At 63.7% G+C, this 215,814-nt stretch carries 166 protein-coding genes and 4 tRNA genes (1 of these 170 cut by a window edge); 90 read left to right on the forward strand and 80 right to left on the reverse strand.

Features of this window, described 5'->3' with window-relative positions; translation table 11 throughout:
• The 4 genes from EA187_RS09585 to EA187_RS20620 all read right to left on the reverse strand — a co-directional run.
• Positions 1 to 1,429: the 5' end (the start) of a tetratricopeptide repeat protein gene (locus tag EA187_RS09585; protein WP_115603949.1), read on the reverse strand. Its footprint begins 1,883 nt before the window's first position; only the first 1,429 of its 3,312 coding nucleotides appear in the window; the start codon lies at positions 1,427 to 1,429; its stop codon lies off the left edge, out of view.
• A gap of 85 nt (positions 1,430 to 1,514) precedes the next feature.
• Positions 1,515 to 3,122, reverse strand: coding sequence for a hypothetical protein (locus EA187_RS09590; RefSeq protein ID WP_127780129.1), 1,608 nt, complete (start codon positions 3,120 to 3,122; stop codon positions 1,515 to 1,517).
• A 59-nt stretch (positions 3,123 to 3,181) separates the two neighbouring features.
• Positions 3,182 to 3,517 carry a hypothetical protein gene (locus tag EA187_RS09595; protein WP_115603946.1) on the reverse strand — a complete coding sequence of 112 codons (336 nt, stop codon included), beginning with the start codon at positions 3,515 to 3,517 and terminating at the stop codon, positions 3,182 to 3,184.
• 194 nt (positions 3,518 to 3,711) lie between these two features.
• Positions 3,712 to 4,005, reverse strand: coding sequence for a hypothetical protein (locus tag EA187_RS20620; RefSeq protein ID WP_206524238.1), 294 nt, complete (start codon positions 4,003 to 4,005; stop codon positions 3,712 to 3,714).
• A 352-nt stretch (positions 4,006 to 4,357) separates the two neighbouring features.
• On the opposite strand from EA187_RS20620, the gene EA187_RS09605 reads away from it, so the two are divergent.
• Complete coding sequence (locus tag EA187_RS09605) at positions 4,358 to 5,923, forward strand: hypothetical protein (RefSeq protein ID WP_127780130.1); 1,566 nt, start codon at positions 4,358 to 4,360, stop codon at positions 5,921 to 5,923.
• Between the two features lie 60 nt (positions 5,924 to 5,983).
• On the opposite strand, the gene EA187_RS09610 is transcribed toward EA187_RS09605, so the two are convergent.
• The 4 genes from EA187_RS09610 to rplS form a co-directional block, all read right to left on the reverse strand.
• The gene (locus EA187_RS09610) at positions 5,984 to 6,403 is read right to left on the reverse strand and encodes a YraN family protein (protein WP_164856166.1); all 420 of its coding nucleotides are present in this window, start codon (positions 6,401 to 6,403) and stop codon (positions 5,984 to 5,986) included.
• A gap of 112 nt (positions 6,404 to 6,515) precedes the next feature.
• Positions 6,516 to 7,199: a ribonuclease HII gene (gene rnhB / locus EA187_RS09615; RefSeq protein ID WP_127780132.1), complete on the reverse strand. Its 684-nt coding sequence runs from the start codon at positions 7,197 to 7,199 to the stop codon at positions 6,516 to 6,518.
• On the reverse strand, positions 7,196 to 8,959 hold the full coding sequence (locus EA187_RS09620) for an AAA family ATPase (RefSeq protein WP_127780133.1): 1,764 nt from the start codon (positions 8,957 to 8,959) through the stop codon (positions 7,196 to 7,198). Before EA187_RS09620 ends, rnhB begins: the two co-directional genes overlap by 4 nt.
• A gap of 204 nt (positions 8,960 to 9,163) precedes the next feature.
• The gene (gene rplS / locus EA187_RS09625; protein ID WP_115603936.1) at positions 9,164 to 9,523 is read right to left on the reverse strand and encodes a 50S ribosomal protein L19; all 360 of its coding nucleotides are present in this window, start codon (positions 9,521 to 9,523) and stop codon (positions 9,164 to 9,166) included.
• A 309-nt stretch (positions 9,524 to 9,832) separates the two neighbouring features.
• Between rplS and EA187_RS09630 the strand changes: the two genes are divergently transcribed.
• Together EA187_RS09630 and EA187_RS09635 are read left to right on the forward strand one after the other, a co-directional pair.
• Positions 9,833 to 11,401, forward strand: a complete 1,569-nt coding sequence (locus EA187_RS09630) for an NAD-dependent epimerase/dehydratase family protein (protein WP_115603934.1) — start codon at positions 9,833 to 9,835, stop codon at positions 11,399 to 11,401.
• Entirely contained in the window at positions 11,398 to 12,597 is a 1,200-nt protein-coding gene (locus tag EA187_RS09635; protein WP_206524240.1) for a KamA family radical SAM protein, read from the forward strand. The genes EA187_RS09630 and EA187_RS09635 overlap by 4 nt, the downstream gene beginning before the upstream one ends.
• Here the strand turns inward: EA187_RS09635 and EA187_RS09640 are convergent.
• Positions 12,507 to 13,640, reverse strand: a complete 1,134-nt coding sequence (locus EA187_RS09640; protein WP_164856167.1) for an alpha/beta hydrolase — start codon at positions 13,638 to 13,640, stop codon at positions 12,507 to 12,509. The two genes, EA187_RS09635 and EA187_RS09640, sit on opposite strands and share 91 nt — an antisense overlap.
• Positions 13,641 to 13,795: 155 nt before the next feature.
• Between EA187_RS09640 and EA187_RS09645 the strand changes: the two genes are divergently transcribed.
• Complete coding sequence (locus EA187_RS09645; RefSeq protein ID WP_127780135.1) at positions 13,796 to 14,575, forward strand: lysophospholipid acyltransferase family protein; 780 nt, start codon at positions 13,796 to 13,798, stop codon at positions 14,573 to 14,575.
• Between the two features lie 8 nt (positions 14,576 to 14,583).
• Here EA187_RS09645 and EA187_RS09650 read toward each other — a convergent pair whose 3' ends face one another.
• The 5 genes from EA187_RS09650 to EA187_RS09670 form a co-directional block, all read right to left on the reverse strand.
• Positions 14,584 to 16,146 carry a GMC family oxidoreductase N-terminal domain-containing protein gene (locus EA187_RS09650; RefSeq protein ID WP_127780136.1) on the reverse strand — a complete coding sequence of 521 codons (1,563 nt, stop codon included), beginning with the start codon at positions 16,144 to 16,146 and terminating at the stop codon, positions 14,584 to 14,586.
• Positions 16,143 to 16,637: a hypothetical protein gene (locus tag EA187_RS09655; protein ID WP_146822761.1), complete on the reverse strand. Its 495-nt coding sequence runs from the start codon at positions 16,635 to 16,637 to the stop codon at positions 16,143 to 16,145. Before EA187_RS09655 ends, EA187_RS09650 begins: the two co-directional genes overlap by 4 nt.
• A gap of 97 nt (positions 16,638 to 16,734) precedes the next feature.
• Entirely contained in the window at positions 16,735 to 17,202 is a 468-nt protein-coding gene (locus EA187_RS21065; protein ID WP_430687896.1) for a septal ring lytic transglycosylase RlpA family protein, read from the reverse strand.
• A 296-nt stretch (positions 17,203 to 17,498) separates the two neighbouring features.
• The gene (locus EA187_RS09665; RefSeq protein ID WP_115603922.1) at positions 17,499 to 18,680 is read right to left on the reverse strand and encodes a thiolase family protein; all 1,182 of its coding nucleotides are present in this window, start codon (positions 18,678 to 18,680) and stop codon (positions 17,499 to 17,501) included.
• 115 nt (positions 18,681 to 18,795) lie between these two features.
• Entirely contained in the window at positions 18,796 to 21,177 is a 2,382-nt protein-coding gene (locus EA187_RS09670) for a 3-hydroxyacyl-CoA dehydrogenase/enoyl-CoA hydratase family protein (RefSeq protein ID WP_127780137.1), read from the reverse strand.
• A 350-nt stretch (positions 21,178 to 21,527) separates the two neighbouring features.
• Here EA187_RS09670 and EA187_RS09675 point away from each other — a divergent pair, with 350 nt between their 5' ends.
• From EA187_RS09675 to fghA, 9 genes are all read left to right on the forward strand, one after another.
• A complete protein-coding gene (locus EA187_RS09675) occupies positions 21,528 to 21,776 on the forward strand; it encodes a BolA family protein (protein ID WP_115603918.1) in 249 nt (82 codons plus the stop codon).
• 116 nt (positions 21,777 to 21,892) lie between these two features.
• Positions 21,893 to 22,297 (forward strand): Grx4 family monothiol glutaredoxin, encoded by a 405-nt coding sequence (gene grxD, locus EA187_RS09680; protein ID WP_115603916.1) that lies wholly within the window; start codon positions 21,893 to 21,895, stop codon positions 22,295 to 22,297.
• A 199-nt stretch (positions 22,298 to 22,496) separates the two neighbouring features.
• Positions 22,497 to 23,009, forward strand: a complete 513-nt coding sequence (gene rpsP, locus EA187_RS21070) for a 30S ribosomal protein S16 (RefSeq protein WP_115603914.1) — start codon at positions 22,497 to 22,499, stop codon at positions 23,007 to 23,009.
• Positions 23,010 to 23,090: 81 nt separating this feature from the next.
• Positions 23,091 to 23,357: a KH domain-containing protein gene (locus EA187_RS09690; RefSeq protein WP_115603912.1), complete on the forward strand. Its 267-nt coding sequence runs from the start codon at positions 23,091 to 23,093 to the stop codon at positions 23,355 to 23,357.
• Positions 23,358 to 23,376: 19 nt separating this feature from the next.
• On the forward strand, positions 23,377 to 23,931 hold the full coding sequence (gene rimM / locus EA187_RS09695; RefSeq protein ID WP_115603910.1) for a ribosome maturation factor RimM: 555 nt from the start codon (positions 23,377 to 23,379) through the stop codon (positions 23,929 to 23,931).
• 158 nt (positions 23,932 to 24,089) lie between these two features.
• Positions 24,090 to 24,812 (forward strand): tRNA (guanosine(37)-N1)-methyltransferase TrmD, encoded by a 723-nt coding sequence (gene trmD, locus EA187_RS09700; protein WP_115603908.1) that lies wholly within the window; start codon positions 24,090 to 24,092, stop codon positions 24,810 to 24,812.
• Positions 24,813 to 25,040: 228 nt separating this feature from the next.
• Positions 25,041 to 25,319, forward strand: coding sequence for a metal/formaldehyde-sensitive transcriptional repressor (locus EA187_RS09705; RefSeq protein ID WP_115603906.1), 279 nt, complete (start codon positions 25,041 to 25,043; stop codon positions 25,317 to 25,319).
• A gap of 49 nt (positions 25,320 to 25,368) precedes the next feature.
• The gene (locus tag EA187_RS09710; protein WP_115603904.1) at positions 25,369 to 26,478 is read left to right on the forward strand and encodes an S-(hydroxymethyl)glutathione dehydrogenase/class III alcohol dehydrogenase; all 1,110 of its coding nucleotides are present in this window, start codon (positions 25,369 to 25,371) and stop codon (positions 26,476 to 26,478) included.
• Positions 26,479 to 26,578: 100 nt separating this feature from the next.
• Positions 26,579 to 27,409 (forward strand): S-formylglutathione hydrolase, encoded by an 831-nt coding sequence (gene fghA, locus EA187_RS09715; protein WP_115603903.1) that lies wholly within the window; start codon positions 26,579 to 26,581, stop codon positions 27,407 to 27,409.
• Between the two features lie 46 nt (positions 27,410 to 27,455).
• On the opposite strand, the gene EA187_RS09720 is transcribed toward fghA, so the two are convergent.
• Positions 27,456 to 27,734 (reverse strand): hypothetical protein, encoded by a 279-nt coding sequence (locus tag EA187_RS09720; protein WP_115603901.1) that lies wholly within the window; start codon positions 27,732 to 27,734, stop codon positions 27,456 to 27,458.
• Between the two features lie 345 nt (positions 27,735 to 28,079).
• Between EA187_RS09720 and EA187_RS09725 the strand changes: the two genes are divergently transcribed.
• The 15 genes from EA187_RS09725 (at position 28,080) to argH (ending at position 47,310) form a co-directional block, all read left to right on the forward strand.
• Positions 28,080 to 29,708, forward strand: a complete 1,629-nt coding sequence (locus EA187_RS09725; protein ID WP_127780138.1) for a hypothetical protein — start codon at positions 28,080 to 28,082, stop codon at positions 29,706 to 29,708.
• Positions 29,709 to 29,713: 5 nt separating this feature from the next.
• A complete protein-coding gene (locus EA187_RS09730; protein ID WP_127780139.1) occupies positions 29,714 to 31,525 on the forward strand; it encodes an ArnT family glycosyltransferase in 1,812 nt (603 codons plus the stop codon).
• A 79-nt stretch (positions 31,526 to 31,604) separates the two neighbouring features.
• Positions 31,605 to 32,204 (forward strand): hypothetical protein, encoded by a 600-nt coding sequence (locus EA187_RS09735; RefSeq protein WP_127780140.1) that lies wholly within the window; start codon positions 31,605 to 31,607, stop codon positions 32,202 to 32,204.
• A gap of 36 nt (positions 32,205 to 32,240) precedes the next feature.
• Entirely contained in the window at positions 32,241 to 34,139 is a 1,899-nt protein-coding gene (gene uvrC, locus EA187_RS09740) for an excinuclease ABC subunit UvrC (RefSeq protein WP_127780141.1), read from the forward strand.
• Between the two features lie 261 nt (positions 34,140 to 34,400).
• Positions 34,401 to 35,489 (forward strand): foldase protein PrsA, encoded by a 1,089-nt coding sequence (locus tag EA187_RS09745; protein WP_164856168.1) that lies wholly within the window; start codon positions 34,401 to 34,403, stop codon positions 35,487 to 35,489.
• A gap of 444 nt (positions 35,490 to 35,933) precedes the next feature.
• Positions 35,934 to 36,920, forward strand: a complete 987-nt coding sequence (locus tag EA187_RS09750; protein ID WP_115603889.1) for a malate dehydrogenase — start codon at positions 35,934 to 35,936, stop codon at positions 36,918 to 36,920.
• A 256-nt stretch (positions 36,921 to 37,176) separates the two neighbouring features.
• Positions 37,177 to 38,010, forward strand: coding sequence for a PP2C family protein-serine/threonine phosphatase (locus tag EA187_RS09755; RefSeq protein ID WP_164856169.1), 834 nt, complete (start codon positions 37,177 to 37,179; stop codon positions 38,008 to 38,010).
• 82 nt (positions 38,011 to 38,092) lie between these two features.
• Positions 38,093 to 39,091, forward strand: a complete 999-nt coding sequence (locus tag EA187_RS09760) for an N-acetylornithine carbamoyltransferase (RefSeq protein ID WP_115603885.1) — start codon at positions 38,093 to 38,095, stop codon at positions 39,089 to 39,091.
• 69 nt (positions 39,092 to 39,160) lie between these two features.
• Positions 39,161 to 40,363 (forward strand): argininosuccinate synthase, encoded by a 1,203-nt coding sequence (locus EA187_RS09765; RefSeq protein ID WP_127780144.1) that lies wholly within the window; start codon positions 39,161 to 39,163, stop codon positions 40,361 to 40,363.
• A 3-nt stretch (positions 40,364 to 40,366) separates the two neighbouring features.
• Positions 40,367 to 41,530 (forward strand): acetylornithine deacetylase, encoded by a 1,164-nt coding sequence (locus EA187_RS09770; protein WP_115603881.1) that lies wholly within the window; start codon positions 40,367 to 40,369, stop codon positions 41,528 to 41,530.
• Positions 41,531 to 41,689: 159 nt separating this feature from the next.
• Positions 41,690 to 43,054, forward strand: a complete 1,365-nt coding sequence (locus EA187_RS09775; RefSeq protein ID WP_127780145.1) for a hypothetical protein — start codon at positions 41,690 to 41,692, stop codon at positions 43,052 to 43,054.
• Positions 43,055 to 43,187: 133 nt separating this feature from the next.
• On the forward strand, positions 43,188 to 43,484 hold the full coding sequence (locus tag EA187_RS09780; RefSeq protein WP_164856170.1) for an SMR family transporter: 297 nt from the start codon (positions 43,188 to 43,190) through the stop codon (positions 43,482 to 43,484).
• Positions 43,485 to 43,677: 193 nt separating this feature from the next.
• A complete protein-coding gene (locus EA187_RS09785) occupies positions 43,678 to 45,003 on the forward strand; it encodes an acetylglutamate kinase (protein ID WP_115603875.1) in 1,326 nt (441 codons plus the stop codon).
• 61 nt (positions 45,004 to 45,064) lie between these two features.
• Complete coding sequence (gene argC / locus EA187_RS09790) at positions 45,065 to 46,009, forward strand: N-acetyl-gamma-glutamyl-phosphate reductase (RefSeq protein ID WP_127780146.1); 945 nt, start codon at positions 45,065 to 45,067, stop codon at positions 46,007 to 46,009.
• Positions 46,006 to 47,310 (forward strand): argininosuccinate lyase, encoded by a 1,305-nt coding sequence (argH, locus tag EA187_RS09795; RefSeq protein ID WP_127780147.1) that lies wholly within the window; start codon positions 46,006 to 46,008, stop codon positions 47,308 to 47,310. Before argC ends, argH begins: the two co-directional genes overlap by 4 nt.
• 117 nt (positions 47,311 to 47,427) lie before the next feature.
• Here argH and EA187_RS09800 read toward each other — a convergent pair whose 3' ends face one another.
• The 8 genes from EA187_RS09800 to EA187_RS09835 form a co-directional block, all read right to left on the reverse strand.
• Positions 47,428 to 47,817 (reverse strand): SpoIIAA family protein, encoded by a 390-nt coding sequence (locus tag EA187_RS09800; protein ID WP_164856171.1) that lies wholly within the window; start codon positions 47,815 to 47,817, stop codon positions 47,428 to 47,430.
• A 330-nt stretch (positions 47,818 to 48,147) separates the two neighbouring features.
• The gene (locus EA187_RS09805) at positions 48,148 to 49,419 is read right to left on the reverse strand and encodes a hypothetical protein (RefSeq protein WP_127780148.1); all 1,272 of its coding nucleotides are present in this window, start codon (positions 49,417 to 49,419) and stop codon (positions 48,148 to 48,150) included.
• A 103-nt stretch (positions 49,420 to 49,522) separates the two neighbouring features.
• Positions 49,523 to 50,239 carry an ABC transporter ATP-binding protein gene (locus EA187_RS09810; RefSeq protein WP_115603866.1) on the reverse strand — a complete coding sequence of 239 codons (717 nt, stop codon included), beginning with the start codon at positions 50,237 to 50,239 and terminating at the stop codon, positions 49,523 to 49,525.
• Positions 50,236 to 51,468, reverse strand: a complete 1,233-nt coding sequence (locus EA187_RS09815) for an ABC transporter permease (protein ID WP_127780149.1) — start codon at positions 51,466 to 51,468, stop codon at positions 50,236 to 50,238. Before EA187_RS09815 ends, EA187_RS09810 begins: the two co-directional genes overlap by 4 nt.
• A gap of 2 nt (positions 51,469 to 51,470) precedes the next feature.
• Positions 51,471 to 52,730 (reverse strand): ABC transporter permease, encoded by a 1,260-nt coding sequence (locus EA187_RS09820; protein ID WP_127780150.1) that lies wholly within the window; start codon positions 52,728 to 52,730, stop codon positions 51,471 to 51,473.
• On the reverse strand, positions 52,727 to 53,560 hold the full coding sequence (locus tag EA187_RS09825; protein ID WP_127780151.1) for an outer membrane lipoprotein-sorting protein: 834 nt from the start codon (positions 53,558 to 53,560) through the stop codon (positions 52,727 to 52,729). Before EA187_RS09825 ends, EA187_RS09820 begins: the two co-directional genes overlap by 4 nt.
• Entirely contained in the window at positions 53,557 to 54,228 is a 672-nt protein-coding gene (locus EA187_RS09830) for a TetR/AcrR family transcriptional regulator (RefSeq protein WP_127780152.1), read from the reverse strand. The genes EA187_RS09825 and EA187_RS09830 overlap by 4 nt, the downstream gene beginning before the upstream one ends.
• A gap of 291 nt (positions 54,229 to 54,519) precedes the next feature.
• A complete protein-coding gene (locus tag EA187_RS09835; RefSeq protein ID WP_127780153.1) occupies positions 54,520 to 55,779 on the reverse strand; it encodes a saccharopine dehydrogenase family protein in 1,260 nt (419 codons plus the stop codon).
• A 175-nt stretch (positions 55,780 to 55,954) separates the two neighbouring features.
• Between EA187_RS09835 and EA187_RS09840 the strand changes: the two genes are divergently transcribed.
• Positions 55,955 to 57,718, forward strand: a complete 1,764-nt coding sequence (locus tag EA187_RS09840; RefSeq protein ID WP_164856172.1) for an SLC13 family permease — start codon at positions 55,955 to 55,957, stop codon at positions 57,716 to 57,718.
• Between the two features lie 28 nt (positions 57,719 to 57,746).
• Here EA187_RS09840 and EA187_RS09845 read toward each other — a convergent pair whose 3' ends face one another.
• Positions 57,747 to 58,763, reverse strand: a complete 1,017-nt coding sequence (locus EA187_RS09845) for a zinc-dependent alcohol dehydrogenase family protein (protein ID WP_127780155.1) — start codon at positions 58,761 to 58,763, stop codon at positions 57,747 to 57,749.
• Between the two features lie 115 nt (positions 58,764 to 58,878).
• Here EA187_RS09845 and EA187_RS09850 point away from each other — a divergent pair, with 115 nt between their 5' ends.
• Entirely contained in the window at positions 58,879 to 59,868 is a 990-nt protein-coding gene (locus EA187_RS09850) for a hypothetical protein (protein ID WP_127780156.1), read from the forward strand.
• Positions 59,869 to 59,962: 94 nt separating this feature from the next.
• Positions 59,963 to 60,631, forward strand: coding sequence for an O-methyltransferase (locus EA187_RS09855; RefSeq protein WP_115603850.1), 669 nt, complete (start codon positions 59,963 to 59,965; stop codon positions 60,629 to 60,631).
• A gap of 140 nt (positions 60,632 to 60,771) precedes the next feature.
• On the opposite strand, the gene EA187_RS09860 is transcribed toward EA187_RS09855, so the two are convergent.
• On the reverse strand, positions 60,772 to 61,686 hold the full coding sequence (locus EA187_RS09860) for a class I SAM-dependent methyltransferase (RefSeq protein ID WP_206524242.1): 915 nt from the start codon (positions 61,684 to 61,686) through the stop codon (positions 60,772 to 60,774).
• 128 nt (positions 61,687 to 61,814) lie between these two features.
• Here EA187_RS09860 and EA187_RS09865 point away from each other — a divergent pair, with 128 nt between their 5' ends.
• Positions 61,815 to 62,432 (forward strand): DUF924 family protein, encoded by a 618-nt coding sequence (locus EA187_RS09865; protein WP_127780157.1) that lies wholly within the window; start codon positions 61,815 to 61,817, stop codon positions 62,430 to 62,432.
• A gap of 48 nt (positions 62,433 to 62,480) precedes the next feature.
• On the opposite strand, the gene EA187_RS09870 is transcribed toward EA187_RS09865, so the two are convergent.
• The gene (locus tag EA187_RS09870; protein WP_127780158.1) at positions 62,481 to 63,245 is read right to left on the reverse strand and encodes a hypothetical protein; all 765 of its coding nucleotides are present in this window, start codon (positions 63,243 to 63,245) and stop codon (positions 62,481 to 62,483) included.
• A gap of 109 nt (positions 63,246 to 63,354) precedes the next feature.
• On the opposite strand from EA187_RS09870, the gene EA187_RS09875 reads away from it, so the two are divergent.
• Positions 63,355 to 64,098, forward strand: a complete 744-nt coding sequence (locus EA187_RS09875; RefSeq protein ID WP_127780159.1) for an RCC1 domain-containing protein — start codon at positions 63,355 to 63,357, stop codon at positions 64,096 to 64,098.
• 27 nt (positions 64,099 to 64,125) lie between these two features.
• Here the strand turns inward: EA187_RS09875 and EA187_RS09880 are convergent, their stop codons facing one another.
• The gene (locus EA187_RS09880; RefSeq protein WP_127780160.1) at positions 64,126 to 67,425 is read right to left on the reverse strand and encodes an ATP-binding protein; all 3,300 of its coding nucleotides are present in this window, start codon (positions 67,423 to 67,425) and stop codon (positions 64,126 to 64,128) included.
• 384 nt (positions 67,426 to 67,809) lie between these two features.
• Here EA187_RS09880 and EA187_RS09885 point away from each other — a divergent pair, with 384 nt between their 5' ends.
• Both EA187_RS09885 and EA187_RS09890 read left to right on the forward strand, forming a co-directional pair.
• On the forward strand, positions 67,810 to 68,274 hold the full coding sequence (locus tag EA187_RS09885) for a ferritin-like domain-containing protein (protein WP_115603845.1): 465 nt from the start codon (positions 67,810 to 67,812) through the stop codon (positions 68,272 to 68,274).
• Positions 68,275 to 68,497: 223 nt separating this feature from the next.
• Entirely contained in the window at positions 68,498 to 68,800 is a 303-nt protein-coding gene (locus EA187_RS09890) for a hypothetical protein (protein ID WP_115603844.1), read from the forward strand.
• 106 nt (positions 68,801 to 68,906) lie between these two features.
• Here EA187_RS09890 and EA187_RS09895 read toward each other — a convergent pair whose 3' ends face one another.
• From EA187_RS09895 to EA187_RS20390, 5 genes are all read right to left on the reverse strand, one after another.
• Positions 68,907 to 71,024, reverse strand: a complete 2,118-nt coding sequence (locus EA187_RS09895; RefSeq protein WP_127780161.1) for a hypothetical protein — start codon at positions 71,022 to 71,024, stop codon at positions 68,907 to 68,909.
• A gap of 232 nt (positions 71,025 to 71,256) precedes the next feature.
• Entirely contained in the window at positions 71,257 to 72,195 is a 939-nt protein-coding gene (locus tag EA187_RS09900; RefSeq protein ID WP_127780162.1) for a hypothetical protein, read from the reverse strand.
• Between the two features lie 116 nt (positions 72,196 to 72,311).
• The gene (locus EA187_RS09905) at positions 72,312 to 73,379 is read right to left on the reverse strand and encodes a hypothetical protein (protein WP_127780163.1); all 1,068 of its coding nucleotides are present in this window, start codon (positions 73,377 to 73,379) and stop codon (positions 72,312 to 72,314) included.
• Positions 73,380 to 73,812: 433 nt separating this feature from the next.
• Complete coding sequence (locus tag EA187_RS09910; RefSeq protein ID WP_127780164.1) at positions 73,813 to 75,786, reverse strand: putative sodium/potassium/calcium exchanger; 1,974 nt, start codon at positions 75,784 to 75,786, stop codon at positions 73,813 to 73,815.
• Between the two features lie 440 nt (positions 75,787 to 76,226).
• Positions 76,227 to 77,867 (reverse strand): hypothetical protein, encoded by a 1,641-nt coding sequence (locus EA187_RS20390; protein ID WP_164856173.1) that lies wholly within the window; start codon positions 77,865 to 77,867, stop codon positions 76,227 to 76,229.
• 287 nt (positions 77,868 to 78,154) lie between these two features.
• Between EA187_RS20390 and EA187_RS09920 the strand changes: the two genes are divergently transcribed.
• The 4 genes from EA187_RS09920 (at position 78,155) to EA187_RS09935 (ending at position 82,925) form a co-directional block, all read left to right on the forward strand.
• Positions 78,155 to 78,997, forward strand: coding sequence for a hypothetical protein (locus EA187_RS09920; RefSeq protein ID WP_127780165.1), 843 nt, complete (start codon positions 78,155 to 78,157; stop codon positions 78,995 to 78,997).
• A 46-nt stretch (positions 78,998 to 79,043) separates the two neighbouring features.
• Positions 79,044 to 80,678: a 1-acyl-sn-glycerol-3-phosphate acyltransferase gene (locus EA187_RS09925; RefSeq protein ID WP_115603838.1), complete on the forward strand. Its 1,635-nt coding sequence runs from the start codon at positions 79,044 to 79,046 to the stop codon at positions 80,676 to 80,678.
• Positions 80,675 to 81,862 (forward strand): lipid-transfer protein, encoded by a 1,188-nt coding sequence (locus EA187_RS09930; RefSeq protein WP_127780166.1) that lies wholly within the window; start codon positions 80,675 to 80,677, stop codon positions 81,860 to 81,862. The genes EA187_RS09925 and EA187_RS09930 overlap by 4 nt, the downstream gene beginning before the upstream one ends.
• A gap of 214 nt (positions 81,863 to 82,076) precedes the next feature.
• A complete protein-coding gene (locus EA187_RS09935) occupies positions 82,077 to 82,925 on the forward strand; it encodes an Hsp33 family molecular chaperone HslO (RefSeq protein WP_127780167.1) in 849 nt (282 codons plus the stop codon).
• A gap of 19 nt (positions 82,926 to 82,944) precedes the next feature.
• Here EA187_RS09935 and EA187_RS09940 read toward each other — a convergent pair whose 3' ends face one another.
• Positions 82,945 to 84,180, reverse strand: a complete 1,236-nt coding sequence (locus EA187_RS09940) for a metallophosphoesterase (protein WP_127780168.1) — start codon at positions 84,178 to 84,180, stop codon at positions 82,945 to 82,947.
• A 104-nt stretch (positions 84,181 to 84,284) separates the two neighbouring features.
• Entirely contained in the window at positions 84,285 to 85,394 is a 1,110-nt protein-coding gene (locus EA187_RS09945) for a 6-phosphofructokinase (RefSeq protein WP_127780169.1), read from the reverse strand.
• 208 nt (positions 85,395 to 85,602) lie between these two features.
• Between EA187_RS09945 and EA187_RS09950 the strand changes: the two genes are divergently transcribed.
• Together EA187_RS09950 and EA187_RS09955 are read left to right on the forward strand one after the other, a co-directional pair.
• Positions 85,603 to 86,259 carry a GNAT family N-acetyltransferase gene (locus EA187_RS09950; RefSeq protein ID WP_206524243.1) on the forward strand — a complete coding sequence of 219 codons (657 nt, stop codon included), beginning with the start codon at positions 85,603 to 85,605 and terminating at the stop codon, positions 86,257 to 86,259.
• A complete protein-coding gene (locus tag EA187_RS09955; protein ID WP_115603833.1) occupies positions 86,243 to 87,409 on the forward strand; it encodes a M20 family metallopeptidase in 1,167 nt (388 codons plus the stop codon). The genes EA187_RS09950 and EA187_RS09955 overlap by 17 nt, the downstream gene beginning before the upstream one ends.
• An 89-nt stretch (positions 87,410 to 87,498) precedes the next feature.
• On the opposite strand, the gene otsB is transcribed toward EA187_RS09955, so the two are convergent.
• Together otsB and EA187_RS09965 are read right to left on the reverse strand one after the other, a co-directional pair.
• A complete protein-coding gene (otsB, locus tag EA187_RS09960; RefSeq protein ID WP_127780170.1) occupies positions 87,499 to 88,314 on the reverse strand; it encodes a trehalose-phosphatase in 816 nt (271 codons plus the stop codon).
• A 46-nt stretch (positions 88,315 to 88,360) separates the two neighbouring features.
• Positions 88,361 to 89,725, reverse strand: a complete 1,365-nt coding sequence (locus EA187_RS09965) for an NAD(P)/FAD-dependent oxidoreductase (RefSeq protein WP_127780171.1) — start codon at positions 89,723 to 89,725, stop codon at positions 88,361 to 88,363.
• 128 nt (positions 89,726 to 89,853) lie between these two features.
• Here EA187_RS09965 and EA187_RS09970 point away from each other — a divergent pair, with 128 nt between their 5' ends.
• Positions 89,854 to 90,456 carry a DUF938 domain-containing protein gene (locus EA187_RS09970; RefSeq protein WP_115603830.1) on the forward strand — a complete coding sequence of 201 codons (603 nt, stop codon included), beginning with the start codon at positions 89,854 to 89,856 and terminating at the stop codon, positions 90,454 to 90,456.
• Here EA187_RS09970 and EA187_RS09975 read toward each other — a convergent pair.
• Entirely contained in the window at positions 90,453 to 92,255 is a 1,803-nt protein-coding gene (locus EA187_RS09975) for a tetratricopeptide repeat protein (protein ID WP_115603829.1), read from the reverse strand. The genes EA187_RS09970 and EA187_RS09975 overlap by 4 nt on opposite strands.
• A gap of 201 nt (positions 92,256 to 92,456) precedes the next feature.
• Here EA187_RS09975 and EA187_RS09980 point away from each other — a divergent pair, with 201 nt between their 5' ends.
• The 7 genes from EA187_RS09980 (at position 92,457) to EA187_RS10010 (ending at position 101,482) form a co-directional block, all read left to right on the forward strand.
• Positions 92,457 to 94,265, forward strand: coding sequence for a serine/threonine-protein kinase (locus EA187_RS09980; RefSeq protein WP_241250189.1), 1,809 nt, complete (start codon positions 92,457 to 92,459; stop codon positions 94,263 to 94,265).
• Between the two features lie 79 nt (positions 94,266 to 94,344).
• On the forward strand, positions 94,345 to 95,061 hold the full coding sequence (locus tag EA187_RS09985; protein WP_127780172.1) for a hypothetical protein: 717 nt from the start codon (positions 94,345 to 94,347) through the stop codon (positions 95,059 to 95,061).
• A gap of 109 nt (positions 95,062 to 95,170) precedes the next feature.
• Complete coding sequence (locus EA187_RS09990; protein ID WP_206524245.1) at positions 95,171 to 96,982, forward strand: DUF1549 domain-containing protein; 1,812 nt, start codon at positions 95,171 to 95,173, stop codon at positions 96,980 to 96,982.
• 29 nt (positions 96,983 to 97,011) lie between these two features.
• Positions 97,012 to 98,424 carry a DUF1501 domain-containing protein gene (locus EA187_RS09995; protein ID WP_115603827.1) on the forward strand — a complete coding sequence of 471 codons (1,413 nt, stop codon included), beginning with the start codon at positions 97,012 to 97,014 and terminating at the stop codon, positions 98,422 to 98,424.
• 9 nt (positions 98,425 to 98,433) lie between these two features.
• Positions 98,434 to 99,816, forward strand: coding sequence for a c-type cytochrome domain-containing protein (locus tag EA187_RS10000; protein WP_206524247.1), 1,383 nt, complete (start codon positions 98,434 to 98,436; stop codon positions 99,814 to 99,816).
• A 253-nt stretch (positions 99,817 to 100,069) separates the two neighbouring features.
• On the forward strand, positions 100,070 to 100,849 hold the full coding sequence (locus EA187_RS10005; RefSeq protein ID WP_127780173.1) for a type 1 glutamine amidotransferase: 780 nt from the start codon (positions 100,070 to 100,072) through the stop codon (positions 100,847 to 100,849).
• 36 nt (positions 100,850 to 100,885) lie between these two features.
• On the forward strand, positions 100,886 to 101,482 hold the full coding sequence (locus EA187_RS10010; RefSeq protein ID WP_127780174.1) for a hypothetical protein: 597 nt from the start codon (positions 100,886 to 100,888) through the stop codon (positions 101,480 to 101,482).
• 8 nt (positions 101,483 to 101,490) lie between these two features.
• Here the strand turns inward: EA187_RS10010 and EA187_RS10015 are convergent, their stop codons facing one another.
• Positions 101,491 to 102,084 (reverse strand): ClpXP protease specificity-enhancing factor SspB, encoded by a 594-nt coding sequence (locus tag EA187_RS10015; RefSeq protein WP_127780175.1) that lies wholly within the window; start codon positions 102,082 to 102,084, stop codon positions 101,491 to 101,493.
• Positions 102,085 to 102,159: 75 nt separating this feature from the next.
• Positions 102,160 to 104,259: a hybrid sensor histidine kinase/response regulator gene (locus EA187_RS10020; protein ID WP_115603823.1), complete on the reverse strand. Its 2,100-nt coding sequence runs from the start codon at positions 104,257 to 104,259 to the stop codon at positions 102,160 to 102,162.
• 242 nt (positions 104,260 to 104,501) lie between these two features.
• Here EA187_RS10020 and EA187_RS10025 point away from each other — a divergent pair, with 242 nt between their 5' ends.
• Positions 104,502 to 106,904 (forward strand): acyl-CoA dehydrogenase family protein, encoded by a 2,403-nt coding sequence (locus tag EA187_RS10025; protein WP_127780176.1) that lies wholly within the window; start codon positions 104,502 to 104,504, stop codon positions 106,902 to 106,904.
• Between the two features lie 21 nt (positions 106,905 to 106,925).
• Here the strand turns inward: EA187_RS10025 and EA187_RS10030 are convergent, their stop codons facing one another.
• A complete protein-coding gene (locus EA187_RS10030; protein ID WP_115603821.1) occupies positions 106,926 to 107,681 on the reverse strand; it encodes an NRDE family protein in 756 nt (251 codons plus the stop codon).
• A gap of 141 nt (positions 107,682 to 107,822) precedes the next feature.
• Between EA187_RS10030 and EA187_RS10035 the strand changes: the two genes are divergently transcribed.
• The 4 genes from EA187_RS10035 (at position 107,823) to EA187_RS10050 (ending at position 112,290) form a co-directional block, all read left to right on the forward strand.
• On the forward strand, positions 107,823 to 109,046 hold the full coding sequence (locus EA187_RS10035) for a PQQ-dependent sugar dehydrogenase (RefSeq protein ID WP_127780177.1): 1,224 nt from the start codon (positions 107,823 to 107,825) through the stop codon (positions 109,044 to 109,046).
• 250 nt (positions 109,047 to 109,296) lie between these two features.
• Positions 109,297 to 109,827, forward strand: coding sequence for a hypothetical protein (locus tag EA187_RS10040; RefSeq protein ID WP_115603819.1), 531 nt, complete (start codon positions 109,297 to 109,299; stop codon positions 109,825 to 109,827).
• Positions 109,828 to 109,933: 106 nt separating this feature from the next.
• Complete coding sequence (locus EA187_RS10045; protein WP_127780178.1) at positions 109,934 to 111,808, forward strand: 30S ribosomal protein S1; 1,875 nt, start codon at positions 109,934 to 109,936, stop codon at positions 111,806 to 111,808.
• A gap of 167 nt (positions 111,809 to 111,975) precedes the next feature.
• Positions 111,976 to 112,290 (forward strand): DMT family transporter, encoded by a 315-nt coding sequence (locus EA187_RS10050; RefSeq protein ID WP_115603817.1) that lies wholly within the window; start codon positions 111,976 to 111,978, stop codon positions 112,288 to 112,290.
• Between the two features lie 210 nt (positions 112,291 to 112,500).
• Here the strand turns inward: EA187_RS10050 and EA187_RS10055 are convergent, their stop codons facing one another.
• From EA187_RS10055 to EA187_RS10070, 4 genes are all read right to left on the reverse strand, one after another.
• Complete coding sequence (locus EA187_RS10055; RefSeq protein ID WP_115603816.1) at positions 112,501 to 113,007, reverse strand: cytochrome c-type biogenesis protein CcmH; 507 nt, start codon at positions 113,005 to 113,007, stop codon at positions 112,501 to 112,503.
• On the reverse strand, positions 113,004 to 114,773 hold the full coding sequence (locus EA187_RS10060) for a M61 family metallopeptidase (RefSeq protein WP_127780179.1): 1,770 nt from the start codon (positions 114,771 to 114,773) through the stop codon (positions 113,004 to 113,006). The genes EA187_RS10055 and EA187_RS10060 overlap by 4 nt, the downstream gene beginning before the upstream one ends.
• 137 nt (positions 114,774 to 114,910) lie before the next feature.
• Positions 114,911 to 115,513 carry a hypothetical protein gene (locus tag EA187_RS10065; RefSeq protein ID WP_127780180.1) on the reverse strand — a complete coding sequence of 201 codons (603 nt, stop codon included), beginning with the start codon at positions 115,511 to 115,513 and terminating at the stop codon, positions 114,911 to 114,913.
• 19 nt (positions 115,514 to 115,532) lie between these two features.
• On the reverse strand, positions 115,533 to 118,175 hold the full coding sequence (locus EA187_RS10070) for an N-acetylmuramoyl-L-alanine amidase (RefSeq protein ID WP_127780181.1): 2,643 nt from the start codon (positions 118,173 to 118,175) through the stop codon (positions 115,533 to 115,535).
• A gap of 464 nt (positions 118,176 to 118,639) precedes the next feature.
• On the opposite strand from EA187_RS10070, the gene EA187_RS10075 reads away from it, so the two are divergent.
• Positions 118,640 to 119,734 carry an SDR family oxidoreductase gene (locus tag EA187_RS10075; RefSeq protein ID WP_127780182.1) on the forward strand — a complete coding sequence of 365 codons (1,095 nt, stop codon included), beginning with the start codon at positions 118,640 to 118,642 and terminating at the stop codon, positions 119,732 to 119,734.
• Positions 119,735 to 119,816: 82 nt separating this feature from the next.
• On the opposite strand, the gene EA187_RS10080 is transcribed toward EA187_RS10075, so the two are convergent.
• From EA187_RS10080 to EA187_RS10095, 4 genes are all read right to left on the reverse strand, one after another.
• Positions 119,817 to 120,686: a hypothetical protein gene (locus EA187_RS10080; RefSeq protein ID WP_127780183.1), complete on the reverse strand. Its 870-nt coding sequence runs from the start codon at positions 120,684 to 120,686 to the stop codon at positions 119,817 to 119,819.
• Entirely contained in the window at positions 120,683 to 122,035 is a 1,353-nt protein-coding gene (locus tag EA187_RS10085) for a pilus assembly protein TadG-related protein (RefSeq protein WP_115603810.1), read from the reverse strand. Before EA187_RS10085 ends, EA187_RS10080 begins: the two co-directional genes overlap by 4 nt.
• Positions 122,013 to 123,020, reverse strand: coding sequence for a TadE family protein (locus tag EA187_RS10090; protein ID WP_127780184.1), 1,008 nt, complete (start codon positions 123,018 to 123,020; stop codon positions 122,013 to 122,015). The genes EA187_RS10085 and EA187_RS10090 overlap by 23 nt, the downstream gene beginning before the upstream one ends.
• Before the next feature lie 318 nt (positions 123,021 to 123,338).
• Complete coding sequence (locus EA187_RS10095) at positions 123,339 to 124,880, reverse strand: hypothetical protein (protein ID WP_127780185.1); 1,542 nt, start codon at positions 124,878 to 124,880, stop codon at positions 123,339 to 123,341.
• Between the two features lie 217 nt (positions 124,881 to 125,097).
• Here EA187_RS10095 and EA187_RS10100 point away from each other — a divergent pair, with 217 nt between their 5' ends.
• The 4 genes from EA187_RS10100 to EA187_RS10115 all read left to right on the forward strand — a co-directional run bounded on the left by EA187_RS10100 (position 125,098) and on the right by EA187_RS10115 (position 136,459).
• Positions 125,098 to 128,217, forward strand: a complete 3,120-nt coding sequence (locus EA187_RS10100) for an IPT/TIG domain-containing protein (protein ID WP_127780186.1) — start codon at positions 125,098 to 125,100, stop codon at positions 128,215 to 128,217.
• 107 nt (positions 128,218 to 128,324) lie between these two features.
• The gene (locus EA187_RS10105; protein ID WP_127780187.1) at positions 128,325 to 131,456 is read left to right on the forward strand and encodes an IPT/TIG domain-containing protein; all 3,132 of its coding nucleotides are present in this window, start codon (positions 128,325 to 128,327) and stop codon (positions 131,454 to 131,456) included.
• Positions 131,457 to 131,865: 409 nt separating this feature from the next.
• Complete coding sequence (gene mutS, locus EA187_RS10110; RefSeq protein ID WP_206524248.1) at positions 131,866 to 134,589, forward strand: DNA mismatch repair protein MutS; 2,724 nt, start codon at positions 131,866 to 131,868, stop codon at positions 134,587 to 134,589.
• Between the two features lie 73 nt (positions 134,590 to 134,662).
• Positions 134,663 to 136,459 carry a DOMON domain-containing protein gene (locus tag EA187_RS10115; protein WP_127780189.1) on the forward strand — a complete coding sequence of 599 codons (1,797 nt, stop codon included), beginning with the start codon at positions 134,663 to 134,665 and terminating at the stop codon, positions 136,457 to 136,459.
• A 27-nt stretch (positions 136,460 to 136,486) separates the two neighbouring features.
• Here EA187_RS10115 and EA187_RS10120 read toward each other — a convergent pair whose 3' ends face one another.
• From EA187_RS10120 to EA187_RS10210, 19 genes are all read right to left on the reverse strand, one after another.
• On the reverse strand, positions 136,487 to 137,047 hold the full coding sequence (locus EA187_RS10120; RefSeq protein ID WP_115603802.1) for a gamma carbonic anhydrase family protein: 561 nt from the start codon (positions 137,045 to 137,047) through the stop codon (positions 136,487 to 136,489).
• Positions 137,047 to 138,756 carry a serine/threonine-protein kinase gene (locus tag EA187_RS10125; RefSeq protein ID WP_127780190.1) on the reverse strand — a complete coding sequence of 570 codons (1,710 nt, stop codon included), beginning with the start codon at positions 138,754 to 138,756 and terminating at the stop codon, positions 137,047 to 137,049. The genes EA187_RS10120 and EA187_RS10125 overlap by 1 nt, the downstream gene beginning before the upstream one ends.
• 167 nt (positions 138,757 to 138,923) lie before the next feature.
• Positions 138,924 to 140,063, reverse strand: coding sequence for an NAD(P)/FAD-dependent oxidoreductase (locus EA187_RS10130; protein WP_164856175.1), 1,140 nt, complete (start codon positions 140,061 to 140,063; stop codon positions 138,924 to 138,926).
• Complete coding sequence (gene mnmC2, locus EA187_RS10135; RefSeq protein ID WP_164856176.1) at positions 140,060 to 140,809, reverse strand: tRNA (5-methylaminomethyl-2-thiouridine)(34)-methyltransferase MnmC2; 750 nt, start codon at positions 140,807 to 140,809, stop codon at positions 140,060 to 140,062. The genes EA187_RS10130 and mnmC2 overlap by 4 nt, the downstream gene beginning before the upstream one ends.
• A 22-nt stretch (positions 140,810 to 140,831) precedes the next feature.
• Entirely contained in the window at positions 140,832 to 143,717 is a 2,886-nt protein-coding gene (gene uvrA, locus EA187_RS10140) for an excinuclease ABC subunit UvrA (RefSeq protein WP_127780193.1), read from the reverse strand.
• 147 nt (positions 143,718 to 143,864) lie between these two features.
• Entirely contained in the window at positions 143,865 to 144,917 is a 1,053-nt protein-coding gene (gene gspN / locus EA187_RS10145; RefSeq protein ID WP_127780194.1) for a type II secretion system protein GspN, read from the reverse strand.
• Positions 144,917 to 145,531: a hypothetical protein gene (locus tag EA187_RS10150; protein ID WP_127780195.1), complete on the reverse strand. Its 615-nt coding sequence runs from the start codon at positions 145,529 to 145,531 to the stop codon at positions 144,917 to 144,919. Before EA187_RS10150 ends, gspN begins: the two co-directional genes overlap by 1 nt.
• Positions 145,532 to 145,547: 16 nt before the next feature.
• A complete protein-coding gene (pilM, locus tag EA187_RS10155) occupies positions 145,548 to 147,293 on the reverse strand; it encodes a pilus assembly protein PilM (protein WP_127780196.1) in 1,746 nt (581 codons plus the stop codon).
• Between the two features lie 202 nt (positions 147,294 to 147,495).
• Positions 147,496 to 149,070 carry a type II secretion system protein GspK gene (locus tag EA187_RS10160; protein WP_115603794.1) on the reverse strand — a complete coding sequence of 525 codons (1,575 nt, stop codon included), beginning with the start codon at positions 149,068 to 149,070 and terminating at the stop codon, positions 147,496 to 147,498.
• Between the two features lies 1 nt (position 149,071).
• The gene (locus EA187_RS10165) at positions 149,072 to 149,845 is read right to left on the reverse strand and encodes a type II secretion system protein GspJ (protein WP_127780197.1); all 774 of its coding nucleotides are present in this window, start codon (positions 149,843 to 149,845) and stop codon (positions 149,072 to 149,074) included.
• Positions 149,842 to 150,459 carry a type IV pilus modification PilV family protein gene (locus EA187_RS10170; RefSeq protein WP_115603793.1) on the reverse strand — a complete coding sequence of 206 codons (618 nt, stop codon included), beginning with the start codon at positions 150,457 to 150,459 and terminating at the stop codon, positions 149,842 to 149,844. The genes EA187_RS10165 and EA187_RS10170 overlap by 4 nt, the downstream gene beginning before the upstream one ends.
• Positions 150,452 to 151,186, reverse strand: a complete 735-nt coding sequence (locus tag EA187_RS10175) for a pilus assembly FimT family protein (RefSeq protein ID WP_164856177.1) — start codon at positions 151,184 to 151,186, stop codon at positions 150,452 to 150,454. Before EA187_RS10175 ends, EA187_RS10170 begins: the two co-directional genes overlap by 8 nt.
• Complete coding sequence (locus EA187_RS10180; protein ID WP_127780199.1) at positions 151,183 to 151,653, reverse strand: type II secretion system protein GspG; 471 nt, start codon at positions 151,651 to 151,653, stop codon at positions 151,183 to 151,185. Before EA187_RS10180 ends, EA187_RS10175 begins: the two co-directional genes overlap by 4 nt.
• 59 nt (positions 151,654 to 151,712) lie before the next feature.
• A complete protein-coding gene (locus tag EA187_RS10185; protein WP_127780200.1) occupies positions 151,713 to 152,129 on the reverse strand; it encodes a type II secretion system protein GspG in 417 nt (138 codons plus the stop codon).
• Positions 152,130 to 152,237: 108 nt separating this feature from the next.
• A complete protein-coding gene (gene gspF / locus EA187_RS10190; RefSeq protein ID WP_115603790.1) occupies positions 152,238 to 153,464 on the reverse strand; it encodes a type II secretion system inner membrane protein GspF in 1,227 nt (408 codons plus the stop codon).
• An 85-nt stretch (positions 153,465 to 153,549) separates the two neighbouring features.
• Positions 153,550 to 155,286 carry a type II secretion system ATPase GspE gene (gene gspE / locus EA187_RS10195; RefSeq protein ID WP_115603789.1) on the reverse strand — a complete coding sequence of 579 codons (1,737 nt, stop codon included), beginning with the start codon at positions 155,284 to 155,286 and terminating at the stop codon, positions 153,550 to 153,552.
• 3 nt (positions 155,287 to 155,289) lie between these two features.
• Positions 155,290 to 157,908, reverse strand: a complete 2,619-nt coding sequence (gene gspD / locus EA187_RS10200; RefSeq protein WP_127780201.1) for a type II secretion system secretin GspD — start codon at positions 157,906 to 157,908, stop codon at positions 155,290 to 155,292.
• 117 nt (positions 157,909 to 158,025) lie between these two features.
• Positions 158,026 to 159,075 (reverse strand): type II secretion system protein GspC, encoded by a 1,050-nt coding sequence (gene gspC, locus EA187_RS10205; protein WP_127780202.1) that lies wholly within the window; start codon positions 159,073 to 159,075, stop codon positions 158,026 to 158,028.
• Between the two features lie 302 nt (positions 159,076 to 159,377).
• The gene (locus tag EA187_RS10210; RefSeq protein WP_115604492.1) at positions 159,378 to 160,718 is read right to left on the reverse strand and encodes a sigma-54-dependent transcriptional regulator; all 1,341 of its coding nucleotides are present in this window, start codon (positions 160,716 to 160,718) and stop codon (positions 159,378 to 159,380) included.
• Between the two features lie 203 nt (positions 160,719 to 160,921).
• Between EA187_RS10210 and EA187_RS10215 the strand changes: the two genes are divergently transcribed.
• From EA187_RS10215 to EA187_RS10230, 4 genes are all read left to right on the forward strand, one after another.
• The gene (locus EA187_RS10215; protein ID WP_127780203.1) at positions 160,922 to 162,544 is read left to right on the forward strand and encodes an adenylate/guanylate cyclase domain-containing protein; all 1,623 of its coding nucleotides are present in this window, start codon (positions 160,922 to 160,924) and stop codon (positions 162,542 to 162,544) included.
• A 101-nt stretch (positions 162,545 to 162,645) separates the two neighbouring features.
• Positions 162,646 to 164,223: a serine/threonine-protein kinase gene (locus EA187_RS10220; RefSeq protein ID WP_115603785.1), complete on the forward strand. Its 1,578-nt coding sequence runs from the start codon at positions 162,646 to 162,648 to the stop codon at positions 164,221 to 164,223.
• Positions 164,224 to 164,313: 90 nt separating this feature from the next.
• Positions 164,314 to 165,552: a glucose-1-phosphate adenylyltransferase gene (gene glgC / locus EA187_RS10225; protein ID WP_115603784.1), complete on the forward strand. Its 1,239-nt coding sequence runs from the start codon at positions 164,314 to 164,316 to the stop codon at positions 165,550 to 165,552.
• Positions 165,549 to 167,690, forward strand: coding sequence for a glycoside hydrolase family 57 protein (locus tag EA187_RS10230; RefSeq protein WP_127780204.1), 2,142 nt, complete (start codon positions 165,549 to 165,551; stop codon positions 167,688 to 167,690). The genes glgC and EA187_RS10230 overlap by 4 nt, the downstream gene beginning before the upstream one ends.
• On the opposite strand, the gene EA187_RS10235 is transcribed toward EA187_RS10230, so the two are convergent.
• The 3 genes from EA187_RS10235 to EA187_RS10245 all read right to left on the reverse strand — a co-directional run bounded on the left by EA187_RS10235 (position 167,687) and on the right by EA187_RS10245 (position 171,136).
• Positions 167,687 to 169,120, reverse strand: coding sequence for a patatin-like phospholipase family protein (locus EA187_RS10235; protein ID WP_127780205.1), 1,434 nt, complete (start codon positions 169,118 to 169,120; stop codon positions 167,687 to 167,689). The two genes, EA187_RS10230 and EA187_RS10235, sit on opposite strands and share 4 nt — an antisense overlap.
• 159 nt (positions 169,121 to 169,279) lie before the next feature.
• Entirely contained in the window at positions 169,280 to 170,482 is a 1,203-nt protein-coding gene (locus tag EA187_RS10240) for an Mrp/NBP35 family ATP-binding protein (RefSeq protein WP_127780206.1), read from the reverse strand.
• A 162-nt stretch (positions 170,483 to 170,644) separates the two neighbouring features.
• Positions 170,645 to 171,136, reverse strand: a complete 492-nt coding sequence (locus tag EA187_RS10245) for a Fur family transcriptional regulator (RefSeq protein ID WP_164856178.1) — start codon at positions 171,134 to 171,136, stop codon at positions 170,645 to 170,647.
• A 314-nt stretch (positions 171,137 to 171,450) separates the two neighbouring features.
• Here EA187_RS10245 and EA187_RS10250 point away from each other — a divergent pair, with 314 nt between their 5' ends.
• Complete coding sequence (locus EA187_RS10250) at positions 171,451 to 172,038, forward strand: LOG family protein (RefSeq protein WP_115603779.1); 588 nt, start codon at positions 171,451 to 171,453, stop codon at positions 172,036 to 172,038.
• Between the two features lie 49 nt (positions 172,039 to 172,087).
• Here the strand turns inward: EA187_RS10250 and EA187_RS10255 are convergent, their stop codons facing one another.
• Positions 172,088 to 172,570, reverse strand: coding sequence for a hypothetical protein (locus EA187_RS10255; protein WP_115603778.1), 483 nt, complete (start codon positions 172,568 to 172,570; stop codon positions 172,088 to 172,090).
• Positions 172,571 to 172,786: 216 nt separating this feature from the next.
• On the opposite strand from EA187_RS10255, the gene EA187_RS10260 reads away from it, so the two are divergent.
• The 3 genes from EA187_RS10260 to EA187_RS10270 all read left to right on the forward strand — a co-directional run bounded on the left by EA187_RS10260 (position 172,787) and on the right by EA187_RS10270 (position 176,629).
• Positions 172,787 to 174,793, forward strand: a complete 2,007-nt coding sequence (locus EA187_RS10260) for a hypothetical protein (RefSeq protein WP_127780207.1) — start codon at positions 172,787 to 172,789, stop codon at positions 174,791 to 174,793.
• Positions 174,781 to 175,560, forward strand: a complete 780-nt coding sequence (locus EA187_RS10265) for a hypothetical protein (RefSeq protein WP_127780208.1) — start codon at positions 174,781 to 174,783, stop codon at positions 175,558 to 175,560. Before EA187_RS10260 ends, EA187_RS10265 begins: the two co-directional genes overlap by 13 nt.
• Before the next feature lie 130 nt (positions 175,561 to 175,690).
• Positions 175,691 to 176,629, forward strand: a complete 939-nt coding sequence (locus EA187_RS10270; RefSeq protein ID WP_127780209.1) for a hypothetical protein — start codon at positions 175,691 to 175,693, stop codon at positions 176,627 to 176,629.
• A gap of 52 nt (positions 176,630 to 176,681) precedes the next feature.
• Here EA187_RS10270 and EA187_RS10275 read toward each other — a convergent pair whose 3' ends face one another.
• Both EA187_RS10275 and EA187_RS10280 read right to left on the reverse strand, forming a co-directional pair.
• Entirely contained in the window at positions 176,682 to 177,980 is a 1,299-nt protein-coding gene (locus EA187_RS10275; RefSeq protein WP_115603774.1) for an inorganic phosphate transporter, read from the reverse strand.
• Positions 177,981 to 178,099: 119 nt separating this feature from the next.
• Entirely contained in the window at positions 178,100 to 178,777 is a 678-nt protein-coding gene (locus tag EA187_RS10280; RefSeq protein ID WP_115603773.1) for a TIGR00153 family protein, read from the reverse strand.
• Between the two features lie 150 nt (positions 178,778 to 178,927).
• On the opposite strand from EA187_RS10280, the gene ggt reads away from it, so the two are divergent.
• The 3 genes from ggt (at position 178,928) to EA187_RS10295 (ending at position 183,357) form a co-directional block, all read left to right on the forward strand.
• Positions 178,928 to 180,706 (forward strand): gamma-glutamyltransferase, encoded by a 1,779-nt coding sequence (gene ggt, locus EA187_RS10285; RefSeq protein ID WP_164856179.1) that lies wholly within the window; start codon positions 178,928 to 178,930, stop codon positions 180,704 to 180,706.
• A gap of 2 nt (positions 180,707 to 180,708) precedes the next feature.
• Positions 180,709 to 182,091, forward strand: coding sequence for a serine/threonine-protein kinase (locus EA187_RS10290; RefSeq protein WP_115603771.1), 1,383 nt, complete (start codon positions 180,709 to 180,711; stop codon positions 182,089 to 182,091).
• A 615-nt stretch (positions 182,092 to 182,706) separates the two neighbouring features.
• Complete coding sequence (locus EA187_RS10295) at positions 182,707 to 183,357, forward strand: hypothetical protein (RefSeq protein ID WP_115603770.1); 651 nt, start codon at positions 182,707 to 182,709, stop codon at positions 183,355 to 183,357.
• Positions 183,358 to 183,387: 30 nt separating this feature from the next.
• Here the strand turns inward: EA187_RS10295 and EA187_RS10300 are convergent, their stop codons facing one another.
• From EA187_RS10300 to truD, 4 genes are all read right to left on the reverse strand, one after another.
• Positions 183,388 to 184,581 carry an aspartate kinase gene (locus EA187_RS10300; protein WP_241250190.1) on the reverse strand — a complete coding sequence of 398 codons (1,194 nt, stop codon included), beginning with the start codon at positions 184,579 to 184,581 and terminating at the stop codon, positions 183,388 to 183,390.
• Positions 184,582 to 184,733: 152 nt separating this feature from the next.
• Positions 184,734 to 186,815, reverse strand: a complete 2,082-nt coding sequence (locus EA187_RS10305) for a hypothetical protein (protein WP_127780211.1) — start codon at positions 186,813 to 186,815, stop codon at positions 184,734 to 184,736.
• 230 nt (positions 186,816 to 187,045) lie between these two features.
• Positions 187,046 to 188,800, reverse strand: a complete 1,755-nt coding sequence (locus EA187_RS10310) for a hypothetical protein (protein WP_127780212.1) — start codon at positions 188,798 to 188,800, stop codon at positions 187,046 to 187,048.
• 62 nt (positions 188,801 to 188,862) lie between these two features.
• Positions 188,863 to 189,978: a tRNA pseudouridine(13) synthase TruD gene (truD, locus tag EA187_RS10315; RefSeq protein WP_127780213.1), complete on the reverse strand. Its 1,116-nt coding sequence runs from the start codon at positions 189,976 to 189,978 to the stop codon at positions 188,863 to 188,865.
• Positions 189,979 to 190,099: 121 nt separating this feature from the next.
• Between truD and EA187_RS10320 the strand changes: the two genes are divergently transcribed.
• The 9 genes from EA187_RS10320 to EA187_RS10360 all read left to right on the forward strand — a co-directional run bounded on the left by EA187_RS10320 (position 190,100) and on the right by EA187_RS10360 (position 196,866).
• Positions 190,100 to 192,865, forward strand: a complete 2,766-nt coding sequence (locus tag EA187_RS10320; RefSeq protein WP_127780214.1) for a [protein-PII] uridylyltransferase family protein — start codon at positions 190,100 to 190,102, stop codon at positions 192,863 to 192,865.
• A gap of 125 nt (positions 192,866 to 192,990) precedes the next feature.
• Complete coding sequence (gene xerD / locus EA187_RS10325) at positions 192,991 to 193,914, forward strand: site-specific tyrosine recombinase XerD (RefSeq protein WP_115603764.1); 924 nt, start codon at positions 192,991 to 192,993, stop codon at positions 193,912 to 193,914.
• A gap of 15 nt (positions 193,915 to 193,929) precedes the next feature.
• Positions 193,930 to 194,763, forward strand: coding sequence for a segregation and condensation protein A (locus EA187_RS10330; protein ID WP_115603763.1), 834 nt, complete (start codon positions 193,930 to 193,932; stop codon positions 194,761 to 194,763).
• Positions 194,760 to 195,398: an SMC-Scp complex subunit ScpB gene (gene scpB / locus EA187_RS10335; protein WP_115603762.1), complete on the forward strand. Its 639-nt coding sequence runs from the start codon at positions 194,760 to 194,762 to the stop codon at positions 195,396 to 195,398. Before EA187_RS10330 ends, scpB begins: the two co-directional genes overlap by 4 nt.
• Positions 195,399 to 195,481: 83 nt before the next feature.
• Positions 195,482 to 196,333 carry a pseudouridine synthase gene (locus EA187_RS10340; protein WP_115603761.1) on the forward strand — a complete coding sequence of 284 codons (852 nt, stop codon included), beginning with the start codon at positions 195,482 to 195,484 and terminating at the stop codon, positions 196,331 to 196,333.
• Positions 196,334 to 196,437: 104 nt separating this feature from the next.
• Positions 196,438 to 196,511 (forward strand) — tRNA-Met (locus EA187_RS10345).
• Between the two features lie 43 nt (positions 196,512 to 196,554).
• Positions 196,555 to 196,628 (forward strand) — tRNA-Met (locus tag EA187_RS10350).
• Positions 196,629 to 196,671: 43 nt separating this feature from the next.
• Positions 196,672 to 196,745: transfer RNA gene (locus tag EA187_RS10355), tRNA-Met, on the forward strand.
• A 47-nt stretch (positions 196,746 to 196,792) separates the two neighbouring features.
• A tRNA-Met gene (locus tag EA187_RS10360) sits at positions 196,793 to 196,866 on the forward strand.
• Positions 196,867 to 196,928: 62 nt separating this feature from the next.
• Here EA187_RS10360 and EA187_RS10365 read toward each other — a convergent pair.
• The gene (locus EA187_RS10365) at positions 196,929 to 197,798 is read right to left on the reverse strand and encodes an ABC transporter permease (protein WP_127780215.1); all 870 of its coding nucleotides are present in this window, start codon (positions 197,796 to 197,798) and stop codon (positions 196,929 to 196,931) included.
• Positions 197,795 to 198,826, reverse strand: coding sequence for an ABC transporter ATP-binding protein (locus EA187_RS10370; protein WP_206524250.1), 1,032 nt, complete (start codon positions 198,824 to 198,826; stop codon positions 197,795 to 197,797). Before EA187_RS10370 ends, EA187_RS10365 begins: the two co-directional genes overlap by 4 nt.
• Before the next feature lie 249 nt (positions 198,827 to 199,075).
• On the opposite strand from EA187_RS10370, the gene pilB reads away from it, so the two are divergent.
• From pilB to EA187_RS10425, 11 genes are all read left to right on the forward strand, one after another.
• The gene (gene pilB, locus EA187_RS10375; protein WP_115603759.1) at positions 199,076 to 200,785 is read left to right on the forward strand and encodes a type IV-A pilus assembly ATPase PilB; all 1,710 of its coding nucleotides are present in this window, start codon (positions 199,076 to 199,078) and stop codon (positions 200,783 to 200,785) included.
• A gap of 70 nt (positions 200,786 to 200,855) precedes the next feature.
• A complete protein-coding gene (locus tag EA187_RS10380; RefSeq protein WP_115603758.1) occupies positions 200,856 to 201,983 on the forward strand; it encodes a type IV pilus twitching motility protein PilT in 1,128 nt (375 codons plus the stop codon).
• A gap of 69 nt (positions 201,984 to 202,052) precedes the next feature.
• Entirely contained in the window at positions 202,053 to 203,264 is a 1,212-nt protein-coding gene (locus tag EA187_RS10385; RefSeq protein WP_127780216.1) for a type II secretion system F family protein, read from the forward strand.
• 23 nt (positions 203,265 to 203,287) lie between these two features.
• Entirely contained in the window at positions 203,288 to 205,009 is a 1,722-nt protein-coding gene (locus EA187_RS10390) for a two-component system sensor histidine kinase NtrB (protein ID WP_115603756.1), read from the forward strand.
• Between the two features lie 44 nt (positions 205,010 to 205,053).
• Complete coding sequence (locus tag EA187_RS10395) at positions 205,054 to 206,466, forward strand: sigma-54-dependent transcriptional regulator (RefSeq protein WP_127780217.1); 1,413 nt, start codon at positions 205,054 to 205,056, stop codon at positions 206,464 to 206,466.
• A gap of 41 nt (positions 206,467 to 206,507) precedes the next feature.
• Entirely contained in the window at positions 206,508 to 207,032 is a 525-nt protein-coding gene (locus tag EA187_RS10400) for a type IV pilin protein (RefSeq protein WP_127780218.1), read from the forward strand.
• A gap of 252 nt (positions 207,033 to 207,284) precedes the next feature.
• The gene (locus tag EA187_RS21150; RefSeq protein ID WP_283808546.1) at positions 207,285 to 207,962 is read left to right on the forward strand and encodes a type IV pilin protein; all 678 of its coding nucleotides are present in this window, start codon (positions 207,285 to 207,287) and stop codon (positions 207,960 to 207,962) included.
• Positions 207,963 to 208,064: 102 nt separating this feature from the next.
• The gene (locus EA187_RS10410; protein WP_127780219.1) at positions 208,065 to 208,973 is read left to right on the forward strand and encodes a hypothetical protein; all 909 of its coding nucleotides are present in this window, start codon (positions 208,065 to 208,067) and stop codon (positions 208,971 to 208,973) included.
• 20 nt (positions 208,974 to 208,993) lie between these two features.
• A complete protein-coding gene (locus tag EA187_RS10415) occupies positions 208,994 to 209,941 on the forward strand; it encodes an ABC transporter ATP-binding protein (protein ID WP_127780220.1) in 948 nt (315 codons plus the stop codon).
• The gene (locus EA187_RS10420) at positions 209,938 to 210,723 is read left to right on the forward strand and encodes an ABC transporter permease (protein WP_115603751.1); all 786 of its coding nucleotides are present in this window, start codon (positions 209,938 to 209,940) and stop codon (positions 210,721 to 210,723) included. The genes EA187_RS10415 and EA187_RS10420 overlap by 4 nt, the downstream gene beginning before the upstream one ends.
• A gap of 95 nt (positions 210,724 to 210,818) precedes the next feature.
• A complete protein-coding gene (locus tag EA187_RS10425) occupies positions 210,819 to 211,340 on the forward strand; it encodes a DUF2505 family protein (protein WP_127780221.1) in 522 nt (173 codons plus the stop codon).
• A gap of 138 nt (positions 211,341 to 211,478) precedes the next feature.
• On the opposite strand, the gene EA187_RS10430 is transcribed toward EA187_RS10425, so the two are convergent.
• Entirely contained in the window at positions 211,479 to 215,666 is a 4,188-nt protein-coding gene (locus tag EA187_RS10430; RefSeq protein WP_127780222.1) for a zinc-dependent metalloprotease, read from the reverse strand.
• Positions 215,667 to 215,814 lie beyond the last annotated feature (148 nt).

The raw sequence follows: 215,814 nt of genomic DNA on the forward strand, positions 1-215,814 counted from the left end.
AGGTCATCATGTATTCGTGTTCGGTGTCCTGGAAGGTCTCCAGGTAGAACTTATAGAGGTAGTACGCCATCGCGTAGAGGTCGGCGTTTTTGGTGCGCTGGGCCTCACGATGGTAGGTCGTCGACCAGTTGCGCGCGGCCTCTTCAACTTTGGTGCGAATCCTCGGGTAGTTCTGCTCTTCGGTGTCTTCGAACTGCCCGCCATCGGCCAGCTGCACCAGGCGCATCATGCGCACCAGCTCCTGAATGCTCTCCTCGGAGTAGGCGTTGTTGGTGGTCTGGTTGCGGACGATCTCATACTGATAGTCGACCGTCTTGACGCTCTCCTGGTTGAGGCTGATGAGCTCCCGGTACATCCGCGTGGAGTCGCTCAGCTGAACCTGGTCGCCGTAGAAGACGGCCAGGCGCTCAGTCATCTTCAGCCAGTCTTCGCGCTCGGGGGCGATGTCCTGGAAGAACTCCACGGCCTGGTCGGGCGAACCGATCTGGGCGTAGGCACGCACGATGTCCTGGCGAACCTGACGCATCAGCGCGACCATCGTGCCGTCATCGGGACGCTCGCGCGCCGCGTCGATCACCGTGAGGAAAACCTCAATGGTGCGCTCGTAGTTCTCAAGGTTGTAGTAGGTCCACGCCAGCTTGTAGAGGCCGTAAGGGTAGACGTTGGATTCGGGGTACTCGGCGACCTTCTGGTAGGCCTTGAGCGCCTCGAACATCTCCCCTTCGTCGAAGTAGAACTCCCCGAAGTAGAGGAGAACCTGGGGCACGAACTCAGTCTGGGGGTAGTTGGCAATGAGTTCGCGGAAGATATCCAGCGCCTCGGTCTTGCGACCGACATCCATCAGGTTGGAGCCCAGATAGAAGTAGACCTTGTCGAGCTCGCCGAAGTCGGGATAACCGCGAATGATATCAACGTAAAGCTGCACCGACTCTTCGCGCAGGCGCTTGGCTTCGGCCTGCATATCTTCCATCTGCGCGCGACAGCGGCGCGCGCCCTGCTCGTCGCCTGCGTCGTTGTAGCGGTAGCACTCATCCTGACGTTCCACCGCCGAGTCGTCGTAGTAGCGTGAACGCTCCCAGAAGATCTCCGAGAGGTTAAAGAGGTACTCGGCGCGCTGGGGATCGCTCTCAGGGGTGGAGCGGATCAGATCGCGCAGCTGGACGATGGCCTCGTCCTGACGCTGAAGACTGGCCAGGCTTCGCTGGGTGACGAACTGGGTGGCGCTAAAGCGTGGCCCCTGCTCCTCGTTCTCCAGGGTCGGTCGCTCAGTCTGCTGCGTCGTCTCCTGGACGGCGATCTCGTGCTCGACCTTCTCGTCTTCCTCAGGCTGAGCGGCAGCATCAAGCGGCCCCAGAGTCAGCGAGAGGGCGGCGGCTGCGAGAAGTACGCGCCAGCGCCGGGGTGAATGGTGATCGTAGAAACTCTTCATGACCCGCTCCTTAGCGAGACGCGCTCAGGCGACCCTATCGCCACCGCCACCGTGGGCACAGTGTCCCCCCCGACCTGCCTCCCACTCAGCGTCGGCATTCCGATTTGACGTTGAAGAAGTAGAACCCTAACTCATCTTTCCAGTACTCACCGTCGAACTCCCAGTAGAGATGTTCATCGGTGATATCCAGCGAGGGTCCATCGCCGGGGCCACGATCATCGAGCTGCATTCCGGCGCGTAGCTCCGCTTCAATTTCCCCGCGTTCGGAGCGCGCGACCTCAAACAGAATTCGTTTCTGCTGGCTGACCAGCCCTTCGAGCTCGCCGATGACGCGCTCAAGTCGCTGCTGGGCCAGCTGCCCGGCATCGGAGACGGCGAAGCTCCGGGCGATCGCCGCTTCCTGCAGGAGGCTATCGCCCAGTGTGCTTGTCTTCCAGCTCGCAGGGAGCTGCTCCATCGTCTCAAGCTCTTTATCGATGGCGCCGACCAGCGCAAAGCTCTTCTCGATCTGACGGTCGCTCAGCGCTGCACGAAGCGCGCTTCGCACCTCGGCATCGCCTTCAAAATCACCGCCTTCCCACTTCCTTGCCCACTCATACATCAGAGCCGGATCATTATTGGTGGCGATCACGCCTTCGAGTTCGGCTTTGACGCCCTCATAGACGTAGTCGAAGTCGTCGAGGACGTCGCGTACCCGGGCGAAGTTGCAGTTGTAGAAGTAAATCACCGCCGCCAGGATCGGCCCCTCCGGGAAGTACTCATTCCGGAAGAAGGGGGAGTTGATCGTGTGCAGGTTCCCCAGGGCCTGGTTGAACTGATCCACCTGGAAGAAGCCCCAACTCGACTCGAAGAGAGCATCGGGCCAGCGAGGGCTGTCGCGCTTGATGCGCTCGTAATAGCTCAGGCTGGTGTCGTAATCGCCGGTCGAGTAGTAGACGCGCGCCATGCCCAGGTGGGTCAGGTCAAGAAGACGACGCTCCTCACCCCGAAGCTCTTCGGGTTGAGCATCGCGGGTCAGGTAACGCAACACATCGCGGAAGGCGTCAACCGCCGGTCGCGCATCGTAGTTGGCCACATGGGTGATGCCAGCGATGTAGCGTGCCCGGGCGTAGCGATCGCTGCTGGTGCTCACGTAATTGAGCATGCGCAACGACTCGTCAATGTTGAGGGTCTCGTAGAAGTGGCGGCCCACCAGATAGGCATAGGTGTCGCGGTAGTCCTGCGGCACCACCTCCGGAAAAAGCGGCGCGTAGCCGGCCAAAAGCTCGGCAAGCATCGCATCACCGGGGATCACCTCGGTGAGCAGGAGCAGGCCGCGCAGCGCAGCATCGTAGAAGGGGTGGAATTCACCTGCCTCGACGATGCGGGAGAAATACGCCAGCGAGCCCTGGTAGAGCTCCATGCGGAAGAGCGTCTTGGCCAGTTCGTACTCCGCCTCCGGGTAGTAGTTCTCGGCACCGGGGGTGTCGTCCATCAAGACATCGTTAAAACGCAGGCTGGCCTCGGCGTACTTGCGATCTTCGTAGAGGCGCTTGCCTTCCTCGATGAGTTCCACAAGGTGGGGGAGCTCATCAATGGCTTCGACCTCATCGACATCGAAGTTGAACCCGTCCTGAGCCGACGCTTCGGACAAAAGCCCCAGAGACATGATGCCGGCACAAAAAGACGCACACGCGTTAAGCTTCCAGTTCATTGCAACTCCAGTCAGGGGCGCTCGCCGGCGAAGTCGTTGCTCCGGGGCGAACGGTGCGACTACTGAGCGACGGTGTTAGCGACGCAATGACGCACGCCACTGAGCATCACAAATTCGCGACAGACGCCATCGGGGCAGTCCGCATCGGTGCTGCATTCGACGGTGCAAAAGGGCTCACTGCCCTGGTACTTCGCGCAGGTGCGCGTTTCGCACTGGAGCTGCTCCTCAACCACGCATGAGGCTTCGGATCTGCCGCTCTCCACACAGGCACTGAGCGTGGGGTCGTCGGGGTCGATGGTGCATGCCGCATACAGGTCGTCGGTGCAGCCGCTGAACCACAGCGCCAGCACCAACACGCCGACTAGCCGGGCCAGATGAGCCGATCGCGTTTTCACGTCACTCCTCCAAATCGATGGGGTCGAACTGAATTCGGCGCTAGGATGCCTTTGGGCTCAAGGCCACGTCAAGGCGGGAGATGTTGCGCATTGTCGCGCGATCGCCCAAAGAAAAGGCCGCTGCGCCTGGAGCGCAGCGGCCTTCTCAACTCGCAATAACTTTGACGTTCTCGCGAGCGACGCACTCAGGCGACTTACATGCCTTCTTCGGCCGGAACTTCGTCGGTCGCCATCTCTTCGGTGGCTTCCTCTTCGGCAGCGCCGTCTTCGGCAACTTCTTCACCAGCCGCTTCTTCGGTGGCTTCTTCTTCGACCACTTCTTCAGCCGCCGCTTCTTCGACCACTTCCTCTTCGGCCGCTTCTTCGGTGGCTTCTTCGGTCACGGCGGTTTCGGCCGGGGCTTCGTCAGGGGTGGCTTCGCCGCCGGAGCAAGCCACGGTGAAGGTCAGGCCCAGGGCGAAGAAGGAAACAAGAATCTTGTTCAGCATGGTAACTCCTCAAGTGAATCAGGGTTCAACAAGAGCGGGCAACGAACATCGCGACCCACGGCAGTCGGCGGGTGCCGACACCCGCCTACGACCATGGCAGCGGGGGTGTTTGTACTGGCGTTTAGCCTTATTCCCGCGCAGCGTCAATTCTATCGCAAAATCTTTTTGTGAAGTTACGTTGCCCAACCGACCTGCCCGGCCGTTGGACCTTCGACGCGCAACAGGTAGACTACGGCCTGTCGAGCACCTGTGTTGTGGTGATACTCCCCCCCCTCGGGCAGCTTCGCGATAGGATGAATGAACGCGATGCAACTCTTCGCATCGAGCGCATGGATAGGTCATGAAACATTGTATGCAACTTCTGTTGTGCCTTGGATTCAGTGTATGCCTGATGAGTTCGGTGGCATGGGCTCAGGACCCGAAACCCGCCGAAGAGCTTGTTGGAGAACAGGCCCGCGAGGAAGCATTACTCGCTGCTGCCAGCGAGATTGCTGTACAGGTCGCCAACATCCGAGGCCTCGAGTTACTGGCCGAGATCCCCAAAGGGGTCAAAGACCGCGAAGCGCTTCGCACGATGCTCATTGAGCAGCTCCACAACGAGATTCCCGAAGAGGTCTTTCTCGCAGAAGAGCAGATGTTTAAGCGCCTGGGCATCTTCGAGCCCGAGGTCAACTACCGTCAGCTGATGCTGGACCTGCTCACCGAGCAAATTGCCGGCTTCTACGATCAAAGCGCCAAAGAGCTCTACATCATGGTGGGGCTACCCGAGCAGTTGCAGTACTCGGCGATGGCCCATGAGATCTTTCATGCCATTCAAGATCAGCATTTCGATATTGGCGCGTTGCTCGCCCCCTTTACCTCTCAGGAGAACGGGGATTTCGCACTGGCGCGCATGGCGCTGATCGAGGGGGATGCCACCGTTCTGATGATCGATTACGTGCTCTACGAGAGCGGGACGCTTCCTGCCGGCCGCGCGCTGAGCGTGGCCGATGTCCCCATGATCACCGCCACCCTGCTGGAGATGAACACCGAAGAACTCGCCGCCACTGAGGGCATGGGCACCCCGGGGATGATGGGAATGGGCGAGAGCGCTGTTCCCTCTCTGACCGACTCGGTGCTGGGAAGCGCCCCGCGGATTGTGCGCGATCTGCTGCTCTTCCCCTATATCGAAGGGATGCGTTTTGTGCTGCGCGCGCGGGCCAACCGCAACTGGAGTGATGTGGACGCGATCTACGCCGACGCGCCGGTTTCCACCACCCAGATCCTGCACCCGGAGCGCTATTTTGCCGGAGAGCTTCCCATCGACGTTCAGTTTGATGCGGCGGAAGCGCTTGGCGGCTACGAACCGATCTTCGACTCGGTGCTGGGCGAACTTCAGATTCGCTCCTGGCTGGCCACCCATACCGACCGTTACGAGGGGATCCCTGATCCGGGCGAAAGCGCTGCGGGCTGGCGCGGCGACCGATTGCTTGGCTACCGCAATGACTCCGGTGAGGTGGTGGCCGTGCATGTCAGCAGCTGGGAGAACGAAGACGAAGCCCGCGAGTTCGCCAGCGCTCAGGTCGCGATCGCTGAGGCGCGCTACGAGGCCGGCGCAACCCACCAGAGCGGTGAACATGGTGAGTCCTGGTGCCTGCGTCACGGGCCAAACACCGATGGAGAGCGCGTGTACATCGAACGCTGGGGCGATCTCGTGCTTTTGATTGATGGTGCCCCCTCCAGCCTGGGCGAAACCGGTGAGGAACGCGACCCGACGACGTACCTGGCGCGAGATGCGGTATGGAACACCCTCTCCCGCGTGCCCTTTGAAGCCGCGCTCGCGGCTCGCGAAGCTAACAAGGACGCCGAAGAAGAGCAGTCGGACGAAGTAAGCGCCGAAGGCGCGCCGGCCGACAATGATCTCCGAGAAACCAGATAAAGCCGCGACCATCCGTGTCTCCTCCCCCTTCACCATCAAAGTGTCGCCGAAGGGGGGGCGTCAGCAGGTGTTTCCCTGCGCATCAAATGCCCCTTCAATATGAACGATTGCGGCCGGGCGTTTGCCGAAGTCGACTGTGATGACGTCAAAACGATAGCGCACGCCGGTACGTCGACGCTGGCAGATGTAGCGATGAGCCAGACGCGCGATGGTACGCCGCTTGCGGTAACTCACCGCCAGAGTCGGTGAGAAGCGATCACAACGGCGGCGACTCTTGACCTCCACGAAGGCGACAATCGGGTCCTCCCCGGGGCGTGCTTTACATGCGACCAGATCGAGTTCGCCGTAACGTGAGCGCACATTTTGTGCCTCAATCGACCATCCCTTTTGCTCCAGATACGCGCGCGCCAACGCCTCGCCGGCAAGTCCCAGCTGCTCGACATCCTCGCGTTCGATCCAGTCCCCACTTCCAACACTCATGGTCTCCCCCTTCACGTTGGTAGAGTTGCGGGTCTTCTCATACCGCTTCATGTGGCAGCGCTCAGGGCGCCACGTGATGCATCTTCAAAGACTGAACACGCGTATCGTACCGTCAAGGCAAATCGGTTGAGATCCCGACAAATTCGCGCACGCCTTTAAAACTCTTTCGGTGCAGCGGGCAGGGACCGAGTGTGGCAATCGCTTTGCGGTGGGCGGCCGTTCCGTAACCCTTGTGCCCCTCAAAACCATATCCGGGCCATCGCACTTCGGCCTCTCGCATCAAGCGATCTCGGGAGACTTTGGCAACGACGCTGGCCGCTGCTATGGCAAAGCTACGCGCATCGCCTTTGACCACCGCAACCTGGGGAAGATCGACATCGGGTATGAGCATGTTGCCATCGACGACGATGAGGTCGGGGCGCTGCTCGCGAACTTCGACAAGTTGGTGCACCGCGTGGCGCATCGCCTCAAAGGTGGCCTGAAGAATGTTGATCGCGTCGATACGCTCGGCACTGGCGGCAGCCATCGCCACGCGTCGGGGTTGCGCACAGAGGGCGTCGTAGAGAACTTCGCGATCGGCCTCCTGCATCTTCTTAGAGTCGTTGAGGCCGGGCCAATCCGAAGCATCGTCCACACTGAGCGTCCACCAACAAGCCGCGGCGTGCACCGGGCCGGCAAGCGGTCCGCGACCCGCCTCATCGACCCCTATGATGTGCAGGTGTCCCCGCTCACGAAGCTCACGCTCCAGCTCACCGATCTCGGGAGGCGTCGCGGTAAAAAGGGCCTGCTGACTCATGATTTGGCTCCCAGGATGGCGATCTGCCCCTGACGTGCCGCGCTCTTAAAGACCGACTCAAGGCGCGAGGCGTGGGCAGGCGTCATCATCAAGGCCGGATCGGCGATCCAGATCGATTCGAGCCCGCTTCTCTCATCGCCGCGGGCTGTGCTGATAAAAAGAGAGAGCGCAAGCGCGCACACCACCACCTGAACCTCGGCCGAGCGAGTACGCTGCCACAGCTCAAGCTGCTCACCGGTGAGCGCTTCAACACGAAGCTCTCCGCGATCATCAAGGGAGACATCGCTAAAGCGTTCTGAGAGCACATGCCCGCAAACCTTCGACCACATCGCCCGAGTACTCTCACTTAGCGCGCCGTGAATCCACTGCCCGTTGCGCTCGGCAACCCACTTTAAGAGCTCCAGGGGGTTGGACGGCAGCGGAGCAGCGCTGCCGTCGGCCCCCTGATCGGCGTTGGCACGGATCTCAACCGGGTCGGCGCCCAGGCTCTGAAGGTCGTTCTCCAGCTGAAACGAGTTCATGACAAACGAAGGCAGTTCGCTGCGGCGGCGCTTCAACTCGACGAGCTCAGCCTGCAGCGAATCGAGCTCCTTGCGGGCACGACGGTACTCGGGGTTGGTGCGCACCGCCTCAAGCTGCGACTCCATCCGCTGGATGACTGTTCGCAGCTTGCGCGCCATCGGGATGCGCGCCTGAAGCTCTTCTTCGCGCTCCACGCCGGCATGAAGCAGCGTGTGTTCGACCTGTTCCAGCACTCGAATCTGTTCCTCTCGGAGCTGAGAGATGCGCCGGCGGATCGAGTCCAATCTCACCTGGTGAACGCTCGCTTTGCTCAGGCTGGTATAATAACGCAGCAAGACAAAGGCCCCCAGCGCAAGGCCGGGAATGCTGCCCAGCGCGAAGATGCGGTGGGTTTGATGGAAGACCAGGCTGGCGACAAAGGCGGCTAATGCAATGCCCACGCCCAGCCAGAAAAGCGGTGTGCGCGTGGGCTCGTCGGGCACCGAGAGCTCGATCTGGCGGCGCTCGGTATCGAGCTGGCTTTGCAGTCGTCCGAGCTGCGCATCGTAGTCGTCCATTCGGGCGTCGCGGCTCTGGAGAAGCTCGATCTCCTCATCGCTGAGCTCAGCGAGTTCGACCTCCGCGAGCTTTTCGCGGGCCCGGGTAAGTTTCTCTTCGAGCTCCGCGCCTTCTCCCAGGGCACGCTGACCGTCTTCAACCCGCAGGTCGAGCTCTTTGATCTGGTCCTCGATCGACTCCACCTCAAGCGAGGTCAGATAGAGGCGGGCGAGCTCAGGGATGCGCGGGTCGTTGCCCAGGGTGGCCGCGTTGATCACCGTCTCGATATCAAAGTCAAAACGCCACAGATGCAGTGCGTAGAACGTGGCCAGGTCAGGAAGGTTGAGCTTCTCCTGGAGTGCGCGCTGCACGTCGGCCGCCCCGCGGGCAAGCTCCTCGTAGCCGGAAGTGGTCTTTCGCTGCAGGCGCACCGATTCGGTGGCAGCCTGACGGACGACCCGCAAAGAGCTTCCCCGGGCCAGAAAGGCGCAGGCCAACTTCACGCCTCCCGAGGCTTTAAACACGCGATCTTCGAGCGCTGCAGCCTGGGCCGGATAGAGGCAGAGCACCAGCAGGTCCTGGACATCGGACGCCCCTACCCCCGCCGGCAGCTCCAAGACCTGGAGGGGCTCATCGATGCGCACTCGCGCCGGGCGGCTCTGAGCGAGAACCCCCTGAAAGATTAGCTCCTGAAGTTGCATACGCTCTGGCTCGACAGTCCCGAGAGGGAGGAAGACCGCTTTGCTGACAGGGGCAATGATACGTCGGGGCAGCCAGATGGGTAAAGGAGCAACGCGGCGCCCCGGCATCGGGGTCAAGAAATGACAACGCCCACGGCCAGTGCCGTGGGCGTTGTCCGACCCCGGAGGCGATGCGCGCATCAGGCGGCTGCATCGCCCTGAATCTTAAAGCCCGCCCTTGCGCGCGCGCTTGGTGCGAATCCGGGCGCTCTTGCCGGCGCGCTCGCGCAGGTAGTAGAGCTTGGCGCGACGCACGCGACCGATCGAGGCGACCTCGATCTTCTCGATGCGCGGGCTGTGGATCGGGAAGATACGCTCCACGCCAACACCGTTGGAGATCTTGCGCACGGTCACGGTCTCTTCGACGCCGGCGCCGCTGCGGCCAAGCACCACGCCTTCGTAAACCTGGACGCGCTCTTTTTCGCCTTCGCGAATGAGCAGGTGGACGCGGACGGTGTCGCCAGGACGGAAGTCCGGGTGATCTTCACGCAGGTGAGCTGCGGCGATTTTCTTGAGCAATTCCATGACGCTTCTCCATCGTTCGAAATCAAAAAGGCCGCCTCAAGACGCGAACTCCACGCCGTCCTCGGACCCGGCCGTACCGTTTAGCAAGTCGCTGACCGTCGCCATCAAGCGCCAGTCGAAAAGACCGGGTGAGAAATTCACCGGTCCTTTAGAGTCGGGGAGAACTAGCACCCCACGCCCAAGACTTCAAGTCCTTTTGATACGGGGGACACCAACCCGGGCACACGTCCTGGCGAGAACCTTGTCGCCGGAGGGCGATTCCGCCATAAAGACCGGGCGATGCCCTGTTTCTAAGGAGAACTCTCAGCGATGGCAACAAAGAAGACAACATCAGATCGTCGGGCGATGGTGGTGGGAGCCGCCGGCGGGTTGGGCGTACACCTGGTGCGCGCATTGAGTGAGGCCGGTTGGGAGGTTGTTGCGGTGGATCGCCGCGAGCTGACCGCGACCGGCAGGGAGTCGTTGCTCGAAGGCTCCCCAAACATCACCTGGCACCAGCTCGAAGGCCGCGATGAAGCGATCGGCGAGTTGATGGCGGGATGCCAGGCGGTGATCAACGCCGCGGCCACGGTGAACATCTCCGAGCCCTACCGTGCGCTGGCGTTAGACAACGTGGAGTTGCCTCGCCGGCTCTACATGAGCGCACGTGATGCCGGCGTGGAGCAGGTCGTGCAGATCAGCTGCGCCTCGGTGTACGACGGCGAGCGCGGGGTTCGCACCGAAGACTCTCCGGTCGACCCGTATAACGACTATGAACGCACCAAGATCGAGGCGGAGCACGAGCTGGAGGCGTTGCGCGCGGGCGGCGGTCCGGCGCTTACGATCCTGCGCCCCGGCCTGCTCTATGGGCCGGGCTGTACCGAGATGAGCGCGGGACTTGTGACGGTGGTGGCGATTCTTCGCGACCTTGCCAGCTACCTGCCCGGGCTTCGGGGCGGGCCGCGCACCAACTGGTGCCATGCGGCGGACGTGGCCAGTGCGGTGATGGTCGCGCTGACCCACCCCGAGGGACGCGACACGACCCTTAATGTGGGCGATGATACCGCGCTTAGCTTCGGCGAGGTGCTCACCTCGATCGCCGAGGGCTACGGCATCGACCTGGGCCCCTCGGTTCCCATGCCCACGGTGACCTTCTGGGCGATGGTCAGCCCGCTGATCGATAACGACTTTGCCTTCGGGCGGATGCGCGGTCTTCTGCGACTTTTGTGGAAGCGCATTCAGCGCGAACATAGGCTCAGCAGCCCGCTCAGGCCCCGACTCGACCGTAGCGCACTCTTCTACGTTCGCGAAGATGCGGTGATGGTCTCCGAGAAGTTGCGACAGCTGGGGTGGGCACCGGCCTGGAAGGACTTTCGTCAGGGCATTGTCCCGACGATCCGCTGGTATCAGCAGGCCGGTTGGGTGCCTCGTTTTGATACGGAGGCGCTCCAGGAGCGGCGCGACGGTCGTGTGGGCAGTCAGTACACCTTTGAAGAGCAGGTCAGCGGAGAACTTGAAGGAAGCCGCCGAGTCAGCGAGGTTCGCGCCGCGCTGGTGGTCACCCTGGAGCAATGGCCCGCCCCGCCGATGCGACACGAGGGTTGTGTGGAGGGCACACTTTCGATCTCGGGCCTTGCCCTGGAAGCCCCCCTTCTGGGCACGGTCGTGCTCGACTACGGCCCTCTTCCCACGATGCGCTACGAATTTGGATTCAAAGATGACGAGGGACGCGCCCATCGCCTGAGCTTCACCCGCGCGATGACGCTGCCGCACCCTCTCTGCTCCTGGAGTTCGGCGCGTGGCGATCTCATCGATCAGTGGGGCGACACGCTTGGGCGCGTTACGCTCAACGATGAAGGTGAAGCCAGGCCACGCGCATGGCTGGGAGTACGCGCGTGAGCACTCAACGCTTTGATCCCGGTCCCCTACCCTCGCTGCCCTCCTCGTATGAGCGGCGCCCCAGGCGCTTCGAACACATCGATGCGCAAACCTGGGAGAGCTGGCACTGGCAACACCAGAACCGTCTGCGGCGGCCCGAGCATTTTGAAGATGTTCTGGAGCTGAGCGCTGGCGAGCGCGAGGCTTTTCAGAAGAGCGCGCAGCGCTTTCGGGTAGCGGTCACGCCGCACTATGCGGCGTTGATGTCAGGTAGCAATCCCGGCTGCGGCGTGCGCCAGCAGGGCCTTCCACAACCCGGCGAGCTTCGAAACTACGACTTTGAGCTTGAAGATCCCCTGGCCGAAGAGGCGCATATGCCGGTGCCGGGGATCACGCACCGTTATCCGGATCGAGTGCTCTTCTATGTCTCGCACCATTGCCCGGTGTACTGCCGGCATTGCACGCGCAAGCGCAAGGTCTCCGATCCGACCACCGCAGCGGCCCGCGACCAGCTCGCACAGGGGCTGGAGTACATTCGCACGACCCCCACGGCCCGCGACGTGGTGGTGAGCGGCGGCGATCCCTTGACGCTCTCCGACGAGCGACTCGGCGAGGTTTTAAGGGCGCTGCGCGCCATCGATCATGTGGAGGTGATTCGTCTGGGGACACGCAACCCGGTGACATTGCCGCAGCGCATCACCCCGGAGCTCTGTGAGATCCTGCGCGAGGTGCGCCCGGTCTACGTTCACACCCACTTCAACCATCCCGATGAGCTCAGCCAGGAGAGCGCCCGGGCGTTACGAATGCTCCTGGACGCAGGCTGCGTACTGGGCAACCAGATGGTGCTTTTACGTGGCGTTAACGATCGCCCCGAGACGGTGATGGAGCTTAACCGCCAGCTCTTACGCCTGGGGTGTCGGCCCTACTACATGCTGCAATGCGATATGGCGCAGGGGATCTCCCACTTTCGCACCCCGCTTCAAACCGGGCTGACGATCATGAAGCATCTTCGCGGTCGCATCGGCGGGATGGGCGTACCCCACTTTGTGGTGGATTTGCCCGGAGGTGGCGGCAAGGTGGAGCTTGTGCCCGACCATATCGTGAGCACACGCGAATCGCCCTGGGGTCAGGTCGTCGCCTTCTCGAACTCCGAGGGCGAGCGCTTCGAGTTTGTCGACGTCGACCCCACTCGCCTCGAGCGAGATGACGAGCGCTGATCGGGATGACGGGAAGCATCGGCGCGTTTGAGGACCTGCTCAAGAAAGCCGAGCAGCTCCTGCCAGTATGCCCTGCTGGAGGCTCGCCAGGGAAAGGCGTGAAAGCTGTGAAACTCCCCTTTGAAATAATGCGCTGAGGTGCGGGCACCGAGCCTTTGAGCGGCACGCTCCAGGCGTCGCGTATCATCCAGAAGGGGATCGGCGGTGCCCACGGCCGTGAAGAACGCGGGCATCACCCGTTGCGCCGACGTCATCGTCTCCAGCACAACGAGGGGGTCGACCAGAGGATGCGTCTCTGGATCGACAGTGCGCAGATATGCCTCGGAAGCCTCGTAGAGCTTATCGGTCACAAAGGCCGGAAGATCGCGCCGGCGCTCAAAACGCTGCGGATCGGAGACCTGCAGATAGCCGCAGGTGGGAATGATCGCCGTCGGCGCCGGGTACTCTTCGCTGAGGCTCCGCGCCCATCGCTCATGAAAGGGCTGAAGGTGTGCCACGCCCAGCGCCAGGGCCACATTGGCGCCGGATGATTCCCCGGCGACCACCCAGGGAAGCCCCTCGATGCTCAGCTCGCGACGATGGTCATGCATCCAGACCCTCGCCGCACGCGCATCTTCCAACGCCGCCGGATAAGGATGCTCGGGAGCAAGGCGGTAGTCGATGGCGAAGACCACATATCCGTGGCGAGCCAGGATCCAGGGCATGGGCCAGTGGCTGTCTTTGGATCCAATGCGAAACCCGCCGCCATGAATATAGAGAATCGCCGCGCGAGGACGCGCCCCCTGAGGGCGATAGATGTCGACGGCACCTGAATGGATGTTGTCCGAGTAGCGCTGATCGCGACAGACCTTGACCGGGAAACGTTCTCGACCAAGATCAACGTCGATCAGCCCCATGGTGTGAAGGCCGGCGAAGGCGCTGCGAATCGCGGCCTCCGAGAGGGTGCGCTCCAGCCCCACCGGCACCACATGCTCTTGCAGTCGCCGCATCCAGCTGTACGTCGGCTGGTGCTGTGAGCGCTTTTTCGGGGTTTGCCTGCTCATCGCTACTCCATGATGCAACGCGTGAAGGACACCGAACACACTATCCAAAAGCCGTGCAAAACGAAGATAACGACGAAAACACCGAAGAAAAGTTAAAACCTGACAGATTGAACACTTTTTGAACACCCCTGCCACGCAGGGGTGGACGAGGAGCCATGAAACCATCGATTTCCATCGACAGCTGGAGCGTCAAAGCGATTCGCCGGGCGCTCTCCCCCTTGCATCGCTACTTCGATGTGCAGCTGGAGGGCCTGGAGCATGTACCCGAGCAGGGGCCGGTGTTTCTTGTGGGTAACCACGCCTTGCTGGGTATCGATAGCTTCGTGCTCTTTCCGGCACTGATGCGCCAGTTTGAACGGGTGCCGCGCGGCCTGGCGCTGCGCACGCTCTTTGACAACCCGGTGATGGGCAAGCTCCTGCACGAGGTGGGCATTGTGCCCGGCTCGCGCTCCAGCGGCGTGGCGCTGCTGCGCGGCGGTCAGATGGTCGTGACGTACCCCGGGGGAATGTCCGATTCGGTGAAGGGGCGCAACAAGCGCTACACCTTGCAGTGGCAGGAGCGTTGCGGATTTGCCCATGTGGCGCTTCGGGCCGGGGTCCCGGTGACGCCGGTGGCGGCGGTGGGGCCGGATGAGATCTTTCCGATCTTGAGCGATCGGGGGCTACTTCCGGTGAGTTTTCTCGGGGATCGCACGTCGCGGGCTCCGGCGTTCTTGCCGGTGGCTCGCCCGGTGCGCTGCGTATTTCGCTTCGGGAAACCGGTGCAACTTCCCGACCTTGGGAGCGCGCTGAACGCCGGCCAGGAGGTTCCCGAGTCGCTGATGCCTCAATGCTCGTTGTACGCGCGCGAGGTGGAGTCCGCGCTCGATCGTCTCATTCAGGACACGTTGCGGGACCACCCCAAACGCCTGCGTCTTCTGCCGCGCCGGGGATAACTCGGAGCTCAGCGTGCCGGAAGCGTCGAGCGAAGCGCCCGGGCCACGCGCCGCCCGAAGGTGTAGATGGGAATCTGCGGCGGGCCACCGATCGAGGTCGGGAAGAGCGAGCCATCAGCCACGTAGAGCCCGCGCATCTGGTGGTGAGCGCCCCGGCTATTGACCACGCTTTTTCGGGGGTCTTCGCCCATCCACATCGTGGACATCGGGTGGACCGCGACCATCGAGGGGTTAAAGGGGCCAAGCGCGGCCCCTGTGAGCGCGTCGAGGTCTGCCGGAGAGTCGAGGAGACGAGGCGGGGAGGTCGGGATGATGACCTGTCGCGCACCGGCGGCGAAGAAGATACGGGCGGCCTCGCGCATTCCTAAGGCCACCTGGTTGAGTTCGGCGCGGTCAGGTCGGTAATGGATCTGCACCCGCTCGCCATCGCGGGGGCGCACATGGCCGCTGTAATGGTCGTGCACCATGGCGATGATCGCGGCCACGTTAGGGTAGAGGCGCATCATTGAGGCGTGGGCGGCACCAAATCCGGGCATCAAGCCCGCGGCGGCGCCCGGGTGCGCAAAGCCCGAGACCAGCCAGACGCGCTGGTCGGCGTCGTGACCGAAGTTCAAAAACTCGGTGCATTCGGCCGATTGCGGCACCCCCTTCCACCCTTCAATCGTGTCGTCGAAGACGCCCATCACAAAGGCACCGGGATGAATGTGCAGACGACGGCCGGTGAGACGATGCGGATCGGGAAGACCACTCTTGATGGCGAGCGCAGCGGAGTTTGTGGCGCTAGCCCCGAGCACAACACGCTCGGCGCGAACCTCAAAAGGTTGAAGCTCCGCGCCGCTCTGCGGGTCGATGGCGCGGCCAGCCACGCCGCAGACCTGGCGGCCGCGCGTTAAAATGCGATCGACGCGGGCGTGAACCAGCGCGCGCCCTCCGGCCGCGAGCGCGGGAGGAATCAGCACTTTGGCGGCGTTCTGTTTGCCGTTATTGGGGCATCCGAGCTCGCACATACCCGAGCGCTGACAGCCCTGGCGGTTCTGAGAGAGCACGGCGTGCTGGTAGCCCAGCGCGCGCGCGCCGCGGAAGAGCGCATCGTTGTTGGCGTTGATGCGGTCCTGAGGCACCGGATGCACGTCGAGAAGCTCCTCGACGCTATTGAAGTCGGCCTGCAGTTCGGCGCCCAGATCTTCGACGCCCTGCTCTCTCCAGATGTCCAGAATGGGATCGGGCAACCTCTTGCAGAGGTTGGTGTTATGCAGCGTCGATCCTCCCACGCCCTTGCCCTGCATCACGGTGATGGCCTGGTCGACGGTGCCACGCGAGGCCCCCTCCATGAAGAGTTTTGGGAGCATCACCTCTTCGCGGCAGCGCATATCTTCGGGGGCAAAGTAGTCACCGAGCTCCACGCCAATGACGTCAACGCCGGCGATGGCCAGATCATGAAAGGCCATGCCGCCACCGGCGCCCAAACCCACGACAACCACATCGGCCTGCAACCGAAGTGCGGAGCTGCTGGCGGCCGCGGAGGTCATGCCGTCAGGAAGGCTGCGGCGCCTTGCATCGTCGCGTGTCATCGGCGCTCCGCGGGCACGCCCGGGTTACCCGAGAGGCTGTAGCCGATGGCCGGCCAGAGCTGCGGACGCGTGTAATAGCCCATCATGCACACCGATTTGAGCGCTTTGAACATCGCCCGCGCCGGCATCAGGGGGGATGCCTCCAGGCTGAGCAGAAAGCGGTCGATCTCGTCATCACTCAGGTGAGTAAGGCGGCGGCGACGCGGCCCGAAGGCATAGGGGGCGTACTCCAGGATGGCGATCATCGACTGCAGTTCTTCCTGGGTCGTGGCCGGCATCCCCCCGATGAAAAGCAGCGCAGCATCCAGCGCACCGCACGCCCGCACATCGGGGAAGTCCGCGTCGTCAGCGGCGCACACACGCGCCATCGCACGCTCCAGAGTCTCACTAAGCCAGGGAGGAATTGCGCCGGGCATCGGCGGCGAGTTGTTGCTCAGGCGCGCCAAAAGCCGCCCGGTGCGCACCAGTCCCATGGTCTGCATACGGGCCATAAGCAGCTCGGGTTTATCGCCTAAAACGCCGCGCAGAAATGAGACCACAGAAGCCTTCCATGCTGGAGGTGAGATGTTGGTCGCGCCGCTCCCCCGTTCAGGGATCGGAGACGTAGGAGCCATCGCCCCACTGCTCGATCTGCAGGATCACATCGACGGTGCCCGCCTGAATCATGTCGAGATCGCGCGCGGCGGCGCGGGAGAGGTCGATGATCCGACCGCGCACAAAAGGCCCGCGATCGGTGATTCGAACGACCACCGAGCGGCGGCTCTCCGGTTCAATGACCCGTACGATGGTATGGAAGGGTAAGGTCTTATGCGCCGCTGTGAAGCCTTCCATATCATACAACTCGCCACTGGCGGTCTGGCGGCCGTGGAACTTGTCGCCATACCAGCTGGCCACACCGCGAAGCTCGTGCTCCCGACCATCGGGGGCGGCCACGCGGTCGGTCACAAGATCGCGATGGGGATCGGCCGGCGTCGTGGCGCAGGCGGCCATCCACAGCGCGAAGCTTCCCAGCAAGAGATGTCGAAGCGTCGCTACGGCTTCAACACGCGTCCACATCACGTACTTCAGTGCGCGTCGTGAAGAGATCATAGGGGGCCACCGTTCATCCATCGAAACATCACAGGACACCTGCACGCTCACGTCGCGCCGATGGTGCCAGCGATGATGCTCAGAGAGCAAGGCCCCGAAAACTCATCGCGCGCCCTCAATATCTGCCGGCTCCGATGTTGCGTCTCACCAGACCTAAAAAAGCCGCGCTCCCGATAAGGAAGCGCGGCTTCGTCATGCGCTCGACGTCAGCCCGTCACAATGATGAACGAGGACTGCCGTGCAGGCTCAAAGACGGGTGCGACTTAGTCTTCAACGCGCTCGAAGAGCGCGGCGGCGCCCATGCCACCACCGATGCACATCGAGACGATGCCGTAGCGACCGCCGGTCTTCTCCAGCGAGCGAAGAAGCGTTCCGGCCATACGCGTACCGCTCACACCCAGGGGGTGACCCAGAGCGATGGCGCCACCATGGATGTTGAGCTTGGCCGGGTCCACGCCCAGCTCGCGGGCGCAGTAGACGGCCTGGCTGGCGAAGGCTTCGTTGATCTCAAAGAGATCGATGTCTTCGATGGTCAGGCCGGTAGCCTTGAGAAGTTTGCGGATGGCCGGGACCGGACCAATACCCATGATATCCGGGTCCACACCGGCGACCTGGAAGGCACGGTAGTAGCCCATGGGCTTCACACCGAGTTCGTCGGCTTTCTCTTTGCTCATCAGCACGACGGCGGCCGCGCCATCGGTGAGCGGCGAGGCGTTACCGGCGGTGACGCTACCCTTCGGGTTGAAGGCCGGGCGCAGTTTCGCCAGGGCTTCCACCGAGGAGCCCGGACGCGGGCCGTCGTCTTTATCAACGGTCACATCGTGGCGCTTGCCATCGGGGCCGACCACCTGGGTTTTCACCGGGAGCACTTCGCCGGCGAGGAAGCCATCTTCCCATGCGGCAAGAGCTTTTTCGTGGCTGGCCAGGGCGAAGGCGTCTTGATCTTCGCGGGCAACCTCAAAGCGACTCGCCACGTTCTCAGCGGTGGTGCCCATCGGGATGTAAATCTCGGGGTACTCTTCCATGGTCTGCGGGTTCGCCGAGACCTTGTTGCCGCCCATCGGGATCATGGTCATCGACTCGGTGCCACCGGCCACGGCCACGTCCATCGCGCCCACCATGATGCGCTCGGCCATCTGCGAGATGGTCTGCACACCCGAGGAGCAGAAACGGTTGACGGTCAACCCGGGGACGCTGTTGGGGAGACCGGCCATCACCGAGGCGATGCGGGCCACGTTCATGCCCTGCTCGGCCTCCGGCATCGCGCAGCCCATGGCCACATCACCGATGTCTTCGGGGTCAAGACCTTTCACCTTGGCGACCGCTTCTTTGATCACGAGCGCAGCCATGGTGTCGGGGCGGGTATCTTTGAGGCCGCCTTTGTAAGCACGGGTAAAGGGGGTACGCACATACGAGGCGACCACAACGTCACGAAGAGAAGTCATAAGGTATATCTCCTGATTCGGCGGGCATCACAGCTTGAGGCGCTCGCCGGGGTACTCGTTCGGGAAAACAAACCGAGGTCTGCGGCCGACCATTCCGGCCGCAGACCCATCGCGCTTAGTTACGCAGCGGCTTGTTGTTCAGCACCATGTACTGCATACGCGCCTGGCTCTTCTCTTCGCCACAGAGCGACATGAAGGCTTCGCGCTCCAGGTCGAGCAGCGTCTGCTCGTCGACCAGAGTCGCGGGGTTGGTCTCACCGCCGCAAAGCACGTTGGCGAGCTTACGCCCGATGAGGCGATCGTGAGCCGAGATCACGCCGTTTTCCTGCATGCTGTAGAGGAGCATGTCGATGGTGGCGGCACCGTCCGGACCGAGCAGACGGAACTTGGAGGGGCGCGGCGGCTTAAAGCCGGCACGGGCCATCCCCAAAACGCGCTGCTTGGCGTCGAAGAGGAGGTTCTCGGCGTTGATGGTCACGCCATCGCTGGCGTTGAGGAAACCATACTCCCGGGCCGCTTCGGCGCTCGTGGCCACCTCGCCCATCCCGATGGCCATGAAGACCTTGCGCAGGAAGGGGAAGGGATCGAACTCTTTGTTATCGGAGTGCGGCCCGAAGACGTTACGCATCAGCTGCAGGTTACCGCCGCCGCCGGGGATCAGACCCACGCCGACTTCGACAAGGCCCATATAAAGTTCGCCGGCCGCCTGAATGGCGTTGGCACCCAGGGTCACCTCGGCGCCACCACCGAGCGTCAGGCCCTTGGGCGCGGCGACAACCGGCTTCCAGCTGTAACGCATACGCTGGTTGGCATCCTGGAAGGACTTGACCATCGACTCGATGGGCTCCCACTGACCAGACTGCGCGTTCATGTACACCAGGACCAGGTTGGCACCGGCCGAGAAGTTGGTGGCATCGTTGCCGATGACCAGACCTTCCCAGTTGGCCTCAACTTCGTCGATCGCCTGGTGCATCATCTCGATGAGCTCAGGATCGATGGCGTTCATCTTGGTGTGGAACTCAAGCAGCGCCACGCCGTCGCCCATATCGTGGAGCGAGGCCGAGGAGTTGCCGAGGATCTTGGTAGCGCCCTTGCGCTTGAGAAGCTCGACACTGATGGCCTTCTCGCTGCGCTCGATCGCCTTGTAGCTCTTGGAGGCGACGTCGTAGTAGAGGTCGGTGGCTCCGTCCTGCTTGTAGAAGCTCTCGGCACCCGAGGCGATCATCTCGTCGATCCAGGCGGGCACTTCCATGTCGTGCGCCTTCATCTGGTCGTAGGCCCACTGAAGACCCAGCGCGTCCCAGGTCTCGAAGGGACCCAGGTCCCAGTTGAAGCCCCAGCGCATACCGCGGTCAATGTTGACCACGTCATCGGCGATTTCGCCCATGCGGCGCGCGGTGTAGGCAAGCGAGCGCAGGGTGACTTCGCGGGCGAATTCAGCGGCTTTATCGTCGCCGTCGACCACGACCTTCTTGATGCGCTGCGCCGGCGCGCCCTTGGCTTTGCCGATGGAGGCAAACTCGGGCTTGTCGCGGTCGCGGTACTCAAGGGTGTTGAGATCCAGGGTCTGGATGCCGCCCTTGCCCTTTTTGTAGAAACCACCACCGGCCTTCTGCCCGGTGAAGCCCTTCTCGACCAGGGTGCCCATGAAGTCGGGAACCTGGAAGATCTCGCGCTCTTCATCTTCGGTGAGCGTGTCGTAGCAGTTTTTAGCCACGTGCACGAAGGTATCCAGACCAACCATATCGGCGGTTCGGAAGACGGCCGACTTCGGGCGACCCATGGCTTTGCCGAAGACGGTATCGACGCCTTCGATGCTCATCTCGTACTTCTTCATCAGGTGCATGATGGTCATCATGCCATGCACGCCGATGCGGTTGGCGATGAAGTTGGTGGTGTCCTTGCCAAAGACGATACCCTTGCCGAGCACGTCGCTGCCGAATTCCACCATCGCGTCCACAACTTCCGGCGCGGTGTCGGGGCCCTCGACCAGTTCGAGGAGCTTCATGTAGCGCACCGGGTTGAAGAAGTGCGTCACGATAAAGCGCTTCTTGAAGCTCTCGGAGCGACCTTCCAGCATGCCCTCAATGGAGAGGCCGGAGGTGTTCGAGGAGATGATGGCGTGGTCGTTGACGTGGGCTTCGACCTTATCGAAGGTCGCCTTTTTGATCGCCATCGTCTCGGGCACGGCCTCAACGATCCAGTCGACCTCGGCGAACCAGTCGAGGTTGTCGTCCATGTTGCCGACGGTGATCCGATCAAGGTCGCGCGTGCTGTAGAGCGGCGAGGGCTTGGTCTTGGCCAGCAGCGCCTTGTTGCGGGTCGCGATGCTGTTGCGGAACGCCGGGTCGTTGACGTCGTCTTTCTCGCCCGGATTAAAGGGCACGATATCAAGCAGATAGACCTCGATGCCGGCGTTGGCAAGATGTGCGGCGATGCCGCTTCCCATAACGCCAGAACCGATGACGGCAGCCTTTCGAATGCGCTTCGTGGCCATGAAACTCCTTACGATGTGAGGGTTGCAGTAAAACGTATGCGTAGAGCGCGATGCCTTATAGTGAGAAGGGCAATTGGGGGTCAAGACCAACCCCGGCCCGAACCCTGGCCAGCGCAGCTGTAAGCACCGATGTCCTTCAGCAAAGAAAAAGACACAGAGGTCCGGAATCTTCTCTCCCTCAGCCCTCCGCGCATCGCCGGGTGATGTGGCCGGCTTGCGTCGAGGTTCGCGAGGGGATAAGACCCCGGTTGAGACGATCCCCCGCGGCGGACGGCCACATTCCCTACCTGCCGCCGCCGGCACCCCGCATATGCCAGGGCCCCCGAGGGGCACCGACAACGAGGATAGAGATGATTGAAGCAAGCATCATTGTGGAGCGCATTCAGGCCGCGCTGCCCGGCGCCAACGTTCAGGTCCAGGATCTGACCGGGACGATGGACCACTACAAAGCGGTGGTGATCGCGGAGCAGTTCGCGGGCAAAACGCTCGTGGCGCGCCACCGTGCGATCTACCAGGCGCTGGCCGAGGAGATGAAGGGCCCGATTCACGCACTCACCCTCGACGTCTTTACCCCCGAAGAGTGGGAAGCGCAGGGCTGAGCATGCCCCTGGAATGCGCTCGAATGACGGGATGTTGACCCGGCTCAAAGCGCTCCTCACCTCCTCCGCAGGGCTTACACATAGCACCCCATCCCCAGAACCGATGAGGCAATACCATGAGTGACCAGAAGAAGTCGATCTCGCTGCCCCTTGCCAACCCTGAAAAGAACGTGGAAGCCCCGCCGCGTACCCGAGACGAAGGGGGCGATGTCCTCTCGGAGATCGCGCGTGAAGTGGCGGAAAACCCCGTGCTTCTCTACATGAAGGGGCTTCCCCAGCAGCCGATGTGCGGGTTCTCGGCTCGCGCTGCGGCGATTCTTGCCAGCTACGGCCGCCCCTTCCACGCCGTCGACATCCTGGTCGACCCGGATAAGCGCCAGGGCATCAAGGAGTTCTCCAGCTGGCCGACCATCCCCCAGGTCTACATCGGCGGAGAGTTCGTGGGCGGCTCCGACATCCTGATGCAGCTCCATGAGAATGGCGAATTGGGTAAGCTCATCGCATCGGTCAGCGGCGAGTGAGCGGGCATGGAAGGTGCCGCGCTTGAGCGCGGCGCCCGGCCTGGCCACTGTCGCTTGACAGCGAAAGGGTTGCGCTTTAGGTTGCCCCACCTTTGTACGGTCCTCTAAAAGCGTGGGCTGTTGGCTGCCAGACTGCGCGCTTCGAACTCATAGTAAATCACAGCACGAACCAGCTTATTAAAGCGGAGATGAAACTCACATGACTGTCCGACTTCGACTTCAACGCCATGGCGCCAAAAAGCGTCCCTTCTACCGTGTGGTTGCCGCCGACCAGCGCTCTCCTCGTGATGGTCGCTTCATTGAGGTGCTGGGCACCTACGATCCGATGCAGGAGCCGGCTGCGGTTCGCCTCAACAGCGAGCGCGTCGACTACTGGCTCAGCGTGGGCGCTCAGCCCAGCGACACGGTTCGCTCGCTGATCCGCAAGCTTCGCCGTGGCGAGCTGGGCATCGACCTGGCTGCCGAAGGCGCCGAGAAGGCCGCCAAGGAAGCCGCCGCTCTGGCCAAGAAGGAAGCTCTCGAAGCTGCCCGCGCCAAGATCGCCGAAGAAGCCAAGGCCGCTGAAGCCAAGAAGGCTGAAGAGGAAGCCGCCAAGAAAGCGGAAGCCGAAGCTGCTAAGGCTGCCGAAGCCGCCAAGGCTGAAGAAGGCGCCGCTGAAGGTGACGCCGCTGAAGGCGACGCCGAAGCCAAGAGCGAAGGCGAAGAGGGCTGAACCAGCTTTCTTGCTTTGAGATGTTTGTGACGAGCCCGTTTTTTACGGGCTCGTCGCGTTTTAACCTTAAGGAATGACGCGATGAGCAATCACACCGCCGAAGATGCCCTGAAGAGCTACGAAGATCTGGTGCGATTTCTGGCCGGCTCGCTGCTGGATGAAGACGTGGAGTTCGAGGTGCGCGCGCACGCCCACCGCGATCAGCTCCTGGTGGAGCTGGCCGTCGAGGAGGCACATCGCGGGCGCGTGATCGGCCGCGGCGGCCGCATCGCCCGGGCGATGCGCACGCTGGTCGACGCCGCCGCTGTTCCCAACCACCTGCCGGTGGTCATCGACATCGTCGACTGAGCGCGTGGAGCGTTTGAGCATGAGTAAGACAACAAACGAGCAGGTGGAGCTGGCCAAAGTCGGCCGCCCTCACGGCGTCTACGGTGACGTGCGCCTGCATCTTTTTAACGCCGACTCCGAGGTCCTCGACGAGGGCGTCAAGGTCACCATCAAGACCGAGCGCGAAGAACTCGAGCTGACCATCGAGCGTTTTCGCCAGGGCCCAAAGTTTGCGATGGTGAAGTTCAAGGGCATCCAGGGTCGCGAGGGTGCCGAGCGCATCAAACACGGCATCGTCTCAGTGGACTTCGATCTTCTTCCTGACCTCGATGAGGATGAGTTCTATCTGATGGAGGTCATCGGCTTCCCGGCATACGTCGCCGCTGAAGAAGATGGCGATGCGCCTGACGATGCCGAGCCTATCGGCATCATCGACCGCTTCTTTGAGACCGGAGCTAACGACGTGCTGGTCGTCAAACGCACCGACGGCTCCGAGCTCTTCGTGCCTTATGTTGAGCATGCGGTCAGCTATGTCGATCTGGAGGGACCGGCGGTGGTGTTGCAACCCCTGGAGATCTGGACGCCTGCCGACTAGGCCTCTCCCGCCCTGCCCCACCGGGGTAACTCGCCACATCGCGCTCACGGCTGAAACGCCGAGAACGGCGCCTTCTCTGCACCCGCCGGTGGCGCGCCACGTCCACCGGCTCCTTTGCACCCGCAAAACCCGCCTCGCACTCCCCACCGGAGACCATCTTGAGCTCGTCCTTCCCCGTTGAGATTCTTACGCTCTTCCCCGACTTCTTCGACGGCCCGCTGCGCATCAGCCTGACCGGCAAAGCGATCGAGCGCGGTCATTTCTCGGTGAACTGCGTCGATATCCGCGACTTCACCCACGATAAGCACCGCACCTGCGACGACGTCCCCTACGGCGGTGGCGCCGGCATGGTGATGAAACCCGAGCCGCTTGTCGCCGCGCTGGAGCAGGCCCGGGAGCGCCACCCGGATGTGCCGCGTATCTTGATGTCGCCCCAGGGCGAGCCTTTCAGCCAGAAGATCGCACGGGAGCTGGCCGCGGGGCCGGGCATGATCCTGGTATGCGGGCGCTACGAGGGCGTGGATGAACGTGTGCGTCAGCACTGGATCGATCGCGAGATCTCCATTGGCGATTACGTGCTCACCGGCGGGGAGGTCGCCTCGATGGTCGTCATCGACGCCGTCACTCGCCTCCTCCCCGGCGTGTTGGGCAACCAGGAGTCGATCAGCGAGGAGAGCTTCTCAGCCCCGATGCTCGAATACCCGCAGTACACTCGCCCCCGCGAGTTTCGCGGCCACGAGGTGCCCGAGATCTTGCTCAGCGGCGACCACGGGCGCATCGCCACCTGGCGCCAGGAGCAGGCGCTGGCGCGCACACAAGAGCGCCGCCCCGATCTTCTCCGGCGCGACGATGCAGCGCCCGGTGGCGAATCTGACACCTGAGCGCAGGCCTCCTGCGAGGTCAGGGCGACCTTTCGCCCTGACGCAAAACACCCTGAAAACCCAATAAAAACAACACACTAAAGCCACACCTACCGCCACAACCGGCAGGTTCCTTCCGTCGTCGCGTCGGGAATTCTGACGGGACCCCGGGCGCATAACCGAACGTCACTTGAACTTCTCGTCGGCATATGAAGATACTATACCCCGGTATACCAATGGAGAAGAACGATGCCCTATACGGAAAAAGAGAAAAAGCGGGTACTGGCGAGAGTTCGCCGCGTCAAAGGTCAGCTCAACGCGCTGGAGACGGCACTGGAAGAAGGCACCGAATGCAGCTCGGTGCTCCAGCAAATCGCCGCGATCCGCGGGGCGGTCACCGGCGTAATGCGCCAGGTGCTCGAGGCGCATGTGCGCGAGACCTTCGGCAGCGCCGCCGAGCTTCCCGCCGGCCAACGCGATGAGGCCGTCGACGATCTCAACGATCTGATCCGCTCCTACCTCAAGTAGTCCACCGGGATGGTTGTCATCCCTCCCCCACCAACCTCAGGAGAAGCTCATGAAGAGCCGTGCCGCCGTAGCATTCGAAGTCAACAAACCCCTGGAGATCGTCGAGCTGGATGTCGAAGGCCCGAAGAAAGGTGAGGTGCTCGTGCAGATCACCCACACCGGGGTCTGCCACACCGACGCCTTTACGCTCAGCGGCGAAGATCCCGAGGGAATCTTCCCCTCGGTGCTCGGCCACGAAGGCGCTGGCATTGTGGTGGAGGTCGGCGAGGGGGTCAGTGGGCTCTCGGTAGGCGATCGTGTGATCCCGCTCTACACCGCGGAATGCCGCGAGTGTAAGTTCTGCAAGTCCGGCAAGACCAACCTCTGCCAGGCTGTGCGCGCCACCCAGGGCAAGGGCCTGATGCCCGATGGCACCACGCGTTTCTCCTACAAGGGCAAGCCCATCTATCACTACATGGGCACCAGCACGTTTAGCGAATTCACGGTCGTACCGGAGATCTCGCTGGCCAAGATCAACAAAGACGCTCCGCTGGAGAAGGTCTGTCTTCTGGGCTGTGGGATCACCACCGGCATCGGCGCCGTGCACAACACCGCCAAGGTGCAGGCAGGCGACACCGTGGCCATCTTCGGTCTGGGCGGCATCGGCCTGGCAGCGGTGATGGGAGCCAGAGAGGCCGGCGCCTCCCGCATCCTGGGCATCGACATCAACCCCGATAAATTCGAACTCGCCCGCCAGCTTGGAGCCACCGACCTTATCAACCCCAGAGACTACGACCGCCCCATTCAGGAGGTGATCGTGGAGCTGACCGATGGCGGCGTCGACTACAGCTTTGAGTGCATCGGCAACGTCGACGTGATGCGCTCGGCGCTGGAGTGCTGCCACAAAGGCTGGGGTGAGTCGGTGATCATCGGCGTGGCCGGTGCGGGTCAGGAGATCAGCACGCGCCCCTTCCAGCTTGTGACCGGACGCGTCTGGCGCGGCTCGGCGTTCGGCGGTGTGCGCGGCCGCACCGAGCTCCCGGGCATGGTCGATAAGGCGATGAGTGGCAAGCTCGATCTCGATCCCTTCATCACCCACACCCTGCCGCTGGAGCGCATCAACGAGGCCTTCGATCTGATGCACAGCGGTGAGTCGATTCGCACGGTGATTCATTTCTGAAGGCGATAAGGCAGCGGGGCGCAGGCTTTTGCCTGCGCCCCGCTGCGTTCGGAACCCGAACACCCTTCATATACCTGATACAAATCAAGGACATACAACCATGGAACGCATCGAGAGCTACGCGAGTTTTGGCGGCCATCAGGACGTCTGGAAGCATCGCTCAGAGGTTCTGGGCTGCGAGATGAAGGTTGCCGTCTACCTTCCGCCGGCGGTGGCCGATGGCCCCTGCCCGGTGCTCTACTGGCTGAGCGGATTGACCTGCACCGAGCAGAATTTCATCACCAAGGCCGGTGCCCAACGCTACGCGGCCGAAGAAGGCGTGATCATCGTCGCACCCGACACAAGCCCGCGCGGCGACGATGTGGCTGACGCCGAGGGTTATGATCTTGGCAAAGGCGCGGGCTTCTACGTCAACGCCACCGAGGAGCCCTGGGCGTCGCATTATCGGATGCACGATTACGTCGTGAATGAGCTGCCGGCGCTGATTGAGGCGAACTTTCCCGCGAGCTCAAAGCGCGCGATCTTCGGGCACTCCATGGGCGGGCATGGAGCGCTGGTGCTGGCTCTGCGCAACCCGGGGCGCTACGCCAGCGTCTCGGCCTTCTCACCGATCGTCGCGCCCACCCGGGTGCCCTGGGGCGAGAAGGCGCTGGGGGCGTATCTGGGAGACGAGCGGGATGCGTGGAAAGCCTGGGATGCCACCGAGCTTGTGGCCACGGCCACCGAGCGGCTTCCCCTGCTCATCGATCAGGGCGATGCGGACCAGTTCCTGGCTGAACAGCTGCAACCGGAGCGCCTGGTGCGTGCCTGCGAGGAGGTGGGTCACCCGATCGAGCTTCGCATGCAGGCGGGTTACGACCACTCGTACTACTTCATCGCCAGCTTCATCGGCGATCATATCCGTCATCACGCCCGTGCGCTCAAGGGTTGAGGCGAGCCTTTAGGCGGGATTCCTGTCGGGATGCGTGGGGGGGGTGTCAGGGGGGCTCGACATCCGAAGCCGGGACATCCGCCGGAGCGTTGCGCCGGCGGATGTCCGCACCGACCTTCAACGCCAGAATGAACAATCCGGCTCCGTGCATAAAAAAGTCAAAGATGTACACAGGCTCGGTGAGCTCTCCCCGAACGAGCATCCCGGTGGTCTCCACCAGGTGAGGCTCCGGATTAAAGGGAGCAAGCGCCAGCAAAAGTGCCAGGGGAATCAATAACTTATAAGAGAGCGCATCAAGCCATCGGTAGTACCAGGTTGTCTTCATTGGCGTCGTTCTCATGGGTCGTGCGTGAATGAAGGGGGGATAGGGTCACCTGCTCTACACCTAAGCACCCTAACATAGCGTGCGAGAGCGCTGTGAGGCCGCAGCCCCCTCACCATCGTCGTCACTTCATCCGGGCCTCATCCCTCCTCCCGACGCGCGGGCGTCTGGCCATGGGTGTCCACACGCCCCCCCCTGCCGCCCGGGGTCAAGAGCCTCCCCTCTGCCCCGCGTGCGCGCCACGGCACGCCGAGAGCGTTGCGAGCCCCCTTTTGCCGTGACAGGATGCCCCTCCACGGCCTCGCCGCCCGACGTTAAATGGATGATGCCACCGAGGAGCCCCCTGCGATGCGCGCGCCCCACATGTTACCCGGTCACCTGCGACTGAAGCCCGCCGTTGGGGCACTCAGCGCGCTCTTGACCCTCTCGCTTGCCGCATCCGCGCAAGCCCAGCTCCCGGAGATTCCCCCTCTGGAGGACGATGAAGCCTCCGAGGGGCGCGTGGTGGAGCTTGCCCCCCCCCGACTGAATCCGGTCTTCCCGGTGGATGAGCCGGAAGAACCCACGGTGAGCCTGGAAGGACATTATCGCCTGAGCGCCGACGCCTACGAGCGCCCGCTGACCGACGGGCTGCGCGGCGGCATGTACCAGCAACTTCGGCTGGGGAGCACCATCAACCTGGGCGCGGTAGAGGCGGTCGCATCCGCCGATCTTCTCAGCGGAAGACTTCTGGGCAACGCCTACCCCGCCCCTCCGCCGGTGGGGGATCACGGCGCGCGCCCCTTCCACAGGGTGCTCGACGGTGCCGATCAGACGCTCGCCATGCGCGAACTCTACCTGCGTTGGGATAGCCCGGTGGGTCGGGTGCAGGCCGGGCTTCAAACAAGCCAGTGGGGCCTGGGGTTGCTGGCCAACGACGGCGACATCGAAGACGAAACGCTCTTTGGGGAGCAGGTGGGCGGCGACCGCGTCGCGCGACTGCTCTTTGCGACCTCTCCATTTCGGGGGCGCGCCTCGCGCGGCGCGCTCGATAATCTCTTTGTGGCGGTGGGTGCCGACGCGGTAATTCGCGACGAAAATGCCGATATCAACAAGGGCGACCGGGCGCTGCAGGGCATCGCGTCGGTGGTCTGGCGTCCTGCTCCCAGTGAGATCGGCGTGTACGTGGCACTCCGTGACCAGACCGACCGCGACGGCTCCGAGCTCAATGTGGCGGCTTTCGATCTGGCCGGAAAACACCAGTTTTATACCCCGAAGGGCACCTGGCGCTTTCGCATCGCCGGCGAAGCGGCGTACCTGCGCGGTGAGACGACCCGCGCTGACGGCAGCGACCCCACTTCCCCGATTCAGATCGACGCGCTGGGGGCGGCCGCCCACCTCGACGTGCTGCACCGACCGAGCGCGCTGGGCTTTAACCTTCGCTCCGGCTTTGCCTCCGGCGACGCCGACCCACGCAGCGATAACCTCCACCGCTTCCGCTTTGATCCGAACTACCGCGCCGGGCTCTTGCTCTTCGACCATCACCTGCCAGCCTACACGGCAGAAGCGGTCGCCCAAGCCGACGATCCCCTGCGCGCAGCCCAACCTCCCCGGGGCATCGACAACCTCGTTGAGACTGGCTCGGTGAGTAACGCGATCTTCGTGCAGCCCACGCTGACCTTTGCGCGCATCGCCGGGCTGGAGCTCGGCGCCGGCGCCCTTCTGGCCTGGGCGCATCGGCCCTGGCGCGACCTGGCCGCAAGTGTGGAAGCCGGCGGTTCGGTGGTCGGCTTTCGTGGCACCGAAGCCTCGGCCCGCTACCTGGGCACCGAGGCCCTCCTGGGAGCGCGCTACACGCATCTGCTCACCCCGGAGCTCGCGCTGGAGTACCGTGCCGAGGCTGCGATGTTCTGGCCTGGCAGCGTCTTTGACGACGCGCAGGGACGCCCCGACGCGCGCACCGCGCTTGTTCGCGCACATATCACCGCACTCTGGTAGGCGCTGTGACCCCATCAGACTCCCCAACCTCTTCGCCGGGCTACAGCCCCACCGACCGCCTCGACTGGCTGATCGCACTTTTGATCTTCGCCGGGTCGGTCGCCCTGCTCCTTGCGACCCCGCAGATGGGCTTTACCCGTGATGAAGGCTTCTACTTCCACGCGGCCTCCCAGTACATCGGCTGGTTCGAGGATCTCTGGAAGAACTTCCACACCGGTGAGCTTGCCATCAGCTTTACCCAGGCCAACATCGACCGGCACTGGAGCTACAACCCGGAACATCCGGTGTTGATGAAGGCGGCCTTCGCGCTCTCCCATAAGATCTTTTACGAGCTTCTGGGGTGGATGGGCCCCTCCACCGCGCTGCGCTTTCCGACGATGCTCACCGCCGGCTGGCTCTTAAGCGGGGTCTACCTCTTTGGCCGTCAGCTCGGCGGCAGGCTTGCGGGGCTGGTGGGTGTGGGGGCGCTCTTTTTGCAGCCGCGCTTTTTCTTTCACGCCCACCTGGCCTGCTTCGATGTGGCCGTGGCCGCGATGAACTTCTGGGTGGTCTACGCCTACTGGCGAAGCCTGCAATCACGCGGCTGGGCGGTGACCACCGGGCTTTTGTTCGGCCTGGCACTCTCCACCAAGCTCAACGCCTTCTTCTTGCCCATCACGCTCGTGATGCACTGGCTGCTCTCCCGCGCCGGTGAGTTTCGCCTGGTGGGCAGCTGGCGCAACGGGGGGCTGCGCATCCCGAAGATTCCTGCGGCCTTCTGGGCGATGCTCACCCTGGGGCCGATCCTCTTTTACGCGCTCTGGCCGCGCCACTGGTTCGATACCTTTGCGCGCATCCGCTGGTACATGAACTTCCATCTCAAGCATGAGCATTATTTCGTCTACTACTTCGGCGAAAACCTGCAGAACCCGCCCTTTCCGGCGAGCTACCCCTGGGTGATGACGCTGGTGACGGTGCCGGCAACGATCCTTGTGGCCTTTGCGCTGGGGTGTTTTGTCTGGATGCGCCACTACGGCGGTCGAGCCACGCTTGATGCCTGGAAGGCAGCGCTCAAAGCGCGTCGGCTGCCCTCCTCGGTCGATCCACGTGGAACCGGGCTGCTCTTTATCATTCACATGATCTTTCCCATCGCCCTGATCGCCCGGGCCGAGACGCCGATCTTCGGAGGGACCAAACACTGGATGCCGGCGATGCCCTTTCTGGCGATCATCGCCGGTGTGGCGGTGGCGTTTCTGACGACGCAGCTGACCACCATGCTCAGCGCGCGCAACGTCTCCGGGCAGGGTTCCTCCAGCCTCAGTGCTCCGTCACGGGGAGCGACAAGCCCCTTTATTTACGCGGCGTTCGGCCTTCTACTCGGCGGAGCAACGCTCGCTCCCGCGGCGCTGGCCACCCACACCAACCACCCCTTTGGCACCTCCTACTACAATGAGCTCATCGGCGGGCACCGCGGGGCGGCCGACGCGAAGATGTTCCGCCAGTTCTGGGGCTACGCCTCGCGCCAGGGGCTACCCTGGCTCAATGACCATGCCGAGGAGGGCGGCCGGGTCTGGATTCATAACGTCGTGAACACAGCCTGGCGCATGTACCAGGCAGAAGATCTGGCCCGCGACGATCTCCGAGCGTTCCGCATGCAAGGCAGCGACTATGCGCTCTACCACCAGCAAAAAGCGTTCGTGTATCTGCTCCTCCCCCTCTGGGAGGAGTACGGCACACTGGCCCCGCGTCATGTGGTGGAGCTTGAGGGCGTGCCGCTGATCAGCGTGTATGAGCGTGTCCATCCCGACACCCTGAAGTTTCCCGAGGTGCGTCGCTAGTCAGCCTGTGCCGCTTCGACGTATCGTCATGATCTGCCTGCCGGATTCAGCCTTAAACCTACTGTTTTATGGAGTTTGAATGAGCGCCCTTGCCGACATCCTCGAGCTTGCCCGGGCCCCGACCCTCGACACCGACGCGCTGGCTGCCGCCCTCGACGCAGCCGACGCCACCACACGTCTAGCCTTTGTGCGCGCGCTCACCCCGAAGATGCAGCGCCGCCTCTTTGACGCGGCCACCCGTCCGGTCACGACCTTTGATATCGTCCCCGAAGACACCGCCCCACTTCAGGAAGTGATCTGCGAGGGGCGCAACACCCTGCCGGCCTTTCGCCTCTTTCAAAAACGCTTCTGCACGCCATCGCCCGAACACCGGCCGGACAAGCGCCGGATGCTCTGGGGCTACAACCACCAGACCCTCTCGGGGATTACCGGCCCGGGCTACTTCGTTGCCTACGATGATAGCGACTCCGGCGAACTGGTGATCGATTATCGCGAGCTTCCGCCGGAGCACCCGGCCCAGTGGCCGCAGATCCTGGACAACCGCGCTCGCCTGGGGCGATTTGTGTATGCCGGCATGGTCGACCGGCTGCGCGGCCTCTCCGACCATGTGACGATCGGGCGCGCCTACAAGGCCAAACCCATGAACGCCTGGTTTGCCCTGGTGCGCATCGACCCCTGAGACTTCTGAGCTTCCCCCACCCCGGCGCTCTTCCCTATGGCAGCATCCGACGAGCCCTACGATATCCAGGCGCGCCTCTCCACCATCCCGCATAAGCCGGGGTGTTACCTGATGCGCGACCGCCGCGGTCGCATCATCTACATCGGCAAGGCCAAAGACCTCAAAAACCGCGTCCGCAACTACTTTCAGTTGCACGGCGATCCGCGCCCCTTTGTGCGTCGGCTGCCGCAGATCCTGGGGGATATCGAGACGATCATCACCGCCTCCGAGAAAGAGGCGCTGATCCTCGAAAACACCCTGATCAAGGCACATAAGCCGCGCTACAACGTGCAGCTCAAAGACGACAAATCCTTTCTGTCGCTGCGCGTTGATAAGCATCAGAAGTGGCCTCGCGTCGAGGTGATCCGCAGCAAAGGAAGCTCCAAAACAAAGCCCGGACAGCGCACCTTCGGGCCCTATTCCTCGGCCTACGCGATCCGCCAGACGCTCCAGGTGCTCAACAAGCATTTTATGCTGCGCACCTGCCCCGATCACGTGCTCAACAACCGCTCGCGCCCCTGTTTGCAGTATCAGATCAAACGCTGCCCGGGCCCCTGCGTGCTGCCGGTGGATAAGGAGCGCTACCAGCAGGACGTCAACCAGGCGGTGATGTTTCTGGAGGGGCGCGGTGATGAGCTCGTCGAGCGACTGCGCGAGAAGATGGAGCACGCCAGCGAAGAGCTTGAGTTTGAGCTGGCCGCGCGCTACCGCGACCAGATTCAGGCCCTCGAAAAAGTACTGGAGCGCCAGGTGGCCGTGGGCCATCGCGAGGTCGACCAGGACGCCTTTGGCTTCTACCGCGAAGGCGACCGGCTGACCTTTCAGGTGCTCTTTATCCGCCGCGGGCGCCTGGAAGGGGCGCAGTCCTTCTCGTACACCGATCAGGAGTTCCCCGATGAGGAGCTCTTCTCGAGCTTCTTGAACCTCTATTATAACGCCGGCAACCACGTGCCCAACGAGGTGCTTTTGCCACTGACGCTGGAGGAAGAGGAGGTTGAGGCCTTTGAGGAGCTCTTCAGCGAGCTGGCCGGCCACCGTGTCTACGTGTTGAGCCCGCAGCGCGGTGCCAAGCGGGCGCTGATCGCCACCGCCCAGACCAACGCTCGCCATAGCTTTGAGGAAGAGCACGCCCGAGAGGAGCGCGCCCGCGACCTCCTCGAAAAATTGCAGGGACGGCTGAAGCTGAAAAACCTCCCGCGACGCATCGAATGCTACGACATCAGCAACCTGCAGGGTGCCCAGGTGGTCGGCTCGCTGGTGGCCTTTATCGACGGGGAGCCCGCCAAATCCGAATACCGCCACTACAAAATGCGCCTGGTGCACGGGCAGGACGACTTTGCATCGATGCACGAGATGCTCACGCGCCGCTTAGGTAAGGTCGCCAGGGGCGACGACGATCCGCCCGACCTGATTGTGGTCGACGGCGGCAAAGGCCAACTCGGCCAGGCCATGGCCGTCATTGAAGATCTGGGGCTGCACCACATCGATGTGGTCTCCCTGGCCAAGAGCCGCGTCGATGAGGTGGGCTTTGACGATCCGGAGGTCACCCGCAGCCCGGAGCGCGTCTTTTTGCCCGGGCGTAAAAACCCGGTGGTCCTGCGCCAGAACTCCGCCGAGCTCTACCTCTTGCAGCGGGTGCGCGACGAGGCCCACGACTTCGCCATTGGCTTTCATAAACAACTTCGGCGTAAGGCCAGCCTGCGCTCCAGTCTGGATGATATCCCGGGCATCGGGCCCAAGACCAAGCGCGCGCTGCTTCGCCATTTTGGAAGTCTGGTCAAGATCAAGGCCGCGACCCTGGAGGATCTTCAGGGCGTGGAAGGCGTGGGCCCCTCGACCGCCGAGGCCATCCGTGGCTTTTTTCATCCGCCCGGCGCAGATCCACCGGCCGGCTAAAGCGCGCAGAATCACCGCAAGCCCCCGGCCCCCTGCCCCCCGCTCTTGGAAGGGGTGACCCGGGCCCTACCTTTCAAGGGCATGGCGTTCGGGGGGAGACCCGACGACACTGGCCGCCTCCCCCCGAACGTGCGTCCGCTCCCACCTTATGCTACACAGCCCATTCAATGCTGCTCGCCACGGATGCGTCATTGCCCGGCGCGCCTTTTTTTCCAACGCTTCGCTCGCTCCGATGTTGCGGAGCTCGTCATGGAGATTGCTATGTTTTTGAAAAAGACTGCGCTGACGTCCATCCTGGCGCTGCTGCTGGCGGCCTGCTCCTCCAGCGCGTCTGTGCCGGATGAGGCCCCCACCAGCGACGCGCCGCAGTACCGCTCGGCCAGCCTCGACGGCGAGGAAGGCGCTTCCCCCGCCTCCGAGCCCCAGGCCGAGAGCGCGGGCACAATCGCGGCGGTCGGTCCGGTGGCCAGCGTCAACGGGGAAGAGATCAGCGCCGAGGAGTTCAACACCCAGATCGCCATGCTCCAGTCCCAGGCCCAACTCCCCCCGGAGTTGCTCCAGCAGATGTCATCGCAGATCATCGAGAACCTCATTGACCAACGTCTGGTCAATCAGGCCATCGAAGAATCCGGTGTGGAGCCCAGCGCCGAAGAGATCGACGCCCGCCTCCAGGAGTACCGCGAGGAGTTTGAGACCAGCGCCCTGGAGATGTACGGCGAAGAGATCAACTTCGATGATTACATCGCCCAGGCCGGTATCAGCCCCGAAGAGATCCGCGAGTCGGTCTACCAGGCTGTCGCCATCGAGAAGATCCTCAAAGCCGATGGCCTTCAGCTCCCGGGCGAAGACGAAGCACAGACCTTCTACAACGAGAACCCCGAGGCGTTCACGCGCGGCGAAGAGGTACGCGCGCGCCACATCCTGGTACGCGTCGACTCGGAAGCCCCCGAAGACTGGGAGGCCGCTCGCCAGGAGGCCCAGGAGCTGCACGCCCGCGTCACCGGTGGTGACGACTTCGCCGAAGTTGCCCGCGAAAGCTCCGACGATGGCTCGGCGCAGGCCGGCGGTGACCTGGGCTCCTTCGGCCGCGGCCGCATGGTCCCTGAGTTCGAAGAGGCCGCATTCTCGCTGCAGGTCGATGAGATCTCCGAGCCGGTTCGCTCCGACTTCGGCTGGCACATCATTCAGGTCACCGAGCGCAACGACGAAGAGGTCATGAGCTTTGACTCGGTCAAAGAGCAGCTGACCCGCGAGCTTCGCAACCAGGCTCTGCAGGAGTCGCTGGGCACCTACGTCGCCCAGCTTCGTGAAGAAGCCGAGATCGAAACCTACCCCGAAAATATTCAATAATATCAAACACTTAAGCAAATAAACACACACACTTCCTGTGTAAAAAACGCGGCGCCCTTCTCACGGAGGGGCGCCCTTTTTTATTCAGGCCCCTTCGGCGCGCGCCGCGTACATCACCACGACACAAACCTGAGCTACGACGCCATCGCCTGACCGAACGTTGCCCGCCGCTCCGCCTCCTTGTATCGAAAGATCGAGACGCAGGATGTTTACGGTCTGCATCCATCACGCGCGATAAACGCCATCCCCTTCGACGCGCCCATCGGCACGCCAAAGCCGCTCGCTAACCTGCCGGCGGGAGCCGCAGATGGCCGGGGAATTCCCCCACCGTACAGCTTAAAAGCATGAGCACGGCTTGACACCCGGGTGGCCAGGACTTACCCCTTCGGCGTCTATTTTTGGCCCGCCCCCTTCCCCACTTGCTGCTGTATCAGGAGCGAATTTATGACGAAGCCTGTCCGCGTTGCTGTCACCGGTGCTGCCGGTTCGATCGACTACTCCCTGCTCTTCCGCATCGCCTCGGGCGACCTGCTGGGTAAGGACACCCCGGTGATCCTTCAGCTCATCGAGATCACCCCGGCGATGCAGGCTCTGGAAGGGGTCGCCATGGAGATCAACGACTGCGCCTTCCCGCTTTTGCAGGACATGATTCTCACCGACGATCTCAACAAAGGCTTCGACGGTGCCAACCTGGCGCTGCTCGTGGGCGGGATGCCACGTAAGGCGGGCATGGAGCGCGCCGACCTGATCCGCGCCAACGGCCCGATCTTCACCGGCCAGGGCAAAGCCATCAACGACAACGCCGCCGATGATGTGCGCGTGGCCGTGGTTGCCAACCCCTGCAACACCAACGCGCTGATCGCCATGCACAGCGCTCCCGACGTGCCCAACGAGCGCTTCACCGCCATGACGCGTCTCGATGAGAACCGCGCCAAGAGCCAGCTTGCGGCCAAGGCCGGCGTGGCCGTGGCCGACGTCAAGAAGATGGGCATCTGGGGGAACCACTCCAATACGATGTACCCGGACTTCTTCAACGCCACCATCGGTGGCAAGCCGGCCACCGAGGTCATCAGCGACCACGCGTGGCTCAAGGGCGACTTCATCTCGACGGTGCAGCAGCGTGGCGCGGCGATCATCAAGGCGCGCGGCTCCTCCTCGGCGGCCAGCGCTGCCAACGCGCTCATCGATCACGTGCGCGACTGGTTCACCGTGACCCCCGAAGACGACTTCCACGCGATGGCCGTGCCCTCCGACGGTTCCTACGGCGTGCAGGAAGGCCTGATCTACTCCTTCCCGGTTCGCTGCGACGGCAAGGGCGGCTACGAGATCGTGCAGGGCATCGAGCTCAACGACTTCTCCAAAGAGAAGCTCAAGGTCACCGAAGCGCAGCTCCTTGAGGAGCGCGAAGTGGTCGCCGACCTGCTCACCTGAGTTCGCGACATGCCGATGCGAGTTCGCCACCACGCTTAAGGCGACTCCCATCTTAAAACGCCCCCGGCACCTTGAGGTGCCGGGGGCGTTTTTTTATCAGACCTGCCCGATGGCGGGGGCATTCAAGCTGGACGCGGCTGGGTTCGAGCTTAAATTTTCTGAAGTTTCTCTCGACCGACCACCACATCCCGGGGGGATGATCTCAAGCGCCGGAGTGCGCGTGCGTGCGCCCCCTTCCGCATCATCGGAGACTGCCATGCACACCTCCCAGGCCGCCGCCCACGCCGCATCCACCCAAGATCGCGCTCGCAGCGCGGGCTGGGAGCTGCGCTTTGCGGCGATCACAGACATTGGCATGCGCCGCACGGTCAACCAGGACGTCTATCTGCTTCACCCCTCCCGCCGGCTCTACGCGGTGGCCGATGGGATGGGCGGTCACGAGGGCGGTGAACTTGCCGCCACACTCGCCATTGAGACACTCGCCGCCTACTTCGATGAGGTGGGCGATATGATCGAGAGCACTCCCCAGGACCGTCGATCGCTGCAACATAACCTTGTGGCGGGCATCAAGCTCGCCAACGCCGCCGTCTACCAGGAGGCCGCCGAGCGCGGCACCCACCGCGGCATGGGCACCACGCTGGTCGCTCTCACCTTCGACGAGACCCGCGCCTACTGGGCGCATGTCGGCGACAGCCGCCTCTACCGCCTGCGCAACGGCCAGCTGGAACGCCTCACCCGCGATCACTCTCTGCTCGAAGAGACCCTGGAGCGCCATAACATCACCTCCTCGGATGCCTCCGAGTTCATCGCTAACTTCCCCTACAAACACGTGCTCACCCGCGCCGTCGGAAGTCAGTACTGCGTCGATGTCAGCGTTGCCTTCTCCCAACTTGTGCCGGGAGACATCTTTCTGGCCACGACCGACGGGGTGCACAACGCCTTGAGCGATGAGGAGTTGGCCTCGGTATTGCGTGACCATGCCGATGACTTAAGCGCTGCCTGCCAGGCCATCGCTCAGCTCACACTGAGCCGCGGTGCCCCCGATAACCTCACCGCCCTTCTCGTCGAGACCCACACCCCGGGGCGTTGACCCGCCTGCGCTTTGCTCCTACCATCCCCGACCTTGACCGGCGGCGCTTCGCGCCGCCCCCTCGGCCGATGATGGAGCGCGCATGCAACACTTTCTGACCACCGCCGACTGGAGCCGCCCCCGACTGCAGTCGATCCTCGACGACGCCCGTAATCTCAAGGCGGAGCCCTACCAGGCCCGACTCCGCAACAAGACGATCGCTCTGATCTTCTTTAACCCTTCGTTGCGCACCCGCTCCTCCTTCGACATCGGAGCCCACCAGATGGGCGCCCACGCCGTCGTGCTTGAGCCCGGCAAGGGTTCCTGGCCGATGGAGTTCGAGCTCGGCTCGGTCATGGACCAGACCGCCGAGGAGCACGTCCGCGAAGCTGCCCGCGTCCTCTCCCGCTACTGCGATCTGATCGCGGTGCGCGCATTCCCGCAATTTGAAGACTGGCAGGTCGACCGCCAGGATCGCGTTATTCACGCATTTGCAAAGCACGCCACCGTGCCCGTCATCAACATGGAGACCATCACCCACCCCTGCCAGGAACTCGCCCTGATGCTCACCCTGCAGGAGCGCCTGGGTATGGTCGACGGCATGAAGTTCGTGCTCACCTGGACCTACCACCCCAAACCGCTCAACACCGCGGTGGCTAACTCCGCGCTGCTCATCGCCTCGAAGTTCGGCATGGACGTCACCCTGCTCTGCCCCAACGAGGACTACATCCTCGATGAGCGCTACATGGGGCTTGCGCGCCAGTATACTTCCGAGCAGGGCCGCAGCCTCACGGTGACCCATAACATCGAAGAGGCCTACTCCGGCGCCAACGTCGTCTACGCCAAATCCTGGGGGGCGCTCCCCTACTTTGGCCGCTGGGACGAAGAAAAACCTGTGCGCGATGCTCACAAGCACTTCATCGTTGATGCCGAGAAGATGGCGCTGACTGATAACGGACTCTTCAGCCACTGCCTGCCCTGTCGCCGCAACGTCAAAGTTACCGACGAGGTCATCGACAGCCCCAACTCGCTGGTCATTGATGAGGCCGAAAACCGCCTGCACGTTCAAAAAGCTCTGATGAGTACCCTCATCAACGGCTGAGATCACACCACATCCCCGCAACACCGCGCCCTCGTCTGCGCGCGCGCCTCACCCCCAACGGAGCCCAAGATGTCCAGTAACACCGTCGTACTCGCCTTCTCCGGAGGCCTCGATACCAGCTTCTGCGTCCCCTACCTCAAAGAGAAAGGCCTGGACGTGGTCACCCTCTTCGTCGACACCGGCGGAGTCGATGACGAGGAGCGCGCCTACATTGAAGCCCGCGCCATCGAGCTCGGTGCGGTCGCCCACCACACCGTCGACGGCGGCGATGACATCTGGGAAGAGGTCGTCGTGCCCCTTGTTCAGGGCGGCGAGATCTACCAGCAGCAGTACCCCCTGCTCTGCTCGGACCGCTATATTATCGTGCGCAAATCCCTGCAGCTCTGCCGGGAGCTGGGCACCAAAAAATTCGCTCACGGCTGCACCGGCATGGGCAACGACCAGGTGCGTTTCGACCTGACCGTCAAGACCCTGGGCGACTTCGAGATCCTTGCCCCGATTCGCGACATCCAGCAGGATCACGGCAACGTGCGCGAGTACGAAAAAGCCTTCCTCGAGGAGCGCGGCTTCTCGACGCGCGCCAAGGCCTCGCGCTACACCATCAACGAGAACCTCCTCGGCGTGACCACCTCCGGCTCCGAGGTCGACGAGTGGGAAGCCCCCGGCGATGAGACCTACCAGCTCACCGCGCACCCCTCCCAGTGGCCACGCGAGGCGCTGCGCGCCTCGATCACCTTTGAAGAAGGCGTCGCCGTGGCTCTCGACGGCGAAGCCATCGCCGGCCCCGAGCTCATCTCGGTGCTCAACAAGCGCTTTGGCGCCTACGGCGTCGGCCGCGGCTACTACACCGGCGACACCACCGTCGGTCTCAAAGGCCGCATCGTCTTCGAAGCTCCCGGCCTGACCTGCCTTCTGGCCGCCCACCGCGCGCTCGAAGAGGCTGTCTCCACCGGCTACCAGAACCAGTTCAAGCCGGTCGTCGCCCAGAAATGGGTGGAGCTCGTCTACAAGGGCTTCTTCTACGAGCCGCTGAAGTTCGACCTTGAGGCCTACATCGAGAGTTCCCAGATCTTCGTCAACGGCACCGTCACCCTGGAGACCTGGGGCGGAAAAGTCAGCGCGGTAAAGATCGACTCCCCGCACATCCTGCGACGCGCCGGTGCCGTTTACGCCCAGTCCGCCGACTGGAACGTGACCGAGGCCGAAGGCTTCATCAAACTCCTCGGCCAGAGCTCGACCTTGCACGCGCTGGTCAACAGCGACGAGGACTGAGCCATGGCCGACGACCTCCTCAAAGCGACCCTGGAGCATCTTCGCGCGCTGGTTGGCTTTAAGACCCCCAACCCGCCGCGGGAGATGCGCGCCGGTGAGGGCATCTTCGCCTACATCCGCAGCGAGCTCTCAAAAGCTCCGGGAGACTTCATCATCGAGGAGGTCGACCTGGGCGAGGGCTGCGTCTGGCTTTATGCCAGACGCGGCCAGCCCGACCTGCTTTTTAATGTGCACCTGGACACCGTCCCGGCCGCCCCCGACTACAGCGCCGATCCCTGGACGCTTCGCATCGAAGAGGGACGCGCGATCGGCCTGGGAGCCTGTGACATCAAAGGCGCGGCTGCTGCATTGATCGCGGCAGCCCAGAGCAGCGAAGGCCCCTGCGCGCTGCTCTTCTCCAGCGACGAAGAGGCCGGTCAATCCCGCTGCGTACGTGAGTTCTGCGCGCGAGCGCAACACGCCTACGATGCGGTCCTTGTGGCCGAACCCACCGGCGTGCGCGCGGTGCTCGCGCACCGCGGCATCCGCACCTTCAGCGGCACCTTTCACGGCCGCGCCGGCCACTCGTCGGGCCCCCGCGCACTCGAAGAGAGCGCCCTTCATAACGCCGCGCGCTGGATCGCCGGGGCGGTCGAACACGCGCGTCAGGCACGCGACGGCGACACCCGAGAGACAGCCAACTCGGAGGTGGGCGGCTGGGAGATCACCCGGCACCTGCGCGGCCATTGCTTCAACGTTGGGGTAGTTGAAGGCGGCAAAAAACCCAACATCGTCGCCCCCTCAGCCTTTCTTCGCTGGGGCATTCGCCCTCGCCCCGGTGACGATCCCGGCGCGGTCGCACAGGACTTCATGGCGTTGGCCGAGGCCGACGCTGTCACCTGGCAGGACGGCTTTGTAGGGCCCTCGCTGCCGGCCGACTTCGGCCCTGAGGGGCACGATCTGCTTCAACGCGCCTCCGAGATCTGCGCGCGCTACGCATTGCCTGCGGGCCCCGCCGTCGACTTCTGGACCGAGGCCGCCCTCTTCTCCCAGGCCGGCCTGCCCGCCATTGTCTTCGGGCCCGGCGATATCGCTCAGGCCCATACGGCCGACGAATTCGTCGCTCTCGAAGACCTGGAGCGCATCGCCGAACACTACCGGCGACTCATGAGCCCGGCCATCGCCTGACCCACCGCTCAGGTCACATCGCCCGACGCTCTCATGGGCGTGGCGGCCCCGGTTCGCCACGACCTTCGCAGCAGAGAAGTTGCCTCCGCCCCCCTGGAGCGCTAACGTGGCCTCGTTCCAGTGGATTGTCCCCTCTCCGCGAGCCCGACTGTGACTCTGTTGCCATCTGCCGCTTCGATTCTACGCCCGTCGATCCTCGCCATCGCCGCAGCGCTCACCACCAGCTGCTCGCTGACGCTGGAGTTGAACCAATGTGTCAGTGACGAGGAGTGCGGCGTCACCGGTCAGTGCCTCGACGGGCTGTGTAAAGAAAATGAGCGCGTTGAGATCACCAGTCACATCGTCGAAGACACCGTCTGGACCGCCGACAACACCTACCTGCTCAAAGACCTGGTGATGGTCGTCGCCCCGGCCACCCTCACCATTGAGCCGGGAACACGCATTCTGGCCGAACGCAGGGCCGGGCTGGTCTCACTAAAAGGTGCCAGACTCGTCGCCGAGGGTCGACGCGACGCCCCCATCGTCTTCACCAGCGCCAGACCTGTGGGCCAGCGCCTGGCAGGCGACTGGGCAGGGCTCGCCATGGTGGGCCGCGCCCCCACCAACCGCGTTGACTTCAACCTGCGCATCGACAGCGAACAGGACACCAGCGTCGGCGGCAGCGACGAGGCCTGGGACTGCGGTACCCTGCGCTACGTGCGCGTGGAGTTCGGCGGCGCCGAGCTCTCCAACGGGCGAAAAGCCCTCAAAGGCATCACCCTGGCCGGCTGCGGCAGCGACACCACCATCGAATACGTGCAAACCCACCTGAGCGACGATGATGGCATCGCTGTCTTCGGTGGAAGCGTTGATCTGCGCTACGCCGTGAGCACCCGCGCACAGGACGATGGCCTCGACGTCGACACCGGATGGCGCGGCACCGCACAGTTTTTGGCCATTCAACAAGATATCAACAGTCGCGAAGGCATCGAGATCGAAAACCTCGCTGAAGATACCGATGCTCTGCCCCAGACCGACGCGCGCATCTACAACTTCACCATCATTGGCTTCAATCGTGACGGCGATCGTCAGCGCGGCATCTACTACAAACTCGGCGGCCTGGGCACGCTCTCCCATGGCATCGTCATCGGTCAGGACGGCGCCGGACTGCATATCGAAGGCCCAGAATCCATCGCACACGCCAATGAAGGCCGCGTCATCGTCGAGAACACCCTCTTCTTCAACCAGGGCGCAAGCGGCGAGGAGCACTTCGAACCCGATGTTCCCGGCGACGAGTCCCCTTCGCTGGGCGACTACAGCGCGTACCAGACCGCTGAGACAGGAAACCGCTTCGGCGTCGACCCGGGCTTTGCCGACCCGTACAACCTCGGCAACCCCACCTGGATCCCGGCCGCGGAGCACACCACCGACCGCGATCTTGTGCGTCCCCCGGAAGGTTTCGACCCGACCGCGGTTTACCTCGGAGCCTTCTCGCCAAGCGCCGCTCCCTGGACCGAAGGCTGGACCTCCTACCCTCTCAACTGATTCGGAATCCCTCGCCAGATGCTCCACGACCTGATGGGGGGGCCTGAAAGAGCGCCGTCTGCGGACGTGTGACACACATCACGCCCCACGCATGTCCCCTCCGGACGTCCTGTCCGCACGCAGGCTTCCCATCATGCCCAGACTCTACCTCTTTGCGGTCGGTCTTCTGAAGACCGCCCGGGCCGCTGGCCTTAAAGCCTCCAACGGCTTCCGTCGCCGGCTCCCCGCGCTACATACGATGATCGCCGTGGTCGGCAGTTTCGGACTGCTTTCACGGGCCCTTCACACGCTTCTCCCGGGCACCGCCAATGCTGCCCGGGCGGGTATCGGTGCGGCGGGAGCCGCGGTCTTCAGGCAGTTCATCTTCAACAAGACAACGAGCAATGGCCGCATAGGCTTCCGGTCAGCGGTGCGCCTGGCCTCTAGCTAACGCCCCCCGTTGACCGCCCCGCACGTGTGTTACCGCATGATGCGAAGGCCTTAAAAATGCCTCCCGCTCCTGCGCGTTCTTCACGCGCCTGTCACCTTCCTCGCTCCTGATGCTCGCCACGGTTGCATCCCCTGCCTTCGAGCACTACCCTCGCGCCGCCAGCGCCCCTCCCTCCGCACGACGAGGCCTTCCCATGCCGGACACCCGTAACACCATCGTTCGTCTTCTCCAGAATATCGGCAGCCGCAAAGAGGTCGAGCAGTACCTCAAGCAGTTCGCCAGCGTGGAGTCCAAGCAGTTCGCCGTCATTAAAGTCGGCGGCGGGGTACTGCGACACGACCTGGAGGCGCTGGCCAGCTCCCTGAGCTTTCTGCACCAGGTGGGGCTCTTTCCCATCGTCGTCCTCGGCGGCGGCCCGCAACTTAATGAGGCGCTCGACGAAGCCGGCATTGAAACCCCGCGCATCGATGGCATGCGCGTGACCTCTCCAGACGCGCTGGAAGTCGCCCGCAAAGTCTTCCGTGACGTGAATCTCCAGCTGGTCGACGCGCTGGAAGCGCTCGGAACCCACGCCCGCCCCATCACCAGCGGCGTCTTTGAAGCCGAACTCCTCGACCACGAGCGCTTCGGCCTCGTCGGCGAAGTCCGCGGCATTCACACCGAAGCCATCGTCTCGGCCATCCGCAGCGGATGCCTGCCCATCCTCTCCAGCCTCGGCGAGACCCCCTCGGGTCAAATCGTCAACATCAACGCCGATGTTGCTGCCCGCGAGCTCGCCCTGCGCGTAGAGCCTTTTAAGATCGTCTTTCTCACCCCCACAGGCGGCCTGCTCGATCAATACGAGCGCATCATTCCCTCGGTGAACCTCACCGAAGACTTCGACAGCCTGATGCAGCAAGACTGGATTCACTCCGGGATGCGCCTCAAACTTCAGCAGATCAAAGAGCTCCTCGACAAACTCCCGCTCTCCTCCTCGGTCTCCATCACCACCCCCGGGCAGCTCGCACGGGAGCTCTTCACCCACCGCGGCTCGGGCACCCTGGTGCGACGCGGCGAAGCCGTTCATTGCCATCCCAGCCTCGATGGACTTGATACCGGGCGCATCCGCGAGCTTCTCGAAGCCTGCTTCCAACGCCAGCTGGCCGAAGACTACTTCTCGCTCAAACCCTTTCATCGCATCTACCTGACCGACTCCTATCGGGCCACGGCCATCCTCACCATGGAGGAGGGCCTGCCCTACCTCGATAAGTTCGGGGTGACCCGCAAAGCCCAGGGCGAAGGACTCGGCCAGTCGCTGTGGGCGCGTATGAAGCGCGAAAACAGCAAACTTTTCTGGCGTGCGCGTACCGAAAACCCCATCAATAAGTGGTACTTCCAGGAATCCGACGGCACCTACCGCGAAGGTCCCTGGACAGTCTTCTGGTACGGCATGGAGAGCTTTGAAGAGATGAAGCGCTGCGTGGAGATCGCCCTGGCAATGCCCGCGACCTTCTTCGAGCACGCCGTCGCCGACACCTGAGCTTTTTTCCTCGGTGCCCCCTACCTTTGAAACCTCCCCCTCGCCACACCCCGAGCCGCATATGCACAAAAAACGCGTCGGACTGATCGGCGCCCGTGGTCACACCGGCGCGCAACTCATCCCCATGCTCGCTCGCCATACCGGCGTGGAGCTCGCCAGCGTCAGCTCCCGGGAGCTCGCCGGCGAAGCGGTCAGCGACCACATCCCCGACGCCCCTGCGGGACTTCGTTTTGAGGCGCTTGCCCCGGAAGACGTCGCCGCCCTGGACCTCGACGCCGTCGTCCTCGCGCTCCCCAACGGCGTGGCATCGCGTTTTGTCGAGGCCATCGACAGCGCCGGCACCCAACCGATCATGATCGACCTGAGCGCCGACCGACGCTTCGACGCCGACTGGATCTACGGTCTCCCCGAGCGCAACCGCGATGCCATCACCACCGCACGGCGCATTGCCAACCCCGGCTGCTACGCCACCGGCATGCAGCTTGCGCTTCTGCCTTTCGTCGATCGTCTGGCCAGCGCGCCGAGCGTCTTCGGCGTCTCCGGCTACAGCGGCGCCGGCACCACACCTTCGCCCAAGAACGACCCGGAGGTGCTGCGAGATAACATCCTTCCTTACGCCCTCACCGGTCATATTCACGAGCGCGAAGTCAGCCATCAGCTTGCGCACCCGGTCGTCTTCATGCCTCACGTGGCCCCCTTCTTTCGGGGGATCACCCTGACGATCGCCTGTGAACTCACGCGCCCCCTCAGCCCCGCAGAGGCCTTTGACCTGGCGCGCTCACACTATGAGAACGAAGCTCTCATCACGGTCAGCGAAGAGATCCCGCTGGTGCGCGACGCTGCCTTGACCCACCGCGTGAACATCGGCGGGTTCGCCACCACTTCCGAGGGGCGCCTGACCCTGGTTGCCACGCTCGACAACCTGCTCAAAGGCGCCGCCACCCAGGCGATGCAAAACCTCAACCTCGCCATGGGCTTTTCCGAGCTTGAAGGAGTCCTCCAATGACGACGCCCCTCTGGGACAAAGGTCAGGCGGATATCGACCGCGAGTTGATGGCGTTCACCGCCGGCGAAGATGTCATCCTGGACCGCCAACTCTTCCGCTACGACATTCAGGCCAGCACCGCGCACGTTCGCGGTCTGGGACGCATTGCCATTCTCACCACCGAGGAAGTCGACGCCCTCACAGGCGCGCTCCAGGACCTCGACCTTAAGTTTGAGGCGGGCGATTTTCTGCTCGACGATCGCTTTGAAGATGGCCACTCCGCCATCGAGTTCTACCTCACGGAAAACCTCGGCGAACTGGGCAAAAAAGTTCATACCGGCCGCAGCCGCAACGACCAGGTGCTCGTCGCACAGCGCCTCTTTTTGCGCACTGCGCTGGGTCGCATCGCCGAGCACAGCCTTGCCATCGCCGGCGTATGTCTGGAGCGCGCTGACCAGGCGCGCCACACACCGATGCCCGGCTACACCCACCTTCAGCGCGCCGTGCCCTCCTCGGTGGGCATGTGGTTCGCGGGCTTCGCCGAGGCCTTCATCGACAACGCGGAGCTCGCCCGGGCCACCGCACACTGGCTCAACGCCAACCCCCTGGGCACCGCAGCTGGCTACGGCGTCAACCTTCCCCTCGATCGCAGCAGGGTCGGCGAAGAGTTGGGCTTTGAACGCATGCAGATCAACCCGATCTACACCCAGAACAGCCGCGGAAAATTTGAACTTCAGGCCTTAATGGCGCTCCTACAGGCGTTACTCGACCTGCGCCGCCTCGCCTGGGACTTAAGCCTCTTCACCACCGAGGAGTTTGCCTTCGTCGATCTTCCCGACGCCTACACCACCGGCTCCTCGATCATGCCCAACAAGCGCAACCCGGATGTGGTTGAGCTGCTTCGGGCCGCTACAAGCCCGGCGATCGGTGCGGTCAATGAACTCCTCTCGCTCCTTTCGCTTCCCAGCGGCTACCATCGCGATCTTCAGCACACCAAGGGACCGGTATTGCGATCCCTGACTCGCGGCATCACCGCCCTGGGACTGACCGCCCCGCTGCTCCAGGCGCTGCGCTTCGATGAGGAACGCCTCAAAGGCGCCATCACCGGCCCGATGTACGCCACGGACCGCGCCGTCGAGCTCACCACCACAGGCGTGCCCTTCCGCGACGCCTACCGCCAGGTAGGCGCGGAGCTCGACCAGCTCAACGCGCGCACCCCGGCCCAGAGCCTGCAGAGTCGCACGTCGCCCGGAGGCTGCGCCGATCTGCGCCTCGACGTGCTCCAGAAGCGACTTGAACAGCTCGCGGCATCACCTGCCTGAAGACGCTGCCACAAGCCATCCTCCCCCTCCCCGGAACCACCTTCCGGCCCGAACACCGGCGAGGCGATGCTGCCACACGTGCATCGCCTCGCCAGATTCGGGAGCATGCCGGGCTTTTTAGACCTGCGCCCCCGGTGACGCGGCAGCCCGTCCGCCTCGAACCCAGCGCTCGGCCGACTCCTCCTCCCCCACATCAAAATAACGCACCTCGGTGTGCATCAGTGGCGCACTCATCTGGCCTATCCAGGCGTCTTCGCGCGCATCGCCCACCACGCCAAAACGCATCACCGAGGCCAGCTCGCGCTGAGTTAGTCCGAGTTCCTCCCACACGCTCGACGCATCGAGCCCCTCGGTCGACTCCACGACCACCAGCATATTGAGCTGGCCGTGCTCCCCAAAATAGCGTTTCAGACGCGGGATCACGCGATCGTAGTCCTCCCCCTGAACACGACCGTCGACGCGTAAGATCACAAAGTTGCCACCCTTCGGATTGTCCAACTCGAACATGTCTCCCCCAGGTTCTGGTTGTCTCAAATCCATCACCGGTTGCGACCACCACCGCCTCGCCACGGTGGCACAACCCTCCGGCCCGACCGCGCCTCTGGCACCCGACGCGCACGCCGATGCAAACCTCCCACGCTACGCCCCGACACACCGGCGGTCGCAACCTCTAAAAAATCTACGCGCAGCCTCCCCGGTTGCGAGCCCCAATCGCCTCCCACCGCGTGGATGGAACGTCGCTTCGCTTGCCTGCCCGAAACGTAGCGCTTCGGTCCCCTCCAGCGATCGCTGCCCCTCCTGGCCACCACGAGACGCGAGCCTTCCGCGTGTTTCGCACTAAAAGAACCCCCGAAACTGCAGGTAATAAAACCCGCCGTAGGCCCCGAACTCACTGCCAATCTCAGGCTGAGGCAACAGACTCACCCGCTCTCCGATCCCCTCAAATGCCCCGAAGCTCACATCCGAGTGGTCCGAGAGCGCATAGAAGAGCGAGGGGCCCACAAGCACACTACCATCGAGCACGTTCACCTGGGCGGTCACATTCGCCTGCAGCCTCCCCTCGCCCTGATAGCCCACGATGGCGCCGACGTAGTGCTGCCCCAGATAGTACGACTCCCCCCGGGCCAGAGCCTCCTGAACTGCGGGCTCCAGATAGCGTTCCGCCTCGCTGACCCCCGTGCCATTATAGTGGTACTCCGCCCCCACCACCCAGCTGCGCCGCAACACATCCGCTCCGAGCGTCACCCGGGGTCGAAACCCGGTGCGCTCATCACGCTCCAGCGGCACATACCCCTGCGCCCTGGCCTTCCACTCCGAGAAGTCGTAGCTCACTCCGAGCAAGAGCGCCGCCCGTTTCCAGAAACGCCCTCCCCCCACCGACACATCCGCATCGCCAATGGTCCGCGATGCGCGCAGACCGAAGGATGCGTCCTCCCAGCCCCCCCGGTCCGAGATCACCATATCAAGCTCCACCCCGGCGCCCGGGTAGAGGAGCACCCGTGCCGCATCGACGCCGGGCTTCTCGGTCTGATCGAGCTCCAGCGGACTGAACTGCGCCCAGACATCGGCCACCGGAAAAAGAATCGAGTTTCCCCAGGTGATCGCCTGGCGTCCCACCACAACTTCGCCCCAGGACGCAAAGTAGCGCAGCACCAGCCGGTCCACGTCATGGGTCAGGCGCACACCGGGCTCATCGATCAGATTCCACTCCCAGTCCACACTGCGCGCCGGCGTCACGCTGCTTCCCAGCCCGTAACTTCCCCCCTCTTCCAGCAACGCCCCGGAGACCACCCGGGACAGAAGACGTTGATCAAACTCCACCATCAACGCCCCCCCCAGGCTTGCGCGCCATTGCAGTCGAAGCGCCTGTCCGTGCAAACCTCCGTAGGTTGCATCCCCCTCAATCCCCGGTCGCACCACCCCGCCGGCACTCTGGACATAGCCACCAAGATTCAGCCCGTAGCCCTCCCCCTTCAGGAGCTCCCACGCATGCGCATCGCTCCCGGGGAGAAGCACCGCCATCGCACATAGCAGCGCCAGAATCCCCGCCCGGGCCCGCCTCTGCCCATCGTCATCTCGCCCCTGCTGATCCCGACCTCGCCCGTCCATCGCCGACCTCCTCAAACCCGCCCTCGGTTCCCCCGGGCCCTCTCCTCGCCACAGGCAAACGGATGCACTCCGCCCGATGGCACGAAGGCCCCTGCATCGACACTTATGCGCCCTCGTCCCGCTCATCCGCCACCACCCGACCGCTGTCGAGCCGAATAACGCGCCGCGCGCGTTCGATGACCATCTCGTCGTGCGTCGAAAATACAAAGGTCACGCCCCGCTCCTTGTTGAGCTCCTGCATCAGGTCGAGCAAAGACGCGCTCGTCGCGCTGTCCAGGTTCGCCGTGGGCTCATCCGCCAGCACAAGCCGAGGCCGACTTCCCAGTGCGCGCACCACCGCCACCCGCTGCTGCTGCCCGCCGCTCATCTCATGGGGTTTGCGATCTTTGTAATCCGCCAGCCCCACGCGCTCAAAAAGCGGGTCGAGGATGGCGTGACGCTCCTCCTTACTCACCCCCTGCATCAGAAGCACAAACTCGGCGTTTTCCCAGGCGGTGAGCACCGGAATGAGGTTGTAGGCCTGAAATACAAAGCCAATATGCCCCAGCCGATACTCCGCTGCCTGAGAGCGGCTCATTCCGCTGACGCGCTCCCCCTCAATGCGCACCTCGCCAGAACTCGGATCATCGAGGCAACCGATCATATTGAGCAGCGTCGTCTTTCCCGAGCCCGATGGTCCGGCCAGAGACGTAAACTCTCCGGCCTCCACCTTCAGGTTGATGCCCCGCAGCGCCCGCACCTCCACCTCACCCTGGTGGTAGATGCGCTCCAGGTCCTTCACCTCGATCAAGGATGCGCTCTCGCCAGCTGATTCACTCATTCGTAGAACCTCATCGCCTGCGACGGTGCCAGGCGCATCGCCCGCACCGCCGGATACACCGCGCTGATCATCACCACGGCCAACACCATCGCCGATGCCAGAAGCCAACGCCCCGGCTCCAGATGGCTGCGCACCACGAGATCATTCATCGCAATGCCCGCCATCTCCATATCCCCCACACCCATCGCCGCCATGTCGATCCCCACCTGAGCGATCGTCAGGTGCCCCGCAATGCCCAGAACAAAGCCCGCAAACATGCCGACCAACGCCAGATAAAGCGCCTCCCAGATCACCAACCACCCGACCTGCCCCGGGCCCACACCCAACGCGCTGAGCAGGCCGTACTCCCGAACCCGCTCCATCACTGCCATCAAAAAGGTGTTGGCGATCGCGAAGAGCACGATCAAGAAGATCACCACAAAGTAGATCCCGTTGACCGCCGCATCGAACTCCAGGAGGCCACTCATCTCCGGGACCGCCTGCTCCCAGCTCAACACCTCCAACGCCTGCGCCCCCTCGACCTGCTGCAACGCCGCGATCACCTCATCCTGAGCCTCCACCTCGCTCACCAGCACCCCGACCTGCGTCAGCGCATCCCCCATTCCCACCGCCTCCTGCGCAACCTCCAGCGGCGCATACGCCTGCAGGTCGGCCTCCCCGGCCATGCCGCTTCTGAGAAGTCCGCTGACATAGAAAAGTGCGCGCGTCACCTCCCCATCAACCCGCGACGCCGTCAGCACCACCTTATCGCCCACCGAGACATTTAGGCGATTCGCCAGCCCCTCGCTGATCACCACCGGCGCGTCGTACTCACGTGAGAAAAACGCCCCCTCCACCAGGTCATCCCGCAGGTCAGCCAGAGGCTGCTCCCGCTCCAGCACCACCCCGCTCAAACGCACCGCCTCATTGCCACGGGCGCTGGAGAGCAAGCCGTTGATGATCACCCGCGGCATCACAGCTTTAACCTCGGGCAACCCCTCCGCGCGCACCATCACCGGCCCGGGATCGGCCACCACCACATCGCTCCCCTGCCCCTCCCACCAGCCGGCTCCGTGCACCAGCACACTTCCCCCGGTGGCCTCCCGGGCCTTCTCCTCCATCCGCGCGTAGCTATCCGCGCTGATCCCCATGGAGATCAACATCAGTCCGAACGAGAACGCAATCGCCGAGGCAATGATCACCGTCCTCGTGCGATTCCTCCACAGATTGCGCCAGGCGATCTTCCACATCCTCAGCTCCTCCCTGAGATCGCCGGTGCGATCTCCACCCGCGCGCTCTGCGTGGCCGGCCACAGCCCGCACAACAGACTCACCACAACCATCACCACCGCCGGCTCGACAACCGTGCGCCATCCCACCGTCGTGTAGATGCGCTCATCAAACGAGACCCCCATGTAACTAAAGGAGGTCTGTGGCGAGAAGATCGACAGATCCAGGCCAGCACTGGCGTGATAGAGGCTCAAACTGGCCCCGAGCACCACACCAAGCAACGCCCCCATCACCCCGAGCACCATCGTTTCCAGCACCACGATCCAGAAGAGGCGCCGCGGGCTGACCCCGATCGCCATCAACACCCCGAACTCTCTGCGACGCTCCAGCGCGCTCATCCGCTGGGTGTTCATAATGCCCAGACTCGCCACCAGATAGATGATCAGATACATCACCGCGTTGCTGCTCCCGGTCAGTTCCACGAGCTCGGCGATGCTTGGCAAAACCTCCTGCCAGGGCCGCACCGCCATCTCCTGCTCACTGACGAGCTCTTCGATCACCGGCGAGAGCCGCTGAGCAAGCGCTGGCGCCTTCGAGAGATCGGCAGCCCCGATCACAACCTGGTGCACCTGCCCCTCAAGCGCCCCCAGGTAGCGCGCCCGCTCCAGATGCACATACGCCGCCTGCCGATCGATGATCGAGGTGCCGGTACGCACCACTCCGACGACCTCAAAGACATCGTTTCCAAGCGAGCCGTCGGCAGCCTCCAGAAAGACCACCAGCTCATCACCCACCTGGGCCTCAAGCTGGCGCGCCAGGCGATCGCCGAGCACCACCTCCCCGAGCCCCTCGACCGGATCCTCATCGGCCAACCAGCGTCCCTGGACCACCGCCTCTTCCACCGGCGTGGCCCGGGCTTCAAGCTGCGGATCCACACCGAGAATCTGCGCCACCTGCGAGCGCTGCTCATCGCCCAGAAGCCCGAAGAGGCGTACGCGGGCGCTCACCGCCTCAACCCCCGCCTCACCTCCCAGCCGCTCAAGCCCCTGCGGCGTCATCTCAAAAGAACGGTAGATCGCCGGCTCCTCCACGTAGTCTGAGCGCTCAATCTGAACCTGCAACGAATCCAACGCTGTGCTCCCCCGCACCATGGCCCCCATCCACCCGTCGAGAAAACTCACCGTCCAGATCATCATCGCTACCGCCAGCGCCACCCCTCCCGAGGTCAGCACGCTGCGCCAACGGTTGCGCAATAGATTTCGAAGTGCCAGGCGCACAATCATCGCGTCCTCGCCACGCGTCGCAAGCCCTGGCGCGTAAAGGTCGAAGCCTCCACAGGCACATCAAAGGCCATCTCCACATACTCCATCCGCGTGTATTCCCCGGGCTTCGCCGGCAGCACTGTCACCACCGCGGGCAAGCGCCGACCACCAAGCTCGCGCACCCCCGAGAAGTTCATGGTTCGCTCCACCGCCCCGCCTGAATAGAAGCGCGCGCGGTGCGGAAGTCCATCCTCTGCGCTGACCTCGTAGAGCACCTTCTCCCAGACCACCGGCGCCCCCTCTCGGGGACGAAGCTCCACCTGCACAACCCGCTCCCCATCGAGCTCCGCCCAGCGCAGCGCGGCATGATAGTCCCTCTCCAGGCTCGTCTCGCGCATCAGATCGTCGTTGGAGAAATGACTTCCCATCCACGCCTCACTCAACATCCCGGTCGGCACGCGGATCAGGCGGTCGGCACGCGGCGCGTAATTCCAGAGCCCTTCCTCCGAGCGCAATGTCGCTGTGCCAGCCTCCCTGGCCGGCGAGCGAATCACCATCAGCGCTTCATCTCGCCCCCGGCTCCACTGCTCGATCTCCAACTCCCGGGAGCCCCGCTCGTTGACGACCGTCATCTTCAACCGTCCCCTTGAGCTTGACGCCATATAGAGCCGATCAAGCCGCTCCAGAACATCGCTCAGCTCCGGCAACGCCTGCTCCGGCGCATTCGCCTCTCCCCTGACACTCGCCACGCTGCCCGGCTCGGGCGACTGCGCGTCGCTCACAAGCGGCGTCACCGCCACGACCAGCCCCAGCACCACTGCACCTCTCCATCCAGAGCCCCGCTTCCTCATCGCCTCTCCTCCTTAGCTTCCACATCCCACGACCCACGCTGAGCGGGACTCCAGAGACGCCGGTACGCGTCGAGCGCCCGCATCAAAAACACCTCGACATCGCCCCCTTCCATCGCATCGATATGCTCAAGCATCCATCGATCCGACGCCTCTCCCATGGCCATCGTCATCGTCACAAGCCACTCCAGCGGTACATCCTCGCGCACCAGCCCCAGCTCTCGCCCACGCTCCAACACCCGCTCGGTATGGCGCTCCCCCCACGCCTGAACCTTCGCCGCCGCCTTCTCCGAAATCCCTCCAGCCCCACCCGATTTCAGAGAGCGCACCAGCCGCACGTACCAGGTATCCCGACGCAGCGCCTCCAACCCCAGGCGCCCCATCCGCTCGATCTCCGACCAGAACGTCTCCTCGGTCAGCGCATCGACATCAAACCCACCCAGCCGACTTAAAAATCGCTCGCTTGCCCGCGTAAACACCGTCGCGAAAAGATCCGCTTTGTCCTCAAAGTAGTAATACAACGAGCCCTTACTGATCTTTGCCCGCCGGATGATCTGATTAACCGACGCTGACTCATAGCCGCGCTCGGCAAACTCCTCACCGGCCGCCTCCAGGATCTCCTCCTGGCGCTCCCCATCCAGTTTCTCAAAACGCGTCCTGACCACGCTCATCACTCCTGCTCTTATCCCAACGGCTCCGCACTCCCGACCGGCGCGCCGCAATCGTCTTACCAGCACTTCGACCTAGCGTTCAAACCACACAGTTAGACCACCTGGTCCACACATAATAAGATAGAATCAAACATAATCAAGAGCAGCACGATCATCTCCTGGAACGCGCCTCTATCACCCCGCAGACCGCTTGCTGCACAGGCCCCGCTTCCCCCCGACGAGCCGCCCTGAGCGCACGGGTCAAGTCGTCGCCCCCCCCTTGCGGTGTCGCATCAGCCCCCCGTGTTGGCATCACTCCGCCTCAAACACCATGCCCGCCAGCTCCAGGCGGTCGATCAACGCGGACCCCATGGCCGCCGCAGTGGTCAAGACTCCTCCCCGGACCACACCATCACCGAGGGCGTCTTCCCCATCCGCCAGAAGCATCGCCGACTCACTCAACATCAACGCCGTCGCCCCGTAGCCCGGGTCTTTGTCGGCCTCCACGCGCACAACAAGCGGCGCATCCCCCGCCTTCATCGCCCTCTCATCCTTCCAGCCGAAGACTTTTACACAGAAGCGCCCCTCTTCCATCGTCTTCTCCGAGGGCCCCTCACCGGCCGCCGGCAACACAAAGCGGCGAAGTAACGCCCGCGTCGGTCCCAGCGCAAGCCCCGCCACCAACCCGCCCAGCCCCAACGCCATCGACCATGCCCCCACCGCCCCGCCAACCCCGCGTCCCAGCTTGACGACTTCGCCGTAACGAAAGTCACGACCGTACTCAAACCCCCGAAGAGCGTTGCTGCGCCGGACGACCTTCTCGTTGACCCGTGCCATCATAAAAGGCCCCGTCCACGCGCCGATCGCCCGATCAAATCGTGCCCCATCCTGCGGGCCTCCATCCGCCCCCGGCGCCTCCCCGGCCGGATAGAGCGCATAGGGATCGGCCAGACGCTCACGCACCTTCGCATCCCGTGAAGCCCGCTCCACTGTCTCCGCCGCACTCGCCACCGTCCCTCCCGAAAATCCTCCCCGGGCATCCCACAGATAGAACTTCGCCAGACCTGCAGGCTCTGCCCACTGCCGCTTCGCCTCCTGCTGCAAACGTAACACCCCAAGATCGCTGGGAATCGAGTCAAACCCGCAACTATGCACAATACGCACCCCCGCGCTCCGGGCGGCCTCGTGGTAGCGCTCGATCATCTCCGCCACCCAGTCCATCTCACCGGTCAAATCGCAATAGTCCGCCCCCTCCTCCACACACGCCCGCACCACCGCCTCGCCATACAACGCATAGGGCCCCACCGTCGTGCACACCACACGGGTGCGCGCCGCCATCGCCTTCAAACTCCCCTCATCACCCACGTCGGCCGCCACAACACTCGGCGCGGCGCCCCCGGAGGCAAGCTCGCCCAGCTCAGCGAGCAGCGCGTGCAACTTCGCCTCATTGCGCCCGGCCACCGCCCAGCGGCGATCCCCGCCGTGCTGCGCCAGATATCGCGCTACAAGACGTCCGGTAAATCCCGTGGCACCGAACACCACCACATCAAACTCTCGCGCCGTCGAAACCATCCCATCCTCCTTAGCGTTGCCACGCTCAATGTTCACCATTCTTATTCAACCTGCCTCACCCCATCGCCCCTCACAACCCACCTTGATACGCCGGGCGCTGCGCCCACCTTTTCTTCGTTCTGGAGCACAACCAGGGGACCTCCCTGCGGCCTCTTCCACGGTGGGCGGCAAACCTATGAGCTTTGAGCTGAGTTTTGTCTTCTTATTAACACTGGTCGCATTGGTGCTCTTTGTCACCGAACGCATGCGCGTCGATCTCGTCGCCCTGCTCACCATGGCCGCGCTACTTCCCACCGGCATCCTCACGCCGGCCGAAGGCTTGAGCGGCTTTAGCAACGAGGCCACCGTCACCATCGCCGCGATGTTTGTCCTCAGCCGTGCCCTCCATCGCACCGGCTCGCTCAAACACATCGCAACCCACCTGGGGCGCCTCTACGCCTACGATGCTCGCCTGGCCACCGCCGCGATGATGCTGGGCGTGGCCGCGATGTCGGCCTTTATCAACAACGTGGCGGTGGTCGCGATCATGCTACCGGTGCTCCTGGGCGTCTCCCGAGCCAACGGCATCAACCCCTCCAAGATCATGATGCCCCTCTCCTTCGCCGCGATTTTCGGGGGCACCTGCACGCTCGTAGGCACCTCCACCAACATTCTCATTAGCGGGCTGCTCACCGATCTCAACCAGCCGGCGATGAACATGTTTGAGATGACCCTGGTCGGGCTGCTCTTCCTGATCGCGGGCACCGGCTACATGCTCACCGTAGGTGACGCCATCCTCCCCGACCGCGACAACCCCGACTACCGCCGCAGCGACTCCGAGACCCAGCCCTACCTCACCGAATTGCGCTTCGCCCCCGATTATCCCGACATCGGCAAGACCCCAAACATCATCTTAGGCGGCACCGAGGCCACCCTCCTGGCCATGATTCGCGACGACGAGATGCTCGACGATCCCGACGATCGCCCCCTGAAACCCGGCGACATCCTGCGCATCTCCGCGCCGGCCACCGTGGTGCGCGACTTGCTGGATACCGTCGGTGTCACCTCCCTGGCCGATCCCCAACCCGAGCCCGACGATCATCAACCCATGGAACTCATTGAGGTCGTCATCGCCCCGGACGCCGCCGTCGTCGGGCGCAGCCTCGGCGAGTCGGGTTTTGCCCGCTACCACCCCGCCCGGGTGCTCGCCTTGCGGCGCTCAGCCGATACCGTCGTCGATCAACTCCTCGACGTCCCCATCCAGGGCGGCGACGTACTGCTCATTCAGGCCATGCCCGGCCAGGTCCCCCTCCTCCAGGACAGCCCCGACTTCATCGTCGTCTCCGAGATCGGCCTCTGGGAGTTCAAGCACGCCTTTACCCTCCCGGTCATCGCAGCATTACTGGCCGTCATTCTGTTGGCCGCCTTCGGAGTAGCCCCCATCGTCACCCTGGCCAGCGCCGCCGCCGTGCTTGTGGTGCTCATCGGCGTCATCTCCATCGAAGAGGCCTACGAGGCCATCGACTGGCAGGTGATCTTCCTGCTCGGCGGACTCATTCCCCTGGGCATCGCCCTGGAAAAAACAGGGGGTGTGACCATGCTCGCCAACGCCACTCTGGCGCTCGTCGGTGACTTCGGCCCCCGCGTCATCCTCACCACCTTCTTCCTGGTCACCATGGCCATGACGGCCATTATCTCCAATCAGGCCACCGCTGTCCTCATTACTCCCGTGGCCGTCAGCGCCGCGATCAGCCTCGGCGTCGATCCCCGCCCCTTTGTCTTCGCCATCGTCTTCGGCGCTTCAGCCAGCTTCGCCTCCCCGGTCGGCTACCATACCAACGTGATGGTCTACAGCGCCGGAGGCTACCGCTACATGGACTTCGTGCGCGTGGGCATCCCCCTCTCCCTTCTCTTTCTGGTGGTCGCGGCCTTCGTCATCCCCTGGTACTGGCCACTCTGAGCGTTGGCCCGGGCATCCGGGCCGACGCTCACCCCTTAATAGCCACGCAGACCTTTCCAAGATGCCGCCCGCCCTTCATCACCTCAAAGGCCTCCACCGCGTCTTCAAATCCCACCACACGGTCGATGACCGGTCGCAGCCCATGCTGTGCAAGCGCCCGATTCATCCTTTCAAACATCTCGCCATCGCCCACAATCACTCCCTGCACCCGAATGTTCTGCATCAGGATCGGCACCACGTTGACCTTCTGCATCCCGCCGGCAAGAACACCAATCAACGCGATCGTTCCGCCTACCCTCACCGCGTCTACCGACTCCTGAAGCGTCCCCGCCCCGCCCACTTCCACAACCACGTCCACACCGCGCCCCTCCGTCATCTCTTTCACCGCGCGCCCCCACGCCGGCGTCTCGCGGTAGTTGAGCACCCGTGTCGCCCCCAACTCCTTCACCCTCTCGAGCTTCGCGTCACTGCTGGAGGTCATGATCACCTCTGCCCCCATCATGCGCGCGAACTGCATCGCAAACACCGACACGCCCCCCGTCCCGAGGCAAAGCACCACATCGCCTGCGCGCACGGCCCCTTGTTCGACCACCGCGTGCCAGGCCGTGACGCCGGCACACCCCAACGTCGCCGCCTCCGCATCGCTCAAATAATCGGGCACCTCCACCACGCCGCCCACATCGCAGACCACCTCCTCACGCAACGTGCCCTGCAGGGGCCCGCCCAGGGTGGTACGCAACTTCTCCCGGGTTGGCTCTCCGCTCCGCCAACCCTGTGCAAAGATCGGCGAAACTCGCCGTCCCAGCCACCGCGCATCGACATCTTCTCCGACCTCTACAACCTCTCCCACCCCGTCGGAACACGGCGTCAGCGGCAGGGGCTGGCGCGGGTTGTAGTGCCCCTGCACCATCATCAAATCTCGATAATTAAGCCCGACCGCCCGCATCGCCAGTCGTACCTGCCCCCGCAGCACCGGCTCCGAGGGCGTGTCCACCATCCTCAACCGATCCAGCCCAAACGCCCCTTCGATCTGCCAGGCTCGCATCCCAAACCTCTCTTAGCGCAACGATTCGACACACCCCGCGCCATTGCACGCAGCGATCTTTGTAACTACACTCTCCTACATCTTAAGGTCCACCAACCGACCTGGCGAGGACGAGATGGCAACTTCCCCTGGCTCCATCCATCGCACGATCTGGAACTCCCTCAAGATCACCGGCTGCGCGCTCAGCGTCGTCGCCATCGCCTGGGGCGTAGGCGTGTTCACTCCTCAGGGCGAGGTGGCAACCTCCCATGCCGACACCGCCTGGCTCAGCCCCTTTAAGCGCTCCAACACCGAGCGCTTTAACAGCGCCCTGGACAAACTCGGCCATCCCGAACCTCGCCGCTACGACCTCAACGGCAACACCGTCTACTTCTCGACCACAACCTCGTTGAAGACCCCGCAGGAGCTTCTTCTGGACTACCAGGAAGAGTTCGTCCGCCAGGGCATCAACCAGGACACCTTCACGGCGCTCTCTCCCGCCGATGAAGAAGCGCGCCTTCTCAACGCCCTGCAAGGTGGGCTGAGCCCCATCGCGATCTCGGCCAATCACATCGCCCTGGCCGGCGTGCTCACAAAAAACCGCGCCGACTCCCCTGACGCGCTGCGCGACGACTATCTGGGCACCGACAACCCCCACGAGCTCTTTCGGGCACACCGCTACATCGAGATCTCTCGCGACCCCGACCGTCGGCACACCGAAGTCGTCGCATCCTGGAGTGACGAGGCCTTTGACTACAGCCGTATGGTCCCCGGAAACAGTGCCGATCATCAGGCCTTCGACGAGCTCGTGCCAGCCTGCCCGGGCTGCACACGTCTGACCCGCTTTGCCGACGAGAACCCCGGTGCCCACCAGGTCGACCTTACCTTTATCTCGCCGGCCTCTGCCGACACGCTGATTCATTTCTACGATCAGGCGCTTCCTTCCCGCGGTTGGTCGCTGGCCGACGAGGGCGACGCCATCGCCCGCGCCTCCGACTTCTTCGAGCTTCCCGAGACCGGCCACACGCGCCGCTACACCGGTCCCGACAACCTGGGACTGACCCTGGTCTTCCAGCGCGACTCCCGTACCGGCCATACTCTGGTCCACGCCGCCCGCTCGCGCTGACCTGCTCATAGCCTGATCGGGCTTGCCCCGACCTCTTCCGGTGTGAACCTTTTGTGATGTTGTATCGTCATCACTTCACCCCGGGAGTCGACTCATGAGCACGTCTACGATCTTCCTCGACGACAACATCCTCTCCTACCTGCGCCACTTCTCGATGCGCGAGCCCAGCCGCTTTAAGCGCTGCCGCCATGACACCTCGGAGCTGCCCATGGGCAGCATGCAGATCGCCCCGGAACAGGGCCAATTTCTGCATATGCTCCTTCAGGTCATGGGAGCACGCCGTGCCCTTGAGATTGGGAGCTTCACCGGCTACAGCGGCCTCTGGCTGGCCAGCGCTCTTCCCGAAGACGGCTGCCTGGTCGCCTGCGAGGTCAACGAGAAATGGGCCTCCCAGGCGCGCCACTGCTGGGAGGACGCCGGCCTGATGAAGCGCATTGAGCTGCACGTCGAGCCCGCGCGTGAGACCCTGGAGCGCCTCCTTCAGCGCGACGCCCAGAACACCTTCGATTTCATCTTCATCGACGCCGACAAAGAGCCGCTGGATCACTACTACGAAGCCGCCCTCAAGCTGGTCCGGCCCGGGGGGCTGGTCGCCGTCGACAACGTACTCTGGGGTGGAAAGGTCGCCGACTCGTCGGTGCACGACCCCGACACAACCGCCATCCGCGCGCTCAACGAGAAGATCCACAGCGATGAACGCATCGACTTAAGCGTGGTGCCCATCGGCGACGGCATGGCTCTGTGCCGCAAACGTAGCACCTGATACACCCGCACGCTCCCGGCCCTGAAACAACGAGAGCCCGCCTCCCCTCAACGGGGAGCGGGCTCTCGAAATACCTGCCAGGTCGGATAGCTGCCTGATGCCCTCAGATGTTGCTTCGGGGGGCGGCAGCATTCTCCGCCTTATTCAGCGGCCACTTTCACAAACTTCAGGGTCATGCGATCGCTCTCGCCAATGGCCTCAAACTGTGCAGCGCTCTCTTCGCCACCACGCAGCGAGGGCGGCAGCGCCCACACGCCATCTTCGTAATCGCGGGTGTCGTTGGGGTTGGCGTTGATCTCGGAGCTATCCACAAGCTCAAAGCCCGCGGCCTCCACCGTCGCGATCACAAAGTCCTCCGGCAGATACCCCTTAGGCGCGGTGACGGCAGGATCGCTACCCTCGGCCGCACGATGCTGCACCACGCCGAAGATCCCGCCCGGCTTGAGCGTCTCGTGGGTAGCTGCCAGCACATCCTCAAGAATCCCGTTTCTGTACCAGCCGTGCATGCTGCGGAAGGTCACGACCATATCCGCACTCTCCGGACCGCCAACCTCCACGATACTCGGCGGCCAGAAAGTTCCCACTTCGACCTCACCCAGCGTCTCGGTGTTCTCCCCGACCCACGCCTCAAAATTACGAGCGATGCGGCTGTAGTAGTGTTCCGAGTCTTCGGGATTGTCGTACATATTTCCCGCAACAAAGCGACCCTTCTCGGCGAGCACCGGCGCGAGAATCTCGCTGTACCAGCCACCGCCAGGCCACAACTCCACCACTGTCATATCATCGCTCAGACCGAAAAAGAGCAACGTCTCCACCGGATGACGCGCTTCATTTCGCGCACGATTCTCTTCGGAGCGATGCGTACCTTCAGCCGCCGCCTCCAGTTTGGCCTCCACCGACATCGACGGCGCCGCCTCCGAATCAGCCTCCGTTGCTTCGGCTTCGGTGGCTACTTCCTCTTCGACCGGCATCTCATCGCTCTTCGGCTCGTTCGACGAGCACGCCGCAAGTCCAACCACAAGCGCCAGCATCATCCATCGGGTCTTCACGTTCACTTGCCACTCCTTATCATGTACGTAACGTCTGCAAAATCCGGGGCCACAGCCCTTCCTATCTAGCATCGCCATTGGCCCGGGCACAAACTCCGCCCAGACGTTTAACACCCAGGATATAAAGGCAACCGATGACTTCGTATCAAGACGTACTCGAATACTGGTTCGGCACAACCTCCGCCCTGGAAGACGGCAACTTCCCCCAGGAGCAGTTTCGTCTCTGGTTTGGCGGCGGCGATGCGGTCGACCGCGAGATCACCGAGCGTTTCGGCGCGCTCGTCGAAGACGCCCGCGACGGCGGCCTTCAGAGCTGGCTTGAGCGTGCCGACAGCCGCCTGGCCCTGGTGCTGCTCCTTGACCAGTTCACCCGCAACATCTACCGCGGCACCGGCCAGGCCTTCTCGGCAGACGCACTGGCCCTTAGATACGCGCTGGACGCCATTGAACTCGGCCACGACACCGCCCTCTCTCCCATTGCGCGCTCCTTCTTCTACCTTCCGCTGGAGCACGCCGAATCCCTGGAGCTCCAGGAGCGCTGCGTCACCCTGATGGAGAACCTCACCCACCAGGCCCCCGACGGCCAGGTCGAGCTCTTCCAGGGCTTTTTGGACTACGCGGTCCAGCACCGCGACATCATTGCGCAGTTCGGGCGATTCCCGCACCGCAATGCCCTGCTCAGCCGCACCTCCACGCCCGAAGAAGAGGCCTACCTGGCAACTACCGACGTGCATTTTGGGCAAAAAGCCTGAATCCACCCTCCGGCGCCCTCCCGGGCGCCGGAGTCAGCGCGTCGCGCCTCACAAATTCAGCTGCCGATCTTCAATGCAGATCCCACCCTCACAGGTCGTCCGCTGCGGACAATCTCCCGGATCATCGCAGCTCACGCGGGTGCAGAACCCGGATTCACTGCAACCAAACATCGGATCGGGGCAAATGCCGCCCTGGCAGCGCTGAATCACGCAGCTCCCGCGCGAGCAGTGCATTCCGGGTTGGCAGTCCACATCTTCGGAGCACGACGCCACACACGAGCCAAAGTTGCAGTCATAGCTCGCCTCACACCCGGCGAACTCACTGCATCCCGCGCAGATGCCGCCCGGAGCGGTACGCGTGCACGAAGGCCCTCCGGGCCCACCGCCGGGGCAATCTGCAGTCACGTTGCACTGCCCCAGCGGACGCCCTGCATTCGGATCGACCCCGGCATCATCCCCACCTCCGGCGTCATCCTCACCGTCGGACGCATCGCCTCCATCCTCTTCAGCGTCCGGGGTTTCGGTCGCATCGTCGACGTCCTCTCCCCCATCGTCCGCATCTGCGGACGTATCACCGGCATCCTCTTGAGCGTCGGCATCCTCAACCGACACGTCCTCCGCATCCAGATCGGTGTCCTGACCACCGACTCCCGGATCCCTCCCGGTATCCTCGTCCACCGCAGCGTCGCCCCCGTCCACACAGGCTTCGCCACAACCTGCATCGAGAGGGGTCGGGTCCACCGGATCGTCGGTACACGCCCCCAGCCCCACACTCAGAACCAGCACACTCATGACACGCAGAATCATCTTCATAAACGCTCCTCACTCGCACCCAACGCCGGGAGCACATCGCTCAAAGGGCGCTGGTTCTTAGATTTCATACATCCCGGTCTAATGGTGGCCCCCAACTGCGGAGGTGTCCATGGCGAACGCATACCCTGTACGCTCGAACCTGCGCCAGCGCGCGTTCATGACAGCTTCGTTCGTCCTCAGCTCGGTGACGCTGCTTGCCCTCGGCCTGATACCCTCAGCACAAGCCCAACACCCCTATTACGAGCCTGCCTCCGCCGAGGCATTCGCAACGCACAACCCCTTTGCCCCCCTCTCACCGCAGCTTCTCTTCCCCTCGCCCACGCCCACACTCATCGTCGCTGGCGACACCAGCTGCGCCCTCGATCACCAGGCCCGACTCAGCTGCACCGGCCCCGGCGTCACCGAACCCCCGACCTCCACGCCTATCGCCACCATCGCCGCCGGCGCCGACCACATCTGTGCGCTCGACATCACCGGCTCCGTGCATTGTGTGGGCGATCGATCCCACCACCAACTCGCGCTTCCCGCCGACGTCTACGTGGATCTGGCGCTCGGTGAGCGCTTCTCCTGCGCGCTTACCGCCAACTCACGTGTGCGCTGCGCTGGCACCCACCCTCAAGGTCCGATGACCTCTCCGCAGGGCACCTTTCGCCAGCTGATCACCACCGATCACCACGCGTGCGCCCTGCGAAACTCCGGCGAGGTCTACTGCTGGGGCGCTGCACAGGACAACGCCCTCTCCCCGCCTCAAGGCCCTTTCGTCAACCTCGTCAAAGCGCACCATCGTCTCTGCGCCCAGCGGCCGGACGGGGTGACCCTTTGCTGGGGGCATCCTAACTCGCACTCGCCCTGATCATGCGCACAGCCCCCGATGCGACGCTTATCCCTCCACCGCCTGCGCATCGCGTTCAGTCTCCATCTGCGTCCGCAACAACGTCTCGGAGATGGCGATAATGTCGGCATCGCCACTCTCTCGAGCGACCGCCAGGTTGACCTCAAACATCTCGCGCAGGTCGGAGGCCCGCATCCCGTTGGCGCGCACATAGCCCTCAACAGCCGATGCGTACCCACGCCAGGCCGCCCAATTTCCGCAAGACGCCAGGCAAGCAAGCAACCCCGAGAGCGTATAGATCTGCTCGCGCACCATGCCTGCCCGGCTCCACGCCCCCTCGGCTTCGTTCAACAAGACCATCGCCTCCGAGAATCGCTGCTGTGAGACCATCATCATTCCCAGATTCGAGTGCGCGATATTGACCTCAGCCGCCATCACATCTCCCCAGAAGGAGATCGCCTCGCGGTACATCGCCTCAGCCTCCTCCCACCGCCGCTGCTCCCGGAAGATCTCCCCGTAGGTATTAAAAAAGCTCCCGGGTGAAACACGCTCAAAGAGCCCGGCATCCTCACGAATCTCTTCCATCAGCGCGCTCGCCCGCTCCGGCTCTCCGACCTCAAGATAAGCCGTCGCAAGTCCCACGGTGGCCGCCGCCTGCCCTCCCTTATCCCCGAGTTCGCGCCAGATATTCCGCGCCTGGGCATAGCCATCGACGGCCTTGTGCCGCTCTCCTCGCTCCGTCCACGCACTGGCGAGGCGAAGCATCGTCCCGGCTAATGAGCCACGCCTGGCCTCCCCCTGGCAGGCCTCTCGGGCCTGAAGAAGGATGCGCTCAGCACCTTCAAAATCGCCACGTGCAAAGGCAAGCGACGACTCCAGCCAGAGTATGGGCACCAGGAGTTCATCTTCGTCTTCAGGCCGCAGCAGTAGTCGGGCGCGCGCCACTACCGGCTCAGCGGCCTCCATCTGCCCGGCGCCCTGCAAGGACCAGCTCTGCCGTAGCATCCCGCGCAGCCGGCGCACATCGCGCTCCTCAATGCCCAGGCGATCGCAGGCCTGCTCATAGCGCGCGATCAACCCCAGCGCGCGACGGGACTCCCCCAGATTTCCGGCCAACTGACAGCCTCGCAGGAGATGCTCCATGGCCACATCGTTCTGGCCCGCTTCAAAAAGATGCATTCCCAGACGCTCCGCCGTGGTCACATCATCTTCCCGCGCCCGCCCCTTCACAACCTCGGCGCACGCGCGATGAATCGCAGCATAGCGCCCCTCGACTCGCGCCTCCCGCGCCAACGCCTCCCTCAACATCGGATGCACAAACTCAAAGGAGCGCTCCTCGTAATGCTCCGACACCAGACGGTTAGCGAGCAACGCCTGAACGAGCGGCTCGGGCACCGACACCTCGCAGCGTTCGCACACCTCCAGCCACTCCTCGTGCATCACTGTCAGACCCAGCGCGGCAGCGCACTCCATAGCCCGGCGCGCGTCGTCGCGAACATTTGCATCAAACTGGGCGATGAGTTGCTCAATCGCCTCGTCCCACGCCTCCAGCATTCCCTCGGGCAGCGTGGCCCTCGCGCCTGCTTTAAGCGTGAGCTGATCCGGGTAGCGCTCCGATGCCACGAGCAGCCCCTCATGCACCCATCGCATCAACATCCGCACAATAAACATGGGATTGCCGCCGGCGCGCTGCGCCAGATCGTAGGCCAGCTCCTCCTCCAGCGGCGCGAGCATCGAGATAAACGCCAGCTCCTCCGAGAGCGCCAGCGGCGGCACCACAAGCTCCTCTACCTCATCGCGCTCCAGGAGCTGATCGATCTGCACCATCTCAATCGGACGATCGACCAGCGCCTCATCGTTGACCGTGATCACCACCATCACCGAGACCCGCAGCGGAGACTCCAGCACCCGCTCCACCCAGTCGAGCGTCTCACTGGCCCACTGGCCATCCTCCACACAGATCAAAAGAGGCCGTTCTCGGCCCAGCTCCCCCAGCGCCAGCTGCGTGGCCGCGCCACGGTTGCCCCCACCGGCCGGAAGCCGCGATCGCTCACCCCAGGGCAACATCCAGCCGGCCAACGCCTCGGCAGCCGCCTGCGCCTGCGCCTCCTCCAGCCCTCGTCCGCTAAGCTCTTCAAACACACGGCGTTCGGCCCCCTCATTGGAGAGTCCCGTGGCCCGAAAATAGCGCGAAAACATTCGCGAAAGCCCATCGGCCGAGCTTACCACCGGACTATGCGTCGCCCGCATCACCTCGGCCAGCCCCAGCTCATGAGCCCTGCGGGCAAGCCACGCCATCAGCCGTGTCTTCCCCGCTCCAGATGGGCCTCGAAGCACCATCACCTGCGAGCGTCCATCCTGATGAACCTCGCCCAACCTCTCCCAGAGCGCATCCCGCGCGTCTTCCCGCCCGACCAGCGGTACCTCCCGGAAACGATAGAGTTCGTCGGAGCGCCAGAGCTCTCGAAACTCCCCCAGGTCCACAACCTCATCGCGACGCCACCCCAGATCTCGCCGCACCGTGTCCCCTGTCGGCCCCCAGAAGTGCACATCCAGCGCGCTGAGCAATTGACGGGCATCCGCCGCATAGCGAAAACGATCGATGGGCGACTCGTCCATACAGCTCAGCACCCAGCTGGCAAATCCAGAGGGCACGAAATGATGCTGCTCCCCCCGACTGGGCCGTCCACGCTCCTCATCGGGAAGACGCCCGTAGAGCCACTGAAACGCGATCACTCCCACGCTGTAGAGATCACTCCAGCCCCCCTGCTCTCGCCAGCGCCCCTCCACGACCTCCGGCGCCTGATAGGCCGATATCACGCTGTTTTCACCATCGAGGCGACGCGGTGGAAGCAGCCCGAACTCCAAGAGCTGCACTGCCTCGACCTCATCCTCCGCGCTCAGCCGAACCGAGATCAACTCCGGACTCAAGCGCCGATGCACCACCCCGCGAGCGTGCCCGAAAGCCAGCGCCTCGAGCACACGCAGCAACACCGCGCGAAACTGCGGCCACTCCAACCTCGCCATGCTCGCCAGCAGAGGTACGCCCCCCTCCATCGGCGCGCTCACCCAGAACGCATCTCCGGCCAACAAAGCGCCCTGGCAGGCACCTGCCTCCTCCAGGGTCACTTCTCCGAAGTCATAGAGCGGAGCGACCCCCGAGTGGAAGATGCCCGCCGCCCCCTGTGCCTGTCGGCGGTACATCTGCAACATACCCGCGGGCGCATCCGCAGTATGTGCCGCGCGCAATTCCAGGACGCGTCCGGAACTCTCGTCCAGAACCTTCCACAGCCGCCCCCCAAGCGATGTCTGCTGAGCCTCTTCCAACCGGTAACTGCGAACTCGCACGTCCTCTCCCCTTGCGCGCCATCGTCTCTCGGTCGACGCATGCGCCCTCGCGCATGACGCCCTTATGACGTGTCGTGACTTTTCGTCAGACCACGACGTTAACACACCTCTAAGGTCGCGTCATCGCTCTCGACTGTACGCCACAAGCAAAACGCCTCGTTGCTCCTCTGATTTCCGCGAGTCTCGATCATCGCCATCCCGCAGCATAAAGCAAGCCCACTCGCCCCATGCCCCTTTCCCTCGGCGAAACATCCCTGCTTGCCCCCGGATCGCCCCACCCCATGAAGCAGCCCGGTTGACCCGCCACGATGCGCTCTTATACCTTGGATTCGTAGAGTACGCCTGCCTGAACACCGATAATGATTTTCAAAAACGGAGCACCCTATGAGCTCGAAAGACGAACTGATCAAACGCCTCAACAACGCCATGGCCTGGGAACTCGCTGGCGTCATCCAGTACATGCAAGCCGCGGTGATGGTCACCGGCTACGAGCGTGAAATCTTCCGCGAGTTCTTCCACGAGTCGAGTGAAGAAGCCCGTGACCACGCCGAGGCCGTCGGCGAGAAGATCGCCGTCCTCGGCGGTGTTCCCACCGTGGAGCCGGCCACCATCCGCCAGGCCGCCGACATCCAGGGCATGCTCGAAGCCGCACTCGCCCTGGAGATCGATGCGCTGAACGCCTGGCAGGCCTGTCACGAAGTCGCCGAAGCCGCAAACCCGGGCACGATGTACTGGATCGAAGAGCACATCGCCGAAGAACAGGATCATGTCGATCACCTGCGCAAACTCACCGGTAAAGTGAAGTTCGCCGCCGGCGACATCGACAAGAGCAAAGGCACCACCGCCTGATCGTCACCGCATTCAGGAGACGCGTTCCCCCCCGGGCGCGCGTCTTAACGCGAAGGCCCCTCGTCAGCTCAGACGAGGGGCCTTTTTTGTCGTCCGATATCCGACGCTGCCTTCCCGGGAAGAATTGATACTCGATTTCAATTTCACCTTGACTGCGTTTTGAAAGTCATTATCAATATCATTGTCCGCGATGCGCGATTCTTCTCACAGGCAGAACGCAACCATGACCTACGAAAAACTCCTCGGCGATCTCCTCGGTTTTGAAGCCGATACCCGCGTTGAACTGGTTCAGGTTTCCGAACCCGGTGAGACGCCCACGCTTGAGCTTCGCCTGCAGCGCGACGGCAAAGAGCTCGGCTGGCTGACCCAGCGCCGCATTCGCCTTTGCGCCGGGCAAATTGGCCAACTTCGCGATGCCCTCAACCTGATGGATCCCGACGGCCGCGACGCGCCGCCCCCACGGATCCACCCGATGCGCCGCGACGAGAAGGTCATCTCCATGGCCGATCTGCGACGCTCCTGCTGAGAGCATCGGCACCATCGCATCGCCTCAGACAAAAACGCCCCCCGATCAACTCGGGGGGCGTTTTTTTGTCACATATGTTTTGTCATATCTGGCACCTGAGCCCCGCTCAGGGCTGACATGCCTCCACGGAAGAAGCCTCGACACTGCGCAGCTCAGTCGCCTCGCCCGCCCGCACGCGCGACACAAAACAGCCATACTGCGCCTGGGCCTCGGCCACCTGATACGCCACGTTATGCCCGTCGAGAACTTCCGGTGCGTACTGCGTCACCACCGCCGTGACACCATCACGGTTGCCTGCCACCGGGAGCTCCAGCACCTGATCGCGCCCCACCCAGCGCATCCACTCCAGCGCCTCTTCTTCGAGCAGAGGCTCCACAAGCTCTCCGCCCATCGCCACCGAGAACGCCGCGCGTGAGCCCGGGCTAAAGTAGCCATCCTCCAGGCCGGAGTGTTGCAGCGCCTGCTTGGCCGGCACGCCCTGGTGCGGCTCCTCCAGCAGATGACGGCCGTGGGCCACCGGGTCCACAAGGTCCCAGACATGCTGCACCGCGCTCAAGATCGGGTCGAAGCGATTGAGTTCTTCGCGGGGGTTCATGCGAATCGCCACCCGCAGGGCGTCGCCCACATTCACCGGTTTCACCGACTTGAGCGCGACCTCAATGAGCACGCCTCCCGAGCCCGAGAAGACGCCGGCGGCGATGTTGCGATCCACCGTCAACGCCGGCAGCCCGATCGTCGATCCCATCGATTGCCCCATCGCCGAGATGCGATCGCCGGCAAAGCGAATCAACCCATCCGACGCCTCTCCCGCGTCCAGGTATTCCGGAGCGACCGCCGGATCGATCGTCAGCTCTTGCAAAAGCCGCGCATGCAAGGTGATCTCACTGGAAGCCACGTTAAAGTTATCCACTGCAGCGCCCGGGTTGCCGATCAGGTTGTAGAGCATCAGCCCCGTCGTATCCGGCGAGGTGTGGCGGGTGCCATGAAGATTAAAGTCCGCAGCAAAGCCGGCCACGCCATAAGGTGCCACCACCCCGGCAGGGCCACTTCCCGGCGGTGCGTCGGTGTCTTCGTCCGGCTTCGGACCTCGCTCAAAGAGCTCTTCGGCCCGTCCACCGGAGCCGTGCATATACATCAGCACCGGAAACCCGCCCTCGGGCATCGCCTGACGCGGCACACTCACAAAGAAGCGGATCGTCTGGGTGTCGACCTGCATCAACTCCCCATCCTCATCCAACGCCAGCGCTCCCGAAGGGGGTCTGGAGTAGGGTCGACTGCCCGTCTGCACCGTGGGCACATCATAGGTCGCCCGAAGCAGCACGTAATCGTCAAACACCTCCACAAGCTCAAAGCCGGGCTCCTCATTCACCTGAGGCTCCTCAACGCCGTTGAACCAGTCGTTGATCTTGCGCAAGCGCACGGTCGGATCATGGGTGGTGAAAAGCGTCATTCCACGCACCGCATCGGCCTCAACCCCGATGCTACTGAGAACCTCCATCGCCTGACTGTACGGCTCACCATCGACCGCACCCACGTCCTCTCCCTTCAACAGCCGATCGAGGTCTGCGGAGCGCACAATCGACTCGCGTACCTCGTCTTTGAGCGCATCACTGAACACCAGCGCGTAGCGCGTATTGGCGCGACGCACCACGCCGAATGGCGAAAGACAGGCCACCATATGGGCCTCATGGTAGGTGCCAGCCTCGGGCCGATACTCACACGCGATCGGAAGCACCCGCCCCTGCTCCGGGCTCTGCGGATCGACGTCGACCAGAAAGATCGAAGGTGCGCCATCCTCGAAGTTCAGCGAAGCCTCTTCATCCTCAATAATCGTCAAGGGATCGAGCGCCCCATCAAAGTGGGCAAAGATCCCGCCGACCACACCCCAGCCTTCCAGACGCGTATCGGCGGCTTCAAACCACTTCTCCAGAATGTCGATGCCTTCGGCACCGGGCCAGCTGGAGTAGACCCCCTCAAACCCCTCGATGCTCCGCACATCACTGGGAATCGGAAGATCAAAATACGCCTCGGAGTCGACATCGAAGCGCATCTGCCGCCCGACCACCTCCGGGCCCACATCGCCCCCGTCGACCTGGGTATCGGCATCCGCTCCTGCATCGACCGCAGCGTCATCACCTGGCTCATCGGAGCACCCGGCGGCCGCCATTACCATTCCGAGCATCGCCGCATACCGGGCCAACCTCGTCCACTTGCACACTGACATCATTTCACTCCTGCATCGGATCGCTTTGCCTATGGATCGCCGGCGCCCACGTGGCACGCATCGGCATCACCGCATCAACCTTACCCTGCCACTATGGCGAGCCCGCACCGGGGTGTACAGCCCCCGGATCCCAGAGCAACAAAGCCGGGCCCCGAAGGACCCGGCTTTGTTGGCCGTTCACCAACGCCCCTCGACCCGGTGCGTCGAGGAACGTTGGCACGATGTCTCGCCCTTAGCGCGGCTCGGGCGTATCGCGAACCGGGCAGCATCCGTCCTCGCCTTCCCCGGCGTACATCGGGAAGGTCAGAGAGGCCTTGGAGTCGTAACCAAAGGGCACCATCTCGTCGCCATCCCACATCATGTCATAGACGCTGGCTTTGAACTCGTAGTCGCCCCGCTCGCCAAGGCGAAGTTTGAAGCACTGGTAGTCGACCACACCGTTGCCATTGCCGCCGTTGAACTCATGCTGAAGCGTGGAATCCATGCCGTTGCCGTTGTCGTGATCGTAGTCGACCTTGCGGGGCTGGCTCAAAAGGGGCGGGCCACTCTTCTGCTCCAGGCGGAACTTCAGCGGGTCACCGTCCGGGTCGTAGGCCACCACGCAGACCTTCACCTTGTCGCACTCGGTGTTGAACTTATCGAACTTCACCGCGCGAATCACCGGCGGGTGATTGAGCACGCCGATCACATCGAGCGCGCCGTTCTCTTCGGTGGCATCACACTGGCTGATCAACATCACCTCGGTGGTGCGCCCCTCCTTGACCTTGACGTAGTTCATGTACGCTTCGTCGCAGTCCTTCGACCTCTTGCCGTACTTGTTCAGGGGCACGATCTTGACGTGGTAGCACCCCTCCTCAAGCACCGTGAACATATCGGCGAAGAGGTGGCTGGAGTCGCTGTCGAGCGGCGAGTCCATAAACTCCGGAATCATCCCGGGAAGCTCCAGATCTTCGAGGTGACGCACCTGCTCAAGCACCGGCCGTCCGTGGCAGGTTTTGATGATGTATTTGATCTTCTTAACGTCGGAATCTCCCGAATAGTCAAAGGAGAGCGCGATCCCCGACGAGCTCACTTCACCCGAATCCGAGGGTCCATCCTCCACCAGATCCACACCACACCCGCTCATCGCAAACAGCCCCGCCGCAAGCCAAACCCATCCGTGACGCTTCATATGCATTCCCCTCATGTTTCGGGTTGGTTCAACCCTCGGCCCAACCCCCACGGTCGGGCCGAGGTACTGGTGCGTCCTGGAGTCTTCAGGCTGAAGACTCGCTATCGTCCTCGGCGTTAGTTGCCCGCCGGTAAGACCTCATCACAGGCCGGGTAGACCTCCTGCGGCTGAAACACGCCACCGGGGCAGGTCCGCGCCACATCATCCCACTTATAAGGACTGCAGTAGAACTGCGCTGGCCAGATAGGGTTGCACCCCGGCGCTCGCTGAATCTCGCGCACCCCGGGCAAAAGATGAAACTCGCCGGTGGCCTCATCGTAGCATTCAAGCTCGATGTCCCAGTTGGTATGCACCGGGAAGACCATCTCAGCGTGGGAGGGCCGACCGACGAAGTCCTCCATACGCACAAGCTCACCGTTCTCATGGACCATATCGTAGACCCGCACCCGAAACTCATAGGTGCCGTTCCACAGCGGCGCGGCCTTCATGCACGCCCGCGCAAGCTCCCCGTCCTGCTCCTCCCTCACAAGCTCCGGCCCCATATAGAGCGCCTGCCCCCCGACCTGCTCAAACTCAAAGCGCATCGGATCAGCGTTGACATCGCGCGCGGTCACACAGACCTCGACCTCCTCACACTCAAAGATGAACTTCGAGGGACTGTACTCCATCGACACAATTACAGGCGGCTGGTTCAACGCCGCGATCACATCGAGCGTACCGGTGTGATCGGCCTCGCACTGACTCATGATCAACACTTCGGTGGTCTGCTTTGCGCGAACCTGCACGGACGTGGCACGCCCCTCATAACACTGCGTCGAAGGCTCACCATTGGCCTGCAAGGGCTGCACGCGAATGTCGTAACATCCCGGCTCAGCCACGGTAAAAAAGTCCGAAAAGAGGTGCGCGGAGCTCCGATCCAGGGGGTTGTCCTCCAGCGTGGGAATCATCCCTGGAATGCGAAGGTCCTCCAGAGAGCGCCGCGCCTCAATGCGCTCACCATTGCCTCCGCATCGCTCAATCTCAAAGAGAAAGCCCGAGACGTCGCTGCCACCCGTGATATCCACGGTAAGCTCCATCGACGCCCCACCTCGCTCCCCACCCGGACCTGGCTCCTGCAAGACGCCACAGCTGGCCAAACATCCGGCGGCAACGACAAGCCCCCATTTATGTCGATGAATGTTCATCGCGTCTCCCCCTCGCTGATATCGAGTTCCCGGAGAGCGGGCACCCACGAGACACCTCGCTTCGCCCCCCCCTTTCCTCGCGGCTAATGGCCCAACACAAACGTCTCTGTGTGCCGGCACCCGACCCCGGGGGTAGAACCGCCTCGACGCGTTCCCCCTACCTCATCAGGTCATAGATAAAACCTAATCCTCAGAACTCCGCCAGCAATGCCTTTTCAATCATTTTGCGGAATTCTGTGAATTATGATCCATTTTAATGCCCCCATCGCCGCGCGTTTCCGAAACACGCCGGGCCAGCCCTTCCGGCGACGACTCGCCAGGCCACACTGGCGGGCCGCAATCACTCCTTCAAAACAAAACGCCCTCCGCGGTCCCCAGGGACCACCGAGGGCGTTGGCACCACGCTCACCACGTGAAGCGCCGGGGCCTCTTCTTAGCTCGCGTCACCGCAGGCTCCCGGGCCGATATGACCACCGTTGTACGAGCGCATCACAAACATCAGGTCTTTCGCCCGCACCCGATCGATCGAATCGGGGTCCTCCACACCCAGCAAACGCTCCGCCTCAGCCATCACCGCGGCAACCTCTGCCGGAACAGGCGCACCGGAGGCCTCGTTCAGGCGCGCAACGATGTACTGCTGCGCCATAAACGCCCAGGCGCGCGACTTCGGCACCCGCTCCTCGACCAGCTCCACCCAGGTCATCCCATGAAGCTCGGTATCTTCGCTGATCGGCCAGGAAACCTGACGGTCGGGATCGCTCTCGTAGCGGTTGTAGTCGCGCCAGTACTGAAGATCACGCGTGCATTGCTCCACCTCACCAAGGACATCTTCCTCGTCTTCGTCGCGGTGATCTTTCTTCTTATGCTCTTCCTCTTCCGGCTCTTCCACCTCGCCTAAGACATCTTCCTCGTCAGGGCGCTCCTTGTTCTTTTCATGGTCGTCGGCAGGCTCATCTTCCGGCTCTTCCACCTCGCCAAGGACATCTTCCTCGTCTTCGTCGCGGTGGTCCTTCTTCTTATGCTCTTCCTCTTCAGGCTCCTCCACCTCGCCTAAGACGTCTTCTTCGTCTTCCTCATCCCGTCGATGGTCCTTCTTCTTATGCTCTTCCTCTTCAGGCTCCTCCACCTCGCCTAAGACGTCTTCCTCTTCAGGACGCTCCTTATCCTTCTCATGGTCGTCCGCAGGCTCATCTTCTACCTCGCCCAAGACGTCTTCCTCGTCTTCCTCGTCCCGTCGGTGGTCCTTCTTCTTATGCTCTTCTTCAGGCTCCTCCACCTCGCCTAAGACGTCTTCCTCTTCAGGGCGCTCCTTATCCTTCTCATGGTCGTCCGCAGGCTCATCTTCCACCTCGCCTAAGACGTCTTCCTCTTCAGGACGCTCCTTGTCCTTCTCATGCTCATCGGCAGGCTCATCCTCCACCTCGCCCAAAACGTCTTCCTCTTCAGGACGCTCCTTATCCTTTTCGTGGTCATCGGCAGGCTCATCCTCCACCTCGCCGAGCACCCCTTCATCATCGTTGGCCGGAGACTCCTCGCAGGTCGAGTACACCGGGAAGCTCAACCGAGCGTGGGAGCGAGCTGAGTCGTCGCTCTCGCGGAGCAAGTCTTCCACGCGTACACGGTCATCGTCGGCGTCGACGATGACATCGTAGGCGCGCACCTCAAAGGCGTAGGCTGCGGTGTTTCCGGGCGTCAGCGTGACACACTCCACCACCTCGCCATCGGCGTTGGGATCGCTGGTCGAACTCACGTCCAGCCCCTCGCGCGGCGTCGGGCCAGAGAGCTGCTCCCACTCAAACTCAATGTCGTCGGCATCGCTATCGACAGCAGTGGCGCAGATGCGCAACGATTCGCACGCCACCAGCTTGGAGGGATCAAAATCGAGGCGAGTGAGCGTCGGCGAGAAGTTAAGTACCCCGAGCACGTCCATCGCTCCGAAGTTGTCGCCGCCGCATTGACTCACCATCGCGATTTCGGTGGTCTCACCGGCGCGCACCTCCACCGCGGAGGCCAGAGAAGGCTCGCAGAGCTCAACCTCCTCGCCATCTTCATCGATGGGCACGATCTCCACGTCGTAGCAGCCCTCTTCGAGCACCACGAAGTAGTCTGCAAAGATGACGCCCTGCTGCCCGGCGACCTCCAGATCGTCAAAGGCGTCATCCTCGGGGAAGTCCAACTCTTCGAGCGTTCGCTCATCGACGACGACTTCTTCCCCCTCACATGTCTCAACGATAAAACGCACCCCGGCTACCGACTCGACCTCGCTGAGGTCTACCGTCAACGCCAGGCCTGTCTCACTACCACTTCCCGAGGGATCGGGTGCTGGTGGGTCAAGGCTCTCCATGCCACAGCCGACCAGCGCTCCCGCGCAGGCCAGGCTCAGGGCCAACCTGATCGTTCCTCTCATCCTCTACCTCCTCATACGACGCGATGGACAGGCAGCGGACACACCTCCAGTCAGGGTGGGCCCTCTGCGAGGAAGCCCGAGATCCCACGCGCCCCACGCGCGTGCGTCATCTCTGCGGCAACATCTTGCGACAACGATCAACCGCCGCACTCCATGTGCGATGGCGGTGATCCAGCATCCTCGCGAGGAACCAGGGAACGAACACAGCGCGCGATCGGCTCTACACCAACATTCATGTGGCAACGTTGCGCTTTCGAGTACCGAATGTAATCAGCGTCTCGCACCTATCAAACAATTCACACTAATCCCACTATAACACCGCCGGCGAGGCCACGACGCGGGGGTACGTGTACGAAAAAAAACCACCCCCGAAGATCGGGGGCGGTCGTGGTCACATCTTATGGGTGCCTCTCGATCAGCACGCCACACGCGACGCGTACTCAGTCGTCATCATCGTCGTCGCAGTCATCGTCGTCGCAGTCATCGCACTCATCGTCGTCGCCGTGATCATCGTCGCCGTGATCATTGTCGCAATCGTCGTCGTCGCCGTGATCATCGTCGCAATCATCGTCGCAATCATCGTCGCAATCGTCGTCGCCGTGATCATCGTCGCAATCATCATCATCATCATCATCATCATCATCGTCGTCGCAATCATCGTCATCATCGCAATCATCATCGTCACGGCAGTCATCATCGTCGTCATCGCACTCCGTCAGCAGGCCGTTATTAAAGGCGTCCAGGATTCCGGCCAGGGTCGTGGCGATGGCACCGTCGGTGCTGGCAGGCGGAATCTGCGTGCACTGGTTGAGCAGTGTCTGAGCCTGGGCAAGCGCAGCGTTCACAGCTGCGGGAACCCGGGCCCCGTCGGCCATGTTGAGGCTGGCGGCGATGAACTGGGGCGCGAGGATGTACCAGGCATCCCCCATGGGCGGCGTGCCGAGAATGTCGAGCCAGGTCTCGCCGCAGTGAGACGTGTCTTCATCGATCGGCCAGGGGTAGTACTGATTGCCGGTCTGGAAGCGGTTGTGATTCTTCCAGTAGCCGCGCGTACGCGGGCACACATCTCCTGGCTCCCCCCCATCGAGCTCTCCTCCAACATCCTCACCCACGTCGGGCTCTTCGCTGGCATCCTCACCCGCATCAAACTCACCGCCGACATCGCTTCCCACATCATCGCCGGCGTCGGGCTCCGAGGGGCAGCTCACATATGCGGGAAACTTCAACGTGGCGCGCGAGCGTACCTGCCCGTAGCCCTGCTCGGCGTACCACTCCTCGGCGGTCACCAGTTCATCACCCAGGTGAAAGAGGTCCTGAGCCTTCAGGCCGAAGTAGTAGTTGGCCGAGACGTCATCGAGTTCGTAGCGCACACACTCCACCGTCTTGCCATGGTAGGTGTAGCGGTGGATCACCTCCGGGCCGCTGAGCACCGGCGGACCGCTGAGCTGCTTCCAACTCAAGCGCACCGGGTCCTGGTCGCCATCGCGTACCGTCGCGCACAACTTCAGCGTGGCCGGGCAGCTCAGGAATTTGCCCGGGTGGTAGGTCAGCTTTTTGATCTCCGGGGGATGATTCAGCGTGGCGATCACATCAAGCCCCCCCCTTTCCTCGGCCTCACACTGGCTGATGATGAGGATCTCGGTGGTGGCCCCCTCCTCGACCTCGACGCCTTCGGCGCTGGCCGGTGCACACTTCGTCGAGGGCGTCTCACGCCCCCGCATCGGCGTGATTTTTACGTCGTAGCACCCCGCTTCGAGCACGGTGAAGTAGTCAGCGAACTGGTGCTCGGAGTCCTCGTCCAGCGGCGAGTTGACGAACTCGGGGATCTCTCCGGGAAGCTGGAGGTCTTCGAGCAGACGCACCTCGCTTAACACCGTCTCTGACTCGCCGCAGCGCCGCAGATCATAACGCATCGCGCGTACATCGGAGGGGCCTTGCACCGCCAGCAGCATGCTCAAGCCGGTTTGTTCTTGACCCGAGCCCTCCCCCGGAACGCCCCGCCCCCGCTCACCAACCTCATCACAACCCACCAGCGCCCCACACATCACCAGCGCACACCACCACGGTGTGAATCTCGACATGCATTCCCCCTCACGTTGTGTGTTTCTGCTTGTGGGCTGCCAACCTTCCCTTCAATCAGCCCGGATTGCGTCTGCTCTGCGAGAAGCCCCCGCAGACGCAACTAAACGTAACCATCACCTTCTCGCCAGCAACCGCCCCACGGCCCGGGCGCGAACATTTACAACGATTGCCCCCGCGCGTTAGCATGCCTCCGGGATCGGGAATGCCGCGCCCTTGCTGCGCATTGTTGCCCTGCGCGCGCGGGCTGCATCGGCCCATCGCCCCCCTCCGAGGAGCACTTGCCATCATGTCCAGTCGTCACCAGGCCGTTCTCGGCCTCTTTTTCGAAGAAGGCGTCACCACCCTCTCGCCGGCCCACCTTGCCTATCGCATGGGCGTGCCGGTTCGCGAGGCCGAGGCTCTGCTCGATGAGATGGTCACCCAGGATCTACTGGCGCTCGACTTCAGCGGCGATCACGACTTCGGCTACCGTCTCCCACCGGGCACGCTGCCTCCCGAACCTCGCCAGGCCTATCGTCCGGAGTCGGTTTCCGCACACGACGCCCACTCCCGCCCCCTTGCTCCCTCACAGGTGCCGTCTTCGTATGAGCCCGCCCCCTACCGGGACGCCTCCTATCAAAGCTACGATGCTGCGCACGTCGAGACGCCTTTAAACCATTCGTCCCCTTATGCCCCTGCGCAAGGCTGGCATGCCCACGCCGCGCCTCAGGGCTCGTCTCCCGATGGCACCGACGGCTCGGTGGGCCCCTTCCGTGCGTCGAGCCGCGGATACGCGCAGCCTGATCCCCCGCATCACCAGCCAACTTCTGCGCCCTTCGCTCCCCCCTCGCCATACGCCGCTTCGCCCTTCGCCGCCGCTGCGGATGCGCGCCGCCAGGAGCTTGTCCCCTTCCGCGACAACCTGCCTCAACAGCATATGCGCCCCGACCGTCGCCCCTTCGTCGCCGGGCTGCTCAGCTTTTTGTTTACGGGACTCGGGCAAGTCTACAACGGTGAGCCCTTAAAGGGCGCGCTGATGTTCGCCACCAGCATGCTGCTGTGGTTCTTCTGGATGGGCTGGGTCGTCTCGATGTGGTCCATCGCCGACGCCTATTCCGTGGCTCAGCGCGCCGAATCTCAAGGCGCCTGATCTGCCCGCTTCGCGCCCCTGATAACCGGTCTTTCAGGATCTTGTTGTGGCTGACGCTGATTTTCAAAAGCACGCCACCACCATGCCGCCTTTTTATCGCGGCGTGCGCTTTCTGGCGCACTGGTCGGTGCGGCTCTATTTCTACGACATCCAGGTGATGGGCCATGAGAACTTTCCGAAGAGTCAACCCCTGATTCTGGCGGCCAACCACCCTAACTCCATTATGGACACGGTGCTCCTGGCCACCGAGACTCCCTTTCGCATCAACTACATGGCGCGAAGCGGGCTCTTTAAGAACCCGATCATTCGAAGCGTGCTCAACGGCGTGTGCGTCATGCCAATCTACCGTGCCAGTGAGCTCGCAGGTCAGCCGGTGCGAAAGCAGAGCAGCTTCTACCGCGCCTATGAGCTTCTGGAAGCCGGGGGATGCATCGGCATGTTTCCCGAAGGCGCCAACTCCCCCGACCGCCAGGTCCGCGAGCTCAAGACCGGCACCGCGCGCCTGGCCCTGGAAGCTGAGGCTCGCAACGCCTACCGCCTGGGTGTGCAGATTCAACCGGTGGGCCTGAACTTCGCCGACCGCGATCGTTTTCTCTCCAGTGTCCTGATCCGCTACGGCGCCCCGATCGACGTGCGCCAGTTCGCAGACCTGCATCGCCAGGACCCCCGCCAGGCTGTCTACGAGCTGACCCAGCTTATTCTTGAGCGATTGCGCGATGTCGCCACCCACGTCCACGATGAGCGCAACCACCAGCTGGTGATGGACATCCACCGCATCTACGGCAACGAGCTCCTCAAAGAGTTTATGGGAGCCTACGATGTCGACGTGCGCCCGCTGACCCACAAGCTCTTCGACCGCGTGCGTGCCGCCGACGGCCCTCGCCCCGACCTCGACGACCGCTTCACCATCGAGCAGGCCATCGCCGACGCGGTGGACTATTACGAGCAACGCAACCCGGCGATGGTCGCCCGGGTTCGCATGGATATCCGCCGCTATAAAGACCACTTAAAGCAGGTGCGTCTGCGCCACGATATCGTCCATGAGCATAGCCCCGAGAACCTCAGCAGCCGCCGGGAGGCCATCAAACTCACCGCGTACGCGCTGGGCCTTGGGCCCCTGGCCATCTATGGCATGCTCACAAACCTGGTGCCTTACCTGCTCGTTCGCGCCATCGTCTCGCACCAGCCCGAAGAGGCCAAACGCGCCTTTATCGCGCTGATCAACAGCTTCTACGCGTTTCCGCTCTGGTACGTCTTCCTGGGCTGGTATCTCTGGAGCAGCGTAAGCCCGCCGCTCTGGGCGATGGTGCTTTTCATCAGCAGCCTGCCGCTGACGGCGTTCTTCTTTCTGACCTGGTGGCGAAAGATCCTCGTCTACCGCGATCGCATTCTCTCGCGTACGCTTTTTCGCACCCAGAAAAACCTTCTCGAAGACTTAAGTCGCGAGCGAGAGCGCCTCATTGAAACCTTTGAGAACGTCAAAATCGATTACCTGATCGCGCGCTTCGGCCACCTCTTCGACGAGGACTCCGCCTACGCGCTGCCCTGGCAGCCAGACCTGGCGAGTCCCTCCATGCAGGTCTTCCCGAGCGCAGAAGAGAGCCTTCCCCCGGAAAAAGACGCGGATACGCAGACCGGGGTTACCCCTGACACCTCCCCCCAATTTGAGGAGCAACAATGACTCGCAAAGTCTATGTCGTCGGCGTCGGTATGACCAACTTCGAGAAGCCCGGCCGTCGCGAGTGGGACTATCCCGATATGGTACGCGAGGCGGGCACTCAGGCCCTGGACGACGCCGGCGTGGACTACCAGGCCATTGAGCAGGTCTTCTGCGGCTACGTCTACGGCGACTCCACCAGCGGGCAGCGCGCCGCCTACGAACTGGGGCTGACCGGGGTGCCGATCTACAACGTCAACAACAACTGCTCCACCGGCTCCACCGCCCTCTTTATGGCCCGCCAGCTCATCGCCGGGGGCATCCTCGACTGTGCGCTGGCCCTGGGCTTTGAGAAGATGCAGCGCGGCTCGCTCAAGACCGACGGCCAGGACGACCGCGCCAATCCCCTGGGCCGCCACTTCGAGACGATGGCAGCCCAGCGCGGCTTCGCCAAGGCCCCGCCCGCCCCGCAGATCTTCGGCAACGCCGGCCTGGAACATATGGAGCGCTACGGCACCACCGCTGAGCATTTTGCGAAGATCGCCCATAAGAATCACCTCCACTCCACCAAAAACCCCCGCTCCCAGTTCCAGGACGAGTACAGCCTGGAGGCCATCCTGGAATCGCGTCCGGTGCACCACCCGCTGACCATGTTGCAGTGCTGTCCGACCTCGGATGGGGCGGCCGCCGCGGTGCTGATGAGCGAAGAGAAGGTGCGTGAGCTGGGCCTCGAAGATCAGGCCATCGAGATCGCTGCGATGAGCATGACCACCGATACCCCGGCATCTTTTGGCAAGAGCGCCATCGACCTGGTCGGCTTCCAGATGAGCAAGCTCGCCGCAGCACAGGTCTTCGCCGAGAGCGGTCTGAACATCGAGGACGTCGACGTGATCGAGCTCCACGACTGCTTCTCGACCAATGAACTCATCACCTACGAAGCACTCGGGCTGTGCGACGAAGGCCAGGCTGGCCGCCTCATCGACGCGGGCGATGTGACCTACGGAGGCAAGTGGGTGGTTAACCCCTCCGGCGGGCTCATCTCCAAGGGCCACCCTCTGGGAGCCACCGGGCTTGCGCAATGCGCCGAGCTCACCTGGCAGCTGCGCGGCCAGGCCGACCAACGTCAGGTCGATGGTGCCGAGATCGCGCTTCAGCATAACCTCGGTCTGGGCGGAGCGGCCGTCGTCACCCTCTACCGCCGAAATTAAACACCCGGCCAAGACCAAAATAAAACACAACAAAACCAACACCTTACAAGACACACAACCCATCCAAACCTTGTTTCAGCTCTCCTCCGGGGGAGCGTCGCGAGTCGCTGAGAGACCCGCGACGCTCCCCGGGAAATAGACCCCGGCGTCGGGTGTTTTCCTCCCTTCGGAGCGCGAGGCTCCCTTCATCGACCCCTTACGAAAAGCGGCATCCATGAGCACCCCATCACACCCCATCACTGACGATCAGGGCCTGCGCGCGATGAGCGAAGACGGCTCGTTTCGCGTCATCGCCATCAACGCAACCACCACCGCCCGCGGCATCCTCGAAGCCCAGCAGGCCGGCTCGGAGATCTCGCCGCGGCTGGCCGAGTTAACCACCGCCACCGTGCTCTTGCGCCTGGCGATGAGCCCGGACTACCGGCTGCAGACCGTGCTCAAACACTCCGATCGCGGCTCGCTCGTCGCGGACAGTCACCCCAACGGGGTGACCCGCGCGCTGGTTCAACAGGAACGCGACGACACGATCCCGCTGGGTGCGTCGACGCTGCTCAGCGTCCACCGCGACACCTACACCGGGAAGCTTCACCAGGGCATCGTCGAGACGCTGGAGGGCTACGGGCTTGGCGAGTCGATCGCCGGGTACTTGAAGCAGAGCGAGCAGATCAACTCGGTGGTCGGCCTGCGCACCCTCTTCGACGACCAGGGGCAACTGACCTACGCCGGAGGCTTCCTCGTGCAACTTCTCCCGGACGCGCATGTCGACACCCTGGCGGTGGTCACCGAGCGTCTGGAGCAGACCGGCACGCAGAAGGTCTTTGAAGTCGGCAGCTTTGAGAACGAAGGCATGCTGGCGGCGATCTTCGAGGAGGTGCCCTACCGCATCCTCGGTGAGGACCGCTTTGGTTTTGGCTGCAACTGCAGCGAAGAGCGCATCCTGGGTGCGCTGGCCACGCTGAGCCCGGCCGAACGCGCCGAGCTTGCGGCCAGCGACGAGCCCATCGAGATCGGCTGCGACTACTGCAACGTCACCTACAGCGTCGATCCGGCCACCCTGGGATGAGCCCGGCCTCGGGTCGACCTCAGGCCTGATCGCGCCGCCGACGTCGGTAGGCGCGATCGGGGGAGCCGGCGAGGAGTTCGATCTGGGTGATCTCGGCCGGCGCGCCGATGCGCATGGGCGGCCCCCAATAGCAGGTACCGCGGCTGACGTAGATCCACGTCTTGTCTTCGCGCGCCAGACCGATGGCATAGGGGTGAAACCAGCCGATGATGAGGTTCCACGGCCACATCTGCCCGCCGTGAGTGTGCCCGGAGAGCTGCAGGTCGAAACCCGCCGCCGCGGCCTGATGAATGCTCTTGGGCTGGTGGGCGAGCAGCACGCTGACGTCATGGTCCGGCGCCCCGTCGCGGGCGGCCTGCGGATCGGAAGCCGCCCCGGGGTCGTGGCGACCGGCCGAGAAGTCGGTACAGCCGGCCATCAACACCCGGCCGCCCTCATGCTCAATGAGGGCGTGGGCGTTGTTGAGCACGACAATCCCCTGCTCTTCGATCGCTTTACACCAGCCCGGCGCGTCCCAGTAGTACTCGTGGTTGCCCGTGCAGTAGAAGACCCCGTGAGGAGCGCGAAGATCGAAGATCGGCTCCACATCGTGCCAGATGTGCTCGACCATGCCCTCAATAAGATCGCCGGTGATGACGATGGCGTCGGGCTTAAGCTCGTGGACCCGATCGACGATGGCCTGCACATGAGCGCGACGCACGGTGGGTCCGATGTGCACATCGGAGATCTGCACGATCCGAAAGCCCTCCAGAGATGCGGGAAGGCCCTCAAAAGGCACGCCGACCTCGACGACATCGGGCACGCGCAACGCCTCGTATATCCCCCACTTGGACGCCACCGCCGCCCCACCCACCACCGCGGCGTTGAGGCTGCTGCTCATAAAGAGGCGACGCGAGGGATCGGCCAGGGGCGCGGCCCCCTCCTCAGCACCACCGCGCTCCCGGAACGCACTGACCCGTTGTGTAAGCCACTCGACCAGGTCTTTGAAGATCATCAGGATGAGCACAAGCGAGAAGAATCCCATCGCCACATAGCTCGTCCACTGTGCGATCGTATAGAACGGCTCCACTCGCGGCATTGAGCGCATCGACATGGTCGCCGTCACCAGAACGATATGCCCGACCAGCGCCCAGGTGACCCCCTTGCCCCAGCGGCTATCCGGATGCAGAGGCGCCCGAAGCCTTCGCCAGAGGTAGTAGTGGGCACCAAACCAGAGCCCCGTAAAAAAGAACCCGACCGCAATCATCGACACCATCGCTACGCCTCGGAGACACGTCTTCGCAAAAGAGGTCGCCGCACCGGCCCACAGGCCGGTGCGGCGTTTCGGAAACCTTAGCCCCCGGTGGCCTCAGGACCAGCTCAGATCACGCGATTCTCAGGCATCCGACTCAGGTCGACCTCGAAATCGGCGCGTCCAAAGGAGGTTCCCACCGCCGCAGCCGCATGCACCAGAAGCGAATCCACGGGCACCAGGCGCGTCTGGTCGGCGACTTCAGCGATCTCCACGCTTGTCATCTGCCCCTTCTGCAAGGCCACCATCCGACCCCAGTGCCCGCCGGCGACCAACGCCGCGGCATGGGCGCCAAACGCCGTGGAGAGCACCCGATCAAAGGCCGTGGGCGTTCCGCCACGCTGGATATGCCCGAGCGTCGTGGTACGAATCTCACTGTCGACCAGGGGCTTGAGCTTCTCTGCCAGCAGATTGCCAATACCGCCCAGACGCAACGGATCGGGGCTGTCGTCGATGCGCTCTCGCACCACCTGCTTTCCGTCGAGCAGCGTCGCGCCTTCGGCCACCACAATCATGGTGAAGCGCTGGCGCTCTTTGCGCTGCTGGCACACCCGGGCAATCTCTTCGACATCAAAGGGAAGCTCAGGAATCAAGATCACGTCCGCACCGCCGGCGAGCCCGCTGTGCAGGGCGAGCCAGCCGGCGTAGCGCCCCATCGTCTCCAGGATCATCACCCGGCTGTGGCTCTCACCGGTGGTCTGCAGGCGGTCGACAGCCTCAGTGGCCACCGCGACAGCCGTATCAAAACCAAAGGTGCGATCGGTGTGCATCAGATCGTTGTCGATGGTTTTGGGCACCCCGACACATCTGACCCCTTTCTCGCTTAAACGATGGGCGATGCTCATGGTGCCGTCGCCGCCGATGACGACCACCCCATCGAGTTTGAGCCGGTGGTAGTTCTCCACGAGCTGGTCGCTCACATCGGCCCCATCGGCCAGATAATGATTGAAGGGGTTCGCCTTATTATGCGTGCCCAGGATGGTGCCGCCGCGCGCCAGGATGCCCTTGAGGGACTTCAAGTCGAGTTCGCGACTGCGCCCCTCAATCATCCCCAGAAATCCTTCTTCAAATCCGATCACCGTCGCGTCGCACTTCAGCAAGAGGCTCTTGGTGACCGCTCGAATGACCGCGTTAAGGCCGGGGCAGTCACCGCCGCCGGTCAGTACTCCAATGCGCATCGTGTCTCCTTGTCCGTCATGGAAATTTTAGAAGGCGCTATGCCCGCTCGTTCCGCTTCAAGATGCGTGCGAGACGCCTTTTCATCAAGCGCATCGCGCTACTTCTCCCGCTCTTCAGGGTGCCTATTGTCCCGTTTCACCAACATCCTAACGCTGGCTTCGCATCTCGAGGCGGCCTTACCCACCCCGCACCTCCCAGGAGACCTGTATGGACGACATGCCCTCGGGCAGTCGACGCAACCCTCGTCAGCTTCGCTCCCAGGCCTCGATCACGATCCGCGAGATGGAGCTCGAAGATCTGGCCGCGGTCTTTGCCCTGGGTGAGCGCATTTTCACCGCAGATCGCTGGCCCAACCTCTACCGCACCTGGGATGAGTTTGAGCTGATTCAGATCTTTGGCACCGACACCGAGACCTGCCTGGTGGCCGAAAGCAACGATCAGGTCGTGGGCTTTGCCCTGGGTACGCTCATCGAGAAACGACGCAGCGCCTGGACCTATGGTTACCTGCTCTGGCTCGGTGTGGAGCCCGATCTTTCGCGGAGTGGCGTGGGGAAACGCCTGGTCAACCGCCTCACCGAACTCTTCATCGCGCAGGGCGCACGCATCATGCTCGCCGACACCGAGTCGGACAACCTCCCGGCGGTAAACTTCTTTCGGCGCCAGGGGTTTAGCAATGAGACCGAGCACGTCTACCTGGCCAAAAACCTCACCCAGCATCCCGAGTACGTGCGTCGACGCCGCGCGCTGTCTCACTCCACCTCCGATCCGACGCCCACCGACGCCGCTCCGGCTCACCTCCCCCCGGGTGGCATAAACACTGGCGAAGATCCGACCGCAGGCCGACCTCATGAGCATGATGACTGAGCTCGACGAACTTCTCGCCCACCTCAACCAGGATCGCTGCGAGCGCCTGCTCATCGACCTGGTCGACATCTACAGCCCATCCTATGCCGAGAGCGCGGTGGTTGCCCACGTCTGCAAGGCGCTTCAAGACGCCGCACTCCCCTACCGTCTGCAGCCGGTGGTCGCGTCGCCCGGCGCGCCGGGGCGAGCTAATATTCTGGTTGAACTCGGGCCTCAACCGGCGGAGTTGATGCTGGTCGGTCACCTCGACACCGTCCCCTACTTCAGCGACGAACACGACGCGCCGGGAAGCACCCTCGACGGGGGCGTCCTCCACGGGCTGGGAAGCGCCGACATGAAGTCAGGGTGCGCGGCGATGATCGAGGCCACCGTCGCGCTGGTGGACGCCGGCGCGCGCCTTCGGCGCGGCCTCGTGCTCGCCCTTGTCGTCGGCGAGGAGGAGTACGGCGATGGTGCCGCAAAACTCCTGGAAAACGCGCACGCACCGCTCGCGATCATCGGCGAACCCACCGGGCTGCGTCCCTCTCTGGAGCACTACGGCTACATGGAGCTTCGACTGATCGCCGAGGGACGTCGCGCCCACGCCGCCCGCCCCGACGTGGGGGCCAGCGCTATCCACGCGATGTTGAGCACGATTCTGGCGATCATCGAGCAGGTCAGCGACGCCTCGCCAGCCACACGCGTCAGCATCAACCCCCGAGAGGTTCACGGGGGCAATTCGCTCTTCGTCATCGCCGACCGCTGCGAGGCTGCGCTCGATGTGCATCTGGCCGCCGGCGTCGACCCCACCGCGCTCCGAGAGGCCCTGGCACGCACCCTTGAAGCATCCAACGCCGACCATCCTCTCTGCCTCGTGAGCTCCGAGGAGCTTTTCTTCGCTCCAGCCTACCGCCTCGACCTCGATGATGCGCGTATGCAGACCTCCCGCCGCGCCTTTCTGGCGCTACAGCAGGCTTTTACGCCGCGCCCCTTCCCCTCACACTCCGATGGAAACCGCTTCTTCGAGGCAGGCATCGCCCCGCTTATCCTCGGGCCCGGCGATCTTGGTGTAGCCCACACCCGCGACGAGCACGTGCACTTAAGCGAAGTCCATCGCGCCGCCGAGCTCTACCTCAGCCTGATCTTTCATCACTGCATGACCGATGATTGAATGGAAGGGGAATGATGCACATTCGCAGCACGCCCATCATCAGCATCGACAACGAGGCCACCCGCCGCTCTCAGCGGACAGCCGTGGCCTCAGGGCAGACCTGCCAGCCTCCCCTGGTCGCGATCACACAACGCTGCAAGCTCCCAGATCAGGCGCACGACCTGTGCGGGATCAGCGACCCGCGCGCTCGCTTCGCTCGCGCGATCGTCCGGGGCGACCAGCACCGTGCTCGCCCTATCGCGCAGCGCCACAAACGCGTCTTCGTCAGTAAGATCGTCGCCCACATAGATCGCGTGCACGCCGGCTTCGGCACTCGCTTCAGCGCGACGAAGCACCAGCCTGGCCGCGCTCCCCTTATCCCACCGTAGAGCCGGAACCGCCTCCACCACGCATTTGCCCGACTTGATACGCACGTCAGCTTGCGCCAACGCAATCTCGGAAGCGCGCGTCGCCAGCGCCTCCCCTCCCCGCTCAACCAGGCGGTAGTGCAACGCCACGCCAAAAGGCTTCTGCTCCACCACCGCGCCGGGCCGGGCACTCGCCAGGGTCCTCCAGGCGGCCTCGACCTTCGCGATGGTTTCCCGCGCCTCTTCGGCCCCTTCCACCAGCTCACGCGCTCCGCTTGCCCACCAGAGCTCCAGACCGTGGCTTCCCACAACATCGACGCTATCTACGCCAAGCCTCGCATGAACATCGGCGGCACCGCGCCCGCTGACGATCACAACCTGCCCGCCAGCCTGAACCAGCGCGTCGATCGCCCGGGTGGCGCCGGGCGCGGGGATGGCGAGCTCCGGCCTGGGTGCAATGGGTGCCAGTGTCCCGTCATAATCGAGCATCACCAGCAAACGCCGGCCCCCGGCCAGCGCCTCAGCGGCGGCGTCCACCACATCATCCAGCGTCTTCATCTCCCCTCCTCCCGTCGACCTCCGAGATGTCCTCCCGATTAAGACGTCACTCCGCGCGCACCTCGTCGACGCCGAAGCCCTGCCAGAAGTTCAACGCCCCGGCGCGCTCTCGGGGCGGATCGACAATCAGGCGCGCGCTTCGACGCATGCCCACATAGGCAAAAATCCACCCCATCAGCACGAAGGCGCGGTTTCGGAAGCCGATAAGAAAGAGCAAGTGCACAAAAAGCCAGGCAAGCCAGGCCATGAGCCCACCAAACTTCCAGTTGCCGATCTCCGCAATCGCTTTGGCTCGCCCGATGGTCGCCATCTTGCCCCGATCCCAGTAGGAGAAGGGCTCCATCGCTCGGCCCTCCATGGCGCGTTTGATGTTGTCGGCGACGTGTTTCCCCTGCTGCACGGCCACCGGAGCCAGTCCCGGCAACACCTGGCCATCCTCACTCTCAAAATGGGCGAGGTCACCGATCACAAAGACCCGATCATCCTGGGGCATGCGCAGGTCCGGGTTGACGGTGACGCGCCCCATGCGGTCGAGTTCCACGTTGAGCGTTTGCGCCAACGGGCTCCCCTTCACGCCGGCGGCCCATACGACCGTTCGGGCCGCAATCCGCTCCCCGTTGACGGTGACGCCTTCCTCGTCAATGGCCTCCACCATGGCGTTGAGGCGCACCTCCACCCCCATCTTCTCAAGGTCGCGGCGGGCCCGGTCGGAGAGTTCCTCATCGTAACTCGAAAGCACCCGCGACCCGGCATCAAGCAGCACTACCCGTGCGCGGCTCGGGTCAATGCGCCGAAAGTCTTTGACCATCACCTGGTAGGCGATCTCCCGGATCGCCCCGGCCGTCTCGACGCCGGTCGCCCCGGCACCGACCACCACAAAGGTCAGAAGTCCGCGCCCCTCCGAGCCTTCCCCTTCGCGCTCGGCCTGCTCAAACACTTCCAAAATATGACGGCGGCAGGTCAGCGCATCGCGAAGCGTTTTGAGCCCGGGTGCCTGCGCTTCCCACTGCGGGTTGCCAAAATAGTTGGTCTGCATCCCGGCGGCGACCACCAGGAAGTCGTAGTGCACCTCCCCGCCCTCATAGCGCACCATCTGCGCCTGCCGGTCGATCGAGGTCACCTCACCGAGCATTACCTGCACATTCTGCTGGTGCCGCACGACCTCTCGGATGGGTGATGCGATATCGTCGGCGGAGAGCCCGGCAGTGGCCACCTGATAGAGCAGCGGTTGAAAGAGATGGTGGTTGTGGCGGTCGATTAAAAACACGTCCACCGGCGCGCGCCTCAGCGAGCGAGCCGCGTTGAGTCCGCCGAACCCACCTCCCACAATCACCACGCAGGGCCGGCGTTTTTGGGTCTCGGCAGGTGGGATCGGAACATCATCGCGTTCGGAAGTCGTTGCTTGTGGCATCATCACTCCCTGTGCTTTCTCTCAGAACCCGGAAGAAGACGCCTCGGTTCGAGGCCTCATCGCCTCCCCGGGATGCCCACAAGGGTAATCCCCGCGCCCCCCAAAGAAAGACATCCCAGGAGCTAACCGTGAACGACGCGCGTCAACACTCGCCGGCCTGCGAACGCAACCGCGAGCCTCTTCTTAAGGAGCTTCGCGAACATCTCGCCGACGCACGTCATGTCTGGGAGATTGGGAGCGGCACGGGTCAGCACGCCGTCTTTTTCTCCCGGCATCTTCCTCACCTGATCTGGCAGCCTTCCGACCGCCCCGAGTACCACGCCAGCATCGAGGCCTGGCGCTCTGAGGCCGCGCTACCGAACCTTGCGTCCGTCCTGACCTTTGATCTCTTTGATGCGACGCCACCGCTCGAAACAACCGACGCCATCGTGGCCTGCAACGTCATCCACATCGCCCCCTTCGAAGCCACCGCTTGCCTCTTCGCGCATGCCCGGACCTCATTATCACCGGGCGGAAAGGTCATCCTCTACGGCCCCTTCATGCATGAAGATCACGACCTGGAGCCGAGCAATCAGCGTTTCGACCAGATGTTGCGCCAGCGCGACCCCCGCAGTGGTATTCGACGCCTGCAAGACGTCGACGCGGAAGCGCGAGCCTGCGGCTTTGAGCGGGCGCTCACGCGCCGGATGCCCGCGAACAACGATCTTCTGATCTTTGAGCGCCCCTTCTAGCGTTGAAGACGCTCGCAGGCCCAGTCATCGCCCTGTTCGCAGCCCCGCTCCAGCAGCCGGCGTCCGTCCTCAGCGCGCGCGGGCACGCGTAAGAGCATCGCGCCCCGGCGGCTGCAGGCATGCTCCTGCCCCAGCCCGCAGGCTTTGGCGTAGAGGACCATCGCGCGCTCGCGGTCCTCCCTCACCACCTCGCCAGCCTCGTAGAGATGCCCCAGGCGCAGGCAACTCTCGCCATCATCGGCCTCACAGCCGGCGGCCATCGCCCGACGGGCGCGCTGCGGGCTCCGGGGCACCCGCGCGTCTTCCATCAGGATCGCCGCCGCCCGGCTGCACGCGCGCCCTGGCTCCAGCCTGCAGGCCCGCTCAAAGGCCTCCAGCGCTTCGATCACCTCCTCGGCACCGGCGGCACGTTGAAAGAGGCGGTGCCCCAGATGCCAGCACGACCGACCGAATCCTCCCTCACACCCTTTGCGGTACGCCTCAAGGGCCTCGGGGCTTCCGGCGCGCTCCTCGCCGGCGAGCTCAAAACTCACCGCAACGTTGTAGCAGCCCTTTGGCCAGCCAGCCTCGCAGGCGCGCTGATGCAGCGCCTCGGCCAGCGCCACATCCTTCTCCGTGCCGCGCCCGGCCTCCACCATCAGCGCCAGAGCATCGCATGACTGACCGCTTCCTCGCTCGCAACCAATCCAGAAACGCACAACCGCCTCGGCCTCATCGACCTCCCCCCCTCGCCCGTCCCTCAGCGCAACACCCAGATTGTAGCACCCCCGCGCGCTGCCCATCTTGCACGCCCGCTCAAAGGTCTGCCTCGCCAGTATCGGCCCCCCCACAATGCCGCGCCCCTGGAGTTGCAAGACTCCCAGGCTGGCGCACCCCACCGTATTATTCGCCTCACAGGCCTGCACATAGAGTTCGCCGGCACGGCGAGAACTCTCGCTGACCCCGACGCCCCGCTCATAGAGCATCCCCAGAAGCGTGCAGCCGTAATACTCGCCAGCCTCACAGCCGCGGCGATAGAGCGCGGCTGCCCGCTGCGGATCTTTGCCTCGCCCTCGCCCCTCCTCGGCAAAGGCGCCCGCAAGCACGCAGGAGAGCGCGACGTCGCCATCACAACCTGCCCGCAAAAACACCAGCACCCGTGCCGAGTCATCCTCCTCCTCGGCAGTGGCCCCAAGCCTCAAGCCATAATGCTCCTGAAGATCGCCACATCCCTGCACATCTCCCCCGGCACAGGCCCGGGTAAAATAGGTCACCGCGACCTCCGGCGAAGGCTCCACCACTCGACCGAAATGGTAGAGGCCGCCGAGTTGGCGACAGCTGGAAGCGTCTCCCAGGTCGCAGCCCCGCTCCCAGGTGCGCACCGCCTGCGCGGCCTGCAACTCGCCGCCCTGAGCGTGAAACTGCATCCAACCTGCGCCCAGACAGGAGGTGCTGGCCTCCAACTCGCAGCCCCGCTCATAGAGCGACCGGGCCTCTTCGAGATCGCGCTCTACCCCGCGACCGAGCACCCGCATCGACGCCAGCGCCGCACACCCGGAGCCCTCCCCGCGCTCACAGCCTTCCTCCAACACCGCGATGGCCTCGGTGAGCTCTTCGGGGATCGGGGTGCCATCCCAGAGGTAGCGGTCCAGCCCGGAGCAGGCCGCAGACACATCACAGAGACTCTCCTCAGCCGCCTCCCCCTCATGTGGCGAGTCGGCCTCGGATGCCCGAGCAGTCTCCATGGTCTGCGGCACCGCCACCGATGCGCTCGTCGCACAACCGGTCACGCCCAGCCAACCGAGCACAACCCACATCATCCCCCACGCTCTACGATCTCTTACAAGCACGGCTGTTCTAACCTCCCGACGCCTATGGTAACGTTGCTGCAGTTCAGTGAGCAAGCACCTCCGCGGCGCCGAGCCTCCTCCCGGTCACCTCGCAGCCTCCGGCCTTTTCAGGACGGTGCGCCCCGAACCTCCTCTCCACAGCACACGACCCGCAGGAGCGTTGTGACCACGATGGACGCCGGGGACTTCTTAGAACGCGCGAGCATCATCGGCGGTAAATACCGTCTCGATGAGGTGATCGGTCGCGGCGGCTTCAGCAACGTCTACGGGGGCGTGCACACCGGCATGGATCGGCGCGTGGCCGTGAAGGTCTTCGACCCCTCGCTGCCCGCCAACCAGGATCCGGCGCGCGCGCAGCGACGCGCCGAACGCTTCGAGCGCGAGGCCCGACTGGTCAGCAAGCTCACCCATCCCAACACCGTCACCATCTTCGACTACGGCGTCGACAAAGACGGGTTGCTCTACCTGGTGATGGAGTACATCGAGGGCCCCACGCTCAAAGAGGCCATTGCCGAGCGAGGCCCTTTTGAGGAGCGCACCGCCGTCACCACCTTTTTGCAGATCCTGGCCAGCCTCGAAGAAGCGCACCACCGCAACATGCTCCACCGTGACTTAAAGCCGGCCAACATCATGCTCACCCGCAACTTCAAGGGTGAGGAGATCGTCAAAGTCCTCGACTTCGGCATCGCGCGTATCGTCGGAGAATCAGCCCCGGAGACCGGCCCCAACGGCCGAAAGCTCTTTCTGGGCACCCCCCGCTACGCCCCCCCCGAGCAGCTGCGCGGCCTGGAACTGAGTTTTGCCACCGATATCTTCGCGATAGGCGCGCTCCTCTATGAGACGCTGGTTGGCCAGCCGATGATCGCCTCCTCGACGCTACGTGACTGCGCGCGAGAAGTTCGCGAGATACCGGGCTGGAAGGTGCCGGCTACGCTCAACATCCGCCCCGCACTGGTGGAGGTGGTTGAGCGGGCGGTGAGCAAAGATCCGGCAAAGCGTTTCTCCTCGGCCACCGAGATGCTCCAGGCTCTGGAGGCCTGCGAGGTCGTCGCCCGCGACGAACTCCCCGATCCCACAAGTGAAGAGGAGTCGCTCTTTGGCGCCAGCGCTCAACTGATGGACCCCAATGTGCTCGACCCGGATCAGTCTCAGAACTACTTTCTCTGGGCCTCACAGCCGCGGGAGCATCGCTCGACGCCACCGCCCTCCCCCGCCCGATCTCCTCGCCATACTCCGGCACGCCAACCACGCTCGACCCCGGGACGCGCGCCACGCTCCCCCCGCCCGGCGCTGCCCACCACCTCGGGGCCCCACTCCACCATCGACAGCGATCTGGAACTCGCTCTGCCACCGCGCGCCACGCCCGCTCAAGGCCCCAACGCACCCACCACGCGCCCGATGGCCGCGACGACGCCATCGACCAGCAGGCACCGAGGTACGCCCAGGCGCCGACGCGCGCTCATGCGGATTGTCCCCCTGGCCCTGTTCGCCCTGGCCACGGGCCTCTGGTTCTACCGGCAGAACACCTCGTCAGACGCCCCCGAAGTCCCCGCGGAGAGCGCCGCATCCTCGCTCCCCGCCGAGCACCAGCCCGACGAGAACACGCCCCCCGACGCCAGACGCTCCAGCCCCTTTAGCACCGAAGGCATTCTGCTGGCAGCGCGCTCCGAAGGCTGGCGCGTGGTAAGCGCTCGCGATCCCGTCCACATCAAAGGGCTCTCCTACGAAGCCACCGTGATGGCACGCGGCCCCTCCACCCTGGAGGTGACCATCTACCAGGCCGACGACCGCGAGGCCCTCAATGATATTGTCGCCACCGTGAAGCCTCCCGACCTCTATCTTCAGCTCGACCACCATATTGTGCGCATCCACCCCCGCGATGATCGTGCCACGCGCGACGCCACCACCCTCCTGGAGCGACTTGGTCAGTACCGAGAACTCGTCTACGCCGAGCTTGAAGGTGCCGCCACTTCACCTTGACAGCACCCGCCCGCTACGCGTTCACTAAGCCCCACCCACTGCTCGCCATACTGACCCCATAATGAAGATGATGGTGCCGATGTCTCGCAACCACTCGCCAGTCCTCGCCATGTGTGCCTTTATTGGGCTCACCCTCGCCATGACCGCTCCTGCCGCCGCCCAGTCGCGCCTGATCATCGGCGGAACCGCCTACTCCGAGACCGGTGAACTTACCGGGGAGCAGCAGATCAGCGTCCAGGAAAACGACCAGAGCTTCTCCTACGAGAACGCCGACTTTCTGAGCGCGCGCATCCTGTATTTGCGCCCCTTCAAAGAGAACTTCCGCATCGGCGGCGGCATCGACTTCATCGGCAACTACCGCGCCAGTGTGTTCGACGATGAGGGCCAGCCCCAGGACCCCATAGAAGTCTACGAGTTCGGCCCGCTGCTTGAGGTGATGGCCCACGCCGAGTGGGGCATCAACATCACCGAAAAGATCGGTCTTGGCCTGGGCGCCCAGCTCGGCCTGACCGGGCTCTTTCCCCGCGGCGATCTTCGCGAGGAGATCCTGGAGCTTCAAGACCAGGACGTACGCACCTTCATGCTTCCTCGCCTGGGCTGGAGCGTCGCCCCGCAGGTCTCGGCTCGCTACCAGCTCGACGATCGCCTGGCGCTTCGCGCCGACGCCGGCGTGCAGTGGCAGACCATCTGGATCTTCAACACCGAGCAGACCGTCAACGACGTGGCCTTTCGCAAAGAATGGACCGCCAGCACCATGCGCACCCGCGTAGGGCTGTCTCTAGAGATTCAACTTTGAGCAAAGGCCACACGGGCTGATTTGACCGTCCGTAGCTGCGCCGATACCCTCCTATCATCCGCTTCGCGCTCATCAACCTGGCCCCACGCCGTCCTTTCAGGGAGGCTCCGTGAACCGTCCTCAAGCACGCCCCACCCCCAGCTGGCTGCGATGGATAGCCCCGCTGGCATTGAGCCTGGCGCTGGTCGCCTGCCACGAGAGCGACTTCGACCCGCGCGATCCCGCCCGCGGGCCGGGAAGCGCCGTCGGCAACGACTCCACCATCACCGACGGCAACTTCCCCGGCGGCAACGACACGATCCCCTCCGCCCTGGATGTCGAGCCTCCTCAGGGAGCTCAGGTGCCCGATTGCGGTGCCGAGTGCCTCTCATTTTGCGACGCACAGGGCCTGGAAAACCCCGTCCACCAGGGCCTGTGCACCAGCCTCTGGGGCGTGGGGCTTGAGCCGCAGCCGATCTACGCCAATGAAGCCTGCCGCAGACTGCACGTCGACCTGACCGGGCGCTTTCCGACCCGCGATGAGGTCAATCGCCTCTGCGCCGGCAAGTCCTGGGATGACATCGTCAACAGCCTCCTCGCCACCGATGCCTTCGTGGAGGTCAACCAGCGCTACTGGGCCGACCGCTTCCTCTACAACACCCGCGCGCTGAGCATTGAGCGCATCTACGATATGGATGCGCTCGTCGGCAAACTCTACCGCGGTCAGGTCGCCTACGATCACTTCGCGGCCATCGCCAGCGCCCACCCCGTGCTCACCCGTCGTCATGATACCGCTGGCGACCGCGCCGAGGCCCTCTTCCATCTCTTTATGGGCCGGCCCCCCCTGGGCAGCGAGCGCAGTGACCTGGCCCGCCTCTATACCCTGTGGACCAACGGCTACTACGACCACCCCACCCTCAACATGCGCCTGAGCGACTCCTTTATCCGCTACCGCTGCGTCGATGAGGAGGGCAACATCGATCCCGAGAGCCGCGGGCAGTGCACCAGCATCCTCTACGGCTACAACGAGCTCATCCTCACCCCGGATATCCGCTCGGTGGGCGAGGATAACCAGATGTGGAGTGGACTTCTGCGCGCCGACGAGTGGGAGAAGCTGCAGATGCCCGGACGCCTGCTCGCCAGGCAGCAAGCCTTCTGGGAGACGGCTGTCGACGACGTGATCGCGCGTTACCTGGGCTATGACCTGGGCACGATGGTCCCCGAGGTGCGTGCGGCGCTCGTCGAGCACCTGCTGGCTCATGACGGGGACATTCGCTCGGTACACCACGCCATCCTCACCTCGGTGGCCTACCTGCAGAGCGCTCGCGGGCTCACCGAGACCGACCACCGCTGGACCTTCGGGCCCTTAAAGCAGGTCGACTCCGAGGTCTGGCTCGACACCATCAAACACACCGTCGACTACGAGCTCTCCAGCTGCGACCACCGCATCAGCGACCCGCGCGATCTTCTCGACGCCGACTCCATCAGCGCGATTGCGCTTCTGGAATCCTCCAAATGGGAGATGCGCGAGGATGGCGAGGATGTGCGCCGCGACTACAGCGACCTGGCCCGCAACCTGGGGGGCTGTCCCTCCAATGAGGTCGGTGGGCGCTTTAAGATCGTCAGCATCCTGACCACCTCCACCCAGCTCAACTTCGTCAACCAGGTCTGCAACCCGGCGATGACCGAAGGAAGCGGTGCGGCCATTGAGACGCTCTTGCCCGCCGGCGTCCACCCCGACGCCGCGGTCACCCCGCAGCTGGCCACCCAGATCGTGGAGCATCAGGTCGAGACCTTCTTCGGCCGCCCGCTCACCGATGATGAACGCGAGATGGCCGCCACTCACGGCGACACCTGCGAGCGTGCCCGCTGCCGCGCCGCCGAGTTCGCTCGCCCCGGCTGCTTTGCCCTGCTCTCCAGCTCCGAGATGCTCTTTTACTGAGCGCCTGCCCAACCTCGACGAGGACGACCATGACCGATCACAACGCCAAAAAAGGTTTCAAGCCCGGGCGGCGCTCCTTCCTCAAAGGCATGGGTGTGGCCGCGGCCACCATCGCCATGCCGCACGTCTGGGTGCCCAACAAGGCGCTGGCCCAGACCGAGGCGCGCGGCGCAGCCAAACACCTGATCTACATCCGCCTCTCCGGTGGCTTTCGCTTCAGCGCGGCCTTCAACGGCGAATCCGCCTCGGAGTTCAACCCTTTTGGCAAAGCCGAAAACGTCGCCAGCGCCACCGAGTGGGGCGTGGGCAAACTCTTTGAGCTGGCCGGCTGGCTCAACGGCGACCAGGGTGCCGAGCGCGCCGCGCTCGGCATGCGCCCGGTCACCGAGATGTCCGACCAGATCGCGGTGCTCCCCTGCGTCGATCACGAACCCCTCTCGGCCCGCGCCGACGGCAACCACAACACCGGCCTGCAGCGCTTCAACACAGGTTACGTCGGCGGCGGCACGAGCTTTCTGACGATGATCAACTACGGGCTGCGCGAGCGCTTTGCCGCGGCCCGCGAGCAGGGCACCGTGGCGCTTCCCGCCTTCTCGCTGGGCGACTCCGGCATGGCCATGGGCGCCGGCCCCTACGCCGCCCACCGCCCCCCGGTGATGCAGGGCGACGGTTTTGAGCGCTTCGGCTTCTCGGCGGCCAACACCCTGCCCGACTGGGCCCAGTCGATGGCCAGCTCCGTCGATGAGCGCTACCGCGCGGTCCACCACCCGCAGAACCGCGCCGGCGTCGACGCGTACATGCAGACCCGCGCGGCCACCGAACTCTACGCCGAGATCTTCAACGACGAGATCCTCAAGATCCGCAACAACTCCGACGAGCCCATCGACGGGCTGAGCAACCGCCAGCTCGCCACGATCTTCGGCGACAGCCGCGCCGCCCGAAACATTCGCCTGGCGCTGCGCCTCTTCCACTTCGGCTGCCCGGCGGTCTACCTCAACCAGGGCTCCTACGACATGCACTCCGGCGAGGAAGCTGGCCTTCCACGCCATATGGAAGAGCTCGGGCGTATCTTAAGCGGCCTGGAGGTCGCCCTCAAAGCCCTGACCCACCCCGAGGGTGGCACCTACTGGGATCACACCCTTGTGGTCTGCGGCAGCGAGTTCGGCCGCACCGCCCGCGGCAGCCGATTCAACTCCGCGCGCGGCAGCGACCACGCCGGCGACTTCGCCACCCGCTGGATGTCGATGCCCGTGATGGGAGGTCTTGTGACCGCGGCCGGAAACGGCGGCCGCTCCTTCGGCATGACACGCCCCGCGGATCTGGCCCCGGAGGGCCAGGTCTACAGCTACCGCTCCCTGCTCAAGACCCTGATGGATGCGCTGGGCTGCGATCACCGCGAGTTCTTCCCTGCCGATCGCCCCTTCGACGATCTCTTCGCCTGAGAGCTGCCGATGTTCGCGCAACGACTTCATACTCTGCTTCTCTGCGGCGGCCTGGCCACCGCCTCCCTGGCCTGTGGCCCCGACTTCTCGGCCGACGCCCTGGGCGACTTTTCCAACTTTGAGCCTCAGCGCCCCGACTTTGGAGACGAGCAGCACACGCCCCCTCCCACCTACGAGGGTGAGAACGCCATGGTCATCGAGGCCATCGAGCGCTACCGCACCGGTAACGACCTTCATAAAAAAGTCGTTACCCGCACCTGCAGCCCCAATGGCGGCGTCTGCCACAACCAATCGGAGTACCCCGACCTTCGCACCCCGGCCAACTTCCTGGCCACCATCAACGCCCCCTGCAACGTGCAGCCCGGCGACTGGACCTCGGTCGATGATCGCTGCGAGCAGAGCGGCGACCGCTTCATCATCGGTGGGCAGAACGCCGCGGAGGTTGAAATCGGACATGTCGAATACATCGCCGGCGACATCGGCGACTACCGCGCCGAAGACATGGTCCCCGAGCCCGGCAGCCCCGGCTTCCACGTTTTCCTGCGCGATCCGCTCCCCATCGAGCGCGAAGAGGTCTGGGGCGGAGGCCGCTTCATCCGAACCTTCATCAACGATGAGGGAATCATTGAGGATCTTCCCTACGCCACCTTCACCACCCGCTGGTGGATCCTCGACGGCGGCCGCCACCTCGTCGGCGAAGTTCGCAACTACCAGATCGATCAGGTCAATGAGCTCAACACGGTGGGCATCGTCCAGGGCGACATGAACCGCAACGGCATCTACGGTGCCCGAGAAGAGCGCCCCGCCTCGCTGCTCACCCCGGGCAGCCCCGAGCGCAGCTACCTCATCGGGCGCATGCGCGGCACGATGATGGGCGAACCCGTCGCCGGCTCTCGCATGCCGCTTGCCAATCAGCCCCTGACCATCCCCGAGATGCTCGCCCTCTTCTGCTTTGTCGAGGGCCTGCCCGCCGATGGCAGCTGGCCGGATATGGGCGCGCCCATCAACTACGCCGAATGCAGCTACAGCGACGATCCCGAAAACCTCAACCTCCTGGGCGAAGGTGTCACCTGGAAGGGCCGCGTCTCCAAGGTCCTGCAGGCCAACTGCGGCGGCTGCCACGGCGGAAACAACCCGGCCGAAGACCTCGACCTGCGTAGCGAAGACGCCTACGAGCATCTCTTTGGCACCTCGGTGCAAAATCCCGAGCTCAAGCTCATTGAGCCCGGCGAGCCCGAACGCAGCTACCTGTGGCTCAAGCTGATTAACGACGAGAGCATCGAGGGCTACCCGATGCCCTACAACCCGCTGACCGGTGAGGGCAGCCTGCGCGAAGGCGAGCTCGGTGACATTCAGACCTGGATCACCAACGGCGCCATCCGCGACGAATAGCCCGCTCACCTCCGCGTTTTTCCCCGGGAGCGCTCCACCCTGAGGTGGAGCGCTTTTCTCTGCCCGTTGATGCCGCACCCGGGTGCGTGCCAGACCCGCCCGAGGATGCAACTTGAGCTAGCTCACAAGCTCTGGCTATCCTGCGTCTGCTCGGCGCCGGACGCTCCTGCGTCCCCATGGTGGAGTGGCGCTGTGACGTCGTGCCACAGGCCCCCCAGCCTCCTCATCTTCTCTTTCGCCCAGGCCACGCGCCATGCTCCACCGCTCACCCCGCATTCTCCTGCTCCAGGCCCGCACCGCCGACGACCCGATGGCTCGCCATGAGCTGGAGGCCTTCGCCACCCAGTGCGACCTCGATCTCGATGCTTTCGCCACCTTCAACATCGCCACCACCCCGGCCCGCACCTTCCCCGTCGAGGGCTATGACGCGGTGATGGTCGGTGGAGCCGGTGCGTTTTCGCTGGTGGAGGGGGGCTTTGACTGGCACCGGGACTTTCTCGATCTGACGCGGCGGCTGATCGAGGCGCGCGTGCCGATGTTTGCCTCCTGCTTCGGGTTTCAGGCCATCGTCCAGGCCCTGGGCGGCACCCTGGAGCGCGATCCGGAGCGCGCCGAGCTGGGCACCTTCCCGATCGAGCTGACCGAGCAAGGCCACAGCGACCCGCTCTTCGGCGAGCTTCCGGAGGTTTTTGATGCGCAGCTCGGGCATAATGACAGCGCGATCACGCTTCCCGATGAGCTGGTGCACCTGGCCTCCAGCGAGCGCTGCGTGTATCAGGCGGTCAGAGTGCGAGGACGGCCGGTGATCGCCACCCAGTTCCACCCGGAGCTCGGACGTGAGGGAAATCTGGACCGCTTTCGCAACTACCTCAACAATTACAAACCCGAAGGTCAGACCTTCGAAGAAGCCATGGCCTACGCCGAGCGCATCCACCGCCCCAGCCCACACGCCTGCGGCCTGCTCAAAGCCTTTGTCGCCGACGTCGCCCTGCACATCGAAGGGCGACGCGCGCTGCAAGCCGGCGATGTCTAAGTCTCTCCCCTTCTCATCTTCTGCGACCCACCGACCATGACCCCCGATCCCATCGACGCCTATCTGGCGCGCGCCGAGGCCCGCTGGACCGCCGACGCATCGCTGCCCGACGCCGACACGCTTCGCCAGCTCGCCATCGACGCAAACTTTGACGCGGACGTCTCCGAGCAGGCCGACGCTCGCGCCCTTGAAGCCACGGCTCAGGCTCGCGAGCATCTCGCCAACGACGCCGCCGAGTCGGCCGAGCCCCTTCTTCGCCAGGCCGTGCTCCTCTCGCCGGTGCGTCTGGAAGCGCACATGCTGCTGGCCAGCATCTATGCCCGCCGCTTTGACCTTTCGGGCGATGTCACCCTGCGCCAGCAAGCTCGCCAGCTCGCCATGCGCTGTCAGGAACTCTCGCCGCGCCACACCCCTTCGGCCGAACTTCTCAAATCACTCGGCATGATCGAGCAACGCGACACCATATCCTGGAAGCAAGCCGCGCTCATCACCGCCATTCTCGTCGGCATCAGCGCCTCCATGTCACTTTGCGTGCGCTACACGATGGTCCCCCCCGAGGACGAAAACGCCCGCGAAGACGTTCGCGAGCATTTCGAACAGACGCCCCCGCCTCAAGAGGTCCCCTCCCGCTGACATCGCGTTTAGCCCTTCGGCCCGCCGCTCACCGGTTCAAAAACATAGCCCTCACCGGTCTCATGGGCGTAGAGCATCCCGATCGCCGCCCAGGGGATGTCGCAGAAGAAACGTTTGCCTTGAAACGAAAGCGACGCCCGCACCCCCTGGCCATCATAGTCGAAATCCGTCAGATGAAAGTTATGCGAGAAGTTCAGGCGCAGCTCCGGCTGCCCCTGAAAACGCGACGGAACACTCACGCCATCGACCCGCGGGTCCAGGGTCACCATGACCATCCCCTCTTCAATCAACCGGGAGAAGAGCGCGAGTTTAGCTGCCGAACGGGGGTCGTCGGGCGCTTTGGGCAGGTCCGGTGTGGGTGAACGCCGGGTGTCCTGACGGCCAAAAGGAAGACGCACGACATTGTCCACCTCCTCAGCCTCGTCCTCCCCCGGGGACGCACCACCCTCGTCGACCTTCTCGTCAGCCGTCGAGGGTTGGGCCTGATGCGTCTCCTGCACCGCGTCGACCTCTTCGGACCCCTGACCTTCCTCTTCACTGGTTTCTTGCGCCGGAAAGAGCCTGCGAACCTTCCCCGTTAACTCGTCGTCGCGCTCGCTCATCTGCGTGCTCCTCGTTTGAACTCTTACGTGGGTATCGAGCCAACCTGCCCGATGGTGGGACCTGCGCCCCCGAAATCAACTTTCCCCATCGGGCAGCGTGCGAATGCGCGCCCCGGAAAGCCGATGCGCCTGCTCTCGCGCCCGATGCTCCTCATTCGCCCGGACCAGCGCGGCGACAATACCGCGCAAATTCGCAAGTTCGAAAGGCTTACGCAACCAGGGGTTGGGAAGTTCATCGAGCATCAGGCGCTGAGAACGTGAACAGGCGCTGGCCGTCATCGCCACCAGCCGCTGCCAGTAGCGAGGAGCGTGCCGCCGCACCCATTGCACGGTCTCCAGGCCCGCGCCACCGCGCAGGCGCACATCGCAGATCACCACGTCATACTCCGGCAAGGCTCGCGCCAGCGCCCGGGAGGCCTCCTCCACATCGGTGACCACATCGACATCGTGCTGGGCGCGAAGCACCCGTTTTAAGCTCGCCCCGATGGTCGGGTCCGGATCGACCACCAGCACCTTGCCCCGTCGCTCACTCTCCATCTCGTTCTCATAGACCTCAAAGATCTGGGTGGTCGGCTCGCTGGCCGCCGGCAGACGAAGACGCATCAAACAGCCCCCCTGCTCGCCACGCTCTGCGCGGATCTCTCCGCCGCAATCGGCCACGATCTGATGACAGATCGCAAGCCCAAGCCCGGTGCCCCGCGACGCCTCTTTGGTCGTGATAAAGGGCTCGAAAACATGGGGTACGAGCGCCTCATCAATACCCGGGCCGTTATCTTCAAACTCCACCCAGACCCAGTCTCCTTCCTGGTAGGAACGCACCACAACCCGAGGTTGACCCACCGCGGCATCGCTGAGCGCATGCGCCGCATTGATGAGCAGGTTCATAAAGATCTGCCCGAGCTGCGCCTGACTCATCGTCACCGGCGAGGTTGACGCAAGTCGAAGGTCAATCTCAATGCGCGGCCCCATCTCGCCGCGCGCCATGCGCACCGAGGAGTAGAGCGGCTGATCGATCCAGGTCGCCGAGGGCATCCCCCGCTCCAGAGCCGAAAAACTCTGAATGCTCTCGACCACCCCGCGAATGCGCTCCGCCCCCTCCAACGCCGATCGCAGCCCGGCAAAAACCTCCCCCAGACCGTGGCTCTCCCCCTCAAAGCCGCGCTCACCCATCCACACATCGAGTTCTTCAAGCGCAAAGTCGAGGTTGGCGTGCACGTACGAGAGCGGGTTGTTGATCTCATGGCCCACCGTTGCAGCCATGGTTCCCATGACCACCAGGCGATCCATGCGCAACCGCTCGGCCAGGATCGCCTTTTTCTCGGCCACACCACTGATCATCAGCTGCATAGCGTCGCGTCCATCAAACACAATGGGCTGGGCGCTGGCCTCCACGCTCAGCGTGCTCCCATCGACGCGAACCGCCCAGGCTTCGGCGCTCTCCACGCTTTCATTCTGCTCCACCGACTCCAGATACGCCCCGGAGCGCCAGCCGTCGAAGAGCTCCGCCAGGCGCCTCGCCACAAAGTCCTGCGGACTCATTCCCCAGAGCCGGTGAGCGGCCTGGTTGGCAAAGAGCACCTCATCGCCGCCCACCACCACAATCGCCGAGCGTGACATCTCCACCACCGATCGATGCCGCGCCTCGCTCTCCCGTAACGCCTCGCTGACCAGCGCGCTGCTCAAGAGGAGCCCGGCCTGGCTGGCCGCAACCTTCAAGAGTTCCAGATGCCAGGCGGTAAACGCATCGGTGATGCGATGCACCGAGGCGTAGATCACCCCGGCGATACGTCCCTCAATGGTGTAGGGCGCGCAGATCGCGCTGCGCAGACTCAACTCCATGATCGACGGCGCTCGCCCCAGCACCGGGTGATTGGGCAGGTCGTTGACCAGCAATGGCTGACCACTCTCAAAGACCCGGTTGACGATGCTCGTCGAGAAGCCCTCGTCGTCATCGCTCTCGCTGAGATCGTCCCCATATTCGCTGTTAGCCTGCGCGCGGATCTCCAACCTCTGGCTGCGGCTGGTAAAGAGATAGACGTGGTCGGCGTTGGTCAACTCACGCGTCGCCTCGACAAGTCGCCGCAATGCCCCGCCCTCGGCCTGCCCCGACAACACATGCCTTGTAAACTCGTAGAGTTTACGAAGGCCCTCCAGCTCGCTGGTTGACTCGCTCATCGGCTCCACCTCGCCATGGGATTCCTCTCGATTAAAGTTCCATGATATAGATCTACCGTCCCAAAATAGAAAGAGCACGGCTTGAAAATCACTCGCCCCCCCGGGCGGTGCTCAGGCTCGCCGGCGCTCCGAGCGCGCCCTGGCCTCGCTCCACGGCTCCGAGAGGCCACCGAGGGTGCGCACACGCGACCCGCACCAGCGATCGCTCCGCCCGCTCGCCAACTGATCATGATGGAGGTTCGATGTCCGCATCCACACCCGGTGCCACTCACCCCGATCTCGAAGCGCTGCAGGAACTTCTCGACTCACGTCCGCTTCTCCCCTTGCTCCCGATGATCTACATGGCCTGGGCCGATGGCGAACTTCACGAACGTGAACTCCTCGAGTTGCGAGAGCGCATGACGACGAAGCTGGGCCTGAGCGCCAGCGATCAACAGGTGCTCGCCAGCTGGCTCGACCCTCAGAATCCGCCCGGTCCGGTGGCCCTGCGCTACCTCTTACGCGCGTTGCACCGCGACGCAGACGCGCTGGCCACCGATGAACGCCTGAGCCTGGCCGAGCTGGGTCTGCGTATGGCCCGTACCGCGCCGCCCGAAGAGGGCTCCCCCGGCGAGGAGGAGCTGCGCACCTCCCTGCGCGAGATCGAGGATGCGCTGGGCGTTGTGAGCACGGAAGCCGCCGAACACCTTCGCCCCGAGCCCCGCGAACACCCCGCACAGCCGCCCTCACGCAACCTCGACTTTGAGCCCGACAAACTCGGCGAACTCCTCGACGCCCCTCACCAGACCACCCGGCAGATGGTGCGCGACCTGCTCGCCAGCGACGCCTTCGCATACAACGACGGCCTCCCCCTCAAAGACTACCGCGAGCTGGTTGTAACCTGGCTCAGAGCCCTGGCCGACGCCGGCATTGGCGAGCGCTGCGTACCCGAGAAACGCGCCGACGGCACCCGCGATATGAGCGAGTTTCTGGCGATCTTCGAGTCACTCGGTCACTTCGACTTGAGCCTGCTGGTGAAGTTCGGTGTGCAGTTCGGCCTCTTCGGCGGCTCCATCATGTTTATGGGCACCGAGCATCACCACCGCACGTACCTGCCGCGCGTGGCCAGCCTGGAGCTGCAGGGCTGCTACGCAATGACCGAGATGGGTCGCGGCTCCAACGTACGCGAATTGGAAACGACCGCCACCTACGAGCACGCATCCAGGTCCTTCATCATCCACACCCCCACCGAGACCGCGCGCAAAGAGTGGATCGGCGGGGCGGGAACCTACGCGACCCTGGCGACCGTCTACGCCCGGCTCATCGTTGAGGGTGTCAACCACGGGGTGCACGCCCTGCTCGTTCCCATCCGGGACGACCAGGGCCAGCCGATGCCCGGGGTGCGTATCGAAGACCAGGGGCTAAAGATGGGGCTCAACGGCGTGGACAACGGTCGCATCTGGTTTGACCAGGTGCGCGTACCTCGCGAGAACCTCCTCAACCGCTACGGCAACGTCAGCGAAGACGGCCATTATGAGAGCCCCATCCCCGGCCCCAACAAACGCTTCTTCACCATGCTCGGCACCCTGGTGGCCGGTCGTCTCGGCGTGAGCGCCGCCGGGCTAAGCGCCGCCAAATCCGCGCTGACCATCGCCACTCGCTACAGCGATCAGCGCCGCCAATTCGGACCGGCCGGAGCCCCCGAGATTCCGGTGCTCGACTACCGCATGCAGCAACGCGCACTGTTGCCCCGCATCGCCACCGCCTACGCGCTGACCTTTGCGCTGCGCGAGCTCACACGTCGCTACAACAGCGTCGATCCCGATCGTCGGCAGACCGAAGCGCTGGCCGCCGGACTCAAGGCCTACGCCTCGAACTTCGCTCTGGGAGCCTCTCAGGCCGCCCGTGAAGCCTGTGGGGGCCAGGGCTACCTCTGGCTCAACCGCATCCCGGCCATTCGCACCGACGTCGACGTCTTCGCCACCTTCGAAGGCGCCAACGTGGTGATGTTGCAGCAGGTCGCCAAGGCCCGCATCGGCGAATACGCCCATGAGCTCAACGACGGCAACGTCTTCACCATGGCCCGGGTACTGGCCCGGCAGGCCACCCGCACCCTCTCGGAAACCAACCCCCTCGTCACCCGCAACACCGACACCAAACACCTCGACGACGCCGACTTCCAGCTCAGCGCTCTGAGCTACCGCGAGAACGATCTGGTCGCCGGTGTGGCGCGCCGCATCAAGCGCCGCATCGACGAGGGCATGGACAGCTTTGAGGCGTTTAACGACTGCCAGGATCACGTCATCGCGGTGGCCAACGCCAACATCGAGCGTTTCGTGCTGGAGTGCTTCATCGATGCCGAAAAGGCCACCGAGGAAGCCTCGCTTCGCCGCGCTCTGAGCCAACTTCGTAGACTCTTCGCGCTGAGCATCATCGAAAGCGACATGGCCTGGTTTCTGGAAAATAGCTACGTCCAGGGAGCCAAAGCCGCTGCGATCCGCGACCGGGTCAACAGCCTCTGCTCCGAGCTCCGACCCGACGCAGTGGCCTTTGTCGACGCGTTTCAGATCCCCGATGCCCTGCTCTCGGCGCCGATCGCGTTTGCCGATGGCAAAGCTCCGGCCGACGCGCAGACGCAACACGCCCGCGGCATCGCCACGCCTTGACGCCCCCTTCTACGCCCGACCTCAACTCGCCACACCGGCCTCTTTGAGTGCCAGCGCGTTGAGCTCCTCGGCATAGCTCTCATAGGCTGTCTCACAGGGCGGACCTGCCGCATACTCAAAGCGCCCCCGCTCCCCCAACGCCACGATCGTGGAGGAGCGGGTGCCGTAGCCGAGCGCAGGCATATGCACGCAGGTGCTCTCAAAAGGATCGTGCCCATCGCGCTGAGCCATCGTCTCAATAAGCCCGCGGCGAAGCCCATCATCGAGCTCACGCTCCCCGACCAGACGCTGCGCCAGACGCTCCAGCCGTTTGGAAGGACCGGCACCAAAACTGCGCTCACTCAAGGCGTGATAGCCCGGCGCCAACACCTCCTCTCGCAGCGTCGCGCCATCGCTCCAGATCACCTGCGCCCGTGTGCTGTCGGCGACCAGCAGGTGAAACCCGCCGTAGTCCGTTGGCGAGAGCCCCCGAACATGCTCCAGCGCATCCTCCACGCTGCACTTCCCCAACGCCTGCCAGACCAGCTCCCCACGCGAGCGATGGTGCGGACGTCGCTCCACCTCAAACCGATTGGTGATTGCCACGAAAACACCGGCCTCATTGAGCCCCAGCCAACTGCCCCCCGAACGCTCATCGCGAGGCGCCAGCACGCGCATCCCCTCGATCCTTCGCAACGCCGGCGCCGACGCCGGACGCACCAGAGACTCGTCGCGGTTGGCCACCACAAAGAGCGGGCAATCCGGCGCGCAACGCGTGGCAATGAGAATGGTACACATAACGCCTACTCCTGAACTCGATCCGCGGCTACGAGCGCAAACTTGGTTATCGCCGCGCACTTGCTTAGTCTCTCCCCGTAGATCAACCTCTGAGTCTCTCCCCTCTTCCCGGGACACACATCCCAGCTGCCGAGGTCATTGATGTCCAGGCGTCCTCTCTCTTTCCTCCTGGTCGCGATGCTTGTTCCCGCGGCGGCCTGCTTCAACAGCCAAAACGCGCCGGCCGATCCCCCTCGCGCTCCCGACGACCTGGATCGGGAAGAACTCGCCACCGACGACTCCAGGGACGGCGACTCCAGAGGTGGCGAGTCCGAACCTGCCCCTGCCGGTACCCCTGTGGCATGGGAGACCTCCAGCCTCGTCACCGATCTGGCCGCCCCCTGGGATCTCACCCTGACGCCCAACAACCGCATCTTTCTCACCGAGCGTGATTCGGGTCGCATCAGCGAACACCTTGGCGGGCGCACCCGGGGGCGGCGCCAGCTTCCCGTCGACAATGCCAGCGAAGGCGGACTGCTGGGCATCGCCCACTCCCCCAACTTCGTTCAGGATAACCTCCTCTACGTCTACTACACCGCAGACAAAGATAACCGAATCGTGCGCTTTGACCCGGACACCCCCGCCGAGCCGGAGTTGGTCTTCGAGGGCATTCCCAAATCCCGCATTCACAACGGAGGTCGTATCGACTTCGGCCCCGACGGCATGCTCTACGTCGGCACCGGCGACGCCGCCCGGCCCGATCTGGCGCAAGATCCCGACTCGCTGGCCGGCAAGATCCTGCGCATGACCCCCGATGGCGATCTGCCCGAAGACAACCCCACCGCCGGCTCCTTCGTGTACTCCATGGGACATCGCAACGTGCAGGGACTTGCCTGGGACAGCAAAGGCCGTCTCTTCGCCACCGAGTTCGGCCCCGACGAGAATGACGAGGTCAACCGTATTCTGCCCGGCCACAACTACGGCTGGCCCGAGGTCACAGGCCAGGCCAACCGAAAGGGGTTCACCGACCCGATCTTTGTCAAAGACCCCCGGGAGGCCTCCTGGAGCGGTCTGACGGCCTCCGTGCGGGGGGCCATTCCTCAATGGGAGGACAACCTGTTGATCGCCTCGTTGCGCGGCCAACGCCTCTGGCGCCTTGAGCTCAATGACGAAGGTACCGAGGTCGTCGACTCTGAGGCGCTCTTTGTGGGCGAATGGGGCCGGCTACGCACCGCCGTTCAAGCTGGCGACGGCTCCATCTGGGTGCTCAGCAACAATCGCGATGGGCGCGGAAGTCCGCGAGAGCACGACGACCAGCTCTACCGAATCGGCCCCGCGACCGCGGATCCCCTGCGGTGCGGCGACTTTGAACCGGAGCCTCGCTGAGGTGCAGCCTCCTCCCTGCCAGCCTCCTCCCTGCCAGCCAGGTCCGCGATTCGCCAGTCCAGATCACGGACCTCGTCGGCTTGAAACGACGATGAAAACGCGCCCGATCATTGACATTGAAGCGCCCCTGACCTACCCACGTCGCGACGCCCCTCCGGCGCTCCGACCGCACCATCTGGAAGAAGCCCGCCCCCCGGCGCGTTGCTGACCGACGCCCACCCTCCCCCCCACAAGTTCATAGGATCCGCTCATGCCCAAGATTATCTGCGCCGAATGTAAAGCGATCGAAGATGTCGCGCAGGCTCCTCCTCCCGGCACACGCGCGATCTGTGGAGCCTGCCAGGAGGCGCGCATCGCGCGTCGTAAAGGCGACAAAAAGCACATCCCGCGCCGCAAGCACGGCACGCGCGTCATGTTGCCGATTACCTGCAGCGAATGCGGCAAGCACGACACCCTCGACTACATGCCCAAAGGCGCCAAACTCGAAGAGGTGCTCTGCACCGGCTGCGCCCGCACGCTCTTCGGAAGCGACTCGCCATGGGCCCGAACCGAGCAGGCCAAGCGCCGCGAAGAAGAGCGCGAATCCAAAACCTCCTGGGAGTTCATCTGCGCGGATTGTGGCCGCCAGGATCTGCTTCCCTTCCGCCCCAAGCCCGGCGAAGACTTCTTCTGCAAACGCTGCCACCAGGACCAGGAAACGCCGTCGAAAGAGCGCCTGGCCGGCCGCCAGAAAGCCGGCGGTGGTGTCTTCATTCGCAAACGCGACAAAAGCGACTCCTGAGCCCGGATTGACAGCGTCGGTCCCCGCTCACTACAACCGACGCTTTCCGCAACGCCCCACCGGTCCGATCTTCGGCCCCGAACCCGCCTAACCCCGGATTTTGAACATGTCCGAGCCCACCCTCCTTGAGCGCGCTCCTCTGGCCACCTCCCTCGACGAAGACGCGCTGTACAACGCCCTTGTCAAAGCGACCTTCGTCGAGGCCAATGACCAGGCCCTGGTCTTCGACCTGGGCGAAGAACGCATGGCCCACGTCGCCCGCGAAGAGCTCCCCGGCGAGCTTCCCTTTGCCGCCGGCCAGGAGGTCAGCATCCTGGTGGAGCAGCCGATGGCCGACGCCTGGAGCGCCTCCTACACCAAGGCACAGAAGCTCCAGACCTGGGAGTGGCTCGAGCACCTGGCCACATCCGGCGAGGTCGTCGAAGGCGTCATCACCGGCGAAAACAAAGGCGGTCTCTCGGTGGACATCGGGCTGCGTGCCTTCCTTCCGCGCAGCCACGTCGATCTGCACCGCGTCAACGACGTGACCCCTTATATCGGCCGCCGCGCCGAGTTTCAGGTCGTGGAATTCGACAAAAAACGCGGCAACGTGGTCGTCAGCCGCAAGGCCCTGCTGGAGGGCGAGCGCAAGGCCGAACGCAAGGCGCTGATCGACGATCTGGCCGAAGGCCAGCGCTTTACCGGCACCGTGCGAAACATCACCCATTTTGGTGCCTTCATCGACATCGGCGGTATCGACGGGCTTCTTCACGTCACCAACATGAGCTGGGGCCGCATCGACCACCCCTCCGAGCTCCTGCGCCCGGGCGATGAGGTCGAGGTCGTGGTGCTCTCCTGGGATCCGGCCAAAAAGCGTCTGGGTCTCGGCCGCAAACAACTTCTGGCCGACCCCTGGGAGAAGATCGAGGAGCGCTACAGCGAGGGTCAGACCCTGGAGGGAGAAGTCGTCAGCCTGGCCGATTTCGGAGCGTTTGTAGCGCTGGAGCCCGGACTGGAAGGCCTGGTGCACGTCACCGAACTCTCCTGGACCGAGCGCATCAACCACCCTCAGGACGTCCTCAAGCTCGGCCAAAAAATCGCCGTCAAACTCCTGAACATCGACAGCGAAAACCGCCGTTTGAGCCTGAGCGTCAAAGCCCTCAGCGAGAACCCCTGGAACGCCGTCGTAGAACGCTACCCGGTGGGCTCGGTGCAAAAAGGGCCGATTAAAAACATCACCGACTTCGGCCTCTTCGTCGAACTGGAAGAAGGTGTCGAGGGGCTGGTGCACATCAGCGATCTCTCCTGGACCGAGAAGATCGAGAACCCCCGCGAGCATTTTGAGGTGGGCCAGGAGCTCGAGGTCAAAGTGCTCGACGCCGACGCCGATAACCAACGTATCGGTCTGGGCATCAAGCAGCTCACCGACGATCCGTGGGAGCAGGCCGCTCAAACCATCAAACCCGGCCAGAAGGTCGATGTCACCATCACTCGCCTCACCGATTTTGGCGCGTTTGCCGAGATCATCCCCGGGGTCGAGGGGCTGATTCACATCTCGGAGCTGAGCAACGACCGCGTCAACTCGGCCTCCGAGGTGGTGCGCCCCGGTCAGCAGGTCAACGCACTGGTGATGAGCTTTGAGCGCGCAAACCAGCGCATCGGTCTCTCGCTGAAGCGTGACGAACTCGAAGATGAGTCCTCCAACCTGCGCGAGTACGCCGACGAAGACGCCTCGGCCGCCACCCTGGGTGACATCCTGCGCGATCGCCTCGGGCTGGCTGCCAGCACCGATGAGGACACAAGCTCGGATGCCGCCGCCAGCAGCGACGACGTCATCGTGACGGACGAAGCTGTAAAGACCACCGACGAGGTTGTGGAGACGACCGACGACGTTGTGGAGACGACCGACGACGTTGTGGAGACGACCGACGACGTCGTTTCGACCGACGAAGACGTCTCCGGTGAACAGCGCACCGAAGACGAGAGCAAGACCGAGGGTTAAGCCTCTCGCAAGACGCCGACTCTCATGAGCGTCGGCGTGGACAGACGTCGCGGTGTTCCTGACAACCGTCGAAGAGACTGGAGGACGACCTCCCCCTTGTAAGGGCTCCCCCCTTACAAGGGCCCCGACAATCCAGGACGACCTGGCCCTGAAGAAACGGAGCTTTAATGGCCTGGTTCTACCTCACCCTTGCCGGCATCCTGGAAGTTGTCTGGGCGTACGCCATGAAACAGTCCGCCGGTTTTACGCGTCTTACCCCCTCACTCATCACACTGGTTTCCATGGCGGGCAGTTTCTGGTTACTCGCCATCGCCATGCGGACCATTCCGCTGGGAACTGCGTATCCGATCTGGACGGGAATTGGTGCGGTGGGTGCGTTTCTCGTCGGAATCTTTCTGCTCGGCGAAGCCATCACCCTGCTTCGAGTTGCAGCAGTGGTGTTGGTGATTTCTGGACTCATCTTGCTGAAGCTCGCCAGTTGAGCGCTGGCACGACGTCGCGGGTAGACGTGGGGCCGACTTAGAGCCCTCCGGTGTCATCGCGTGCCGGCGTTCCGCCGCACGGGACGCGATACCCAATTCACGAACAAAACCAACCCCTTACAAGCCCGACATATCGCATCACCAACAAAAAAACCGACGCGTTGCGTCGGTTTTTTTGTTGCATTGCGGCGTCTTTAGAGCGCTCGATGCTTAGCTCAAATAATCATCGCGCAGCTCATCGAGGTAGCCATCTTCATCGTCGATGGGCTCCATCGAGCTCGATGGCCCATCCTCGTCAGCAACGTGTCCATCGCCGGCCATACGGCGACGTGCCAGCGCGACCACGGCGAGCACAGCCAGGATCAGGCCAACGACAATGGAGCCCAGGAGCTTGGCATTGTCTTCCGCCGGGGGCTCGACCACCTCAAAGTCTTCGCCAAAACGCTCAATGAGCTCGGCCTTAATGGCATCCTTCTCCATGCCCTCGCTGGCCATCTTCTGAATGTCCATGCGCGCCACTCCGGCGTTGGCCGAGGGGCACATCGCCAGGGTCTTGCCCGGGCAATACGGGCTGTAGATCTCCTGGGAGATCTCGCGGGTCATGCGCGAGACCTCATCGGCACTGCGCGCCACGTCTTGAGCCAGCACAGCCGAGGCCGGAGCCATAAAAGCCAGCGCCAGCAGCCATGCCGCGCCTTTGTGTCGTTGTGTTTTCACCACGTCTCCACTCCGAGCCAACCTTTGCGAAGCTCGCGTGCCTTCTGCGAGGCGTCCGCGCGCACCTCCAGCTTGTAAGACTTCGGGCCGGGCTTGGCCAGCGTCATCGTCAGGGTGTGAAGGCGTCCGCGGCGCAACACATGCACGTCGACCACGTCGCCCTCTTCATAGTCGATGAGAAGCTCATCGGGGTCACGCTCGGCCACCTCCCAACGGTCGATGGCCACCAACACGTCGCCCGCACACAGCCCGGCCTGCTCGCCAGGGCCGCCGCCGAGCACCTCACGCACCACGCGCCGATCATCCTCAGCTCGCGTCACCGCCTTGATGCTCGCCCCGCCCCGTTCATCGTGCACGGGCTTAAGGCGCAGCCCCACCGGTGCCAGAAACTCCTCCCAGGCAATCTCGTGGGTGCCGCGGATGTAGCGATCGAAAAACTCGGTGGGGTCTGCGCCGCTGATCTCCCCGACGGCAGCCTCAAACGCGCCTCGCGGATAGCCCTCATCACGGGCTTTATAATGCTCGCGGTAGAGCTTGCGCAGCACATCGGCCAGATCGCGCTCACCACCTGTCTTCGTGCGGATCCACAGATCCAGCATCCAGCTCACGAGCTCGCCCTTCAGGTAGTACGAAACCGTCGAGTTTCGGGTGTTCTCATCGGGGCGGTAGAACTTGATCCAGGCATCGAAGCTGGCCATCTCCAGCGAGTGCAGAAGCCGCCCCGGGTGCTGTGAGAGCTCCAGGACCCGCTTCTCCAACAACTCGACATAGGCCGCTGGCGAGAGCAGACCTGTGCCCATCATATTGTAGGTGTCGTAGTAGCTGGTGACGCCTTCGACCGCCCACAGATCGTGGGTGTAATTCTCATGCTGATAGTCAAAGGGCCCCAGCGCTTCAGGTCGCAGGCGCTTGACGTGGTAGGCGTGGAAATGTTCGTGGCAGAGCAGGCGCAAAAAGTTCCCATACTTTTTGCCCAGGTTGCCATCCTCATCCAGCTCGACCTTATCGAAGCCCCGGGCGTCGAACATGTTGACGCTGCTGTGGCGATGCTCCAGCCCGCCGAAGCCTCCGTCGACCAGATGGTTGATGAAGACGTAACGCTCGTAAGGGATCTCGCCAAACATCCTCGCGTTGACCTTCACAAGCTCAGGCACGTGCTTTTTGAGCGCGTCGATATCGGCGTTGCTCACGCCCCACATCACAAAGCGATGAGGCACTCCCTCAACCTCGAAGTCGAAGTAGGGGTGCGGCCCGAGCTCCACCGGCGTGTCGAAGAGTTCATCAAAGTCGGCGACTTCAAAGTACGTCTTCGAGCCCTCGGCCGGCGCAAGCCCGCAGAAGATCTCCCACCCTTCCGGCGGCACGATATGCAGGTCGATCGCATCGTCGAGCCGGCCATCCGGATACATGCAGGTGGCCACGCAGTTAAAGAAGGCGTGGCTGGTATCAACGTGGTTGGTACGCACGGTCAGGTCATGGGCGTAGACCTGGTAGGTGACGCGGACCTGGTCGACATGCGCCACATCGATCTTCCAGCTGGTCTTGTCGATCTTCTCAAAGCGCAGCCGCTCGCCATCTTTATCAAAGGCCGCAAAGCGCTGGACGTGGCGCGCATACTCCCGCACCAGATAGCTCCCCGGGCTCCACACCGGCATGCGCAAGATCAGCTCGGAGTCGTCGGAGAGCGCCATCACGCGCATCTCCACCTCAATGAGGTGGGTCTGGGGTTGGGGGACCTGAATTCGTATCGCGATGGGGGCGCTCATGAAGGCTCGCTTGCTCAATGAAAAGGTTGGGCAAAAAAGGGGGGCAGAACAAAAAGAAGGGCCCCCTGGCGAGAATCAACCGCCAGGGGGCCCTCATTATTCACAGCGTGTATCAGGGCGCAAACGTCGCGACCTTCTTACTGAGCGTCGGTGTCGTCTTCGAAGATCCGGCGCCCGAAGGTGATCTCGTACTCGTTGGGGTTATTGACCGCCGTCATCGACCCGGTGAAGAGATCGTCGTTATCTCGGCTGAGAGTCAGGGTGTAGAGTTCGTCGAGATCGGTGGTGGGGTTAAAGGTGATCGTCAGATCATCGCCCTGCAACTCCACCGAGTTCAAATCGCCGGAGAGGCCGTCAAGCATCTCCGAGAGACCGTCCATCATCCAGTAGGTGCCCTGAGCGTCCGAAGCACCCTGGTCGTGGAAGATGTCGAAGTAGGCCACCGGCGCATCGCCTTCGGTCATCGCCACGCGCCAGGAGCCGCTGAGAAGACCGGTTTCGATGTGTTCGGCGTCATCGTCCATCATCTTCTCGTCGTCTTCCGAGAGCGGATCCTCACCGGTATCGGGATCCTCATCGGGGACGTCGGTATCGGGCTGGTTGTCGGAGTGAATCGTCACGCTCTGACGGTCACAGCCGATGCTGAAGCCCGCGCTCAAACTCAAGAGCGCGATGATGGCCAGGGCTCGCCCCAGCGCCCGCAGGCGCCGGGAGACTCGTTGTTCGCTATTGGTTCGCATCACTAGACCTCGTGTTGGCTCAGTTGATCGGCACATAGACGCTGGCACAGTGGGGGGCGTTGCCACGAATCCGTCCGCAGAAGTCGGAGCAGGCAATCCCGGGCTGGGTCACGATCTCCACATGGCCGTGGATCGCGTGGAAACCGATGCATCCCTTATCCCACACAATCAGCGACCCGCGAGGAGCCTCGGTGGTGGGGACATCGATCTTCTGCATCCCAATCGAGCGAAGCACATCAGGGTTCGCGTCGGCGTTGCAGCGGAAGCCGTAGGCCGAACCGCGTACCGTCGCCGCCGAACAAGGACCGGCGCTTGCCAGGGGCGTCCAGTTGATGCCAGCGCGTCCCAGGGCTGCAGCCGCATAACCCCAGCAACGGCCAAGGCTGTAGCTGTTATTACCCGGTGAGCAGCGCGGTCCACCGGAGTAGGCCTGGCATTTCGCCCCCTCGGTGGCCAGGCGCTCGGCCTTCGCAGAATCGATATTGGCATCGGGGTAATAAGGCAGCGCGCGGCGATCTTCGGGGATGGTGCCATCGAAGTCGGTGATCGTCACACGCACCTCACGGCGAGCGACTTCGCGGCCGCTGGCGTCGAGCCCGATGGCGAAGATGACGCGCTCACCGAAGAACTCGTAGGTGTAACCCTCCTCGAAGTTCGACGCGCGATCCCCGGAGGTGCCCAGGTGGAAGTTGTCGTGCTCCGCCTCGTAGCGGACTTTGACGATACGCGGGTCGCTGGCCACGACCTTAAAAGTCATGTCGGGGCGGTACCAGTGGCCGGCACGCGGCACGATGAACTCCAGCCCGCCGCCACCAGGGCCTTCAGCTTCGTCGCCTTCATCGTAGACAAAGTGCTCGGTGCCCAGCGTCCAGCGCTGGTTACCCTGCGCGGCGGAGTCGAGAACCTTCCAGATCGAGCCGTCGTTGGAGAGGCTGATCTTGGCGGTGCCGTTTGGCGAGCATTCCGAGAGCGCCACCGGGTATCCAGCCTGGGTCACATAGAGCACGTCGCCCTTCTTGACGGGCTCTTGCAGTTCCACAATGAGGTCGGCTCCCGGGGGCACGCCGGCGGCGGTCTGCGCGCGGTTCTCACAGCTGGTGTTGTCGCTGGCACCGAGCGCGGCGCTGGCGTTCTGAACCCCGGGGCTGCAGGCGACGCTGGCGGCATTGACCACCGTGCCGTCGGCCTTTTCAACGTAAATCGCGTCGACCTCATAACCGTCGAGCGGGCTGTCGCTGTTGGTGGGGTTCAGGTCCACACCACTGACACGGACGTAGCGGTAGGAGGAGACATCCTGGCCGTCGTCTTCTTCGGCGCTGTCGCCACCTTCACAGACCGCGTCGGCTTTGGCGTTCGCCAGAATCGAGTCAAAGCGGCTCGTCACCTGCTGCCCCGGGCAAAGGGTGGCGGCGCGCTCACCATGGCCCTTAATCTGGGTGCGGTCCATGGGGATGTTGTACTTATCGCTCCAGTGGCGAAGCAGGCGCGAGAGGCTCTTGAGCTGAGCGTCAGAAGGTGGCGTACTCCGATGGAAGCTCCCCAGAAGCGAGACGCCCAGGTTGCCGGTGTTCTGGTTGCCGACGTGAGCACCACGTTTGTTCTCCGGGGTTCCCTGGTAAATGGTGCCGTCATGGGCAATGACGGCGTGGTAGCCCACGTCGTGGAAGCCGCGGTTGAAGTGCGACTGCTGAATCTTACGCACTTCGTTTGCACCGTCAGCAATCCCGTTGGCGGTCGCGGTGTGATGCACTGTGATGCGGTTGGGCGTGTGAACGGGAGTGTTGTAGCGCGGCGCGCGTGCGTTCCAGGCGGAACGAGGAAGGATCTGAACGGCCTGGCTCGAATCGGTGCAGGTGGGGGTGTTCGAGGAGGCGTCTTTGCTGGAACCACCCGCGCTCAGACCGGAGCAGACGTCACCGCTGGCCGGAGGATGCTCGCCGCTCTCAGCGCACTGGCTGTTGGGCGGAACCATCGGACGGATATCATCGCCGTAATAGAAGCGCAGGATGCGCTTGTAGTCCCAGCCCTTAGTGGCCAGACAAGCCGCGCCGTTCTGACTCTTGGCGCCCCGGTTGGCCGGGTTGGCGAGGCTTCCCAGGGGGGTGCCACGAACGCCCGAACCGGTGCGGCCCTGGTTGTAGGTGACCCACTTCTCGGTATTCGTCGGATCACGGTCACCGCGCGCCGGGCGGCAGCTGTTGGTCGAGGGAATCGCCCCGGCCACATAGAAGGCCGCAGCCAGGCGGCCGTTATGCGTCAGGACCTGACCTCGGGTGGCATTAACAGCGTCGCGGTGACGCTGCTCAACCTGCGCGTGTGAGCAATTATAGACTTGATCGCGGGTGGTGGGCACCAGGGGACGACGCTCCGCCTCCACGATAAAGGCCGCGTAGGTACGCGCGGCCACGGCCTGGGCTTTAAGCGCCTCCATCGGCGCGTTGCCGTTCTCACAGGCGATGACGCTGGGGAGGTAGTCATCCTCCACATCTACCGCACCATGCCCCTCGACCTGAACCGAACAGAAAGAGCTCAACTCTTGAACCCGCACCTCCACGGTATCATCAAGATCCAATCCGTCGTTGAAGCCGCAACCTGCGGCTACCATCGACGCCAGAAGCGCCAGCCCCATCGCCGGCCACATCTTCGTCACCATCCTCGCCATTGTGTCGTCCTCTGTTGAGTCGAATTCCGTTAGAGCGGCTCCGAAATCACACCGATGAGTCCGGGCTGGCCGCGCCACTGGCACCGTGGGGTGAGTGTGCACGAAGTGTACCGATGCGGCAAAAGAGGAACGCAATAATTCGGCCGGAAGCCCTGATCTCGCGCCATGTCGGGGGATGACGGCACAGGTAAGTTTATGTAGGACAACCCCGCACACACCCGCACAGACACTTACCCATCGGTCAGTTCCGCTGACTCCGGGACCATCGTGTGGACCTGAGCCCCCAGCGCCGCCGGCAAGGTGTGACAGATCTGCACACCCCCGACTCGACCACTAACCATGCGGTCAATCCGCCTGTTCGCACGCCGAGCTTCGAGCGCACATTGACACCCGCGCCTGCCATTTCTAGGTTGCCGCCTTCACGCGCGAATCGGCCACATCGCCCCCCGCGCCACGGAGCAGCTATGACGATCCCCGAGACGATCGATCGCCCCATTCTGATGACCGGTTTCCCGGGCTTTCTTGCCACACACCTGGTCGAGACGCTGGCCCAACACACGGAAGCCTCGCTCGACCTTCTGGTGCTGGCCTCGGAGTTTGAGCAGGCCTCTCGCCGCCTGGCCAGGCTCATCGAAGAGTACCCTTCACTTCAGGGGCGCGCGCGCCTGGTGCGCGGAGACATAACCCGCGAAGCGTTAGGGCTGAGCAAAGCCGACCACGAGCGCCTGCGCGAGACGGTGGGCGTGGTCTGGCATCTGGCGGCCATCTACGATCTGGCTGTTCCCCGGGATGTGGCCTTTAAGGTCAACGTCGGCGGCACCCGCCATGTGCTCGACTTCTGCGAGGCCTGCACAAACCTTGAGCGCCTTAACTACGTCTCGACCTGCTACGTCTCCGGCGATCGCCGTGGCACCTTCCGCGAGGATGAGCTCGACCTGGGGCAGGGGTTTAAGAACCACTACGAAGAAACGAAGTTCTGGGCCGAGGTCGAGGTGCAGCGCCGCGCCTCGGAGATCCCCACGACCATCTTTCGCCCGGGCATCACCGTGGGCGATTCGCGCACCGGTGCAACCGAAAAATTCGACGGGCCCTACTACGTCTTCGGCCTCCTGGAGCGCCTTCCCGAGTGGCTACCTATTCCCAATGTGGGACGCGGCGAGGCAAAGGTGAACATCGTGCCCATCGATGTGCTGGTGGCGGCGCTGGCCGCGCTCGGCCACGAGGCGGGCAATGAGGGGCAGGTCTTTCAGCTGGCCGATCCCAACCCAATGCGCTCTCGCGACATCATCGAACGCACCCTGGAACATATGGGCCGCAACCCGGCCGTGGGCAGCGTGCCGGAGTCCTGGGTGGAGAAGGCTCTGGCCAACACTCAGCTCGAGTCCTGGACCGGGGTTCCTCAGGAGGCACTGGCGTATTTCAACCACCCGGCCCACTACGATACCCGCAAGGCCACCGCGGCGCTGGCGCGCCACGGGATCGAGTTTCCCCACCTGAGTTTCTATCTGCCCACCCTGCTCGATGCTTTCGCGCGCCGCGACGAAGCGCCACACTCCTGAGCGAGGGGCTATGGCATCACCGCCTGGCTGGCGAGGTCCCCGAGCAGGCTCCCCGAGCGATGGGTGGCCTGCTCAGTCCAGCTCAGTCCAGCTCGGGCACCGAGGGCGCTGCGGGCCCCGGCAAGGGCTGCTCACTGGCGATGCCCAGCAGTTCGCCATAAGGCTCATGAGCCCCCAGCGAGAGGCGACTGATCGCGGTGGAGGCCCCGTCGCCCTGCACAGGTGACGGCGCCACAAGCGTGTTGAAATAGACCTTCATCGGCACACGCCAGCCCATGATCTCCATCTCATCTTCGACCAGCGAGACCGCCGTGCCGTAGCGATTGCCCGCGCCGAGCACTGCTCTCAAACCAAACCCGTGCCCCAGCGCTCCGGCTGGCCCCTGGCCCGCCCCCAGCTGAAAGTTCCCCCGGGAGGGCGCGTCATTGACCATATCATGCGCAAAATCGCTCTCACCGATAATACCCGAGGCGCTTCCGGTGCGGTGGGAGCCGGTACCGGCGAACTTAAAGTGATCGGCCGAGGGCGCGGTGCGAGCGTTGGACTCCCCAAACGTCCCGGCGCTGGCCATCGCCCCGTAGGTCTGCGTCTCCTGCATACGCACCCGGGGCCCGAGCATGGTGTAGTCGTTGACCGGGGGCTGTTCGTTGACCTTGAGCAACGCATGCGCCCCCGCCGGCGTCGGGTGCACATGCACCTGAGCGAGATCACTCGCATTCACCGCCAGATTCACTTCCTTGCTCACCGGGATCGCCTCATACCAGAGCTGACGGTACGCCGTACCCCAGGCCTCTGTGGAGCTTCGCCCCGCCGCGCCCAGCTGACCGATGGCGATAAACACCGTGATGAAGATCGGCAGCGTCATCACAAACTCGGTCAACGTCGTGCCGCGCTCATCCCCGCAGAGCAGCTCCACCCGACGCTCCAGCATCGCCCGCATCCATCGATTCATCGGCTCACCCCATCAATGGTGCTCTGGCCCATGCCACGGCTGACCTTCTCCATGTAGACCATGTCGTCAAAGAACTCGCTGCCGCCGCTGGCTCCCTGCATTCGGGCGCTGGCGCTCAAGTGAATAATGCTGGAGTGGTAGAGGGCGTTAAAGTCGAAGCCCACCTGCTCAAACTCCCGCGGAAGCGCCACTGGCCGCATTCTGGCCGTCCATGCCGCCTCCCACATCGTGGGCGCGCCCTCCCCCTGGAACGAAATCTCCGAGCGGGCCATCCCCCAGTAACCTTCCGGGCGGTAGGAGCGCATCGTATCGTCGTAGTGGTAGTCCTGCGCGGGCACGGTGAACTTCTCTCGACGTTCGTCGTAGTAGCTGGCCTCGGCGTGGTAGGTCAGCGTGATGTTGGACGTATCACGCAGCCAGTGCGCTTCATTGCCATTGAAAGAAAGGCGCCAGGGGCGTCCAAACTCACCGATATCTTCCTCGGTGCGCTGAAGCCCGAAACTAAAGAGTGCGGTCGCTCCGCGCTGGATCACCCCGGCGTTGGCCGCACCGAGCTCCGAGCGCTCCCGGTGGCGATCGGTGTTGAGGCGATGCTCCCACTTCCAGGTCTCCCGGTCATACATCCCCTCGTCCACCATATTCGCCCAGAACTCGCCGGGACGAGCGGGCAGACGATCGACGGTGGAGAGAAAGTTGAAGGGAACCTGCCGCCCTGAAGCGTTGATAATCTGCTGAGGAAGCCCCTCAATGCCCGAGCGTGGCGTCCCCTGAGGCACCGGGAAGCTCGACGCCATCGTCGCGCCGTTGCGCTGCGCCCGAACCACACCTTCCGTCCAGCCCCACCAGGGGGCCATATCGCTGATGTAGCGCTGGTAATTATCCAACGCGCGCATGTCAGCCTGGTAGTAGTCGGCGTTATCACCGTAGGTGCTGTAGTCGTTGTCCGCCTCCTTCCAATACAGCTCCAGGTTGCGGGCCAGCTCCTCGATGTCGCAGGAGGGTGACTGCGCCTGACACTCCGCGTAGCGCGCCATCACCCACATCCCGTACGAGGCAAACATGCTCTCGTAGATCGCGTGCACACCCACAATGGAGCGCTTTGCGATGTTGGAGAACGCCAGCATGTTCATCGCCCGAGCCTTGACCGAAGCCTGGCTGTAGGCAGCGGTGTCAGCGCTGGTCTGGGCCTCGATCTTATCGCGGGTGACCTGACCTGCGTCCATGACCACCCAGGCCATCAGCATCAGGATGAGGACCGCGGCCAGACATAAGAGCAACACCGCCCCACCCTGCTCGGTGTCCAGCGCGCGCAGGCGCCGGGGCAACTCAGAGTTCCGGAGTTTCAGCATTAGGCTGCACCTGCGCGGGGAGAAGGAATTCACGAGTGATTGCCGAGAACGATCCCGAGCGCCCCCCGACGCTGGACTGCTCGCCGAAGATCGCGCCGACGAGCGGGAAGGCGATATAATGCCGGTAGGTCAGACTGGCCCCCACCTCATCCCCCCGACTGACGAGTTCGACGTCGGTGGCCAGAAAAGCAAACGTGATCTTGCGGGAGGTACGCTCGGGAAAAGACGAGCCATCCAGAGCCCGCCAGAAGGCCGCATCTTCGTTGGTGGCCGCCTCAAAACCGACCTCCCCGACCAAACGACCGGAGTCGTTGGGCGGGCTCTCGATCTGGCTGGCCATCATCATCACCCGCATGCGCTCGAGCACAGCCGAGCCCTCCCCCTTCGACATCTGGTGGTCGCCGGGTGCGACCGGCGCCAGCGCCGCAGCCGCTTGAGCGCGCGCATGATCGATGACCATCTCTTCGCTCACCCCGCGGCGCGCGCTCTGATCGTTGAGGGGCTGCGTCTCCGGGTGCCACACCCACACCGCCCTCCCCGCCTGGATCGCCGCGTAGTTGGCCAACATCCCGGCGATATTCACCACGGCGAGTTGGGCCAACCCGAAGACCAGAAGCAGGAGCACGGGCATCACAATTAGCGTCTCGGTGGCCACCGCGCCACGGGCGCGCACCAGACGTGGCGAGCGCGCCCCTGCGCTGAAGCCCCGAAGGGCGCGGCCAGCGGCAACGATCAGGGCCCAGACCAGCGCCGAGAGCACAAGGTGAGCTGCGACCGGGCCAAGCCAGCGCTCCGGCACCCAGCCCTGCGCCAGCTCCACCTCCAGAAGGGCGCGCACGTGGCCCGGGCCAACCACAACCATAAGGGCCGCCAGGGCAACCAGCCCCGTGGCCATCACGTGGCCCAGAGACGCCACAGCCGCCTCGATCCAGCGCGGACGGCGGGCATCTTGCGTGTTCAAGTCCTGGGGGTGTGGGCCACTCATCTCAATCCTCAGACGTCACGGGTCGGGTCGAGCTCTCAGGCAACGACAACGCCTCATTGGCGCTGACGGCCGGGTCTTCTGCAAAGACGAGGCCAACCCACTTGGGGTACTCAAGTTGGAGCAAAAAACAACCACTTTGTCCTACACTGTGCCACACTGACACACCTGACCGATCGTTTAACCACATCAGACCCCGCTCTTGTAACGCCTCGCAACGCGCAGCGAGCCAGCGCACGGGGCCGATCGCCTCATCCACACGCGCGATCTGGCAAGAGAGTTGGATCGGGCTGGAGGGCCGCAACGACATCAAGACTTCCTTTAGTGAGGACGCGGACCCTGAACGCGTTGCAGGCTTTTTAGCGCAGCGGCAGCGGCCTCCTCTGAGCCACCTCCCAGCTCGCGCATGCCGGCAAGGTCACGGGAGATGGCGCGCCTGGAGCGGGGGCGCGCCGACTCGAGCTCATCATACTGGCGCTGCTCTTCGGCGCTCATAAACGCCCAGTCGGGCCGCCCCAACCTCTGGCGTTCTGCACCGTTGGGCGCTGCCGGCCGGGGCTCATACAGATCCTCAACCGTGATCGGCCCCTGGCGTCGACCCAGGGCCTTGCGACGTGCATCGCCCCGCACAATCGAGCCTCCCAGCCCGTCGACCAGATAGGCGGTGCGCGCCTTATTGACCGCAAACATCGCGTTGTCGATCACCGACTGACGCACCGCTTCACGCGCCGACTCGCACCAGGGCACCACATCGACCCGCTCGCCCGGCGCGGTGTCCGCCACACCCTCACAGGTGCGCCCGATCATCGCCACACCGGCATAGGAGTAGAGCGGGCTGTCGATCTCCAGGCCGCACTGCGTCTGCACACTCCTGGAGAGCACCTCGGCGATGGCCTCCGGCCGGCGGTTGCTCCCGACCAGCTCGCAACCCAGACGCGTTGTCCAATGGAAAAGATCGGCCGCCTCCCAACTCAACGTCTCACTAAAAGGACCGGGCGACATCAGTGTGGCCGCGGGCACATCGACCGCCTCGGCCAGAAGCTCAAAAAGCCCTTCGGCCACCTGAGGCTCGATCGCCCCGTCAATCTCCACGCGATCGATGCTCTCGGCGCTTACCGCCTGCGCGCAACAGCCCGCCACGCCTGGATGTCCGCTTCCCAACGCGCAACTTAAGAGGTGGGGGCGCGCCGGTGAACGGCTCACCCGGGCAATCGAGGCAAAGGCATCGGCGGCCTCACAGCTGGCCTTCTCGCTGACCACCTCCGGGCTCATCCACCCCTGATACCATTGTTCGTGAAGGTAGCGCCCCAGGCTGAGCACCATCTCAGGGTGCGCGCCTTCGGCCTGCTCAAGACAGCTCGAAGCGACCGTCGGGCGTAGCACCAGCACCGGCTGCAGGCGGCTTTTTACAAGCTCACTTGAGCCTTCCAGGATGGCGGTGCAGGCGTGCGTGGCGACCTGCTCCGAACGATCGGAGCTTCCCCGCACCAGGGCGTCGATGCCCAGAAGATCCCCCGAAAACATCATCATCAACGCCCGATAAGGACCGGCGTTCCACGCGAGGAAAGGAATCCCGAAGCTCATCACCACCAGCGTCACCGGCAGCATCTTCTTGAACTCCCGCACACGCTGTTGCGCTCCGGCTACCACCAGCACCGGCAATGCCACCAAAAGCAGGTATGCCATCACCGGCACCGAAGGTGCCAGCCACTCGCTCACCGTGAAGAGCGCGACGAGCATCGCCCCGGAGAGCGCCGCGGGAATGATCCACCGCCCGCTCTTCCACGCATCATCGGGCCTTGCGCCGGTGTCATACATCAGCGTGACATTGACCCGCCTCGAACGATCTTTGCGTTGGCTCATCACTCGCCTCAATCACCTGATCTGGGGCCGGGGGCTCACTGCGGCACACGATGCCAGACCATGAGCGGGTTGTCGATCACGACCGACCTCGCATGCCTTGCTACCTCTGGCGAGTTTGAACTCACCTCTACCCGGGCCTATACTCCGAGCCCGTGCTCACCTCGGCCCGGTGCCCTGTGCAAGACCCGGGCCCTGCTCACTTTAAGGCTGTCTACTCATGCGCCATCATTGTTTCCCTCTTCGCCAGCTGATCGGGCTGGCGTTCTGTGTCGCCCTGCTGGGCGCATGCGGCGACGACGTCGTCGAAGATCCCGCCGACAGTGGGCTCGCTGATGTGGATGTCACCGACACCGGTGACACCTCGGACCCGGAAGACGCCCCCGACGTCGAGCCCGACGCGAGCGACGCCGACCTCGACGCCGACACGCAGCCTGATGGCTCCGACGACACCGGCCCGCTCACTCCCGATACCGACCTTGAGCCCGATGCCGACGTCGAACCTCCTCCCACCGAGGTGCTCCTGGAGAGCATCACCCCGGCACGCGGCCCGCTGGCCGGAGGTACGCCTTTTGTTGTGCGCGGCGAGGGCTTTAGCGAAGAGACCCGCGTCTTCTTTGATATTGTCGACGTGGAGGTCGACCTGATTGACGGGGCGCTCACCGGCACCACGCCTCCGGGTGCAGGCGTCGGCCCGGCTACCCTGCGTGTGATCGACCCTGTGCTGGGCGAAGACGCCCTGGTCAACGGCTTTACCTACTTCGAAGATCTGAGTTTTTCGTCGGTGCAACCCGCTCGCATCGCCACCTCCGGCGGCGCCGAACTCAGCGTGCGTGGCCGCGGATTCTCGCCGGAGACTCGCGTCAGCCTGGGTGGCAACACCGCGCTTCGTCATACGTTTATCAGCTCGGAGCTTTTGCGCATTATCGCGCCTCCGGGGATTGCCGGACCGGCCGATCTTCGGCTGACCAACCCGGACGCCTCGCTCACCGCCCCGAACGCTCTGCTCTATGTCGCGTCCGTCGACCTTGGGCGTGTCGAGCCGTCCTACGGCGATGCCGCAGGCGATGAGCTTGTGACGATCTACGGCGCGGGGTTCGCCGAGACGATGGAGGTCTACTTCGACAACGCTCGGGCCACGCTGGAAGCGGTCGCCTCGGACGGCTCTTCGGCCACCCTGCGCACCCCCGGTGGTGCCCCCGGCTCGGTCGATCTGCGTGTGGAGCTTGAGGGCGACGGGGCGTATCTGGCCGACGCCTTCTACTACCTGAGCTCGGAGAGCACCTTCGGCGTCGACGCGCTGCGCCCCGACTCCGGAAGCAGCCTGGGCGGCGACGAAGTCCTGATCTTCGGCGGCGGCCTCGACGCGACCGGTCTTCAGGTGAGCTTCGGCGGCGAGGTTGCCACCCTCGTGGAGCAGAGCGCCAACCTCGTCCGCGTGCTCACTCCCCCCGGCGCTCCGGGCGTCGTGGACCTGAGCTTGAGCGCCGACGGCCAGCCTGACCTCGTCCTTCCCGACGCCTTCACCTACGGCGCGCCCCTCTCCCTTGACGCGCTCACTCCCGCAAGCGGCGACATCGCCGGTGGCTACCCCCTCACCCTCACCGGCGCAGGCCTTACAGGAACCACCGAGGTGCGCCTGGGTGGCCTGTCCCAGAACTTCACGGTCCACGACGACACCAGCCTCACCATTCACGTGGGCCCCGGCGCCCCCGGCCCGGCCTCGCTCGATCTCATCCGCGCCGACGCCCGCGCCACCCTCGACGATGCCTTCACCTTCACCGAAGACCTGGCGATCTGGGGCTTTGAGCCCACCCGCGGCGCGGTGGCCGGAAACACCTACATCATCGTGCGCGGCCAGGGCTTTGCTCCCGACACCGAGCTCACCTTCGGCGGCGCACCGGCCACCGACATCACGCCTATCGACGCCAACACCCTCGCGCTGCGCACCCCGCCCGGAAGCACTGGCGAGGTCGAAGTTCGCGCCACACAGGGCGCGCAAGAGGCCGTGGCGCCCGAACCCTTCAGCTACTTCAACCCCGGCGCGCGCTTCGGCGGTGCCTGGGGCCCGCCGGTCAACGGCTCGGTGAACGTCACCGTCTTCACCCACGATGGCCGCCCGGTCGAAGGCGCCTTTGTGATGCTCTCCACCAACGCCAACACCCCTTATACCGGCGCCACCAACGCTGCCGGGATGGTCACCCTCTCCGGCCCCGACGTCTATGGCGAACAAACCGTCACGGCCACCGCCCCGGAGCATTCGGCAGCCACCGCTCAGCGCGTCGACGCCGAGAACATCACCCTCTTTTTGCACCCGCCCTCCTCCGATGGTGACGGCAGCTTCCCCCCCGGGCCTCCCACCGCGCTCTTCCGCGGGGAGGTCCTGGGGCTCGACAAGGTCGGCATCCCCGACCCCGACGAGATCCTCATGGCCCAGGTCTTCTCGACCCGTCCCTCCATGCGCGCGCAGATCCCCAGCCCGGGGTCCAACTCGGTGATATTTGAGGAGGGCGAGTTTGAGATCACGACACGTGTAGGCGATCTGGCGCTGGTGGCGCTGGGTGGGCTCTACAACACACGCACCCAGGAATTCCGCCCGCTGCGCATGGGACTGGCGCGCTACCTCTTCGCTGCCGACAGCCAGAGCTACGAGGTCGACATCGACCTGACGATTCCGCTCAACGCCTCGACGCGCTTTAAGTTCATCGCCCCGCCGGTGCTTGAGCCGGGCCCCTCGACCCACAGGGTCAACCTCTACCTGGACCTGGGCTACGACGGGGTCTTCGGCCCGATGCGCAGCTACAGCTCCACCGAAGACCTCATTGAGGCCGACCGCATCGCGAACCTGCGTGGCGAGCTTGCTGATGCCTCCTACAGCGTGACAGCCCGCATCGACAACAACGGGCGACTTCCCCTTGTGGAGACGTACGCCTACGAGCTCACCGAGCTTGCTCGCACCCACGACCTCGACGCGCTTCCCGCGCCGCTCGACTTCATCACCCCCATCCAGGGCGGCCGCCCCGCCAACGGGCTGGTGCAGTGGGAGCACATCGGCAGCACGCTGCCGGATTTGCATTACGTCTTCCTGGAAGACTTCCAGGGCACCGTCGTCTGGGAGGCCTTTGTCGCCGGCGAGGCCACCGGGCTGCGCTTCCCGGAGTTCCCGGACTTCTCGCACCTGCCCCCCGAAGAGCGCCCGGTGCCCTACCCCGGCGGCACCTATTTCCTGGTGGTCTATGGCATCAAAAAAGAAGGCGTGAGCGCCGACAACTTCGCCTACTCCGTTCTCAACGGCGACTGGCAAGGGGTCGCCGTCAACGAGGTCTTGATGACCTTCTGACTCGCCCGGAAACAATTCTGGCGCCCTCACACGTTGGTCGGAGTGCGCGGGAGGGCGGCGGCGTGTCGCTGCGCCCTCTCCCTTTTGAGCGATCCCAAGGAGTCACCGTGCTGCCATTTCCCCAACCTCATGTCTCGACGCCACGGCCCCCTGCCTGGCGAGCGCTGGTGCTCGTGAGCATCCTTTTGAGCGTGATGGTATGGAGCTCGGCCTGCGGCGATGACGTCGAGCCTGATCCGATCGACGACCCGGCCGACACCTCGTACCCCGATGCGGGCAACGACGCCGGGGATCGCGATGTCATCGACGATTCCGACGCGTCCGACGCCGAGGATGACGGCGGCCGCAGGCCTCCACCCGACGACTCGGGCGACTTTCAGTTCGACGAAGACCTCGCGCTCAGCGCGGTGATTCCCGCCCGCGGCCCGACCGCCGGCAACACCCCGGTGCGCTTTGAAGGGAGCGGCCTGACCTCCGAGACGCAGATTTTCTTCGACGACGAGCCCCTGGAGACGCGCTTTGAAAGCGGCCAGCTCGTGGCTTCCACACCACCGGCCACGTCGACCGGCCCGGTCACCGTGCGCGCCTTCAACCTGGAGGGCGACTCGGTGGAGCTGATCAACGGCTACACCTACGCCGACCCTCTGCAGGTCGAGAGCTTCAGCCCGAGCGTGCTCCCGACCACCGGTGGCATTGAGGTCACCGCCCGCGGCCGCGGCTTCACCGCCGAGCTCGCGATCAACGTTGGCGAGCGCGCCTCCCCTCGCGTCACCGTGATCTCCGATGAGCTTTTGCGCTTTATCGCCCCACCCCACCCTGCAGGCGCTGCCACCGTCGAGCTCGTCGGTCCGGACACCCGCACACGCGTGACCGATGCTCTGACCTACTTTAACGAGCTGGCGATCCTCTCCATCTCCCCCGCCAGCGGCCCCACCGCCGGCGGCCAGCTGGTCACGATCACCGCCGAGGGGCTCACCGACGACACCGAGGTGAGCTTTGACGGCCGCCCCGCCATGGTGGAGGCCGTCAACCCGGCGGCTGGCACCGTGCAGGTGCGCACCCCGGCGGCCAGCGCTGCCGGTCCGGCGGACCTTCAAATCCTCAACGGGCATAGCGCCGACTTTCTGGCCGACGCCTACCACTACGACGACAGCAGCGCTCCGGCGCTCCTCGGCCTCTCGCCAGCGCGCGGCGACGCCGCCGGCGGCACGCTTGTGAGCGTCGCGGTGCGCGGACTCGACGCCCCCGGCACCGAGCTGCGCTTTGGCGGAGAGCCCGCAACCCTGCTCACCACCGGCCCCACCCACGCGCTCGTGCTGACCCCGCCGGGCTCGCCAGGAAAGGTCGACGTCACGCTGCATCAGGGCCCCACGCTTATCGACACCCTGCCCGACGCATTTGACTACCTCCCGACCCTCACCCTGGAGAGCGTCACCCCGGCTCAGGGCAGCAGCGCGGGTGGCGAGGTCGTGAAGCTTCGCGGCGAAGGCCTCGACCAGGTCAGCTCGGTGGACTTTGGCGGGGTGGCCGCAGCCTTCACCCTCATCGACAGCACCGTCCTGGAGGTGACCACCCCGGCTGCAGCGCCCTCGGTGGTCGATGTGCGCGTGCGCCAGGGCCAGCGCGACGCCACCCTTCCCGACGCGTACCGTTTTGTTGGCGAGCCCGAGATCTGGTCCTTTTATCCAACCCGCGGCGCCATCGCGGGCAACACCTTCGTGACCCTGCAGGGTCAGGGACTGGAGGGCGATGTAGCGCTGACCCTGGGCGGTCGCCCCGTCACAGAGCTTGAGCGCACCGGCCCCAACACCCTGACCTTCCGCACCCCGGCGAACGCCGTCGGTCCGCACGATCTCGATCTTCGCGTCGAGGGCCAACCGGTCGAAGCGCCTTACCCCTTCACCTACTTCAACCCCCTGAGCACCTTTGGCGGTGCGAGCGGCGCCCCTGTCAACGGCGCGGTCAACATCACCGTCTTAACCCTCGATGGTCAGCCCATCGCCGGCGCCTTCGTGATGCTCTCCACCCGCGCCGACACCCCGTATCAAGGCCGCACCAACGGCTTTGGGCAGCTCACCCTCTCCGGCCCCGATGTGCTCGGCCCGCAGGTCATCACCGCCACCGCCCCCACCTTCTCAACGGTGACCACCCACCAGGTCGACGCCGAGAATATCACCGTCATCCTCAGCCCCATTGAACCCGCAGAGGGCGAGGGTGGCGGCGGGGGGTATTATCCCCCGATTGGCGTGATTCGTGGGGAGGTGCGTGTCACCGGCAAAGACAGCGAGATCGACGGCTCGCTCAACGTCAACCTCACCCGCGTGCGCACCTCGCAGAGCTCGATGACCGGCCCGACCATCAACCCGGGCCTGCGCGGTTCCATCGCTGGCGGGGAGGGCAACTTCCAGATCACCACCCGCACCGGCGATATGGCGCTGGTAGCCTTCTGCGGCCACTTCGACGATCAGACCGAAACCTTCACCCCCCTCTTCCTGGGCATCGAGCGCTACCTCTTCGTCGGAGACGGCCAGCAGCTTGAGGTGGATCTGGAGTGCAACATCCCCCTCAACCGCTCTCTGGCGGTGCAGCTCGTCGACCCGATCTTTTCGCCGGATGGCCCCAACACCAACCGCGCCATCGGCTACCTGGACCTGGGCTACGAGGGCTATGTGCGCCTCTTTGGCGACCGCACCACCCTTGAGAGCCTCATCCGCCTTCAGAGCTTCCCCGCGGCCGAGGGTATCCTCAGCGACATCACCTACGCCGTACTCGCCGGGTCCTACCGCAACGGCGGGGTTCCCTACTCCCAGATCGCGCTCGAAACCATCTCGCCATGGGCCACCAGCGCCACCTCGCCACCCCTTGTCGCCGTGCCCCGGCCGGTCTCACCGGCCTCCGGCGGGCTTGTCACCGATGGCAAACTGCGGCTGGGCCTCGACGGCGTGGCCGAGCCCGACCTCTTCTACATCGTCGTCCGCAACGCCCAGGGCCTGCCGGTCTGGACCTTTGTCGTCCCCGGCCATGAGCGCGTCGTGCAGCTCCCCGAGCTCCCCGACTTCTCGGATCTACCCGCCGATCAGCGCCCCGAGCCCTACCAGCCGGGCACCCTCTACGTGGTCGCCTACGGGCTGCGCATCGACGATTTTGACTTCGATCGTTTCAGCTACGCCGATTTCAGCAGCGATCGCTGGGCGGCCTTCTCAGTCAACACCTGGCAGCTCCGCCTGAGCGACGAGTAGTTTTTCTAACGATGGCGCATGCCTACCGGGCCGCCCGATCCCTCTTTTGGGATCGAGCGGCCCCTTTTTGTTTTCCCACGTCTGGCGCGCGCTGTTCCGACAGCCCATCGATTCCCCACCACCGGAGCGCGGTGTTTTGCGACACGCCATCGTTTTTCGTCTGCCAGAACCAAACCCGGGGGCATCGACCCTCCCCTCGCCCCGCTCTTACGAGATGTTGCCGATTCACGCGCCTCCCATGCTCGTCGCTGGTACTTCCGGGGCCCTCGGCCCTCCCCCGCCCCACAACGCCCCGACGCGATCACCCTGCGATCCTCTGCGGCCCGGGTTGTGACTTCGGCGGCCCCCTTGCTATGGTGCCGCGCCCTTCGGTCCCTCCCCAATTTCCCCCCTTATTTAGAGTATGTCGATGAAGCTGACGCCGATGCTGCAACAATATCTCGACGTCAAGGCACGCTACCCGGACGCGATCCTGTTTTTCCGCCTGGGCGACTTCTACGAGATGTTTTTCGAAGACGCCCAGGTCGTCTCTCGCGAGGTGGGGCTCACGCTGACCGCGCGCAGTAAGGGCGAGGACGCCGTGCCCATGGCGGGCATGCCCTACCACTCCTCGCAGACCTACATCACCCAGCTCATCGAGAAGGGCTTCTCGGTGGCGATCTGCGAGCAGATCCAGGATCCGAAAGACGCCGACGGCATCGTCAAACGCGACGTGGTCCGCGTGGTCACCCCGGGGGTGCAGCACGACACGGACAACCTCGACGCCCGCGCCCCCAATTACCTGGCGGCGGCCTACTTCCCCGACCAACCCACAGCCGACTCGGCGGTGGGCCTGGCGTACCTCGACGTGACCACCGGGGACTTTCGGGCCACCGAGCTCAAAGGTTTAAGCGAGTTGCTCTCGGAGCTCGATCGCGCCGAGGCCAGAGAGCTTCTGCTCAGCGAAGAGGGACTCGCGCTCCTGGAGCCCCACGCCGAGCGCCTGGGCAAGGTCTTTATGCGCCCCCGCGCCCCGGAGTACTTTGATCCCGACGCTCTGCGCGCTCGCCAGGGCGACGGCGTGCGCCTGGCCGACGACCTGAGCACCGACGGCTACTTTTTGAGCGCCGAGCAGGTCGAGGACTTCTTTAAAACCGGCCGCGATTTTGGGTTTATGACCCCGACGCTGATCGAGGGTGCTATCAGCGCCCTGCTCAACTATCTGATCGACACCCAGCGCGGGGTCAGCTCGGTGATCCAGCGACTGAGCCCCTACCGCGCCCAGTCTTTCCTGGTCATCGACGAGTCCACCAAGGCCAACCTCGAGCTGACCCAGACCCTGATGGGCGGCAAACGCACGGGCAGCCTCTTAAGCATCATCGACCGCACCATGACGGCGATGGGCGGCCGCCGGCTTCGCCACTGGCTGAATTACCCGCTGATCGATCCGACGCGCATCACCGAGCGCCTCGACGCGGTTGAGTTTCTGGTCAAAAACCCCGCGCTTCGCGCCGATCTGCGAAAGGCCCTCGACGAGGTCTACGATATTGAGCGCCTCTGCGGTCGGGTCAGCGCCGGCACGGCCAACGCCCGCGACTTAAAGAGCCTCCAGGGCACGCTGGCGCTCATCCCGGGCATTGCCGCGATCTTCCCCCCCGAGTCTCCGGCGCTGCTCAAGCACCTGGCCGATGGACTCGACCCCTGCGCCGATCTCTGCGCGCATATCGAGCGCGCGCTCCTCGACGAGCCTCCCACCCAGCTCACCGAGGGCGGCCTCTTCAAGATGGGCTACCACCCGGAGCTCGATGAGCTCCTCGACCTCTCCCACAACGGCAAAGACTGGATGCTGCGTTTTGAGCGCGAGGAGCGCGAACGCTCCGGCATCTCCAGCCTCAAGATCAAATTCAATAAGGTTTTTGGCTACTACATCGAGGTCACCCGCGCGAACCTCGACCTGGTGCCCGATCGCTACATCCGCAAGCAGACGCTGGCCAACGCCGAGCGCTACTTCGTGCCCGAACTCAAAGAGCAGGAGGAACGCATCCTGGGCGCCGACGAGCGCCGCAAATCGCTCGAATACCAGCTCTTTGAAGCCCTGCGCCGTGAGGTCGGCGAACATCTGGGACGCCTGCTGCACAGCGCCGACGGTCTGGCCGACCTCGACGTGTTAAGCGGCCTGGCGGAGCTGGCCCATCGCCGCGACTATGTGCGCCCCACCCTCGATCAGGGCACCCTCCTCACGATCGAGGACGGCCGCCACCCCGTGGTCGAAACGACGCTGGCCTCCGGGGAGCGCTTTGTGCCCAACTCCGTCACCATCGACAGCGCGGCGGGCCGCCTGCTGATCATCACCGGCCCCAACATGGCCGGTAAATCCACCATCATTCGTCAGGTGGCGCTGATCACGCTCCTGGCCCAGATGGGCAGCTTCGTGCCCGCCAGAAGCGCGCATATCGGCGTGGTCGACAAGCTTTTTAGCCGCGTCGGCGCCAGCGACAACCTGGCCCGCGGCCAGTCCACCTTCATGGTCGAGATGACCGAGACGGCGCACATCCTCAACAACGCCACGGATCGCTCGCTGATCATCCTCGACGAGATCGGCCGCGGCACTGCCACCTTCGACGGCCTCTCGATCGCCTGGGCGGTGGCCGAGCACCTGCATAACGTCATCGGCGCGCGCACCATGTTTGCCACTCACTACCACGAGCTCACCGAGCTCACGCGCACCCTCGACGGCGTCATCAACTTAAGCGTCGCCGTCAAAGAGTGGCAGGAAGACATCATCTTTTTGCGCAAACTCGTCGAGGGGCAGGCCAACCGCTCCTACGGCGTGCAGGTCGGACGCCTTGCAGGGCTTCCCCCGGCGGTCGTTGAGCGCGCCACCCGCGTGCTCGAAAACCTCGAAGCGGGCCAGTTTGACGAGATGGGCCTGCCCACCCCCGGACGCACCCCGGGGGCCACTCCCGAGCCCACGCGCCGCCACAACCCCAACCAGCTCACGCTCTTCGCCGCCGCCGGCGCCGCCATGGCCCCCGAGGAGCGCGAGGTTCTCGACCAGCTGGCCGAGCTCAACCCCGACGCCCTGACTCCGATTGAGGCGCTCAACGCCCTGCACACGCTCATCGCCCGGCTGCACGACGCCTCCGGGCGTTGAACCCGCCACGCACCGGCTGCTAAAGTCGCCGCCACAAACGCTCTGACCCCGCTACGATGCCCCGGGCCCGCTGATGACACCCTCGATCTTTCGCTCGTTGAGCCTCCCCTGCGACCGCCGCGCCCTCTTGCCCCTGGGTGCCGCGCTGCTTCTGGCTGCCTGCGGCTCCTCTCAGAAGGTCGCCGTCGACCCCTTCGCCATGGCCGAGGCCGAGCGCCAGAAGACCGACATCCTCGACGCCCCCACCAACGCCCCGCGCCGCGCGGTGGAGCGCCCCGCCGCCGGCCCCGATGAGCTCTACATGGTCCCGGAGGCCGCCGCCCAGCCCTCCCGCACCATCGACGCCCAACCCGAAGGCTGGGATCTCAGCGGCCTGCGCACCTTCGATCAGCGCTTAAACCTGGTCGAAGGCACCACCCGCTGGCGCGGTCCCGACGACGCGAGCTTCCGCGCGACCATCGACGCCGATGAGGGCTTCGTCTATCTGTGGATCGAGGTGCGTGACGACCAGATCGTCGACTCCCACCCTCAGGATCTTCTCGACGGCGTGGTCATCTCACTGCGCGACCCCGAGCTCGACACCCTGCTGAACTCGCTCCCCGAGAGCATGCGCCGCGCCCTCGATATGCGCGCCGACGCCGCCATCGCCATCAACGCCTTTGGCCAGGTGGCCAACTACCGCACCTCGACCCCGCTGGCCGAAGGAGCCGCATTTGCCAGCACGCGCCCCTCCCAGGGGGGCTACGTCATTGAGGCCGCCCTGGCGCTGGAAGCCCTGCCCTACATCACCACCATGCCGCTCAACGAGATCGCCTTTCGCATCGATCTCCTCGATACCGACGACACCACAGCCACTCGCCCCGACAAGCAGCTGAGCATGCTGCCGCAGACCCGTGACGACGCCCCCCGCTTCGCCATCTTCGAGACCGGTGGCCTCCTCCCCCGGGTTGCTCCCGAGCAGGGCCCGCCTCGCTTTGATGCGCTGGGCGCCTGGCACCGCGGCGACCAGGGCTGGAACTTTCAGCCCTTCGAGTACATCCCCCAGAACTGGAAGGTCATCGAAGATCTTCGCCAGGTCGCCGGCCAGGTCGTCGACAAAGAACCCCTGCCCGCCATCTGCACCGGCCCCGCCCAGGAGATGTGGCTTGTGGAGGTCTACGAGGACCGCGGACGCAACAACCGCGTCGCCCTGGTCCTCTGCGGCAGCGCTCCGGCCCCCGGCGGCTGCGCCGACAACGCCGCCACCCAGCTCGTCTGGGCCACCATGCGCCCCGAAGACGCGCAGATGTGGCGCATCACGCAGAGTTTCGAGGTCTTTGAGCAGGCCCTCAACCAATGCCCTTTTGAGCCCTCCGGCGACCGTCCCCTTTACCGCGACTTCTCGCTCTTGCCGCTCAACGTTGTCGACGCCTCCCTCTGGGCCATCGGCTGGCAGATGCGTCATGACCGTCCCCGCGAGCGCAACCATCGCTCCGGCATCGCCTTTGTCGATCCCCGCGCGCCCTCGCCATACATCGGCGACGTGCAACTTCGCCGCGAAGAGGCCACCGCCTCCTCGCGCGTGGCCGCTTCAAGCCGTGTCTACCTGGCGAACCTCGACCAGGTTGAGGGCTACGATATCTGCGAAATCGAAGAGATCGACACCCAGAGCTGCTCCGGCTTTCTGGAGAGCTGCAACACCGTCTCCCGCGGCTTTGAACGCATTCCCCACGTTAAGAACTGGGCACCTCAGAACCACCGCTTCGAGCGCTACCTCTTGAGCAACCACCCGCAATGCCGGGCCTCCACCGGCTTCGATAGCATTGAGGGCTTTAAAATCCTGCAGGTCGGCAACCGCCTGGGGCTGATCCCCACGCCGAAATCCCCCTGAGTTTCAGACACATAGCCCGCCCGGGCGTCAGGGCATGCCCCTAACTCCGGTCCCCCCCATCTGGGTGGTGGGGCCGCCGTGGCGCCGCGCCATCTGCACGTAATGCGCCGCGGAGCGCACGAATTCTGCACGCTCCGCCGGGCTCAACGCGCGCACCACCTTGCCCGGTGTCCCCATCACCATCGAGCCTGCGGGCACCCGCGTTCCCGGCGTGACCAGCGCCCCGGCGGCGATGATGCACTCCTCTTCGATCATCGCCCCGTCGAGCACGATCGCCCCCATGCCTACCAGCACGCGATCACCGATGGTGCAACCGTGCACGATCGCGCGATGCCCCACCGTCACGTCATCGCCAATGACGGTGGGGTACTGACCGCTGGTCACATGGATCATCGCGAGATCCTGAATGTTGGTGCGCTCCCCGATCGTGATCGGGCAGACATCTCCGCGTACCACCGCGTTGTACCAGACGCTGGAGTCCGCCCCCACGCTCACCTCCCCGATCACCTTCGCCCCGGGTGCCACATACACCCCGGAGTCCAGCCGCGGAAAGGTCCCCTCAAAATCCAGCAACCTGGGTGCCGTCATCAGTCCTCCTCAAAGAGTGCGCCGTATTTATCGAGCTTGCCCAGCACGTCGTCATCCCCCTCGGCCGCCACCTCTTCCACCTCGGAGTCGACCTCGTCCTCGGGGATCTCAAACTCCTCCGACACGCTGGAGTCCTCCTCACCCACGCTGGAAGACGCCTCGGAGAGGCCGGCAACCTCCTCATCGATCGCCTCGCTGATCGCCTCGCTCAACCCACCGCCCATCGACACGCTGCCCATCGACACGCCGCCCATCGTCGGGGCCGGAACCGCGGCCGACACTGGCGCAGCCACGCCCTCAATGCCCAGCTCCCCGTGTTTAAGCGGATCACGTAAGAAAAGCACCCCGCTGCGCTTGTCGAGGATCGACATCACGTCTTCGGCTGCGTAAAGGTCGGCGATGATCTGATCGACGCGCTCGTAGCGGTCTTCCTCGCGGTCCATCGACATACGGTCGAAGATATCGTCGAGCGCCCGCGGGATATCCGGGAAAAAGCTCGACGGCATCGGGGAGCGACGCCCCGGCACTTTGCCGGTGAGCATCTCGTAGAACATGATGCCCAGCGAGTAGATGTCGCTTCGCACCGTCGCCAGGTTCGGATCCTGGAACTGCTCCGGGGCCATATACGCCACGGTGCCCACGCCCACATAGACCTGGTTGCCACGGCCTCCCTCACGCTCGACCACCCGGCTGATGCCAAAATCGGTCAAAAGCGCGTTGCCGCTATGGTCGAGCACCACGTTCTCCGGCTTCAGCGAGCCGTGCACCACGCCCTGATCGTGGGCGGCGTTGAGCGCGTGCAAAATCTGGAAGAAGTATTTGAGCGCCACCGCCAGCGGTGGCCGCTCCTCCACCTCAATGAGCCGACGCAGGTTGCCGCCGGGCGCAAGCTGCATGACCACAAAGGGGTACTCCCCGTCGGTGACCACGTCGACAATCTGCACGATATTGGGGTGCATCAGCGAGGCCTGCGTCTGCACGATCTGCTCAAAGCGACGTAGAATATCGCCCCGCTGCACGCCGGCAAACACGTTGAAGATCTCGCGGACCTCCTTAATCGCCACCTGCCGCTTCAAGCGGGTCTGCTCACCGCGATACACCGTGCCAATACCACCGCTACCCAGCTCTTCGTGTCGCTCGTAGGCCTGACTCACTGATCCTCCACCGTTTTCGCTGGTCGTCGTGCTCATGTTGGGCTCGCTGGCGGCTGCTGCCGCCTCAAAGGTGCTCTCGGGTTGGGACTCAAACGCCGACGCGTGCGCGTCAGCTTCCGGCTCTACGGCCTGCTCGGCCGGCGTTGAAAACGTCTCATTGACCTCGTCAAACACGTCGGCAAAAGCATCGGCGACCTCATCATCGCCGCCGAGTGTGTCGTCGCCGGGGCCCTCCTCAATGACGTCTTCCTCGCTGAGATGCTCGGCGAAGGTCTCAGCAACCTCCGCCTGCATCGTCGACGGTGCATCCAGCGCGGCGTCACCCTCAGGCGTCACCCGCAGCTGATCGCTGATGCGGTCGTAGGTCATCCGACCGCTCTGTTCCAGAAAGCGCACGTAGCTCAGAAGATGGAGGCTCAGGTTGCGCCCGACCTCCCCGGAGATCGCGTCGTAGCTTGCGCTCCCGCTCAAGGCGACCTGCTCGGCGACGGTTCCCATCACGAGTACCAGGTCGTCGAGGATATCGCTCAGCGTTAGCGTCTCATCACCGCTCATAGTGCTCCCGAGGTTCGGGCGCCGCTGTCGCGCGCCGCTGTGTATGCTGCGCCCGAGTGATCGAAGCGCGACGCAGCATGCTGGTAGGCCAATCGCGGCGAGCTTAACGCAGCGAGAAGATCCCGCGCAAGGTGGAGGTTGTGGCCTGGGTGTGGCGAGCGACGAACTCAGCGCCGAAGGCGCATCTGACGGGCACGCCGCGCATCAACCACCTCCCAGAGCGGCGCGCCGTCCAGAAGATGTGCAGCCAGCACCTGCCCCATCGCCGGTGCCCAGGTCAGCCCTTTGGAGCCAAAACCCGCCATCACGTAGAGCTCACACTCTCCGGCCACCGGCCCCACCAGCGGCCGATGATCACTGCCGTAGATGCCGCGAACACCCCGCCAGATCTGCAGCGCCCTCCCGAGGTCGGCGCCGCCCAGTGCGGCGGCCATCTTCTCGCCAAGCTCCTGCTTCGCCTCCCCATCGCCGCGCTCCCGCCAGCCCTCGCGCTTTAAATACGTCGAGCCCACCCCCACGCGTCCGTCAGGGCGCTCGAAGATGTTGGCGGCGCTGTTGACCATCACATTCAGCCCTTTGAGCGGGCCGGTCGCCTCCCACACCCCCACCTCCCCGGGACGCTCCCGAAGATCGGCCTCGCCAAGAAGCCTGCCCAGCGCAGCACCGGTAGCCAGCACCACCCGGGCCGCTCGCCAGGCCGGCGCTCCGCTCGTCAGGCCAATATCCCAGCCCTTTTCATCGCGTCGAAGATCCGCCACATCCCCCTGCACCACACGCACGCCCCGCTCACGGGCGCGCTTTAAGAGCGCCGCACACAACCCCGGCATATCCACCGCCGCCGCAGGCTCGTACACAAGCGCCGGCCGCCCCTGCCAGCCCGGCAAAAGCCGACGGCTCTCCTCCCCCTCCACTCGCCGGCTGCGCACGATCTCGGGGTAGCTCGTATGCGCCTCTTCCCAGCTCTCTTCGAGCTTCGCGCTGAGCTTATCGCCCTCCATCAGCCGCATCATCGGGGCCGGCCGCCACAACGGCTCCTCCTCGCGCTCACACCAGCGCTGCAGCGTCTCCCAGCTCTTCAAAAACGCCCGCCAGTGTGCCTTACCCGGCGCCATGGTCCGTCCGGCAAAGGGATGCAGCACCGTGGCCGGCGCGCTCGAGCCTCGTTGCGGATCTGCAGCGTCGATCACGAGCAGCTCCGCCGCCGGATGACCTTGCTCCAGCAGGGCATCGATCAGCGAAAGCCCCGCAAGCCCCCCGCCCACGACCGCAATGGCCGCCCGGGGCCCCTTCTCGTCGCCCTGGCTCACCCCTGCCCCCAGCGCTTCAAGCCCGGCGGCTCCACCGACTCATCTTGAAGCGTCGCCACGGTCATCTCCCGCTTTCGCCCCGGCCCCTTCGCCCGCCAGACTTTCCAGCCAGCCTCTTCCATGGCCTGACGCACCGCCGTGGCCGCCGAGTAGGTCGCAAGCCTGGCGTGCGGCGCGGCCCACGACCGCGACCAGGCAAAACACGCCGGCGTCCACGCCTCCGGGTTGACCTCTTTGGCAAAAGGATCGTGGTACACCGCGTCGACCTCTTCGCCCTCACCGAGCCGAACCTCATCCCAGGCCATCGCGTGCAGCACCACCTCCACGTGCCCATCCTCGGAGAGCGCCCGCACCGCCTCGCCAGATCGCTTCGTTGCCTTTGCGGCCACCTCCCGGGCAAGCGCACCGCCCTCACCCTCATGAAACGCGAGCGCCTCCGGCCCCACCGGACGCCAGTCCACCGTGTGGTACACGAGGCGCTTGGCCTCATCGCTTTCGCGAAATGCCCGCACCGTCTCCACCAGGTTCACCGCCGCCCCGAACCCCAGCTCCAACACCCGCCAGGTGCCCGCGCGCGCGATGAGTCCGCTCCCCTCCACGAAGACGTGCCGCGACTCCTGCACCGCCCCGTGACGCGAGCGGTAGTGCACGCCGCGCTCCACATCGACCAGGGTCTTTGAGCCATCGGCCGTCTCAAAAACCTCGACCTCCGGGCCCGACACGTCGCCACATCCCTTTGAATTCATTACCATATCCAGCCAAAACCCCTCAGACTTTCGCCTCATCAAAAAGCTCGGCCAGAAACATGCCGGTGTACGAGCCTTTGACCTTCGCGACCTCCTCCGGGGTGCCCTGGGCGACGATCCTCCCGCCATCGACACCGCCCTCCGGGCCCACGTCGATCACGTGGTCGGCATACGCGATGATGTCGGTATTATGCTCGATCATCACCACGGTATTGCCCGCATCGACGAGCTGATCGACGACCCTGAGCAGCTTGCGAATATCCTCAAAATGCAACCCGGTGCTCGGCTCATCGAGAATATACAAGGTGTCACCGGTGGCGATCTTGGCGAGCTCCCGGCTCAACTTCACCCGCTGAGCCTCCCCGCCCGAGAGCGTCGGCGAGGCCTGACCGAGCTTCATATAATCGAGGCCGACATCGAGCAGCGTCTGCAAGATGCGGCGAATCTTCGGGTGCGCCTCAAAGAGCTCGGCCGCCTCGGCGATCGTCATCTCCAACACGTCGGCGATCGAATGCCCGCGGTAGCGCACACGCAGGGTCGAGGCATTAAAACGTTTGCCCAGACACAGGTTGCAGGGCACGTACACGTCGGCCAGAAAGCTCATCTCCACCCGGTTCACACCGGCCCCCGAGCACGCCTCACAGCGCCCGCCGGTGACGTTGAACGAAAAACGCCCCGCCTCAAAGCCGTACATCTTCGACTCGGGCAGCTCCGCAAAAAAGCCGCGGATCAGATCAAAGACCTTGGTGTACGTCGCCGGATTGCTTCGCGGAGTGCGTCCGATCGGGCTCTGGTCGATCTCGATGACCTTATCGTAGCGCTCCAATCCCTCGATGCTGTCGTGATCGCCCACCGAGCGGTGCTTGAAGTAGACCTTTCGCGCGATGGCCGGAAAGAGGATGTCGTTGACCAGCGTGCTCTTCCCCGCCCCGGACACCCCGGTCACGCACACGAAAGCGCGGGAGGGAATGTGCACATCCACATCCTTGAGGTTGTTCTCCCGTGCTCCGCGAATCCAGATGCCCTCATCGGGCTTGCGACGCTGCTCCGGCCACCCGAGCCTCTTTCGGCCCGAGAGGTAGTCGCCGGTCACACTCCCCTCAGTCTGGCGAATCTCCTCCGGGGTCCCCACCGCCACGATCTCGCCACCCAGCCGCCCGGCTCCCGGACCGAAGTCCACCACCAGGTCGGCCCGCTCCATCGTCTCGCGGTCGTGCTCCACCACGATCACGGAGTTACCCGCGTCCCGAAGCTCCTCCAGTGTGCTGAGCAGGCGGTTATGGTCACGCTGATGCAACCCGATGCTCGGCTCGTCGAGCACGTAGAGCACCCCGCTGAGCTCACTTCCCAGCTGGCTCGCCAGGCGAATACGCTGACTCTCGCCGCCCGACAAACTCCCCGCCGGACGATTCAGCGTAAGATACGAGAGCCCCACATCCTGCAAGAATCGCAGACGACGGCGGATCTCCCCTAAGAGCTCCTCGGCGATCAACGCCTCGCGCTCTTTGAGTTCAATGCCCTCAAAAAAGTCGCGCGCCTGGTCGATGTCCAGCTCATTGATCTCCGCCAGGGACTCCTTGCGGAAGAACACCGCCCGACTCTCCGGACGCAACCTCCGCCCCTCACACTCGGGGCAGGTCTGCTCCCCCATAAACTCGCCAAAGAAGTCGCGTGCTCCTTTACTCGACGCGTGCTCGTAGGCGCGCTCCACAAAGCCCACAACGCCCCTAAAGCCCTTGTAGCCCTTCGCCGTGTCGTCCGGCCCCTCCAGCACAAAGCGGCGCTGCGCCTCGCTTAGCTTCGCCCAGGGTTTCTCCAGGTCGATCTTTCGCGCCTTCGCGCTCACCGACAGATCCATCCAGAAGTCGGCCACCTCCGCGTGCCAGCGCCACTTTCGACCGCCTGGCACAGGCTCCGGCCCGATCGCTTCGATCACCCCGTCAGAGAGGCTTCTGGTCTCGTCGATCACCAGCAACCCGCGATCGACCTGGGGCGTCGATCCGATGCCCTGGCACCCGCGGCACATGCCCAGCGGGCTGTTGAACGAAAAACTCTGGTGGGTCAGCTCCGGAAACGCCGTCCCGCAGCTCGGGCAGCTGCGCTCGGTGCTGAAAAGCCGCTCCGTCCACTCAACCTCCTGACCCTCCGGCGCCAACGCCAGGCACTTGCCCTCACCCACATGAACCGCCCGATCGACGCTCTCCTGAATGCGCGAGGCCGCCTCGGGTTTGGCAATCAGCCGATCGACCACCACGTCGATATCGTGGCGGTAGCTCTTCTTGAGCTTCTCCAGACCCTCAAGCTCCACAAACTCCCCGTCGACGCGCAGCCGCACAAAGCCCTGCTTGCGCAGCGCATCGAAGAGCTCGCGGTACTCCCCCTTACGGTTGCGCACCAGAGGGGCGAGCAACATGAACTTCGTGCCCTGGGGAAGTTCGATGAGCTGCGAGGCAATCGCGTGCGCGCTCGTCGCACTCACCGGCTCATCGCACGCGTGGCAGCGCTGCTCGCCCAGACGCGCCCACAGCACACGCAGATGATCATGCACCTCGGTGATCGTGCCCACCGTCGAGCGCGGGTTACTCCCGGTGGTCTTCTGCTCGATGGAGATCGTCGGGCTCAACCCGGTGATCTGATCAAAGTCCGGCTTCTCGATCTGCCCCAGAAACTGACGCGCGTAGGTCGACAAACTCTCAACATATCGCCGTCGCCCCTCGGCATAGAGGGTATCAAAGGCCATCGACGACTTGCCCGAGCCGCTGGGGCCGGTGAACACCACCAGCTTGCGCTTGGGCAGCGTCAGGTTGAGGTTCTTGAGGTTGTGTTCACGGGCGCCGTTGACCGAAATCTCTTTTTGGTCACGACGGATCAGGGGCAGCTTCAAGCCCGAGGATGCGGACTGCTCCATAACACCTACTTCGCGGGGGACTACAGGGCGTGGGGGGGAGAGCGTCTTCGCGCCGGCTCGACCATCAGACAGCGCGGGTGGTACCTGGCGAGCAACGCCGCGCTCCGGGTGCGAATTCCTCAAAAGCCCCGAAGCGCGATCGCCGCATCAACCCTCGTCGTCACCGGCCTCGGCCTCGCCATCGGCGGCAGGCGCCTTAGCCTCACTCGGCCCCCGCGCGGCGGTCGCCGCACCCCGAAACGCGATGTCCTGAAAGGTTCCGCCCAGCGTAAACCCGTACCAGTCCTGGTGACGCCCGTTGCGGAACTCCGTCATATTAAAGACCACTCCGAGGTTGTTGGCCGTGACGTACTCCTCGTTGACCTGCAGGCGCATCTCCAGACGCGGGCGGCTCTTGCCCATCTGCGCCCCCAGATCCACATGCCCCCAGAACTCGGTGTTGATATCGCGGCCGCGCGTTTCAAACGTGTCGATCACAAGACGAGGCGTCCCTCCGCCCTCCGGGCTCTCGACATGCGCGCGCACCACGATGTTGCCAAAGTTGGTCATCGGCACTTCCAGGTCCACCGGCAGACTCTCGGTGCGAAGCACCGTCGGTCCCACGGTAAACTGCCGCCCGGTTAACGCGATCTCCCCGCCCGTCAAGAGCGGACGCGTCGGATGCAGCTCCAGCTCCACATCGGTATCGAGCTGCCCGAAGACCGGAATCCCCAGAAAGGATGCCACCAGGGTCGACTCGCGCAGATCCAGGTCGTCGCTCTTGACGCTTACAAGCCGTCGCTTACTGCCATGGGTGTAGCTGCCGCTTAAGACCCCGCCGCCGATATCGACCTGGTAGTTCACCGTCGCACCGCGGCGCAAAAGGCTTCCCAGAGGCGCAAAACGCGCCGAGATCCGCTCCACATAGATCTGCTGCGCAAGCCCCCCTTCCGCCCCAATAAGCTCGGAGGCCGGCACGCGCTCTTTGAGCTGCACACCTTCGAGCTGCGCGCCCGTCAGACGCCACAGCCCCAGCTCAGCGATCGAAACGTCGTACTGATGGCCCAGCGCCTTCTCCAGCTGCACCGTCACGATCTGGCGCACGCGCCGCTCCGGAAAAGTCAGCACCAGAAAGATGCCAAACATCGCCACCGCAAACACCACATAGGCCAGAACGCGGAACGAGCGGCGCTCCCACAACTCGGATAATCGCTCTCGCATCAGCTCTCCTCCTGGGCACGACGCTGGTACGTCGAAACCACCAGCTGCGCACGAACCTGCCCCTCGCCGCCCACCGAGCGCACATCGACGCGCTTGATGATCACCGGGTCATCGCTCTTCTCAATGCGGTCGAGCAGATCGACCAGCGCGTTCATCTCAGCGCGACGAATATCGACCCGCAACAGACGCTCCACGATGATCGGGCCGCCGTCATTGCCGCGCGCGCTCCCGATCGGGCTCTGATCTTCATCGTAGCTCGATACCGCGATGTTGGCTGCGGTGGCATGCGTGGCCACAAGGCTTGTGAGCTGCACCGTATTATTATCGAGCACCTCTTCACTGAAGCGCTCTACCCGAGGATCCACCGCCCCGCCGGCCTCCTGAGCCAGATAATCAGGCCCGGCCGTCGCCAGCAGGTTGAGCACGTCTTCGTAGGTCGTCGTCTCAGCCTCAATGGTGTCCAGAGAGCGCTGCACCAGCATCACCGTCACAAAGATCCCCAGCACCGCAAACGTCGCAAACATCGCAGCCAGGAGCTTGCGTTCGCGATCGGAGAGCCCGGCGATCGTCTCGGCCAGGCTCTTCTTCTGACCCTCTTTATCTTCTTCACTCATCGATCTTTCCTGGCCCTTACGAGCAGTCGCTGGTCACGTGAATCTCAAACTGGACGCGATTATCGCCCTGCACCGTCACCTTCTCTTTACGCGCGTCGGTCAAACACTCCTGACGCTCCAGAGAAGCGGCAATCTGGTCGACGGACTGCGGCGAGTCGGTCACCCCGACCATCTGAATGAGTTGACGGTCGGTGTCGATGTCGATGCGATCGAGCTGAAGCTCTGCCACATCAGCGGTGCCCTCGGTCACCAGACTGAGCAGCTCATACGCACTCTTCAAGGGCACGAAACCCCGCTCCGGACCGGCCGCCCCGCCCAGACGAGCGCGAATGGCCGCCGGTGAGGTTAATCGCTCCCCGAAGAGCGCCTGGGTCTGCTCGGCGGTGGCCTCCTTCATGGCGTCGAGCTGCGCGCTCTGATCGAGACGCTGCATCAAGAGCACGCCCAGCCCCAGAACCACCAGCACCGCTGCGGCGATGCCCAGACGCACAAGCTGCGCGCGCACGTAGCTCGACTTACCGCGAAACTCAAAAGGTCCCTGACGCAGATTAACCGGTTCGACCTGCCCCTTCTCGCGCACGCTCATCAGGGCTGCGCCCAGCGCCACCATCGCCTCGGGCTGGCGCGCGCCAAAGCTCACGGCTGCCTCATCGCTCACCGAAAGCTCCACGCTCAGCGGCATCACCGCCACGCCAAACTCCCGCTCCAGATAGGGCTTCAGCCCCTGAAGTCGGCTGCCGCCGCCGCAGATAAAGATCGTCTCCACCTGCACCCGGTCGCGCGCATACGCCGACTGAAAGGTGCGTCGAAGATCGCGTACCAGCGGCCCGAGCACCTCCCGCGCTACCTGGCCCACGCGCGCCACCGCCGGGTCAGCCTCATCGGCACCCACATCCAGGCGCGTACGCTGATGCTTGAGCCGGTCGGCGTCGTCCAGGCTCAGGTTGAAACTCTCGGCCAGCGCCTCACTCAGCGCCTGCCCCCCCTGCTTGATCGCGCGCGCCACCACCGTGCGCGCGCCGTCCTGAATCAAAAGACGGGTGTGGGCATGGCCAAAATCGATCACCGCAAAGCTCTCACTCTGCAACATCATCGAGCGCTCGGCGGCCTGACGCAGCGAGAGCTCCGAGATGCCCACCATCGCCGGGTCCACCCCAAGGGTCTGCATCGATCCGAGCAGTCCGGCAAGACGCTCGCTCTCCACAAAACCGACCAGCGCATCAAAGGGCTCCTCCCCTTTGCCCGGCATCACCTCAAAGTCATAGGTCACCCGCTGCAAAGGCATCGGCAGGCTGCCCATCAAAAGATGCGGCAACACCGACGTCACCTGAGCCTTCCCCTCAAAGGGCACGCCCAGACGCAGAGTCATCGCCTCGCCATGGGGCATCGCCACCACAACACGGCTCGCGCCCTCGAAGAACCCCTGCGCGATCAGCTGCTCCAGCCCCCGCACCCAGGGCTCGCGCGCCACCGCTTCAGCGGGCTCTGCCGATCCGCCCGCCTCTTCACGATCCCCGCCATCGGCCGCCTCCTCGCGACGTTCATCAAGGCCCTCCCCCTCAACGTTCGCGCCATCTTCGGAGGCTTCTACCTCTTCGAGCGCGGCCTCTTCCACCGGCTCCGGGGTTTGCGCAACCTCGTCGAGATCCGCCAGGCGCACCTCGGCAAAGCCCACCACCTCCACCGGACGCTGAAGCGTGTCCAGAGCGACCGCCTTGATCGCCCACGCTCCAATATCCAGTCCTACGATTCGATTCGCCATCTATCTATCCATCTCCCGAAAGCCTCGACGCCTGTCGCGCCGATGCCTCGTTTAACCGTCTTAAGTCTCGAACCCGGGCGGTATCAGAACCCTCGGGTTGTCTGCGCTCGCCACATCACTCGCCAGGCCAGGCGCTGCATGGCCCGGCATCCTGCCGGCCTCGCTCCAGGCACCGCACGCCGCACCGGCGCTCCTAAGTGCCCTATCGCAACCTCCAGTACAACACGCGTCCGCGCGCCATCTCCTCGCGCTGCTCTCGCAGCGCTGTACGCAGCTCGCTGGCCTCTTCGCTGTCTTCCTCCTGATCCTCCAGAAGTCGCTCATCGGGGGTGCGCCGTTGGGTCTTTCCAAAATCCACCACCGCCTCAATCTCGGCCTTGGAGCTGCCGTAGGTCCCGGTGCTCGTGATGCGGTAGATCGTCGACTGATTCGTCGAGATCGAGCGCATCAACCCCTGCCGATTAAACGACACCGCCCAGGCCGGAAACGCCGGCGCCATCGGCTCGATCGCAAGCTGCGGGTTCTCCAGCACCATCAACTGGTACGTCGGCGAGTAGCTGATGAACTGCGCCATGATCTGGGGATTCTCTTTGAAGTCGTCGATGTACTCCGGCAGCTGACTCACCCGCAGGTACGCCACCGGCTGACCGACCTCCGCCGAGGGCAGCAGTCGACTCTCACTCGATCCCACATAGGCCATGAACATCGAGAGCGGGTTCTCAAAGAAGGCACGCACCCCGTCGAGCGCCATCGCAAAGTACATCACCTGCTGGCTCACCATGGGGTTATTGGCACACAGGCTCCCCAGTCCCTGCCCCTGGCTGTCGACGCCCTCCAACTCCAGGTTCTGGCAGAGGATGGCGTAAAAGACCGGAAAACTCGCCACATTGGGGTTAGGTCGGTTCACGCCGTAGACGGTGAATGCCTCGCCGAAGACCTCCATAAAGGCCTCACTGACCCCCATGATCCGGTACATCTCCTCGACATGGGTCAACCGGGCGTTGCGCGGCTCGATCTCCGAGTCGTCCCGATCGTAGGGGCGTTGCTCATCGCCGCCGCTGCCCTGGATGGTGCAGTCCTCGCCAATCGTGATCTGCTCCTGATCCAGATCCACAAAGTCGATCAGCCGCTCCATCACCCGGGCGCGGCTCATCGTCTCACCGTGCTCGTCTTTAACCTCAAAGATCGAGTCGTAGCGCGTATCGAGCATCATCGCGCAGAGGAGCAAAAGGTCGCCCTCGTCAATCTCCTCATCGGCAAAACCGTTGATATCGATGCGCCCCTCCTCCGGGGTCACCTCCACATCGAAGTTGCCGGTGAACTCCCCGAATCCGTTCACCCCCATCGCGCTCAGGTCGATGCTCGCCAGCGGAATCTCCACGCGCCCGGTGTTAAAGGGCCCCAGCAGAATGTCCATGTACTGGTAGAGCTGGAAGTTGCTGCGGCGCATCGCCCGACCGATCATCTGCCCCATCTCATCGTCGGTCTGACGCGACTCATCCTGCAGCGCGTACTGAAAGCTCAGGAGCAAGCGCGAGAGGTTCATCCCGCTCTTGGCGAGGTAGTAGCTCTTGAGCTTGTCACGCTCATTGGTCGCCATCGCCAGGTTCACGCGCGCGCTGTAGGCGAACTCCACCACCGCCGTCGACAAGATCGCCAGCGTGATCAGCACCACCATCAGCGCCACACCACGCGGACGCCCCTTAAGTGGCGAGGCCACCGGGCGGTCGAGCACGATCAGAAGGCTGCGGGTTATCGTCGCGATCGCACGTAGCATCTCAGTACTCCAGAAGCTCGGTCATCCCCAGGGTGGCCTGGGTGGTGAAGACCTCCGACTGCCCCCGGGGCCCCAACGCTGGCATCGTCAGCGTGATGCGCACCCGGGTGGGAAGTCGCCCGGCATGATCGCGTCGGGTCGTATCCCACTCGCTGACCCAGCGCCCCTGGGCGACCTCACGCGCGCTGCCGATCTTCACAGGTCCCGGATCCCAGTACTCAAATTCCAGCGATTCCACCTCCGGGATCATCGTGTGCACGACCCCGCCGCTCAAAATGTCGTCGACAAAGGCGGTGTGGGAGCGCCGCACAAGGCGATTGACCACATCGCCCTCCTCGTTCACCTCGCGGCGCAGCTCGTAGCCGATCTGGGTGTGTTGGCTGGCACGCTCATCTTCGAGCACCCGCACATGGGCGAAGGCCGTAAAGCTGATCTCATCATCGCGACCGATCATTCCGAACTGCACCGGCTCGCGAAGTTGCATCGCCATCTGCTCCTCGTCCCCCTCGTAGAGCGCCTCTTCGCCTGGAATGATCTCCCCACCATGCTGCGGCCCGGCCACATAGGCCTGAGCAATCTCATTGGCCATGCGATTCATCGCCAGACGCACCAGCTGGTAGCGCTCAAATCGCTCATCAACCGCATCCCGCGTCACAAAGATCTGCGAGACGCTAGCCCAGGTCAGCGCCGTAAGCCCGGCGAGGATGGCCAGCGTGATCATCACCTCGATCAACGTAAATCCCGCCCGATGTCGCACGATGCGCGGCCCTCTCATCGCCCCCCCTCGTCCATCGAGAATTCGTCGGGCGTGCCGAACATCTGGAAGTCATTGTCTTCCAGATCCACCACGTACTGGGCCACCTCGATATGCTGCTCTCTCCCCAGATAATCGAAGTACACCGTCAACGTGATACGCCGCACCCGCTCGCCAACCTGGTTCACAAAGACCGGGATCTGCGCCATGAGCATCGGCAGCGCCGCGCTGAACGCAGCGTTGCCCTGCATGGCCCCCTGCTGCTGGTCGGTGCCGCCGAAGAGCTGGCTGTTGACCTGCGCCATGAACTCTTCCTCGATCTCCGGCGGAATCTCCACCGGCTCCACCGTCGCCTCCCAGCGGATGTCCGGATACCCCTCATCGGAGAAATCCCCCGAGAACGCCCGGTCGCTGATGCTGAAGCCCTCCTCCATCAGCACATACTCAAGGTCGGTCATCTTGCTGCGAGCCAGCAGGCTGGCGTTGGTCAGCCGACTGGCATAAATCGACTGCTGCCCGCTCTGCGAGACCGTACCCATTAAGACGGTGAGCATGGAGGCCAGAATCGCCAGCGCGATCAAGAGCTCCACCAGGGTAAAGCCCACCTCTCGAGGTGTGCGCCACGGCTTAATCATCGCGCTCCTCCTCGCCAAAGTCGCGGTCGGGCTCCCAATCCCCGCTGTAGATCTTCACCCGACCTGTCAGCGGCTCGGTCACAAGACTGAAGCGCGAGCCCTCCTCATCGCGCAACACAATGACCGCCTCCTGCTGAAACCCGTTGGGGAAGAAGCGCAGCGCGGCGCGTCCCTGCGTCAATGGCTGCTCCCGACCGGCCAGACGCACGCTCTCAAAACGCACGCCGTTACGAAGCGCGGTCAGCTCTACCACCGCCTCCTCGGCGCGCTCATAGCCCACGCGCCGGCTGATCCCGAAGGGGTCGTCCTCACTCTTATCGAAGAGCGAGCGCTTGTTCTGGCGATGCTGCTCCTCAAGCTCGCGCGCCTCCTCCGGAAGCAACCCCTCGGCGAACGCATCCTCATCGGGCTGCGCGGCCACCACCGGCGCTTCGGTCATCTCGGTAAAATACTCCCCCGTCTCCAGGTTGAGCACCAACCGGTACTGCGTGTTGTTGAGCGCCGCCTGGTTGTAGGCGTACTTGATCACCGAGGTCAGCCGCATCGCCTCCTCGCGAAGCTGACTTTTGGTCAGCGCACCCATCATCGAGACGCCCGCGCCCATCACACCGGCCACGATCATCAGCACCACCAGGATCTCGACGAGCGTCATCCCGCGCGCACCGCGACGCCTGGCACCCGAACCTCGGGTCCCCCTGGCCATGCGATGTGCTCGCGTTTTGATCATCTTAGTATCTCCTGGCCTGCGCATCCCGACACAACCCTTCTCTCATAACGTGGACGCACATCATCATCGGTGCCTGCCTTGCCATCGCGACCCGCGCTGAAGATCTCAAACTCGCGGTTATCGATCTTCACGTACACGTAAGGAGTGCCCCACGGATCGTTGGAGACTTCTGTAGTCAGCGGCGCCGCTCCTTGCGTCAGCTCGTCGAGCTCCCTGGGCAGGCGGTTCGGTGAGTTCGTCAGGTAGAAGGTGTTCACCAGCTGGCTGAGCTGCTGGATTTCGCGATTCGCGTCGAGTTCAGGAGGTCTGGGGCACGTCGCGCCGAACACAAACACACCGACGAGGCCCACGAAGACAGCCGTGATGAAGCCGATCACCATCATGGTCGGCACCGGCACCATCCCACGTGCTGACGTCACGCCGGCCAGCGCCCGAACCACCTCATCCTGTCGGCGTCTCGTGTTCATGATGATGCTCCCTGCGGTGACCTGATGCGTGAAAGCTACGTGGCGAGCGACCTCAAAACTTACTCCGCACGCACGTCATCTTCGGTGCCTTCGCTACCGTCGGGACCCACGCTGAAGATCTCAAAGTCGCGGTTTCCGCTCTTCACGTAGACGTAATCATTGCCCCAGGGATCAGCTTTGACTTCTTTGGTCAGCGGCGCCGGGCCCTGGGTCAGCTCGCTGAGCTCGTTGGGCAGGCGGTTCGGCGAGGTCGTCAGGTAGAAGGTGTTCACCAGCTGGCTGAGCTGCTGGATCTCAATGGTCGCTTCGCGCTCGTTGGCCTTGTCGATCGCGCCGAACACGAACACACCGACCACGCCCATGATCGAGGCCATGATCGTGATCACGATCATGATCTCCACCAGCGTCATACCCCGGGCCGACTTGATGCTGGCCGCCGCCCGAACCATCTCTTCACGTCGCTTCATCGTCTTCATGGTCTTGCTCCTCGTGCTGTGAAAGCGCGTCCCATATTCGACGCGCGGGTTATGCAACTTCGTTGCCTTGCTTGAACGCGTTGCGACCGGGCCGACGCCCGGCCAGCTCTACATCACCGTCTGATTGAGCTTGAGAATGGGCATCATCACGGCAAACACGATCACCGCCACCGCCACACCCAGCCCCACAATCATGATCGGCTCCAGAATCTTGGTCATCGCCTGAATGCGAATGTCGGTCTGCTGGGTGTAGCTGATCGCCACGTTCTCCAGCATCTCTTCGAGCTGCCCGGAGGCCTCACCCACCGCGATCATATGCGTGACCAGCGGCGGAAACTCCCCCGAGCGCTTCAAGGGTTGCGCGATGCTCTCACCCTCGCGGATGTTCACTCGCGCATCTTCAATCACCTCGACCAGGCGGGTGTTCCCCAGAATGTTTTTGACGATATCCATCGCCGTCAGAAGAGGCACCCCGCTGGCCAGCAGCGTGGCCAGCGTGCTGGCAAAGCGCGAGATGGCGATCATCCGCACCAGCGGCCCGACCACGGGCGTCTTCAAGATAAAGCGGTCCCACTGACGGGTGCCCTTCTCGGTGCGCTTCCACTGCACAAAGCCCACCACAACCCCGATCAAAAGCGGAAAGACCACAAACCAGTACCCGCTCAAGATGTTGCTGATCCCGATGAGCACCGAGGTGATCCAGGGCAACGCCGCCCCCTGATCCTCAAAGATCGAGGTGACCTTGGGAATCACGAAGGTAAAGATCAGCCCGAGCACCACAATGCCCACCACCATCATCAAGACCGGGTAGATCATCGCCCCGATCACCTTGCCCCGAAGTTCGATCTGCGCATCGAGGAAGTCCGTCAGCCGGCTGAGCACCATATCCAGGTTACCCGAGCTCTCTCCGGCCTTGACCATGTTGATGTAGAGGTTGCTGAAATGTTTGGGATGGTCGCTCAGAGCGTTGGCCAGGCTGGAGCCTTCGTTCACCTTACGGCGCACATCACTGAGCGTACGCTTGAGTTCCTCTTTTTCAGCCTGATCCGTCAGCGCGTTAAGCGCCTCCACCAGCGGGATGCCCGCACGAATCAGAGTGGCCATCTGGCGGGTGAGCACGGCGATGTCGCTGAGCGTGACCCGCTCCAGCATCTTGCGAAAATCCACATCACCGCTGCCGCCGGCCGCCCGCGAGCCTTTGCCCTCGAAGACCTCCGTCACAAAGATCCCGCGCGCCACCAGCGCCTGACGAAGCGCGTTCTGACTCTCGGCGTCGAGGATCCCCTTGACCGTCTTCCCGGCCTTATTCAGCCCTTTGTATTCGTAAACCGGCATACCTGATTGCCCTTAGAGTCCGAGTCGTTGCGTCATCCACCTTTGCCCTGCCGCCACGATCTGGCGGAAGCGCGTCACGACGCCCCTACGCCTCCGCAAAGTCTTCCTGAGTCACGCGCATCACCTCTTCAATGGTGGTGCTTCCCGCCAGAATCTTCAGAGCGCCGTCATCGCGAAGGCTGCGCATGCCCTGACGCGCCGCTTCCTTCTTGATCGACCCGGCGTCAGCGCGGTTCATCACCAGACGGCGCACCTCATCCTCCACGCGCATGATCTCGTAGATGCCCATTCGCCCCTTATAGCCAAGGCCCAGGCAGTTGGGGCACTCGCTGTCTTCGCCCGGCTTAAAGAGATGCCCGCCGGTACGCTCGGCGACCACCGCCGGCGTCAGCCCCACCTCGGCCAGCTCCTCGGCCGTGGGCTGGTAGGCCACCTTGCATTCCCCGCAGAGTCGGCGCACAAGACGCTGCGCCAGCGAGCAGATCACCGTCGAGCTCACCAGAAAGGGCTCCACACCCATATCGGTCAGTCGCGTAAACGCACCGGCGGCGTCGTTGGTGTGCAGGGTCGAGAAGACCAGGTGACCGGTCAAAGAGGCCTGAATCGCCATCTCGGCCGTCTCCACGTCACGGATCTCGCCGACCATGATCACGTCCGGATCGTGGCGAAGGTAGCTGCGCAAACCGGCGGCAAAGGTCAGCTGAATCTTCGGATTCACCTGCATCTGACTGATGCCCTCGAGCTGGTACTCGACCGGGTCTTCAATCGTGAGAATGTTCTTATCCGGACTGTTGATCTCGCTGAGCGCGCTGTAGAGCGTCGTCGTCTTACCGCTACCGGTGGGACCGGTGACCAGAACGATGCCGTGCGGGCGGAAGATCAGCCGCATCATGTCGCGAAGATGGTCCTCGGCCATGCCGATATCGCGCAGGTTCAAAAGCACCGCCGACTTGTCGAGCAGACGCATCGTGATGCGCTCCCCGTGCACCGCCGGCGCCGTCGCCACACGAATGTCGATGTCTTTGCCCGCCATCTTGATGCGAATTCGACCATCCTGCGGAAGGCGCTTCTCGGCGATATTGAGCCCTGCCATGATCTTGATGCGCGTGATGATCGAGGAGTGAAAACGCTTGGGCGGACTGGCCACCTCTTTGAGCACCCCGTCGATGCGAAAACGCACCGTGATCTCTTTGTCGCCGGCCTCAATATGAATATCGCTGGCACGCTCGCGCACCGACTGCACAAAGAGGCTGTTCACAAAGCGAATCACCGGCGCTTCATCATCATCGCCCGCATCAAGCAGGTCGTTGATGTCCAGACTCGCCTCTTCAGCGTGCGGGTTCTCCGCCTCATCAAGCTCATCGAGGCCCGCGCCAAGCTGGCGGCTCTTGCGATCAAACGCCTTGTTGATCGCCTCCTGCAACGCCCCGGTGGGAACCACCACCGGGAGCGCCTCCATACCGGTCAGAAAGCGCACCTCATCGAGCACCTCCACCGCCAGGGGATCATCGGTGGCCACAAGCACATGGCCGCGACGCATATCAAAGGGAAGCACCCCGTGGTCGCGTGCCCACCCCAGCTGCAGACGCTCCAGGAGCATCAGGTCGATGGCATCGGCTTCGATCTTGGGCTCGTAGGGGTAGTCCAGCTGGCGCGAGAGGGCCATGGCCACATCCTCATCACTGACGAGCTCCAGCTCGCGCAGCACCTCGCCAATGCGACCGCCCTTTTCAGCCTGCATCTTCAGGCCACGCTGCAGCCCGGCAGGCTCCAGCTTGCCCAGCTGCATCAAGATCTCGCCAAGTGGCTGACGGTTATACATGCCTTACTCCTCGCCCGCGGGCTGCGCATCCACAGGCGCTTCACCGCCCTCGGCGGGCGTCTGTGTCCCCTCAGCCGGCGCGGCGCTCTCCGCCTCCGAGCCTCCCAGAATGCGGAAGCGCGGTCCCTGATCTTCGAATTGCTCAAGCACCTGCTGGCGGGCCTCCTCCTGGGTAACCGCGCTGTCCAGACGACGCCGCATCCGCTCCACAAGCCCGCTCTTCTTCTGGAAGTTCACCGTCGCCATGTACTCCATGTTGCGGTTGGCAAAGAGACGCATCAGCTCACGGCGCTCTTCCATCTTGCGCTCGTAGATCTTCTGCATGTCCTCCTCACCCTCGATGATGTAGGGCGTGAGCATCAGCACAAGGTTCTGCTTGGTCGTCCGCGTGCTGGTGTTGCGGAAGAGCAAACCCACCACCGGGATATCCCCCAGGAACGGGACTTTATTGATCGTCTCGTTCTCGACATCGCGCATCAGCCCGCCAATAACGATCGTGGACTGGTCGCGCACCAGCACCGTGGTGCTGATGTTGCGCAAGGTCCGCGTCGGAGGGGCCCCGTCCGTCAGACCGCCGGCGCCTTTAAGGTCGCTGACCTCCTGGTTGACCTCCAGGCGTACGTAGTCGCTCTCGTTGATCTGCGGAACGATGCGCAACATGATGCCAATATCTTCGTAATCAAACTGGGGCAGAAATCCTCCGCCGAGTCCTCCTAGGAGCCCGGCCGCGCCGCCCAACCCTCCCAGCGCGCTGCTCAGTCCGCTGGCTGCGCCTCCCGCCAGCCCTCCAAGCCCGAGAATACTTCCAAGCCCGCCACCGACTCCCGCCGAGCGCGGAATCGGAATGCGGTCCCCAACCTCGATCTCGGCCTCTTCGTTATCCATCGTCAAAATCGACGGCGTCGACAGCACGTTAATCGAGTTATCTGACTGACTTGCCTGCAAGAGGAGCGCGAAGGCAGGCAACGAAATCGCCGTCCCCGGCACGGTCAAGATGGGCCCCAGAAGGCTCAGGCTCGCGCCCGCCCCTCCTTCCGTCAGCTCACCAAGACCGCCAAAATTGCTCGAGCCCAGCCCGAAGCCCTGCGTGCTCTCAATCGCCCCCGAAGCGAGCGCCTGATCGGGGATCAAGAAGCCCAGATCCCGGGCGAGCCCGCTGGTCGCACCCACCTCAAGCTGACGGTCGACGTCAACGCCGATCTCCATGATGACCGCCTCGACGTACACCTGGCGGCGCGGCGCATCGAGCTGGTCGATGACCCGCTCCAGCGCCACGTAGTCACGCGGCGAGGCCACCACCACCAGCGCATTGGTCGGCTGGTAGGCCGTGATCTGCACCTCGCCCTGCAAAATCGAACCGACTGTTGCGGCGTCTGCGGCCGGCTGGCGCTGAGCCTGACCGCCCCGCTGGTTCTGTTGCGACTGCACTCCGCTGGCCAGCTGGCTCAAGGTCTGCGAGAGCTCCTCGGCGCTGGCGTACTCCAGAAACTTCACATGCACCTGACCGCCCACCGCGGTGGGCACATCCAGGATCTCGATCATCTCGCGGATGCGCTGAAAGGAGCGCTCGTTGGAGACGATGATCAACTGATTGGTACGCTCATCAGCGATGATCTCGGTGATCTGCACATCGAGCGTGCCGCTTTCAGCCGAGGCGGACTCTTCGGCCCCCTGATTGGGCGATGCGCGGCGCGCCCGTGCCGCGGCACGACGCTGCGCGGCCGTCTGGGGCTGGGCGCTTGAGCCGCCGCCGTCGCCGCTGTCGAAGATCTCCTTGAGCCGCTCCGAGACCTCCGTCGCGTCGGCATGCAGCACCCGATACACATAGAGGTTTGAGGCACCCTCGCCCTGGTCAAGACGCTCCACCATCGACTGAATCCGGCGCAGGTTCGCGGCGTTCTCGGTGATGATCAGGCTGGAGCCATAAGGAACCACCGAGGCGCTCGACGAGAGGAAGTTGGAGATCACCTCCTGAATCTCACCGACCTCGGCACGTTCCACCGGCACGATCGCGGTGACCATGCGCGACTCATTGGGGATGACGTCGCCGCCCTCATAGGCACGCTGCGGCTCGGAGATCGCCGCCCCGCTCTCCACGATCTTCAGGAAGTTGCCCATCGGCACCACCGTCAGACCGTTCATGCTCAAGGCCGCCAGAAACGCACGGTAGCCCTCGGCCAGCGTGATCTCCTCCGGCGCCATGATCGTGATGGTTTTGTTGGCCTGCAGGCTGTCGGCGATGATGAAGTTGATGTTCATCGCTCCCGAGAAGAACTTGACCACGTCTTCCAGGCTGGACTGACGAAAGTCGATCGTCACCCGCGTATTCGCCGGGGTACGACGCGCCCGAAAGCCCGGATCAAAGTTCGGCGGCAGGTTGAACTGCTCCTGCCAGCTCTGCTCCTGGCGTTGCCCCTGGGACTGGTCCTGCTGCCCCTGGGCCGGGCGCACCTGGCCCGACTCCCCGCGAGAGTTTCGCTCCAGCACCGCCGGCTCATCGGAGCTGGCCGCCCCCTGGGCAAAAGCCTGCGGCGCCATCGCCAGCACCAGCGCTCCGGCGATCACCCCAACCATCGCGCGGCGTCGCCCGCCGCTTCTGCTCTTGTTTACTGCCTGGTTCACGGTCATCTCGTGCTTGTGAAGGTTCAAAACGTTCAATCGCATTATCGTCTCATTCGCCCCGTGCGCCTTCGGCGCCTGAGAGGCGTTGATTTCAGCTTTTAAGAAGCCCTGCCGGCCTTATTCAATGGTGTATTCCATCTTCTCGGTACGCCCGCGCCGCTCAATCTCAATGACCACGTTGTTCTCGCTGCGCAGCTTCTCAAGCAGCTCCAACGCCTGACGCTGGTTGGTGATCGGGGTGCCATTGACCGACTGAATGATGTCACCGCTGCGAATACCCATCTGCGAATAGAAGCTGCTCGGGGTAACCCCGACCATTCGCAATCCGCTGGGCTCTCCGTCACGGTAGTTGGGCATCACGCGTGCCTGACGGGTGAGCGCGGCCGGGTCGGCGAGTTGACGCTCCACCATCGAGCGGTCGACCTTAAAGGAGTTGGGGCCCTGGCGTTCCACGCCGCTGGCCGCGTTGGTGGCCTCAGCGTTGGTTGGCTCCGCCTTGACCGCCGCGCTTTTCCCGACGGTGGGGCTGCGCACCTCGCCGGACGTGCGCGAGTTGTTGGCCGTCGAGCGCGACGCCGTCGCAGCCGGATCGCCGCTGGTAGCCCCCTCCATGCGAATGAATTCGAGCTGGCCGTTGCGCTCCACGAAGACGCGATCGCGGCGAATCTCCACAACCTCTGCGCCCTCGGCAATCAGATCGCCGACGCCCACCATCATCGTCTTGTTCTGGCCGCCATCTTTGATCATCGCCATGGACCAGCGCGGATTACTCGCCACCATCACACCGCTCAGGGTCATGTTCAGGTCGCTGGCCACCGGCACATCGTCGCCAACCTCCCCGCCCTCAGGTGCCGGCACACACTGGCCCGCTTCACAGACCTCGCCCTCGCCACACCCCTCCGGGCACACATTCGGGTCGACGACCTCCGGGCAGCCAAAAAGGCAACGCTCGGTGATGTCCGCCTTCCAGCTCTGTGCGCGGTCGGGTCGCTGACTCTGACGCTCACTCTGCTGGCGCATCGCCTCGTAATTCGGCGCCTCCGGCACCGTAAAAGGCGCCAGCTGACTGGCCACAAACCCGTTGACCATCAGCGCCGACAACAGCGACCCCATCCCGAGCAACCCCAGGTTGATGACGCTCTGATATTTTCGAAAAAACGCTTCCATAACTCTCGTCTCATCGCGGCAGGTGCGCGCAGCTCTCACGCGCCCTCAGACATCGGTGCAAGGACGCCGCAGGGGAGCTTTGCAAAAACCACGCCAAAACCCTAAAAATGCGTTCCATCTATCCCCCTCAACACCGATTCACCCTTGATTTATGCGATCTTTTTAAAGGTTCGTGCTCCAAACATTTTTCTCAAACGACGCTCCTGCGGTCCCCCTTTACGGCGTCAAAATTGACATTTTGTCAATTGCCTCGCGATCCCGGCCTGAGCACTGACATTTTGTCAATCCGGCCGCTCTCGCGCTCAAAGTTTGCGATAAATCGTCCGCGTCGCGATGCCCAGCAGTTTGGCCGCGAGGTTTTTATCGCCCTGAGTCATCTTGAGCGTTTCGTGCAGCACCCGCTTTTCTATCTCTTCGAGCGATGTTCCCAGCGGAATGGTGATATGCCGCGACTCCGCCGGACGCTCCACAAGCTGCGCGGGCAGGTCATCGACGTCGATCTTTTCGTCGCGATCGAGCACCACCGCGCGCTCTACCACGTTCTCCAACTCCCGCACATTGCCCGGCCAGTGGTAGGCCTCCATCGCCTGAAGCGCCTCGGGGGTGAAGCCGGCGATCTGGCGATGGTTCTTCTCGTTGTAGCGCCTTAAAAAATGCTCACTGAGCAGGGGCACATCCTCCATGCGATGGCGCAGGGGCGGGATCTTGATATCGATGACATTTAGTCGATAGTAAAGATCTTCACGAAACGTCCCCTCCCGAAGCTCTGCCTCCAGATCTTTATGCGTCGCCGCCACCACCCGCACATCGACCCGGGTGGGCGTGTTGGAGCCCAGGCGCTCAAAGGTCCCCTCCTGCAGCACCCTCAAGAGCTTCACCTGCACCTGTGGCGAGAGCTCGCCAATCTCATCGAGAAAGAGCGTGCCGCCGTCGGCAGCTTCGAAACGACCGATCTTACGCTGCGTCGCACCGGTAAACGCCCCCTTCTCGTAGCCAAAAAGCTCGCTCTCCAGGAGCGCTTCAGGCAGCGCCGCGCAGTTAATCGTCACAAAGGGCTTATCGGCGCGCTTGCTCAATCTCCCGATCATCCGTGCGAAAAGCTCTTTCCCGGTTCCACTCTCCCCGGTGATTAACACCGTGGCGTCGCTGGGCGCGACCTGACGCACCCGACCAACCGCCTCGCGCATCAGCGCGGCCTGCCCCACCACGCTGCGCTCCTCCTCCAGATCGGCCAGACGCGCTTTGAGTTCGCGGTTTTCCTCGACCAACGCCTGACGCTCCAGGGCCTGTCGCACCGCCTTTAAGATCGTGGCGCGCTTGATTGGCTTGGCCACAAAATCATACGCCCCCTCCTTCATGCCCAACACCGCGCGCTCCACCGTGCCAAACGCCGTCATCAAGATGACCTCGGCCTGAGGCTGAAGCGTCTGCACCAGCTTAAGCAGATCCATCCCGTCGATATCCGGCATCATCAGGTCGGTGAGCACCAGCTCAAAACGCTGCTCGCGCAACAGATCCAGCGCCTCTTGCCCGCCTGTGGCCGTGGCCACCTGGTAGCCCTCCTTCAAAAAAAGGCGCTCCAGGGTCTTGAGGTGGGCGACCTCATCGTCCACCAGCAAAAGGCGCGCTTGATGTGCGTCCATCATCTCTCCGAAGGCAGCTTTAAGGGATACGTGCTCGCGCGCAATCAACCGGCGGCCTTCCCTGCTCCATTCCCGCCCTTCCACATCCGGGGGGCGGCCACAATCCCGAGCTCAAAGCGGCGCCTTCTAACGTGAACGCGCGTTGAAAGGGAAGGCAAACTTCGATAGAAAATTCTGCGCAGCATCTCTCACCAGGCTCGGTTATGGCGAAGGTCCTCTATCGCGACACGCGTGGCATTCAGCGCACGCTGGTCCTCGACAACATCACGCGCATTGGTCGCCACCCCGAGCAGGACATCCAGATCCTGGATCGGGTGGTCTCCAAAGAGCACGCGATTATCGAGCGCAACATCGAGGGCCACTTCGAGGTGCGCGACGGCGGCAGCCGCAACGGCACCTACCTCAACGGCCAGCTCCTGGAGGCGCCGAAGCTGCTCACCCATAACGACACCATCAGCGTGGGCGCCACCGACATCATCTTCTACGAAGATCCCACCGATCATCGCTCCCGCAACAAAGTCACCATCCACAGCGACGATCTGGAGAGCCACGTCCGAAACCGCATCACCCAGGACAGCCGGGCGAACTTTTTGCCCGAGGGCCAGATCTCCGATCAAAGCGCGCTTCGCCAGGACTACGAAAAGCTGCGCATCGCCCACGAGCTCGGCCAGTCCATCGGCGTGGAGACCGACCTGGACATCCTGCTTGAGAAGATCCTGGAGAAGGCTTTTGAGATCTTCCCGGCCGACCACGGCGTGATCCTGCTTCGTCTGGAAGGCACCGATCGCCTGGTGCCCATGGTCGTGCGCGGTCGCAATGAAGACGTCAACGTGGGCGATGTGCGCATCTCGCGCACCATCCTCAACGAGGTCATCGAAGAGAAGCAGGCCGTGCTCTCGTCAGATGCCATGATGGACAGCCGCTTCTCCGGCGCCCACTCGATCATCCTGGGCAACATCCGCTCCACCATGAGCGTGCCCCTTCTGCTCGACGATCGCATCCTCGGGGTCATCCACCTCGACTCGAAGGTGGCCAGCGGGGCGTTTACCGAGAAAGATCTGGAGATCTTAAGCGGCTTCGCCCGCCAGGCTGCCGTGCTCATCGAGCACCACCGGCTTATCAAGCAGATGGAGAGCGAGATCGTCGCCCGCGAGAAACTCCACCGCCTGCTCTCCCCTCAGCTTGTCGAAGAAGTCGTCAGTGGCCGCCTGGAGCTCAAAAAAGGCGGCGAATTACGCCGTGCCACGGTGATGTTCGCCGATATTCGCAACTTCACCGCCTACAGCGAACGCCACGATCCGCAGCATATCGTCGAGCTCCTCAACGAGTATTTTGAGCTGATGGTCGACGTGATCTTCAAATACGAAGGAACCCTCGACAAGTTCATCGGGGACGAGATCATGGCGGTCTGGGGCGCCCCTATCTCGCACCCCGACGATACCGAGCGCGCGGTGCGCTGCGCGCTGGAGATGCAGCAGGCCCTGCAGGCTTTTAACTCGCGACGCCAGGAAGGCGACGGCAACACCCTCTCGATCGGCATCGGGCTGAACACCGGCCAGGTGGTCGCCGGCTATATGGGCTCCACCAAGAGCATGGATTACACGGTGATGGGCGATGTGGTGAACACCGCCAGCCGCATCTGCTCCTCTGCGGGGCCGGGCGAGGTGGTGGTCGGACCGTTGACCTTCGGGGATGTCGCACCGATGGTGGTCAGCGAGAAGCTCCCGCCGACGCGGCTCAAAGGCAAGAGCGAACACGTCGATCTCTACCGGCTACGCAGCCTTCGCAACCGTCCGGTCCACCCGACCCTGCGAAACCTCACCTGAGTCCGACAGCCTGTGCGGACGGTTGGCCCGCGCGCGACCCTGGGCTATACTCCGCTCGTCTTTCCTCCAGATAACCTTTAGCGCGACGCGTGGCCCCCTTCATGGCGCAACCCAGATATCAAGTCATCGAGCGCATCGACGCCGGCGGTATGGCCGAGGTCTTCAAGGCTAACTCCACCAGCCTGCAGGGCTTTGAGAAGCTCGTCGCCATCAAGCGCATCCTACCCAACCTCACCCAGAACGAGCGCTTCGTGCGCATGTTCCTTGATGAGGCCAAGGTCAGCCTGCACCTCAACCACACCAACTGCGTGCAGGTCTTCGACCTGGGGATCGCCGACGGCACCTACTTCATCGTCATGGAGTTCGTCGACGGCACCAACCTCAAGAAGCTCATCGAAGTGCTGGCTCGCCAGGGTCAGGGCATCAGCGTGGCGCAGGCGGTCTTTATGGCCATCGAGATCTGCAAAGGTCTCACCCACGCCCACGACAAACTCGATCAACAGGGCCGCCCGCTGGGTATCGTGCACCGCGACATCAGCCCACCCAACGTGCTGATCTCGCGCGCCGGTGAAGTGAAGATCACCGACTTCGGCCTGGCCAAAGCCAAGAGCCAGGCCGAGATCACCGATCCCGGCGTGGTCAAAGGCAAGTTCGGCTACCTCTCGCCGGAGGCCGCTCACGGCGAGGAGGTCGACGCCCGCACCGACATCTTTGCCCTGGGCATCCTTCTGTGGGAGATGCTCGCCGGGCGCCGTCTTTTCCTGGGCGAGTCGGATTACGGCACGCTGCAGCTGGTGCGAAAGGCCAAAATACCCTCGATCCGCGAGATTCGCCCGGACGTGCCCCGCGAGCTGGAGGTGGTACTTGGCCGCGCGCTGGCCCGTGACCCTCAAAAGCGCATTCAGACCGCTGAGGAGCTCGCCTACCAACTCGCCGAATTCCTCTTCGCCTACGGCCAGGTGGTCACGAGCTACGATCTGGCCGACCTGGTGGGTGCGGTCATCGAGAAGCGTCCCAAACGCGCGCGCACCGTGCAGGATATGGCCGTGGATATGGCCATCCAGCAGCAGCTCAACCAGCTTAAGAGCCTGGAGCAGATCCAGGATCTCGATCTTTACCTCACCCAGCATTACGACTCGCTTCCCGACCAGGGGGAGGCCTCCCAGCCGGGTGCGGCGGGCGACTTTGAAGATCCCCGCATGTGGGCCGACCTGGGCTTTGGCAGCGATACGAGCGTCGGCGAGGTGGCCGCGCCTCCGGCCGAACAGGCCCCCGCCCAGCCGGACTCCTGGCAGGCAGCAGGCCTGGCCGATCTGGGCCGCTCCACCTCGGCGATGCAGGCGATCAAGGGACCGGGCAACGCGACGAAGGACAACGCCCGCCAGGGAGGTCCACCGACCATCCCCGGGGCAGTCCGCAGCCCGGTGGCAGGCGGAGTGCCTTCGGCAACTCCTTCGGCCGCCCCTTCCGACGCCGTCGCCCAGCCCGGCCAGCCCGGGCCGGTCGCCCAGGCCGAACCCTCGCCACCCGCCCCGATGGCTTCCCAGACGGCATCTCAGCCCGCAGCTGCCCCTGTAGAAGCCGGGGGGGTGGGCAAGACAGCGATCATCGTCGCGCTCATCGTTGTGGTGCTCGGCGCTGGCGCTGCCTTCTTTTTAGGCTTGATTCCTCCCGGCTAGCCCTACAATTCGCAGTCCCGCGCCGTACCCTTACTCGCGGAGCCGCCGTACCGCTCCACTCGTCTCTCTTTTGACCCGGTGGACCACGCTATGAATGACGTGCTCGTCATGATCCTGGCAGGCGGCGAAGGCAAGCGCCTGCGACCGTTGACCCTTGACCGCGCCAAACCCGCGGTGCCCTTCGGCGGGCGCTACCGCATCATCGACCTGGTGCTCTCAAACTTCGTCAACAGCGGCTTCTACAAGATCAAAGTTTTAACCCAGTACAAGAGCGACTCGCTGATCAACCATATCAGCCGAGGCTGGCATCTGGCGCAGTTTATTGACCACTACATCGACGCGGTCCCCGCCCAGCAGCGCCGCGGTCCCCAGTGGTTTCAGGGCAGCGCCGACGCCATCTACCAGAACCTCAATCTCATCTACGATGAGGAGCCGGCTGATGTCTGCGTCTTCGGTGGCGACAACATCTACAAGATGGATGTGCGCCAGATGCTCGACTTCCACCGCAGAAAGGACGCCGACCTGACCGTGGCCGCCATCCCGGTGCCCGTGGAGCAGGGCCGCGCCTTTGGCATCCTGGAGATCGATCGCGACCACCGCATCGTGGGCTTTGCCGAAAAGCCCGAAGAGCCCCGCGAGATCCCCGGCCGCCCCGGCTGGTGTCTGGCCTCGATGGGCAACTACATCTTCAAAACACCGAGCCTGGTTGAAGAGCTCATCCGCGACGCCCACGATGAAGGCAGCGCGCATGATTTTGGCAAAAATATCATCACCAACATGGTGCGCTCCGGCCACCAGGCCACCTTCGTCTACGACTTCTCCACCAACGATGTGCCAGGTCAATCCGAGCGCGAGCGCAGCTACTGGCGCGACGTGGGTACGATCGATGCGTACTGGGAGTCGTCCATGGATCTGATCAGTGTGGCGCCGGAGTTTGACCTCTATAACCGGCGCTGGCCCATCCGCACCCACTACCAACACTATCCCCCGGCGAAGTTCGTGCACGACGACCCGGCTGCCAACCGCGTCGGCCAGGCGATCAACTCGATCGTCGCCGAGGGCTGCATCGTCTCCGGGGGTACCATTCGCAACTCGGTGCTCTTTCAGCGCGTGCGGGTCAACTCCTACTCCAGCATCGAAGACTCGGTGCTCTTTGAGCAGGTCGAGGTGGGGCGGCGCGCACGCATTCGCAAGGCGATCATTGAGAAGGACGTCGTGATCCCGCCCGATACCGTCATCGGCTTTGACGAAGAGCAAGACCGGGCCCGATTCCCGATCAGCGACGCGGGTGTCGTGGTGGTGCCCAAGGGCTATGAGTTTGAGGCATGAGCACGCCATCGCTCGACGTGCTCTTTATCTGGCATATGCACCAGCCCTACTACGGGGTGGGCGACCAGGGCGACTTTGAGCTCCCCTGGGTACGGCTTCACGCCGTAAAAGCCTACTTCGACATGGCCTGGTTGCTGGCCGAAAACCCACAGATGCACGCGACGTTCAACTTCTCCGGGAGCCTGCTTCTCCAACTTCAGGAGTGGGTTGAGGAGGGGCGGCGCGATGCCTGGTGGCACCTCTCACGCGCCTCACTCGACGAGCTGAGCGCGGGCGACAGGCGCACGCTCGTGCATCATTTTTTCAGCCTCAACCACCCCCACGGGGTGCGCAGCCTGCCCCGCTACGCCGAGCTTCTCGACGCGCGCGAAGCGCGAGGCGAAGAGGTCTGCGCGCGGGAGTGGGGCGAGGCTGAGTTTGGCGATTTGCAGATGCTTTTTAACCTGGCCTGGTGCGGGTTCGCCGCTCTGGAAGAGTACCCCCGGCTGCGCGCCTGGCGTGACCAGGGCCGAGACTTCAGCAGGGAGGACCGCCTCGCCCTTCTCGACCTCCATATCGAGATCATGGCGCGGGTGTTGCCTCTTTACCGGGAGCTCTGGGAGCGCGGGCAGATCGAGGTGAGCGTCACCCCGATGTTCCACCCCATTATGCCCCTGCTCATCGACACCGACACCGCCCGTCGCGCCACGCCGCAGCGCCCCACCCCGCCCAGGCTTCAAGCCCCCGACGACGCCCGCCGCCATATCGCGCAGGCGCTTGAGTACGCCGAAGCGATCTTCGGAAGACGCCCGAGCGGCATGTGGCCCTCGGAGGGGTCGGTCTCCCCGGAAGCCGTTGCGCTCTTTGAAGGTGCCGGCGTGCGCTGGATCGCCAGCGACGAGGCGATCCTCGCAGGCTCGTGCGACTTTGAACGCGATCGCGACCTCTGGCGCTCCTGGCGGCTGAACCAGGCCCCCCAGACCGCGATCTTTTTTCGCGACCACGGCCTGAGCGATCGCCTTGGCTTCTCCTACGCCCATATGGATGCTGACGAGGCCGCGGCCGACCTGATCGGAGCCCTTGAAGGCATCGCGCGCGCCGCCCACCGCGATGAGAATCCTCGCCCCATGGCGGCCATCATCCTCGACGGTGAGAACCCCTGGGAGCACTACCCCGAAGATGGCCGACTCTTCTTGCAGGCCCTCTACGAGCGCCTCGGCGACCACGCCTCCCTGGTCCCCTCAACCCCCGGCGACCATCTGGCGCGCGGAGGAAGCTCAGGACACCTTGAGCATCTACACTCCGGCTCCTGGATCCTGGGCAACTACCAGATCTGGATCGGCCACTCCGAGACGAACCTCGCATGGGAACTTCTGGGTGAGGCGACACGCTGGCTCGACGAGCAACCTCCACCTGACGCTGAGGATAGCCGCGCCCACCAGTCTTTTCAGACCGCGCACCAGGCGCTGATGATGGCTCAGGGCTCCGACTGGTTCTGGTGGTACGGCGACGACTTCAGCTCCGAGCAAGACGCGCTCTTCGACAGCATCTTTCGCGCGCTGCTTCGCCGCGTCTACACCTCCCCTGGCCATGAGCCTCCCGGCCGACTGCACCACCCGATCAACGACTCGAAGACCCCGCCAGATGTCGCCGCCCACCGCGTTCCGACGCACCCGATCAGCCCGCGTATCGACGGGCGACGCGGCGGCTTCTTTGACTGGGAGGGCGCCGGGTCCTACCTGCCCCGAAGCGGCTACGGAGCGATGTTTGAGACGACCCGCTACGTCGATCAGATTCTCTATGGCTGTGACCACGACCGTCTCTACGTGCGCGTCGATCCGGGCCCCGACCTCCGAGAACACCTGCACCTTGAGCTCCGACTGACCTCCCACACGGGCACCTCCACCATCGCGTTGCACCCGAACCCTTCTGGCCAGCCCCGCGCGCTCAGCCCCGATGCACCAACAGCCCTGGTGGACTGGGCTTTCGCCCAATGCTGGGAGCTCGCACTCTCACGCGCAGCGCTCGATTGCCTCGCCACACCTGCCGTCGACCTGCGCCTGGCGGTCCTCGACGGGACGCGCGAACTTCGCCACCTCCCCGTTGAGCATCCCCTCACGATTGAGCTTACTGCCTCGCCAGACGACTGGTTCGTCTAGCCAATCTCCCAGGTGCCATAAGGCGGCAGCTCCCGCATCGACTCGCGGATGTAGGGCACATCGGCCTCCAACTCCTCCCGCGCGCCTTCGATGATGCGTTTAAGTTTGGAGTAGCTGTTGACGATGATCTGCAGCGGGCTGGGCGGGGTGCGAAAGGTCTTATGAAACGACGCATAAGGCATATTCGCCACGACCGCCGGGCGAGCGATCTGCTGGATGGGAATCCAGATGAGGTTGCGTCCGGTGGAGAGAGGCGCAAACGCATCAAAGGAGAGGATCTGCGCATTGCGAGAGCCCACTGATCCCCGCTGCACCGACTCCCAGGCCACCTTCGAGGGCACATTATTGACCACCCCGCCGTCGCAGAGACGCAGGAGTTGATGCCGCGCGAACACGCTCTCCAGCGGTCCGATCGTCTCCGGATCGTCGTGGAAAACATCAAAATGCAAAAGCCCCGGTACCGAGCAGCTAAAGCCCGCGGCCTCGATCACCGGGAAATGCTCGGTGCCCGGCTCCGAGCCGAAGACCACCTGGGTGAGCAGACGCGGATTCTTGGAGAGCTGGCGCACCGCCCCGAAGAAGAGCTTGAGTTTGCGGCGCAGTGCCAGCGGCGTCATGCCCTCCTCGCCAGACTGCTCGTACTCCCGGTCATCGAAGTGAAAGCCTTTGCGAACCCCGGTGGCCACGATCTCCAGCTTGATCGGAAGATCGTCAAAACGCGGCATCCCGCTTCCCAGAAGCTCCTGAAACATCTCGCGCGCAAGACGCATGATGTTGAGATGAAACGCCCCCGGAAAGCCAAAGCGAGAGTAGCCCGTGAAGGGGCGAAAGAGCGTGTTGTAATCGAGGTTTTTGGGCATCGCCAGCGCGACCGAAACCGGATCGTAGCTACGGTCGATCGCACGCACAAGCCCCAGGAGGCTGCCCATCGAACTGCCCACGATCAGCTCCGGAGTGATGCCCAGCTCCTTGAGCATCGCGAAGGTACCCAGGTGCACAAGCCCCGCGCCGCCTCCACCGCCGAGCACAAGCACCAGCCGTTTCTGACGCAGCTCCGCGTCCAGGTGCTCCGCTCCGAAAGTGCTGGCGTGGCGTGTCAGCAGCTGCGAGCGCGTCTGTTCGACGCGCATCGCCACCACCGGCGCGATCTCGCGCAGACCGTCCACCCGAACCTCGCCAGTCTCCGGCAAGAGCGGCACCAGTGACTCCACCAACCACCGGCGCAACGCGTCGACGTCTTCGCTCAGCGAGATGTCGTTTCCCACCGGGGTGCGAAAGAGGTTCATCTGCCCCAGCGCCGCCGCGTAGCGAAAGAGTGCCTGATGGCGCACGTGCAAGACGTTGGGTTGATCGACGATCAGCCTGATAAAGCGCTGCTCAAAGTCCTTGAGCTCGCGCACCCGCACAAAATGTCGACCGTATCGACTCAAACGCCACTCGCTGCTGCATGATGCTCGCCGGTCCCTCAATGACCAACGCCGGCGCAGGGGCGCCGGCGCAGATTATCGGCGTTCGCGCCGATCCTGGCAAAGAGATTTTCGCCACCGGCACAGAACCCGCTGCTGAAGCGGCCCTGCGCCGGTTGAGAATCAACTCTTCAAAAACGAGAAGAGCCCTTTCTTCGGTTGCTCGGCCCCCTCGCCAGAAGCACCCTCCGCGTGCGGGGGCTTCTTCTCGGCGACCATCTTCGCAAGCTCAACAAAGGCCGCCGTCACCGGGCTCTCCGGCTGTCCCACGACCACCGGACGCCCCGCATCGCCGCCTTCGCGCACCGTCAGGTCGAGCGGAATCTCACCGAGCACCGGCGTCTCCAGACGCTCGGCCTCTTTGGCCACCTCGGCGGGATTGCCGAAGATGAAGAACTCCTCTTTGGTCGAGGGTACGACGAACTTCGACATATTCGTCACAATGCCCATCACCTCCACATTGAGGGTCTTGAACATCTGCAGCCCACGCGCCGCATCGATCAACGAGAGATCGGACGGCGTGGTCACGATCACAGCACCGTCGACAGGTACCGTCTGAGCCAACGCCAGCTGCGCGTCCCCGGTTCCCGGAGGCATATCGACGATCAGGTAGTCGAGCCCGCTCCAGTCCACGTCGCGCAGGAACTGGCGGATGATCCCCGTGACGATCGGACCACGCCAGATCACCGGGGTATCTTCGTCCATCAGAAAGCCCAGGCTCATCACGCGCAGACCATCCGCTTCCATCGGCAGGATGCGGCGGTTGCTCACCGCCGGACGCCCGGAGATGCCGAGCAGTGTCGGCAACGAGGGCCCGTAGATATCGACGTCAAGCAGGCCCACGCGGTGGCCGATCTTCTGCAGAGCCAGCGCAAGGTTCACCGCCACCGTGGACTTGCCCACGCCGCCCTTACCGGAGGCCACGGCGATGACCTTGCCCACGCCCTCGATCGGCGCCGAAGGCGCCGCCTGAGGCTGTGCGGCCGGCGAGGCCTTGGCGGCCGCCGGCGCAGCGGCGGGCTGGGGTGCCGGTGCGGACTCGCCACGCTCTTCACGCTCCAGCGCCTGCGGGGTCATCGTCTTCACTTTGACCTCCAGCACCCCGTCGATCGCCTCGACCTTGTCGTAGATGGCGTCTTCGATCGCAAAACGCTCCTCACGCGCGCGCCCCTTGGGCATCACCAGCGTGATATCGGCCACACCCGCCTTCACCTCGACCTGCTCAACAAGGTGGGTATCCACGATGTTCTTGCCGCCCTGACCCGGATCCTCGACGCCTTCGAGCGCCGCAATCACTTCACCTTTGATCGAAAAATCGTCTTTCATGCATGCCTCGAATGGTTGGAATCTCGCCGCAGGCGCACGCAACTCTGCGCAACGCTGCGGTCACTGGCCGAAGGCCTCCGTTCCGGAACTCCGCGAAGGGGGTGGTCGTAATCACCAGCCCGGCCGATTCAATACTGCGAATGCTACGGGAAAAAGACGCCCTCAGGCGCCCTGATCGGGATGGTTGGGGCAGGCCGGGATCTCGCACTCGGCATAAAGCTCGATCTTCTTGCGCCGTACCTGATACTGCATCTTCTCGGCGATCGCCTGGATGCGCTCATTGAGCCCGTCATCGTTGAACTCGATGATCTTACGGCAGTCCACACAGATCAGGTGATCATGCTGCGGATCCTGGTTGTGGATCGGATCGTAGCGCGTCTGGCCATCACCGAAATCCTTGGGGAGCGCAAACCCCTGCTCCACCAGTAATTTCAGCGTGCGATACACTGTGGCGTAGCCGATGCGCGGCTGATGCTCACGCACATCCTCCAGCAGTTCGTCCGCGCTGATGTGCTTGTCGAGCCAGAAGAAGCGCTCCACGATCACGTCACGCTGCTTGGTCGACTTGAGCCCGGCCTCCTGAAGACGCTCCGAGAATGCCTCCATCGCCTCGGCCACACGGGCCTCTCGCTCTTCTAACGACTGTTCAGCCACGATACTTTGCCTGGGAAATAATGATGAACTGACCACAGGTCCCCTACACCACACCGGGAACCGATGGCGGCCGAGGGATGTCCCCCCGGACCGAATCCTGTGTTGGAGTACGGGCTTAGCGCCCCACATGGGCGAAATAGCGCGCTCCGCGAGCGCAATCTACGCAAAGGCTCGCCCGGTGACAACACCCATCCCCCGCCGGCCATTTCAGCGCGCGCCCCACCGGAGCCTCGACACCCGAGTCAACCCGCGTTACATCGGCCCTTGCGGTCCGCCGCAACATCCCCCTCACCCACCTGTTCAGGAGTGTGCATATGTCTCTCTCGGCCATCTGTGTCTACTGCGGCTCGAGCCCCGGCACTAACCCCGGCTTTCTCAACGGTGCGCGAGCGATGGGCCAGGCGATGGCGGCTCGCCAGAGCACGCTGGTTTACGGCGGCTCGCGCTACGGGATGATGGGCGCGATCGCCGACGCGATCCTCGACGCCGGCGGTCAGGCCATCGGCATTCTGCCCCGCGGGCTTGCCACCAAAGAAGCCGGTCACCCCGGGCTCACCGAGCTTCATATGGTGGGGAGCATGCACGAGCGCAAAGCGATGATGATCGAGAAAAGCCGGGGCTTCATCGCCATGCCCGGCGGCATGGGCACCCTGGAGGAACTCTGCGAAGTCATCACCTGGTCGCAGTTGGGCATTCATCGCCGCCCCATCGGGCTGCTCAATCTCGACGGGTATTACGATCCCTTCCTGACCTTCCTGGACCATGCCGTCGCTTGCGGCTTTCTCAAGTCCGAGCACCGCGATCTGGTGCTCGTCGACGCCTCCCCTGACGGGCTGCTGACGAAGATGGAAGCGTTTGAGTGGCCTTTGACGCAGATTTGGATGGATCGCAGCGAGATCTAAGCGCAGGGCTACGTCCGCCCATCATCCTATACGCTCGCTCACAGCCCTTTCAGGCGACGCCGACGCTGTACACCACTGCCGCGAAAATGCCGTAGATGATGTGCAGCATGATCAGAAAGACAGGCATTCCCACCCCGACATTATGACCAAAGAAGCCCGGGGCGCTGAGCACCTCTCCCGGCCCCATCCGCGGATGCACCGCCGGCAAAATCCCCAGCCCCGCGCCCACCACCACGCCATGGATCGCCCCGAAGAGCGCCCCCCAGGCGGCTGCCGCCCCGAGCACCCCGACCGCCCCCACAGCCGTCAATAAAAGCGCATAGGTCAGTCCGAAGATCGCCCCCATAAAGAGGTGCACCGAGATCCCGATCAGATAGACCAGATGGCGGTCGGAATCCGGCACAAAGACCAGCCCGATCGCCCGCACCATATCGGTCGAGAGTCCCATCACCCGCCCGGCGAACATCGCCATCGTCATCAGCACCACGCCCACCACCCCGGCAAGTACCGCCTGCGTCCAGATAATCTCCATACTCGCTCCTGGCCATCACCCTGTGGAGAGCGTCCGCTCCGTGGTCTTTTTTTGAAGCTAACCACCTCGCTTCGTCCTTCAATTTAGCGGCCCAGCGGCTACCTTGACCCCCCTATAGGTGCGTGCTAGCGTCCGCCCCCCTTGGCTGTGGAATTTTTCCCTGTTCGGCTTGATAGGCTCCCTATGAAATGCTCGCATTCGCTCTCTGGTGCATGTTTGATTCTGGCTCTGGCCCTGCCCGCCTCTCTGGTTGCCCAGGAAGACGCTGCAGGTGAAGCGCCCTCGCAGGCTCCCGCAGCCGAGGACGCTCAGGCCTCTCCACAGGACGACGCTGAGTCGGACGAGGAGCCCGCAGCCGACGTCGAAGAGACGGACCAAAACGGGGGCGAGCAGTCGCCCACTGGCGAGACTCCCGAGTTGGTGCAGCAGCCCGCTGAGAACAACGCCGCTGAGAACAACGCCGCCGAGGACAACGCCGCCGAGGACGAGGAGACGGGAGATGACTGGCCCGACGACGACTTCTCGGACTTCGACGCGATCGCCGAAGACATCGAGTTTGTACCGGCCGAGGCCATTGATGACGCGATGCTCGATCGCCTCACCCCCCTGGCGAGCTTTCCTTTCGTTGAGGTCTCCGGCCATCTGCGCACACGCAGCCGCGCACGCGTCGGGTTTGACCTGGGCACCGGCGGCACCTCGGCGGTGCTCCCTCCGCTGGAGTCGGTGAGCCCCTCCGGCGCGCCGGCCGACCCGGAGGCGCGTAACCTCTGGACCACCGATCTTCGCCTGCGTCTGGCACCGACCTTTCATATCTCCGAGACCCTTCGGGTGCACACCGAGGCGGATCTTCTCGACAACATCGCTCTGGGTGCCGACCCTCGCCACAGCTACTTCGTCGAGGGCATGCCTGGAGCCGACGCTCGCCAGCTCGGCGGCTACAGCGGCGCGCCTTCCCTGCTCACGGTCCGACAGGCTTACGGGGAGGTCGACGCCTTCTTCGGTACGCTCTCGGCCGGCCGTATGCTCAACCACTGGGGCCTGGGCATCTTCGCCAACGGCGGCCAGTGCGACGACTGCGACTTCGGCGACGTCGTCGATCGCGTCTCGCTTCGCACCAGCGTCTGGAACTTCAACATCCTGGCCGCCTACGACTTCGCCGGCGCCGGTCTTACCAGCGACGATCTGGGATTTGCCCACGGCACCCCGCACGAGCTCAGCCGTATCGACGGCACCCACCAGTGGACCGCGCAGGTCTGGCGTGCACCGCTCAGCCGCGCCGATCGCGAACGTCAGGCTCACGCCCTCCACACCGCCCGCCGCCCCATCTTCAACGGTGGCCTCTACGTCAGCGGTCGCCACAACCGCGGCCAGGCCAACGTCGATGAAAGCGGCCTGAGCACCGCAGCCCCGCCCGAGTTGACCTACCGCGGCCTGGACATCTACTCGGCCGACCTCTGGGGCCAGATGCTCTGGGAGCCGGCAGACGACCGCCGCATCCGCGTGGAGCTCGAAGCACTGGGTATCTTCGGCAGCATCGACAACACCACCTCCGCCGCCGTCGGCTTTGAGCCCGGCCAGACCGGCAGCGTCAACTGCTTCGATGAAGGCGCCTACGAGGCCAACCCGGGTGCCTGCGCCACCGACGCCGACGGCAATGTGACCTCCAAATCCGTCTCGCAGTTCGGGCTGGCGCTCGAGTCAGAATTCTACTTCGGCGGACCGGTCACCTTCGGCCTCAACGCCGGCCTGGCCTCCGGTGGCGAGAGCCCCAACTGGGGTTATGGCGAGAGCGCCGCGAACCGGCTCGACTTTATGCGCTTTAGCCCCGACTACCACCTCGACCTGATCCTCTTCCGCGAGGTCATCGGCACGGTCACCAACGCCACCTACGCCAACCCCTACGTGGTGGCGACCTTCCTGGACAGCGGGCTGCAGCGCATGGAGTTTCAACTCGATGCCATCGCCTCGCGCGCACTCAAGGCGGCGGGCACCCCCTCCGGCGAGCCCTGGCTGGGGCTGGAGTTCGACGCTTCACTGCGCTACCTGGCCACCGACACCTTCCTCGCTGCCATCGACGCCGGGGTGCTCTTCCCCTTCGCCGGACTCGCCGCCGAGGTGGACCGCCCCCGCTTCAACCACTACGGGGATCTGGGTCCCTTTGGTGAGTCGGTCGATCCCGGCCTGGCCTGGACGCTTCAGGGCCGCCTGATGTGGAAGTTTTAAGTCTAAAGTCCTGCAGCGACGCGCCCCTCCGGGCGCGTCGCGCTGCGTTTAAGGCGCCGGCGACGGTGCGCCGGGCGGCGTCCATCGTCGCCCTGTGCACAGCGAGCGCGACGCTTTCCGGCTGCGCCGCGCTTCGCGCGCCGGTTTCCCCTCCGCCAACCGAGACCGTTCACCTCAGCGTGGAACGCGTCACCGACCAGGGGCTTTTTTTGCGCATTGTGCCGGCCGAGACGCCGGCGCCCGGCGCGCTTCGCCTTGAGCGCGCCTGCGGCCAGAGCGCCGCGACACCTCTCTATGAGCTTCCCCTCGAGGCCTCCCTGCAAGAGGCCTGGACGCGCGGTGCGCTGGAGCTGCGCGATGCAGATGCCGGCTCCTGTCCGGATTTGCACTACACCCTGACGCTTGCCACAACGAGCGATGGCCCCTGGGAGCTCGCCACAGCTCTTGAGACGCGCTCCAGAGAGCTACCGCCCCCACCTGCCAACATGATCGCGGAGGCGACGCCTGAGGGCGTAAGGCTGCGTTGGGAGCCATCTTCGGGGTGGGGCGTACGGCTGATGCGCCGCGCGCTGGCCGGAAGCTCCCCCTCGCCCTGGACGCCTCTGGTCGCTCTGGAGAGCTCGGCTGCGGGGACCTACCTCGATCGCAGCGCGCGCCCCGGAGAGGCCTACGCCTACATCGCCCAGCACATCGATCCGGCCCCTCCGGCGCCCCACCTCGGAGCCTTCGGCTCACCGGTCTACATCGCCCTTCCTTCGACGCGCTGACGGACCGGCTTGGCACCCGAGCCCGCCGCACCTATACTCGCGCGCAGTCACTCTACGACATCTCCCCGGGCCGCCCCTTCACAGCTCTCACGGCCCGATGCTCCTCCGATCTGTGCCCCCCGGCCTCCAGATGACGCGCTTTCGAGAACGCTACGAAGAGATCTACACCCTGCTCACCCGTACCGAGTTGCAGCAGGGCTCAGCCGGCCTCGATGCGCTCAGCGCGCTGCCCGACCTCTTCGGCCAGGATGACGAACTCTGGCTGGGCTTTTACACCGAGGATGGTCTGCGCATCGCGCTGGAGAAGTACGGGTTTATGCGCGACCTGGAGCGCATCGGTTTTCGCGACCGCCGCCTGGAGCTGCGCACCGACGACCCCGATGAACATCTGCTGCGCATCTGGAGCGACAAGCCCCACTGCGACGCCCCGCTGGTCGAGCTGGTGGTGCGCCGCGACTTCCTTCAGGCCCCGGGCCTGGGCGATCAGCCCACCACGCACATCCCGGTGCTCAATATCGAGTGGCTGCTCCTGCAGAACCCGGCCACCGACTTCAGCCCGGAGCGCCCACCCCTTCCCGGCCAACGCTACCCCGGCCTGGGCGTGGGGCCCCAGGTCATGGAGCTTCTCCGAAACGTCTGCCAGCGCCTGGAGCTCGGCGCCCTGGTCACCGTCCCTTCCTACTTTCACAACGCGATCTTCTACAGCGAGGAGTTTCGCCACTTCGATCCCTACTGGCAGGGCGCCTTTCTGGCCCTGTGCCGCGATGTGATGCCCCAGGCCGAAGGCTCGGTGGCCGCCTCCTCCTGGGGGCTCTACTGGGAGATGGTCGAGAATAAAAACGCCCCCAAAAAACAGCCCTTCGACTGGTTCCAGCAGCTGATGGTCTACCCCATCTCCGAGCGCCTCCGCGCCTACTTTGACACCCGCGACTACCAGCGCGAGGTCCAGCAGGGCTTAAGCGATCACGACTTTCTGCTGCACACCGAGCCCTTAACGCAAACGCTCGCAGCCCGGGGGATCTCCCCCCTGAACAACGAGCGTATTGACGTCTGGATCGACGACGTCTGAACATCTGCACGCGCTGCAAGGCCTGCTGCGCCGAGCAGGGCCTCGCCACCCCTCAGAGCGGGGCGATAAAGGTGGAGTAGGCCGCCTTTAAGCTCACGTAGATCAGGATCGTGGAGCCCCCGGCAACCGGCAGGGTGTAAACCCACGATTTGACGATATTCCAGATGATCCCCAGGTTGAGCGCCGTCATCCCTCGCGCAAACCCCACACCGATCACCGCACCCACCACCGTATGCGTCGTCGAGATGGGCAGGCCCAGCCAGCTTCCCATCAGGATGGTCGAGGCCGCCCCGAACTCTGCGGCAAACCCGCGCGAGGGCGTGATCTCGGTGATCTTGGTGCCGATCGTCTCGATGACCTTGTAGCCGTATGTCGCAAGGCCGATCACAATTCCCAGCCCGCCGAGCAGAAGCACCCAGGTCGGAACGGGAACCTTCGCGGTGATCGCACCTTCGTTAAAGGTGCCCACGATCGCGGCCAGGGGACCGATGGAGTTGGCCACGTCGTTCGATCCGTGCGCAAAGGCCACAAAACACGCCGTGGCAATCTGCAGATAACGAAAGACCTTCTCCACCCGCGCCACATGCAGGTCACGATCATCGCCGGAGGGCTCCTCGATCGTGCGTACAAAGAGCCAGCTCACCAGCGAGCCCACCACTCCGACCAGCGCCGAAAGAAGCCAGATCTCGGTGGTGCCAATCCCGTACGACTCCAGATCCACGCCGGGCATGCCCTTGACGAAGATCACAAGTCCCAGCACCAGGAATACCGGGAAGACAAGCACCGGGCTCCAGCGCTTGACCGCCGCCACCGGGTTTTCCGCATCGAAGATCATCTTTCGTACAAGTGAGAACACCAGGTACGCCAGAATCCCGCCTGTGAGCGGGCTGACCGCCCAGCTGCTCACGATCTTGGCCAGCGTGCCCCACTGAATGTACGCCGGCCCCACCGCCACAAGCCCAAAGCCCGTGATCGCCCCCACGATCGAGTGCGTCGTCGAGACCGGCCAGCCGAGCATCGCCGCCAGGTGCAGCCAGACCGCAGCCGAAATCAGCGCAGCGAGCATCCCCAGCATAAAGAGCGTGGAGCCCTCGGCCGTGCCGACCACCGCCGCATCGTTAAAGAGCAGCGGATCGATGATGCCGCGACGCATCGTATCGGTGACCGACGCCCCGGCGATAAACGCCCCCGAAAATTCAAAGATCGCGGCGATGATCACCGCCTCTTTAAACGAGATGGCCTTCGAGCCGACGCTGGTGCCCATGGCATTGGCCGCGTCGTTGGCGCCGATGCTCCACGCCATATAAAAGCCAAACGCAATGGCCACCCAGAGGATCAGTTCCACACCCATGGAGTTACGCTCCCGGTACTACGGTTCGCTGATCACTGCCTCACCCACCTCATAAGGTAGGAGCAAGGCAGCGGGCTGCGCTCCGAAGTTCGGAGCGCAGCGGGTTGATTGCTCGGAACTTATTTGGACATGAAGAGACGCAGGCGGTTGCCCATCTTCTCGGCCGCGTTGGCCATATCGCCCACCTTGTTAAAGATCTTGTTCCAGATCAGCAGGCTGCCCGGCTTAATATCGTCTTCCATCCCGAAGAGCAGTCGCGCCAGCGCGTCCTGCACCAGGTCGGCCTCATGCTCCAGGCGGTTGAGTTCATCGATCATCAAGAGCACCCGCTCGGCCTCGGGACCGGTGAAGCTGACATCAGCCAGAACTTCGAGGGCATCGACGATCTCCACGGCCTTATCAACCGTGGTCATCACCCGACGAAGCAGCTTCTTAAGCTGGGGCACAAGCTCGGGATGCGGCTCCATCTTGCGCAGCGTAAAGAGAATGCCCACATCTTCGGCGTTGTCGGCGATCGCATCGAGCGAGGCCAGCACATCGAGCAGATCACGGCGGTCCACGGACATAAAGATCGTCTTGGGCAGGCTGTCGCGAATGCGCGTCTTGACCACATCCACCTCATGCTCAAGGTGGCTGATGTTCTCGGCGATCGCCTTGACCTTGTCCTGGTCCCCTTCAAAGACCGCGTCGAAGAGCACGGGCACCTCGTCAGCGCACTCCTTGACCTTGTGGGCCATCTCTCGGATATACGGGAAGGGACTTTTGGCGAAGAGACCGAAGATTGAACGGACCATCATGGACTACCTGTGGTGGGAAGGGGTCACCGACTAAAAACGCTTACGGGCGTTTCACTTGGCGATTCTCTCATCAAACTTCATTTCGCCCCGGGGCGATGCGGCGAAGCATAGAGTGTCGCTATGGACTGTCAACAAGCTCGTGGATGGATCATGACTCGAAGGATGGATTGTTTCAGCAGCGTCACAATTGGGCTGCTTCTCTGCGGGCTGAGCCTGCCAGCGATAGCGCAGGAAAGCACGCCGCAAAATGACGAGCCCGCGGCGCTCGATAACAGCCAGCACCGGGTACGCTCTTCAGCCGGGCTTGTAGCCGCCGACCACCGGCTTGCTTCTGAGGCCGGCGCGGCCATGCTGGCTGCCGGCGGAAACGCCGCCGACGCCGGCGCCGCGGCCATGCTGGCCGTCGGACTGGTCAATCCCTTTGCCTCCGGCCTCGGCGGCGGAGGATTTTGCCTCTACCGGGAAGCCGACACTGGCCAGACCACCGTCCTCGACTACCGCGAGCGCGCACCGGCAGCAGCCCACCGCGATATGTACCTGGTCGATGGAGAGGCCGACCCTCAACTCGCCCGCCACGGCGGACTGGCAGTCGGCGTGCCCGGCGAAGCCGCAGGCGTCTGGTCGCTGCACGGACGCTTCGGCCAGCTGGAGTGGGAGCGCGTGGTCGACCCGGCGCTTAACCTCGCCAGGGAGGGCTTCCCGGTGGGAGCAACGCTGGCGCGCCACCTTCAGACCCTGGCCCCGACGCTCGAAGCGTGGCCCGAGCTCAAAGCCGTCTTCACCCGCGAGGACGGCAACCTCGTCGAAGAGGGCGACATGCTGGTGCGTGAAGATCTTGCCCGCGCCCTTGAACTTCTGCGCGACGAAGGCGTGCAACCCTTTTACACGGGCGCCATCGCCGAGGCTTCAGTCGAGGCGGTGCAACAGGCCGGCGGCATCCTCACCCTCGACGATCTCAAGCGCTACCAGGTCGCCCTCCGCGAGCCGGTCACCGGCACCTACAATGATTTCGAGATCATCTCGATGCCGCCTCCTTCCTCCGGCGGCATCGCGCTGATCGAGGCCTTTCATATTCTGGAGGGCTTTGAGCTCGAATCTCAGGCCTGGGACGCTCCGGCCATTCACCTGATCGTCGAAGCGCTCAAACACGCCTTCGCCGACCGCGCCGCCCACCTGGGCGACAGCGACTTTGTCGACGTTCCCGTCGAGCGCCTCATCTCCAAAGCGTACGCCGCCGAGCTCCGAGAGACCATCGAGCTCAACAGCACCAAACCCATCGACGCCTACGGATCGGCCGCCCCCTCCGACGACCCTCCCGGCACCTCCCACCTGAGCGTCGTCGACGCCGACGGCAACATGCTCGCCTGCACCACAACCATCAACACCCGCTTTGGGTCGATGGTCTACGATCCGAACTTCGGCCTGATTTTCAACAACGAGATGGCCGACTTTAACATCGCCCCCGGCCAGCCCAACCTCTACGGCCTGATGGGCAACGAACAAAACGCGGTGGCCCGCGATAAACGCCCCTTAAGCTCCATGAGCCCAACGCTTGTGCTCAAAGAGGGCGAACCTTTTATGAGCCTGGGCGGCAGCGGCGGTCCTACGATTATCACCGGGACCTACTTCACCATGGTCGCCACGATGATCTTCGGCCGCGATCTGCTCGACGCCGTCAGCGGCCCGCGCATGCATCACCAGTGGTTGCCCGAACAGCTCTTTGTCGAGTTCGACAACCTCCCCTTTGCCCCGGGACTCGTCGAGCGCGGTCACCAGCTGCAGACCCGTCGCGCCTACAACGCCGTGCAGGCCATCATGCGCCAGCCCGACGGCAGCTGGACCGCGGTGAGCGACCCGCGTAAAGGCGGCATCCCCGCTGCCCCGGCAACCTCCGAAACCAACGAAAATCATCAGCCCCAGGCGGAGTAATCGTGGAGAACCTTCAAGGCGGCACCCTGGCGCTGGAACATCGCTACCACCTCGATCGGCGCATCAGCACCGAGAGCCTCATCTCGCGCTACGCAGCCACGCAGGAGCCCTTCGGGCTTCCGGTCCAGGTTGTGATCTTCGAGGGGCTCCCGGAGGCCGGCGCCGAAGATGCACTCATTGAACGCATCCGCAACAGCGCCGAGCGCGCCAGCCACCAGCGCATCGAGGGGGTTCTCTCGGTGGTGGATTTCGGTGAGCTTGAGCGGGGCGTCCCCTTCGTCATTGAGCAAAGCGCCGCGGGCACCTCGCTTGCAGCGGTGCTGGAGCGCCGCGGCACACTTCCCCCCGGTGAAGTCGTGCTGCTCGTCGAGCGCCTGGCCGCAATCCTGGAGCGCGCCCACCACCGCGAACTCTTCCACGGCGCCCTCACCGCGCGCTGGGTGCGACTTCCCGAAGGCCCCGACGCCTTCGAGCGCGCCACCCTTTCCTTCTTCTCGGTCGGGCTCACCCTGGCGGAGCTGCGCGCGCTTCCGCACGCCGCGCTCACCACCGATCTCGTGGACGCCTTCGCCCCGGAGGTCTTCGCCGAGGACGAGGCGATAAACCCTGTGGCCGCCGACCAATGGGCGCTCGGCGCCCTGGCCTACCGCGCGCTATGCGGCGTGCACCCCTACTTTGACGACCCCATCGACGCCAGCGAAGGCCTGGTACGCATCGCCTCCGACCCCGCTCCCACACTCGAAGAGCTCGGCGTCGAAGAAGCGATCTCCTCGGTGATTGATCGCGCCCTGCAACGTGACCCGTCCAGCCGCTGGCCGACACTCTCCGACTTCGCCCACGAGTTGCGACTGGCGGTTCATGGCCCCGAACCCGACTCCGCCCCGACTCCGGCCCCCTCCTCCCCCCCGGAGGTCGCGCGCCGCGAAGACGCCGAGTTACCCGACACGAAGCGCGAGTCACCTCCCTCCCTCCCCGAGCCCCCACGCTCTTCCGCGCCGCTGAGCCCGCGCCCCAGCGGCTATCTGCTCACCCTGGCCCTGGCCCTCTTTATCCTCTCCAATCTCGGCTGGTTCTTCTTCGCCATGGGCAGCCCCTCCGGGAACGCCTCCACCGAGCCCGAAGCCCCCACAGCCCAGGTGCTCACCTCCGGCCTGCAGATTCACTCCGAGCCCCCCGGCGCTCGCCTCTACACGCGGAGCCCCGAGAGCGGCGAAGAGAGCCTGCTGGGAGCCACACCCCAGGCGCTGACCGATTTTGTCTTTGAGGGCCAGCAGGGCGTCGACTTTGTCCTGCGCCTGGAGGGCTACCAGGATCAAGCCCTGAGGGTCGAAGAGTCCCTGGCCGGCCAGGATCTGCGCATCACCCTCCAGCCTGACGATCGCTGACCTCCCGGTGAGATCTCCCGATTCGCCCTGTTTTTAGCCCTGAACATGCCCCCGAACCTCTCGGGGCATTTTTTTTTACTTATTTTTTACAGTGTGGTTGACATTTTCCACCGACGCTGTAATTTAGACTGCGTAAGACGCGAAGCAGCACGACGAAGGATGACAGGTTCCAGTAACACTGATACTTTACAGTCTCCTTGGAATAGAAAGTCAGCAGCTTCAGTTCTACATCATGAGTGCGCAAGACAGGTCGCGTGTTCTATCGTGTGCGAGGTAGGTTGCATCCTTCCCCATATCTTCCTGATATCCCACCCCATTTCCTTCCTGGAAATCCTACCAAAATCCCTCCTACTTACTTCGCACACGAAAGCACACGCGATTCAGAAAGCGAGGCCCCTCCCAGGGGCCTCGCTTTTTTCTTGGTAGAATGTTCCCGAGCTACTGTAGCGCCTCTCCCCCCCCGATCGCCCCTTGTCAGCCCGCCCCACCCCGGCCACAGTGCCCTCGCCGAGTTCCCGCGCGCGCCTCCCCCCGGCCCGAACTCCCCTCGCGCCCCGATCCGCGCCCGACGCTTCCCGCCCTCCCTATGATACCGTCTCCAAGAGAGCCCCACAGATGACCCCATCACGCTACGCCGACGAGACCATCGCCTACGTCCCCCGCGAGGAGCTCGACGCCCTCAACGCGCTTGAGCACGGCTTCCGGACCGACGATCAGGCTCGCCACTACACGGAGTTAGCCGGACGTCTGCGCTGGGGCCTGCGCGCACCTCTCGAAGACGATCCCGGCAAAAAACAACTCATCCCCTACGTGGTGGTTCATAACGACACGCACCTCTTTCGCCTGCGCCGCCTCCCCACCCAGGGTGAAGCCCGCCTCCACGACAAACTCTCCCTGGGGGTCGGCGGGCACATCGCCCGCGACAAAGAAAGCGACGCACCGGCCGAACTCCATCGCCCCGACGACGCGCTGTGGACAGGCATGCTCGTCGAGCTCTACGAAGAGCTCTTCATCGAACGCCCCCTCACCCTGACCTACCGTGGGCTGATCAACGATGACACCAACGAGGTCGGTCAGGTGCACCTGGGCGTTGTCTTCAGCGCGTACCACGCCGGAGACCCCGCCCAAATCCGGGTGCGCGAGACCGATAAAATGGTCGGTGAATGGGTCACCCCAAACGAGCTCCAGGCAAAGATGCAAGGGCTGGAGAGCTGGAGTCAGCTTGTCGCCCCGCAGGCGCTGACTTGGCTCACGACCGCACTCTGAGCCAACCTCTCGCGCCCCTCGCCAGGATCCTCAAACAGGCAACGGCTCGCCCACAAAGGCCTCATGCAGCGCGTTGGCTCCGGCCTCGACCTGCCCGGCCTCGACGATCCAGCTCAGACGCGCCAGGCTCGCGCTCAGCCCCAGGGTCTTCACACCGGCCTCCCGCAGCGCCGCCTCACCCAGGCGACTCCAGCGCGTCTGCCCGCCCACACCCAACCCCACAACGCTGATCATCCCCGGCTGGCTGACCTTCACATCCGCCCCGAGCGCGCACAGCGACGTCTCCAACGCCTCGACCCCGTGCACGTCATCAAGCCCGATAAAAGCATCCAGACTGCCGCCCGGCTGCCAGTTGAAGCACACCGTCGCCAGCGCCTCAATCACCTCGGCGACCCGGTCCGCGCTGGCCCCCGCGCAGACCCGAAGCCCCCGCCGAATATGGCTGACCGCCACCGCTGGCCGCCCTTCCTCCAGGCGCGAGAGCTCCGTATGCGGAAGATCCACCCGCACCACCGTGCCCCCCTCCCCGCGCATCTGCGTGCTGCGGGCGTAAAGCGCGATCTGAGCGCGGCGCGCAAACTCCACCGCCTGCTCATTGAGCACTTTCGCGCCGGCGCGCGCCATCTCCTGCATCTCTTCGTAACTCAAGCTCTCAAGCTGGCGAGCGCTGAGCACCACCCGCGGATCCGCGCTGAAGACCCCGTCGACATCGCTGTAGATCTCGCAGGCCTCCGCCCCCAATGCCGCCGCCAGTGCCACCGCCGTCGTATCGCTGCCACCGCGGCCCAGCGTCGTCACATCGCGTCGGTAGCTCGTCCCCTGGAAGCCGGCCACGATCACAATGCGTCCCTGCGCCAGCTCGTCCTGCACCCGAAAAGGCCGCACATCGATGATACGCGCGTTGGAGTGGCTGGCCGTGGTGAGGATGCCACACTGCGATCCGGTAAGACTCACCGCCTGGTGGCCACGGGCCTGAATCGCAATCGACATCAACGCCATACTGATACGCTCGCCCACCGAGAGCAGCATATCGAGCTCCCGCCGCGAAGGACTGGCCGCAAGCTCGTTGGCCATCCCCAGAAGATCGTCCGTGGTATCGCCCATGGCCGAAACCACAACCACCACCTGGTAGCCGCGCTCGCGCGTGGCAACAATCGCCTCGGCGACCTGCCGGATCTTGGAAAGATCTGAGAGTGAAGAGCCCCCGAACTTCTGAACGATCACCTTCAAAGCGCACACCTTCTAAGCTGGCGGTCTTCCCCGGCCGCTCGCCCGTCGAGCTGCCGGGCACACCCGGAACCACGCCGACGCAGTGCGTCAGCGGCCCTATAGCTTAGCAGGTTTTCGCGCTCGCGCACCCTCTGCTCACCTCAGACTCACGAGGGTTTCACAAGTTTGAGCACCAGCGGAAACGCCGCCGCAAACCCGGCGAGCAGCCCGCCACCGAAGTGCACGAAGAGGGCAAGTGCCATGTTCCCGCCGAGCGCGCTGGCGACCACCGCGCCCAGGGTTCCCAGCGCAACCAGGCCGAACCCGGCCGACGCGATCCCGCGTGAGATCGGTAAGAAAGGCAATAGAATCGCCAGCACGCCCATCACGACAGGCACCACGGTCAACGCCGTCAACGCCCCGCCACCAGCCACACCGAGCGCGCTGGCAGCGACCAGGGCGATGCCCGCCATCAACCCACAGACCTTTTGCAAGGTGCCCACCAGCGCCTCGGCCCCCTCATGGGCGGTCTTTGCAGCCGGCGTTGGTGCAGCCGACGGTGCCGCCGGACCATGCTGATGCACAGCCTGGGGCGCACCCGGCTGATGGGTATGTGTCGGCACTTCAGAACCCGGGAACGCCCCCCCGAAAGGTTGAGCCACCGGGGCTCCTGGTGCCGGCATCGCCCCGAAGGAGGCATCGCCTGCCGGCGACAGATACCCCGGCGCCGGTGTCGCCCCGAAGTTCGCGTCTCCTGCCGGCAGCGGATACCCCGGCACCGGTGTGACTTCGGCAAAGGAAGCCGCAGTGCGCTGTGGGCCTTGCTGCATCGGCTCTTCCCGAGACACCATCCGCGGCTCGGGCGCGACCGGATCAAGCGCTTCCACCTCCAGCTCCGGCACATCGTCGATCGTCGACTCTGCCGCCGCTCCTCCAGGCTCGGGCAACGTGATGCCAAAACGAGGCCCGGTGGAGCTTCGCTGCCAGGGGTTTGGCCCGGCTGCCTGCGCCAGGGAGGGAGCCCCCACATCGGTGTCGGCATCCGGCTGCATCAAGCCCTGCGCTGAGGGCGTCGAAGCAGCCCCTGCCGAGCTTGTCGGAAACGCCGTACGCGGCCGGCTCTCGCCGCCGAAAGGCTGCTCGCGACGCGGCTCACTGCCCGCAGGTCCCACCTGATAGGTTCCGGTGGTGCCGAGCACGCCCGAATCCTCCACCATGCCGACACCTTCCCCACCGGCCTCGCGTCCTCGACGTGCCACCTTATAGACGCCGCTTCGGGGCGTATCCCGGTTGTGCGAGCGTTTAAAGGGATTTTCTCCGGCCTCACCCGGAGCCGGCTGGCGACTCTGGCCCGGCATCACGTCGGTATGAAGATCATCAACCCGAAGATCATCAGGCGTCGGCAGCGGAGTACGCTCCGCCTTCTGCATGCTCTTCTTCAAACGATCGCGCAGGCTAGCCCCCCGGGTCAACTTCTCGGCCCCGGCTTGCAGCTGTGCCATGCTCATCGCCTGAGTCGGCGCATCGTCGGCATCACTCTGCACGCCACCCACGCGCATCGCACCGCCTCCCGACATAAGGTCGCTCTCCTCCTCCAGCGACATCCCCATCAGGGTATGAAGGCGCCCTCCATCGCTGCGCGCCCCCTCACTCTTATCCACCGACATGCTGCCGCCGCCGGCATCCGGGTTGGCAAAATCAGTGACGGAGAGCACCTGTGTGGCCAGCTCCTCGCTGCTCTCCTCGCTGAGCCCCCAGGCCGAGATCACCTGGTCCTCGTCCGAAGACTGCGACCGGGCCATAGGCGTCGGCCGGGGCTCACGCTGAAGCGCGTCGGGGGTGAGCGGTGAGGGCATCCCAAAGGCCGTGGCACGTACGTCGACCTCCTGCGCCTCAAAGGCCTGACGCAACTTCGCCGCATCGACCTGGCGGGTCGAGTCATCCTCTTCCGAGCCCTGCGCAGCATGCTCAAAGGGAAGATCGTGGACCGAGACCATCGCCGTGCGGGCCTCGTGCTCCCCGCTGTTATCGAGATCCGCACCGGTGATCGCCGGCAATCCAAAGAGCGTGCTGCGCGGCGCGGCTGCCGTGCGCCCCTGGTGGACCGCCGCCTCACTCTCCTCATCGAAGATCGCCGGAATCCCCATCATCGTCTGTCGGGGGGCACGCTCCTCAAAGGCCTCCCCGCAGCCAGGGCACGTCGATGCCTGAGGTTGCACACGGGCGTTGCATGATGGGCAAATCTTCACCGGCCTCTCCTGATCGTTGCCGAAGCATTGCGCTGTGCAGGGCACTCCATCGCTCCTGCACGTCGATAACATGACACCACACGCGTTCCTTCCTGCACCCATACCTGCTGGCGCAAAGAAAGACCTCAAAAAACGATGTCAAGTATCGAATTGTTATCACAGCCCCCCGCACCGCAAAAGCTCCATCATCACAAGAGGATGGCTCACCCTGCGAGAGGCCCCTTGCCGACTTATTCCGCTTTGAGCATCGCCTGCTGATGCTCGCGCAACAACCCGGCCACCGGTGTGCTGAGCTTCTGCTCGAGCAAATCCTGGTAAAACGCGGCGACCTCGTCGCTCTCCACGTACTCTCCCAGACGGCTGAGCTGCGCGAGGTTGCCAGGATTGATATTGCGCTCCGGATCATCGGCAAGAAAGGAGGCGTAGCACAAAAAGGCTTTCTGGTACTGGCGGTCTGAGAAGAGTGCCAGCGAGAGCTCCTTCTGAAGCCCTTCCCGTTCGGTGTCATCCAGCGGCGTGGAGAGCTGGGTCTGAATCCACTCCACGTAGCGCTGGTGCAGGCTGGCGGCCCGTCCCAGGCGCTGCAACCCCTCCAGCGCTTTAGCCCGACCGGCCTCGGCACGGCGCTCGGCAAACGCCCGAGCAAACGCATCAAATGCCTGCTCCTTCTGCCGCAACTTCACCTCATAGAGCATCGCCAGCACCAGAAAGACCTGCTGGCGCTCGGCCGGTGCCGAGAAGAGCTCAATGCCGTCCTCATAGAGCGCAGCGAGTTCCTCCCAGGCCTGCTCTTTGATGTAGCGCTCGCGCTGCTCGTTGAGGATCGCAATCCGCGCGGCCAGATCCTCGGTAGGCGCAGTCGGCTCCTCGCTGACTTCGCCGCTCTCCACGGCCGGAGGCGGAGGCTCCTCGGCCTCGCTTAGGTCGCTCCGCAAACGCGCCAGGCGCTCATTGAGGTCGCGGGTGCGCTCGGTCGGCTGTGAGGCTCGCCGAAACGCCCGGGCAGGCCCGGCGGCCTCTCCCGGGGCGGACTTCTCCTCGGTCAGCACGATCGGCTCTGAGCTCTGCTCGCTCAGCTCGCCCTCCTCCTCATCGGCCTCACTGCTCTCACTGGCCTCACTGATCGACGAGGGATCGGAGTCTTCCTCGATCACGTCGATATCATCGAGCGAGACCTCGATGACCTGCGTCGAGCGAAGATCATCGTCCCGAAACGCGTTCGGAGCCTTCAAGATCTGGGTGGCCTCACCAAAGTCGTCATCGTCGTCATCTTCGTCGTCCTGATGCCCGGGATGCTCCGAGACCTCCGAGGCTGCACTGAGCACCTCATCGATCGCCTCGCGCGCTCCCCGAGAGGTCTCCATCACCTCGTCGATCACCTGGGTGGAACGCAGGTCATCGACCGGGGGCGTTCGGACGGCCGCCTCCACATCGAACTGAAACATGGGCCGGGTCATCGGCTCGCGCTCGACCTTGCTCTCCCCCCCCTGGATCGCCTCAGCCAGAGCCCGCGACGCCCCACGAAGCTCGGCGTAAAGCCGCCCCTGGTTGCGGAGTTTTGCCACAAAGCCCGGATTGAGAAGATCGATCACCTCTCCCAGCGGACCAAAAGGATCGCAGCTGGCCAGGAAGCGCTCCAGCTCACGAAAGACCCTTTCGGCGCGCGAGAGCCGCTCGTCCCCGAGATGGCCTTCGATCAACCCCTCAAAGATCGCTTCGAGCTCCCGGCCCAGCTCCGCGACCTCATCGAGGGTGCGCTCGGCCGCGCGTGAGCCCCAGGGATGTCGCACCGGACGCACCGCCTCCAGGTACTGCGCCAGCACAAAGAGATGCAGTCGCGTATAGCCCCCCACCGCATCGAAGGGCGCGAGTAACTTGCGCCGGGAGAGCTGCGAGAAGTCGACCTCACTGAGCTCCAGACCGCATTGCGCAGCAAGATGTTGAAATTGTGGGCTCGAAAGCGCCTGAAGTTCTCTTCGGATCACCGCATGCCTCGTCGTCTGTCATCGCCTGGGCGGGCGCTTAGAGCGCGCTCTGATCTGGCCCATCATAACACGGGGTCAGTCTCGTCCAAGTCCTCTCTACCGAGGAACTCGCGCATCACGACGGTGGCGTAGGAGCCGGCCGGAAGTTCAAAGGCAATGCGTGCGGTCCGGGCCTCCTCCATGTGCACCTCCAGCGCGGGCATGGGCAGGGTGAGCGCGCGCCTTGCGCCCCTGCCCATCTTCCCGGCGGCGCGAAACATCTCCACCTCAAGGCCCAGCTCCGAGAGCACCTCCTGCTCAAGACGACCGGTCTGCGCTCCGGCCACCCCTTCTTTGTAGCCGGGCATCGGTCCGGTGATCACAAGCTCACCGGCATCGATGCGCCCCTGCACCTCCTCCAACTCATCGGGAGCCACCCAGAAGCGCCCGCCGCTGTCGAGCTTCTCAAACACATCGCCGTCGAGCGCCTTTCGCCAGCTCCCCTCTTCCAGCCGCCGGGCGAGCACACGGTTAAAGATCTCACTCTGCACCGCACTCACCGCCATCTTGCGCTGGAAACGCCCCTTCGGCGCACGGCCTCCCTGCAGCCAGCGCAGTCCTCGGAAGAGGTTCTGCCCCTGACGCCCGAAGCGCTGCGAGCCGTAGAAGTTCGGAACCCCCAGCGCTTTGAGGCGCGCTTCAATCGCCGCGATGCGCGCCCCGACATCGACCTGATGGCCGTCATCAAGCGGCTCAAGATCGCGTACCCGAAGCTCGAAACGATTGCCGGCCAGATGCCCGGTGCGAAGTTTGTTGGTGTGCAGCGCCGCATCCAGGATGCGAATTCCCCCTTCCACCTCGCCGACCACCTCGGTGGGCGCGCGGCCGCCCAGAACCTCGGCCGGTACCGAGAGCCACTGACGTGTCACCGCCACCCGATCTTTGGTGCCTGCGCTGGCCACCTCGGCTTCCTCTATGCCAAAATGCGAGGCGATCTTGCGCAGCAGGCTCGCACCATCGAGGTCGCGTTTTTCGACCCACACAAAGAGATGATCGCCCTGAGCGCTGGCCTCATAGGCAGCGATCTCCTCGACCACAAAGTCCTCAGCGCTTGCCTTAAGGGTGCCGGCGAGCCCGGGGAGGTCGGCGCAGAGCCTCGGACAGGCGATGGGGGTAGGCTGTGAGGCGATCGAAGACATCTTCTCTCCTGCTTGCGTAGCAAAGGGTTGGGGGGGCGATGACGCCGCGCACCTTTAACATCGACCCGACAACGCCGACCAGCCCCGCCAGTCGACCTTTCTTTCTTTCGGAGCCCTCTCAGTGACGCACTCCAGCCCCCTGGCCATACCCGAGGCGGTCACGCGCGCCAACGACGAGCTCATCGCCGCGCGCCACACCATCGCCCGTGCCATCGTGATGGGCGCAGGCGGACTGGAGATCGCCGCACGTCTTCGCGCCGTCACCGACCGCTGGCTTAGAGCTCTCTGGGGGCAGGCTCTCAGCGAGGAGCTTCGTACAGCCGCATCGCTTCACGCCACCGGCGGCTACGGCCGTGACGAGCTCGCCTTCCACAGCGATATCGACGTGCTCATCGCCCTCAACGACGACGCCTGGCTTGAGCGCGAGGAGCTCTCGCTGGCCGTCGAGCGTCTGATGGCATGGTCGCGCGCGCCGCGCCTTCGCCTGAGCCACGCCGTGCGCACCCCCGCCCAGACCCCTGAGGCGCTCGCCGAAGATCCGCGTACGGCCATCGCGCTCATCGATCTTCGCCCGCTGGCCGGCCCGGCCTCCCGCGCCGCCGATCGCCACGCTGCCATCGAACATCTGCGCGGCGACGACGAGGGCGCCTCCTTTGTCGAGCAACTCTTCGAAGGCCACCGCCAGCGCGTCGCTCGTCACGGCCAGACCGTTTACCTGCTCGAGCCCGACGTCAAAAACGGCGAAGGTGGCATGCGCGATCTCAACTGCATCGGCTGGGCCGCGCGCTGCCGATGGCAGATCGACGCCCGCACCCAGACCCGCGATGATGTCGGCTGGACCGAAGAGCAACGCCTGCGTTACATCGACCGCCTCGACGCCATCCTCGGGGTCCGCAACGCCCTGCACCTGATTCACGGCCGCAAAACAGACCGCCTCACCTTCAGTGATCAAGAACTTCTGGTGCGCCTGGACGAACTTCGCCTGCAATCTCCCCAACACCTCGAAACGGTCGACCCGCACGCCATCGCCGAACACCACCGCCCCACCGACGACCAGGACCGCCAGCGTCTCAACCCCCAGGTGGAGTCGCTGATGCGGGCATACTACTGGCAGGCCCGCGCCGTCAGTGTGACCTGTGAGCGCATGCTGCGTCGTTGGTCGGCTTCAAGCCCCCCCGGACCGGCGCGACAACTGAGCAGCTTTGACATGATGGGCGATGTCATTCAACTTCCTGACCATCACCACGACATCCTCAGCGCCGACGAAGTTTTTGAAGCTCTCAGCCTGGCCAGCACCCACGACGCGCTGCTCGACCCGCGCCTGGAGTCGGCGATGGAGGCCGCAGTCGGCACCTGGCCGCTGGGTGATGAAAGCTCGCCTGCGCGCTCCCACCGCCTGCGCGCGCTGCTCACCTCGCCCACAACCTCCTCGCGCACCTCCCAACGTCTGCTGGATCTGGGCATTCTCACGCGCACCGTCCCCGAGTTCGATCCTCTGGTCTGCCACGTCCAGCACGACGTCTACCACGTCTACACCACCGACGTTCACTCTCTGAAATGTCTGGAGCTCGGCCGCGAACTCCTCAACGGCGCGCCGGGTGCAGCCGGCCGCTGGCCCTTCTTCCGCTACGTCGCCTCCAGCATCCACGACGCCGAAGTCTTTCTGCTGGCCTGCCTCTTTCACGACATCGGCAAAAACCGCGGCGGCGATCACAGCCGCAAAGGTGCCGTCCTTATGGAGGCCATTGGCCCTCGCCTGGGTCTGGAGGCAGCCCAGGTCGATCTTCTGGCGATGCTCGTCCGCGAGCACCTCACGTTGAGCCTGACCTCGCGCCGCCGCGACCTCTCTGACCCACATGTCGTCGACGAGATCGCCGAACGCCTGGGCGATGTGGCCACCCTCAACCTGCTCACCGCCCTGACCTTCTGCGACATGTCCACGGTGGCCCCCGACGTGATGAACGACTGGAACGCCACCCTGCTCATGGAACTCTACCGTCGCCTGCGCGAGGCGCTTGAGCAAGGCGATGAGCGCCACCGCGCCGATCCACGCGGACTTCGGCGCATTCGCCAGCGCCTGGAGCGCCGCATCCAGGATCTGAGCGACTGCCCGATGGAAGACATCGATCTCGACACCTTCCTCAATGATCTTCCCCAGGAGCATCTTCTGCACGCCGAGCCCGACGCCCTGGCCCGTCAGCTCGCCGCCTACACCCGGGCCCGCCGAAACGATGTGGAAACCCGCATCCAGGGCGTCGCCGTCGAGCTTGCACCGCTGCCCGAGCGCGGCATCACCGAGATCATCGTCTCCACCGTCGACACCCCCGGTACCCTGGCCCGCATCGCCGGCGCCCTCTCCAGCGCCGGCGTTAACATCATGGCCGCCGACATCGTCTCCACCGCCAGCGGGCGCACGCTCGACATCTTCCACATCGCCCACTTCAACCCGGCCGCTCTGCCGGTCTCGGAGCCCCGCGCCGTCGATGATCCGCGCCGCCTTGAGAAGATCACCTCCCGCATCATCGATGTGCTCGAAGAACGCCTCGACGTCGACGAACTCCTCCAGCAACGCTTCGACGAGCGACGCCTCACACCCCGCCCCATCCCGCAGGTTCCCACCGAGGTGCGGGTCGTCGAACACGCCAGCGAACTCTTCACCGTCATTGAAGTTCGCGCCCCCGACCGCCTGGGCCTGCTCTACCAGATCACCCGCGCGCTCTGGGAGGCCGGTGTCGAAACCCGCGTCAGCCGCATCGACTCGCTCGGAAGTCAGGCCATCGACAACTTCTACGTCGAGGAAGCCCACGGCGGAAAACTCTCCGCCAAGCGCAGCGCCGAGGTCGTTGCCGCCATCGAAGACGCCTTAAGTCGGCTGCCTGAGAACTGAGGCAACGCCCTTATCACCTGGCCTCATCGGTTGCCGGCCTTGCCCTGCGACGGCTGCCCGCTTAGCCTGCGGACGGCACCATCGCCCCACGCACCACCCGCACTCCTTTGGTTTTCGGAGGCCCTATGAAGCTCGACGAAGCGATCGACAGCTACCTCTTCCATCTCAAAGTCGAGCGTAACCTCGCCGAAAACACGATCCTGGCCTACAGCAACGATCTAAGCCAGTTTGTCGACTTCCTCACCGACGCCGAGAGCGACGCCCCCCGCCCCAGCCCCGATATCGAGGCGATCAGCGACGCCGACATCAGCGCTTTCCTCGCCCACCAGCTCGGCGAATCGGTGAAGACGCGCACGATCTCCCGAAAACTCTCCAGCGTGCGGGGGCTCTTCAAATTCTTGCGCCGCAACCAGACGCTCGAACGCGACCCCACCGCCCACGTCGACGCCCCCAGCTACGGCACCCGCGTCCCCACTGTGCTCACGCTCGATGAGGTCGAAGCCCTGCTAAACGCCCCCGACCGCTCCAGCCCCGAGGGTCTGCGCGACTGGGCCATGCTGGAGGTCCTCTACGCCACCGGCCTGCGCGTCACCGAGCTCGTCACCCTGCTCATTCGCGAGGTCGATTTGAATGCCGGCTACGTGCGCGTGGTCGGCAAAGGATCCAAACAACGCGTGGTGCCCCTTGGTGAGGTTGCAATCGAGGCGCTCGCTGAGTATGAGGACCAGGCGCGTGGCCAACTTCTGGCCAACGCTGGCGGACCCGGCGCCTCACCGGCGCTCTTTGTCACCCGCCGCGGCGGTGCCATGACCCGCCAGGCCTTCTGGAAGAACATCAAACGCTACGCCGAGCTCGCCGGCATCGACAAACCCATCAGCCCGCATAAGCTGCGCCACAGCTTCGCCACCCACCTGCTGGAACGCGGAGCCGACCTGCGCATCGTGCAGGCCCTGCTCGGTCACGCCGATATCAACACCACCCAAATCTACACCCACGTGGCCCGTGAGCGCCTCAAACGCCTCTACGACGACCACCACCCGCGAGCCTGACTCGCCACACACGCCATGAAGAGCGCCCCCGGCGGCCCCCGCGCCGCAGACAACGCCCAGGTCCCCCCTGAGCTTCGCCTCGATCTGCCGAGCTACCAGGGCCCGATGGATCTTCTCCTCGACCTGATCCGCGAGCACGAAGTCGACATCTTCGACATTCCCATCGCCCTGATCACCGCCGAGTACCTGCGCTACCTCGACCAGCTCCAGGCCCTCGATCTTACCGTCGGCGGGGAGTGGCTGGAGATGGCCGCCACCCTGGTCTACATCAAGTCTCGCACCCTCCTTCCTCCCGACCCCGAAGAGGAAGACGACGAACTCGGCCCCGATCCCCGCGAAGAGCTGGTGCGCCGCCTCATTGAGTATCAAGTCTTCAAATGGGCCGCCGAACAACTCGACGATCGCCCCCAGCTTGAGCGCGACTTCTTTCTGGCCGCCCCCAAAGCACGCGAAGAACGCAAGCAGGTCGGCCCCCCGAAGTTGCGCGAAGCCGACATCTCCGACCTTGTCGACGCCCTGCGCCGCGTCATCGAAAAGCAACGCGAAGAGCCGACCTGGGCCTACGAAATCACCCGCGAAAAACTCACCCTGCGCGGCATGGTCCTGGAAATCTCCTCGATCCTGCGTGATGAGCCCCGCATCTCCTTTGAGTCCCTCTTCAGCGAAGGCCGCCTGACCCGCCACCGCGTCGTCACCACCTTTCTGGCCCTCCTGGAGATGACGAAGTTGCGCATGATCAAGCTCTTCCAATCTCGCCTGGGCGGACCTGACACCCTCATCATCGAGCGCGCCGTCATCGACATCGTCGAAGTCAGCCAGACGCTTGAGTTTTACGACAGCACACCATGACTGAGATCCTCGACGAACAGACCACGCGCGCCCGTGTCGAAGCCCTGCTGCTTGCAGCCGAAGAGCCCCTCTCGCTCGACCGCTTCCGCGACGCGCTGCCCGCCGCTTCGGCCGAAGCCCTCCACAAAGTGCTCCGCGCGCTGGAGCTTGAATACGCCGGCCCCCACCGCGGCATCCACCTGGTGCGCATGTCCGGCGGTTACCAGCTTCGCACCAACCCCGATCCCGAGATCGGCCAGGCGATCCGCAAACTTTTTGAGACCCGCCCGGTGCGTATCTCGCGGGCGGCGATGGAGGCTCTGGCCATCATCGCCTACCGCCAGCCTCTGACCCGCGCCGAGATCGATGAGATTCGCGGCGTCAACTCCTCCGGTGTCCTTCAGACCCTCCAGGAGGTTCAGCTCATCGAAGTCGTCGGACGCCTCGACGACATCGGAAAACCCAACCTCTACGGCACCACCCCCCGCTTCTTAGACTTTTTCGGCCTGGAGAGTATCGGCGAGCTTCCCACCCTGGAAGCCAGCGAACTTCAGGCTCTTATTGAGATGCACAACCAGCTCGAAGATCCCGAGGCCGACGTCGAGATCGACCACGCCCCCGACGAGCTTGCTCCCCTTTCTGACGACCAGGAATAGCCCGGCCCGCCTCGAAGTTGGCCCGCCTGAACCCGTCGCCTCACCCCGATCCTTTGCGATCTGCCTGACCCGGAATACCTGTTATGGCCCAAGAAATGCGCGTCCAGAAGTTTTTGTCCAAAGCCGGCGTCTGCTCCCGGCGCAAAGCCGAAGAGCATATGCTCGCCGGCCACATCAAGATCAACGGCAAGGTCTGCAAAGAGCTCGGCACCCAGGTCGACCCCTCTCGCGACACCGTCGAGTTCCAGGGCTCGGTGGTGCGCCTGCCCGAGAGCTACATCTATGTCTTGCTCAACAAGCCGGCCAACTACATCACCTCGCTCACCGACCCGGAGGGCCGCCCGGTCGTCGTCGATCTTTTGCCGGCCTCCATGCCGCGGGTCTGGCCGGTCGGCCGCCTGGACTGGGACAGCGAAGGCCTGCTGCTTTTGACCAACGACGGCAAGCTCACCAACCTCCTCACCCACCCCTCCCACGAGGTCGCCAAGACCTACGCCGTCAAGGTCCGTGGCCTGCTCACCGAGAGCAGCCCCGAGCTTGAAACGCTGCGCACCGGCGTGGAGATCGGTGAGGGCGAGGTCACCGCGCCGGCCCAGGTCCGCCTGATTCGGGATAACGGGCGCAACACCTGGCTGGAGATCGTCATTCGCGAGGGCAAAAACCGCCAGATTCGTCGCATGCTCGAAGCCATCGAGCGCCCCGTCATGAAGCTGCGCCGCATCTCCATCGGACCGCTCACCATCGACGGCATCGCCTCGGGCACCTTCCGCTCGCTGACCCACGCCGAGGTCCTCGACCTCTACGGCGAAGTCGAAGCCACGATCCCCGAGCGGGCGCAGCTCTCCAAACGTGCCCAGAAACGCGAGCGCGAAGCCATCGACCGCGGCGATCTCCCCGATCACCGCGCTAAAAAGCGCAAAAACCGTAACAAATAAGCTCTTCGCATCTTTCTTTCACAATGCTGCTTGACACCTACCGGCCCCTCCCTTAGGTTCCGCCTCCCTGGGACGCAGAGGGTGTCGATGTCAGACAGCCTTGATGCGGGGTGGAGCAGCCAGGTAGCTCGTCGGGCTCATAACCCGAAGGTCACAGGTTCGAATCCTGTCCCCGCTACTTACAATTGAATCGTCAGCCCTTGTGGGGTGCTGACATGTGATGCGGGGTGGAGCAGCCAGGTAGCTCGTCGGGCTCATAACCCGAAGGTCACAGGTTCGAATCCTGTCCCCGCTACTCGAAACACCAGGTCTGGCACATGCATCATTGCCAGCCTTGATGCGGGGTGGAGCAGCCAGGTAGCTCGTCGGGCTCATAACCCGAAGGTCACAGGTTCGAATCCTGTCCCCGCTACTTGTTACACAAAGGTCGGCACTTAGAACGTAAGAGGCTGACCGTGATGCGGGGTGGAGCAGCCAGGTAGCTCGTCGGGCTCATAACCCGAAGGTCACAGGTTCGAATCCTGTCCCCGCTACTCCAGAGAAAAGCGCGTCTCATTCGAGACGCGCTTTTCTCGTTCTTGCCCCCCTACCCGGCTCAATCTCGCAACTTCTTGCCCGTCTTGAGCAGCCACAACGCCAGCCCACCAAAGATCACGTTGAGCACAAGCAACAACACCGCTCCCTGCCACACCGACACATCCGAGACGCCCACCATCCCGTAACGCACCCCGTTGACCATGTAGAGCACCGGATTGAAGAGCGAGACGCTATCCCAGGGCGCCGGCAACATCTCGATCGAATAAAACACCCCGCCCAGAAAGGTCAGCGGCGTGATCAGGAAGTTGGGCAAAAGGTTAATATGATCAAAATCCTCGCCCAGGATCGCGACCACCACCCCGATGAACGCAAAGGCCATCGAGGTCAGCACCATAAACACCAGCGCCACAGGCACCGAATAGAAGGGTGAGGCCCCCATCAACCAGGCCACGATCCAGATGATGGACCCGATGAGCATCGCCCGCACCATCGCCGCAGCCACATACGCCCCCAGAAACTGCACGTAGGTCAGCGGCGTCACCAGAAGATCCACGATGGTGCCGTGTACCTTGGTAATGAAGAGCGAAAACGCCGAGTTGATATACGCATTGGTGATCAACGCCAGCATCACAAGCCCCGGCACCAGAAAGTCCACGTAGGGCACACCGCGGATCTCCTGGAGTCGGTCGCCCAGCGAATACCCGAACACCAGAAAATAGAGCATCGTCGTGATCACGGGGCTGATCACCGTCTGGCCGGCGATCGTCCAGAAGCGCAAAATCTCCTTATAGAAGAGCGTCCACGCCCCGATGAGCTGGCGCCCCTGAGCCACCTCCCTACTACGCGCGATCTTCTCCAACGCCGCCTGCCGCGCTGCCTTACGCCCCTCCTCCGGCGTGCTCTCTCGCCTGTCGTGACTCGCGCTCATGACGCCCCCTTCGACGACGCGTCGGCATCTTCGTGAAGCACCTCCCGGAAGATCGACTCCAGGGAGCTCCGCCCTCCCTCCACCGACACAATCGACGCGCCAGCTCCCACCAGAGTCTTCAACATATAGTCGACCTCTTCGCCCCCCTCCTCGTCGCCACCGGCCCGTGTGTCATTCAACCGGAGGGTCCGCCCCTGCACCTCCACGTCATGCTGCCCCAACGCCTCCAGCACCGCCGCCGAAGGGGCCTCGCGCAGCTGCACCTCCACATGACGCCGACCGAACTTCTCCATCAACGCCTCGCGCTCATCGACGCGCAGCAACCTCCCCCGATTGATGATCCCCACGCGGTCGGCCAACTTCTCGGCCTCCTCCAGATAATGCGTCGTGAGCACGATCGTGGTGCCCCGCGACCGCAACGCTTCGACATAGCCCCAGAGCTCATCACGCAGCTCCACGTCTACGCCAGCCGTCGGCTCGTCTAAGAAGAGCACCACCGGGTCGTGCATCAACGCCTTACAGATCATCAGGCGACGCTTCATTCCCCCCGAGAGCCAGCGGGTGTTGGCGTCGGCCTTCTCCAGGAGCGAGAACTGGTCGAGCAGCGCGTCGATCTCATCGCGCGTGGGTTTGACGCCAAAGTACCCCGCCTGAAACTCCAGCACCTGACGCACCGAAAAGAACGCATCCCAGTTGAGTTCCTGCGGCACAAGCCCCACCATCCGACGTGTCACCCGGTAGTTACTGACCACATCGAGCCCGGCCACCTTAACCTGCCCCTCAAACCCGGTGATAAGCCCGGTGATGCAGCCGATCATCGTCGTCTTGCCCGCCCCGTTTGGCCCGAGCAACGCAAAGATCTCCCCGGGCTCAATCCTTAAGCTCACATCATCAACCGCGCGTAACGCACCGTAGCGTTTGGTCAGCCCGTTGAGCTCGACCACCGCTTCCATCGCTTGCTCACCATCACTCACTGCGTCACCATCCTTCGGGTTGCGGATCGCACCTGTATCCCGCAACCCCATCATCGAAACATCACTCCAGCCCCTCAACGACTCGCCGGGATCGTGATCACAATCACCGCTCGCGCAAGCGCGCTGGCCAAATTGACAGTATTTTGCCGGGCTTGATACCCTCCCGGAAAGAATTTGCTTCCCACATCCAGGCGTACGACAATCGCTCGACCTCATACCCGGGTCTTCCCCCAGCTGATCGTCCGGTGACCGGCTCAGGTCGCCCCCCCTGGTGGTAGATCCCCCTCTGCACGGCAAACACACATGTCCAAAGAACGCATCGGAGAGCTGCTCGTCCGCGAGAATCTCGTCTCGCCATCTCAACTCAAGCAGGCCCAGGACCGCTCCAAGCGCGATGGCAGTCGCCTGGGATATGAGCTCACTCGCCTCGGATTTGTGGAAGAGGGCGAGCTGACCTCCTTTTTGAGCCGCCACTTCGGCGTGCCCTCGGTCAGCCTGGCCGAGATCGAGGTCCCCGAGAACATCATTCAGCTCATCCGCAAAGAAGTCGCGGTGCGCCACCAGTGTTTGCCCATCAACCGCAGCGGCGCCACGTTGGTGGTGGCGATGGCCGATCCGTCGAATATCTACGCCATCGACGACCTGAAGTTCATGACCGGCTACAACATCGAGGTGGTCGTCGCCAGCGAGTCGGCCATTGAGCAGGCCATCTATCGCTATTATGGCGGCGAGGAGAGCGCCGGGATCGACTACGACGCCATCCTCGGTGAGCTCGACCTCGACGACGTCGATTACGTCGAAGAAGAAGACGCCGCCGACGTCAACGATCTGGCCCGCGCCAGTGAAGACGCCCCGGTCATTCGACTGGTCAACCACATCCTGGTCGACGCCATCAAACGCGGCGCCAGCGACATCCACATCGAGCCCTACGAAAAAGAGTTCCGTGTGCGCTTCCGCGTCGACGGCGTGCTCCAGGAGGTGATGCGCCCTCCCCTTAAGCTCAAAAACGCCATCACCTCGCGCCTCAAGATCATGAGCAACCTGGACATCGCCGAGCGGCGACTTCCCCAGGACGGTCGTATCAAGCTGAAAATGGGCCGCAACAAAGAGATGGACTTCCGCGTCAGCGTCCTGCCGACCCTCTTTGGCGAAAAAGTCGTCATGCGACTGCTCGACCAATCCAACCTTCAGCTTGATATGACCAAGCTGGGCTTTGACGAAAAAGCCCTCAAAGTCTTCCTCGACTCCATTCACCGCCCCTACGGCATGTGCCTGGTCACCGGCCCGACCGGTTCCGGCAAAACGACCACGCTCTACTCCGCGCTCAGCGACCTCAACAAAGTCAGCGAAAACATCTCCACTGCCGAAGATCCGGTTGAGTTCAACCTCGCCGGCATCAACCAGTGTCAGATGCATGAGTCGATTGGCCTGAACTTCGCTGCCGCCCTGCGCTCCTTCTTGCGCCAGGACCCCGATATCATCATGGTCGGCGAGATCCGCGACTTCGAGACGGCCGAGATCGCCATTAAGGCCGCCCTCACCGGCCACATGGTGCTGAGCACGTTGCACACCAACGATGCGCCCAGCACGATCAGCCGACTGCTCAACATGGGCATTGAGCCCTTCCTGGTGACCGCCTCACTCAACGTGGTCGTCGCCCAGCGTCTGGCACGCCGGATCTGCCCCGACTGCAAAGAGGTCTACAACGTCCCGCGCGAAACGCTCGTCGAGATGGAGGTCCCCGAGGAGTGGCTCGACCGCCCGGTCTACCACGGCGCCGGATGCTCCTCCTGCGGCGAAACAGGCTACCGCGGCCGCGTCGCACTCTACGAGGTGCTCGGCATGAACGACGCCATCAAGGACTACATCCTGCAGGGCTACTCGACCGCCGAGCTTAAGGCTGAGGCGATTCGCTTAGGAATGAACACGCTTCGCCGCGCCGGCATCATCAAGATGTTCGAAGGCGTCACCACCCCCGAAGAGGTCGTGCGCAACAGCGCTCCGGACCGCTAATGTTGTAAGCCCATTGTCCCCTCGCAATCGTTGCGCTGATCTTACTCCCCCCCCTCGTCCCGAGAGCTCTATGGCTAACCTGCACCAGCTTCTGAAGATCATGGTCGATAAGAACGCCAGCGATCTTCACATCACCGTGGGAGCCCCTCCGCAGCTTCGCATCGACGGCTCGCTTGTGCCGCTCAAAACCTCGAAGCTCTCGCCAACCGAGACCCGTCAGCTCTGCTACAGCGTGCTTACCGACAAGCAGAAGCAGGGGTTTGAGACCGACAACGAGCTCGACCTCTCCTTTGGCGTCAAAGGGCTGAGCCGCTTCCGCGGGAACATCTTCATGCAGCGCGGCGCGGTCGCGGGTGTTTTTCGTAAGATCCCCTTTGAGATTCTGAGCTTCCAGCAGCTGGGCCTCCCCCCGGTCATCGGCTCCTTTGCCGAAAAGCCCCGGGGCCTGGTGCTTGTGACCGGCCCTACCGGCAGCGGTAAGTCCACATCGCTCGCCGCCCTTATCGACAAGATCAACGTCGAGAAGCGCCTGCACATCCTCACCATCGAAGATCCGATCGAGTATCTGCACCCGCATAAGAACTGCCTGGTTAACCAGCGCGAGGTCGGCGCGGACACCGGCGGGTTTAAAAGCGCGCTGCGCTATGTCCTTCGGCAGGACCCCGACGTCGTGCTCATCGGTGAGCTTCGTGACCTGGAGACGATCGAGGCTGCGCTGACCATCAGTGAGACCGGCCACCTGGCGCTGGGCACCCTGCATACCAACGGCTGCGTGCAGACGATCAACCGCATCATCGACGTCTTCCCCTCCCATCAACAGTCGCAGATCCGCGCCCAGCTCTCCTTTGTGCTCGAAGGCGTCATCAGCCAGCAGCTGATCCCGCACGCCTCCGGCCGCGGACGCGCGCTGGCCACCGAGGTGCTTGTGCCCACCCCGGCAATCCGCAACCTGATCCGCGAAGATAAGATCCACCAGATCTACAGTTCCATGCAGGTTGGCCAGTCGCGAAGCTTTATGCAGACGATGAATCAGTCTCTTTTCTTGCTTATCCGCGATCGACAAATCACAGTCGAAGATGGTCTGGCACGATCCAACGACCCTGAAGAACTCCGTACCATGCTTGAGCAGGGCGGCGCCGGAAACTCCGGTGGCGGCTCCGGCCCCCGTAACCGCAGCTCTTCAATCCGATACACCTGAGCGAGCCGCTCGGCCCCTCCGGGGCCAGGCGACTTGCACCGAGTCATACCATCGCGTCTGAGGTGAGCAATGCCTGTCTTTGTCTGGGAAGGAACCAACCGCTCCGGCGAAGCCCGTAAGGGGCAGATGAACGCCAGCAACGCCGAAGAGGTTGAGCAGCGTCTTCGCCAGCAGGAGATCAACGTCTCCAGGGTGAAGAAGAAGGCCTCCAAGAGCTTCAATTTCAAGGGGGTCTCGCGCGTTCCTCAAGACAACCTGGTGATCTTCACCCGGCAGTTCGCCACCATGATCGACGCCGGCCTGCCGCTGGTGCAGTGCCTGGAACTGCTCGGCTCGAACGAGCCTCATAAGGGCTTCCAGCGCATCATCGCCGAGATCCGCAAAGATATTGAGTCCGGCTCCACCCTCTCCGACTCCATGGCGAAACATCCCGGCGCGTTCGACAACCTCTACGTCAGCCTGGTGGCTGCCGGCGAGGTCGCCGGTATCCTCGATACGGTCATGAACCGCCTGGCCATGCAGATCGAGAAGTCCCAGAAGCTGCGTCGGCGCATCAAAGGGGCCTTCACCTACCCCACCATCGTTATCGTCATCGCGATCGTGATCCTCATCGGCATGCTCTACAAGATCATCCCGACCTTCGCCGCGATGTTTGCCGATATGGGCGGCGGCGCCGAGCTCCCGGCCCCGACGCGTTTTGTCATGGCGCTCTCGGAGTTCGTGCAGGCCTACTTCCTCTACATCGTCGGCAGCCTGATAGGCGTTGGCGTCACCGTCAAAACGCTGATGGGCTACCAGCCTACCCGCGCGGTGATCGACGACCTGCTCCTCAAAGTTCCCGTCTTCGGCGACCTTCTGCAGAAGACCGCCGTCGCGCGCTTTACCCGCACCCTGGGCACCATGGTCTCCTCCGGCGTTCCCATCGTCGACAGTCTGGAGATCGTGGCTAAAACCGCCGGCAACATGACCATCCAGAAAGCCATCTTTTACGTGCGCGAACGCATCAGTGAGGGCCAGAACATGGTCGACCCGCTGATGGAAACCGGCATCTTCCCCAAGATGGTCGTGCAGATGATCGGCGTCGGTGAAGCTACCGGTGCGCTCGACACCATGCTCAACAAGATCGCCGACTTCTACGAAGATGAGGTCGACGTGGCCGTCGAAGGCATGACCGCGCTCATTGAGCCCATCATGATGGTGGGCCTGGGCGGGATGGTCGGGGGAATGCTCATCTCGATGTACCTGCCGATCTTCGAGATGGCCGGTAATATCCAGCAATAATTCCGGCTCCCCCACCGCCTCCTATGCCATCGACGCGCGACCGACAGCGCGACCGCCTCAAAGGCCTGCTGGTCTTTCGGGCAGTCCTGGTCACACTCTTTCTGGGCAGCGCGGTGGCGCTCGATGTGCGCACCTTTGCGAGCGTATCGGAGCCGCGAAATCTCACGCTGCTCGGCCTTATTGTGGGCACCTACGCGCTCACCATCGCCCACGGTCTGGCACTGCGTCAGCGGCTCAAGCCTCAGACACTGGCCTGGGCGCAGATCCTGGGCGACCTGGGCGTAACCACCATCCTGGCGCTGGTCTCCGGAGGCTTCGACAGCCTCTTTCTCTTTTTCTTCCATCTTACCATTATCAACGCCGCGATCGTGCTGGGTCGAGCGGGAGGGCTTGTCGCTTCGGGCCTCACAGTGCTCTCGCTGAGTTACCTGGCGTTGGTCAGCGCCGGCATCCTGCCCCACCCCATTTTAAGTGAGCCACCGGCGCTGCAGGCCTGGCGCACGATCGCCTACGAGGTCGTCGTTAACAGCGTCGGCGGCATCATGATCGCCGTGCTCGCTGGCCACCTGGCCGAGCGCCTTGGCGAGGCCACCGAAGCTCTGCAACGCCGCGACATCGACCTCCAGGAGCTGCGCGCGCTCAACGAGCATATCTTAAGCAGCCTCTCCAGCGGCCTGCTCACCGTCGACGGACGCGGCAACGTGATTTTTATGAACCGCGCCGCCGAGGAGATCACCTCCTGGACCTCCAAACACGTGCTCGGCCGCGCGCTCAGCGAACTTTTCCCAAACCTCGCCGACGCCGCACTGGGCCCCCACTTCGGCAAAGATCCGCGCCTGGAAAGCACCTTTACACGCCCTGACGGGAGCCAGGTGCACCTGGGCTTCTCCGTCTCCCCCCTGCGCAACTCCGAGTCGGTTGAGGTCGGACGCATCATCATCTTCCAGGATTTGAGCGACATCCGAAAACTCGAAGAGCAGATGAAACGCTCCGAACGCCTGGCCGCCGTCGGCCAGCTCTCGGCGGCGATTGCTCACGAGATCCGCAACCCCCTGGCCTCCATCAGCGGCTCGGTGGAGATGCTGCACGCCGATGAGGCCATCGATGATGAGAACCGCCTCCTGATGGACATCGTCCTGCGCGAAGTCGATCGCCTCAACGGCCTCATCACCGACTTCCTGGCCTACTGTCAACCCAGACCCCTGCGTGCCGAGCGCCGCGATCTTCGCGAACTTCTCGAAGAACTCCTCCACCTCTACCGCTCCCAGGCCGAACGCGATCGCATCCACCTCGACGTGGACCTCATCCCACAGTCCGAGCCTGTCGAAGCGATGGTCGACGCTGAGGCGCTGCGCCAGATCCTCTGGAACCTGCTTATCAACGCAGGCGATGCCGTACGTTCACGTGCTCCCGAAGACCGCCAGGTACGCGTCGAGCTAAACGCAACGACGTTAGGCCAGCAGCCAGCATGGGTTATCGCCATTGAAGACAGCGGCGCAGGCGTCGCATCGGATCTTCGCGACCGCATCTTCGAGCCCTTCTTCACCACCAAAGACCACGGAACGGGGCTGGGCCTCGCCACAAACTTCCGCCTGGCCGAGTCCCACGGCGGCCGCATCAGCGTGGAGGCTCCCCTCCACTTGAAGGGCGCCCGATTTGAGCTGGTGATCCCGGCTGCTACCGATTCCCCCCCCGAGTCGAACCCACGTCTCCCTTCCCCTGAGGCCGTGGAAGAGGCATCCTGAGGAAGACCTCGTTTCGTACTTTTACAATACGGCCCCTCAAGCTCATGAGCGATCCCGCAACCGACAGTCCGGCGCGCGCCGATCTTCCCATCCTCGTCGTCGATGATGAACGCAGCATGCGTGAGTTTCTCACCGTCATGCTCAAAAAGGAGGGGCACACCGTGGAAGTCGCCGCCTGCGGCGAGGACGCCACCGCCCGCATCGACGCTGGCGAGCGTTTTAAACTGGTGATGACCGATCTGAAGATGCCCGGCATCGGCGGACTTGATGTGCTGCGCGCCATCAAAGCCGCCCAGCCCTCCTGCCAGGTCATCGTGATGACCGCCTACGCCACCGCCGAGACCGCCCTCTCGGCCATCAAGCTCGGTGCCTACGACTACATCACCAAGCCTTTTAAGATCGCGGAGGCGCGCGTGGCGGTAGACCGCGCGCTCGAGAAGTTCGCGCTCGTCAGCGAGAACCTCTACCTTCGCGACGCCCTCGATCATCGCCAGGGCCTGGGGCAACTTATCGGCACGTCCCGCGCGATGCAGCGCGTCTTCCAGATGATCCGGCGCGTCGCCCCCACCCGCACCACCATTTTGATCCATGGCGAGTCGGGCACCGGCAAAGAGCTCGTCGCCCGCGCCATTCACGACTTAAGCGCCAACGCCGAAGGGCCTTTTTTGCCCATCAACTGTGGTGCCATCCCCGAAAACCTCATTGAGAGCGAGCTCTTCGGCCATAAAAAAGGCGCCTTCACCGGTGCCCACGCCGACAAAGAAGGCCTCTTTGTGGCCGCCTGCCAGGGCACGGTCTTTCTCGACGAGGTTGGCGAGCTGCCGCCATCGGTGCAGGTCAAACTTCTGCGGGTGTTGCAGGAGCGCAAGGTGCGCCCGGTGGGCGACGCCGCAGAGCGCGAGGTGACATGCCGCATTGTGGCGGCTACCAACCGCGACCTTCGCCAGGAGGTGCAGGAGGGGCGTTTTCGCGAAGACCTCTACTACCGCCTCAGCGTCATCCCGGTAGAGATGCCGCCCCTGCGCGAGCGCGGCGGCGATGTGCAACTTCTGCTGGAACACTTCCTGCACCGCTACGCCGAAGAGATCGGCAACCCCATCGAAGGCATCGACGCCCGCGCCCTGGCGATCCTCACCGCGTATGCCTACCCCGGCAACGTGCGTGAGCTACAGAACATCGTCGAGCGCGCGGTCACCCTGGAAACCGGCGCGTTGATCACCCCCGAGAGCCTTCCCTACCACCTGCAGGAAGAGAGCTTCTCGCGGGTCGCCCGCCAGATCGATGTTCCCGAGGAAGGCGTCGATATGGAAAAGCTCGTCGAAGAGCTCGAGCGCAACCTCATCGCCCGCGCCCTGGAGCGCGCCGGCGGCGTCAAAACCGAGGCGGCGCGCCTGCTCAACATCAGCTTTCGTGCATTGCGCTACCGCCTCGATAAGTACGGCCTCAACGACGACTGAGTCGCAAACCCCCGCCATTCGCCACCTCAAGGAGCCCCACCATGCAGACCCTCTCCCAGCGCTTCTCAACGATCATTCAGGCCGCCGCCCGCGTGGATCGCCGCGGCATGACCCTGGTGGAGCTGATGATCGTCGTGGCGATCGTCGGCGTGCTCGCTGCCATCGGCGGCATGAGCTACTCCAAATACATTCGCCAGGGCAAAGTCACCCAGCTCAAGCAATACGCCATGGATGTGGCCCGCGGCCAGGAGCAGTTCCGCGCGCGCAACAACCGCTACTACCAGCCCGACTCCGACTATGCCTGGGATATGGCCGACGCCGACCGTCCGGAGTGGAACAACCTGCTGGAGTTCAACTCCAACGTCGCCCAGGGCATCACCATTATCGTGGAGGCCGACATCGGTGGGAACTGCACCATCTGCCCGGCCGGAGCCGAGCCTCAAGGGGTTGGCGCCGATAACAACCCCTGGTTCGCCGTGCTCGTCACCCAGGAAGAACTGGGTGGCGACGCCTACCAGGCCTTCTTCACGAACGACATGCCCGCTCCGATGGAGTTGATTCCCTGATGACCCGCTGTGGCATGGGTGACAAAAATTGTCACTCGCCCTGCCGCTCCACGTCACCCCCTCCCCTTTCATCGCGTGCCACTGCGGAACCCATCGCGCGTTACAAAATGCAAAAAAACCGCAACACTCCGGGCGAATCCGCGATTTCTGAACTTTTTTTGAATTTTTGTGAACCCATGGCAGGGTCTTTGCTCTACCCGGTGACGTCATCAAAGCACGACCCCTCACAACCCCACGCTGAAAGGAGCGACCATGTTGATGAAACTCCGCACCAACAAAAAAGGCTTCACCCTCGTTGAGCTGATGATCGTCGTCGCGATCATCGGTATCCTCGCCGCCCTCGCCATCCCGGCCTTCATCAAGTACATCAACCGCTCCAAGACCGCTGAGGCTGCCAACATCCTCTCCAACGTCTCCGGTGCGGCCAAAGGCTACTTTGAAGGCGACCAGACCTACTCGCTGGCAACTACGGGTGACCAGCCCTGGCACGTCGCTTCCACCGGTGGTGCTGTAGCCGATCGCGCGACCCGCCCCGGCATGCCGGTCGAACTCACTGACAAGGTATTCCCGGGTGGTTCCGCTGGCAGCTTCATTACCCATGACGAGTTCCCGATTGGAGGCGCCAAGGGGGTCCCGGACACCGACAACAGCGCTGCGCTCAACACTGCCGCCCTGCACAAGCTGAACCTGGTGCTCGAAGAGCCGACCTACTTCGGCTACCACATCCAGAGCACCGGCACCGGCGGCGACGCCACCTTCCAGGTCGCGGCCTGCCATGACTTCACCGGTACCACTGCGGCGACCACCACCTGCACCGAAGCCATCACCGACACGCACGCCGTCATCCTCGACTGCGAAGCCGACATCGAAGACGGCACCAACCTCGGCTCGACCTGCTTCCCCCCCTACACCCTCAACGAGTTCAAGTAAGACAGCTCGCTTGACCTGATGTAGGCTAACGAGCCACGGCCCCTTCACCGGGGCCGTGGCTCGTGTCGTTTCAGCCTTCTCCTCCCCGGTCTTGGTCTCACGATGCTGACTCCCCCCATTCGCAAAAGCCTGATCTTCAGCGCGCTTGTGCTCGGAGTGCTCGCCAATCTCCAACTGGGCTTGACGCTCAATCTGGAGAGCAACGCGCGCCGCTTAAGCCAGCCCTCGCGCTACGTATTGCCCTCGGCCGACACCATCGCCATCGCCGCGCTCAACCACCGTGCGGCTGCGGCCGATGTCGTCTGGGTCAACGCCCTGCTCTACGGCGCCGACCGCTTCACCCGTCGCCAGAGCGCCGAAGACGCCACCGACTACGCCAACACGATCATCGACCTCGATCCCCGGTTTAAGCCGGTCTACATGTGGCATCACGCCGCCCGCACGCAATCCTCATCTCGCGTCACCTATGACGATATCGCTGCGGCCAACGCCATCCTCAAACGTGGCCTGGAGGCGTTCCCCGACGAGTGGAAGTTCGCGCAGGCCATCGTCACCAACCACATCGGCCAACGCTACACCCGCACGCCCGAAGAGCATCTGGCCGATATGGAAGAGGCCTACACCTACGCCAGGCTCGGCAGTGAGATGGAAGGCGCGCCCGACGATATGATGATGCTGGCGACGAGCTTCCAGCGTCGCCTGGCCAAAGCACGCGCAGCGGTCAACGGCGACGACCCGGATGAGTCGCAGCTCGAAGCCTCCCCGGCCGAGATCGCGTATCTGATGAAGGGCTACTTTGCCGCGACTGACCCGGCCCGCCAGCAGTTTATGCTGCGCCAACTTTACGACCTGGGCGCCGGCGCCGAGCTGGTCGCCCGCATCGAAACCTACCGGCAGACCTTTGAGCGCGAGCATCAACGCCGCGCCTACCTGCCCCCCGACGTCTTTACACTGAGCGAGCCCGGGCTCTACCGTGCGCCCGGCACCCTTGAAGCCGCTGGCGAGTTCTAAAAGATCGACGAGCCCTACCTATGAGTGATGAGATCGTCCTCGACGTCCAGGACGTCGCCAAAACCTACCGCGTGGGCTTTTTCCGCAAACGCGTCGACGCCGTCAAAGCCGTGAGCTTTCAGATTCGGCGCGGCGAGATCTATGGGCTTGTGGGGCCCAACGGCGCGGGCAAGTCCACGACGATTAAGATGATCACGGGGCTTGTGCGCCCCGACCGCGGGCAGGTGCGCATCTTCGGGATGCCATCAACCCGGGTCGCCGCACGCGCCCGCATGGGCTTTCTTCCCGAGAACCCGAACCTCTACCCTCATCTGAAGGCCGGCGAGCTCATGCGCTTCTACGGAGGCCTCCTGGGGCTCAGTCGCAAGGAGTCTGATGCCCGCGCCGAACGCCTGCTGAATCAGGTCGGCCTTGGCCACGCGCTGGACCGCCCCATCTCGAAGTTCTCCAAAGGCATGAAGCAGCGCGCCGGCATCGCCCAGGCGCTCCTGGGTGACCCGGAGTTTGTCGTGCTCGACGAGCCCCAGTCCGGCCTCGACCCCATTGGCCGACGCGAGATTCGCGACCTGGTCGTCGACCTGCGGCGTCAGGGCAAAACGATCCTCTTCTGCAGCCACATCCTTCCGGATGTGGAAGACATCTGCGACCGCGTTACCCTGGTGCATCAGGGCGAAGTTCGCGAGACGGGGTATATCCACGAGCTGCTCAACCCCGATGTGCTGCGCTACGAGCTCTTCGCGCGCCGCTGGACCCCCGAGCTCACCGACACCCTGGGTGATCGGGTGCTGCAACGCTTCGATATTGGCGAGGTCAGCCGCGTCGACCTCCGGGGCGACATCGATCTGGAAGAGACGCTCGCGCTCATCGCCTCGGCCGGCGCCCGCGTGGAAAGTCTGCAACCGCAGAAACAACGCCTGGAAGACGTCTTTATCCGCGACACCACCGAGACCTCGGAGGCTCGCCCATGATCCGCACGCTGCGACAAGTCGACGCCTTCGCCCGCAACGCCCTTTTGGAGGGACTTCGCAACAAGGTGCTCTATGCGGTGCTCGTCGCCGCGCTCGCTGCCCTGGGCGCGGCAAGCGCCTTCGGCGCGCTGAGCCTGCATCAGGAAGAGCGCCTCTTTAACAACCTGGTCTTCGCCATCGGGCATCTCTTTCTGGTGGCGCTGGCGATCTACCAGGGGGTCAACGCGCTGCACCGCGAGATCGAGTCGAAGACGATCTTCACCGTGCTCTCCAAACCCGTCACCCGTGCGTCCTTTCTGGTCGGAAAGTTCGCGGCCAGCGTGGGCATCCTGGCGGTGTGCTGGGCGCTGATGTTTGGTGCCAAGGCTCTGACCGGGCTGGCGCTCGGCTATGAGATCGGCGCGCTGCATCTTGCCACCTACCTGGGATCGTTGATGCAGCTCGTGCTGGTGCTCGCGTTGGCGTTCTTCTTCAGCGCGTTCTCCGGGCCCCTCTTAAGCGCCCTCTTCACCTTCGGGCTCGTCGTGGTCGGAAGCCTCACCCCGCAGCTGGCCGACGCCTCGCGTCAGTTCGCCAATGAGGGCAACCCGCTTCACCTGATCCTCGATGTGGCCCTCTACGTGGTTCCTGATCTGGAGAAGCTCAACCTCTCCTATGAGCTCGCCACGGGCATTGAGGTGGGCTGGGGCTACCTCCTCCACGCGCTGCTCTACACAGGCGTGACCGCGGGGCTCTTGCTGGGCTTTGGCTACCTGATCTTCTCGCGCCGCGACTTCGCCTGAGCGCAGGCTTCGCGCGCGTCCCGAGAGCTTGCGAATCGGGGTGGGGTGTTTATCGTCGAGCCGTTCTTTTGCCTTATCGACGATGGAGATGCCCCATGCATGTGGAACACCGCACCACGATCACCGCTGAGCCCGACGCGGTCTTCGCCTTTATTCAGAGCCCTGAATACCACCAGGCACTTGTGCCGCGCCTTCATCTTGTGGAGGCCATTGAGCCCGTGAGCGAAGAGCGCGCGGAAGATGGCACGATCATGCGTGTCGCCCGCTACACCGCGCGCGCCGAGCTCCCCGGCGTTCTCAAACGTTTTGAGGCTAAGGCCCCGGACTTTGTGCATTGGGAGGAGCGCAGCCAGCTCAATCCCCTCACCTGCGAGCTGCGCTACGAGATCGTGCCGGAGATGCCCGAGCGCTGGCGAAGTTACTACGCCAATCAGGGCACCCTTCGCGTCGAGCCGCACGCCGGAGGCACCGAGAGCATCGTGGTACAGCACCTGGAGTTCAGCGTCTCCGTTCCCGGGCTCTCGCTCTTTATCGGTAAAGCGTTGCGCTCCGAGATCACCCGGATCTTTGACGCCCAGGGCACTGTGCTTCGCGACCATTTCGACACGAACGCCTGATTCGCCTTCCCGCCCCGGCAACTGACACAAAAAAGCCCCGACTGAGCCAGGCTCAGTCGGGGCTTTTTGATGCTTGCTTTCACCTCTCACCAACCCGGCGCCCCGAAGGTCGCCGAGCTCGGTGAGGCTCAGGCGCGATCAGCGCTGGATGCTGGCACCCAGGGCATCGAACACGAAGCGGCTCATGTCCATCTTGGCCACGACGTTATTCAGCTGCTCCTCGCGGACTTCCGCGTACTCGCGAGCATCTTCGTACGCCGGCGTACCCGGGGTGGCATCTTCCAGCAGCTGCTGGCCGAAGTGGTACTCCGCCAGAAGCTCATTGGCGCGGTCGATCATACGACCCGACACCGAGCGACCCTCGACATCAGCCGACTGGTAGACCTGACCGGTGACCGGGTGGATGAACTCCTTGACCTGAACGTTCGGCCCGAAGGGCTGGTTCTGACCGTTGGTCACACCGATCTTGAGGTAGTGCGCGAAGTCCACGTAGCGGTCTTCCCAGGTCGAGTTGTAGATGAGGCCACCGACCATCATGTTGAACTCGTGGTTGATAGACTGCGGGGTGAAGATGCGCGGCATCCCTTCCTGCGGGTTGCTCAGGCCAAGGCCGAAGCTCGACGCGGAGATCGGGCGGGGATCGTCGTACTTACCGTTGTCGATGACACCACCGTACGCCGAGTAGTCACCCAGGAGCACACCTTCGAGCATGCTGAGCATTTCATCCTTGAAGACCGTCCAGAACGAGAGGTTCGTGGCGCGGAAGTCGGTGAAGAAGGTGCTCTGCGCGAAGTTGGCGTTGATGTCGAAGATCGACTGCGAAGCAACCATCTTGTCGATGTAGGTACCGACGCGGTCGATGCGGTAATCGTACTCATCGGTGAACCCGAAGTTGTAGTGGTTACCGATACCCTTCGGAATGTCGATGTACTCGTCACACTCACCGTATTCGGCGTGGTACTGGGCCGGCAGGTAGGTGTTGTTGAGATCGAAGTACCAGCCGTCATCCAGACGGGAGTTGGCCGGCTCGTACTTGCAGAAGCGGCCCGGCTCCGCCATCGCCATCACTTCGTTGTAGAAGTTGAAGGTGTCGATCGACGCCGTCAGCAAGTCATCGGTGTAATCACCCAGGTTATAGAAGCGGTAGAGGCCGTAGTAACGGAAGGGCTCCTGCGCCATCTGGAAGGTCGAGTACACGCGGTTGATGTAGTTGCTGTAGTTCTCGTAGCCACGGCTGATGTGGTGACGACGGTAACGCCAGAAGGTCTGCAGCGCGCGATAGGTATCGAAGCTGTGGTTGACGATCTCACGCTGGTTGGCACCGAAGTCCCAGATGGAGCAGTTGAGGATTCCGCCGCGGAATTCATCCGAGCAGAACTCGTAAGCCACGGAGCGGTCCAGGTTGGGCTGGTTCTCGCGGTTCAGGTCAAAGTTGGCCCAGTTACGGGTGTTGGCCTGAATCCCCTGACGACGACGCTCCTTGGCCTCGTTGATGGTCATGTAGCTACGGCCGTTGATCAGGATATCGATCCCCTGAGCGTAAACCGCCGGGTCAATGGTACCGGTAGCGGGCGCGCCGGCCAGGATGCGCGGCATCTGCTTGTAGTCACTCAACCAGGCCTGTTGCTCAAGCTGGTTGGGCAGCTGCACCGAATCATCCCAGGTCTCGACGACTTCGGCATAGGCAAACGCGATGGCAGCGTAGTCGTACTTACCAAGACCCTGGAAGCGGCCGGTGAGGTCACCGGTATAATCCATGACGCTGGCGAGCTGGTATTCGGCCTGGCTGGCGTAGTCGACGTCTTTGCCGATGATCTGCTCGGCGAGTTCGCCCTGGAGGCTGTGGGCCTGCTCACGGGTGATGGTGCCGTCAACGACAGCCTGCTCGATGTGCCAGTACTCGTCGTGGAAGTTCAGCGCATCGGTGCTCGCCGAGAAGTTGTGACGAAGGCCCACGGTGTGGCCGATCTCGTGGAGCTGCGTACCGATGAACATCTTGTTCATGAAGTACTCAATGATGTCCGCGCGGCTCTTGCCTTTGAAGTAGTCGGCGGCACCACGGTAGGTGACCAGCATCTCTGCCGAACGGGTCAGCGAGTCGTAGGTCATGATGCTGCGCTCAGCGAGCATGCGGTCACGCTGCTCGACACGCGCGAAGGTGTGACGCGGGGTGTGCACGTCGATGTAGGCCTGGTGAAGCTGCTCGTCGTTGAACGAGGGGCCGAAGCGCTCACGCGCGGTGGCTTCAATCGCCATCGCCGTCTCAACGTCACGCATCAAGAAGTTCTTGACCGAGGGGCTCTGCAGAAACTCCACCATACGCTCGTCCTGCGCGTCGAGCTTCTCGCTGGCCATCGAGACGATGTCCGCTTCGCGCTGGATGCGATCTTTGCCGTGGGCAAGGATGAAGTCGTGAAGCTCATTGACCTCGGGACGCTCATGCAGGCCGACCTTGCTGGTCTGCGAGGGATTGACGCCCGAGCGACGCGCCATCTCTTCTTTGGCTTCCGGCGTCAGGTTGAAGCGGCGGCTGGCCGTATCACTGTCGTGGAAGAGGTCGCGGCGAATCTGGGTGCCGTACATGATGTCGGTGTCGGAGAGCTCACCGTTGAAGTACTGCATCAGGTCAGCAGCGTAGGTGGCCGACTTGCGGATGTAACCACCGGCGAAGTTGGCGTTACCGCTGATGATCTCACCGGTAAGCGGGTCGGCCGCCGAGGGACCGTAACCGGCCCAGGGCACATCCGTCTCAACCCAGTTGAAGAAGCTGTAGCGCAGGTCGCCGACGCGCTCCCAGGTGAAGCGCTCTTCTTCGACGTCGCGGGTCTCGGTGGCGAACTCGAGCTCGGCGCAGAGTTGCACGCGGCTCTCGTTGGACAGGCCCCAGAGCGCGGCTTCCAGAGCCTCATCGCTGGCGGGGTTACCGACGAACTCACGGAAGATCTCGGTGGGGCTGGTGCGGTCGGCCGCCTTGCCCATACCGTACGAGTTACGCCACTGGATCAGCTGACCGGGGTGGCAGCTGTTCTCGACGATACGGTACATCTTGGTGTGGCCGTAGGTGTCCATCAGGACGGTGTCGAGCTGCTCGTCATCGATGTTCTGAGCGAGCTTCACAGCGTTACGGAAGGCCTTGTTCCATTCTTCCGCCGTGATCTGAGCCGCCTCGAACATGAACTCGGGGTATTCGGCGTTGAGGTGGTAGGTGATCGGCTGCGGGATACGCTCGGAGTAGGGCAACTCGTTGCCGTTCTCGTCGAGCATCGTCTGCCAGATGTTCCAGCGGTTGGCGTAGTAGCGACGGGTGTCGTCGGCGGTGCCAACGAAACGGTCCCAGGCTACCCGCTCGGTGCGGAAGTAACCAAAGCGCTGGTGGTAGTCGAAGGTCGCCGGGGCGCAGAGACGCTCCCACTCGTAGCCGTACTCGCGAAGCATCCAGCCACGGACCTGGTCGTTACACTCCACCTCAACTTCGTAGCCGAGATCCTGGTCGACAATCGAGGCCACCAGCATCGGATCGCCGTCTTCGGCTCCGTCGCGAGTTACCTGCATGTTGTCGGTGTACTGCATCGGAATGAAGGTCTCCACTTCGGGAACCTTCATAAAGGAGGAGCGAACACGCACGCGACCACCTTCGCAGCTGAAGATGGTGTCGTAGCCGTAGGCACCGTAGCAGGCGTAGATGTCGGGCTCGTAGGAGTACTCAGCGACCGTGTCGATGTAGTCTTCCGAGATGCGGGCGCGATCTTTGTCGACGTGGCCGTCATCCTGAGGAACGGTACGACCGGCCGGCGCGAAACGACCCAGCTGGCTCTGGAAGTTCCAGAAGCCGTCGATCATGTTGTTATCCCAGGCCACGCGCATGTAGTCGCGCTCGTACCAGGGACGATCACTCATGTTCTCGACGATCTGGTTGCTGGGCTCACCGGTCGCCGTGTTGTAGGCGCGCTGGATATCGAAGTGGCCCCTGATCGGATAGGCGGCCACAACACCAAGGCGACGCGACTCCTCTTCGTCAAAGCCGTTCATCAGGCCGTCGGCCAGCTCCACGGTGGAGTGGGCGTAGAGGAAGTTCTCGGTCACCGTCCAGCGAATTCGCTTCAGCGAGCCTTCCTGCGCCGCGAAGATGACCGAGCCCTGCATATCGGTGTCGGTCACCACCTGACGCATGTACCACTCGTCATCGTTTTGAAAGAGAGCCTTCTCCACGACATTGGGCTGAACACGGTTGATGTCGCCGACTTGCTCGACGCACCCTACCGCGCTGCTCAGCGCCACTGCCACTACGGCCCCGGCCATTGCTTGCCAGGTCGTTGCTAATCTCATTGCCGTCCTCCGTCAGATCTCCATCCGTGATCGGATAAGCCCCAAAACTTCCCCATAACCCATTGAAAAAGGCCATAAATCGTGCTCTGCAAGGGGGTGTCTAGTCTCCTGAGCAGAGGGCACAATTTATGACCTGCGACAAACCTAA

The sequence above is a fragment of the Lujinxingia sediminis genome (assembly GCF_004005565.1).
Classification (GTDB): Bacteria; Myxococcota_A; Bradymonadia; order Bradymonadales; family Bradymonadaceae; genus Lujinxingia; species Lujinxingia sediminis.

Bases quoted from the DNA above. Each gene is read 5' to 3' on its own strand.
- EA187_RS09590 (WP_127780129.1), bottom strand. From the start codon at position 3,122: ATGAACTGGAAGCTTAACGCGTGTGCGTCTTTTTGTGCCGGCATCATG.
- EA187_RS20620 (WP_206524238.1), bottom strand. From the start codon at position 4,005: ATGCTGAACAAGATTCTTGTTTCCTTCTTCGCCCTGGGCCTGACCTTC.
- EA187_RS09605 (WP_127780130.1), top strand. From the start codon at position 4,358: ATGCAACTTCTGTTGTGCCTTGGATTCAGTGTATGCCTGATGAGTTCG.
- EA187_RS09610 (WP_164856166.1), bottom strand. From the start codon at position 6,403: ATGAGTGTTGGAAGTGGGGACTGGATCGAACGCGAGGATGTCGAGCAG.
- rnhB (WP_127780132.1), bottom strand. From the start codon at position 7,199: ATGAGTCAGCAGGCCCTTTTTACCGCGACGCCTCCCGAGATCGGTGAG.
- EA187_RS09620 (WP_127780133.1), bottom strand. From the start codon at position 8,959: ATGCAACTTCAGGAGCTAATCTTTCAGGGGGTTCTCGCTCAGAGCCGC.
- rplS (WP_115603936.1), bottom strand. From the start codon at position 9,523: ATGGAATTGCTCAAGAAAATCGCCGCAGCTCACCTGCGTGAAGATCAC.
- EA187_RS09630 (WP_115603934.1), top strand. From the start codon at position 9,833: ATGGCAACAAAGAAGACAACATCAGATCGTCGGGCGATGGTGGTGGGA.
- EA187_RS09640 (WP_164856167.1), bottom strand. From the start codon at position 13,640: ATGAGCAGGCAAACCCCGAAAAAGCGCTCACAGCACCAGCCGACGTAC.
- EA187_RS09645 (WP_127780135.1), top strand. From the start codon at position 13,796: ATGAAACCATCGATTTCCATCGACAGCTGGAGCGTCAAAGCGATTCGC.
- EA187_RS09650 (WP_127780136.1), bottom strand. From the start codon at position 16,146: ATGACACGCGACGATGCAAGGCGCCGCAGCCTTCCTGACGGCATGACC.
- EA187_RS09655 (WP_146822761.1), bottom strand. From the start codon at position 16,637: ATGGCCCGTATGCAGACCATGGGACTGGTGCGCACCGGGCGGCTTTTG.
- EA187_RS21065 (WP_430687896.1), bottom strand. From the start codon at position 17,202: ATGTGGACGCGTGTTGAAGCCGTAGCGACGCTTCGACATCTCTTGCTG.
- EA187_RS09665 (WP_115603922.1), bottom strand. From the start codon at position 18,680: ATGACTTCTCTTCGTGACGTTGTGGTCGCCTCGTATGTGCGTACCCCC.
- EA187_RS09670 (WP_127780137.1), bottom strand. From the start codon at position 21,177: ATGGCCACGAAGCGCATTCGAAAGGCTGCCGTCATCGGTTCTGGCGTT.
- EA187_RS09675 (WP_115603918.1), top strand. From the start codon at position 21,528: ATGATTGAAGCAAGCATCATTGTGGAGCGCATTCAGGCCGCGCTGCCC.
- grxD (WP_115603916.1), top strand. From the start codon at position 21,893: ATGAGTGACCAGAAGAAGTCGATCTCGCTGCCCCTTGCCAACCCTGAA.
- rpsP (WP_115603914.1), top strand. From the start codon at position 22,497: ATGACTGTCCGACTTCGACTTCAACGCCATGGCGCCAAAAAGCGTCCC.
- EA187_RS09690 (WP_115603912.1), top strand. From the start codon at position 23,091: ATGAGCAATCACACCGCCGAAGATGCCCTGAAGAGCTACGAAGATCTG.
- rimM (WP_115603910.1), top strand. From the start codon at position 23,377: ATGAGTAAGACAACAAACGAGCAGGTGGAGCTGGCCAAAGTCGGCCGC.
- EA187_RS09705 (WP_115603906.1), top strand. From the start codon at position 25,041: ATGCCCTATACGGAAAAAGAGAAAAAGCGGGTACTGGCGAGAGTTCGC.
- EA187_RS09710 (WP_115603904.1), top strand. From the start codon at position 25,369: ATGAAGAGCCGTGCCGCCGTAGCATTCGAAGTCAACAAACCCCTGGAG.
- fghA (WP_115603903.1), top strand. From the start codon at position 26,579: ATGGAACGCATCGAGAGCTACGCGAGTTTTGGCGGCCATCAGGACGTC.
- EA187_RS09720 (WP_115603901.1), bottom strand. From the start codon at position 27,734: ATGAAGACAACCTGGTACTACCGATGGCTTGATGCGCTCTCTTATAAG.
- EA187_RS09725 (WP_127780138.1), top strand. From the start codon at position 28,080: ATGCGCGCGCCCCACATGTTACCCGGTCACCTGCGACTGAAGCCCGCC.
- EA187_RS09735 (WP_127780140.1), top strand. From the start codon at position 31,605: ATGAGCGCCCTTGCCGACATCCTCGAGCTTGCCCGGGCCCCGACCCTC.
- uvrC (WP_127780141.1), top strand. From the start codon at position 32,241: ATGGCAGCATCCGACGAGCCCTACGATATCCAGGCGCGCCTCTCCACC.
- EA187_RS09745 (WP_164856168.1), top strand. From the start codon at position 34,401: ATGTTTTTGAAAAAGACTGCGCTGACGTCCATCCTGGCGCTGCTGCTG.
- EA187_RS09750 (WP_115603889.1), top strand. From the start codon at position 35,934: ATGACGAAGCCTGTCCGCGTTGCTGTCACCGGTGCTGCCGGTTCGATC.
- EA187_RS09755 (WP_164856169.1), top strand. From the start codon at position 37,177: ATGCACACCTCCCAGGCCGCCGCCCACGCCGCATCCACCCAAGATCGC.
- EA187_RS09760 (WP_115603885.1), top strand. From the start codon at position 38,093: ATGCAACACTTTCTGACCACCGCCGACTGGAGCCGCCCCCGACTGCAG.
- EA187_RS09765 (WP_127780144.1), top strand. From the start codon at position 39,161: ATGTCCAGTAACACCGTCGTACTCGCCTTCTCCGGAGGCCTCGATACC.
- EA187_RS09770 (WP_115603881.1), top strand. From the start codon at position 40,367: ATGGCCGACGACCTCCTCAAAGCGACCCTGGAGCATCTTCGCGCGCTG.
- EA187_RS09780 (WP_164856170.1), top strand. From the start codon at position 43,188: ATGCCCAGACTCTACCTCTTTGCGGTCGGTCTTCTGAAGACCGCCCGG.
- EA187_RS09785 (WP_115603875.1), top strand. From the start codon at position 43,678: ATGCCGGACACCCGTAACACCATCGTTCGTCTTCTCCAGAATATCGGC.
- argC (WP_127780146.1), top strand. From the start codon at position 45,065: ATGCACAAAAAACGCGTCGGACTGATCGGCGCCCGTGGTCACACCGGC.
- argH (WP_127780147.1), top strand. From the start codon at position 46,006: ATGACGACGCCCCTCTGGGACAAAGGTCAGGCGGATATCGACCGCGAG.
- EA187_RS09800 (WP_164856171.1), bottom strand. From the start codon at position 47,817: ATGTTCGAGTTGGACAATCCGAAGGGTGGCAACTTTGTGATCTTACGC.
- EA187_RS09805 (WP_127780148.1), bottom strand. From the start codon at position 49,419: ATGGACGGGCGAGGTCGGGATCAGCAGGGGCGAGATGACGATGGGCAG.
- EA187_RS09810 (WP_115603866.1), bottom strand. From the start codon at position 50,239: ATGAGTGAATCAGCTGGCGAGAGCGCATCCTTGATCGAGGTGAAGGAC.
- EA187_RS09815 (WP_127780149.1), bottom strand. From the start codon at position 51,468: ATGTGGAAGATCGCCTGGCGCAATCTGTGGAGGAATCGCACGAGGACG.
- EA187_RS09820 (WP_127780150.1), bottom strand. From the start codon at position 52,730: ATGATTGTGCGCCTGGCACTTCGAAATCTATTGCGCAACCGTTGGCGC.
- EA187_RS09825 (WP_127780151.1), bottom strand. From the start codon at position 53,560: ATGAGGAAGCGGGGCTCTGGATGGAGAGGTGCAGTGGTGCTGGGGCTG.
- EA187_RS09830 (WP_127780152.1), bottom strand. From the start codon at position 54,228: ATGAGCGTGGTCAGGACGCGTTTTGAGAAACTGGATGGGGAGCGCCAG.
- EA187_RS09835 (WP_127780153.1), bottom strand. From the start codon at position 55,779: ATGGTTTCGACGGCGCGAGAGTTTGATGTGGTGGTGTTCGGTGCCACG.
- EA187_RS09840 (WP_164856172.1), top strand. From the start codon at position 55,955: ATGAGCTTTGAGCTGAGTTTTGTCTTCTTATTAACACTGGTCGCATTG.
- EA187_RS09845 (WP_127780155.1), bottom strand. From the start codon at position 58,763: ATGCGAGCCTGGCAGATCGAAGGGGCGTTTGGGCTGGATCGGTTGAGG.
- EA187_RS09850 (WP_127780156.1), top strand. From the start codon at position 58,879: ATGGCAACTTCCCCTGGCTCCATCCATCGCACGATCTGGAACTCCCTC.
- EA187_RS09855 (WP_115603850.1), top strand. From the start codon at position 59,963: ATGAGCACGTCTACGATCTTCCTCGACGACAACATCCTCTCCTACCTG.
- EA187_RS09865 (WP_127780157.1), top strand. From the start codon at position 61,815: ATGACTTCGTATCAAGACGTACTCGAATACTGGTTCGGCACAACCTCC.
- EA187_RS09870 (WP_127780158.1), bottom strand. From the start codon at position 63,245: ATGAAGATGATTCTGCGTGTCATGAGTGTGCTGGTTCTGAGTGTGGGG.
- EA187_RS09875 (WP_127780159.1), top strand. From the start codon at position 63,355: ATGGCGAACGCATACCCTGTACGCTCGAACCTGCGCCAGCGCGCGTTC.
- EA187_RS09885 (WP_115603845.1), top strand. From the start codon at position 67,810: ATGAGCTCGAAAGACGAACTGATCAAACGCCTCAACAACGCCATGGCC.
- EA187_RS09890 (WP_115603844.1), top strand. From the start codon at position 68,498: ATGACCTACGAAAAACTCCTCGGCGATCTCCTCGGTTTTGAAGCCGAT.
- EA187_RS09895 (WP_127780161.1), bottom strand. From the start codon at position 71,024: ATGTCAGTGTGCAAGTGGACGAGGTTGGCCCGGTATGCGGCGATGCTC.
- EA187_RS09900 (WP_127780162.1), bottom strand. From the start codon at position 72,195: ATGAAGCGTCACGGATGGGTTTGGCTTGCGGCGGGGCTGTTTGCGATG.
- EA187_RS09905 (WP_127780163.1), bottom strand. From the start codon at position 73,379: ATGAACATTCATCGACATAAATGGGGGCTTGTCGTTGCCGCCGGATGT.
- EA187_RS09910 (WP_127780164.1), bottom strand. From the start codon at position 75,786: ATGAGAGGAACGATCAGGTTGGCCCTGAGCCTGGCCTGCGCGGGAGCG.
- EA187_RS20390 (WP_164856173.1), bottom strand. From the start codon at position 77,867: ATGTCGAGATTCACACCGTGGTGGTGTGCGCTGGTGATGTGTGGGGCG.
- EA187_RS09920 (WP_127780165.1), top strand. From the start codon at position 78,155: ATGTCCAGTCGTCACCAGGCCGTTCTCGGCCTCTTTTTCGAAGAAGGC.
- EA187_RS09930 (WP_127780166.1), top strand. From the start codon at position 80,675: ATGACTCGCAAAGTCTATGTCGTCGGCGTCGGTATGACCAACTTCGAG.
- EA187_RS09935 (WP_127780167.1), top strand. From the start codon at position 82,077: ATGAGCACCCCATCACACCCCATCACTGACGATCAGGGCCTGCGCGCG.
- EA187_RS09940 (WP_127780168.1), bottom strand. From the start codon at position 84,180: ATGGTGTCGATGATTGCGGTCGGGTTCTTTTTTACGGGGCTCTGGTTT.
- EA187_RS09945 (WP_127780169.1), bottom strand. From the start codon at position 85,394: ATGCGCATTGGAGTACTGACCGGCGGCGGTGACTGCCCCGGCCTTAAC.
- EA187_RS09950 (WP_206524243.1), top strand. From the start codon at position 85,603: ATGGACGACATGCCCTCGGGCAGTCGACGCAACCCTCGTCAGCTTCGC.
- EA187_RS09955 (WP_115603833.1), top strand. From the start codon at position 86,243: ATGAGCATGATGACTGAGCTCGACGAACTTCTCGCCCACCTCAACCAG.
- otsB (WP_127780170.1), bottom strand. From the start codon at position 88,314: ATGAAGACGCTGGATGATGTGGTGGACGCCGCCGCTGAGGCGCTGGCC.
- EA187_RS09965 (WP_127780171.1), bottom strand. From the start codon at position 89,725: ATGCCACAAGCAACGACTTCCGAACGCGATGATGTTCCGATCCCACCT.
- EA187_RS09975 (WP_115603829.1), bottom strand. From the start codon at position 92,255: ATGATGTGGGTTGTGCTCGGTTGGCTGGGCGTGACCGGTTGTGCGACG.
- EA187_RS09980 (WP_241250189.1), top strand. From the start codon at position 92,457: ATGGACGCCGGGGACTTCTTAGAACGCGCGAGCATCATCGGCGGTAAA.
- EA187_RS09985 (WP_127780172.1), top strand. From the start codon at position 94,345: ATGTCTCGCAACCACTCGCCAGTCCTCGCCATGTGTGCCTTTATTGGG.
- EA187_RS09995 (WP_115603827.1), top strand. From the start codon at position 97,012: ATGACCGATCACAACGCCAAAAAAGGTTTCAAGCCCGGGCGGCGCTCC.
- EA187_RS10000 (WP_206524247.1), top strand. From the start codon at position 98,434: ATGTTCGCGCAACGACTTCATACTCTGCTTCTCTGCGGCGGCCTGGCC.
- EA187_RS10005 (WP_127780173.1), top strand. From the start codon at position 100,070: ATGCTCCACCGCTCACCCCGCATTCTCCTGCTCCAGGCCCGCACCGCC.
- EA187_RS10010 (WP_127780174.1), top strand. From the start codon at position 100,886: ATGACCCCCGATCCCATCGACGCCTATCTGGCGCGCGCCGAGGCCCGC.
- EA187_RS10015 (WP_127780175.1), bottom strand. From the start codon at position 102,084: ATGAGCGAGCGCGACGACGAGTTAACGGGGAAGGTTCGCAGGCTCTTT.
- EA187_RS10020 (WP_115603823.1), bottom strand. From the start codon at position 104,259: ATGAGCGAGTCAACCAGCGAGCTGGAGGGCCTTCGTAAACTCTACGAG.
- EA187_RS10025 (WP_127780176.1), top strand. From the start codon at position 104,502: ATGTCCGCATCCACACCCGGTGCCACTCACCCCGATCTCGAAGCGCTG.
- EA187_RS10030 (WP_115603821.1), bottom strand. From the start codon at position 107,681: ATGTGTACCATTCTCATTGCCACGCGTTGCGCGCCGGATTGCCCGCTC.
- EA187_RS10035 (WP_127780177.1), top strand. From the start codon at position 107,823: ATGTCCAGGCGTCCTCTCTCTTTCCTCCTGGTCGCGATGCTTGTTCCC.
- EA187_RS10040 (WP_115603819.1), top strand. From the start codon at position 109,297: ATGCCCAAGATTATCTGCGCCGAATGTAAAGCGATCGAAGATGTCGCG.
- EA187_RS10045 (WP_127780178.1), top strand. From the start codon at position 109,934: ATGTCCGAGCCCACCCTCCTTGAGCGCGCTCCTCTGGCCACCTCCCTC.
- EA187_RS10050 (WP_115603817.1), top strand. From the start codon at position 111,976: ATGGCCTGGTTCTACCTCACCCTTGCCGGCATCCTGGAAGTTGTCTGG.
- EA187_RS10060 (WP_127780179.1), bottom strand. From the start codon at position 114,773: ATGAGCGCCCCCATCGCGATACGAATTCAGGTCCCCCAACCCCAGACC.
- EA187_RS10065 (WP_127780180.1), bottom strand. From the start codon at position 115,513: ATGCGAACCAATAGCGAACAACGAGTCTCCCGGCGCCTGCGGGCGCTG.
- EA187_RS10070 (WP_127780181.1), bottom strand. From the start codon at position 118,175: ATGGCGAGGATGGTGACGAAGATGTGGCCGGCGATGGGGCTGGCGCTT.
- EA187_RS10075 (WP_127780182.1), top strand. From the start codon at position 118,640: ATGACGATCCCCGAGACGATCGATCGCCCCATTCTGATGACCGGTTTC.
- EA187_RS10080 (WP_127780183.1), bottom strand. From the start codon at position 120,686: ATGAATCGATGGATGCGGGCGATGCTGGAGCGTCGGGTGGAGCTGCTC.
- EA187_RS10085 (WP_115603810.1), bottom strand. From the start codon at position 122,035: ATGCTGAAACTCCGGAACTCTGAGTTGCCCCGGCGCCTGCGCGCGCTG.
- EA187_RS10090 (WP_127780184.1), bottom strand. From the start codon at position 123,020: ATGAGTGGCCCACACCCCCAGGACTTGAACACGCAAGATGCCCGCCGT.
- EA187_RS10095 (WP_127780185.1), bottom strand. From the start codon at position 124,880: ATGAGCCAACGCAAAGATCGTTCGAGGCGGGTCAATGTCACGCTGATG.
- EA187_RS10100 (WP_127780186.1), top strand. From the start codon at position 125,098: ATGCGCCATCATTGTTTCCCTCTTCGCCAGCTGATCGGGCTGGCGTTC.
- mutS (WP_206524248.1), top strand. From the start codon at position 131,866: ATGAAGCTGACGCCGATGCTGCAACAATATCTCGACGTCAAGGCACGC.
- EA187_RS10115 (WP_127780189.1), top strand. From the start codon at position 134,663: ATGACACCCTCGATCTTTCGCTCGTTGAGCCTCCCCTGCGACCGCCGC.
- EA187_RS10120 (WP_115603802.1), bottom strand. From the start codon at position 137,047: ATGACGGCACCCAGGTTGCTGGATTTTGAGGGGACCTTTCCGCGGCTG.
- EA187_RS10125 (WP_127780190.1), bottom strand. From the start codon at position 138,756: ATGAGCGGTGATGAGACGCTAACGCTGAGCGATATCCTCGACGACCTG.
- mnmC2 (WP_164856176.1), bottom strand. From the start codon at position 140,809: ATGAATTCAAAGGGATGTGGCGACGTGTCGGGCCCGGAGGTCGAGGTT.
- uvrA (WP_127780193.1), bottom strand. From the start codon at position 143,717: ATGGAGCAGTCCGCATCCTCGGGCTTGAAGCTGCCCCTGATCCGTCGT.
- gspN (WP_127780194.1), bottom strand. From the start codon at position 144,917: ATGCGAGAGCGATTATCCGAGTTGTGGGAGCGCCGCTCGTTCCGCGTT.
- EA187_RS10150 (WP_127780195.1), bottom strand. From the start codon at position 145,531: ATGAGTGAAGAAGATAAAGAGGGTCAGAAGAAGAGCCTGGCCGAGACG.
- pilM (WP_127780196.1), bottom strand. From the start codon at position 147,293: ATGGCGAATCGAATCGTAGGACTGGATATTGGAGCGTGGGCGATCAAG.
- EA187_RS10160 (WP_115603794.1), bottom strand. From the start codon at position 149,070: ATGCTACGTGCGATCGCGACGATAACCCGCAGCCTTCTGATCGTGCTC.
- EA187_RS10165 (WP_127780197.1), bottom strand. From the start codon at position 149,845: ATGAGAGGGCCGCGCATCGTGCGACATCGGGCGGGATTTACGTTGATC.
- EA187_RS10170 (WP_115603793.1), bottom strand. From the start codon at position 150,459: ATGATTAAGCCGTGGCGCACACCTCGAGAGGTGGGCTTTACCCTGGTG.
- EA187_RS10175 (WP_164856177.1), bottom strand. From the start codon at position 151,186: ATGATCAAAACGCGAGCACATCGCATGGCCAGGGGGACCCGAGGTTCG.
- EA187_RS10180 (WP_127780199.1), bottom strand. From the start codon at position 151,653: ATGAACACGAGACGCCGACAGGATGAGGTGGTTCGGGCGCTGGCCGGC.
- EA187_RS10185 (WP_127780200.1), bottom strand. From the start codon at position 152,129: ATGAAGACGATGAAGCGACGTGAAGAGATGGTTCGGGCGGCGGCCAGC.
- gspF (WP_115603790.1), bottom strand. From the start codon at position 153,464: ATGCCGGTTTACGAATACAAAGGGCTGAATAAGGCCGGGAAGACGGTC.
- gspE (WP_115603789.1), bottom strand. From the start codon at position 155,286: ATGTATAACCGTCAGCCACTTGGCGAGATCTTGATGCAGCTGGGCAAG.
- gspC (WP_127780202.1), bottom strand. From the start codon at position 159,075: ATGGAAGCGTTTTTTCGAAAATATCAGAGCGTCATCAACCTGGGGTTG.
- EA187_RS10210 (WP_115604492.1), bottom strand. From the start codon at position 160,718: ATGGACGCACATCAAGCGCGCCTTTTGCTGGTGGACGATGAGGTCGCC.
- EA187_RS10215 (WP_127780203.1), top strand. From the start codon at position 160,922: ATGGCGAAGGTCCTCTATCGCGACACGCGTGGCATTCAGCGCACGCTG.
- EA187_RS10220 (WP_115603785.1), top strand. From the start codon at position 162,646: ATGGCGCAACCCAGATATCAAGTCATCGAGCGCATCGACGCCGGCGGT.
- glgC (WP_115603784.1), top strand. From the start codon at position 164,314: ATGAATGACGTGCTCGTCATGATCCTGGCAGGCGGCGAAGGCAAGCGC.
- EA187_RS10230 (WP_127780204.1), top strand. From the start codon at position 165,549: ATGAGCACGCCATCGCTCGACGTGCTCTTTATCTGGCATATGCACCAG.
- EA187_RS10240 (WP_127780206.1), bottom strand. From the start codon at position 170,482: ATGAAAGACGATTTTTCGATCAAAGGTGAAGTGATTGCGGCGCTCGAA.
- EA187_RS10250 (WP_115603779.1), top strand. From the start codon at position 171,451: ATGTCTCTCTCGGCCATCTGTGTCTACTGCGGCTCGAGCCCCGGCACT.
- EA187_RS10255 (WP_115603778.1), bottom strand. From the start codon at position 172,570: ATGGAGATTATCTGGACGCAGGCGGTACTTGCCGGGGTGGTGGGCGTG.
- EA187_RS10270 (WP_127780209.1), top strand. From the start codon at position 175,691: ATGACGCGCTTTCGAGAACGCTACGAAGAGATCTACACCCTGCTCACC.
- EA187_RS10275 (WP_115603774.1), bottom strand. From the start codon at position 177,980: ATGGGTGTGGAACTGATCCTCTGGGTGGCCATTGCGTTTGGCTTTTAT.
- EA187_RS10280 (WP_115603773.1), bottom strand. From the start codon at position 178,777: ATGATGGTCCGTTCAATCTTCGGTCTCTTCGCCAAAAGTCCCTTCCCG.
- ggt (WP_164856179.1), top strand. From the start codon at position 178,928: ATGACTCGAAGGATGGATTGTTTCAGCAGCGTCACAATTGGGCTGCTT.
- EA187_RS10295 (WP_115603770.1), top strand. From the start codon at position 182,707: ATGACCCCATCACGCTACGCCGACGAGACCATCGCCTACGTCCCCCGC.
- truD (WP_127780213.1), bottom strand. From the start codon at position 189,978: ATGTCTTCGATCGCCTCACAGCCTACCCCCATCGCCTGTCCGAGGCTC.
- xerD (WP_115603764.1), top strand. From the start codon at position 192,991: ATGAAGCTCGACGAAGCGATCGACAGCTACCTCTTCCATCTCAAAGTC.
- EA187_RS10330 (WP_115603763.1), top strand. From the start codon at position 193,930: ATGAAGAGCGCCCCCGGCGGCCCCCGCGCCGCAGACAACGCCCAGGTC.
- scpB (WP_115603762.1), top strand. From the start codon at position 194,760: ATGACTGAGATCCTCGACGAACAGACCACGCGCGCCCGTGTCGAAGCC.
- EA187_RS10340 (WP_115603761.1), top strand. From the start codon at position 195,482: ATGGCCCAAGAAATGCGCGTCCAGAAGTTTTTGTCCAAAGCCGGCGTC.
- EA187_RS10365 (WP_127780215.1), bottom strand. From the start codon at position 197,798: ATGAGCGCGAGTCACGACAGGCGAGAGAGCACGCCGGAGGAGGGGCGT.
- EA187_RS10370 (WP_206524250.1), bottom strand. From the start codon at position 198,826: ATGATGGGGTTGCGGGATACAGGTGCGATCCGCAACCCGAAGGATGGT.
- pilB (WP_115603759.1), top strand. From the start codon at position 199,076: ATGTCCAAAGAACGCATCGGAGAGCTGCTCGTCCGCGAGAATCTCGTC.
- EA187_RS10380 (WP_115603758.1), top strand. From the start codon at position 200,856: ATGGCTAACCTGCACCAGCTTCTGAAGATCATGGTCGATAAGAACGCC.
- EA187_RS10385 (WP_127780216.1), top strand. From the start codon at position 202,053: ATGCCTGTCTTTGTCTGGGAAGGAACCAACCGCTCCGGCGAAGCCCGT.
- EA187_RS10390 (WP_115603756.1), top strand. From the start codon at position 203,288: ATGCCATCGACGCGCGACCGACAGCGCGACCGCCTCAAAGGCCTGCTG.
- EA187_RS10395 (WP_127780217.1), top strand. From the start codon at position 205,054: ATGAGCGATCCCGCAACCGACAGTCCGGCGCGCGCCGATCTTCCCATC.
- EA187_RS10400 (WP_127780218.1), top strand. From the start codon at position 206,508: ATGCAGACCCTCTCCCAGCGCTTCTCAACGATCATTCAGGCCGCCGCC.
- EA187_RS21150 (WP_283808546.1), top strand. From the start codon at position 207,285: ATGTTGATGAAACTCCGCACCAACAAAAAAGGCTTCACCCTCGTTGAG.
- EA187_RS10410 (WP_127780219.1), top strand. From the start codon at position 208,065: ATGCTGACTCCCCCCATTCGCAAAAGCCTGATCTTCAGCGCGCTTGTG.
- EA187_RS10415 (WP_127780220.1), top strand. From the start codon at position 208,994: ATGAGTGATGAGATCGTCCTCGACGTCCAGGACGTCGCCAAAACCTAC.
- EA187_RS10420 (WP_115603751.1), top strand. From the start codon at position 209,938: ATGATCCGCACGCTGCGACAAGTCGACGCCTTCGCCCGCAACGCCCTT.
- EA187_RS10425 (WP_127780221.1), top strand. From the start codon at position 210,819: ATGCATGTGGAACACCGCACCACGATCACCGCTGAGCCCGACGCGGTC.
- EA187_RS10430 (WP_127780222.1), bottom strand. From the start codon at position 215,666: ATGAGATTAGCAACGACCTGGCAAGCAATGGCCGGGGCCGTAGTGGCA.